The following is a 226,243-nucleotide window of genomic DNA, read 5'->3' as shown; positions in this document are numbered from 1 at the left end:
ACAGCTGCCCCATTCACTACATCACGATAATCGCCGACCTTTCCCTTGAAGACGCCAAGGCTCACGCCGCCGCGCTCATGGATAGCCTTTCGAGCACCATCGAGCTCTACCTCAGCACCGTGGGCGAAGACCAACGCAGGGTGGTGCTGGACAACATGGGCATCCTCACCGATCTTCTGCGGGCCCTTTTCAGCCACATGACCACGCTGGAGAGGGAGCATGAGTGATGACCTCAAAGCGCGAACCACGGCGGGTCGAGAGACCTTTCTCGGGCTGTATGCCATCCAGCCGGGCGTGCCGCTCGATCACGCGTTTGACGAACTTTCTGTTCTGCTAGGCTGCATTCGGCATTTGAGTGAGGAAGCGGAGATGGAGGGAAACCTCGTTGCCGGCAGCGCCGCGCGCATCCTGAGTGCCATGGCCAAGGCGCTGATCAATGACATGGAGGTAGGGTTGAACCGAGGTGCCTGAAGCGTGTTGGCCAAGGGTGCTGCAGCGCTCTTGAGAGTGGGCGCCGCCCGCGCGGCGCTCAGTCTCCGGCACAGCCTGATACGCCAGGCATGCCCCAGCCCTCGCACATGACGTTAAACTGTCATCTCCCCAGCAATGGACAGGAGATGCGGCGTGACCCCACCCCGAAGTTTCCCCACCGACCTCTGCCTCGACAGCCCGCGTCTGCAGCTGCGCCCGATGCGCCACGCCGATGCCCAGCAATGGCTGACGATCATGGCCGACCCCGAGGTCATGCGTTACTGGCACCATGCCCCCTGGCAGGACCTGGCCGAGGCACAAAGCGCCTTGGCTGCCGACCGGGAGGCCTATGCCAATGGTGACCAGCTCAAGCTGGGCATGTACCGCCGTGACACTGGCGAGCTGATTGGCATGGTCCAGCTGTTCAACATCGACGACACCTCCCGTCGTGGCGAGATTGGCTACTGCCTGGCCAGCGCGGTGCAGGGCAGGGGCTACATGGACGAGGCGCTGACCTGCTTCATCGACTACCTCGCCCATACCCTGCACATGCGTCGCCTGGAGGCAGAGATCGACCCCCGCAACAATGGTTCGGCACGCACGCTGGAGCGTCAGGGGTTCGTCCTTGAAGGCACATTGCGCGCACGCTGGTGCGTGGCGGGTGAGTTGTCTGACTCGGGCATTTACGGGTTGTTGCTCGAGCCACCTGTTGCATGACGGCTTTCTACGTCACCTTCAGCCTTGCCCTGTATTTGCTCGGCCTGTGTTTCGATGGCGCGCTGATGAGCGCCGGCAGGCACATGCCGGCCTTGCAGATGTTGCTGTACGGGCCTTGGGGTGTTCCGTTCGGTCTGTTCCAGTGGTTTGCCAACCCGCTGCTGGCCATCGCAGTCCTTGCCCACCGGCGTTTTCGGCGTTTGGCGCTGGTCGCCGGGTTGGCCGCGCTGTACCTGGCGGCCAGCAGTTTTGGCATCGAACGGCTGCCGGATAACATCAGCTATGCGTTTCAGGACCGCATTGGCTTTGGTGTTGGTTTTTACCTTTGGCTGGCATCTATCGTGGTGTTCTGCGCGGGGCAGGCATGGCATGTCTGGAAGGCGCAAGGCGCACAAGACATGCCGGGTTGGCGCTGGCTGGACGTTGCGTTGATTGCAGCACTGGCACTGGCGGTGTATGCCGCCACGCAAATGCCGTCGCTGCGTTTTGTGCCGGGCAAGGTACTGATGCCTCCCGAGCAGCCGCAGGCGTTTTGAAATTGACCAGGAGAGGGTGATGAACAAGCAGTTTTTGATGGGGTTGGGCTTGGCTTGCTGCATGCCTGTGGCGATGGCCGAGGACACCTCGCCGAGCTACACCCAGTGCATGGACAAGGCTTCCAGTACGGTGGCGATGAGCAGTTGCATCCAGGCCGAGACCCAGCTGCAGGACGCGCGGTTGAACCGGGCTTACAAACAACTGATGGGCAAGCTCGAGGCGGGGCCTAAGAAGAGCTTGCGCGATGTTCAGCGCCAGTGGATCGCTTACCGGGATGGCAACTGCAAATTCCACGTGCAAGCCAGCGGCGGCACGATGGCCCAGCTGGAGGGCGGGATGTGCATGATGGACATGACCCGCGAGCGGGCGGCAGAACTGGAGCGGGTGCTAAGCCCCGGGCAATGATGTTGCTCCTGCGGGCCCCATCGCTGGCAAGCCAGCTCCCACATGGATTGCGCCGGCTTTTAGAAATGCCTAGAAGCTGACGCGGTCCCTGTGGGAGCCGGCTTGCCGGCGATGGGCCGCAAAGCGGCCCTAGCGATGGCGAGCCTTGAGGTACTCGCGCACCTCCACAGCATCCCCTGCAAACTCGATACGGTCCGCCTTGGCATCACGCTGGTAGGCATACATCGGGTCGTAGTATTCCTTCAGCAACCCCTCGATCCACCCCCGGTGTAAATCGATACCCCCGGTGCGCTGCTGCTCATCCAGCGCCAGGCGCATGATCTCTGACAGGCGCTGACAGCGCTCGCCGCCCAGGCGCTTGTGGATGTTGCTCATGCTCTGTAACAGGCGCTCAGCGAACAGCCGGCGCCCGAGCTCTTCGCCATGGAGCGCGACGAATTCGGCGCACAGGTTAACCACGTAGTCACGCAGAATGCGTTCCACACGGTTTTCGAAGCTGTCCTCCAGCCATACCAATGGGTACTGCTGCATACCCTGGTACAGCTCCAGCGGCACGGTGCAGCTCCCGACGATACGGCCCTCGTCCTCCAGCACGAATTGCTCGATACCGCGGGCGCGTTTTTTCAGCACGTCGATGGCCAGCTTGTTCTCGAAATCGATCTGCGCCGGCTGCCCGGTGGCACGTTTGCCGAAGCTCGAACCTCGATGGTTGGCATGCCCTTCAAGGTCGATCACGTTGCTCAGTTGGTGCAGCACATCGGTCTTGCCAGTGCCGGTCAGGCCGCCGAGCAGAACGAAATCGCATTGCTCCACGGCCTGCTGGGTTGTTTCCAACAGGAACGTGCGCATGGCTTTATAGCCACCCTTGATACGCGGGTAGGCGATGCCGGCTTCGTCGCGCAGCCACTGCTGAACGATCAGCGAGCGCAGGCCGCCGCGGGCGCAGTACAGGTAGCCATCGGGGTGGGCCTTGGCAAAGCTGGCCCAGGCGTGCAGTCGCTCGCGCTTAATGGTGCCGCTGACCAGTTGATGGCCAAGGGTGATGGCGGCGGCCTGGCCCTGCTGCTTGTAGCAGGTACCGACCTTTTGCCGCTCCTGGTCGGTCATCAGCGGCAGATTGACCACGCCGGGGAAGGCGCCCTTGGCAAATTCGACGGGCGCACGCATGTCCATCATCGGCACATCGTCGAGGAACAACTGGCGGAAGTCGGTGCAGTCGTGGCGCATCAGTTCACCTCGACTGCGTGGCTCTGTCGCTCAGCCAGCAGGCCGATCGGCGCAAGGTCCAGGCCAAGTTCGGCGGCGACGGCAAGAAACGCCTGCTCGCCTTCGGGGGTGACCGCTACCAGCAGGCCGCCACTGGTTTGCGGGTCGCACAGCAGGTGCTTCTGATCGTCGGTCAGCGCACCGATTTTGTGCCCGTAGCTGTCGAAGTTGCGCAGAGTACCGCCGGGGATGCAGCCCTCGGCCATGTAGTGCTCGATGCCCGGCAGGCGCGGAACGGCGGCGTAGTCCAGGTGTGCGGTCAGCCCGCTGCCCTCTGCCAACTCGACCAGGTGGCCGAGCAGGCCGAAACCGGTCACGTCGGTCATCGCCTTGACACCGTCGAGCTTGCCAAAGCGGCTGCCGGGGGTGTTGAGCGTGCACATCCAGTCGCGGGCCAGGCCCTGGTCCTGGTCGCGCAGCTTGGCCTTTTTCTCGGCGGTGGTGAGGATGCCGATGCCCAAGGGCTTGGTCAGGTACAGGCGGCAACCCTCTGTCGCGGTGTCATTGCGCTTGAGGTGGCGCTTGCTGACCACGCCGGTGACAGCCAGGCCGAAGATCGGCTCGGGGGCATCGATCGAATGCCCGCCGGCCAGGGGGATGCCGGCTTCGGCGCACACGGCGCGGCCACCGCGAATAACTTCACGGGCCACTTCGGGCGGCAGCACGTTGACCGGCCAGCCGAGGATGGCGATGGCCATCAACGGGTCGCCGCCCATGGCGTAGATATCGCTGATGGCGTTGGTGGCGGCGATGCGGCCGAAGTCGTAGGGGTCATCGACGATGGGCATGAAAAAGTCGGTGGTGGAAACCACGCCGCGCTCATCATCCAGGGCGTACACGGCGGCATCATCGCGCGATGCGTTGCCGACCCACAGGTTCTGGTCATGGGCCTGGACGCCACTTTCGGCCAGGATCACATCCAGCACCTTGGGGGAGATCTTGCAGCCACAGCCAGCACCATGGCTGTATTGGGTCAGGCGAATCGGCTCGCTCATTACGCACCTCATTTTTCGTGATGGGCGATTGTAGCAAAGCTGGCCTTTGCGTCCGTGCCACTTATAATCCATCTCCGTCTGCCTATCGCTGACACTTTCCCCGCTATTGAACCGGAGAATCCCATGCTCAAACGCCCTCTGGCGCTCGCCGCCGGCCTCGTGATGTCCTGCTGTGCCGTTGTAGCGCAGGCCGCTGACACCTTGCGGGTCAGTGCCATTCCCGACGAAGCGCCGACCGAGCTGCTGCGCAAGTTCGAGCCGCTGGGCAAATACCTGTCCCAGCAACTGGGCATGCAGGTGAAGTTCGTGCCGGTGGCCGACTACCCGGCAGTGGTTGAATCGCTGGCCAGCGACCGTCTGGACCTGGCCTGGCTGGGTGGTTTCACCTTCGTTCAGGTGCACCTCAAAGACCCGACCGCCACGCCGCTGGTGCAGCGTGAGCAGGATGCCCAGTTCACCTCCAAGTTCATCACCGCCAACCCGCAGGTGAAGAGCCTGGCCGACCTCAAGGGCAAGTCCTTCGCCTTCGGTTCGATTTCGTCCACCTCTGGCAGCCTGATGCCGCGCTACTTCATGCTCAAGCAAGACAACATCAAGCCTGAGGGCTACTTCAGCCGCGTCGCCTACTCCGGAGCCCACGACGCAACCGTGGCCTGGGTCCAGTCCGGCAAGGTCGATGGTGGCGTGCTCAACGCCAGCGTCTGGCAGAAGCTGGTCGATGCCGGCAAGGTCGATACCAGCAAGGTCAAGGTGTTTGCGACCACCCCGACCTACTATGACTACAACTGGACCGTGCGCGGCAACATGGACCCAGCGCTCAAAGACAAGATCAAGCAAGCCTTCCTCGCCCTGGACCCTTCGAACCCGGAGCACAAGAAGATCCTCGACCTGCAGGCCGCCAGCCGTTTCATCGAAACCAAGCCTGAGAACTACCAGGGCACCGAGCAGGCGGCACGTGAGGCCGGCCTGCTCAAGTGACTATCACGCTGCTCGACGCGGGGCTGCGCCACGGCCAGGTTCGCGCGCTTGACTCGGTGTCTGTGCGTATCACCCAGGGTGAGCGTGTTGCGATCATCGGCCCTTCAGGGGCCGGCAAATCCAGCCTGCTGCACCTGATGGCCACTGCCGTACAGCCCAGCGCAGGGCGCCTGGATTTGTTGGGTGAGCAGCCTTGGGCGTTGTCGGCAAAGGCTCGCCAGCGGCTGCGCGCCAGGGTCGGCCTGGTACATCAGGCGCCGCCCTTGCCGCCTCGCCAGCGGGTGGTGACTGCCGTGCTGGCCGGGCGTCTGGGCCAGTGGGGTACGTTGCGTTCGCTGCTCAACCTCGTGTACCCCACCGATGTGCAGGGGGCACGCCAGGTGCTGGCCGAGCTGGGCTTGGCGGAAAAGCTGTTCGTCCAGTGCGGGCAGCTTTCCGGGGGCCAGTTGCAGCGCGTCGGCATTGCGCGCGCGCTGTATCAGCGGCCCGAGGTACTGCTGACCGATGAGCCGGTGTCAGCGATGGACCCCGTGCTGGCCGAGCACAGTCTGGCCCTGCTCAACCGCCATGCTCAAGCTCACGGCGTGACGCTGGTAGCCAGCCTGCATGCAGTGGACCTGGCCTTGGCGCATTTCCCGCGGGTTATCGGCATTCGAGAGGGCAGGGTGGCGTTCGACTGCTCTGCCGAGGCTGTGACCGAGCAGATGCTCGATGCGCTTTACGCCAACGAGCAGTTGGGGTCACCACTGCCCCAGGCGCCGACCTTGGCTGTGCAGATTCCGCGATGCTGAAAGCCAGCGCCCGGGATCCGGCGTTTGTACCGCGCCTGTTCGTCGCCCTGGTTGCGCTGGCCCTGCTGTGGCCTGGGGCGCAGTTGAGCGAGCTGAACCCGGGTGTGCTGCTGCAAGCGGAAAACCGCCAGCAGATCGCCAGCTTCACCAGCGCCTTCTGGCCGCCGGCGCATGATGGCGAGTTCCTCAAATTGCTCTACGAGGCGACCCTGCAGACATTGGCGGTGGCCACTGCCGGCATGGTGCTTGCGCTGCTGCTGGCAATCCCGGCCAGCTTGCTGGCCAGCCGCGCCTTGTCGTTGCGCGCAGCCTCTCGCGGCGGCCGTTCCGGGGCTTGGTCCCGCCTGCTCAGGATGCCGGTGCGGGGGCTGTTGATTTTCCTGCGCAGTGTCCCCGAGGTCGTCTGGGCGTTGCTGTTCGTGCGCGCGGTAGGGCTGGGGCCAACGGCGGGGGTGCTGGCCATCGCCATCACCTACAGCGGTATGCTCGGTAAGGTCTATGCGGAAATTTTCGAGTCGGTCGACCAGCGCCCGGCGCATGCCCTGCTGCAAGCGGGCAGTGGCCGGCTGACCGCCTTCTTCTACGGCATCCTGCCCAGTGCTGGCACCGAGCTTGTGTCGTACACCGTCTACCGCTGGGAGTGCGCGGTGCGCGCCTCGGTGGTGATGGGTTTCGTGGGTGCTGGGGGGCTGGGCCAGCAGATCGACCTGTCGATGCGCATGTTCGCAGGCGGTGAGGTGGCGAGCATGCTGCTCGCCTTCTTTGGCCTGGTGCTGCTGGCCGACCTGCTCAGCCGCTTCCTGCGGGGGCGATTGGCATGGGCCGCGTGATCAATCTGCTGGTGATGGCTGCCCTGGTTGGCGCGGTAGTCGCCTCGTTCAGCTACCTGGACCTGGACCTGCAGGCGCTGGTGGGTAACGGCGGGCTGGGACAGATGGCCGAGTATGCCGGGCGTTTTCTGCACCCGGACGTTACCCCCGAACATCTGCAAGCGGTGGCGCGCGGTGCCCTGGAAACCCTGGCCATGTCCGGGCTGGGTACGCTGCTGGCAATGGTGCTGGGCATGCTGTTGGCATTGCCCGCAGCGGGGCGTTTCGGTTGGCCGCTGCAGGCTTCGGCGCGCCTGCTGCTCAATGCCCTGCGGGCCATCCCCGAGCTGGTATGGGCGGCGCTGATGGTACTGGCCGCAGGGCTTGGCCCCAATGCCGGGACGCTTGCACTGGCTCTGCACACGGCAGGTGTGCTTGGCCGGTTGTACGCCGAGGCATTGGAAAATACCCCGGCCGAGCCGGCGGCGGCGATTCGCCTGCAAGGTGGCGGGCAACTGGCGGCGTTCTGCTTCGGCACCTTGCCCAACCTGTGGCCGCAGTTGCTGGCTTACAGCCTGTACCGCTGGGAAAACAACATCCGTATGGCCAGTGTGCTTGGCCTCGTTGGCGCAGGGGGGCTGGGGCAGATGCTCTATACCACGCTGAGCCTGTTCCAGGAGGCCCAGGCCAGCACGGTGATCCTGGCCATGCTGGTCCTGGTGCTGCTGGTGGACGTATTCAGTGATGTCATGCGCCAGCGTTATGTGCGGGCCTGAACGCCTCGGCGCCTAACTCCCCGCACTGCGCTTCACGCTGCATCGACTCCAGGTTGCGCTCGATGGTCTCGCAAATGGCGTCCATCTGGATCTGGTGTTCACTGAAGCGGAACGGGCTCTGCAGGTCGGTGCCGATCCGCTCGATGGCGAGTAGCATGAACCCCACCACGGTAGACGCCAGTGGCGTGAACCAGCCCAGCGACTCGACCAGGCCCACAGGCACGATCAGGCAGAACAACGAGATGAACAGCCGCGGAAAGTACACGTAAGGGTAGGGCAGCGGCGTGTTGGCGATACGCTCCATGCCGCCTTGGGCGTTGGACAGGTCCACCAGCGTCGATTCCAGCCGCGCCAGGCGGATGCTGTCCAGCCGCCCGGCCTTGTATTCGCGGGCAAGCAGGGCCGCCGAGCCACTGAGGATATCGTTGGCGAAATTGTTCGAACGGTTGCGCCGCTCGAACTCTCCTGGGGGAATGAACGCCATCAGCTCGTCTGGGCAGGCTTCGCCTTTGAGGTGTGCTGCCAGGCAGTTCACATAAGCGATATGCCGGCGCAACAAGGTGGCCTTGACCGGGTTCAGGCCGTCGTCGGTGTCGTCGATCAGCGTCAGCGTCTGCCGGGCGAAGCTGCGTGAACTGTTCACCAGCGCGCCCCATAAGGTACGCGCCTCCCACCAGCGGTTGTAGGCGCTGCTGTTGCGAAAACTCACCAGCACTACCAGCGCCGAACCCAGCAGTGTCAGCGGGATCAATGGCAGGGTGAATTTGCTGTTCAAGAACAGCATGAAATCGATGGTGACCAGCACGTCCCAGATCAGCAGCCAGAACAGCGACCAGCCGATGTAGCCGAAGGTCTTCACCACCAGGCGATACTTGCGGGCGATGATTTCTTTCACGCGGGGAACCTCGAAAGGGGGATGCAGGATCGGACGTCGAGGGTCGAAGAAGGTTCGCGGGTGGTTGTTGCAAGACGTTTTGATCTCGCCAGCGCGACCCTCTTGCCCTTCTGCGCCTGCCGTGGCAGGCCCGTTTGCATGAGTCGTGCTGGCCTGAGCCCAGGTTCAATTCAAGGTTTGGCGGCCACAGCGACATACCCTTTGATCGCGGCAGGCGCGGCCTTGGGCTTGGTTTTATCGGCCAGGTACTGGAAGCGGCGCCATTCCTTGTCGATTTCGCTATACGACATGAACACGCTGACACGCTCTTTGTCGGCCAGGTCCGGCCGGCTGCGCGCATCGATTTCATCTTTGGCGATGAAAGCGACATTGATCCCCACGACCTTGCCGTCGTCGGCGAACACCGGGCCACCGGACATGCCTTTGACCATCGGGCCGTCGTGCACCGAATAGAACACGCTGCCTGGCGTGCCCTGCAGGCGTACCAGCGAAGCCAGGGTGTGGCCCTTGCCCTGCACGGGCATCATCAGGCTGTTGAAGCCGACCGCTGTCACAGACTCGCCTGGCACGTACTGCCGCCAGAGCGGCACCTGCGCCGCCTTGTGCTTGAAGAACACCACATCACCCAGGCCTTCATGGACCACGTTGCGCAGGAAGGGGGTGTGCTTGGCGGTTACTGCGTAGTCTTCGTTCCACTGGATGGCGGTGGCCATCAGCAACATCGGCAGCGGTGCACCGGAGGTGACCACGAACGCCTGATCGTAGACTGGGTCCGACACGTAGGACGTTGGCACTCCATTGCACCCACTGAGCAGCATCATTGCTGCCAGGCAAGGCACAGTTGATTTCATGATTGGCACAGATATCGAGAAATGGGAGCGCGACTATGGCGAAGTGCTATTACGCCATCAATACTTTCTGTGTATATCCGACGAATGACATCTTAGGTGGGGGCAAAGGTGCTGGCCAATAGATTCCAGGCATGGCTGGAGAGCCCGTGGCCATTGGGGTGGCGTCAAAAACTGCGGGTTGAAAAGGGCTTGCATTCAAAAGTGAAATGGCCTCAGCTCGTTGAGCTGGATTGAGCTGGATTGAGCTGGATTGAGCTGGATTGAGCTGGATTGAGCTGGATTGAGCTGGATTGAGCTGGATTGAGCTGGATTGAGCTGGATTGAGCTGGATTGAGCTGGATTGAGCTGGATTGAGCTGGATTGAGCTGGATTGAGCTGGATTGAGCTGGATTGAGCTGTATTGAGCTATATTGAGCTGCATTGAGCTGTATTGAGCTGCATCCGGAGACGCCATGACATTGCTGAACAAGATTCTGAAACTGCTTCAGGAGGATCGGAGCCTAAGATCGCGTGAGATCGCCGAGCGTCTCGATGCAAGTTGGGCCACAGTCAAGCGTCACCTCGATGCATTGTTGGAGGCGGGCCAGGTTCAGCGCGAGAAGGACGGACGCATCACGCGTTACCGGCTGGTCACGGCAGATGCTCGATTGCCAGACAGTGCGTCTGCGCAGTCTCCTTCCGCTGATCTGCCTTGGTCGCCTGCGAGCCTCGCCCTGCGCAAGTCGTTGACCCGTCCATTGGCAATGCGCGAAGTCGTCACCTATCAGCGCGACCTTGTAGACAGCTACGAGCCGAACCAGACTGCCTGGCTGCCACCCAGCTTGACGGCTGCGCTAGAGGCTGAAGGCCGGATGAGGGGGCAGCAGCCAGCCGGCACCTACGCGCGCAAAGTACTCGAACCTTTGTTGATTGACCTGTCATGGTCGTCTTCACGTCTGGAAGGCAACCGCTATACGCTGCTCGACACCAAGAAGCTGTTCGAAAGTGGTGTGACGCAGGGAGATCTCGATGCGGTGATGCTGCTCAATCACAAGGCGGCCATCGAATTCATGGTCGATGCAGTACCTGAATACGGGCTCAACTCAGCCGTCATCCGCAACCTGCATGGCTTGCTGATGCAGGATCTGCTAGCAGACAGCAATGCCTTGGGCAGTATTCGCCAGACAGTCGTGAACATCAGCGGGACTACCTACTTCCCAACCCAAGTGCCCTCACTGCTGGAAGAGATGTTCGACTTGATACTCGACAAGGCGCGGCAGATCAAGAATCCCATCGAGGCGGCATTCTTCTTGTGGATAAACCTGGCCTACCTGCAACCCTTCGAAGATGGCAACAAGCGCACAAGTCGTTTGGCGGCGAACATACCGCTGATGCTCTATAACTGCTCGCCTTTGTCGTTCCTGGACGTAAACCCGCAGGACTATGCGCTGGCGATGATGGGGGTGTATGAGCAGCGTGATATGGCGATGGCAGCGGATCTGTTTGTCTGGGTCTATCGCAGGTCGATCAGCAAGTATGGCGTGATGCTTGAAGCAATGGGGGTTCCAGACCCCGTGCGCCTGCAGTATCGAGAGGTGTTGAACGAGACGATTGGTGCCGTCGTACGCGACAGGCTCACTGTCCGCTCGGTGGTAGCCGGGCTGCCTTTTTCAGAGGACGAGAAAAGGCAGTTTCAGCCTCTGTTGCAGGCTGAACTGGATATCCTGGCGCTGCACAACTGCGCCAGGTATCGGCTGACCATGAGGCAGGTAACGGAATGGATCAAGGCCGGGAGACCCTCATGATTTCACGGGGCTGCTTAGTGAACCTATGCCCCGTGCCTGCAAGATGGTAACGGGCGCGCAGTGTGCTGCGCCGAGGCATTTGCCTGTGTAGCGATACTCGGCGTTTGCTTGGGCGCATGACGATGCACTGGCCCAGGAGCTTGCTGGTCAAACCGCAGGCATAAAAAAACCGACCATAAGGTCGGTTTTTTCCGGATTTTGGTGCCCGAGGGAGACTCAAAAAGGAGGCTGAATCCACCGTAAATTAAGGCTCCCTTCTTGGCTTGTTTATTTCCTACTCATAAATCTACTCACATAGTTTAGCTTGAGAGGCATGACGATAGCGCAGAAAAGTCTGTGAGCAGTGGCATAATGATCTCATGGATCACTGTTACGTTCACTGATGATGTAAGCCAAGGAAAATGTTCATGTCGGCAAGAGAAATCAAGAGGTTAACTGAGCAAGGTTTCAAAATTGATGAGGAAGGGGGTTCTAACATAAATTTAGCCCTGATCTCTCTACGGCTTGCGTTGAAAGCCTATTTTTCAACTTATAAAAGTTTTTCTTATCGCATTAGAGCACTTGATGCGCAGCGCGGTTCGACAGAAGAAGAAATTATATTTAATCATCGTTCTGCTTATTGTGAGGCTTATGCGGAGTGCATTGTCCACTTTCAACATTTTGCAGAGTTAACCTGTAAGAGTTTTTTACGGAACGATCATCGGTTGCTTGCGGATAGCGTCATTAAGATTCCCGAATTACTGTATAAGCTTGTGCATAAAAAGAAACTTACAATCGAAGAGGAGCAGAAGCTTTTTAGTGTTGAGTTTGGGGAGTCGTTGAGCAGGCTCAAAGATTTGGTGAAATCTGGTCAGCTGAAAGGTAGTAATAAACTAGGCTTTATTCTTGAGTATTATGATGCTTTGATGCAGCTCAATAGTCTGCGCAATAGAGTTTGGCATCGAGGGCTTTATGTATTGAAATATACGGCTTTGGATGAGTTTGTTGGTCGCTATCTGCTGCCATATGTAGTAGCGACCCTAAAGCATCCTATGTTCAAAGGCGAAGAAATAAATTGGAAATACAGGGCCCTTTCTTGTGGGATAGACCCGATCGAAGAGATCGTTCAACATTTCAAAGATGAAGTTTATGATTTGGGGAAAGTCGCATTCCTCAAAGAGATGGGCAGGGCTGCCTATGAAAATAGACTGCCGCCGGTGATTAAAAAAGGCAATAAAAGCAAGCTTGATAAAAAGTTTGCTTTTGGTGCGATTTTTGGCTCGCGCCGGAGAGAACGAGCAGAAAGAATTGCCGAGAGCGAGGCTGCGTTAGAATACAATCATGTAACTGAATGCCCTGTTTGCGGTGCTAAATCTCTAATTGTACATGAGGAAACCGACTTTGATTATGACGACGAAACGGATGAGCCAGTAAACTTTCGTCGTTATACTCACGAAGTGCACTGTGAGAGCTGTTCCTTTACCTTGGAAGATGCCGTGAAGAATGCCAGTGATTACGGAATTCATGGTATTAAAGATTTTTTCGTGACTGATTGCTAGGTTGCGCGAATCTAAGATTCTTATAGTGGTTTTTTAATAACTCCTGCGAGAGCAGGCGCTTACAGGATAGTTTCTGGGGGCGGTTATGAGTCGGCATCTTACGGGGCTTTTTCTTGGCGCAGGTGCTTCGTTTGATGTGGGGATGCCTCTAGTTTGGGATTTGACGCAAAAAATAAAAAACTGGCTGACACCCGAGAAATTGCGCGGCTTCAATGAAGGCTGGAAAATACAAGGTGGTGGGGTTTCAGATTCGATTATTGAAGAATTAATACATGTTATGTCCAGGGAGGACTTGCATTATGAAAGTATTCTCGGGTACTTAGAGGTTCAATCGAGGCGGCGCGGTGGTCGCTCCGAAGGATATCACACGATGTACTCGTGGATGGTGGAGATGGTCTATATGCAGCTGTATCTACAGCATGCAAATGGATCACAATTTATTTTAGAGCGCCTAGATCTCTACAGAGGGATATCCGCTTTATATGAAGACAATACACCGCTGTGGATCTTTTCCCTTAATCACGACTCCATTGTTGAGATGATTGCCAAAAAGCTTTCTATAAGGTTGTATTCAGGTTTTACAGAAGAGTTGGTTGAACTGCCTCGCCGGAATGCCGCAGGGGAAGTAATTGGTACTCTTTTGGCTGAGTCAATATCTAAAGCGGAGTTGGATAACGGATGTATGCGGTTCCCCAATCCACCGGAGCCTGGGATTTACTTGCTCAAGCTTCACGGTTCTCTTGATATATTTGTCCATAATGACAATTTTGATTTAGTGAAAATTCTACCTAAAGGCGATTCACCTGAGGCAGTCATCGATTCTCTGCGGGCCGCTAATGAAGAGCTGGTTTATATAGAGCCGCATGCGCCTGGCGGTAAAGTCAAAGCTCTTAACGAGATCGCCTACGCCGACTTTGAGGGGGAAATGCAATTTCTGCGCAGAACCCTACTGTCTGGATCCCAAAAGTTTAATGAGCAATCTTCTCAGGTCCTTCCGAAGTCGATGCTTAAGCACTTTAAATCTAATATAAATTTTGTCCGAGAGCTGATCTGCGTTGGCTACGGATTCGGTGATCTGCACATTAATGATATTATGAAATCTTGGTTAGAGTTTTCTGCAGATAGGTCTATTAAGATTGTAAGTCCAGACGCGAGATCGATTCCGCCCTTTCTCTTGCATCTTGCTCCGCAAGTTGAGTTGGTTCCTAGCGGGGCTACGGAATTTTTCGATGAGATAGCAGGAATTAAGAGGTCTGAAAAGGAGTTGTTAGCAAAAAGTATTTTTCTGGCGTCTCGTAGACTTGGACCTGTCAAAAGCGCGGAGGCGCTTAAGTCTTTTGAGGCAAGTGAGCGTGATAGGCATCTCGCTGCGGTCGCGGAAATGGTAATATGCATGAAAGATGGGGAAGATCCTGAAAGCATTTTGAAAAGGACTGAAGATGCTGTCGCTTCGGAAACTGAAACGAGTCGACGGTTCTTACAACATCTTGAATCATTCTCGTGAAAATTGGGGTGTCATCAAAAGTGGGGACACCCCTACACCCGGAATTCGGAGTATTCAAAGTGATCCTGGCTCACTTTAAGCCTTGTCCTGCGCCTCGATTGATGCCGAAATGATCGCCCCACCCCAGCGGCGGTGACCTATGCATATCGGTACCGGGTTGCCGCTGGCGGTGGTGTTCTTGGCGCTGCCGAAGGCATACGACGGCAGGTTTTCAGGAGCGGCACTCTGTGAAAGCCCTTTTGCCTGGGGACTCAACATCTGAATTACGCCGCCCACCATCATCGAGGCGCCCATTGTGATTAGGGCTGAGCCGAACGGCGCACCGGCACCGAAGGTACCGCCAGTGATTACCAGGCCGACGACAACAAGCACTGCGCCCACGATGGTTTGCAAGGCGCCTCCGCGCTTGCTCCCACCAACGACTGGAACGATCCGAACCTCGGTGGCACCGCCACGCTCGAAATCTTCCTCCCCGACGTTTTTTCGATTGCGGAATATCGCGAACCTCATCCCCAGCGCCTCGAGGCGCTTAATCTCCTGTTCAAAGCCTTCCAGCGTTGCCTTCAAGGCTCGAAACACTTCCCAAGTGTTCTGGCTGTCCAGTAGGTAATCCTTCTTGCGGAAGAATTTCCGGATAAGAGGGCCCGACAAGTACACAGAGGTCAGTTCTGGGGCATTACGAACAGTAGCGGCCATCGTTATTTCTCCTATGCGCCGGCGGCGCTTGATTTGGGAACATCGGCGCCGATCAGCTCGGCAAGGATCATGCGAGCGGCCATCGCATCTTCTCGGATGGCCTTTTCACGTTTCGGGTCAGGGTTCCAGGCCGCGCAGTGAAAGGCCACTTCGGCACGGGCGCACTTGCGTTCCGGTGTTGCTTGCCAAAGCTGCTCTGCGATCTTCGCCTCTTCCTCGGTGAAGTACGGGCCATCGAAGTCCTTACGCCCGCCCTTCACAATGTCGGAAACGTTCCAGACCTTGTAGCCGGCCACCATTGTTGGGTGCTCTTCGAAGTCCGTGCTCTTGCATGCCGCTGCGAAACGCTCTTGAAAGGTCATGTGTGGCTGCCTCCAGGTGTTAACTCGTCGGTGTTAAAGCGTTAACTTTTCGAGGTTAAAGCTGTTAACCCGGTTAACATCCGCCAGAGGGCCCTAACGCCGTCTATGCCGCTGTTTCCGTGGCTTACAGCCCCATGCACGTTCGGCATGGGTGTTAACGTCGCTTTAACATTTTTTGTTAAAGGGGGAAAAAATCTGCACGTGGGGTCGGAGGCGGTCTAGGTCAGCGGACCTTCCAGACTTTCGACCCGCCCCCTCAGTAGTTCGGCGCCTTGTACGGCGGCGCCGACCGGATCTGCTCCAGCGCTTCGGCTGCGCTCAGGCCGCTGGCCAACAGTCGATCAATCTCTTTGCTCAACCGCTCACGCTCCTCCATCTGGCGCAGCAGAGCGCGACTGTGGGCGATCTGGTTGAGGGCTCGTTGAACGGGTTTGGGTAGATGGGTATGGCTCATGGTCTTCTCCGGTGTGAATGAAAAGGCCCGCGAGTGCGGGCCAGTGCCGGATCACCCCACAAAGGAAAGAAGGGCTCCGACTGCTGCGGTTATGGGTTACGTGGCACTCACAGCTAACCCACGCTTGCGCTTACGGAGTCGGCGCACCGGTCAGCGTCACCAGGCGGGTGGCGGTAGGAGCGAACACCGCCAGGCCGGCGCGCAGCTCGGCCAGAATGGTCACCAGGTTGCGGCGGAAGTTGTCACCGTCGTGGCGGCTGGCCTCGACAGTTACCTGCTGACGGTCCAGCAGCGCGGCGGTGGTCGTGTCGAGGATCAGCGCTTTGCCCTGCGGCATGCCGTTGGTGACCACAACAGGTGTACCCCACAGGCTGGGCGGCGCGGGATCGCGTGGCGTGCCGATCACATACTGGCCATCACCATCCTCGGCCCGCTCGCTCTCGATGGCGAACCAGTCACGCGGGTTCATCACGATAACGTTCGGATTCCAGCCTTCGGCCTTGAGGTCAGTGAGCGCGGCGCCGATGCGGTCAACTGGCTGGCCGGTGGTGATCCCTGCGTCAGTGGCCTGGGCGTTGAAGCCGAGGATCTCGCCATCGCCGCCAGCGCCGGTGATCAGTTCAGCCTCCAGCTTCTGACGCACCCCCACGCCCAGCAGCAGATCCACTTGGCCACTGAGCTGGTCATTGTCCTGCAGCACCTGCAGGCTTGCTGGAATCCAGGTGGCGATGGTGGCGATCTCGGCGCGCACCGGCTTACCCGCCACTTCACCCTCGCCCTTCTCGTCGCCTTCTTTCTTCTGGTAGGCCGCACCATTCAGGTAGCCATCGAGGCGGATGAACTCGTAGGTGGCGCTGGTCACCGGGATGACTGGCAGCACGTCGAGCAAGGTGAGGCGCGGCTGGGGAATGCCACGGATGCCAGCACCGTCACGCTGTGGTGCGGTTGGATAGCTGGTGGAATCGGCACCGCCCTTGTTCGGGTTGGTGATCGCCGCGCGGATGCCCACCTCGCAATTGATTTGCCCGGTGGACTTCTGGCGACCATTGCGCATTTCGCCTACGCCGTCTGCTTCGAGAACACTAGCAGTGACGACGTTGCGATCAGTGCCGCCGCTTGGGGCTGCGCTGCCGTGGCGGCCAGAGGCGAGCTTCTGCTCGGTTTCCAGCAAGCGGGCGTTGAGCTCGGCCTGCTTGGTGTTGACGCCCTCTTTGAACTCGGTGATCTGCGCACCGATCTTGGTGATGGCTTGGTTCAGCTGGCTGACGTCCTGCTGATACGGGTCTGGCATAGGATTCTCCGGGGTGTTGAGTTGATGTCCTCTACCCTATGCGCGCACGCACACCCCGGTCAGCGGTTAACTTCGACGTCCTCAGTCGGTATCCGTCGCAAAGCGCACTATGTCGGCGATTTTGTAGAACCTACGGTTGCCCCGGCGTATGAATGGCAGTGGCGAACGACCCTCAGCAGCCAGGCGGCGCAGGTAGCTGGGGGCATATCCCAGCAGGTCTGCCGTGGCCGGCTCAGGCACCAGGCCACCAATCAGCGGGGTGATGCCGGCCTGGGCCAACCGCTGGGTAACGTCCTGTTCAACGTTGACCATGATTTACATGCTCCTCTGTGATGCATCCGGCTTTTCGCTAGAGGCCGCGTCATTCTTGGCCTGTGGCGAATCTTGTGAAACTGCGTATCTCGGGTATGTCCCACCTGTGAGCGCGCTTAACCCGAGCCCGTCTAAATGGTCGTGCCAACGTTCCAGGGCTTGGCGCTTGAGCGCTTCGGCGGTGGTGTGGATGTAGGTCGCGTCCATGTTGCGCAGGGCGTGGTTCACCAGCATCTCGCCTACCAGGTAATCCACGCCCAGGTCCATCCAGCAGGTGCGGGCGACCTTGCGCACATCGTGGCTGGTCCAATGGCGATCGCTCAGCTCGGCAAACACTTGGCTCGCTACAGTTGCGCTCAGAGGCCCGCGCCGGCTGGCGGGGAATAAATAGGCACCTTGGTAGCCCTGGGCGGCTTGCTGGGCCTGATAGCGGCTCAGCAGTGCACAGGCTTGGCGGGTGAGCGGCAGCGTGTGGTTCTGCTTGGTCTTGGTGTCATCAGCGGGGATGAACCACTGGCCGGCCTGCAGATCGACGTTGCGCCACAGCGCGCTGCGCGTCTCGCCCAGGCGGGTACCGTGGCACAGCATCATCAGCGCCAGCAGGGCGTCACCGGGCCGCGCCTCGCTCCAGCCTGCCAGCTTGGCCAGCAGATCGGGCAAGTCTCGCTCCCGCAGCCGTGACGACTTCGGCTTGATCCGCACTGCAACGAAATCCCCGAAGCGCAGCGAGCCCATGGGGTTCTGCTCGATCATCCCGAGCCGATGTGCCTTGCGCATGGCCACCGCCAGCACGTTGAACACCAGGCGCACGAACGAAAGGGCGTAGCGCTCCTGCAGTGGCCACATCAGGCGCTGATCAAGCGTGGCCTTGCTTACCTCGGCCAGCGGCAAGTCATGCAGCCGCGGCGCCAGGTGGCAGGTGATGGCCGACTTCGCGCCGGCCTTGCGCTTGGCTGACAGGTTGCGGTCGCGCAGCATGCGATCCAAGTACCAGTCCAGCAGCTCCCCGGTACGGCTCCAGGTGCTGGTCAGCGAGGTGGCCTGGGCGTCTGCGGCACGGCGCCCCAGGATGGCCGGCAGCGCGGTCAGCATGGCTTTGGTGGTCAAGCTGGGGAAATCACCGGCCTTGCCCCATTTGCCCCTGACAACAACGTGCCAGGCGCCCCGGGTACGGTCGACGGTGGAATACCGAAATCGCAGCTCGGGGTAACGCGGGTCACGCAACTGGCGCACCGGCTGGCCGGCCTGCTTGCGGATCTCGGCGTCACTGAGGGTGATGTGTTTGGTGGTCATGCTTGCTCCTCAATATGAGGGTGTCGTCTCACCGAGCCAGGCCAGATGATCCGAATCAGACCAAATGAGCCGATTCGGATCAGGGCGCCACTGTGTAGAAAGCAACACACTGTGGCGTTTCCTACACAGTGGCGAACTTGGTCGGGCGATCCGGTACGGTGGGAAAATCCCGTGTTTTTCCAAAGCGGGAATTCCCGCCCACCTCGTCGAGCGCTCGCCGATTGCTCGTCTAGGTGTTCACTGAGCCTCGTCACAGTCCCACCTCCGCACCTGGCCAGCGCACACGAACGTCGGCCAGCGCTTCGTCGCGGGTGATCGGCTCACTGATCATGGTGAACGGTCGGCACCCAGGCACCAGCACCGTCCAGTTGCAGCGGCGTTCCAGACCGTCATTCGCGGCCAGTTCCGCCAGCAGCGCCAGCCGGTTAGCTTTGACGTACTTACGCACATCGTCGGTCAGCTTTGAGGCGGGGGAGATGCGCACCCGCATACCTTGCTTCTTTGCGGAAAATCCACGTTCCAGCAGGTAGTCGAGCGCGGCCATCACAGGTCCTCCGCGTCATCATCTAGCAATGGAAACGACGCGCCACCAGGCAGCGGATCTTCGTGCTGATCCTCCCACTCGTGCCCATTTTCGTTACTCGTGCCCACGCCAGAGGATGGGCACGAGTGGGATTCTGAGGGCACGAGTGGTTGAAAGGGCGCGAATGAGCCACCCGCTTGGGGTAACGACCAGAACGACTTCACATCCTTTTTGTTACCCGTTCTGGCGGTGATAACAGACAGCTTTTCCCTGGCCCGGCGAATCTGCTTTTCGGTGTAGCCATTGCGCCTCATCAGGGCTTTTGCTTCATTACTTTCGAGGGGGTTGTCCTTTAAGATCCGATATAGGCAATCGCTGGGATCATCTAGGTCTTGTGCCTCCTCATCACTGGATGCCTCCGCTTCTCCCAAGATCTCCCGGGCGCTACCTTCGATGGCTGCGCCCCACACCACGCGAGTGGCTTCGATCCCATCTCCGATGGCGCATGGCTCGATGGTGTAGGAGACACCTCCCTCGTCAGCGCCGATGTTCGACTTCGCTCGCGCCAGCACGCGTTGGTCGGAGTCTTCCTGCTTGGCAGCTACTAGTACCGTGCGGGCCAGCGCCGAGAACGCTTGCGAGCCAATAACCCGATCAGCAGGCGACGAGCCAGCGCCACCCTTGGCAAAGTGGGAAATTCCCACCACGGCGCAAAGGTTCTGCTCGGCGAAGTCCACTACGCCTTGCAGCGCACGACGCACGTCATTGGCCTTGTGCATGTCGCCCTTCACTGCGCTGACGATGGGGTCGAGCATCAGAAGCGAAACACCGCCAATCTCGCTGGCCGTCTCACGCAAACGGACAATGTCGTTGGCTGGGTCGAATGGATCGGCGTCGCCTCTGGCATTGGTGAGCCCCTGGATGATGTAGACGCGGCTCATGTCAGCGCCAGCAGCGGTCAAGCGGGGGATCAGCGTATCGGCTGGATCATCCTCACTCGACCAGATGAGTGCATTACCTGGCTCGCTACAGCGGGTGCCATCGGGCCAGCGTCCACCAGTGGTGATGGTGGCGATCAGACCGATCAGCAGCGTGGTCTTCCCGGTACCGCCAGCGCCGGCGAGGATGTGCAGCTTTCCTTTGGCCAGCCAGCCGGGCCACAGCCAGCGGATGGGAACGGCCTTGATTGTCGACGCCTTAACCGCATTGACGCGCCATAGGGGCGTTACGTTTTCACGATTGATGGGGCTAAGAGGCTCGGTCCATTCTTGTGCAAAGCGATCTGTAGTCATTTGACCCCCAGGCGCAGCTTGGCGAGGTTGAAGCGCGCCAGGTCGTCTCCCTCCAACTTCCCTTGTCGCTGGAGAGGGTGGCCGAGTCGATAAACCATGCGCTCATGTTCAATTGCCGCCTTACTTGGGCCGCGCCGCGGTTGGTTATCGCCGGGAAACAAGTCTCGCAAATCCAGACCAATTGCCGAGACAATCTCTTTTGTTGTGCAGCCCGCCCAGCATTTGAGCAAAACGACACCGTCCGAAGTTTCGCTAATTGCCAAACTGGGGTGCTTGTCATTGTGTGCGGGGCAGCAGGCTTTCCACTTGTCGGCGCCAGCAGACTTAACTTTTTCTAATCGGTTAAGCACTTTATCCAGGCAAGCCGATCCCATCGGCGCATGTGCACCGTTTTGGATGTTCATGGTTATGCTCCGGGTTTGACTTCGGACAAATGGAGAGTTGCTGCAGCGCTTGTGTCAGACAAGTTAGCAACGAGACTGCCTAAGCTTTCGAGAAGCCAGCCTATATCAGTTACTGCCCCAGGGTTTAGGCCGGTGTCGTCGTTCGATGCTGTACAAGCCAGCAGGTGGCCAATGCCGGATATCCCGTGCGCGAGTACGGAAACACAGGTTTCAGTTGCCTGCTCTGTCGCTTGCAGCTGACCGGGAGTCATGTTCTTCAGCGCTTCGTGGCGTGGCAGGAGATCGTTCCAGTAGCTCATTGCACACCCCCAACGTCGGTCGCGCTGTAGCTATAGCCGATGTACCGGTGCCGCCAGCAAAAGTTCTGCGAGCCGAGTTTGACGTTGTCGAGCTGCGCGTAAAGGTCTTTCGAGATCGGATGCTGCTGACCAAGAGCCGGGATAATCATCGCCGTAAGGATACATTCGAGCTTTTTGAACGCCTCCCTGGCCTGGTTTTGGTGGTGGCATTCGAAATCGGCGAGAACGGCCGGCTCCAGCATTGTTTGCTTCGGACCACGGATCATTGCGCACCTCCTTGGGCTTCCAGTGCGCGGGCTTGATCCATGTGGTGGTTGTAGCGCTTCAAGCGGACGGACAGGGACGAGTTTGCGCGAAGGGCGCTGAGGGCCATGTTGCGGTGAGCAAGAGCACGGATTTTGGACGGAATGAGGGTGTTCATCGGTTCAGCTCCTAACGTTGAGGAACTGCCACGGATCGTCGCCAAACGATTTAGGGTGGCAGCTGTGCGCAGGTTGGCGAACCGGGACGTTAGGCACCCGGCAGACCCGAAGGTCTCCCGCGCACAGCCGCCATAAACAGGATGTGCGGGCACAAAAAAAGCGCCTGCAATCATCAAGGGGGCGCTTGTGCGCCTAACAGTAATCGGGTCGCCAAACCCGGTCGCTGAATTTGCAGCGACAGATGGACGATACAGCGAGCGCCGAATCGGTGCAAGTCCTACTCGTGCCCATTTTTTCCACTCGTGCCCATCCCTGTGCGTGGGCACGAGTGAGAAATTTGGGCACGAGTAAGGAGAAAGGGAATCAGTGGAGGCCGGGTAGGACATCATGCCACCTCGCCACGGCTGGCTGCGATCTGCTCATCACACCAGGCGTAAATCTCTGCCTCGATCCACACGACGCACTTCGGGCCGAGCGTGACTTGTTTAGGGAAAGCGCCAGCGGCGATACGGCGGTAAATCTCGGTGCAGGACAGGCCGGTGATCGACTCAACGTCCAGGCGCTTGATGAAGCGGCGAGCGGGCGGGGTGGTGTTGGTAAGAGTAGCCATCGTCTGCGCCTCCTTGGGCATGGTTGGATGGCTATGGATTTAATAGGTAATCAAACTAGTTTTCGATCCAAATACTGACCATCAAAATGTTCCGGAATTTATTGGAAGTGAATTTATTCCGGATCTTTTGATTAGCCAAAATCTTCCGCAGCAAAAGGTTTCAAACCGTCGATCAACGAATTTAGGTCCGAAGCCAGTGGTTTCACGGTTTTCCGCAGACGGTCTTCGCCGAACGTATCAGCGGAGATTGCATTTGCCATCACCCGGTCCGGGATGTGGTTGTCAGTCTCCAAAGACCAAAAGTAAAGGTCTAGGTAAGGCAACAAACCGTAATCACCCCACCAGTCAAATGCTGGTTTTTTTGGGGTGCCTGCACCTTCCGGGGAATTGGTTCTTTCTCTTTTCAGCCATTCTTTGAATGATTTAAGAATAGCAGCGTCCGGTGCGTTAAGATCGACGGTGATTGCGGGGTTATGCCACTTCTCGTTAATTTTCCTATCGAGTTTTATCTCGATATGTGGTGTGCGTGAGAAAAGATCGTAATTGTCTTCCCTGGAAAGCAGCTCCGTCAGTGTGAGGCCTTGGCCTTCCTCATCTGAATCTAAGTCAATCTCCGCTTCTGGATATGCAGATAGTTCCCCATTTTCAAGGTAGTCCCATAGGGTTAGGGTTGAACTATCCGCATCTCCGTCTTCAACGGAAAATTGATCAGATGTTTTTTGGCGCAGCATGTCGTAAAGCGTGAGCGGCTTTATGGACCGTTGATCGGCAAGGCCGTCATTGGAAATAGCAAAGCGTGCTGCATCCCAATAGAAGTTACCAGGCAGGTAGCAATCGATGGGGGTATCGCGAACTTGATTGAGGACGTCCACCATGTCGAGAATGTACATAGCTTCCGTAGAACCGGATTTTCGAAGCTCTTGAAGCTTTGGTATGGCCGACAAATAATCAAGCTTGAGCATGGGCAGCATTGGGAGCATTGGGAGCATGGTTGCTCGTAACTGAATGTGAAACAACCAATCTTTTGCCGAAAACTCAGATACCGCCTTGTAGTTGTTCAGATCGAACCAGGTCGGTAAATCTTTTACGGTGTCAATCTTAGCCATGTCTGATACCTCGTCCAAAGTTTAGGCTGATCGGCCTATGCTGATAACGTTGGCTCCCGCGCACAGTGCGTCGATCACGTCGGCCCATGCCTGCATCATCGCGCGGCGTTGATCCAGGTAGTGTGCATGGTTGTACGTGTCGCGGATCGAGTCTTGATCGCCATGGGCCAGCTGCCGCTCGATCCAGTCGCGGTTGTAGCCTCGGGTATTCAGGCTTGTGCTCAATAGATGACGGAAACCGTGGCCAGTCTGGCGCCCGTCGTATCCCATGGTGGAAAGCGCCTTGTTCACTGTGTTCTCGCTCATTGGCCTAGACCGATCATTGCGGCCAGGGAAGGCGAGGGGATAGGAGCCGGTCAGCTCATGCAGGGCACGCAGCAGAACCACGGCCTGACGTGGGAGCGGGACGATGTGAGGGCGCCGTGCCTTCATCCGTGCTGCAGGGATCGTCCAGGTAGCTGACTCCAGGTCGAACTCGTCCCAGGGTGCCAGCCGCAGCTCACCGGGTCGCACTGCTGTCAGCAGTAGCAGGCGAATGGCGATCTTGCTGGTGATATCGCACTGGGCCGCGTCCAGTTTCTCCAGCAGCTCGGGCAGTTCGCCTTCTGATACGTGCGGATGGTGGCGAGTGCGCGGGGCGTGCGCGGCTACCACGTCCAGATCGGTGGCGGGGTTGCCGGGTACCACGCCCTTGGCTAAGCCGAAACGAAATATCTGGCTCAGCCACTGGCGAACCTTACGGGCGACGTTAAATGCCTCGCGCCGCTCGATCTTTCGCACCAGGTCGACCAGCTCAGGGCGTTGCACCTCAGCAGCGGGCCGTTTGCCAATCACCGGGAATATGTCCGACTCCAGATACTGCAGCGCTTTCGATGCGGTGGCTGGCGCCCATCGTGGCTGGTTGTAGTCGTACCATTCCCGCGCCAGAACTTCGAACGTCAGCACCAGGGCAGCAGCAGCGGCCTTTTCCTGCTGTTTATGTGCGCTTGGGTCTATGTCCTGGGCCAGCAATTTTCGCGCGGCATCCCGGCGCTCGCGTGCCTGGGCAAGTGTCACTGCGGGATAGGCGCCCAGGCCCAGCATCTTGGCCTTGCCCTCGAATCGGTAGCGAAGGCGCCATAGCTTCCCGCCAGCGGTCGTCACCTCAAGGCAAAGGCCTTGGGCGTCAGCGAGGCGATAGAGCTTGTCGCGGGGTTTGGCGGTGCGGATGGCGGTATCTGTGAGCGCCACGGCTATTCCCTTGCAGTGCCGAACCGCGCTGGATTGCGGTCGGTGTGTGAGTAGGATTCTGGACCGAACTCGTCCTACTCACAAATCTACTCACATACTTGCGGGCTTTCAAGGGAATCACTGGGAACGATGGGCACAAAAAAACCGGCCAAGTGGCCGGTTTCTCTGGTGTTCCGGGTCTGGTAGGGACCGCTTGGAACTATGTGATGGTGCCCCGAGGGAGACTCGAACTCCCACTCCTTTCGAAAACGGATTTTGAATCCGCCGCGTCTACCAATTCCGCCATCAGGGCGTGTGGCGCGCAGTATAGAGAGCTACCTCTGGTCGGTCAATCGGCTTTCATGGTCAATTTTCACACATTGGGCTAAACTTCCCGGCCCTGCCGAACCCGAACATCATCATGCGCGTCGCCGATTTTTCCTTCGAACTCCCCGATTCCCTGATCGCCCGCCACCCGCTGGCCGAGCGCCATGGCAGCCGACTGCTGGTCCTCGATGGGCCGAGCGGGGCGCTGGCGCACAAACAATTCACCGATCTGCTCGACTACCTGCGCCCCGGCGACCTGATGGTGTTCAACAACACCCGGGTCATCCCGGCGCGGCTGTTTGGCCAGAAAGCCTCCGGCGGCAAGCTGGAAATGCTGGTCGAGCGGGTACTGGACAGCCACCGCGTGCTCGCCCATGTGCGCGCCAGCAAGGCCCCCAAAGAAGGGGCGGTGATCCTCATCGACGGCGGTGGCGAGGCCGAGATGGTTGCCCGCCACGACACGCTGTTCGAGCTGCGCTTCACCGAAGAGGTGCTGCCGTTGCTCGAACGTGTCGGGCACATGCCGCTGCCGCCTTACATCGACCGCCCGGACGAGGGCGCCGACCGTGAGCGCTACCAGACCGTGTACGCCGAACGCGCTGGTGCCGTAGCCGCACCGACCGCGGGCCTGCACTTCGACGAAGCGCTGCTGGACAAGATCGCCGCCATGGGCGTGGAACGTGCCTTCGTCACCCTGCATGTCGGCGCGGGCACTTTCCAGCCGGTGCGGGTCGACAAGATCGAAGACCACCACATGCATAAAGAGTGGCTCGAAGTGAGCCAGGATGTGGTCGATGCCATCGAGGCCTGCCGGGCCCGGGGTGGCCGTGTGGTTGCGGTCGGCACCACCAGCGTGCGCTCGCTGGAAAGCGCTGCGCGCGATGGCGTGCTCAAGGCCTTCAGCGGCGATACCGATATTTTCATCTACCCGGGCCGGCCGTTCCATGTGGTCGATGCTCTGGTCACCAACTTCCACCTGCCGGAGTCCACGCTGCTGATGCTGGTCTCGGCATTCGCCGGTTACCCCGAGACCATGGCTGCCTACACGGCGGCGGTCGAGCAGGGGTACCGCTTCTTCAGTTACGGTGATGCCATGTTCATCACCCGCAATCCGGCGCCACGCGGCCCAGAGGATCAAGCATGAGTCGCACCTGTCGAATGTCCTTCGAACTGCTGGCCACCGACGGCAAGGCCCGTCGTGGCCGCCTGACGTTCCCCCGTGGCACGGTCGAGACCCCGGCGTTCATGCCGGTGGGCACCTATGGCACGGTCAAGGGCATGCTGCCACGTGACATCGAGGCCATTGGTGCCGAGATCATCCTCGGCAACACCTTCCACCTGTGGCTGCGCCCGGGCACCGAGGTGATCAAGAAGCACAACGGCCTGCACGATTTCATGCAGTGGAAAGGCCCGATCCTGACCGATTCGGGTGGTTTCCAGGTGTTCAGCCTGGGCGCCATGCGCAAGATCAAGGAGGAGGGCGTGACCTTCGCCTCCCCAGTGGACGGCTCCAAGGTGTTCATGGGCCCTGAAGAGTCCATGCAGGTGCAGCGCGACCTGGGTTCGGACATCGTGATGATCTTCGACGAGTGCACACCGTACCCTGCAGAGCACGACGTGGCGCGCACCTCCATGGAGCTGTCGCTGCGTTGGGCGCAACGCTCGAAGAACGCCCACGGGGACAACACCGCGGCGCTGTTCGGCATCGTTCAGGGCGGCATGTACCAGGACTTGCGCATGCGGTCGCTGGAAGCGCTGGTCAATATCGACTTCGACGGCCTGGCCATCGGTGGTCTGTCGGTGGGCGAGCCCAAGCACGAAATGATCAAGGTGCTGGATTACCTGCCGGATCAGATGCCTGCTGACAAACCTCGTTACCTTATGGGGGTAGGCAAACCTGAAGATCTCGTTGAGGGTGTGCGCCGCGGCGTCGACATGTTCGACTGCGTGATGCCGACGCGTAATGCGCGCAACGGCCATCTGTTCGTCGATACAGGGGTGATCAAGATCCGCAACGCGTTCCATCGCCACGATGATTCGCCGCTGGATCCGACCTGTGATTGCTACACCTGCACAAACTTCTCCCGCGCCTATCTCCATCATCTGGACAAGTGCGGCGAAATGTTGAGCAGCATGCTGAATACCATCCACAACTTGCGCCATTACCAGCGCTTGATGGCCGGTTTACGCGAGGCTATTCAACAGGGTAAATTGGCCGCCTTCGTCGACGCCTTCTATGCCAAGCGCGGGCTACCTGTGCCGCCTTTGGACTGATTGTTCGCACCATCTAATTAAAACTTACGCAACTGGAGTGCCCAATGAGCTTCTTGATCCCCGCCGCCTATGCGGACGCTGCTGCACCCGCCGCTGGCCCAGCCGGCACCGGCTTCGAGTGGATTTTCCTGGTCGGTTTCCTGGTCATCTTCTACCTGATGATCTGGCGCCCGCAGGCCAAGCGTGCCAAAGAGCAGAAGAACCTGCTGAGCAACTTGCAAAAAGGTGATGAAGTTGTCACCAACGGCGGCATCGCTGGCAAGATCGTCAAGGTTTCCGATGATTTCGTGGTGCTGGAAGTGTCCGACACGGTCGAGCTGAAGTTCCAGAAGGGCGCCATTGCCGCGACCCTGCCAAAAGGTACGCTCAAGGCTATCTGAGTTACCGGTTTTTTTTCCAGTCGGGGCGCGCAACGCGCCCCGCGTCTTGAACGGGCGGCGTGATGCTGAACAAATACCCTCTGTGGAAATACGCACTGATCGTGATGGTACTGGCGATCGGTTTTATTTATTCCGCTCCCAACCTCTACCCGGATGACCCGGCGGTGCAGATCAGCGGTGCCAGCTCGGCGCTGCAGGTTAACCAGGCCGACCTCGACCGCGTCAGCAAGGCGCTGACCGAAGCCGGTATCACCGTCAAAGGTGCGAGCCTGGGTGAGAAGGGCAGTGCGCTGGTGCGCCTGAGCAACCAGGAAGACCAGTTGCCAGCCAAGGATGTAGTGCGCAAGGCACTGGGCGATGATTATGTCGTGGCCCTGAACCTGGCCCAAACCACTCCGCAATGGCTGCGTAACCTGGGTGCAAGCCCGATGAAGCTGGGCCTGGACCTGTCCGGTGGTGTGCACTTCCTGCTGGAAGTGGACATGGACAAGGCCATGAGCGCCCGCCTGAAAGTCTACGAAGGCGAGGTCAAGACCTTGCTGCGCAAAGAGCGCGTCCGCTACCGCAGCCTGCCTCAGCAGGATGGCGGGATCATGCTGGGCTTCGCCGACGATGCCACCCGCGAACAGGCACGTGCCCTGATCCGCAAGAATTTCAGTGATTTCGACCTGACCACCAGCGAACGTAATGAAACCGCTGTGCTGCGTCTGGCGCTGACTCAGGCGAAAGTCGCCGAGATCCGCGAGTACTCGATCAAGCAGAACCTCACCACCGTGCGCAACCGCGTCAACGAGCTGGGCGTCGCCGAGCCGCTGGTTCAGCGCCAGGGCGCCAACCGCATCGTGGTCGAACTGCCAGGTGTGCAGGACACTGCCGAAGCCAAACGTATCCTCGGCAAGACGGCCAACCTGGAGTTCCGCTTCGGTGCCGAGCCGGGTGCGTCCAGGGCCACTACCGAGGTCTTCGAGTTCCGTGAGGGCGGCCGTTCCGCCCAGGTCGAGCGTGGCCTGATCATCACCGGTGACCAGGTTACCGACGCCCAGGCGAGCTTCGACGAGCATGGCCGGCCGCAGGTGAACATTCGCCTGGACGGCCATGGTGGCGAGCTGATGAGCCGCGCGACCCGCAGCAATGTCGGGCGCAGCATGGCGGTGATCTTCATCGAGCAGAAGCCGATTACCCGCTACGTCAAGCAGACTGTCAACGGCGTCGAGAAGGACGTGCCGGTACAGAGCTTCGTGGAAGAGAAGAAGATCATCAGCCTGGCGACCATCCAGTCGCCGCTGGGCAGCCAGTTCCGCATCACCGGCCTGAACGGGCAGGGCGAATCGTCCGAACTGGCTCTGCTGCTGCGTGCTGGTGGCCTGGCCGCGCCGATGTACTTCGCTGAAGAACGTACCATCGGCCCGAGCCTGGGTGCCGACAACATCACCAAAGGTATCAATGCGTCGCTGTGGGGCATGCTGTTCGTCTCGCTGTTCATCATCGCCATCTACCGCGCGTTCGGCGTGCTGGCGACCATCGCCCTGGCGGGCAACATGGTCTTGCTGCTGGCGTTGATGTCGCTGTTGGGGGCTACCCTGACCTTGCCAGGCATCGCCGGTATCGTGCTGACCATGGGTATGGCCGTCGACGCCAACGTACTGATCTTCTCGCGTATCCGTGAAGAGCTCGCTGCCGGCATGTCGGTGCAGCGCGCGATTCATGAAGGCTTCAACCGGGCGTATTCGGCGATCGTCGATGCCAACCTGACCACCTTGCTGGTCGGCGGCATCCTCTTTGCCATGGGTACCGGCCCGGTCAAGGGCTTTGCGGTCACCATGTCCCTCGGGATTTTCACCTCGATGTTCACCGCCATCATGATGACCCGTGCGCTGGTCAACCTGACCTGTGGCGGGCGTGACATCAAGAAGCTGTGGGTTTGAGGGAGCGACGATGAAAACCATCAACTTCATGGGCGTGCGCAATGTTGCGTTCGCCGTAACCGTGCTCCTTACCGTGCTGGCACTGTTCAGCTGGTGGCAGAAGGGCCTGAACTTCGGCCTGGACTTCACCGGCGGTACGCTGATCGAGTTGACCTACGAGCGCCCGGCCGACCTCAAGGCAGTGCGTGCCGAGCTGGTCGAATCCGGTTTCCACGAGGCTGTGGTGCAGAGCTTCGGCGCTACCACTGACCTGCTGGTGCGTATGCCTGGCGATGACCCGATGCTGGGTAACAAGGTGGCCGAAGCCCTGCAGAAGGTTGGCGGTGACAACCCGGCGACGGTCAAGCGCGTCGAGTTCGTTGGCCCGCAAGTGGGTGAAGAGCTGCGCGACCAGGGTGGCCTCGGCATGCTCCTGGCGCTGGGCGGCATCCTCATCTACCTGGCTTTCCGCTTCCAGTGGAAGTTCGCCGTGGGCGCGATCATCTCGCTGATCCACGACGTGGTGGTGACCCTGGGTATCCTGTCGTTCTTCCAGATCACCTTCGACCTGACTGTATTGGCGGCGGTGCTGGCGATCATTGGTTACTCGCTCAACGACACCATCGTGGTGTTCGACCGGGTGCGTGAGAACTTCCGCGTGATGCGCAAGGCCTCGCTGATCGAGAACATCAATATCTCGACCACGCAAACCTTGCTGCGCACGGTGGCCACTTCCGTTTCGACCCTGCTGGCAATCGCTGCGCTGCTGTTCTTCGGCGGTGACAACCTGTTCGGCTTCTCCCTGGCCCTGTTCATCGGCGTCATGGCGGGTACCTACTCCTCGATCTACATCGCCAACGTGGTGCTGATCTGGCTGAACCTGAACAGCGAAGACCTCATTCCGCCGGCCAAGACCGACGGTGTGGATGACCGCCCTTAAGGCTTAGCCCTACGCCGTTCGGCGATCGAAAAGGCGCGAGTGTTGAACTCGCGCCTTTTTTTTTGCTCCAAGGCTGGGAGCAGGCGGGTTTACCCCGCGGGTATGAATCAGGAGGTTCAATGTGAACAAATCAATGCTGGTGGGTGCGGTACTGGGTGCTGTCGGTGTGACTGCCGGAGGTGCTGTGGCGACCTACAGCTTGGTGAACAAAGGCCCCGAATACGCCCAGGTCACCGACGTGCAGCCGATCAAGCAGCAGGTGAAAACCCCTCGCGAAGTGTGCAAGGACGTGGCCGTGACGCGTCAGGCGCCGGTCAAGGATCAGCATCAGATCGCCGGTACCGTGGTAGGCGCCCTGGCGGGCGGCTTGCTGGGCAATCAGATCGGTGGCGGCACCGGCAAGAAGATCGCCACCGTGGCCGGTGCTGTCGGTGGTGGCTATGCCGGTAACAAGGTGCAGGAGGGCATGCAGCAGCGTGACACCTATACCACCACGCAAACCCGTTGCAACACGGTCAATGATGTCAGTGAGAAGGTCGTTGGGTACACCGTGACCTATTCAATCGATGGCCAGGTGGGCAAGGTGAAGATGGATCGCGAGCCGGGCTCGACCATCCCGCTGGACAAGAATGGCAAGCTGATCCTGAGTGACGCCGGGCAGCAATGAGATTGCAGGCACAAAAAAAGCACCGCGAGGTGCTTTTTTTGTGCCTGCAATCTGCGCTTAGCGCTTCATGTGCTCTGGCAGGTGCGGCTGGATAGCGGTCAGCACGGCCTTGAAGCACTTGATGTTGCCGGCAACGATGTGGCCTTTGTCGAGGAAGTCGTGGCCACCGTTGAAGTCGCTCACCAGGCCGCCCGCTTCCTGGATCAGCAGCACGCCTGCTGCCATGTCCCACTCGGACAGGCCCGACTCCCAGAAGGCGTCGAAGCGGCCGGCCGCCACGTAGGCCAGGTCCAGGCTGGCGGAGCCGGCGCGGCGGATGCCGGCGGTCTGGCCAGTCAGGGCGCGGAACATGCCCAGGTAGTTGTCCATGTCAGCCATCTGGTTGTCACGGAACGGGAAGCCGGTGCCCAGCAGGGCGCCGTCCAGGCTGGTGCGCGAGCTGACGCGCAGGCGGCGGCCATTGAGCTGGGCGCCACGGCCACGGCTGGCGGTGAATTCTTCCTGGCGTACCGGGTCGACGATCACGGCGTGCTCGAGGCGGCCACGGTATTTGCAGGCGATGCTGACGGCGAAGTGCGGGATGCCACGCAGGAAGTTGGTGGTGCCGTCCAGTGGGTCGATGACCCAAAGGTAGTCTTTGCCTTCTTCACCGGAGCCCGCGTGCAGGCCGGTTTCCTCACCCTGGATGGAGTGGTTCGGATAAGCCTTGCGCAGGGCGTTGACGATGCTCTGCTCGGCGGCGCGATCAACCTCGGAAACGTAGTCCTTAGCCTCTTTCTCGTCCACCTTGATGCTATCCAGGCGTTCGATGGAGCGGAAAATCAGTTCACTGGCGCTGCGAGCGGCGCGCAGGGCGATATTCAGCATAGGCTGCATGGGCGGGTCACCTGGAGATGTTAAAGAAGAAAGCCGAACATTCTAGCAGAAAAGTTTGGCGGCAGAAGTGTCACATTTGCTTTCATGGCGTTACGCTGGTCGGTTCTGTAAGATCGGATCCCCCAAAACCCGCATCTGTGAGCACAACACCTTGCTGCAAAATATTCGTGTTGTTCTGGTCAATACCAGCCACCCCGGCAACATCGGCGGCGCTGCGCGAGCCATGAAAAACATGGGCTTGTCGCGTCTGGTGCTGGTGCAGCCAAAAGAATTCCCCGCCGCGGACGCCAGTGCGCGGGCCTCCGGTGCCGACGATGTGCTGGCCGGTGCCCAGGTGGTCGACAGCCTCGAGCAGGCACTGGTCGGCTGCAGCCTGGTCATGGGCACCAGCGCCCGAGAGCGCAGTATCCCCTGGCCGTTGATCGACCCCCGTGAATGCGGGGCCAAGGCCGTGGAGCATGCCGTCGGGGGAGAGGAGATCGCCCTGGTGTTCGGGCGCGAGCACGCCGGCCTGACCAACGAAGAACTGCAGCGATGTCACTTCCACGTGCACATTCCCTCGAACCCCGACTTCAGCTCGCTGAATCTGGCCGCAGCGGTCCAGGTGCTCTCTTATGAGGTGCGCATGGCCTGGCTGGCGGTTGAAGGCACGGCGCAGAAAGTCGAAAAGGTCGACGCCAGCGAGCTGGCGACCATGGACGAAATGGAGCTGTTCTATGAACACCTGGAGAAAACCCTGGTGGACATCGGCTTCCTTGACCCCGCGAAGCCCAAGCACCTGATGGCGCGCCTGCGCCGGCTATATGGGCGCAGCTCGGTGGAGCGTCCGGAGATGAGCATTTTGCGCGGTATCTTCACCGAGACCCAGAAGGTCGCGCGGGGCGAGCCGCATAAAAGGAAGGACTGACAGATGTTCGAACGTCTGCGAGAAGATATTCAAAGCGTTTTCCATCGGGACCCGGCGGCGCGCAATGCCTTCGAGGTGCTGACCTGCTACCCGGGTATGCATGCCATCTGGCTGCATCGCCTGGGTAATGCCTTGTGGAGGCGCGATTTCAAGTGGCTGGCTCGCCTGGTGTCGAATTTCGGCCGCTGGATGACCGGTATCGAGATCCATCCCGGCGCCACCATCGGCAGGCGCTTCTTCATCGATCACGGCATGGGTATCGTGATCGGCGAAACCGCCGAGATCGGTGACGACGTGACGCTTTACCAGGGCGTGACCCTGGGTGGCACCAGCTGGAACAAAGGCAAGCGCCATCCGACCTTGGAAAACGGCGTGGTGGTGGGTGCTGGGGCCAAGGTGCTCGGCCCGTTCACCGTCGGTGCCGGGGCCAAGATCGGCTCCAACGCGGTGGTGACCAAGGCGGTGCCGGCAGGTGCCACGGCGGTCGGTATCCCGGGGCGCATCATCGTCAAGCGCGAAGACAGCGAAGTCGAGGCCAAGCGCAAGGCCATGGCGGAAAAGATCGGCTTCGATGCCTACGGTGTCAGTGGCGACATGCCTGACCCGGTGGCGCGCGCCATCGGCCAGATGCTCGACCACCTGCAGGCTGTCGACGAGCGCCTGGAAGGCATGTGCGGCGCACTGACCAAGATGGGCAGTGACTACTGCGCCAAGGAGCTGCCGGCCCTTCCTGAAGACGACTTCAGCGAGACCGCGGCAGCGGCCCCACGCGACGCTCGGTCGCATTGATCGCGCCACAGTGACGGCAGGTTGGCATAGGGGGCGTGTGCTCACGCCCCTTTGCTGCTACAATCGCGCCCGCCTCCCAGATGCAAACCCGACTAAAGCAGTAGGTCTAATAGTTGACTTAAATGCTCGGGAATCGCATACTCGCTCACATCCTGTAACTCTCGTGGTATCCATTTAGCCATGCGACTGACTACCAAAGGCCGATACGCCGTGACAGCCATGCTTGACCTGGCGTTGCACGCGCAGCATGGGCCTGTGTCTTTGGCCGACATTTCCGAGCGCCAGGGCATTTCCCTCTCTTATCTGGAACAGCTGTTCGCCAAGCTGCGCCGCAGCAGCCTGGTATCCAGCGTGCGCGGCCCGGGCGGTGGTTACCAGCTGTCTCGTGGCATGGAAACCATCCAGGTGGCCCAGGTTATCGACGCGGTCAACGAATCGGTCGATGCCACCCGCTGCCAGGGCCTTGGGGATTGTCATGCCGGTGACACCTGCCTGACCCACCACTTGTGGTGCGACCTCAGCCAGCAGATCCACGAATTCCTCAGCGGCATCAGCCTGGCTGACCTCGTCATGCGCCGTGAGGTGCAGGAAGTCGCCCAGCGCCAGGACCTGCGTCGTGTCGCAGGCCGTTCTGCCCAGCTGGACAAGATTGAGACGTCCGCCGTCGACTGACCTTTTACAGTGACGAGCGACGCCACCGCCTGATAGGAGATACTCAATGAAGTTGCCGATCTACCTCGATTACTCCGCGACCACACCGGTCGATCCCCGTGTCGCCCAGAAGATGGCCGACTGCCTGCTGGTCGACGGTAACTTCGGTAACCCGGCTTCGCGCTCCCACGTGTTCGGCTGGAAAGCCGAGGAAGCGGTCGAAAACGGCCGTCGCCAGGTTGCCGAGCTGATCAACGCCGACCCCCGCGAGATCGTCTGGACCAGCGGTGCAACCGAGTCCGACAACCTCGCCCTCAAAGGCGTGGCGCACTTCTATCAGACCAAGGGCAAGCACCTCATCACCTCCAAGATCGAGCACAAGGCGGTCCTGGACACCGCTCGCCAGCTCGAGCGTGAAGGTTTCGAAGTCACCTATCTGGAGCCCGGTGAAGACGGCATCGTCACCCCGGCCCAGGTCGAAGCGGTGCTGCGCGACGACACCATTCTGGTCTCGCTGATGCACGTCAACAACGAAGTCGGCTCGATCAACGACATCGCCGCCATCGGTGAACTGACCCGCTCGCGCGGCGTGCTGTTCCACGTTGACGCCGCCCAGTCGGCCGGCAAGGTCGAAATCGACCTGCAGAAGCTGAAAGTCGACCTGATGTCGTTCTCCGCGCACAAGGTCTACGGCCCGAAGGGCATTGGCGCGCTGTATGTCAGCCGCAAGCCTCGCGTGCGTCTGGAAGCGATCATTCACGGCGGTGGCCATGAGCGCGGCATGCGTTCGGGCACCCTGCCGACCCACCAGATCGTCGGCATGGGCGAAGCATTCGCCATCGCCAAGCAGGAAATGGCCGCGGAAAACCAGCGCATCAAGGCCCTGAGCGACCGCTTCTTCAAGCAGGTCTCGGACCTCGAAGAGCTGTATGTCAACGGCAGCCAGACTGCCCGCGTACCGCACAACCTGAACCTGAGCTTCAACTATGTCGAAGGCGAGTCGCTGCTGATGTCGCTCAAGGACATCGCGGTATCGTCCGGTTCGGCTTGCACCTCCGCTTCGCTCGAGCCGTCGTATGTACTGCGCGCTCTGGGCCGCAACGACGAGCTGGCGCACAGCTCGATCCGCTTCTCCTTCGGCCGCTTCACCACCGAGGAAGAAGTCGACTACGCCGCGCAGAAAGTCTGCGAGGCTGTAAACAAACTGCGTGAGCTGTCGCCGCTGTGGGACATGTACAAAGACGGCGTTGACATCTCCAAGATCGAGTGGGCCGCCCACTAAGCAGTCGCCAGCAAGAGCGGCTCCCTGATGAGGAAGGAATTGCACCATGGCATACAGTGAAAAGGTCATCGACCACTACGAAAACCCACGTAACGTCGGCAAGATGAATGCCGAGGACCCGGATGTCGGTACCGGCATGGTCGGCGCCCCGGCGTGCGGTGACGTGATGCGTCTGCAGATCAAGGTCAACGAGCAAGGCATCATCGAAGATGCCAAGTTCAAGACTTACGGCTGCGGTTCGGCCATCGCTTCCAGCTCCCTCGCCACCGAGTGGATGAAGGGCAAGACCCTGGACGAAGCCGAAACCATCAAGAACACCCAGCTGGCGGAAGAACTGGCGTTGCCGCCGGTCAAGATCCACTGCTCGGTACTCGCCGAAGATGCCATCAAGGCAGCCGTTCGCGATTACAAGCAGAAGAAAGGCTTGATCTAAGTCGCCTGTTGCGAAGTACCGACGTTGAGGAATAAGTACCGATGGCTATCAGCATGACAGAAGCCGCCGCCAACCACGTGCGGCGTTCCCTCGAAGGGCGCGGCAAGGGCGAGGGCATCCGCCTGGGCGTGCGCACCACCGGTTGCTCGGGCCTGGCCTACGTGCTGGAGTTCGTCGATGAACTGGCGGACGAAGACACCGTGTTCGAAAACCATGGCGTCAAGGTGATCATCGATCCCAAGAGCCTGGTTTACCTTGACGGCACTGAGCTGGACTTCGTCAAGGAAGGGTTGAACGAAGGCTTCAAGTTCAACAACCCCAACGTACGCGGTGAGTGTGGCTGCGGCGAAAGCTTCAACGTCTGAGGCTGGCTGTGGGTACTCCTTGTCATTTCGCTCTGTTCGACCTCCAGCCGTGCTTCCGGTTGGACCTCGACAAGCTGGCCACTCGCTATCGCGAGCTGGCCCGCGAGGTTCATCCTGACCGCTTCGCCGACGCTTCCGAGCGAGAGCAGCGGGTAGCGCTGGAAAAATCCGCCGCCCTCAACGACGCCTACCAGACGTTGCGCAGCGCCCCGCGCCGTGCCCGCTATTTGCTGGCCATCGGTGGCCACGAGGTGCCTCAGGAAGTCACGGTCCACGACCCTGACTTCCTGCTGCAGCAGATGCAGTGGCGCGAGGAACTCGAAGAGCTGCAGGACGAAGCCGACCTCGACGGTGTCGCCGTGTTCAAGAAGCGCCTGAAGGCTGCCCAGGACACGCTCAACGAGGATTTCGCCGCCTGCTGGGATGTGCCTGCCGAGCGCGACAAGGCCGAGCGCCTGATGCGCCGCATGCAGTTCCTCGACAAGCTCGCCCAGGAAGTGCGCCAACTAGAAGAGCGCCTCGACGATTAACCCGGCGTTGCCCGTGATGACGCCTAAGGTATTCAGATAAGCATGGCCCTACTGCAGATCGCCGAACCCGGTCAAACCCCCCAGCCGCACCAGCGTCGTCTGGCGGTGGGCATTGACCTGGGTACTACCAATTCTCTGGTCGCTGCCGTGCGCAGCGGTCGCAGCGAACCCCTGCCCGATGCGCAGGGCAACGTCATTCTGCCCTCCGCAGTGCGCTATCTGGCTGGCCACAATGAGGTCGGCCTGGCAGCGCGAGAAGCTGCCGCCAGCGACCCACTGAACACCGTGCTTTCGGTCAAGCGCCTGATGGGGCGTGGCCTGGCCGACGTCAAGCAACTGGGTGAGCAGCTGCCGTATCGCTTCATTGGCGGCGAGTCGCACATGCCGTTCATCGAGACTGTCCAGGGGCCAAAGAGCCCGGTGGAAGTGTCCGCCGATATCCTCAAGGTGCTGCGCGAGCGCGCCGAAGCGACCTTGGGCGGCGAGTTGGTGGGCGCGGTGATCACCGTGCCGGCTTATTTCGACGATGCCCAACGCCAGGCGACCAAGGATGCCGCCAAACTGGCTGGCCTCAACGTGCTGCGCCTGCTCAATGAGCCGACCGCCGCTGCCGTTGCCTATGGCCTGGACCAGAATGCCGAAGGCCTGGTGGCCATCTATGACTTGGGCGGCGGTACGTTCGATATTTCCATCCTGCGCCTGACCGCAGGTGTGTTCGAAGTGCTCGCCACCGGTGGTGACACGGCCCTTGGCGGGGACGACTTCGATCACGCCATTGCCAGCTGGATCATCGAGCAGGCCGGGCTGTCCGCCGACCTCGACCCGGCTACCCAGCGCCAGCTGCTTCAGGCTGCCTGCGCCGCCAAGGAAGCCCTGACCGACGCCGACCTGGTCAGCGTCAGCCATGGCGCCTGGCAGGGCGAGCTCAGCCGCGCCGCTTTCGAAGCCATGATCGAACCGCTGATTGCCCGTAGCCTCAAGGCCTGCCGCCGCGCCGTGCGCGACAGTGGCGTCGAACTGGAGGAGGTGGGTGCGGTGGTCATGGTCGGTGGTTCGACCCGCGTACCGCGTGTCCGTGAAGCGGTAGGCACGCTGTTCGGCCGTACCCCGCTGACCTCGATCGACCCCGACCAGGTGGTCGCCATCGGCGCCGCCATTCAGGCTGACACCCTGGCCGGCAACCGCCGCGAAGGTGGTGAGCTGCTGCTGCTCGACGTCATTCCGCTGTCCCTTGGTCTTGAGACCATGGGCGGGCTGATGGAAAAGGTGATCCCGCGCAATACCACCATCCCAGTGGCCCGCGCGCAGGAATTCACGACGTACAAAGATGGCCAGTCGGCCATGATGATTCACGTTCTGCAGGGTGAGCGCGAGCTGATCAGCGATTGCCGTTCGCTGGCGCGCTTCGAGTTGCGTGGTATTCCGGCCATGGTTGCCGGCGCCGCGAAAATCCGCGTGACCTTCCAGGTCGATGCCGATGGTTTGCTCAGCGTCGCGGCGCGTGAGCTGGGCTCTGGCGTAGAGGCAAGCATCCAGGTCAAACCATCCTACGGCCTGACCGACGGCGAGATCGCGCGCATGCTCAAGGACTCCTTCGAGCATGCCGGCTCCGACAAGCAGGCGCGTCAGCTTCGTGAACACCAGGTTGACGGCGAGCGCCTGCTTGAAGCTGTGCAGGGCGCCCTGGACGCTGATGGCGAGCGACTGCTCAGCAGTGAAGAGCGCGAAGCCATCGAATTCCAGATGCAAGAACTACGTGATTTGCTGAACGGCACCGATGGCCCTGCCATCGAGCAACAGACCAAGCGTCTGTCGCAGGTGACCGATGCATTTGCCGCCCGTCGCCTTGATTCGACGGTCAAAGCCGCACTGGCCGGGCGCAACCTGAATGAGATCGAGGAGTAACCGATGCCGCTGGTGACATTCCTGCCGCATGAGAAGTTCTGCCCAGAGGGGCTGAGCGTGGAGGTCGAGCCCGGGACCAATATCCTGGAGCTGGCCCACGACCATCACATCGAGATGGAAAGCGCTTGCGGTGGCGTGAAGGCCTGCACCACCTGCCACTGCATCGTGCGCAAGGGTTTCGATTCGCTTGAAGAAGCCGACGAACTCGAAGAGGACATGCTGGACAAGGCCTGGGGCCTGGAGGCGCAATCGCGTCTCGGCTGCCAGGTGGTCGTCGGTGATCAGGACCTGACCATCGAGATCCCGAAATATTCGCTCAACCACGCTGCCGAAGCGCCCCACTGAGGATTTTTCAATGAGTCTGAAATGGGTTGATGTACTTGAGATCGCTATCCAGCTTGCAGAAAGCAAGCCGGACGTCGATCCTCGTTATGTGAATTTCGTCGATCTGCATCGCTGGGTGCTGGCCTTGCCGGAGTTCAGCGACGATCCGTCACGCGGCGGTGAGAAAGTGCTCGAGGCCATCCAGGCGGCCTGGATAGACGAAGCCGACTAAGCGTGACGCTGCAGGTTAGGCAATCCCCTGGAACCCGCGTATAATTCGCGGGTTTAATTTTTCGCAACACTCATATTCTGGAGTTTTCCATGGCTGTTCAACGTACTTTCTCGATCATCAAGCCTGACGCAGTTGCCAAAAACGTCATCGGCAAGATCACCACTCGCTTTGAAGAAGCCGGCCTGAAAATCGTTGCTTCGAAAATCAAGCAACTGTCCAAAGCCGAAGCCGAAGGTTTCTACGCTGAGCACCGCGAGCGCGGCTTCTTCGGTGACCTGGTTGCCTTCATGACTTCCGGCCCGGTTGTCGTTCAGGTTCTGGAAGGCGAAAACGCCATCGCTCTGAACCGTGAGCTGATGGGCGCTACCAACCCTAAAGAAGCTGCTGCCGGCACCATCCGTGCTGACTTCGCCGAGTCGATCGACGCCAACGCCGTTCACGGTTCGGACTCCGAAGCTGCTGCTGCTCGCGAAATCGCTTACTTCTTCGCTGCTACCGAGGTAACCACTCGCTAAGCGAAAGCTTACGGGTGAGGGTGAATCCATGACGACATCTACTGGCAAAATCAACCTGTTGGGCCTGACCCAGCCGGAAATGGAACAATTCTTCGACTCTATCGGGGAGAAACGCTTCCGTGCCGGCCAGGTGATGAAATGGATTCACCATTTTGGCGTCGATGATTTCGCCGCCATGACGAACGTCGGCAAGGCCTTGCGCGAAAAGCTCGAGGCTGTTGCCGAAATTCGTCCTCCGGAAGTGGTCAGTGAAGACATTTCCGCAGACGGCACCCGTAAATGGGTGATCCGCGTTGCCTCCGGCAGCTGCGTCGAGACCGTCTACATCCCAACCGACGATCGCGGCACCCTTTGCGTGTCGTCGCAAGCCGGCTGTGCCCTGGACTGCAGTTTCTGCTCCACCGGCAAGCAAGGCTTCAACAGCAACCTCACCGCCGCCGAAGTGATCGGCCAGGTGTGGCTTGCCAACAAATCCTTCGGGACCGTCCCGGCCAAGATCGACCGCGCGATTACCAACGTGGTCATGATGGGCATGGGCGAGCCTCTGCTGAATTTCGACAATGTCATCGCTGCCATGAAGATCATGATGGATGATCTGGGCTATGGCATTTCCAAGCGTCGCGTCACCTTGTCCACCTCCGGCGTGGTACCGATGATCGACGAACTGGCCAAGCACATCGACGTGTCCCTGGCCCTGTCGCTGCATGCGCCGAACGACGCGCTGCGCAACCAGCTGGTGCCGATCAACAAGAAGTACCCGCTGAAGATGCTGCTGGAGTCGTGCATGGGCTATATGGCCACCTTGGGTGGCAAGCGCGTGCTGACGGTCGAGTACACCCTGCTCAAGGACGTCAACGACCAGCCAGAGCATGCCGCGCAGATGATCGAACTGCTGCGCGATGTACCGTGCAAGATCAACCTGATCCCGTTCAACCCGTTCCCCCATTCCGGTTACGAGCGCCCTAGCAACAACGCTATCCGCCGCTTCCAGGACCTGCTGCACCACGGTGGCTTCAACGTCACCACCCGTACCACCCGTGGCGATGACATCGATGCCGCCTGTGGCCAGCTGGTCGGCCAGGTCAATGACCGTACCCGCCGCAGCGAGCGCTACATCGCCGTACGTCAGCTGTCTGCCGACGCCGAGCTGCAAGACAGCGCTGTGCGCCACTGAGTCCGGGCCCGCCATGAGCCTGCGCGCCGCGCTGTCGATCCTTGCACTCTCGCTGCTGGCCGGCTGCGTGTCGGGCGGTGCGAGCGACCCACTGGCCACGCACCAGGGGCGAGTGGAGGCGGGGCGCGCTTATGTGCAGCTCGGGCTTGGCTATCTGCAACAAGGTTTGACCGAGCAGGCCAAGGCGCCGTTGGCCAGGGCACTGGCGCTGGATGCCAAGGATGCCGATGCGCACGCGGCTTTGGCGCTGGTGTTTCAGGCCCAAGGTGAAGCTGCGCTGGCCGAGCAACACTTCCAGAAAGCGTTGTCGGCACGCCCCGGTGACACGCGAATTCGCAACAATTACGGCAGTTTCCTATATGCTCAGCAGCGTTTCGCCGAAGCCGAGCAGATGTTTCGCCTCGCCAGCGCCGATACCCTGTATCCTGAACGTTCGCGCGTTTACGAGAACCTCGGCCTGACAGCCCTGAAGCTCGGCGACCGTGACCAGGCGCAGGCGTACCTGAGCAAGGCTCTGCAACTCAATCAGCGGCAACCCAGGGCTTTGCTGGAAATGGCTGAGTTGTCCTACGAAAACAGGCATTATGTGCCGGCCCGGGGTTTCTACGATCGTTTCAGCCAGTTGAGCGATCACAATGCCCGTAGTCTCCTGCTGGGCAGCCGTCTTGCCCGGGTGTTCGACGAGCAGGGCACACAGGCCGAATTGGGCCAGCAACTACAACGACTTTATCCCGGTACGCCGGAATATCAGCAATACCTGTCGGAGCAACGATGAAAGCCGCGCATCCCGAAGTAGCAGCAGCGACTGGCCAGAACCCCGGTGAATTGTTGCGCCAGGCCCGCGAAAGACGGGAGTGGTCGCAAGCCGAGGTGGCCCGCAAGCTCAACCTCACCGTCAGTTCGCTGAACCACGTGGAAACCGGTGCCTTCGACAAGTTGCCAGGGCATACCTTCGCCCGTGGCTATATCCGTGCCTACGCCAAGCTGATGGACATGGACCAGGCGCCGCTGGTCGAGGCCTTCGACCAGTACACCGGCACCCATGCCAAGGGCAGCGACGTGCATTCACTGGGCCGCATCGAAGAGCCGGTGCGCCTTTCGCACAACATTCTGCGCGGCGTCAGCCTGTTGCTGCTGCTTGTGGTGGTCGGTGGCAGCTTCCTGTGGTGGCAGGACCAGGGCAGCCTGCGCGGCAAGGACCTGGCCAAGATCGCCCTGGAGCACGTCGAGGTCGAAAGCGCCGACGGTACCACCCAGATCCACCCGCTGGACGAGCCTGAAGACCAGGCCGTTACCTTGGGCCAGCAGGGCGAAAGCGCGCCGCTGCCGCTGGAGCAGGCACCTGCCGAGCCGGTCGCCGGGGCCGCCCCCGAGGCCGCCAGTGCCGCCGCCCCTGACGCCGCAGCGCCCGCACCGGCCCAGCAGGCACCTGCCCAAGCTGCAGCGCCCGCGCCGACAACGGCAGCCGCACCGGCTGCATCGGCCTCGCCAACCGCACCCGTAGCCCAGGCCGCCCCCGTTGCGCCCGAGGCCAGCGTGCCGGCCAGTACCGCCGAGCCTGCCGCCGTACCTGCCGGCAGCGCCAAGGTAGCCATCCAGTTCACCGCCGATTGCTGGACCCAGGTGTCCGATGGCAACGGCAAGGTGCTGTTCAGCGCCATCAAGCGCAAGGGCGACAACCTCGAGTTGACCGGCAAGCCGCCGTTCGCCGTACGCCTGGGCTTTGCCCGCGGCGCCCAGGTCAGCTACAACGGCCAAGCCGTCGATGTCGCCCCGTTCACCAGTGGCGAAACCGCTCGCCTGAAGTTGGGACAGTAAGTCATGCACGGCGAATCTCCGATCAAACGTCGCGAATCCCGCAAAATCTGGGTCGGCAATGTACCTGTGGGTGGTGATGCCCCCATTGCGGTGCAGAGCATGACCAACACCGACACCAATGATGTCGCCGCTACAGTGGGCCAGATCCAGCGCCTGGTCGATGCCGGTGTCGACATCGTCCGGGTTTCGGTGCCGGACATGGACGCCGCCGAGGCGTTCGGCAAAATCAAGCAACTGGTCAGCGTACCGCTGGTCGCTGACATCCACTTCGACTACAAGATCGCGTTGCGCGTGGCCGAACTGGGCGTCGACTGCCTGCGTATCAACCCGGGCAACATCGGCCGTGAGGACCGTGTTCGTGCCGTGGTCGATGCCGCTCGTGACCGTGGCATTCCGATCCGTATCGGTGTCAACGCAGGCTCCCTGGAAAAGGACCTGCAGAAGAAATATGGCGAGCCGACCCCGGCGGCGTTGGTCGAATCTGCCCTGCGCCATGTCGAGCACCTCGATCGCCTGGATTTCCAGGACTTCAAGGTCAGCGTCAAGGCCTCCGACGTGTTCATGGCCGTCGAAGCCTATCGCTTGCTGGCCAAGCAGATCATCCAGCCGCTGCACTTGGGCATCACCGAGGCCGGTGGGCTGCGCTCCGGCACGGTGAAATCCGCCGTCGGCCTCGGTATGCTGCTGGCCGAAGGCATTGGCGATACCATCCGCATTTCGCTGGCGGCCGACCCGGTCGAGGAAGTGAAGGTCGGTTACGACATCCTCAAGTCGCTGCACCTGCGTTCACGTGGCATCAACTTCATCGCCTGCCCGAGCTGCTCGCGGCAGAATTTCGATGTGGTCAAGACCATGAACGAACTGGAAGGGCGCCTGGAAGACCTGCTGGTACCGCTGGATGTGGCGGTGATCGGTTGTGTGGTCAACGGCCCTGGCGAAGCGAAGGAAGCCCACGTGGGCCTGACCGGCGGCACGCCGAACCTGATTTACATCGATGGCAAGCCGGCGCAGAAGCTGACCAATGACAACCTGGTCGATGAGCTGGAAAAGCTCATCCGCCAGAAAGCGGCCGAAAAGGTCGAGGCCGACGCGGCGCTGATCGCCCGCGGCTGACACACAGATTCGTAAGGACTTTTCGTGAGCAAATCGCTGCAAGCCATCCGTGGCATGAACGACATCCTGCCAGAGCAGTCGCCGCTGTGGCGCTACTTCGAAGGCACCGTCGCCGGGCTGCTGGACACCTATGGGTACAGCCAGATCCGCACGCCGATCGTCGAGTTCACCGAGCTGTTCAAGCGCTCCATCGGTGAAGTCACCGACATCGTCGAAAAAGAGATGTACACCTTCGAGGACCGCAACGGCGATTCGCTGACCCTGCGCCCTGAAGGCACGGCTGCCTGCGTACGTGCCGTGCTCGAGCACGGCATCACCGGCAACGGCCAGGTGCAGAAACTGTGGTACATCGGCCAGATGTTCCGCCACGAGCGCCCGCAGAAGGGCCGCTACCGCCAGTTCCACCAGATTGGCGTCGAGGTCTTCAACCTGGACGGCCCGGACATCGATGCCGAGCTGATCATGCTGACCTGGCGTTTGTGGGGCCTGCTGGGCATCCAGGATGCGGTCAAGCTCGAGCTGAACAGCCTGGGCACCAGCGAGGCCCGCGCCCGCTACCGTGACGCGCTGGTCGAGTTCCTCTCGGCGCGCCTGGAGCAACTCGACGAAGACAGCCAGCGCCGCCTCAAGAGCAATCCGCTGCGCATCCTCGACAGCAAAAACCCTGATACTCAGGCGGTGCTGGTCGGCGCGCCGAAGCTGGAAGACTACCTCGACGAAGACTCCCGGGTGCACTTCGAGGGCCTCAAAGCCCGTCTGGATGCTGCCGGTATTCCGTTCGTGATCAACACCAAGCTGGTGCGTGGCCTGGACTACTACAGCAAGACCGTGTTCGAGTGGGTCACCGACAAGCTTGGCGCCCAGGGCACTGTCTGCGCAGGCGGCCGCTACGATGGCCTGGTAGAGCAGATGGGTGGGAAGCCGACCACCGGCGTTGGTTTCGCCATGGGTATCGAGCGCCTGATCCTGCTGCTGGAGACCCTGGGCAAGGTCCCGGAATCCATCAACCGCCAGATCGATGTGTACCTGTGCGCCTTTGGCGAACAGGCGGAGCTGGCTGGCCTGCGCTTGTCCGAAAGCCTGCGCGACCGTCTGCCGGGCCTGCGCCTGGCGGTCAATGCCGGTGGCGGCAGCTTCAAGAGCCAGTTCAAGAAAGCCGACAAGAGCGGCGCGTTGTTCGCCCTGATCCTGGGTGACGACGAGTTGGCCAAGCAAGAGATTGGTCTCAAGCCCCTGCGTGGTCAGGGCGAACAACAGAACATTGCCTGGGATGCTCTGGCTGAGCACCTGGAAACCGCGATCGCTCAGGCGTAACGCGGTTCAACAAGCGAATAGGCGAAAAGGAGTATTGGGGTGTCGAGTACCGATGATGATGACCTGGCAGGGGTCAAGGACTGGTGGAACCGTAACGGCAAGCCACTGCTGACCGGTGCGCTGCTGGCGGGCGTGGTGGTTTTGGGTTGGAACACTTGGCACAAGTACCAGGACAACCAGTCGCAAGGCGCATCACAGCTGTATCAGGCCCTGCTTGAAACCAGCCTGACGCCGAGCGGGCAGCCGGACGCGGCCAAGGTCGCTGAGTTGGCCGGCAAGCTCAAGAGCGAGTTTGGTGGTACCGCCTACGCCCAGTACGGCAGCCTGTTCGTGGCCAAGGTCGCGGTCGAGAGCGGCAAGCTCGACGACGCCGCTGCCGAGCTGAAGAATGTGCTCGACAAGCCTGCTGACGACACCCTGGGCGAAATTTCGCGCCAGCGCCTGGCACGCGTGCTCGCCGCTCAGAACAAGGCTGAAGATGCGCTCAAGCTGCTCGACGGTGACGCCGACAAAGCGTTTCTGGCCAGCCGTGAAGAATTGAAGGGCGACCTGCTGGTGCAGTTGGGTCGTGCCGACGATGCTCACAGCGCTTATGAAAAAGCCAAGGCCGCGCTGTCCGATGAGGCGGCGGTCGGTGGCTTGCAACTGAAGCTGGATGACTTGGCCAAAGGGGACGCGTGACGTGATCGGTTGGAAACAAGCAGCAGTGCTGACCCTGGCCGTACTGGCCGCAGGGTGCAGCAGCAACAGCAAGAAGGAACTGCCTCCGGCCGAGCTGACCAAGTTCACCGAAGAAGTGGTACTGAAAAAACAGTGGAGCCGTTCGATCGGTGACGGCCAGGGCGAGACTTACAATACCCTGGTACCCGCCATCGAGAACGACCGCATCTACGCCAGCGACGTCAATGGCGAAGTCTTCGCCCTCGACCGCATCACTGGCGACGTCGTGTGGAAGAAGGACCTGGAGCTGCCGGTTTCCGGCGCCGTCGGTGTTGGCTATGGCCTGGTCATGCTCGGCACGCTCAAGGGTGAAGTGATTGCCCTGGACTCCAGCACCGGTGAAGAGCGCTGGCGCTCCCGCGTCACCAGCGAAGTGCTGGCGCCGCCTGCCAACAACGGTGACGTTGTGGTGGTGCAGACCCAGGACGACCGCCTGATCGGACTCGATGCCGCTACCGGCGACCGCCGCTGGATCTACGAGAGCACTCCGGCTGTCCTGACCCTGCGGGGCACCGGTGCGCCGATTGTCACCAACCGCCTGGCCGTCGCCGGCCTTTCCACCGGTAAGGTGGTGGCGGTCGACATCAACAATGGCGTGCCAGTGTGGGAGAGCCGTGTGGCCATCCCGCAGGGCCGTTCCGAGCTGGACCGTGTGGTCGACATCGACGGCGGCCTGCTGCTGTCCGGTGGCACGCTGTACGTCAGCACCTACCAGGGCCGCGTAGCGGGCCTGGACCTGGAGAGCGGCCGTGTGCTGTGGCAGCGTGATGCGTCGAGCTACGTGGGTGTCGCCCAAGGTTTCGGCAACGTCTATGTCAGCGAGGCCTCAGGCAGTGTCGAAGGTGTCGACGAGCGCTCTTCCAGCGCCCTGTGGACCAACGACTCGATGGCCCGCCGTCAATTGTCGGCGCCGGAAGTGTTCTCCAGTTACGTGGCTGTAGGTGACTTCGAAGGTTACCTGCACCTGCTCAGCCAGGTCGACGGCCGTTTCGTCGGCCGTGAGCGTATCGACAGCGATGGCCTGCGCGCCCGGCCCCTGGTGGTCGGCGACACCATCTATGTCTTTGGCAACAGCGGCAAGCTCGAGGCACTGACCATCCGCTGAAGCTATGCTCAAGACCACGACAGGTCTTGAGTTGCGGCGTAGGACACGCCGCCCGAACTCCGGCCGCTGCCTTGCAGCGGCCTTTGCATTTTCAAGAATTCAAGAGTGGAGAGCCGCATGGTTCCCGTAATCGCCCTGGTGGGACGGCCGAACGTCGGCAAATCCACCATGTTCAACCGCCTGACCAAAACCCGCGATGCCATCGTGGGTGACCTGTCGGGTCTGACCCGTGACCGCCAGTATGGTGATGCCAGCTGGCAGGGTCGCTCCTTCATCCTGATCGACACCGGTGGTATCACCGGTGACGAAGTGGGCATGGACGAGAAGATGGCCGAGCAGTCGTTGATGGCTATCGAAGAAGCCGACTACGTGCTGTTCCTGGTCGACGCCCGCGCCGGCATGACTGCCGCCGACCAGATGATCGCCGAGCACCTGCGCAAGCGGAACAAGTCGGCCATTCTGGTGGCCAACAAGATCGACAACATCGACGCCGACGTCGCCCGCGCCGAGTTTTCGCCGCTGGGTATGGGTAATGCCATTCCGGTGGCAGGCTCCCAGGGCCGTGGCATCAATCAGTTGATGGAGTCGGTGCTGGGTCACATTCCTCGCGATGCCGAGGAAGAAGCCCTCGACCAGGAGGTTGCCGAAGGCGAGGAAGCGGTACGCATCCCCGGCCCGAGCGAAAAGGATGGCATCAAGATCGCCATCATCGGCCGCCCCAACGTGGGCAAGTCGACCCTGGTCAACCGCATGCTCGGCGAAGAGCGCGTGGTGGTCTACGACCAGCCGGGTACCACCCGTGACAGTATCTACATCCCGTTCGAGCGCGATAACGAGAAGTACACCTTCATCGACACCGCGGGTGTGCGCAAGCGCGGCAAGATTCACGAGGAAGTCGAAAAGTTCTCGGTGGTGAAGACGCTGCAGGCGATCAAGGACGCCAACGTGGTGATCTTCGTCATGGACGCTCGCGAGGGCGTGGTCGACCACGACCTCAACCTGCTGGGCTTCGCCCTGGAAGCGGGCCGCGCCATCGTCATCGCCCTGAACAAGTGGGACGGCATGGAGCCGGGTGAGCGCGACTACGTCAAGACCGAACTGGAGCGCCGGCTGTTCTTCGTCGACTTTGCCGACATCCACTTCATCTCGGCGCTGCACGGCACCGGCGTGGGTCACCTGTACAAGTCGGTGCAGGCCGCGTTCAAATCGGCGGTCACCCGCTGGCCAACCAGCCGTCTGACGCAGATCCTCGAAGACGCCGTCAGTGAGCACCAGCCTCCGCTGGTCAATGGCCGCCGCATCAAGCTGCGCTATGCCCACCTCGGGGGTGCCAACCCGCCGCTGATCGTGATCCACGGCAACCAGACCGAGAAGATCCCCAAGTCCTACTCGCGTTACCTGGAAAACACCTACCGCCGCGTGCTCAAACTGGTCGGTACGCCGATCCGTATCGAGTACAAGGGCGGTGAGAACCCGTACGAGGGCAAGAAGAACACCCTCACCGACCGCCAGGTCAACAAGAAGCGCCGCTTGATGTCGCACCACAAGAAGGCCGAGAAGAAGCGCCGCGACAAGCGCTGACAAGCGGCAGACTTCAAGTCGCAAGCCACAAGAATGAGCGGACGCTGATACATGTCGCTTTTTCTTGTGGCTTGGAGCTTGTAGCTTATAGCTCTCCGTCCCGCAGGAAAGAGGGCTCCATGATCCGCAGCAAATTGCCGAACGTCGGCACGACCATCTTCACCACCATGTCCCAGCTCGCTGTGCAGACGGGCGCGCTCAACCTGTCCCAGGGCTTCCCTGACTTCAATGGCCCGCAGGCCCTGCTCGATGCAGTGGGCCGGCATGTGGCTGCCGGGCACAACCAGTATTCGCCAATGACCGGCCTGCCGGCCTTGCGCCAGCAAGTGGCTGCCAAGGTGGCGCGGCTGTACGGCGCACAGGTGGATGCCGACCAGGAAGTGACCATCACCCCCGGTGCCACCGAGGCGATTTTCTGTGCCATCCAGGCAGTGGTGCATGCGGGTGACGAGGTGATTGTCTTCGACCCGTGTTACGACAGCTATGAGCCTTCGGTGGAGCTGGCCGGTGGTCGCTGCGTGCATGTGCAACTGAGCGACGGCGACTTCCGTATCGACTGGCAGAAGTTCAGCGATGCCCTGAGCCCGCGCACCCGCATGGTCATCCTCAATTCGCCGCACAACCCCAGTGGCGCGCTGATCACCCGCGAAGACCTTGAGCAGTTGGCAACGCTGGTTGCCGACCGTGATATCTACCTGATCAGCGACGAAGTCTACGAGCACCTGGTTTACGACGGCGTCCGCCACGCCAGCGTGCTGGCCCACGAACAGCTGTATCAACGTGCCTTTGTGGTCAGCTCGTTCGGCAAGACTTACCACGTCACTGGCTGGAAGACCGGCTACGTGATCGCGCCTGCGGCGTTGAGTGCAGAGCTGCGCAAGGTGCACCAGTACGTCAACTTCTGTGGCGTGACGCCGCTGCAGTGCGCTCTGGCCGACTACATGGCCGAGCACCCCGAGCATATCGACGCGCTGCCGGCCTTCTACCAGGGCAAGCGTGACGTGTTCTGCGGTTTGCTGGAGGGTTCGCGTTTCAACTTTACCCGCACGGCGGGCACTTATTTCCAGCTGGTGGACTATTCGCAGATCCGGCCCGACCTGAACGACGTCGAAATGGCCCTTTGGCTCACCCGTGAACACGGCGTTGCGACCATTCCGGTGTCGGTGTTCTACCAGCGACCCATCCCCGAGCAACGCCTGATACGCCTGTGCTTTGCCAAACGTGAGGAGACGCTGCGTCAGGCAGCGGAAAAACTATGCGCGATCTGAGTGCACTGCCCAACCTGAAAATCGCCTTGGTGCAAACGGCCCTGGCCTGGCACGACCGCGAGGCCAATTACGCTCATTTCGAGGTTTTGCTCGACCAGGCTGGAGACGCCGACCTGGTGATCCTCCCCGAGATGTTCACCACGGGTTTTTCCATGGAATCGGAAAGCCTGGCCGAGCCTGAGAACGGCCCGACGTACAAATGGCTCAAGGCGCAGGCCAAGCGCATCAACGCTGTGGTTACCGGCAGCGTGATCATCCAGGCCGCCGATGGCAGCCACCGCAACCGCTTGCTGTGGGCGCGGCCGGACGGCGAGATCCTGTTCTACGACAAGCGCCACCTGTTCCGCATGGCCGGTGAACACAAGCATTACACCCCGGGTGAGCGTCAGGTGCAGTTCGAGATCAAGGGCTGGCGGGTACGCCCGCTGATCTGCTACGACCTGCGGTTCCCGGTGTGGAGCCGCGATGCCCAGGATACCGACCTGCTGTTGTACACCGCGAACTGGCCGGCAGCACGCCGCCAGCACTGGAACCGGCTGCTGCCGGCGCGGGGTATCGAAAACCTGTGCTTTGTGGCCGCGGTGAACCGGGTGGGCACCGATGGCAAGGGTTTCGCGTATTCAGGCGACAGCCAGGTGCTGGATTTTCAGGGTGAAAGCCTGCTCAGCGCGGGTGAGGCTGATGGCGTGTTCACGGTGGTGCTGCGGGCAGCGGAGCTCGCCAACTACCGCACCCGCTTCCCGGCCAACCTGGATGCCGATACCTTCGAGCTGCACTGAGTCTGCACCGGCCAATCGCCGGCAAGCCGGCTCCCACCGGTGCGGCGCAGGCTCAAGATAGCGGACTGCCCCAAGACATTGGATTGCTGTCCAACTTCTTGGGGGCAGTCCACATTAGAGTGGGAGCCGGCTTGCCGGCGATGGTGCCGGTGCTGGCTGCATCAACCCCTGATCAGTAAACATCCCGCCGATAACGCCCATCTTCGATCAACTGCTCGACAACCGCTTCGCCGAGCATGCCTTTGAGCGCCGCATCGACACCGGCCGCCATCCCTTGCAGGCTGCCGCAGACATACACATAAGCCCCATCGGCAACCCAGCGCTTGAACGCTTCGGCCTGCTGCAGCAATACATCCTGCACATACACCTTCTCGGCCTGATCGCGCGAGAACGCCAGGTCCAGCCGCGCCAGGTCGCCGTTAGCCAGCCAGCCTTGCAGCTCATCGCCACACAGCAGGTCATGCGCGCGGTTACGCTCGCCGAACAACAGCCAGTTGCGCTGCTCGCCGGCATTGACCCGCGCCCGCAGCAGGCTGCGCAGGCCCGCAATGCCAGTGCCGTTGCCGATCAGGATCATCGGCGCGGCGCTTTCGGGCAAATGGAAACCACTGTTGCGGCGCAGGCGCAGGCCAAGGGTGCCAGCGACTGGCAGGTATTCGGTCAGCCAGCCAGAGCCCAGGCCAAGGGTGCCATCGGGGTGACGTTCCTGGCGTACGATCAGTTCCAGCACACCATCGCTGGCGATCGAGGCGATGGAATATTCGCGGCTGCCGATCGGTACCAGCGCATCGATCAGGGCTTGTGGCTGCAAGCCGATCAGGTGCTCCCGCTGGGTGGGTAGCTGGCGGCCTGCCAGGGCCTGGGCGAGGGTCTCGTTCAGGCCGTGAAGCTGCACCGTAGCGTTGGCGTCGACGGCCAGGCCGCTGAGGAATGCATCCACGCGTGGCTGGCCATTGAGCGGCAGAATTTCAACCAGGTCACCGGCCTCCCAGCTGGCGGGCGCTTCGCAGCGCAGACCGATCAGGTAGACCGCTTGCCCTTGGCTGCCAGGGTTGAGCCGTTCGCGGCTGACCAAGGTCCAGTTGCCGAAACTTGGCGGTTGCCAGGCAGCGACGGGCTGGGCGCCAGTCAGCTGTGCCAGCTCCTGTTGCCATTGCTGCAGGGCCGCCTGGTCGGCGTTGTCCACCTCCACCGGGCTGAACGCCGTGCTGGCACCGCGCTCGCCGAGCCATGCCTGTAAGCGCCGGGCAAAGCCGCAGAAGTGCGGGTACTGGCGATCACCGAGCGCCAGCACGGCATAGCTGAGGCCGCTCAGCGCCCAAGGCTGGCCCAGCACCTTGCGCTCGAAGGCTCGGGCGCTGTCAGGCGCCTCGCCGTCACCGAACGTACTGACGACGAACAGCGCGCGGCGCGTCTGGCGCAGGTCCTCTTCGCCCAGATCGGCAAGCGCACGTACTTGCACCGGCAACCCTGCCGCCTGCAGCTGGCCGGCGCTCTGCCAGGCCAATTGCTCGGCGAAACCGCTCTGGCTGGCAAAGCCGATCAACCAGCTGTCGCCGGTGCCGGCAGTGCTGTCGACGCTGCCACGGGCCGCGCGGACCTGGCGTTTTTTGCGGCGGCGATCGAGGTACAGCAGCCAACCGGTGACGAAGAACAGCGGCATGGTCAGGCTGGCGAGGGTGACGATGATCCGCCCCGGCAGGCCGAAGTATTCACCCACGTGCAAGGCATAGACACTTTGCAACAGCTGGGCCTTGAAGGATTTTTCGCTGTAGCGGTCGTGGCTTTTCACCTGGCCGGTGGCCGGGTCCAGGGTCAGGGTATCGAAGGCGCGTGGGTGCGCAGCGCTGTCGAGCAGGTAGAACAGGCTGGCGGGCTGGCCCCCAGCAGGCGGCAGACGCAGGTTGTACATGGCAAGGCGTGGGCCGGCAGCGTTTTTCAGGCTGGCCCAGATGGCGTCGTAGTCGACCACCAGCGGCGGCGCGTTCTTGTCCACCTTCTGCGGCCCATGGCGGCCACGGCCTTCGCCGCGCTTGTGCTGCGGCCCTGCGGCAGGGGCGTCGGCCAGCAGCCTGTTCAGGCCTTCGCGGTACCATTCGTAGGACCAGAACAGCCCGGTCAGCGCGAACAGAAGGTAGAACAGCAGGCACCAGGTGCCTGCAACGGCGTGCAGGTCCCAATTGAAGGCGCGGCCTTTTTTGGCCCAGTCCAAGGTCAGCCAGGTGCGCCAGTTCAGGGCTTTGCGCGGCCAGCGCAGGTACAGGCCGGAGAGGCAGAAAAACACCAGCATCAGGGTGCAGGCCCCCGTGATTTGCCGGCCCGTGTCACCCATGGCAAGGAACCGGTGCAGGGTGAGCATCAGTTTGAAGAAGTCTTGCCCTGCGGCCTGGCCCTTGAGCTCACCGGTATAGGGGTCGGCGTAGCGCAGCTCACCGCGGCGCTCGCCCGGTGGTGGTGTGAAGAACACCCGTGCGGCGTTGCCTTCGCGCACATCGACCCACAGCATCGACACTTTGTCGCCTTGAGCGGCCTCGACCCGGCGCACCAGCTCAGCCGGAGGCAGCACACCCCCGGCGCGGACCTCGACGTTCAAGACATCGGCGTTGAAGGCACGCAGGAGTTCTTCCTGGAACGAATAGAGCGCCCCGGTAATGCCCATCAAGGCCAGCACCAGGCCGGCGGTGATGCCAAAGAACCAGTGCAATTGGAACAGTGTCTTCTTCACCACATCGATCACCTTGTATTGCTGCCGCGCCTGGCGCGGCGTGCATTATGCCTTGATACGCAAAAGCCCCGCTCACAGGAATGAACGGGGCTCCGGGCTGTTGCTTCAGAAGTGGACGCTGGTGGTCAGCAATGCGGTCCGGCCCGCCGCCTGGTTGGCGAAGTGGGTGGAAAACGCCTTGTCGTAGTACACCTCATTGGTGAGGTTCTGCACGTTCAGTTGCAGGTCGATGTTCTTGGTCAGCTTGTAGGCGGCCATGGCGTCGTAACGTACATAGCTGTCGACCATGGTGGTGTTGGCCACGTTGCCGTAGACGTCATCCACATAGAACGCGCCGCCGCCGACCGTCAGTTTCGGGGTGATCGAGTACGTGGTCCACAGGCTGGCGCTGTTGTTCGGCGTGTTGGGCAACTGGTTGCCGTCGTTGGCCTTGCCCAGCGGGCCGCCGTCGACCTGGCGGGCCTGCAGGTAGGTGTAGCCGGCGAACACTTGCCACTTGTCGGTAAGCTTGCCGCTGGCCGACAGTTCGATGCCCTGCACACGGGTTTCGCCGACGTTTTCGTAGGTGGTGGTGTCCACCTGCACACGGGCGTTTTCCTTTTCGGTGCGGAACAACGCGGCGGCCAGGGACAGGCGCTCGTCGAGCAGATCCCACTTGGTGCCGATTTCGTAGTTGGTGGTTTCTTCCGGCTCCATGTCGCTGGCCAGGATGTTGCCACCACGGTCGGTGGTGCCCGACAGCGGGTTGCCTTCGGTTCCCTCGCCGAGCATCGCCCCGGGCGGGGTGGCGGAAGTGGCATAGGAAACGTAGATGCTGCCGTTCTCAGCCGGTTTCCAGACCAGGCCCAGCTGGCCGGTGAAGAACTCGCTGGTGTCGCGGCCTTTGGTCTGAACGCCGTTCTTGTTCACCACTGTCGCGCCCGAGGCATCGTACGTGCGGAACTTCGTGTCAAAGTGGTCGTAACGCAGGCCCATGTTCAACAACCACTCAGGCGTCAGCTCCAGCGTGTCGAAGGCGTAGATTGCACGGGTCTTGCTGCTGGTTTTGGTGCCGGCGTAGTTGCGCGAGATAGTGCCATCCCAGACATCGTCGGGGTTCGGGTCGCTCAGCGATGTACAGCTGCCACCATTGCTCGGGCCGGTGCAGGTGAGCTTGCTGTTTGGCGACACTGTGTAGCTCTGGCGGTCCGAGTCCTCCTTGCTGAACTCGACCCCTGTGGAGAAGCTGTTCTTGAAACCGCCCACGAAGAACTCACCGAACAGGTCGGTCTGGTTGGTGGTGGTGGCCGTGTTGCCCACACGGGTGTTGGCACGCCGCCATACGCCGTTGTTGTTGACGTTGCCAATGCTGTCGTCTGGCTGGGTCAGGATATAGTCCTGCATGCTGTTGCCATGACGCAGGGTGTTCTTGATGGTCAACGATTCGCTCAGGTCGTGTTCCACGGCGATAGTGGCGATGTCCACACGGGTCTTGCGGAAGTCGCGACCGGTCAGGCCATAGAAGTTGTCGCTGTCGCCGCCGTCGATCGGCTTGCTCGGGTGCGCCGAGGTACGTGCGCCGCTGCCTCCGGTCGGGATGCTGTACGGGATGCCCGAATCCGGCAGGTCGTCGCTTTCCAGGTGGTAATAGTCGAGGTTGACGCGGGTTGGCGTGCCCAGGCCGAAGGCCAGGGAGGGGGCGATACCCCAGCGGTCATAGTTGACCTTGTCACGGCCGGCGACGTTGCTCTCGTGGGTCATCAGGTTGAGCCGGCCGGCAGCGGTGTCGCTGAACTGGTAGTTGCCGTCGAAGGTGTAGCGTTGGGTCTGGTCGCTGCCCCAGGTCCAGGCACCGTCCAGGGAGTTGCCCAGGTGTGCACGCTTGCTCACCAGGTTGATGGTGCCGCCTGCCGCGCCGCGGCCACCGATGGCCGAGTTGGGGCCTTTGGCCACTTCCACCGATTCGATGGCGAAGATTTCACGGGTTTGCGCGCCGGTATCGCGGACACCGTCCAGGTAGGTGTCACCCTGGGCGTCGAAACCACGAATGAACGGGCGGTCGCCTTGCGGGTTGCCGCCTTCGCCTGCACCAAAGGTGATGCCCGGTACAGTGCGCAGGGCATCCTGCAGGCTCAGGGCGTTGGTGTCCTTGATGACTTGCTGGGGGATGACGGTAACCGAGCGCGGGGTGTCCACCAACGGTGCGGTGTACTTCTGCGAGGAGGCCTTCTCGACCTTGTAATCGGTGCTGGCCTGTTCGGCCTTGCCGTTGACGCTGGTAGCATCGAGGGTAATGGCGCTGCTGGTAGCGGGATCGGCGGCGTAGGCGGACGAAGCGCTCAGGGCGACGCCGATGGCGGACACGATCAGGCGTGGCGAACTCACTGCAGATGGCACGTATTGACGCATTGTTATGGACCTTCCCCAAGGTGTGAAGGCCGCGGATCATAATGCAAGTGATTGTAGGTCACAATTGAGAGTCGTTACCATTCACTGCGAATTTACAATCTTTACAAATTTTCTTTACGGTTCAAGGAAGCTGAAACGTCTCGGGTGCAGAAAGGGCTTGTGCGGCGTAAAAGTGAATCAATATCATTGACTTCTTTACACTCTTTACGGTGCTGCCGCCATGCTGCTTCATATTCCCGGCCTGTTCGACGCCGACGAGCTTGCCCGCATTCGCGCGGCACTGGAGCAGGCTGATTGGGCCGATGGCAAGGTCACGGCCGGCTATCAGTCGGCCAAGGCCAAGCACAACTTGCAGTTGCCAGAAGGCCACGCGCTGGCGAAGGAAATCGGTAGCGCGCTGATCGACCGCCTGTGGAAAACGCCGCGGTTCATGTCGGCGGCGCTGCCGCACAAAGTCTTCCCGCCACTGATCAACTGCTACCGTGAGGGTGGCAACTTCGGCTTCCACATCGACAATGCCCTGCGCCAGCCCAAAGGCAGCCCGGAGCGGGTGCGCACTGACCTTTCCTCTACGCTTTTTCTCAGCGATCCGGACAGCTACGACGGTGGCGAGTTGGTGATCCAACACACCTATGGCGAGCAACAGGTCAAGCTGGCGGCCGGTGACCTGGTGCTGTACCCGGGCACGAGCCTGCACAAGGTCAACCCGGTGACGCGCGGCGTGCGTTATGCGGCGTTCTTCTGGACCCAGAGCCTGGTGCGGGAGGACAGCCAGCGTGCGTTGCTGTTCGAGATGGACAATGCCATCCAGCAACTCACTGCCGATGTGCCGGAGCACCCCTCGTTGCTGCAATTGACTGGCACCTACCATAACCTGCTGCGCCGCTGGGCAGAGGTCTGAGCCGTGTCCTATCCGTTGCGCCGTGAAGAAGTGGTGGATGTCGCCGGCCTGAAGGCCATGCTCGAAGATAGCCCGGGCAAAGCCGCCCAGGCCATTCTCGCGGCGGCAGGGCAGGGCGTGATCGAGGCGCAGTTGCTGCTCGGGCAGATCCTGCTCGACGGCCGCGGCATCGAAGCGGATGCCGGAGTGGCCCGGCGCTGGTTCGGTATTGCCGCCCAGGGTGGCAGTGCCATGGCGCACAATATGCTCGGGCGGTGCCTGGAGCATGGTTGGGGTGGCGAGGTGAATGTGGCACAGGCTGCGGTTCACTATGCCCGCGCGGCCGATGCCGGGCTGGACTGGGGGTTGTATAACCTGGGCAACCTGCTGGCTACCGGGCGTGGGGTGCCGGCCAATCAGGCGCAGGCATTGATGTGCTACCAGAAGGCTGCGCAGCTGGGGCATGCCAAGTCGATGAACCTGTATGGGCGTTACCTGGAGCAGGGTATCGCTACGGCGCCAAGTCCGGTGCGGGCGGTGCGCTGGTATCGGCGATCGGCCGAGGCGGGGGATTTTCGTGGGATGTTCAGTTTGGCGATGGTGCTGGCCGAGCGTGGCCAGATGGCCGAAGTGGGGCCGTGGCTGGAGCGGGCGCGGGTCGAGGGCAACCTGAATTTTTTGCGCAGTGCGTTGGTGACCTTGCAGGGGGCTGGGCCAGGGTTGATGGCCTTTGCGGCGCGGTATGCCGCTGAGATAGAACAGCGCCAGGTGTGATGGTGTCGGCACTGGCCCCATCGCCGGCAAGCCGGCTCCCACATGGATTTGCGCCGGCCCTTAGAAATTGCTTCCACATGGATTTGCGCTGGTCTTTAGAAATTGCTTCCACATGGATTTGCGCTGGTCTTTAGAAATTGCTTCCACATGGATTTGCGCCGGCCATTAGGAATTGCTTCCACAGACAAAGCGCAGGCCTGAAGAACTGCGCGGTCGGGGTGGGAGCCGGCTTGCCGGCGATAGGGCCAAGCCAGGCACCAATGAAAACGGGGCCTTTCGGCCCCGTTCTGCATTATAGGTAGTAGGCCTTCAGCGGCGGGAAGCCGTTGAATTCCACTGCGCTGTAGCTGGTGGTGTAGGCACCGGTCGATAGCCAGTAGAGGCGGTCACCGATCGCCAGGTTCAGCGGCAGGCCGTACTTGTAGTGCTCGTACATGATGTCGGCGCTGTCACAGGTCGGGCCGGCGATGACCACTTCTTCCATCTCGCCTTTCTTTTCGGTCCAGATCGGGAACTTGATGGACTCGTCCATGGTTTCGATCAGGCCGGAGAATTTGCCCACATCGGTGTACACCCAGCGCTCGACAGCGGTACGCGATTTGCGCGCAACCAGCACGACTTCGCTGACCAGGATACCGGCGTTGGCGATCAGCGAGCGGCCTGGCTCAAGGATGATTTCCGGCAGGTCGTCACCGAAGTCTTCCTTCAGGAAGCGGATGATCTCTTCAGCGTAGGTTTCCAGGCTGTTGGTGCGGGTGATGTAGTTGGCCGGGAAGCCGCCACCCATGTTGATCAGCTTCAGCTCGATGCCGTCTTCTTCCTTCAGGCGCTCGAAGATCACTTTGACCTTGGCGATCGCGGCGTCCCACACACTGATGTCGCGCTGTTGCGAACCCACGTGGAAGGAAATGCCGTATGGCACCAGGCCCAGGTCGCGGGCCAGGATCAGCAGGTCCATGGCCATGTCGGTCTGGCAGCCGAACTTGCGCGACAGCGGCCAGTCGGCGGTGGTGGAGCCTTCGGTCAGGATGCGTACGTAGACCTTGGAGCCCGGGGCGGCCTTGGCGATGTTGCGCAGGTCGGCTTCTGAATCGGTGGCGTACAGGCGCACACCTTTTTCAAAGAAGTAACGGATGTCCTTGGACTTCTTGATGGTGTTGCCGTAGCTGATGCGGTCGGCGCTGACGCCACGGCCCATGACCTTGTCCAGCTCATAGATCGAGGCGATGTCGAAGCTCGAGCCTTTCTCTTTGAGCAGGTCGATGATCTCGACCGCCGGGTTGGCCTTGACCGCGTAGTAGACCTTGGCGAACTCGAAACCGGCGCGCAGGTCGTCGTAGGCCTGGCTGATCATCTGGGTATCGATGAGTACGAACGGGGTTTCCTGCTTGTCGGCGAACGCCTTCATTTTCTGGAAGGTGTCACGCGCGAAATAGTCTTCGACCTGGATCGACATGCTCAGGGACTCCATGGGCAAACTGAAAAGATAAGTGGCTGCAAACTGAACGTCCTCCGTATCCCCACTTTGGTTCGCCTACTCAGTACTTGAGCCGGATGGATCGTTTCCAGCATGGACGTTCGGCGCGCACTTTAGGGCGTGAAGAACCCAAGATCAACAGGCAATCAGGGCGTGTCGGCCCACGATCGACGCGCTGCCACTTGAATAACCGACTTGTGTGACCAGCAGATGTTCCCTGAACCCTGGCAGGCGTAAAAAATTGTGGAATAGACCGTCTTTGGCCCATTTCGGGCAAGCCCGTTTCCATAGGCTTGGCGGGCTTTCTGCAAAGTGGCCTGGCCTGCAAAAAAAAGCGAAGGTGTTCATATTAATGGCCACGGTCATGGCTACTGCAGTGCCTGAAATTCCCCATAAATTTTTTGTTACCGACTGGCGGATTTCCTGCGTTTTATGAGGAGCACTGCTAATTTTCGCCATTGACTACGGACCGACGATGGTCAACCTGAGATTGGCGGCGGGGGTGAAGCACTTCTTTGACGAGCCTTTGGGCAGGCCGGTTTAGGGTTCCGATATCCCCATCGCCCCAATCGCCGGCAAGCCGGCTCACACATGGATTGCGCCGGCTTTTAGAAAATGGGCAAGACGGTTGCTTGCACAGGTAAAGCACAGCCCTGAAGAATTGCGCGGTCAGGGTGGGAGCCGGCTTGCCGGCGATTGGGGCGCGAAGCGCCCCCGTTGATCAGGAAACCGCCGCCTCGGCCGGTGACACGATGCTGGTCTTGGCCCCGCGCGATCTCCCCGAGCTCAGGTAAGCCGCGATCGACTCCTGCGTCACCTCGCCCAGGAACACCTGCTCGGCATCCAGCACCGGCAACCACGCGCGGTTGAACTCGTACATCCGCGACAGCAGGATGCGCAGGTGCTCATCGTGCGAAGCCGTTGCATTGAACTGACGCAGGAAGTCGGCACAGGTACCTTGCTGGCGGTGCATGTCGCGCCGGCGTACATACCCCAGCGCCTTGTTCTGCGCATCGGTGACCACCACATAGCGGCGATCGTGCTCGTCCAGCAGCTCCAGCGCATCGCCCACCGGCGTTTGTGGACTTACCGAAGGGGCGTTGTCCGCCGCATCTTCGGCGCGCACCAGCAACAGGCGTTTCAAGGTGCTGTCCTGGCCCACGAAGTTGCTGACGAAGTCATCGACCGGGTGGGCCAGCAAGGTGTCCGGGTGGTCCAGCTGCAGCAACTTGCCGGCGCGGAAGATGGCAATCTTGTCGGCCAGCTTGATCGCTTCGTCGATGTCGTGGCTGACCATGATCACGGTCTTGTTCAGCGCCCGCTGCATCTCGAAGAACTCGTTCTGGATCATTTCGCGGTTGATCGGGTCGACGGCGCCGAACGGCTCGTCCATCAACAGCACCGGCGCGTCTGCGGCCAGCGCACGGATCACCCCGATGCGCTGTTGCTGGCCACCGGACAGTTCACGCGGGTAGCGTTGCAGATACTGCTTGGGCTCGAGCTTGATCATGTGCATCAGCTCGCGGGCGCGGTCGTGGCACTTTTGCTTGTCCCAGCCGAGCAGGCGCGGGACCACAGTGATGTTTTCCTCGATGGTCATGTTGGGGAACAGGCCGATCTGCTGGATCACATAGCCGATGTGGCGGCGCAAGGTCACTTCGTCCAGGCCGCTGGTGTCTTCGCCATTGATGAACACCTGCCCGGAGGTTGGCGTGATCAGGCGGTTGATCATCTTCAGCGTGGTGCTCTTGCCACAGCCCGAGGGGCCGAGGAACACGCAGATTTCGCCTTCGTTGACGGTCAGGCTGACCGCCTCGACGGCTTTGACGTCCTTGCCGTTGACGTTGAAGGTTTTGCTGAGGTTCTTGAGTTCGATCATGAGCGCAGTCCTTCTGGAGTCAGGGCACGTTGCAGGGTTTGCAGGAGCAGGTCGGCGATGATTGCCAGCAGGCTGACCAGTACGGCGCCAACCAGCAGCATCGACATGTCGCTACGGCTGATGGAGGTGAGGATGAGCACGCCCAGGCCACCGGCACCGATGGTCGCGGCGATGGTCATCACGCCGATGTTCATCACCACGGCAGTGCGCACGCCGGCGAGGATGACGGGCACGGCAATCGGTAGCTCGACCATGCGCAGGCGCTGGCCGAAGGTCATGCCGATACCGCGTGCGGCTTCACGGATGCCGGGCTCGACGTTGGTCAGGGCCAGATAGGTGTTGCGCAGGATGGGCAGCAGTGAATAAAGGAACACCGCGGTGATCGCAGGCAATGGCCCCAGGCCCTGGCCGAACTTGGAGTAGAACGGCAGCAGCAGGCCGAACAGGGCAATCGACGGGATGGTCAGCAGCACTGTGGCGCTGGCCTGCAGTGGGCCGGCCACCACCGGGAAGCGGGTCATCAGGATGCCCAGCGGCACGCCGACCAGGATTGCCAGGCCAACGGCAATGCCGACCAGCATGATGTGCTGCCAGGTCAGTTGCAGCACCAGGGCCCAGTCGAGGTGGGCGAACGTATCGAGCAGGCTCATGGCTGCACCTCCTTGAGTGGGTGCTCACGCAGGAATGCTGCCGCCACGGCAGTCGGGCTCTGGTGTTCGACGTCGACCTTGGCATTGAGCTGGCGCATGGTCTGGTCATCGAGCTGCTCGGCCAGGGGCTTGAGCAGGGCGACCAGTTGCGGGTTGGCGTCGAGCACGGCCTTGCGCACCACCGGGGCAGCGGTGTAGTCGGGGAAGTAGTGCTTGTCGTCTTCCAGCAGCTTGAGGTTGAACGCACTCAGGCGGCCGTCCGTGGTGTAGACCAGGCCTGCGAACACCTGGTTGTTGTGCATGGCGGTATAGACCAGGCCGGCGTCCATCTGCCTGATGTTGGCACGGCCGACTTGCAGGTCGTACATCTCCTTCAGGCCGACCAGGCCGTCGGGGCGGTTGGCGAACTCGGTGTCCAGGGCGATCAGGTGGTTGCGCTCGCGTTCGTCGCGCAGCACCTGATTGAGGTCACTGATCGTGTTGATCTGTGGGTAGGCCTCGGCGACCTTTTCAGGCAGGCCCAGGGCGTAGGTGTTGCTGAACTTGGTCGGGGTCAGCCAGATCAGGTCTTTCTTGGCGTCCAGCGCTTTGACCTTGGCGTAGGTGGCTTCGGCACTGGGCATGCGCTCCTCGATGTGGTTGTAGGACACCAGCGACACGCCGGTGTACTCCCACATCAAGTCCAGCTGGCCAGTCTCCTGGGCCTGGCGCGCGAGGCTGCTGCCAAGGCCACCGGTGACGCGCACATCGAAGCCATTGGCGCGCAGGTATTGGGCGGTGATTTCGGCGAGTACGGTCTGTTCGGTGAACACCCGTGCGCCGATGCGCACCACGGGTTTTTCCGCCGCCTGGGCAAAGCCTGCGAACAGCAGGGCCGCGCCCAGCAGCAAGGCGATTCTCTTCTTCATACGTTCCCTCTTTTTATTGGGCCAGGCCACGTTCCAGCCAGCGCTTGCTGGAGAAACTCACCGCGGCATCCAGCGCCAGGGCCAGCAACGCCGTGCAGGCCGCGCCAAGCAGCAGCTGTGGCTGGTTGTTCAGGGCAATGCCGGGGAAGATCAGGCTGCCGAGGCTGTTGGCACCGATCAGGAACGCCAGAGGCGCAGTGCCCACGTTCAGCGCCAGAGCCACACGCACTCCGCCGACGATGATCGGTACCGCATTGGGCAGTTCCACTTGCCAGAGTCGCTGGCGCGGGGTCATGCCGATGCCGGTGGCGGCTTCCTTGAGCGAGGCGGGGACGTTTTTCAGGCCTTCGTAGGTGTTGCGTACGATTGGCAGGAGGGAGGCGAGGAACAGCGCGAAGATCGCGGGCCCGGCGCCGATGCCCAGGACACTGAGCGCGATGGCCAGAACGGCCAGAGGGGGAATGGTGTTGCCAACGTTGAAGAACTGCATGAAGCGCTCGGCTTTGTCGACCCGGTGCGGTCGACTCAAGGCAATGCCGGCGGGGATGCCCACGGCCAACGCCGCCGCCATCGAAGCCAGCACCAATACCAGGTGCGCTTGCAGGTAGAACCCAAGATCATCGCGATAACGCGCGATCGTGTCGATGCCGATCCAGTGGATCAGCAGGGCCAGGATGACGAGCACGGCGGCCCATCCCAACAGCCCTTTTCCGTAGCGTGTAGCCACAGGTGGACTCCTTGTGTTGTCGGCGAGCACACTCTTTTTATGGCCGGCCATGGCTGGCGGCGAGTGGTGTGTTCGCGATTAGCAGCGTGACGCTTGCGCAAGGCAGCAATCAGACCATGAGCCGAACCCCGTCGGGCCCGAAAATGCTGATCAAACCAGTCCCCAAGCGAAGCGGGTTGCAGGGGAGTGGACGTCTCCGAGGGCGTAAAGGTTCCCATCTGGGGCGGCATTTGGCCAGTGTTAATCACTGGGGCGAGTGTTTTTTCGTACTAAAAAACAACGTGAATCTTGCCTAAAGGCGTTGGTTTACCTGCTATCTGCCCCACCTGTGACGCTGGACAACTTTTCTGAGCACCAGGCAAATCGCGCCCGATCGAGCATCGTTGACCAACGGCGGGGATCAGATTTTGGTCCCTGCCCAACATCAGGTATGATATCGCCCCTTTTTGAATCCCCCAGTCAGGCGATTTCCCATGACCAACCAGGCCGCCGAAGTCGCGAAGCGCCGCACTTTCGCAATCATTTCCCACCCCGACGCCGGTAAGACCACCATCACCGAGAAACTCCTGCTGATGGGCAAGGCCATTGCCGTCGCCGGTACCGTGAAGTCGCGCAAGTCCGACCGCCACGCCACCTCCGACTGGATGGAAATGGAGAAGCAGCGCGGTATTTCCATCACCACCTCGGTGATGCAGTTCCCGTACCGCGAGCACATGATCAACCTGCTCGACACCCCCGGCCACGAAGACTTCTCGGAAGACACCTACCGCACGCTGACGGCAGTGGACTCGGCGCTGATGGTGCTCGACGGCGGTAAAGGTGTAGAGCCGCGGACCATCGCCTTGATGGATGTCTGCCGCCTGCGCGACACGCCCATCGTCAGCTTCATCAACAAACTCGACCGTGACATCCGCGACCCGATCGAACTGCTCGACGAGATCGAAGCAGTTCTGAAGATCAAGGCGGCGCCGATCACCTGGCCGATCGGTTGCTATCGCGACTTCAAGGGTGTGTACCACCTTGCCGGCGACTACATCATTGTCTACACCCCGGGCCACGGCCATGAGCGTACCGAGGCGAAGATCATCGAGAAACTCGACTCTGATGAAGCCCGTGCTCACCTGGGTGACGAGTATGACCGCTTCCTGGAGCAGCTCGAGTTGGTGCAGGGCGCCTGCCATGAGTTCGATCAGGACGAGTTCATCAATGGCCAGCTGACGCCGGTGTTCTTCGGTACTGCGCTGGGTAACTTCGGTGTCGACCATGTACTTGACGCCGTTGTCGACTGGGCGCCGCGCCCGCTGGCCCGTGTAGCCCACGAGCGGACCGTGGAGCCGGTCGAGGAGAAGTTCACCGGCTTCGTGTTCAAGATCCAGGCGAACATGGACCCGAAACACCGCGACCGTATCGCCTTCATGCGCATTTGCTCGGGCAAGTACGAGAAGGGCATGAAGATGCGTCACGTGCGTACCGGCAAGGACTTGCGTATCGGTGACGCGCTGACCTTCTTCTCGTCCGAGCGCGAGCAGCTCGAAGAAGCCTATGCCGGCGACATCATCGGCTTGCACAACCATGGCACCATCCAGATCGGCGACACCTTCACCGAAGGCGAGGCGCTGGGCTTCACCGGTATCCCGCACTTCGCCCCGGAACTGTTCCGCCGCGTGCGCCTGAAGGACCCGCTGAAATCCAAGCAGCTGCGCCAGGGCCTGCAACAGCTGGCCGAAGAAGGTGCGACCCAGGTGTTCTTCCCTGAGCGCAGCAACGACATCATCCTCGGTGCGGTCGGTGTGCTGCAGTTCGACGTGGTCGCCAGCCGCCTGAAGGAAGAGTACAAGGTCGAGTGCGCCTACGAGCCTATCACCGTGTGGTCGGCACGCTGGATCAGCTGCGACGACAAGAAGAAGCTCGAAGACTTCCAGGTCAAGGCCATGGAAAACCTGGCGATCGACGGTGGCGGTCACCTGACCTACCTGGCCCCGACCCGGGTCAACCTGTCGCTGATGGAAGAGCGCTGGCCGGACGTCAAGTTCCGCGCCACTCGCGAGCACCACTAAGGGCAGCGGCAAGCTTCAAGCTTCAAGCTTCAAGCTTCAAGCTGCAAGAGGAAGCGAGCCTGCGTTGGCCCGCTTTTCTTGCAGCTTGCCGCTTGTAGCTTGCCGCTTGCCGCTGCCGTCAGTTCCCTGCCTTGATGCTGGTCCAGATCCGCGTACGAATGCGGTCGATCTTTGCCGGCATCGCCTCCAGCGCGTACAGCTTGCCCATCATCTCTTCGCTCGGATAAATCATGGTATTGCCCTTGAGGCTCGGGTCCACCAGGGCGTCGGCCTTGAGGTTGCCGTTGGCGTACTGCACATGGTTACTGATGTTGGCCATCACCTGCGGCTGCAACAGGTAATTCATGTAGGCATAGCCCGCCTTCTCATCCGGTGCATCGGCTGGCATGGCAACCATGTCGAACCACATCGGCGCGCCCTCCTTGGGGATCGAATAGCCGACCTTCACCCCATTCTTGGCTTCATCGGCGCGGTTCTTCGCCTGCAGCACATCACCCGAGAACCCTACAACCACGCAGATATCGCCATTGGCCAGGTCACCGGTGTACTTGGAGGAATGGAAGTAGCTGATGTACGGGCGCACCGTCATCAGCAGGTCCTTGGCCTTCTGGTAGTCCTTCGGGTCTTTGCTGTGGTGCGGCAGCCCCAGGTAGTGCAGGGCGATGGGTAGCAGTTCAGGGCCGTTGTCGAGCACGGCAACCCCACAGCTCTTGAGCTTGCTCATGTACTCGGGCTTGAAGATCAGGTCCCACGAATCCACCGGGGCGTTGTCACCGAGCACGGCTTTGACCTTGTCGATGTTGTAGCCGATCCCGGTACTGCCCCACAGGTATGGAAAACCGTACTGGTTGCCAGGGTCGTTGACCTCCAGCGCCTTGAGCAGCACCGGGTTGAGGTTTTTCCAGTCAGGGAGCTGCGACTTGTCCAGCTTCTTCAGCGCCTTGCCCTGAATCTGTCGGGCCATGAAGTGGTTGGAAGGAAACACCACGTCGTAGCCGGAGTTGCCGGTCATCAGCTTGCCGTCGAGGGTTTCGTTGCTGTCGTACACGTCGTAGGTCGGGGTGATGCCGGTGGTTTGCTGGAATTTCTGCAAGGTGTCGGGGGCCACATAGCTGGACCAGTTGTAGATTTTTACCGAGTCGGCGGCATTGGCCACGCTGGCGGCCAGCATCAGTGGAGCGAGGAGAAGGGTGCGCATGTCGGGAGTACCTTGCTTTGTCTGTTGTTTTCGAAGGCAGGCGATCAGCGGATCAGAAGATGAGTACGTAGGTCTTGCGCACGGTTTCCTGGATATCCCAGATGCCCATGCTGTTGGCCGGTAGCATCAGTGCGTCTCCGGCTTCTATGTGAAGGGGTTCCCCGCCGTCGGGGGTGAACGTGCAGCGGCCCTTGATGAAGTGGCAGAACTCCTGTTGCGCGATCTGCCGCCGCCAGCGCCCGGGCGTGCATTCCCAGATGCCGGTTTCCACGCCATCGCTGCGCTCCACGCAGGTGACCGAGGTCACTGCCACGGGTTCGCCAAGCGGCACCGCAACCGGGTTGGAGCTGTCCAGCACGGCGCTTTCGGTGTGTTTGAACTGGGTGATGCTCATTACCGTTGGATCCTGTGTGGGTGAAAGGAAAGTCAGCGCATGAAGCCTTCCATGAAGTCCGCCAGCGAGCTGGCCAGGCGCCGCCGCCATGGCACTGTGGCGGGGTTGGCGAGGGTTCGGTCTTCGTGCACGAAGCTCTGGATGATCGCGTTGTAGCCCAGCCAGCGGCAGGGTTCGGGCGGCCAGCTGGCCAGGCTCGACAGCGGACGGTTGTCGAGTACCCAGGGTTGTCCGGTCAGCTCGTTGTGCTGGTTGAGGATCAGCGCGGCCAAGGTGCGCCCACCGAGGTTGGTGGCGCCGACACCTTCTCCGCCATAACCGCCGGACAGGGCAATGCCGCGCTGGCGGTCACACAGCATGTGCGGGCGGAAGCGCCGGGCCATGCCCAGGTTGCCACCCCACGAATGGGTGATACGCACATGCTTGAGTTGGGGGAACAGCTCGCTGAACAGGTAGCGGCGCAGTTCGACTTCGGCCTCAGTCAGGGTGAAGTCTTCACGCAGCCTGCCACCGAAGCGGTAGCCACCGCGGGCGCCGAATACCAGGCGGTTGTCGGCGGTACGCTGGCCGTAGGTGACCTGGCGGCTGCTTTCGCTGAAGGCCTGGCCCTGTGACAGGCCGATCTGCTCCCAGGTCGATTCGGGCAATGGCTCGGTGGCTACCAGCAGGCTCTGCACCGGCAGTTGATGCTTGCCCAGCGGTGGTAGGCTGGCAGCGTAGCCCTCCACAGCAGGGACCATCCACTGGCAGCGGATGCGCGCCAGGGGGGCACGGACCTCACCGGGCTGCCAGTCGACGGCGGGGGTGTTTTCGTAGATCGGCACGCCCAGCGCTTCCACCGCCCGGGCCAGGCCACGCACCAGCTTGGCCGGTTGGATGGTCGCGGTATGCGGGCTGTAGATCGCGCCGTAGGCGTTGCTCACGCGCAGCTGCAGGTCCAGTTGCTCGGGGCGCAGCCAGCGGTAGTCATCCTCGGTCATGCCTTGGCGGTAAAGGTCATCGAGGTACGCACGCAGGCTGCGCTCCTGTTCCGGGTAGCGCGCCGCACAATACAGCACGCCGCCTTTGCGGTAGTCGCAATCGATGCCTTCGCGTTGCAGCACGCTGTGGACTTCGTCGGGGATGCCATGCAGCAGGTCGATGCTGGCGCGGCGTTGTTGCGGCGACAGGGTGGCGAGCAGGCGGTCTTCACCGAGCATGTTGCCCATCAGCCAGCCGCCATTGCGCCCAGAGGCGCCAAAGCCGGCAATGTTGGCCTCGATCACGGCGATGTTCAGCTGTGGCGCCTGGCGCTTGAGGTAGTAGGCGGTCCACAGCCCGGTGTAGCCAGCGCCGATGATGCACACATCGACGTCGAGGTCTTCGCGCAGGGCGGGGCGGGCGCACAGCGGCTCTTCGAGCTGGTCCATCCACAGGCTGAGCGTGCGCAAAGGTTGCATCGGGTTCGGCTCCACATCCGTCAAGGTCTGTGGGCGATCCTAGTGGCGTTGGGGGATGGCTGTCTTACGTGCGTGCACGCAGGGAAATTTGCTTCAGATAGGCCTTGGGCGTAAGCCCGGTATGTTCGCGGAAGCACTTGTAGAACGCCGACAGGGAGTTGAAGCCCGCGCTGAACGCCAGGTCGTCGATCGGCGCCTCGACGCTTGCGTCATCCAGGCTGGCCATCAGGTGCTGCAGCCGGGCCTGGTTGACGTAGCGGTAGAAGCTCTGCCCCAGCACCTGGTTGAGCAGGTAGGAGATCTGGTTGCGGCTGTAGCCGCTGGCGTCGGCGACCTGTTGCAGGTCCAGGTCCGGGTCAAGGTAGGGGCGCTGGCGCTGGAAGTAGTGCTCCAGGTCCTGGGCCATGGTCGACAGCTGCCGCGGTGACAGGCCCAGGCGGCTGGTCGCCGGGCGCGGGCCATGGCTGACCGTGGCAGCGTTGCCATGGCGCACCAGGGTGGCGTACTCATTGACCCGCCAGATCAGCCCGTCCTTGACCGTGATCGCTTCGCTGGACTGAAAGGCCACCAAGCCTTCACCGCCCTGTACCGTGACCTGGTACTGGATGAATGCCGTGCTGCCGTCTACGCGGATGCGGTCACCATGGACGATGTCCTCGCCAGCCTCGTGGGGCAGGCTGGCGCGGACGTAGTCACGCAACGCGTCGTAACCGAGTACGCGGTTCTGGAAGAAGTCGTGGTACTGCACGTCCGGGTGATACAGCGCAATCACCCCGTCGAGGTCGCGGTGCTTCCAGCACAGGTGATAGCGCAGGACGGTTTCGGCGGTGATGGGCGTTTGCTCAGGGCCGTCGGCAAGGAGGATTGGGGTCATGGGTTGATAGTGCCGGGGAGGGGGCAAGCAGGCAAGCCTGTGGGCCCTGGGATGCGTAGGGCCGGCCTTCGCGAGCGTTGCATAAACCCTGAGTCGCGTGCCTCGATTCGGGTGTTTTGCACGGTCCTAGGACGCGCGCTTGAGCTAAGCCATTGATTTGGCTACATGTCATTTTTTGACACAACTGGCACAGCCGCTGCAATGGTTAATGCGCGAATGGAATTTTCGCTAACAACATAAAGGCGCACACATCATGATCACCCCTGCCGACTATCCCGTTGTAGATACGCAAAGCCGCTCAGGTGTTTCCTGGGCGGCGATCTTCGCTGGCGCGGCCGCCGCTGCGTCGGTGTCCCTGATACTTGTGGTACTGGGCGCCGGCCTTGGCTTTGCGGCCACCTCGCCGTGGGCTGACGAAGGCGCGAGTGCAAAAGCGCTGGGCGTTTCGACCATCGTATGGCTGCTGGTGACCCAGATCATTGCTTCAGGCCTTGGCGGTTACATCGCGGGTCGGCTGCGTGTGAAGTGGGCAAACTTGCACGGCGATGAAGTGTACTTCCGTGATACCGCGCATGGCTTCCTATCCTGGGCGGTGGCCACTTTGGTAGCAGCGATGCTGATACTGGGTGCTGCCGGTAACCTGGTGGGCGCAGGTGCCAGTGCGGCTTCCCAGGCGGCCACCGTATCTGCCGCCGCAGGTGCTTCGTCGGCCACCAGTAACGACAATGACTCGATGGGCTACTTCGTCGATAGCCTGTTCCGTGGCGACGGCCCGGCGCCGGTCAGCGAGGATGCTGCAAATGGCGTAGCGGCCCGCATTCTGGCTAAGGGTATTGCAGGAGACGGCGCGTTGCCCGCCGAGGACCGCGCCTACCTGGCACAGTTGGTCGCACAGCGTACCCGCCTGAGCCAGGCCGAAGCTGAAGCGCGCGTGGACCAGGTGATGGCCCAGGTACAACAACTGAAGACCGATGCCAAACAAGCAGCCGACACCGCCGCCAAGGTCGCTGCCTGGACAGCGCTGTGGACCTTCGTCGCGTTGCTGTGTGGGGCCTTCTTCGCCAGCTTGGCTGCCTTGTATGGCGGTCGTCTGCGTGACCGGGTGCAGTGGGTTGAGGGCGACTACGTTCCACACCGCACCGTTCAACGTTAAACAAGGAGAATTACCATGCGCTCGATACTGCTGTGGATGCTTGGGGTACCGATTCCGGTGATCATTCTGATCGCGATATTCATGCATTGAGGGATTAGGGGCCGCAGTGCGGCCCATCGCCGGAAAGCCAGCTCCAGGTTCAGCGCTGTTGAAGAAGCAGTGCACTATCTGGAGCTGGCTTGCCTGCGATGGAAGCTAAGCCCCTTCAAAGAAACTGCTCGGCATAATGACACGCCACCTGCCGGCTCCCCACCTGCCGAAACGCTGGCTCTTCCTTGCCACACCGCTCGGTCGCATACGGGCAGCGTTTATGAAATGCGCACCCATCCGGGGGATTGAGCGGATTGGGCAGCTCACCGGCAATGCGGATCTTCGGCTTCAACGGGTCCGGGTGAATCGCCGGTGTCGCGGAAAGCAGTGCCTGGGTGTAGGGGTGCAGCGGCTTTTCGTAGATATCTTCCTTCGGCCCCATCTCTGCCGGCCGCCCCAGGTACATCACCAGCACCTGGTCCGCCACATGCCGCACCACCGCCAGGTTGTGCGAGATGAAGACGTAGGCGGTGGTGAACTCCTTCTGCAGGTCCATGAACAAGTTCAACACCTGCGCCTGGATCGATACGTCCAGCGCAGAGGTCGGTTCGTCGGCCACCAGCACCTTGGGTTGCAGCATCATCGCCCGGGCCAGGGCGATGCGCTGGCGCTGGCCGCCCGAGAACATGTGCGGGTAGCGCTGGTAGTGCTCAGGCCGCAAGCCCACCTGCTCCATCATCTTCTGCACTTTTTCGCGGCGCTCGGCCTTGCTCAACGAGGTGTTGATCAGCAGCGGCTCGGCCAACTGATCGCCGATTTTCTGCCGTGGGTTGAGCGAGGCATAGGGGCTCTGGAACACCATCTGGACGTCGCGGCGTAACTGCTTTCGCTCGCTTTTGCTGGCGCCTTTGACCTCGGTGCCGTCGATCTGCAAGGAGCCGGAGGAGGGCTCTTCGATCAATGTCAGTGCGCGCGCCAGCGTGGACTTGCCACAACCGGACTCACCCACCACGGCCAGCGTCTTGCCGGCTTCCAGTTCGAATGACACACCATTGAGTGCGCGTACCAGGGCGTGGCCTTTGAATAGCCCGCGGGACACTTCGTAATGCCGGGTCAGCTCCCGAGCGGTTAGAACGACGCTCATCACGCCACCTCCTGGTTCAGCGGGTAGAAGCAACGCACCAGGCTATGGGCCTGAGGGTCAAGGGGCGGGCGTTGGCGCCGGCAGTTGTCCTGCACGTACGGGCAGCGTGGCGACAGCAGGCAGCCGGCCGGGCGGTCGTAACGGCCGGGGACGATGCCGGGCAGCGTGGCCAGGCGTTCGGCGCCGATGCTGTGTTCAGGGATCGCCGCCAGCAGCGCTTCGCTGTAGGGGTGCGCGGGCACGTCGAACAGCTCAGGCACCTGGCCCACTTCCACGGCTTGGCCGGCGTACATGACGCAGACGCGCTTGGCGGTTTCGGCGACCACGGCCAGGTCATGGGTGATCAGGATGAGCGCCATGTTGCGCTCTTGCTGCAGGTTGACCAGCAGTTCCATGATCTGCGCCTGGATGGTCACGTCCAGCGCCGTGGTCGGCTCGTCGGCGATCAGCAGCTTCGGCTCGCCTGCAATGGCCATGGCAATCGCCACCCGCTGGCTCATGCCACCGGACAGTTGGTGCGGGTAAGCGTCCAGGCGGCTTTCGGCGGCCGGGATCTCGACCTTCTTCAAAAGCTCCAGCGCACGCTGGCGCGCAGCCTTGCCCTTCAGGCCCAGGTGCTGTCGCAGCACTTCCTCGATCTGGAAGCCTACGGTGTAGCTGGGGTTGAGCGCGGTCATCGGGTCCTGGAAGACCATGGCGATGTCCTTGCCCACCACCTTGCGCCGCTGACGGCCGCTGAGCTTGAGCATGTCGGTGCCGTCGAATGTCAGGGCGTCGGCGGTGATGCGCCCGGGGGCATCGATCAGGCCCATCAGGGCCATCATGGTGACCGATTTGCCCGAGCCGGACTCACCGACGATCGCCAGGATTTCGCCGGCGTCGACCATCAGGTCAAGGCCGTCCACCACGGGCACCGCATTGGCATCGCCGAAGCGCACGTTGAGGTTGTCGATTTGTAAAAGTAGCATGGCGTTCTCCTCAGGCGGCGTTCTTGAGTTTCGGGTCCAGCGCATCGCGCAGGCCGTCGCCCATCAGGTTGATTGCCAGCACACTGAGCAGGATGGTCAGGCCAGGCAGGCTCACTACCCACCAGGCGCGCTCGATGTAGTCCCGGGCCGAAGCCAGCATGGTGCCCCACTCCGGGGTCGGGGGTTGTACACCCAGGCCCAGGAAGCCCAGCGCAGCGGCGTCGAGGATGGCCGAGGAAAAGCTCAAGGTCGCCTGCACGATCAGCGGCGCCATGCAGTTGGGCAGCACGGTGACGAACATCAGCCGTGGCAACCCTGCGCCAGCCAGGCGCGCGGCGGTCACGTAGTCGCGGTTCAGTTCGCCCATCACGGCAGCACGGGTCAGGCGCACGTAGGACGGCAGCGAGACGATGGCGATGGCGATCACGGTGTTGATCAGGCCAGGGCCGAGGATGGCGACGATCGCCACGGCCAGCAGCAGCGACGGCAGGGCCAGCATCACGTCCATCAGGCGCATGATCGACGGGCCGAGCAAGCGCGGGAAGAAGCCGGCAAACAGGCCCAGCAGGATGCCCGGGATCAGCGACATCACCACCGACGACAGGCCGATCAGCAACGACAGCCGGGCGCCCTGGATCAGCCGCGAGAGCATGTCACGGCCCAGTTCGTCGGTGCCGAGGATGAATTGCCAGGTACCGCCTTCCAGCCATACCGGCGGGGTCAGCAGGAAGTCACGGTACTGTTCGCTCGGGTCATGCGGCGCTACCCACGGCGCGAACAGCGCGCAGAACACCACCACACACATGAAGGCCAGGCCCATCACCGCACCTTTGTTGCGCGAGAAGGCATGCCAGAATTCTTTGTAGGGCGAGGGGTAGAGCAGGCTTTGGTCCACCGGGCTGGCCGGTGTCACGGAATTGGGAATCGGGCTAGTCATGACGAAGGCCTCAGCGCTGATGACGGATGCGTGGGTTGGCCAGGCCGTAGAGGATGTCCACGACGAAGTTGACCAGGATCACCAGGCAGGCGATCAACAAGATGCCGTTCTGGACCACGGGATAGTCACGGGCGCCGATGGCTTCGATCAGCCACTTGCCGATGCCCGGCCAGGAAAAGATGGTTTCGGTCAGCACCGCACCGGCCAGCAGCGTGCCCACCTGCAGGCCGAACACGGTCAGCACCGGGATCAGCGCATTGCGCAGGCCGTGCACGAACACCACCCGGGCTGGCGACAGGCCTTTGGCGCGCGCGGTGCGGATGTAGTCTTCGCGCAGCACTTCGAGCATGGACGAGCGGGTCATGCGGGCGATCACCGCCAAGGGGATGGTGCCGAGGACGATGGCTGGCAGGATCAGGTGCATCACCGCATCCTTGAACGCGCCTTCTTCGTCACTGAGCAGGGTATCGATGAGCATGAAGCCAGTTTTCGGCTCGATGTCGTACAGCAGGTCGATACGCCCGGAGACCGGCGTCCAGCCCAGGCTCACCGAGAAGAACATGATCAGGATCAGGCCCCACCAGAAAATCGGCATCGAATAGCCGGCCAGGGAGATACCCATGACCCCATGATCGAACAGCGAGCCCCGCTTGAGCGCAGCGATCACGCCGGCCAGCAGGCCGACGATGCCGGCGAACAGCAGCGCGGCGAGGGCCAGTTCCAGGGTGGCGGGGAACAGGGTGAGGAACTCGCGCCACACGCTTTCACGGGTGCGCAGCGACTCGCCAAGGTCCCCCTGGGCGAGCTTGCCCACGTAATCCAGGTACTGTGCTGGCAGTGGCTTGTTCAGGCCCAGGCGCTCCATGGCCTGGGCATGCATTTCGGGGTCGACTCTGCGCTCGCCCATCATCACTTCCACCGGGTCGCCGGGGATCAGGCGTATGAGCGCGAAGGTCAGCAAGGTGATGCCGAAAAACGTCGGTATCAGCAGGCCCAGGCGCCGGGCAATAAAACTCAACATTGTCAGGGTTACCTCATCAGCCGTTGTACGGCGGTGCCGCCGGTGCCCGTGTGGGTTGCCGGCGGTCGTTGTTGTTCTACTTCACCTTGGTGGTGGCGAAGTTGTTGTTGGTCAGAGGGTTGATCACATAACCCTCCACGTTGTCACGCATGGCAGTGAACATCTTCGGGTGCGCCATGCTGATCCAGGGCTGATCGTCATCGTACACCTTCAATGCCTCGGCATAGAGCCTGGCACGCTCGTCATTGTCGATCACCTCACGGGCACGGGTGATCAGGTCCTGAAACTTCGAGTTGCACCAGCGGGCGTAGTTCTCGCCACTTTTGGCAGCCTCGCAGCTGAGCAGGGGGCTGAGGAAATTGTCCGGGTCGCCGTTGTCACCGGCCCAGCCAGTGGAGACCAGGTCGGCCTCGCCGTTTTTCGCACGGCGCAGCATCTCGGCCCACTCCATCACACGGATGTCCAGCTTCAGGCCGATTTTGGCGAGGTCGGACTGGAGCATTTCCGCCGACAGCCGCGGGTTGGGGTTGGTCGGGCCGCCGCCGTTGCGGGTGAACAGGGTGATGACCGTGCCTTGCGGCACGCCGGCTTGCTGGAGCAACTCACGGGCCTTGGCCAGGTCACGGGGTGGGTTCTGGTTGTCATTGTTGTAGCCGATCATGGTCGGTGGGTAAGGGTTTACGCCCACCAGCGCATTGCCCTTGCCGAACAGCTGGTCGACGTGGGTCTGGCGGTCGAAGGCCATGTTGATGGCTTTGCGCACGCGCACGTCGCTGAGGTATTTGTGCTCGGTGTTCATGGCGATGTAGCCGGTGACCAGGGCCTCGATCTCGGCGACCTTCAGCGCGGGGTCCGCCTTGATCGATGGCACGTCGTCCGGCTTCGGGTACAGGGCCACCTGGCATTCGTTGGCGCGCAGCTTCTGCAGGCGCACGTTGTTGTCGGTGGCGATGGCGAAGATCAGCGTGTCGGCCGGCGGTTTGCCGCGGAAGTAGTCCGGGTTGGCCTTGAAGCGCACCTGGGCGTCCTTGTTGTAGCGCTGGAAGATGAACGCGCCCGTGCCAACCGGCTTGCTGTTGAGGTCGCCGGTCTTGCCGGCCTGGAGCAACTGGTCGCCGTATTCGGCGGAGTAGATCGAGGTGAAGGCCATGGCCATGTCACGCAGGAACGGTGCTTGCGGGCGGGTCAGGGTGATGACCACAGTGTGGTCGTCGGTCTTGTCCACCGATTTGAGCAGGTCCTTGAAGGCCATGCTCTCGAAATACGGGTAGCCGACGCTGGTCTTGTCGTGCCACGGGTGGTTGGGGTCGAGCTGACGGCGCAGGCTCCACAGCACGTCGTCGGCATTGAAATCGCGGGTAGGCTTGAAGTAGTCGGTGGTGTGGAACTTCACCCCTTGGCGCAGGTGGAAGGTGTAGGTCAGGCCATCGGCCGAGATGTCCCAGCGTTCGGCCAGGGCTGGCTGGATGTCGGTGGTGCCGGGCTTGAAGTCGACCAGGCGGTTGAACACCGTCTCAGCCGAGGCATCGGCAGTGACCGCCGTGGTGTATTGAACGATGTCGAAGCCTTCCGGGCTGGCTTCGGTGCACACCACCAGCGGTTTGGCCGCCAGGTTGCTGGCGGCGCCCAGGATGACTGCTGCCAGGGCAGCGCGGAGCGGTAGCGATGTCATGTGTCCTCCTTGCTTGCAATGATTCCAGCGTAGCCGCCCAGGCCCGCGATGAAGCGGGCCTGGGCGCACGTGGTCAGAGAATGTTGAACGGAATGGTGGTCACCACGCGCAACTCGTCCAGGCTGCCATCGGCCTGTGCCTTGCTGGCGCGATGCGCGGTGTAGGTAGCGCGGATGCTGGTGTCTTTCAGCGGCCCGCTCTGCACCGCGTAGCTGGTGCCGATACCCCACTCATAGTGGGTTTCGCCATCCAGGCCGTTCACGTCATAGGCCGTGCCGCGGTAGTGGGTGCCATCGATGCCCCAGCCGCGGGCGTTGTACAGGTTGAACTTCAGACCCGGCACGCCGTACGGCGCCATGTTCAGCACGTAGGAAATCTGCAGGGATTTCTCGTTCGGGCCGTTGAAGTCCGAGAGCAGGGAGTTGGCCAGGTAGATACCGTTGGTTTCGTGCAGGTAGTCGAAGTACTCGTTACCGTTGACCTGCTGCCACGAAGCGCTGAGGGTGTGGGCCTGGTGGGTCAGGCCGAACGACAGGCTGTAGGTGTCGTTGTCGATATCGCCCATCTTCTGGCTGCCTGCGTCCACGGTCTTGTAGTAGTTCAGGCCGGTGGTCAGGCTCAGCACCGCGCTATCGCCCAGCACGTGGCTGGCGCCGAAGTAGTACTGGTTCCAGAAGTCGTCGACCTTGGTGGCGTACAGGCTGGTGGTCAGGCTCTTGAGCGGCTGGTAGTTGACCCCCGCGGTACTGGCACGGTCGGTTTCCACGCCAGCGGCGCCATACTCGCTGCGGAACTTGCTCAGGCTCTGTTCGGTACGCGGCGAGACGCGGTCGAAGGTGCCCAGGTCGAATGACAGGTTGTCGAACTCGGCACTGTGCAGGAATGCGCCCTGGAAGCTTGAGGGCAGGGCGCGGTTGCCGATGTAAGCGATCATGGGCGTGTCCACCGACTGGCGGCCGACGGTGAGGGTGGTGTTGGACACCCGGGCCTTGACGTTGGCCAGGCCCATCTTGCTCCACTGCCCGATGGGGTCGCCATCGCTATGGGTCAGGGTACGGTTGTTCGGCCCGGCGACTGCGGCACGGCCTTGCTCCAGGGCGATGGCGTTGTAGCCGGCTGCTTCCACGGCAAAGCCTACGGTGCCTTGGGTGAAGCCCGAGCTGTAGTTGAGGATGGTGCCCTGCAGCCAGTTGTCGCGGCTGTGACTGTCGTGGCGTGTGCCGTCGCTTTTGTAGTACTTGAACAACGGTGCGCGGGTGGCGCGTTCGCGGGCGTACCAGTTGCGGGTACTGCCGGACAGGCTCTGGCCGTCGATGAAACCTTTGGCCTCATCCTGTTCGCTGGTGCCTTTGAGGCTGAACGGTACGTAGTCCTGGCTTTGGGTGTCGGCCTGGGCCACGGCGCTGAAGGTGGCGATGGATAATGCCAGTGCGGTAAGCGTGAATAGTCTCAAGTTGAAAGCTCCCTTTCTGTTCTTTTAGTTATTGCCTGGCCTTGTGGGCCGGGTTGTTACGGTGTTGCCTGGGTTGCCCGGGGTTGCCGGGCCAATCGGGTGGAGGTGTATGGCCAGTGCTGGCCCGTTGGCCGGCAAGCCGGATCCCACGGGGATCGCTAGAGATCCCCGGCCTGGTGCAAGGTGTGTGGGAGCCGACTTGCCGGCGAAAGGGCCGTTACCGGCTAGCGTTCAATCGACGCTCACTCCGGAAAAGTCGTTGCGGCCAAAGGGGCTGACCTTGAACCCGGCCACCTTGACGCTGAGCGGCTGGTTCACGGTGGAGTGCGCCACCGGGGTGATCGGCACCTGCTGTTTGAGGCGTTGCTGGGCTTGCTGGTACAGCACCGTGCGCTGCTCACGGTCGGTTACCTGCTTGGCCTGCCTGACCAGGCTGTCGTACTGCGGGTCGCACCACTGCGAGTAGTTGTTGCTGCCGATGGCATCGCAGCTGTAGAGGGTGCCCAGCCAGTTATCCGGGTCGCCGTTGTCTCCGGTCCAGCCGATCAGGGCGATGTCGTGCTCGCCGCTTTTCATGCGCTTGATGTACTCGCCCCATTCATAACTGACGATGCGCACCTTCAAGCCGAGCTTGCTCCAGTCGGCCTGAAGCATCTCGGCCATGAGCTTGGCGTTGGGGTTGTACGGGCGCTGCACGGGCATGGCCCACAGGGTGACTTCGGTGCCTTCCTTGACCCCGGCCTGCTTGAGCAACTGGCGGGCTTTTTCAGGGTCGTAGGGGGCGTCCTTGACGCTGTCGTCGTAAGACCATTGGGTCGGTGGCATGGCGTTGACTGCGCGTTGGCCGGACTCCTGATACACCGCTTGCAGGATCTCTTGCTTGTTCACTGCCATGTCCAGGGCCTGGCGTACCTCCAGGCGATCGAACGGTGGGTGCTGGGTGTTGTAAGCGATATAGCCGAGGTTGAAACCTGGTTGTTGCAGCACCTGCAGCTTGCTGTCGTGCTTGAGTGCTGGCAGGTCGGCCGGGCGTGGGTGCAGGGTGACCTGGCATTCGCCGCGGCGCAGCTTCTGGATGCGCACCGAGGGGTCGGTGTTGATCGAAAACACCAGGTTGTCGAGCTTCACCTCATCCGGGGCCCAGTAGTGCTTGTTGCCTTTGAAACGGATCTGCGAATCCTTCTGGTAACGCTGGAACACGAACGGGCCGGTGCCGATGGGCTGCTGGTTGATGTCGCTGGGGCGCCCGTTCGCCAAAAGATACTCGGCATATTCAGCCGAAAGCACCGACGCGAAACTCATCGCCAGGTTCTGCACGAAAGCGGCATCGACCTTGTTGAGGGTGAACACCACGGTCATCGGGCCGGTCTTTTCGATGCCGGCGATGTTCTTGTCCAGGCCCATGCTGACGAAGTAGGGGAACTCGGTGGGGTAGGCCTGGCGGAACGGGTGCTCGCGGTCGAGCATGCGGTTGAAGGTGAACAGCACGTCATCGGCGTTGAAGTCGCGGCTGGGTGTGAATGCCTTGTTGGCGTGGAATTTCACCCCTTCGCGCAGGTGGAAGGTGTAGCGCAGGCCGTCATCGGATACTTCCCACTTGGTTGCCAAGGCGGGGTGCACAGCGGTACCGCCGCGTTCGAATTCCACCAGGCGGTTGTAGATCGGTTCTGCCGCATCGTTGTCGGTGGCAGTGGTGTATTGAGCGGTGTCGAACCCAGCCGGGCTGCCCTCGGAGCAGAACACCAGGTTAGCGGCCTGAAGGGCCGGCGCCTGGCTTAGCAGGCCCAAGGCGAGCAGTGTGGAAACCAGTGAGGTATGGCGCATGGCAAATCCTTTTTTCCGTCTGTTTTTGCCGCTTCGGGATACGAAATGCGGCAACAGGCCCCCAACCCCGGCGCGGGTAGCGCCGGGGTGAGTGTGAACAGTAGAAGTGGGCGAGGGTGCTGCGAGTGCCCGGCGCTATTTCTCCACGCTGACGCCGTAGAAGGAGTTCAGTGCGAACGGGCTGATCTTGAAGTCCTTAACCTTGGCACTCATCGGCTGGTAGACCGTGGAGTGGGCGATCGGCGTGATCGGCACCTGCTCTTTGAGGATATGTTGCGCTTTCTGATACAGCTCGGTGCGCTTGGCCTGGTCAGGCGTGGCCTTGGCCTGCTTGATCAGGTCGTCGTAGGGCTTGTAGCACCACTTGGAGAAGTTGTTGCCGTCGACCGCATCGCAGCCATACAGGGTGCCTAGCCAGTTGTCCGGGTCACCGTTGTCGCCGCTCCAGCCGATCAGCATGGCGCCTTGTTCGCCGCCTTTGGAGCGCTTGATGTACTCGCCCCATTCGTAACTGACGATTTTCGCCTTGATGCCGACCTTGCTCCAGTCAGCCTGCAGCATCTCGGCCATCAGCTTGGCGTTGGGGTTGTACGGGCGCTGCACCGGCATGGCCCACAGGCTGATTTCGGTACCTTCCTTGATCCCGGCTTCCTTGAGCAGTTGCTTGGCCTTTTCCGGGTCGTACGGTACGTCTTTGATGCTGTCGTCGTAGGACCACTGGGTCGGCGGCATGGCATTGACGGCGAGCTGACCGGCGCCCTGGTACACCGACTCGATGATCTTCTGCTTGTCGACGGCCATGTCCAGTGCCTGGCGCACCTTCAGTTGAGCCAGCGGGTTGGGTTGGTCACTGCCCTTGAGCTTGTCCATCACGTTGTAGGCGATGTACCCCAGGTTGAACCCGGCCTGGTGCGGCATCTGCAGCTTATCGTTGGCCTTGAGCGGCTCGATATCGGCAGGGCGTGGGAACAAGGTCACCTGGCACTCGTTCTTCTTCAGCTTCTGCATGCGCACCGAGGCGTCGGTGGTGATGGCGAAGATCAGGTTGTCGATCTTCACATCTTCTGGTTTCCAGTAGTCCTTGTTGCCCTTGAAGCGGATCTGGGCGTCTTTCTGGTACTTGCTGAACACGAAGGGGCCGGTGCCGATCGGTTTCTGGTTGATGTCTGCAGCCTTGCCTTCTTTGAGCAACTGGTCGGCGTACTCGGCCGACTGCACGGAGGCAAAGCTCATGGCCAGGTTCTGGATGAACGCGGCGTCCACCTGGTTGAGGGTGAACTTGACGGTGTGTTCATCGAGTTTCTCCACCTTGGCGATGTTGTTGTCCATGCCCATGTCGGTGAAGTAGGGGAATTCAGTGGGGTAGGCCTTACGGAAGGGGTGGTTCTTGTCGAGCATGCGATTGAAGGTGAACAGCACGTCGTCTGCGTTGAATTCGCGGCTTGGCTTGAAGTAGTCGGTGGTGTGGAATTTGACCCCTTCGCGCAGGTGGAAGGTATAGGTCTTGCCGTCGTCGGACACTTCCCATTTGGTTGCCAGGCCCGGGATGACAGCGGTACCGCCACGTTCGAACTGGGTCAGGCGGTTGAACACGGTCTCGGCCGAGGCGTCGAAGTCGGTTCCGGTGGTGTATTGCCCCGGGTCGAAGCCGGCGGGGCTGCCTTCGGAGCAGAACACCAGGTTGGACGCGGCGTGGGCGAGCGGAGCGCCGGTCAGCAAGCCTGCGCCGAGCAGGAACGGAATGACTGCGTGTTTGAGCATGGTGGCCTCATTGTTGTCATTTTTCTGATTCGAGGTGGCCTCGTGAGCCGACCTGCGGATACTTATGCAGGGGGTGTTCCCAATGCAACACTGCTAAGGATAGTTGGCGTCAGAAAAGTAGTACGAGCGTACATGGATGTCGCATTTGTATAACTTTCGGAGAAGTTGAACGTTTGCGAGGGCAAAATGATGGCTTTTTGCAGGATGTTTCGCGGGAGGGAATTTGTAGGAGGCACTATTTCAGTGCGTAGGAAATGTCTCTAATGGTGCTGCTGGGGCGCCAAGCGCCCCGTGAATCGCCAGCCTCGATCAAGGCATCTGCACTTCGATCAGGCCGTCAGCGTTCATGCTGACTTCGCTGGTACCTGCCTCGATATCCGGCGCCGGTGCTGCTTCGTCGGCACCCATGGCTTTCATGGCCATCGGCGCACTGCGCAGATAGGGGCGTGGGTAGCCACTGCTGTTGAGGTTCAGGCTGACCACCTTATAGCCCTTGCCACCCAAGGCTTCGGTGGCCAGTTGCGCGCGCGCCTTGAAGGCGTTGACCGCATCCTTGAGCAAGGCGTCTTCGCTGGCCTTGCGCGTGGCCGGGGCGATAGAGAAGTCCATGCCGCCCATCTTCAGGTCCTGCAGCAGGTCGGCGCTGAGCTGGGAGAGGGCCGGGAAGTCGGCGCTTTCCAGGCGCACTTCGGCACGCTCGCGCCAGCCGGTGATCTTCTGCCCCTTGCTGTCATAGACCGGGTAGCTGTTACGGCTGCCCTGGCTGATCTTCACGTCCTTGACCTGGCGGGCCTGCTGCACGGCCTTGTTCATGGTTTCGGTGATCTGTTTGGCAAGCTTGCCCGGGTCGGTGTTTTGCGCTTCGCTATAAAGGGTCACGACCATCAGGTCGCGCGGCACTTCCTTGCTGACTTCGGCACGCAGCGATACCTGGTTGTAGCGCGGCTCATCAGCCGCCAGCGCCGGCAGGCTGGCAAGCAGGCCGCAGGAAAGGATCAGGGCAGCGCCGCGACGAGGGTTAGGCATGTGATACTCCTTGGCAATGAAAGGCGTGGGTCCTGGCCATCCATCCCACGCATGGCCCATGAGACCGGGATCAGTGTAGTGGGTTCAAAAGTGCCATCATGAACCTGTGACAAACTGTGGCGCTTTGCCGCATCGCTGCAGCTCGGCGCCTGGCTTCGGTATACTCCAGCCGATTGTCCTGGAGCACTCATCAGGAGAGCTCATGCTCGCCGCCGCACAACCGCTGTCCGCTACCCGCCAGAACCTCTGGCGCCTGACTGTCATTCGCGTTCTGGTCCTGGCCGCTCAGGCAGGCTCGGTGGGCGTCGCCTACTGGACCGAACTGCTGCCGCTGCCGTGGTTTTCCCTGGCTGCGACCCTGGCCCTGTCGTCCCTGCTGTGCGCCTTCACCGCCTTGCGCTTGCGCCTGTCGCTGCCGGTCACCGAACTGGAATACGCGCTGCAGCTGGCCTGCGACCTGCTGATCCACAGCGCGCTGCTGTATTACTCGGGCGGCTCGACCAACCCTTTCGTTTCCTATTACCTGGTGCCGCTGGCCATTGCCGCCGTGACCTTGCCCTGGCTCTACTCGCTGATCCTTTCGGGTATTGCCCTGACCGCTTACAGCCTGTTGCTGGTCCAGTTCTACCCGCTCGAGGGGCTGCCGATGGCGCGGGACAAGATGCAGGTCTACGGCATGTGGTTGAGCATCGCGCTGGCGGCTGCGGTGATCACCTTCTTTGCCGCGCGCATGGCCGAAGAGCTGCGCCGCCAGGAAAAACTGCGCTCTGAACGGCGCGAAGAAAGCCTGCGCGACGAACAACTGTTGGCCGTGGCCACCCAGGCCGCCGGTGCGGCCCATGAGCTGGGCACGCCGCTTGCGACCATGAGCGTGTTGCTCAACGAAATGCGCCAGGACCACGCCGACCCATTGTTGCAGGAAGACCTGCAGATCCTTCAGGACCAGGTCAAGCTGTGCAAGGAAACCCTGCAGCAGCTGGTGCGTGCCGCCGAAGCCAACCGCCGCCTTGCGGTGGTGGAGCAGGACGTGACCGAATGGCTGGATGAGGCGCTGAACCGTTGGCACCTGATGCGTCCTGAAGCCAGCTACCGCTTCCAGCGTCTGCGCGATGGCCAGGTACCGCGCCTGACCCCGCCACCGGACCTGACCCAGGCACTGCTGAACTTGTTGAACAATGCCGCCGATGCGTGCCCTGACGATCTGGAGGTGCGCCTGGACTGGGACGCCCAGGATATCGTCATCAGCATCCGCGACCATGGCCCCGGCGTGCCGCCGGCCATTGCCGAAGCGATCGGCAAACCCTTCATTACCACCAAAGGCAAAGGCTTCGGCCTGGGCCTGTTCTTGAGCAAAGCCAGCGTGACCCGTGCGGGCGGTTCGGTGAAACTCTATAGTCATGAGCAGGGTGGCACCCTGACCGAACTGCGCCTGCCCCATGGCAAGCGAGGAGATGAATGATGAGCGAAGAAAACCAGGTCGAAAGCGAAGAGCTGCCGCACCTGCTGCTGGTGGATGACGATGCCACCTTCACGCGGGTCATGGCCCGTGCCATGAGCCGTCGCGGTTTCCGTGTGAGCACTGCAGGCTCCGCCGAGGAGGGCCTGGCCCTGGCGCAGAACGACCTGCCGGACTACGCCACGCTGGACTTGAAGATGGAAGGCGACTCCGGCCTGGTACTGCTGCCAAAGCTGCTGGAACTGGACCCTGAAATGCGCGTGGTGATCCTCACCGGCTATTCGAGCATTGCCACGGCGGTCGAGGCGGTCAAGCGCGGGGCGTGCAACTACCTGTGCAAGCCCGCCGATGCCGATGATGTGTTGGCCGCACTGCTCTCGGAGCATACGGACCTGGACACGTTGGTGCCGGAAAACCCCATGTCGGTGGACCGCCTGCAGTGGGAGCACATCCAGCGCGTGCTCAGCGAGCACGAGGGCAATATCTCCGCGACCGCGCGGGCGCTGGGCATGCACCGGCGCACATTGCAGCGCAAACTGCAGAAGCGGCCTGTGCGGCGCTGAGCTTATTCCTGGCAGTGCCGGCCCTATCGCCGGCAAGCCTGCTCCCCCAGGTGCGGGCGCAGGCTTCAACACAGTGAGCTGCCCCAAGCTAGTGGATTGGTGTTCAACTTCCTGGGGGCAGTCCATGGTGCGGGCCGGCTTGCCGGCGATAGGGCCTTGCAGAAATTTCTTTATATTGCAGCTGATCCCCGCAACTCCTGGCCTGTTGGCGTATCATTAGCCCCCTAACGGCAACCTCTTCAGGATCGCTAGCGCATGCTCGCCCTTCTTATCCAGACGCTGAACATCACGGCGCCCGTCTTCGCCATGCTGTTCCTGGGCGTGCTGCTCAAACGCATTCACCTGATCGACGACAATTTCAACCGTGTTGCCTCGCAACTGGTGTTCAACGTCTGCATGCCTGCGCTGCTGTTCCTCGGCATCTACCATGCCGACCTGGCAGCGGCGGTCAAACCAGGGGTCATCCTCTATTTCGTCGCTGCCACCCTGGTCGGTTTCGCCGTGGCCTGGGGCTTGGCCATCTGGCGCAGCCCGCTGGCCGACCGCGGCATCTACACCCAGGGGGCGTTCCGCGGCAACAATGGCGTGATCGGCCTGGCCCTGGCCGCGAGCCTTTACGGGGACTACGGGATCTCCCTGGGGGCAGTGCTCGCCGGCCTGGTGATCCTGCTGTACAACTCACTTTCAGCCGTGGTGCTGGCGGTATACAGCCCGGACCTGAAATCCGACCCGTGGAGCATCTGCAAGAGCATTATCAGCAACCCGCTGATCATCAGCGTGCTGCTGGCCACGCCCATGGCCTACGGCCAGGTACCCCTGCCCAACTGGTTGCTCACCTCGGGTGACTACCTCGCGCAGATGACCCTGCCGCTGGCGCTGATCTGTATCGGTGGCACCTTGTCGCTCAACGCCCTGCGCGACAGCGGCAAGCTGGCCATCGACGTCAGCCTGGTGAAGATGCTCTGGTTGCCGCTGTTCGGCACGCTCGGTGCCTGGCTCTGCGGTTTTCGCGGGGCCGAGTTGGGCATTCTGTTCTTGTACATCGGCAGCCCAACGGCGGCGGCCAGTTATGTCATGGCACGGGCAGCCAACGGCAACCACGAACTGGCGGCCTCGATCATCGTGATTACTACGCTAATGGCGGCGATCACCACCAATATTGGTATTTTCATCTTGCAGTGGGGCGGATGGATCTAGATCCTTGACTGCATACATCACAAAAACACTGCCTCACTGAGCTTAAGGACACTTCATGCAAGACCAGAGCACGCCCGAGCGGTTGCAGCGCGGGCTGAAGAATCGCCATATCCAGCTGATCGCGCTGGGGGGTGCCATCGGTACCGGGTTGTTCCTGGGCATCGCCCAGACCATCCAGCTGGCGGGCCCCTCCGTTTTGCTGGGCTACGCCATCGCTGGCCTGATGGCTTTCTTCATCATGCGCCAGTTGGGCGAAATGGTGGTCGAAGAGCCGGTCGCCGGCAGTTTCAGCCACTTCGCACACCAGTACTGGAGTGAGTTCGCAGGCTTCGTCTCGGGCTGGAACTACTGGGTGGTCTATGTGCTCGTGGGGATGGCCGAGCTTACCGCCGTGGGCATCTACGTGCAGTACTGGTGGCCGGAGTTTCCGACCTGGGCCACGGCGGCGATCTTCTTCGTGGTGATCAACCTCATCAACCTGACCCAGGTGAAGGTCTATGGCGAGATGGAATTCTGGTTCGCACTGGTCAAGGTAGTGGCCATCGTCAGCATGATCGGCTTCGGCGCCTGGCTGCTGAGCAGCGGTCATGGCGGCCCGGACGCCAGTGTGGCCAATCTGTGGCAATACGGTGGGTTCTTCCCCAATGGCGTCACCGGGCTGGTGATGGCCCTGGCGGTGATCATGTTCTCCTTTGGTGGCCTGGAGCTGGTGGGTATCACGGCCGCCGAAGCGGACAACCCGCGCCAGAGCATTCCCAAGGCTACCAACCAGGTGGTTTACCGCATCCTGATTTTCTACATCGGCGCGCTGGCCGTGCTGTTGTCGCTGTACCCGTGGCAGAAGGTCGTTCAGGGTGGCAGCCCGTTCGTAATGATCTTCCATGAACTGGACAGCGATCTGGTGGCGACCATCCTCAATATCGTGGTGCTCACGGCTGCGCTGTCGGTCTACAACAGTTGCGTGTACGCCAACAGCCGCATGTTGTTCGGCCTGGCGAGCCAGGGCGATGCACCACGCCAGTTGCTCAAGGTCAGCCGCAGCGGCGTGCCATTGACGGCGTTGGGCGTGTCGGCATTCGCTACGGGCATGTGCGTGGTGATCAACTACCTGATGCCGGGTGAGGCATTCGGCCTGCTGATGGCGCTGGCGGTGTCGGCGCTGGTGATCAACTGGGCGAGCATCAGCATCACCCACCTGAAGTTCCGCAAGGCCAAGCTGGCGGCAGGTATTACCCCGTTCTATCAAAGCTGGGGGCACCCGTTCACCAACTACCTGTGCCTGGCATTCATCGTGCTGATTCTGGTGGTGATGTACCTGACCCCGCCGATCCGTATTTCAGTGATGCTGATCCCCGGGTGGATTGCGCTGCTGTGGGTAGCGTTCCGCTTGAAGAAAGCTCGGCAGGCTTGAGTCATGGGGCCTGTCGTGGGTGGCCAGGCGCGCTACCCGCAACATGCCCTTCGCCGCGCCACGACCTTGCCGCCGTTAGTGCTGTCGCTGCCATGCCCTCACGGTGGTGTACAGCAGCACCAGGCCAAGCACTGGCAATACATAGAACAGCATCAGCCGTTCCAGGCGGCCGGCCAGCGGCATGCCGGTGGTGAACGCCACCACGTGCAGCCCGTAGGCAAGGTACAGGCAAAGGAATACCAACCCTTCGGCGCGGGTAATCCGGTACCCGGAGTAGAACACCGGCAGGCTCAGCGCCGCGACGCCGAGCATCACCGGAAGGTCGAAGCCCAGTGCGTTTGGCGATATGGTCAGCGGCTCGGGTGCGGTCAGTGCGGTCAGGCCGAGCACTGCCAGCAGGTTGAACAGGTTGCTGCCGATCACCGTGCCCACAGCGATCTCCCGTTCTCCTCGCAGGGCGGCAATCAGCGCCGCAGCCAGCTCGGGCAGGGACGTGCACACCGCGACAACGGTCAGGCCGATGATACGTTCAGACAAGCCGAGGTCCGTCGCGACTTCGACCGCCGCTTCCAGTAGCAAGTGGCCGGCCAGGCTGAGCAGGCCGAAGCCGAACGCCACTTGCAGCAGCGTACCGGTCCAGAAGCGCCCGGCGCTGCTGGCCAGCGCACGCGGCGCAGGGTAGGTGCGGGCATAGTGGCGCGACTGGTGCCAGAGCATGACCAGATAGCCCACCAGGCCCGAGAGCAGCACCAACCCTTCCACCCGCCCCAGGTGGCCGTTCGCGGCCAGCGCGTAGACCAGTGCGCTGGCGACGATCATCAGGGGGATGTCCAGGCGCACCAGTTGGCGCGAGACGCGGAGCGGGATGATCAAAGCCGCCAGGCCAAGAATCACCAGAACATTGAAGATATTACTGCCGATCACGCTGCCCACGGCGACATCGGGCGCGCCCTGATAGGCGGCCTGCAGGCTGACGGTCAGCTGTGGCGCTGTACTGCCGAATGCCACCAGGCTCAGGCCGATGATCAGCGGGCGAACGTGCACGCGCTGGGCCAGGCGAAGGGCGGCACGTACCAGGAGTTCGGCGCCGGCCACCAGCAACAGCAAGGCGATGCCCAGTTGCAGGAGGCTGAAGGTGGGGAGGGTGGCCAGGTCGAAAATGGTTGTAACTCCGTTGCGTCAGTCGCTTAGACCTTGTACCCGCACGCGCGCCGTTCCGCTACGGATCATGCCGATTTTTTCTGCTGCAGCGCGCGACAGGTCGATGAGCCGGCCGCGTGTGTGCGGGCCGCGGTCATTGATGCGGACCACCACGCTGCGTTGGTTGGCGAGGTTGGTGACCAGTACCCGGCTGCCGAAGGGCAGGCTGCGATGCGCGGCGGTCAAGCCGTGCTGGTTGAAGGCTTCGCCGCTGGCGGTGCGTTTGCCGTGGTGGCGGGCGCCGTAATAGGAGGCGGTGCCGGTCTGGTTGTAGCCTCGGGGATCGATGTCGTGGCTGGCGCAGCCGGCCAACAGGGAAAACAGGGCCAGGGTGCCGAGGGATCGTTTTAGCAAATCAGGAGCTCCGGTGCTGCCAGTGGGGCCGCTGTGCGGCCCGTCGCCGGCAAGCCGGCTTCCACAGGCAATACGCCGTCCCATGGGGCGGCGTTGAACAGGTGGGCGCCGGCTTGTCGGCGATCGAGGGCAAAGCCCTCGCCGCTGGTTTCAGCTCACCCTTCGAGCTTGGCCTTGAGCAATTGGTTCACTTGCCCCGGGTTGGCCTTGCCCTTGGAGGCCTTCATCGCCTGGCCGACGAAGAAGCCGAACATCTTGCCGCGCTTGGCTTCGTCGGCAGCGCGGTACTGTTCGACCTGCTCGGCATTGGCGGCAAGCACTTCGTCGAGCATCTTGTCGATCGCGCCGGTGTCGGTGACCTGTTTCAGGCCTTTGCTCTCGATGATGCTGTCGGCATCGCCTTCACCGGCGGCCATGGCCTCGAACACGGTCTTGGCGATCTTGCCGCTGATGGTGTTGTCGCGGATACGCAGCAGCATGCCACCGAGTTGCTCGGCGCTGACCGGTGCCTGGTCGATCTCGATGCCCAGCTTGTTCAGCAGGCTGCCCAGTTCGACCATGACCCAGTTGGCTGCCAGTTTGGCGTCACCGCCAATCTTCACCACCTGCTCGAAGTAGTCTGCCTGTTCACGGCTGGAGGCCAGCACGTTGGCGTCGTAGGCCGACAGGCCATACTGGCTCTGGAAGCGCTCGACCTTCTGCGGTGGCAGCTCCGGCAAGCCGGCACGGATGGTCTCGAGGAAGCTGTCCTCGATCACCACCGGCAGCAGGTCCGGGTCGGGGAAGTAACGGTAGTCGTTGGCTTCCTCCTTGCTGCGCATGGAGCGGGTCTCGTCCTTGTTCGGGTCGTACAGGCGGGTTTCCTGAACCACCTTGCCGCCATCTTCGATCAGGTCGATCTGGCGCTGGATCTCACTGTTGATCGCACGCTCGATGAAGCGGAACGAGTTGACGTTCTTGATCTCGCAGCGTGTGCCGAACTCGGCCTGGCCCTTGGGCCGGATCGAGACGTTGCAGTCGCAGCGCAGCGAGCCTTCGGCCATGTTGCCGTCGCAGATGCCCAGGTAGCGCACCAGCGCGTGGATCGCCTTGACGTAGGCGACGGCCTCCTTGGCGCTGCGCATGTCCGGTTCGGAGACGATTTCCAGCAGCGGCGTGCCGGCCCGGTTCAGGTCGATACCGGTAAAGCCGCTGAAGTCTTCGTGCAGGCTCTTGCCTGCGTCTTCTTCCAGGTGCGCGCGGGTTACGCCGATGCGCTTGATGGTGCCGTCTTCCAGGGCGATGTCCAGGTGGCCCTTGCCGACGATCGGCAGGTCCATCTGGCTGATCTGGTAGCCCTTGGGCAGGTCGGGGTAGAAGTAGTTCTTGCGCGCGAACACGTTGCGCTTGCCGATCTGGGCATCGATCGCCAGGCCGAACATGCAGGCCATGCGCACGGCTTCCTGGTTCAGTACCGGCAATACCCCAGGCATGCCAAGGTCAACCAGGCTCGCCTGGGTGTTCGGCTCGGAGCCGAAGGTGGTGGCGCTGCCGGAAAAGATCTTCGACTGGGTGGCCAGCTGGGTGTGGATTTCCAGCCCGATCACAACTTCCCATTGCATGTGTGAATTCCTCAGAAGCCGTTGGGGGCGCGGGTGTGCCAGTCGGTGACCTGCTGGTAGCGGTGCGCGACATTGAGCAGGCGGCCTTCCTGGAAGTACGGAGCCAGCAGCTGCACGCCGACCGGCAGGCCATCGACGAAGCCGGCTGGCATCGACAGGCCCGGCAGGCCCGCCAGGTTGGCGGTGATGGTGTAGACGTCTTCAAGGTATGCCGCGACCGGGTCGCTGCTCTTGGCGCCGAGCTTCCAGGCCGGGTTCGGCGTGGTCGGGCCAAGGATCAGGTCGACGCCTTCGAAGGCGGTCATGAAGTCGTTCTTGATCAGGCGGCGGATCTGCTGCGCCTTGACGTAGTAGGCGTCGTAGTAGCCTGCCGACAGGGCGTAGGTGCCGACCATGATGCGGCGCTGCACTTCGGCACCGAAGCCTTCGCCACGGGAGCGCTTGTACAGGTCGGTCAGGTCTTTGGGCGCGTCGCAACGGTAGCCGAAACGCACGCCGTCGAAGCGTGACAGGTTGGAAGAGGCTTCGGCCGGCGCGATCACGTAGTACGCAGGGATTGCGTGCTGCATGTTCGGCAGGCTGATTTCCTTGACCACTGCGCCGAGCTTTTCCAGCTCCTTGACGCTGGCGTGTACCAATTCGGCGATGCGCGGGTCGAGGCCGGCGCCGAAGTATTCTTTTGGCAGGCCGATGCGCAGGCCTTGCAGCGAGGCATTGAGGTTGGCGCTGTAGTCCGGCACCGGCTCGTCGATGCTGGTGGAGTCCTTGGCGTCGAAACCGGCCATGCCCTGCAGCAGCAGCGCGCAGTCTTCAGCAGTGCGGGCCAGCGGGCCACCCTGGTCGAGGCTGGAGGCATAGGCGATCATGCCCCAGCGCGAAACACGACCGTACGTCGGCTTGAGGCCTGTGAGGTTGGTCAGTGCCGCCGGCTGTCGGATCGAGCCGCCGGTATCGGTGCCGGTGGTCGCCGGCAGCAGGCGGGCGGCCACGGCCGCAGCGGAGCCACCGGACGAGCCGCCAGGCACGTGTTCGAGGTTCCAGGGGTTCTTCACCGCGCCGTAGTGGCTGGATTCGTTGGCAGACCCCATGGCGAATTCGTCCATGTTGGTCTTGCCCAGGGTGACCATGCCGGCCTCGGCCAGCTTGGCGACCACGGTGGCGTCGTACGGCGCTTTGAAGTTGTCGAGCATCTTCGAGCCGCAGCTGGTACGTACGCCGTGGGTGCAGAACAGGTCTTTGTGGGCGATGGGGGCGCCCAGCAGTGCGCCGGTCTCACCGGCGGCGCGACGGGCGTCGGCGGCACGAGCCTGGCTCAGGGCCAGCTCCTCGGTGACGCTGATGAAACTGTTGAGTTGCGGGTCGAGTTGCTGAATGCGCGCCAGCAGGGCGTCGGTCAGCTCTTCGGAAGAAAACGACTTGTCGGCGAGCCCGCGGGCGATCTCGGCCAGGGTCAATTGATGCATGGCAGGCACTATCCCTTACTCGATGACTTTGGGAACCAGGTACAGACCGCTTTCGGTCTTCGGTGCGATGGCTTGGTAGGCATCGCGCTGGTTGCTTTCGGTGACCTGGTCGGGACGCAGGCGCTGGCTGGCCTCCAGGGGGTGGGCCAGGGGTTCGATGCCGGTGGTGTCGACCGCTTGCATCTGGTCGACCAGCCCGAGAATGCTGTTCAGTGCATCGGTAGTGCGTGGCAGTTCGCCTTCATTCAGGCCCAGACGGGCCAGATGGGCGATCTTTTCCACGTCGCAGCGTTCAAGCGCCATGGGTATCTCCAGGGGAAACAAAGAACGGAATAAGGTCCGTGATGAGGAACATGTCGGCATTCTGGCGGTCATACGGCCGCGATCATCTGCTGGCGTGCTCGGAAAAACGACCAATTTAACATATTGGCTCCTTGCCCAAAATCCCTGCCATTGTTAGAGTTTGCCGCACTTTTTTACCCACGCTTTCCCCAGGGTCCCTTTCCCATGTTCAAGAAACTGCGTGGCATGTTTTCCAGCGATCTCTCCATCGACCTGGGTACTGCCAACACCCTTATCTACGTGCGTGAGCGCGGTATCGTCCTGAATGAGCCCTCGGTAGTTGCCATCCGTACCCACGGCAACCAGAAAAGCGTCGTCGCCGTCGGTACCGAAGCCAAACGCATGCTGGGCCGTACGCCCGGCAACATTGCTGCCATTCGTCCGATGAAGGACGGCGTGATTGCCGACTTCAGCGTTTGTGAAAAAATGTTGCAGTACTTCATCAACAAGGTTCACGAGAACAGCTTCCTGCAGCCAAGCCCTCGTGTGCTGATCTGCGTGCCGTGCAAGTCGACCCAGGTAGAGCGCCGCGCCATTCGCGAGTCGGCTCTGGGTGCCGGTGCCCGTGAAGTGTTCCTGATCGAAGAACCCATGGCCGCGGCCATCGGTGCCGGCCTGCCGGTCGAAGAAGCCCGTGGTTCGATGGTCGTCGATATCGGTGGTGGTACCACTGAAATCGCCCTGATTTCGCTCAATGGCGTGGTCTACGCCGAGTCTGTCCGCGTTGGCGGCGACCGCTTCGACGAGGCCATCGTCACCTATGTGCGCCGCAACTACGGCAGCCTGATCGGCGAATCCACTGCCGAACGCATCAAGCAGGAAATCGGTACCGCCTACCCGGGCGGCGAAGTGCGTGAAGTCGACGTGCGCGGCCGCAACCTGGCCGAAGGCGTGCCACGTGCCTTCACCCTGAACTCCAATGAAGTGCTCGAAGCCCTGCAGGAGTCGCTGGCGACCATCGTTCAGGCCGTCAAGAGCGCCCTGGAGCAGTCTCCGCCGGAGCTGGCCTCTGACATCGCCGAGCGTGGCCTGGTGCTGACCGGTGGTGGCGCGCTGCTGCGTGACCTCGACAAGCTGCTGGCCCAGGAAACCGGCTTGCCGGTGATCGTTGCCGAGGACCCGCTGACCTGTGTGGCCCGTGGCGGCGGTCGCGCCCTGGAGATGATGGACAAGCACGCGATGGACCTGCTCTCCAGCGAGTGATCGAGCGCCCGGTTTACAGGTGGCGCGCGCAGTGCTACCTGTATGCGTTGGGCTGGCGTCCGTTGCGGCGCCGCTTCTGTCAACCCGCAACCAGGCTGGTGCGTTGTCCCATGTCCAATGACCTCCTGAGTCGTCCACGAGGAACGGCCCATTAAACCGCTTTTCTCCAAGGGCCCTTCGCTGGGCGTTCGCCTGCTCGTGTTAGTGGTGCTTTCGGTCGCGCTGATGGTGGTCGATGCACGCTTTGACCTGCTCAAGCCCGTGCGTAGTCAGATGGGCCTGGTTCTGATGGAATCGTACTGGATCACCGACTTGCCTCAGCGGATGTGGCAAGGTGTGGCGGGCCAGTTCGGCAGCCGTAACGAACTGATCGCGGAAAACGAGAAGCTCAAGACCGAAGCCCTGCTGTTGCAGGGGCGCTTGCAGAAGCTGGCGGCCCTGACCGAGCAGAACGTGCGCCTGCGCGAGTTGCTCAACTCCTCCGCACTGGTCAACGAGAAGGTCGAGGTGGCCGAGCTGATCGGCGTCGACCCCAACCCGTTCACCCACCGTATCCTGATCAACAAAGGCGAGCGCGATGGGGTGTTCCTTGGCCAGCCGGTACTCGACGCCCGCGGCCTGATGGGCCAGGTGGTCGAGCTGATGCCCTACACCTCACGGGTGCTGCTGCTGACCGATACCACCCATAGCATCCCGGTACAGGTCAATCGTAACGGCCTGCGCGCGATTGCCAGCGGTACAGGCAACCCTGAGCGCCTGGAGCTGCGCCATGTCGCCGACACGGCCGACATCAAGGAAGGCGACTTGCTGGTGAGCTCCGGCATGGGCCAGCGCTTCCCGGCCGGCTACCCGGTGGCCACGGTCAACGAAGTGATCCATGACTCCGGCCAGCCGTTCGCAATCGTTCGTGCCATTCCTACCGCCGCGCTCAACCGCAGCCGCTACATGCTGCTGGTGTTCAGCGACCGGCGTTCGCCGGAGCAGCGCGCCACCGATGCGGCGCTGGCCCAGGAAGAGGCAGACCGCAAGGGCGCAGCCGCCCCCGCAGAGCCTGGTACCAATGGCGAACAGGCCACCCCCGGCGCGCCTGCAACGGCAGCGCCTGCCCCGGCCGCGCCCGCCGCCCCAGCCGGTGCAGTACCGGCCCCGGCCGCTGCACCGGCTGCAGCCCCCGCCAGCCCTGCCGCAGCGCCTGCGGCACCTGCCCAGCCTCGGAGGCAATGATGGCCAAAACGCGCCGTAACCACGGGTGGGTCATTTGGCTGACCTTCGCCATTGGCCTGCTACTCAGCGTCTCGCCCATGCCGCCGTTTCTCGAGATGTTCCGGCCAATGTGGCTGGCGATGCTGGTATCGTTCTGGACGCTCATGGTCCCGAACAAGGTTGGCATGACCACTGCGTTCGTACTGGGCCTGGCCGAGGATGTGCTGTATGGCACGTTGCTCGGGCAGAACGCCCTGGTCCTGACCCTGATCACCTTCCTGGTGCTGTCGCTGCAGCAGCGTCTGCGCATGTTCCCGATGTGGCAGCAGAGCCTGGTAATCCTGGTGATCTTCGGTATCGCCCAACTGGTCCAGTTGTGGCTCAGCGCGCTCACCGGCAACCGGCTGCCCACGCTTGCGCTGGTCTGGTCGGCAGTCATCAGTGCCTTGCTCTGGCCGTGGATCAGCTTCGCCTTGCGTGATCTGCGCCGGCGTTTGCATATCAACTGACGGCACCGCCGTCACCGACAGGGAGATGTCTGCATGAAACCACTTTACCTGGCCTCAGGCTCGCCCCGTCGTCGTGAACTGCTGGCCCAGATCGGTGTGCCGTTCACCGTTATCAGCGCCCCCATCGATGAAAGCGCACTGCCAGATGAAAGCGCCGTGGCTTACGTCGAACGCCTGGCCAGGAGCAAGGCTGAGGCTGGCCTTGCCAGTCTCGCCGGCCCGGCCGTAGTCCTTGGCGCAGACACTGCGGTGGTGCTCGACGGGCGAATTCTCGGCAAGCCGGAAAACCGTGAAGATGCCTTGGCCATGCTGGCGGACCTGGCAGGGCGCGAACATCAGGTGTTGACGGCAGTGGCACTGAGCGATGGCCAGTGCTGCCTGAGCGTCTGTGTCACCAGCAATGTGCGTTTCCGTGCCATCGGCCCGGAAGAAGCACAGCGCTATTGGGCCAGTGGCGAGCCGGTGGATAAAGCAGGCGGTTATGCCATCCAGGGCTTGGGGGCGGTATTCGTGACCGGCCTTCAGGGCAGCTATTCGGCGGTGGTCGGCCTGCCCCTGAGCGAGACGGCCGAACTGCTCGCCCAATTCGGTATCGCCTGCTGGCAGGTGCCGGCGCTTTCTCCAGAGGTAACAAAGCAGCAGTAGCCAGCCCGGCGCCCGCGATCCATGATGACCGAAGACCTTTGACGAGAGCCTGCCATGAGTGAAGAGATCCTGATCAACATCACCCCGATGGAGTCGCGTGTGGCGGTGGTGGAAAACGGGGTGCTGCAGGAAGTGCACGTCGAGCGCACCCAGCGTCGCGGCATCGTCGGTAATATCTACAAGGGCAAAGTCGTACGGGTGCTGCCCGGCATGCAGGCCGCGTTCGTCGATATCGGCCTGGAGCGCGCCGCGTTCATCCATGCCTCGGAGATTTCCCAGCGCGAAGGTTCTGCCGTGGAGACCATCACCGCACTGGTACACGAGGGCCAGGCCCTGGTGGTGCAGGTGACCAAAGACCCCATCGGCAGCAAAGGCGCACGGCTGACCACTCAGCTGTCGATACCGTCGCGTTACCTGGTGTACATGCCGCGTAGCAGCCATGTCGGCATTTCGCTGAAGATCGAGGACGAAGCCGAACGTGATCGCCTCAAACAGGTGGTCAGTGACTGCATGGACAGCGAAGACATCAAGAACGCCGGCGGTTTCATCCTGCGCACGGCCGCCGAGGGCGCGCGGGCCGAAGAGATCCTGCAGGACATCCGCTACCTGCGCCGCCTGTGGGAGCAGATTGGCAGCCAGATCCAGACCTGCGGCGCCCCGACGGTCATCTACGAGGATCTTGGCCTGGCCTTGCGCACACTGCGCGACCTGGTCAACCCGAAGATCGAGAAGATCCGCATCGACTCCCGGGAAACCTTCCAGAAGACCACACAGTTCGTTGCCGAACTGATGCCGGAGATCGCCGACCGCCTGGAGCACTACCCGGGCGAGCGGCCGATTTTCGACCTGTATGGCGTAGAGGACGAAATCCAGCGCGCACTCGATCGCAAGGTGCCGCTCAAGTCCGGCGGCTATCTTGTGGTCGACCCGGCCGAGGCAATGACTACCATCGATGTGAACACCGGCGCCTTCGTCGGCCACCGCAACCTTGAAGAAACCATCTTCAAGACCAACCTGGAAGCGGCCACGGCAATCGCCCGGCAACTGCGCCTGCGCAACATTGGCGGGATCATCATCATAGACTTCATCGACATGGAGGATGAGGACCATCAACGGCAGGTGCTGCGTACGCTGGAAAAGCAGCTCGAACGTGATCATGCCAAGACCAACATCATCGGCATCACCGAGCTGGGCCTGGTGCAGATGACCCGCAAGCGCACGCGCGAGAGCCTGGAGCAGGTGCTGTGCGAACCCTGCTCCGCCTGCCAGGGGCGTGGCAAGCTGAAAACCCCAGAAACTATCTGTTACGAAATTTTCCGCGAGATTCTTCGTGAAGCCCGCGCCTATCAGGCAGAAGGCTATCGGGTGTTGGCCAACCAGAAAGTGGTCGACCGCCTGCTCGACGAAGAATCCGGCAACGTGGCCGAGCTGGAAACCTTCATCGGTCGAACCATTCGCTTCCAGGTCGAGTCGATGTACTCGCAGGAACAATACGATGTGGTGCTGCTCTGAGGCGTTCTGATACCCAGTCCAGGGTGCCCGGGCTGGCAAAACCGCTGCTTCGAGCCATCATGGATAAACGACCTGGAGGGCCATGGCCATGGGACGTCTGACCCGCGTTCTTGTCGCCTTGACCCGTTGGGGGCTGGGCATCTGCGCCCTGCTGGCGGTGTTGGTGGCGCTCTACGTCAGCCTCGGCCGGTACCTGGTGCCACTGGTGGCCGAATACCGCGCCGACCTCGAAAGCAAGGCCGAGCAGGCGTTGGGGATGCCGGTGCATGTGGGCAGCCTGGAAGGGCGCTGGAGTGGCCTGGCGCCGGTGCTGCAAGTGCGCGACCTGCAGTTGGGCGAGGGGGCTTCGGCGTTGCGTCTGGATGACGTCAAGCTGGTGCCCGACCTGTGGGCCAGCCTCACTGCACGCGAAGTACGCCTGGCGCGTGTCCAGCTGGCGGGCCTGCAACTGATCCTGCGTGAGAACGAGCAGGGCGTTTGGGCGCTGGAAGGCTTACCGAAAAAGGATGATGCGCCGCTGGACCCGGCCGAAGTGTTGCAGCGTTTGCAGCAGTTGGGCCGTATCGATGCATTCGACAGCCAAGTCACCCTGCAGCCCTGGCAGCGTGACCCGTTGACGCTTACCTATGTCAGCCTTGGCCTGCAGGCCGGCGCTTCACGCCAGGCGCTGGACCTGCGTGCGACCCTGCCTGACGGCCAGCCGTTGGCACTGAACCTTCGCAGCCGGGTAAATGCCAAGGCCTGGCGCGACGGTAAGGCAGAGGCTTACCTGAGCCTGCCGCAGAGCGACTGGGCGCGTTGGCTGCCGCCAAGTCTGCTCGGCCAGTGGCAAGCCCAGGCCTTGCGCGCCGGTGGTGAGTTCTGGGTTGACTGGGGTGAGGGCCGGTTGCAGCAGGCAGTGGTCCGGCTCAATGCCCCTCAGTTGCGCGGTGGCTATGCCGAGCGCCAGGCGGTGACACTGGATAACCTGGCGGTGTCGGCCTGGTTCCAGCGCAACGCGCAGGGGTTCGATGTGGTGGTCGATTCACTGGCAGCCGACCTTGGCAAGACCCGCTGGGAGTCGAAGCTGCAGCTGCGTCAGCGGGCAGGCGAGGAGCCTGCCGGAGAAACCTGGCAGGTGCAGGCGGATCGCCTTGATCTTACGCCGCTGACGCCTTTGATAGATGCACTGGCGCCGCTGCCGGAAAAGCTCATGACGGTAGTCGATGGGCTTAAGGTGACCGGTGCCGTGCGCAATCTGCGCCTGGACGTGCGGCCCAAGGCCGACGGTGATCAACGGCTTCAATTCGCTGCCAATCTGGAAAAAGTGGGCTTTGACGCCTACCACGGCGCACCGGCTGCCGGTAACGTCAGCGGGAGCATCAGTGGAGACCTCGGCCATGGCGAACTACGCCTGGATACCGAGGCCTTCATGTTGCATCTTTATCCGATCTTCGCCAAACCTTGGCATTATCAGAAAGCCAACGCCCGCCTGACCTACACCCTCGACAAAGCAGGATTCACCCTGGCTGCGCCCTACCTGAAAGTGCTGGGTGAGGAGGGCAAGATCGCCGGGGATTTCCTGATTCGCCTGCTGTTTGAAGAAGGCAGCGAGAGCTATATGGACCTGCGCGTCGGCCTGACCGAAGGCGATGGGCGCTACACTGCCAAATACCTGCCTGAGGTGCTCAGCCCGGCGCTCGATGAATGGCTGCGCAGTGCCATCGTCAAGGGCAGCGTCGATGAAGGCTACTTCCAGTACCAAGGTTCGCTGAACCACGGTGCCAGCCCCGAATCGCGCAGTATCAGTCTGTTCTTCAAGGTGCACGACGCTGCGCTGGACTTCCAGCCTGGCTGGCCACAGGTGCAGAACGTCGCTGGCGATGTGCTGATCGAGGACAGTGGCGTGCGCATCAAGGCCAATCAAGGCCGGTTGCTCGACACACAGGTAAGCGACGTCAGTGTCAACATTCCCCATGTCGAGGGCGACGAGCACAGCCACCTGTACCTTGATGGCAAGTTCGACGGTAGCCTCGGCGATGGTCTGAGGATTCTCAAAGAGGCGCCCATCGGCACCGGCGAAATGTTCGCAGGATGGGAGGGCGAGGGGCCGCTCAAGGGCAAGCTCAAGCTCGACATCCCCTTGGCCCACGGGCAACGCCCGAAGGTACAGGTCGACTTTGCCACCGCCGATGCACGCCTGAAGGTTGCGCCGCCGACCCTGGAGCTGAGCCGACTCAAGGGCGACTTCAGTTTCGACCTCGACAAGGGCCTGAGTGGGAAGAACATCGCCCTGCAGGCTTTTGGCAAACCGGTGACCGCGCAGATCACCGCCGAGGGCCAGCCTGGGCAGATGCAGACGCGTATCAGCGCGAATGGCCAGGTGGCGCTTGCGGCCTTGACCGACTGGCTGCAGTTCAAGCAGCCCTTGCCGGCGTCTGGTGAGCTGCCCTACCAGTTGCAACTCAACCTTGGCAGCCGCGACAACAGCCTGAGCGTGAATTCGTCGCTCAAAGGCCTGGTGATCGATTTGCCGGCACCGTTCGGCAAGGCCGCAGCAGAGACTCGTGATAGCCGATTCAGCATGAGCCTGCAAGGGCCGGAGCGGCGCCTGGATGCTGCCTATGCCGACCTTGCCCGCTTTGCCTATGCAGCGCCCAGCAACAACCTTGGGCAAGGCCGCGGCGAGCTGCTGCTGGGGGCAGGGCAGGCGCAGGTGCCAGCTGAGCAGGGCCTGCGCGTACGGGGGCGGCTCGAGAGCCTGGACCTGGCGCCCTGGCAGGCCAAGATGACGCAGATCAGTGGCGACGACCCAGGCGCCAGTGCCCGCCAGACGCTTCAGAGCGTAGACCTGAGCATCGGCCAGTTGAAGGCCCTTGGCATGGAGCTGAACCAGGCTGTCGTGCGTCTGGCCAGGGGCGGCCCTGCGTGGGATCTGCGCCTGGATAGCAAGGAAGTCATCGGCAATGCACGGTTACCCGATGCCAAGGGCGCACCGATGACCGTGCGCCTGCAGACCTTGCGCCTGCCAGCAGCGGACCCGGTCCAAGCACAGGCCGAGGAAGGCCCGGATCCGCTGGCCTCGTTCGATCCACGCAAGGTACCGGCACTGGACCTGACCATCGACAAGCTGTACCGCGGCGATGACCTGTATGGCAACCTGGCGCTGAAGTTGCGCCCGACCGCCCGAGGCGTATCCGCTCAGGATATCGACCTGGTCTTCAAAGGCCTGCACATCGACGGCCGCGGCGGCTGGGAAGGTGACAGCGGTGCCACCAGCAGCTGGTACAAGGGCCGCCTGGATGGCAAGAACCTGGCCGACGTGCTCAAGGCCTGGGGCTTCGCGCCTACCGTGACCAGTCGCGACTTTCGTCTGGATGTGGATGGCCGCTGGCCCGGCTCGCCAGCCTGGGTTGGCCTCAAGCGCTTCTCGGGCAGCATGGATGCGGCATTGCGCACAGGGCAGTTCGTGGAAGTGGAGGGCGGCGCTCAAGCCTTGCGGGTGTTTGGCCTGCTCAACTTCAACTCCATCGGCCGGCGTCTGCGCCTGGACTTCTCCGACCTGTTTGAAAAGGGCCTGGCCTATGATCGGGTAAAAGGCTTGCTGGTAGCCAGTGACGGCGTCTACGTGACCCGCGAGCCGATCAGCGTGACCGGGCCTTCGAGCAACTTCGAGCTCGACGGTACGCTGGACCTCGTTCGCGACCGGGTGGACGCCAACCTTCAGGTCTCCCTGCCAGTGACCAACAACCTGCCCCTGGCCGCGCTGATCGTAGGCGCACCGGCGGTCGGTGGGGCGCTGTTCCTGGTCGACCAGCTGATCGGTGATCGCGTATCGCGCTTCGCCAGCGTGCACTATCGCATCGAAGGGCCGTGGAAAGAGCCTAGAATCACCTTTGTGAAACCGTTCAACAAGTAGTGCCAGGAGTGCCGATGAAAGTAGCGGTCATCCAGATGGTCAGCCAGGACGATGTGTTGGCCAACTTGCAGCGTGCGGGTGCCTTGCTGGAACAGGCGGCATTCGGCGGCGCGAGGCTGGCGGTGCTGCCAGAAAATTTTGCCGCCATGGGGCGCAGGGATGCCGCTGCGATCGGCCGGGCCGAGGCTTTGGGTGAGGGGCCGATACTGCCCTGGTTGAAACGCACCGCCCGCGACCTCAGATTATGGATTGTTGCCGGCACCTTGCCGCTGCCACCTGCCGATCAGCCTGATGCCAAGGCGCATGCCTGCTCGCTTCTGGTCGATGAGCATGGCGAGGTGGTGGCGCGCTACGACAAGCTGCACCTGTTCGACGTGGACGTGGCCGATACCCGTGGCCGTTACCGTGAGTCCGACGACTACGCCCATGGCGCGCAAGTCGTGGTGGCCGACACGCCGGTAGGGCGCCTGGGTTTGAGCGTCTGCTACGACCTTCGTTTTCCGGAACTGTACAGCGCGCTGCGCAGTGCCGGCGCGCAACTGATTACGGCACCTGCGGCGTTCACGGCGGTCACAGGCGCGGCGCACTGGGAAGTGCTGATTCGTGCCCGGGCCATCGAAACACAGTGCTATGTGCTGGCCGCAGCCCAGGGCGGTACCCATCCAGGCCCACGGGAGACCCATGGGCACGCGGCGATCGTCGACCCCTGGGGGCGGATCGTCGCCGAACAGGCGCAAGGCGAAGCGGTATTGCTTGCCGAGCGCGACAGTGATGAACAAGCGTCCATTCGGGCGCGTATGCCGGTCGCTTTGCACCGGCGCTTTTTTTCGCAGGACGCCTTGCGGCCTGCGCACACCTCGGAGTGACTATGAGCCAGATGTTATCCACCGTCAGCGAGCAGCTCCTGGCCCCAGGCGGATTGACCCTGGACAGCCTGCAGGCTGTACTGGGCGAGTTGGCCGGGCCGGGCATCGACGCCGCCGACCTGTACTTCCAGGGCCAGATCTCGGAAACCTGGGCGCTGGAGGACGGCATTGTCAAAGAGGGCAGCTTCAACCTTGACCAAGGCGTGGGCGTGCGTGCCCAGTCGGGTGAGAAAACCGGTTTCGCCTACAGCAACGCGATCAACCTCGAGGCTCTGACTTCGGCAGCCCGGGCGGCGCGGTCGATTTCCCGCGCCGGGCAGAACGGCACCGTTCAGGCGTTCCGCAGCCAGGACGTGACGGCCCTGTATGCCCCGGATAACCCGCTGGACGTGCTGAGCCGTGCTGAAAAGGTCGAGCTGCTCAAACGTGTCGATGCCGCCACGCGGGCGCTCGACCCGCGTATCCAGCAGGTCAGCGTGAGCATGGCCGGGGTGTGGGAGCGCATTCTGATCGCTGCGGCCGACGGCAGCCTGGCCGCTGACGTGCGGCCGCTGGTGCGCTTCAACGTCAGTGTCATCGTCGAGCACAATGGTCGGCGTGAACGGGGCGGGCAGGGCGGCGGCGGGCGTACCGACTACCGCTTCTTCACCGAGGAACGGGTTATGGGTTATGCCCGTGAGGCGCTGCGCCAGGCCCTGGTGAACCTGGAGGCCATTCCTGCGCCAGCGGGCACCTTGCCGGTGGTGTTGGGTTCCGGCTGGTCGGGTGTGCTGTTGCACGAAGCGGTCGGCCACGGCCTGGAAGGCGATTTCAACCGTAAGGGCAGCTCGGCGTTCAGTGGCCGGATCGGCGAGAAGGTGGCTTCGAGCCTGTGCACTATCGTAGACGATGGCACCCTCGAGGGCCGTCGCGGCTCGCTGAGCGTCGACGACGAGGGCACGCCGACCGAATGCACGACGCTGATCGAGAACGGCGTGCTCAAGGGCTACATGCAAGACAAACTCAATGCACGCCTGATGGGGATGGCCGTGACCGGTAACGGCCGCCGCGAATCCTATGCCCACCTGCCGATGCCGCGCATGACCAACACCTACATGCGTGCCGGCGAAAGCGACCCACAGGAAATCATCGCTTCGGTGAAGAAAGGGATCTATTGCGCCAACCTGGGCGGTGGCCAGGTGGACATCACCAGCGGCAAGTTCGTGTTCTCGACCAGCGAAGCCTATCTGATCGAAGACGGCAAGATCACCGCACCGGTCAAAGGCGCGACACTGATCGGCAACGGGCCCGAGGCCATGAGCCGAGTGTCGATGGTCGGTAACGACCTTGCGTTGGACAGCGGCGTGGGGACGTGCGGCAAGGATGGGCAATCGGTGCCGGTAGGGGTAGGCCAGCCAACCTTGAAGCTGGACGCGATCACCGTCGGTGGTACCGGCGCGTGATGCATGCCCCGGGGCTGCAGGGCAGCCCCAGGTGGCGGGGATCAGCGCAGGCCGCGCTGCAGTTCGTCGAGGTCGCGGATGTATTTGAAGACCTTGCGCGCAGCGGCAGGCGGCTTGTTACGCGCCTTCTCGTGCTGGGCATGACGGATAAGCGAACGCAGCTGCTGACGGTCGGTGTCGGGGTATTCGTTGACGAAGCGTTCAAGGTCCTCGTCATTACCGTCGATCAGGCGGTCCCGCCAGCGCTCCAGGTTGTGGAAGCGTTCGTTGTACTGGCGGCTGGAGCTGTCGATCTGCTCGAGCACCGCGTGGATGGCGTCCAGGTCCTGGTCGCGCATCAGTTTGCCGACGAACGACATATGCCGTTTGCGTGCGCCATGAGCGGTGTGCTTGCAGGCTTCGGCCAAGGCTTTGCGCAGCTCATCGGTCAACGGCAGGCGCGCCAGGGTATCGGCCTTGACCGTAGTCAGGCGTTCGCCGAGTTCGACCAGCGCATGCAACTCGCGCTTGATCTGGGTTTTGCTTTTTTCGCCGTCGAAGGCGTCGTCGTATGAATCAACCATGGTGCGCAGTCCGCTTGAGTTGTATGAAAAGTCGCCGCGCAGGCACTTTTCGTAGAAGGCATAGAAATTGCCGCCATGATAACCACCCGGGGGCCGCTTGTCCGGCCCGGTCGTAGAATGACCCTCGCCGAATGCAGAATTTGAGTGGAGAAAAACATGAGTGCAGTCGAGAGCGTAGGCCCCAAGGACCTGCCAGCATTGCAGGAGCAGGTCGAAGCGATCATCGCCGAGGCGCGCCGGCAGGGTGCCAGCGCCTGTGAAGTGGCGGTATCGCTGGAGCAGGGCTTGTCCACCACGGTGCGCCAGCGTGAGGTCGAGACGGTAGAGTTCAACCGCGACCAGGGCTTTGGCATCACCCTCTATGTCGGCCAGCGCAAGGGCTCGGCCAGCACCTCGGCCAGTGGCCCTGAGGCCATTCGCGAAACCGTTGCCGCCGCCCTGGCCATTGCCAGGCACACCTCCGAAGACGATTGCTCGGGGCTGGCTGATGCGGCATTGATGGCGCGCGAGATTCCGGACCTGGACCTTTACCATGACTGGGATCTGGAGCCCGAGAAAGCCATCGAGATGGCCCTGGCCTGCGAGGCGGCGGCATTCGACGCTGATCCGCGCATTCTCAACGCCGATGGCACCACCCTCAATACCCACCAGGGCTGCCGTGTCTATGGCAACAGCCATGGCTTCATCGGCGGTTACGCATCGACCCGGCACAGCCTGAGCTGCGTGATGATCGCTGAAGGTGAAGGCCAGATGCAGCGTGATTACTGGTACGACGTCAACCGCCAGGGCCACCTGTTGGCCGACCCGCGCAGCATTGGCCAGCGCGCTGCACAGCGCGCAGCCAGCCGGCTCGGTGCGCGTCCGGTCAAGACATGCGAAGTGCCGGTGCTGTTCTCCGCCGAGCTGGCCGGTGGCCTGTTCGGCAGCTTTCTGTCGGCCATCTCGGGTGGCAACCTGTACCGCAAGTCGTCGTTCCTCGATGGTGCCCTTGGCCAGCGGCTGTTCCCCAGCTGGCTGACGCTGGATGAGCGCCCGCATATTCCGCGTGCCCTTGGCAGCGCGGCGTTCGACGGTGATGGCCTGGCGACCTATGCCAAGCCGTTCGTCGACAAAGGGGAGCTGGTGTCTTACCTGCTGGGTACCTATTCCGGTCGCAAGCTCGGCTTGCCAAGTACGGCCAACTCCGGGGGTGTGCACAACCTGTACGTCACCCATGGCATCGAAGACCAGGCGGCCCTGATCCGCCGCATGGGGCGCGGTTTGCTGGTGACCGAGCTGATGGGCCATGGCCTGAACATGGTCACAGGCGACTACTCGCGGGGTGCTGCAGGCTTCTGGGTCGAGAATGGCGAGATTCAGCATGCGGTGCAGGAAGTGACGATTGCCGGCAACATGAAGGACATGTTCCAGCAGATTGTCGCGATTGGCAGTGATCTTGAAACCCGCAGCAATATTCATACGGGCTCGGTGTTGATCGAGAGGATGACCGTTGCGGGTAGCTGAAACCCTGAAGCGCTGAGCGATAACCTCGAAACCCGGCCCTGCGCCGGGTTTTTTATTTGCTCAATCCGTGCTTGAAGTGATTACGTTTATCATTTAATAATGAATATCATTACCCAAGAGCTCCGGTGATGATGTTCATGAAACCCGTCCTGCGCGAATTGCCTTACCTGGAAAACTGGCGCTGGCTCAGCCGGCGCATCCGCTGCGCGCTCGAGCCCGACGAGCCGCGCCTGATCGAGCACTATCTGGCCGAAGGCCGCTACCTGGCGTGCTGCACGGACACCTCGCCATGGACCGTAGCGCTGACCTCGTTCCGCCTGCTGCTGGATACCGCCTGCGATCGCATGTTGCCATGGCATTGGCGTTGCCAGTGCCTGGATCAGGCCTGGCGCCCCCTGCTTGAGCTGCGCAAGCTCGACCGCCGCGAACAGAACCAGCGCTGGCAACCCTACGCCCTGCAACTGGCCAACTGCCGGTTGCTGCCGTCCATTTCCCCCGATGAACTGATGCAAGGATCTGATGATGAGTGATACCCGTATCGAGCGTGACAGCATGGGTGAATTGCAGGTGCCGGCCCAGGCCCTGTATGGCGCCCAGACCCAGCGCGCGGTCGACAACTTCCCGATCAGCGGCCAGCGTATGCCGGCCCAGTTCATTCGTGCCCTGCTGTTGGCCAAGGCGGCTGCCGCCAAGGCCAACATCGAGCTGGAGCAGATTTCTGCCGCCCAGGGCCAAGCCATCGTCAAGGCGGTCGAGCAACTGCTCGCCGAAGACTTCATCCAGCACTTCCCGGTGGACGTGTACCAGACCGGCTCCGGCACCAGCTCGAACATGAATGCCAACGAGGTGATCGCCACGCTGGCCAGCCGCCTGCTCGGTGAGCCGGTCAATGCCAACGACCATGTCAACTGCGGCCAGAGCAGCAACGACATCATCCCGACCACCATTCACGTCAGCGCTGCACTGGCGCTGCATGAGCAGTTGCTGCCCGCCCTGGCTCACCTGGTTCAGGTGATCGAGGCCAAGTCGGTGCAAGTGCATCAGTACGTGAAGACTGGCCGTACCCACCTGATGGATGCCATGCCGGTGCGCATGAGCCAGGTGCTCGATGGCTGGGCGGCCCAGATCAATGGCGCCAAGGCGCATATCGAAGCGACCCTGCCGTGCCTGCAGGCCCTGGCCCAGGGTGGCACTGCCGTGGGCACCGGGATCAACGCCCACCCGCAATTCGCCGTAGGCTTCGCTCGCCAGCTGAGCGGCCTCACCCAGGTCGAGTTCACCCCCGGCCAGAACCTGTTCGCCCTGATCGGCTCCCAGGACACCGCGGTGGCGCTGTCCGGCCAGCTCAAAACCACTGCCGTGGCACTGATGAAAATCGCCAACGACCTGCGCTGGATGAATTCCGGGCCGCTCGCAGGCCTCGGTGAGATCGAACTCCAAGCCCTGCAGCCTGGCTCCTCGATCATGCCGGGCAAGGTCAACCCGGTTATCCCGGAAGCCACCGCCATGGTCGCCGCCCAGGTGATCGGCAACGACGCGACCATCGCCATTGCCGGCCAGTCGGGCAACTTCGAACTCAACGTGATGCTGCCGGTGATAGCCCGCAACCTGCTGGAGAGCATCGAGCTGATGGCCAACGCCAGCCGCCTGCTGGCCGACCAGGCCATCGCCAGCTTCAAGGTCAATGAGGGCAAGCTCAAGGAAGCCCTGGCACGCAACCCGATCCTGGTCACCGCCCTGAACCCGATCATCGGCTACCTCAAGGCCGCCGAGATCGCCAAGACCGCGTACAAGCAGGGCCGGCCGATCATCGACGTGGCGCTGGAGCATACCGACCTGTCGCGCGATCAGCTCGAAGCGCTGCTGGACCCGGAAAAACTCACCGCTGGGGGCATCTGACCCGCGTCAGCGCCCAGGAGGCCTGTCATGCAGCACTGGAAACGAACCACCGAGGCCGCCAACCGGCTGTTCGACCAGGGCGAGCTGGTCGATGCCCGGGAACTGTACCTGCAAGCCCTGGCGCTGGCCCAGGTGCTGTTCGAGCGCTGGCATGACGTCGACGAAGCAGTGGCCGCTTTGGTCATTGCCCACCACAACCTGGCCGACCTGCACCTGCGCCTGAACCAGCCGCATGAGAGCGCCGACTACCTGTGCGCCATTCACCAGCGTCTGCTCCAGGCCAGCCAGGAAGCGCGCCTGCCGCAGGCGCTGCGTGATGCCGCGCTGCGCCACAGCGGGCGCACCTACACCCAATTGCTGAGCTTCATTGCCGAGTACGGGCAGTACCCGCGCGCCGAGCGCCTGCTCTATCGCCGTTCGCCCTTGGCCAGTGGACTGGCTGCCCAGACGGACCTGCCGCCCCCAACCCCCGCTTACGGAATCCATTGATATGTCTCATACCTTGCCTGCTTTGCCCTATGCCTACGATGCGCTGGAACCGCATATCGATACCCAGACCATGGAGATACACCACACCAAGCACCACCAGACTTACGTCAACGGCCTCAATGCTGCGGTCGAAGGTACCCAGTGGGCTGACTGGCCGGTTGAGAAGCTGGTTGCTGCGGTCAAACAGCTACCGGAAAACCTGCGAGGGGCGGTGACCAACCATGGCGGTGGTCACGCCAACCATTCGCTGTTCTGGAAAGTCATGTCGCCCAAGGGCGGCGGCCAGCCACAGGGCTTGGTGGCCAAGGCCATCGAGGCTGAGCTGGGTGGTTTCGAGGCGTTCAAGGAGGCCTTCACCAAAGCCGCGCTGACCCGCTTCGGCAGCGGCTGGGCCTGGCTCAGCGTGAATGGTGAACAGAAACTCGTGGTGGAGAGCAGCGGCAACCAGGACAGCCCGCTGATGCATGGCAACACACCGATCCTCGGCCTGGATGTGTGGGAGCATGCCTACTACTTGAAGTACCAGAACCGTCGCCCGGAATACATTGGGGCTTTCTACAACGTAATTGACTGGGCCGAAGTGGAACGTCGTTATATCGAAGCCAGCCAATGAGTCGGACCGGTATGCGTTCAGAGGTGATGTCTGTCAGTAGTGTGCGCCTGTTCCGGCTGGCACTGGGTACTGTGCTGCTCCTGGTTGGCACGGCCCTGCTGGTGGCCCGGGGCATCGCCTGGCTGGACCTGGATCCGCGCATGTTGCGCGCCCTCGAGGGCGGCGCAGTGTGCGCGCTGGGAACAGCGCTGGGCGCAGTGCCGGTGCTGGTGATTCGTAATATGCCGGTGGCCCTGGCCGATACCTTGTTGGGTTTCGGTGCCGGTGTGATGCTGGCGGCGACGGCGTTCTCGCTGATCATTCCTGGCCTGGATGCCGCTCAGTCCATCGGATTCAGCCCCTGGGGGGCGGGTGGCCTGGTCAGCTTCGGCCTGTTGTTCGGTGCGATGTGCCTGTTCGTCGTCGATCTGAAAGTGTCCGGTGCTTCGCCCGAGGCGTTGGTCGGCACCGGGAACCAACCGGTGATTGCAGCGCGGATCTGGCTGTTCGTGATCGCGATCATCGCTCACAACATCCCCGAAGGCATGGCCATCGGCGTGTCGGCCGGTGGCGGCATGACCGATGCTGACAGCCTCGCCATGGGCATTGCCTTGCAGGATGTTCCCGAAGGGTTGGTCATTGCGCTGGTGCTGGCGGGGGCGGGGATGCCTCGGTTCAAGGCGTTTCTGATCGGTGCGGCGTCGGGGTTGGTGGAACCACTGGCAGCGGTGGTCTGTGCCTGGCTGGTGAATGTCGCCGAGCTGCTGTTACCGTTGGGCCTGGCCTGTGCGGCCGGGGCCATGCTGCTGGTGGTGACCCAGGAAATCATCCCCGAGTCGCGCAGCAATGGGCATCACCGTTTGGCCAGCGTCGGCCTGTGCGTCGGTTTTTGCTTGATGATGGTGATGGACACGGCGATGTCTTGAATTGGCATCAACTGCTCTGTCACCGGTAAGCCGGCCCCCCGAATCGGCAGTCCACGATGAGGGCGTCGGCTTGCCAGCGATGAGGCCAGCCTGGAGTTAGCGGCTTATTCGCCTTCGTCGAAGTAGTTGTTGATCAGGGCTACCAGCGCTTCCAGCGCGTCGTCGTCCTGCTCGCCTTCAGTGTGCAGGTGCACCTGGGTGCCTTTGCCTGCCGCCAACATCATCACGGCCATGATGCTCTTGCCGTCCACCAGCTTGTCTGGTGCGCGGCCCACCCGCACCTGGCAGGGGAAGCGCCCGGCCACGCCGACGAACTTGGCGGCCGCCCGGGCATGCAGGCCCAGCTTGTTGATGATGGTGATTTCGCGGGCGGGCATCGTGGTGCTGATCCTGTGGGCTAGAGGTCGCGGTGGCGGACCTGGACGTTTTTCAGGGACTGTTGCAACAGTTGGCCGAGGCGCTCGGTGAGGTACACCGAGCGGTGGTGGCCGCCTGTGCAGCCAATGGCGATGGTGACATAGGCGCGGTTGCTGGCAGCGAAGCGGGGCAGCCACTTGAGCAGGTAGGTCGAGATGTCGGTAAACATCTCTTCGACATCCGGCTGCGCGGCAAGGTAATCGATAACCGGCTGATCCAGGCCGGAATGCTCACGCAGTTCGGGCTTCCAGTATGGGTTCGGCAGGCAGCGCACATCGAAAACCAGGTCTGCATCGACCGGCATGCCACGCTTGAAGCCGAACGATTCGACCAGGAATGCGGTGCCCGGCTCAGGCTGATTGAGCAGGCGCAACTTGATCGAGTCGCGCAGCTGGTAAAGGTTGAGGCTGGTGGTGTCGATCTTCAGGTCGGCAAGATCGGAGATTGGCCCCAGCAATTCGCTTTCAACGCGGATCGCTTCGGCCAGTGAGCGATCCGCATTCGTCAGCGGATGGCGCCGGCGTGTTTCGGAGAAGCGCTTGAGCAGCGTGTCCTCGTCGGCATCGAGAAACAGCACATCGCACTGGATATGCCGGCCACGCGCTTCGGCGAGCAATTCGGGGAAGCGTGACAGGTGGCTTGGCAGGTTGCGGGCATCGATGGACACTGCCACTTTCGGCTGCAGCAATTCTGTATGGATCAACGCGTTTTCCGCCAACTGCGGCAGCAAGCCGGCAGGGAGGTTATCGATACAGTAAAAGCCGTTGTCTTCCAGCACGTCGAGGGCGGTACTCTTGCCGGAGCCGGACCGGCCGCTGACGATGATCAGGCGCATGTTCAGTGCTCGTTCTGTGCGTCCAGGACTACCTGGTACAGGGCCTCGCTGCTGTTGGCGGCACGCAGGCGCTCGCGAACTTCCTTGCGATCCAGCATGCTGGCGATCTGGCGCAGCAGTTCCAGATGGGCGTCGGTGGCAGCCTCCGGCACCAGCAGGACGAACAGCAGGTCGACAGGCGCGCCATCGATGGCGTCATAGTCGATCGGAGCATCCAGGTGCAGCAGTGCGCTAACGGGCGAAGTGCAGCCTGCGAGGCGGCAGTGAGGTATGGCGATCCCATTGCCGAAGCCTGTGGAGCCGAGCTTTTCACGAGCGATCAGCTTTTCGAAGACGTCTTGCATCTCCAGCTCGGGCATCTTCAGCTCGGTTTTTTGATTGGCAATCAGGTTGGCGACTTTTTCCAAAGCGCGCTTCTTACTGCCACCCGACACGTTCACCAAGGAACGGTCGGGGGTCAGGATGGTTTCAAGTCGGATCATGGATGAGGGGATCAGCGGGCAGCTGCACCTTGCAGCAGACTTTGCTGTTTTTCCTTGTGTTTTTTCAGTTGGCGGTCGAGCTTGTCGGCCAAGGCATCGATCGCTGCATACATGTCTTCGTGTTCGGCGTTGGCAACCACTTCTGAGCCAGGAATCTGCAGGGTCGCTTCGACCTTCTGCTGCAGCTTCTCGACCTTCATGATGACCTGCACGTTAGTGATCTTGTCGAAGTGACTTTCCACCCGGGCGAGCTTTTCAAGCACGTAATCGCGCAGCGGCTGGGTGACTTCTACATGCTGTCCACTGATATTGACTTGCATACAGCTTCTCCTTTGTTGCCCGTGCATAAAGAGGCAGGTCTTGCACCTGCCCCACAAACGCTGTGGCATATCTCAGGCGCTACATCAGTCGCTTGCGCTCACTCGACGGTGCGATGCCGAGGGACTCGCGGTACTTGGCGACGGTGCGACGGGCTACCTGGATGCCTTGTGCCTCCAGTAAACCAGCGATCTTGCTGTCACTCAATGGCTTTTTCTGATTTTCCGCCGCAACCAGTTTCTTGATGATCGCGCGGATTGCCGTGGACGAGCATTCTCCGCCTTCGGAGGTGCTGACGTGGCTGGAGAAAAAGTATTTCAGTTCGTAGATGCCGCGTGGGGTGTGCATGAACTTCTGGGTGGTCACCCGCGAGATGGTCGACTCGTGCATGCCCACGGCTTCGGCGATGTCATGCAACACCAACGGTTTCATGGCCTCGTCACCGTGGTCGAGGAAGCCGCGCTGATGCTCGACGATCTGCGTGGCGACTTTCATCAGCGTTTCGTTGCGGCTTTGCAGGCTCTTGATGAACCAGCGTGCTTCCTGCAACTGATTGCGCATGAAGGTGTTGTCGGCGCTGGTGTCGGCCCGGCGGACGAAGCCGGCGTATTGCGGATTGACCCGCAGGCGCGGGATCGCTTCCTGGTTCAGCTCGACCAGCCAGCGATCACTGTCCTTGCGGACGATTACATCGGGCACCACGTATTCCGGCTCACTGGACTCGATTTGCGAACCTGGGCGCGGGTTGAGGCTCTGAACCAGCTCGATCACCTGGCGCAGTTCGTCTTCCTTGAGCTTCATGCGGCGCATCAGCTGGCTGTAGTCGCGCCCGCCCAACAGGTCGATGAACTCGCTGACCAGGCGTTTGGCCTCGGCCATCCACGGTGTGTTGGCCGGGAGTTGGCGCAGTTGCAGCAACAGGCACTCGCCCAGGTTGCGTGCGCCGACACCTGCTGGCTCGAACTGCTGGATACGGTGCAGTACCGCTTCGACTTCGTCCAGTTCGATGTCCAGCTCCGGATCGAAACCGGCGCAGATCTCTTCGATCGTGTCTTCCAGGTAACCCTGGCCGTTGATGCTGTCGATAAGGGTGACGGCGATCAGGCGGTCGGTATCGGACATCGGTGCCAGGTTCAGTTGCCACAGCAGGTGGCTTTGCAGGCTTTCGCCGGCGGATGTGCGCGTGGTGAAGTCCCACTCGTCGTCATCGTTGCTCGGCAGGCTGCTCGCGCTGGTCTGGTAGATGTCTTCCCAGGCCGTATCGACCGGAAGCTCGTTGGGGATGCGCTCGTTCCACTCACCGTCCTCCAGGTTCTCGGCACTGGCGGTGCTTTCCTGAAAGCTGTTGTCCTGGGCTTCGGCGGCCGGTTTGCTCTCGGCGTTATCCGCCATCGGGTCGCTGTTGTCGAAGTCTTCGCCGTCTTCCTGGCGTTCGAGCATCGGATTGGACTCCAGCGCTTCCTGGATTTCCTGCTGAAGGTCCAGGGTAGAGAGCTGGAGTAGGCGGATGGCCTGTTGCAACTGCGGGGTCATCGTCAGTTGCTGGCCCATTTTTAGGACGAGCGATGGTTTCATGGCAGGGGCTAATACCTTGTTCGCCGGCGCGCATGCGCCATCCACTACACGAGGGCGCCGGAGCGCCAATTTCAAGCAAGTTTTATGCCTTAAATTGTAGCGTTTGCCTAGAGTACTGTAACAACTTAAGCCCATTCAAGGCGCTAAATCAGTGCTCCAGGCGCGTCCTGAATCAGAGCCGGAACTCGTGACCCAGGTAAACTTCCTTGACCAGTTCGTTGGCCAGGATGGTCTGCGCGTCGCCCTCGGCGATCAGTTGCCCGTCGTTGACGATGTAGGCGGTTTCACAGATATCCAGGGTTTCACGCACGTTGTGGTCGGTGATCAGTACACCGATACCCTTGGCCTTGAGGTGGTGGATGATCTGCTTGATGTCACCGACCGAAATCGGGTCGACGCCAGCGAAGGGTTCGTCCAGCAGGATGAACTTGGGGGCTGTCGCCAGGGCGCGTGCGATCTCGACACGGCGACGCTCGCCGCCGGAAAGGCTCATGCCGAGGTTGTCGCGGATGTGGCTGATGTGGAACTCCTGCAGCAGACTCTCCAGCTCCTTGCGACGACCCTCGCGGTCGAGTTCCTTGCGGGTCTCGAGGATGGCCATGATGTTGTCGGCCACCGACAGCTTGCGGAAGATCGAGGCTTCCTGCGGCAGGTAGCCGATGCCGGCGCGTGCACGGCCATGCATGGGCTGGTGGCTGACATCCAGGTTGTCGATGAGGACGCGCCCCTGGTCGGCCTGTACCAGGCCGACGATCATGTAGAAGCAGGTGGTCTTGCCGGCGCCGTTGGGGCCGAGCAGGCCGACGATCTGGCCGCTGTCGATCGACAGGCTGACGTCACGCACGACTTGACGCCCTTTGTAGCTCTTGGCCAGGTGCTGGGCTTTGAGGGTTGCCATTTACTCGGCCTTCTTCTTCGGCTGGATCACCATGTCGATGCGCTGACGTGGCTGGGTCACGTTGCCGCCGCGACCGGCGGTCGCAACCTGGGACTTGGTGTTGTAGACGATCTTTTCGCCTTCGGTGGTGTTGCCTTCGTTTTCGACCTTGGCGCGGTCGGTGAGGATCACTGTGTCCTTCTGCGCCTGATACTGGATGGTCACAGCCCAGCCTTTCATCTTGTCAGGCTTTGCAGCGCTCTGTTGCTGCTCGAAATAAGCCAGGTTGCCCACCGAAGTGACCACGTCGATGTCACCGTTGGCGGCGCGAGTCATGGTCACGGTATTGCCTTTGATCATCATCGAGCCCTGAGTGATGATCACGTCACCGGTGTAGGTGGCTACGCCTTGCTTGTCGTCCAGGTGCGCGTTGTCGGCCTGGATGCGGATAGGCTGGTCACGGTCGGTCGGCAGGGCGAAGGCGCTCGCGCTTCCCAGTGCTGCGCTCAGGCTGAGCAAAAGGGGGAGGGTTTTAACGAGCCTCATACTGTCCTCTTACGTTAGAGAGCAGGTCCATCCTGCCTTCTTTCAAATACGCTTTCATTCCTTTGCCCGTAGTTGTGCCACCGGCGCCGTCGATTCTAACGGCTTGCTCGGTCTGCGCATATTGCTTCTGCGGGAACACGGTCATGCGTGAGCTGGTAATGATGGTTTCACGCTGCTTCTCATCGGTGCGGGCCACGCGCACCTTGTCGATCAGCTCGACCTCGGTGCCGTCCGGGTTGACCTCGGCGCGCACGCTCTGGATGTGCCAGGGGTATTCGGTGCCCCGGTACATGTGCAGGTCGGGCGTGGTCACCAGTGTGACCTCGGTGGCCTTGAGGTGTTCGACCTTGTCGGCGGTCATTTCGTACTGCAGCTTGCCATCTGGCAAGAACTGTACGCTGTGGGCGTTGATCGCATAATAGTCGATCGCGCTTTCGTCGACCTGAGCTACCGGCTTGTCGAGGAAGCTCTCGGGGCTGACATTCCAGTAGCCTATTGCCGCCAGCAGGGCGGCGATCACCGCGAGCAGCGCAATATTGCGGGCTTTCTTGCTGAACATGGGCAACCTACAGGTAGTTGGCGTTGGCAGCGTCCAGGGTGCCCTGGGCCTGCATGATAAGCTCGCAGAACTCGCGAGCGGCACCCTCGCCACCGCGTGCCTGGGTCACGCCGTCGGCGTGCTGGCGAACGAAGGGTGCGGCGTTGGCCACGGCGATACCCAGGCCGACCTTGCGAATGACTGGCAGGTCTGGCAGGTCATCGCCCAGGTACGCGACCTGCTCATAGCTTAGGCCCAGTTCCGCGAGCAGGCCGTCGAGTACCACCAGTTTGTCCTCGCGGCCCTGGAACAGGTGGGGAATGCCGAGGTTTTTCGCGCGACGCTCGACCACCGGGGTCTTGCGTCCGCTGATGATCGCCGTGGTCACCCCCGACGCCATCAGCATCTTGATGCCTTGGCCGTCGAGCGTGTTGAACGTCTTGAATTCGCTGCCATCTTCGAGGAAATAAAGGCGGCCATCGGTGAGCACGCCGTCCACATCGAACACGGCAAGCTTGATGGCCTTGCCGCGCTGCATCAGGTTCTGGGTCATTTGCGTCGTTCTCATTTACATCACGCCTGCGCGCAGCAGGTCGTGCATGTTCAGGGCACCGACCGGGCGGTCGTCCTTGTCCACCACCACCAGGGCGCTGATCTTGTGGTCTTCCATGATCTTCAGGGCTTCGGCGGCGAGCATCTCGGCGCGGGCTGTCTTGCCGTGCACGGTCATGACCTGGTCGATCAGGGTGGTGTGCACGTCGATGTTGCGGTCCAGGCTGCGGCGCAGGTCACCGTCGGTGAAGATGCCGGCCAGCTTGCCGTTCGCTTCGGCGACCACGGTCATGCCCAGGCCTTTGCGGGACATTTCGAGGAGCGCGTCCTTGAGCAGCGTGCCACGTTGTACCTGAGGCAGGTCGGCGCCCGCGTGCATGACGTTCTCGACCTTGAGCAGCAGGCGGCGGCCCAGCGCGCCACCGGGGTGCGAGAAGGCGAAATCTTCTGCGGTAAACCCGCGCGCTTCGAGCAGGGCGATGGCCAGGGCGTCGCCCAGCACCAGTGCTGCGGTGGTCGATGAGGTGGGCGCCAGGTTCAGCGGGCACGCCTCATGGGCGACACGGGCGTCGAGGTTGACCTCGGCGGCCTGGGCCAGTGGCGAGTCGGGGTTGCCGGTCATGCTGATCAGCTGGATGCCCAGGCGCTTGATCAGCGGCAGCAAGGTGACGATTTCGGCGGTGCTGCCGGAGTTGGACAGGGCCAGGATGACGTCGCCACGGGTGATCATGCCCATGTCGCCATGGCTGGCTTCGGCCGGATGCACGAAAAACGCCGGCGTGCCGGTGCTGGCCAGGGTCGCGGCGATCTTGTTGCCGATGTGCCCAGACTTGCCCATGCCGACCACAACGACGCGGCCCTTGCTCGCCAGGATCAGCTCGCAGGCCTTGACGAAGTTGGCATCGATGCTGGCCGTCAAACCTTGTACGGCCTCGATTTCCAGGCGCAGGGTGCGCTGGGCGGACTGGATCAGCTCACTGGATTGGCTCATGTCGAAAAGCAATGCCTGATGAAAAGGCGGCGATTATAGCCGCAATGGAAAAAAGCCTCACCCTTTCGATTGTGCAATGAAAAGAAGTCGTAGCCTGTCGCTGGCCTGAACGACTCGCGCCATGGCCTTGGGGCCACCCTGTCAGCGGTGCTATAGTTCGCCGCTATTCGGCCCGCCAGGGGCGCGTGTGTCTTCACGATGAGGGCCGGCGTCCATTAGGACATGGCTGTACTAGCAAGGAGTCTAGATGAGTGTGGATAGCGCCTACGCGGTCGAGTTGAAGGGCGTCACCTTCAAGCGCGGTTCGCGCAGCATTTTCAGCAATGTCGACATACGCATTCCGCGTGGCAAGGTCACCGGCATCATGGGGCCGTCCGGGTGCGGCAAGACCACGCTGCTGCGCCTGATGGGCGCGCAGTTGCGTCCGTCCGTTGGTGAAGTCTGGGTCGCCGGGCAGAACCTGCCGAGCCTGTCGCGCAGCGACCTGTTCGATGCGCGCAAGCAGATGGGCGTACTGTTCCAGAGCGGTGCCCTGTTCACCGACCTCGATGTGTTCGAGAACGTCGCTTTCCCGCTGCGCGTGCACACCCAGTTGTCGGACGAGATGATCCGCGACATCGTGTTGATGAAATTGCAGGCCGTGGGTTTGCGCGGTGCCATCGATCTGATGCCCGACGAACTGTCCGGCGGCATGAAGCGGCGCGTGGCGCTGGCCCGGGCGATTGCGCTCGATCCGCAGATACTGATGTATGACGAGCCGTTCGTCGGCCAGGACCCGATCGCCATGGGGGTACTGGTGCGCCTGATCCGATTGCTCAATGATGCGCTGGGTATCACCAGCATCGTGGTATCCCACGACCTGGCCGAAACCGCCAGCATCGCCGACTACATCTACGTGGTCGGTGACGGCCAGGTGCTGGGCCAGGGTACGCCCGATGAGCTGATGGGCTCGGACAATCCACGCATTCGCCAGTTCATGAAGGGCGATCCGGACGGCCCTGTGCCATTCCATTTCCCTGCGCCAGACTACCGCGCCGATTTGTTGGGGGCGCGTTGATGCGCAGAAAATCCTTGCTTGAACGTATCCGCCTGTTCGGCCGCTCGGCGATCGACGTGTTGGCCGTGCTCGGGCGTTCCTGCCTGTTCCTGTTCCATGCACTGGTCGGTCGTGGCGGCATCGGCGGCGGCTTCCAGCTGCTGACCAAGCAGCTGTATTCGGTGGGCGTGCTGTCGCTGGCGATCGTCGCGGTGTCCGGTGTGTTCATCGGCATGGTGCTGGCACTGCAGGGGTACAGCATTCTGACCAAGTACGGTTCGGAGCAGGCGGTGGGGCAGATGGTCGCCCTGACCCTGCTGCGCGAGCTGGGGCCGGTGGTCACTGCCTTGCTGTTCGCCGGCCGGGCAGGTTCGGCGCTGACCGCCGAAATCGGCAACATGAAGTCTACCGAGCAGCTGTCGAGCCTCGAAATGATCGGTGTCGACCCGCTCAAGTACATCGTTGCGCCGCGCCTTTGGGCCGGTTTCATCTCGTTGCCGCTGCTGGCGCTGATCTTCAGCGTGGTCGGCATCTGGGGCGGCTCGTGGGTCGCCGTGGACTGGCTGGGCGTCTACGAAGGCTCGTTCTGGGCCAACATGCAGAACAGCGTTTCCTTTACCGATGACGTGCTCAACGGGCTGGTCAAGAGCCTGGTGTTCGCCTTCGTCACGACCTGGATCGCCGTATTCCAAGGGTATGACTGCGAGCCCACCTCAGAAGGGATCAGCCGTGCCACCACCAAGACCGTGGTTTATGCCTCGTTGGCTGTCCTGGGTCTGGACTTTATTCTGACCGCCTTGATGTTTGGAGATTTCTGATGCAAAACCGCACCCTGGAAATCGGTGTCGGCCTGTTCCTTTTGGCCGGGATCCTGGCGTTGCTGCTGCTGGCCCTGCGTGTCAGCGGGCTATCGGCCAGCCCGAGCAGCGATACCTACAAAGTTTACGCCTACTTCGACAATATCGCCGGTTTGACGGTCAGAGCTAAAGTGACCATGGCGGGTGTGACGATCGGCAAGGTCACCGCCATCGATCTGGACCGTGATTCCTACACTGGCCGGGTGACCCTGCAGTTGGACAGCAAAGTCGACAACCTGCCGACAGACTCCACTGCTTCGATCCTGACCGCCGGTCTGCTTGGCGAGAAATACATCGGTATCAGTGTCGGCGGCGAGGAAGAGGTGCTCAAGGATGGCGCAACCATCCATGACACCCAGTCGGCGCTGGTGCTGGAAGATCTGATTGGCAAGTTCCTGCTCAACACCGTGAGCAAGGAACCGAAAGAAGCACAACCGGCTAATTAAGGAGTTTCCATGATTTCGATCCTGCGACGTGGCCTGCTGGTCCTGCTGGCGGCCTTCCCTCTGCTGGCATTGGCAGCGCCCGGGCAGTCTCCGCACGAGGTGGTGCAGGGCACGACCAACGAATTGCTGGGTGACCTCAAATCCAACAAGGAGCAGTACAAGTCCAACCCGCAGGCCTTCTACGATGCGCTCAATCGCATCCTGGGCCCGGTGGTCGATGCCGACGGCATCTCGAAAAGCATCATGACCGTGAAGTACTCGCGCAAGGCCACGCCTGAGCAGATGCAGCGCTTTCAGGAAAACTTCAAGCGCAGCCTGATGCAGTTCTATGGCAACGCCCTGCTGGAGTACAACAACCAGGGCATTACCGTCGACCCGGCCCAGGCTAATGACGGCAAGCGCGCCAGCGTTGGCATGAAGGTGACTGGCAACAACGGCGCCGTGTACCCGGTGCAGTACACTCTGGAAAACCACGGTGGCGAGTGGAAGGTACGTAACGTCATCGTCAACGGTATCAACATCGGCAAGCTGTTCCGCGACCAGTTCGCCGACGCCATGCAGCGCAACGGCAACGACCTGGACAAGACCATCGACGGCTGGGCCGGCGAAGTGGCCAAGGCCAAGGAAGCCGCCGACTCTTCGCCCGAAAAGGCCGTTAAATGAGTGAGGGTGGCGTGAGCATGGCCGAGCCGGGCGTGTTGCGCCTGGTCGGTGTACTGGATTACCGCAGCGGCCCCGCCTTGCGCAAGCAAGGCAAGGCGTTGATCGAGGCTTCCCGCGAGCCACGCCTTATCATCGACTGCACCGCGGTGGAAAAATCTTCCAGTGTCGGTCTGTCGCTGCTCCTGGCGTTCATCCGCGATGGCCAAGCCGGCGGCAAGGCCTGTGAGGTACGCGGGATGCCCGACGACATGCGGGAAATCGCCGAGGTCTATGACCTCGATGAAGTGCTGGCGAGCTGATGGCTTGCCACTGATTGGAGGCCCCTCGGTCAGCGCACGCCCTCGGTGGGCTTCGCAGGCGAGGGGCTTTTTTGTATGATGGCTGACCCGTGCGCATCGGGCGCCGATTGAGGTTGAGCATGCAGGCCGTAGAAGTTAAGAGCTTCCTTGAAGAAAAATTGCCGGGATCCCGGGTCGAAGTTGAAGGCGAAGGCTGCAACTTCCAGTTGAACGTGATCAGCGACGAGTTGGCTGGCCTGAGCCCGGTCAAGCGTCAGCAGGCGATCTATGCTCACCTTAATCCCTGGATCGCCAACGGTAGCATCCATGCAGTAACCATGAAATTTTTCAGCAGCGCAGCCTGGGCTGAGCGCACCTGAGCCAACTTGGCGGCGAGACTCCAATGGACAAACTGATTATTACTGGCGGCGCTCGCCTTGACGGCGAGATCCGCATTTCGGGCGCGAAGAACGCGGCCCTGCCGATTCTGGCGGCGACTCTGCTGGCTGACGGCCCGGTCACCGTGGGCAACCTGCCACACCTGCACGACATCACCACCATGATCGAGCTGTTCGGCCGCATGGGCATCGAGCCTGTGATCGACGAAAAGCTGGCGGTGGAAATCGACCCACGTACCATCAAGACCCTGGTCGCGCCGTACGAGCTGGTCAAGACCATGCGCGCCTCGATCCTGGTGCTTGGCCCGATGGTTGCCCGGTTCGGCGAGGCCGAAGTAGCCCTGCCAGGCGGTTGCGCTATTGGTTCGCGGCCGGTCGACCTGCACATCCGCGGCCTGGAGGCCATGGGTGCCAAGATCGAAGTCGAAGGCGGCTACATCAAGGCCAAGGCGCCTGAAGGTGGCCTGCGCGGCGCGCACTTCTTCTTCGATACCGTCAGCGTGACCGGTACCGAAAACATCATGATGGCTGCTGCCCTGGCCAAGGGCCGCAGTGTGCTGCAGAACGCCGCACGCGAGCCGGAGGTGGTCGACCTGGCCAACTTCATCAACGCCATGGGCGGCAAAGTGCAAGGCGCTGGCACCGACACCATCACCATCGATGGCGTCGAGCGTTTGCATTCGGCCAACTACCGCGTGATGCCCGACCGTATCGAGACCGGTACTTACCTGGTCGCTGCGGCCGTCACCGGTGGCCGTGTCAAGGTCAAGGACACCGATCCGACCATCCTTGAAGCCGTGCTGGAAAAGCTCAAGGAAGCCGGTGCCGACCTGACCACCGGCGAGGACTGGATCGAGCTCAACATGCATGGCAAGCGGCCCAAAGCCGTCAACCTGCGTACCGCCCCGTACCCGGCGTTCCCGACCGACATGCAGGCGCAGTTCATCTCGCTCAACGCCATCGCCGAAGGCACCGGCGCGGTCATCGAGACGATCTTCGAGAACCGCTTCATGCACGTGTACGAAATGCACCGCATGGGCGCGCAGATCCAGGTCGAGGGCAATACCGCCATCGTGACCGGCGTGCCGGCACTCAAGGGTGCCCCGGTCATGGCCACCGACCTGCGGGCTTCCGCCAGCCTCGTGCTGTCAGCGCTGGTCGCCGAAGGCGATACCCTGATCGATCGCATTTATCACATCGACCGTGGTTACGAGTGCATCGAAGAGAAACTGCAGATGCTGGGTGCGAAGATCCGTCGCGTACCGGGCTAATGCCTCGTCGGCGCAAGGATGCGCCCATTGAATTGAACACGGCCGGGTCGATGACCGGGCCGGTTGTAGCCGCTTAAGGACCGACGTTCCAATGTTGACCATCGCGCTTTCCAAAGGCCGCATCCTCGACGATACCCTGCCGTTGCTGGCCGAGGCCGGTATCGTGCCGACCGAGAATCCGGACAAGAGCCGCAAGCTGATCATTCCCACCACCCAGGACGACGTACGGCTGCTGATCGTGCGCGCCACCGACGTGCCGACTTACGTCGAGCATGGTGCCGCCGACCTCGGTGTGGCGGGCAAGGACGTGCTGATGGAGTACGGCGGCCAGGGCTTGTATGAGCCGCTGGACCTGCAGATCGCCCGCTGCAAGCTGATGACCGCAGGCGTGGTCGGTGCGCCCGAGCCCAAGGGCCGCCTGCGCGTTGCAACCAAGTTCGTCAACGTAGCCAAGCGCTATTACGCCGAGCAAGGTCGCCAGGTCGACATCATCAAGCTGTACGGTTCGATGGAACTGGCGCCGCTGATCAATCTCGCCGACAAGATCATCGACGTCGTCGACACCGGCAACACGCTGCGCGCCAACGGCCTGGAGCCCCAGGACCTGATCGCCACGATCAGCTCGCGCCTGGTGGTCAACAAGGCGTCCATGAAGATGCAGCACGCCCGCATCCAGAGCCTGATCGACACCCTGCGTCAAGCTGTCGAATCGCGACACCGCGGCTGACTCGAACGCGCGACCTCTGCTGTCGCGCCCGTCTATCCGCGTCATAGCCACTTTTCTCGGGTGCCCGCGCGGATGGACTGGTAGCCTAGGGCGCCTGAGCATTCGCTAATAATCGAGGCCCTCGTCATGACCGTGTCTACTGCAATTGCCCGTCTCAACGCCGCTGATCCGGATTTCGCCCGACATCTGGATCATCTGCTGAGCTGGGAAAGTGTGTCCGATGACGCGGTCAACCAGCGCGTGCTCGACATCATCAAGGCCGTGCGTGAGCGCGGCGATGCGGCGCTGGTGGAATTCACCCAGCGTTTCGACGGCGTTGCCGCCAACAGCATCGAAGACCTGATCCTGGGTCGCGAGCGCCTGGAACTGGCCCTGACCCGCATCACCGACGCCCAGCGTACAGCCCTTGAGAAAGCCGCCGAGCGCGTGCGTATCTACCACGAGCGGCAGAAGCAGGACTCCTGGCAGTACACCGAGGCCGACGGTACCGTATTGGGCCAGAAGGTGACCCCGCTCGATCGCGCCGGCTTGTATGTACCTGGCGGTAAAGCGTCCTACCCGTCGTCGGTACTGATGAACGCCATCCCGGCCAAGGTCGCGGGTGTGGCTGAAGTGGTCATGGTGGTGCCGACGCCGCGCGGTGAAGTCAACGAGCTGGTACTGGCTGCTGCCTGCATTGCGGGTGTCGACCGCGTGTTCACCGTGGGTGGTGCTCAAGCAGTCGCGGCCCTGGCCTATGGCACCGAGAGCGTGCCGCAGGTGGACAAGATCGTCGGCCCAGGCAACATCTACGTGGCCACCGCCAAGCGTCATGTGTTTGGCCAGGTCGGTATCGACATGATCGCCGGCCCTTCGGAAATCCTCGTGGTGTGTGACGGCCAGACGGACCCCGACTGGATCGCCATGGACCTGTTCTCCCAGGCCGAACACGACGAAGACGCCCAGGCCATCCTGGTCAGCCCGGATGCCGGGTTCCTCGACCGTGTGGCCGCCAGTATCGACAAGCTGATGCCAACCATGGAGCGCGCCGAGATCATCGAGAAATCGATCAATGGCCGGGGCGCGTTGATCCAGGTGCGCGACATGCAGCAAGCCATCGAGGTGGCCAACCGTATTGCCCCTGAACACCTGGAACTGTCGGTCGCCGATCCGCAGGCCTGGCTGGGGCAGATCCGGCACGCCGGCGCTATCTTCATGGGCCGTCACACCAGCGAGGCGCTCGGCGACTACTGCGCCGGCCCCAACCATGTGCTGCCGACGTCCGGTACCGCGCGTTTCTCGTCGCCACTGGGGGTTTATGACTTCCAGAAGCGTTCGTCGATCATCTTCTGCTCCGAGCAGGGGGCCTCCGAGCTGGGCCACACCGCCTCGGTCCTGGCCCGTGGCGAGTCCCTGACCGCCCACGCCCGCAGCGCCGAATACCGTATCCTGACCCAAGACAAGGGGAACTGAGCATGAGTCGATTCTGGAGCCCCTTCGTCAAGGACCTGGTGCCTTACGTCCCCGGTGAACAGCCCAAGCTGGCCCGGTTGGTCAAGCTCAACACCAACGAAAACCCCTATGGCCCGTCGCCCAAGGCCCTGGAAGCCATGCGCGGCGAGCTGAACGACAACCTGCGTTTGTACCCGGACCCTAACGGTGACCGGCTCAAGCAGGCGGTGGCCGAGTATTACGGCGTTACCACTGGGCAGGTGTTCGTGGGCAACGGCTCGGACGAAGTGCTGGCGCACATTTTCCACGGCCTGTTCCAGCACGGTGGCCCGCTGTTGTTCCCGGACATCAGCTACAGCTTTTACCCCGTGTACTGCGGCCTGTATGGCATCCCGTTCGAGCCGGTGGCGCTGGATGACCAGTTCCAGATCCGTGTCGAGGACTACCACAAGCCCAATGCCGGGATCATCTTCCCCAACCCGAACGCGCCGACCGGTTGCCTGTTGCCGCTGCAGGCGATCGAGCAGCTGTTGCAGGCCAACCGCGACTCGGTGGTGGTGGTGGATGAAGCCTATATCGACTTTGGTGGCCAGACGGCGATCAGCCTGGTTAACCGCTACGACAACCTGCTGGTGACCCAGACCTTGTCCAAGTCGCGCTCGCTGGCCGGCCTGCGGGTCGGCCTGGCGGTAGGGCACCCGGACCTCATCGAGGCGCTGGAGCGGATCAAGAACAGCTTCAACTCCTACCCGCTGGACCGCATGGCGATCGTCGGCGCTGCTGCAGCGTTCGAGGACCAGGCGTACTTCGAAGACACCTGCTGCAAGGTGATCGAAAGCCGTGAGGCACTGGTTGAACAGTTGACTGCCAAGGGCTTCGAGGTGCTGCCATCGGCGGCCAACTTCATCTTCGCCCGCCACCCGCAGGAGGATGCGGCGCAGCTGGCGGCGCGCCTGCGTGAGCAAGGTGTGATTGTGCGCCACTTCAAGCAACAGCGGATTGCTCAGTTCCTGCGTATCACCATTGGTACGCCAGACATGAACCAGGCGCTGATCGACGCGTTGAACTGATACCCAAAGGGGCCGCACTGCGGCCCCTTTGGTTTGGCCGGCACGCTGATTTGATCTGCTATCCACGCTGGCTTAACATACGCAAATTCGTCGGATGATTGGTTGAATAGGCATGGGCAATGAATTGGCCAAGCGATCCTTGGTCGAGCTCGCGGTGGAGCGCATGCGTGAGCGCATTCTCCAAGGTGACTGGCGGGTAGGGCAGCGCTTGCCCACCGAGCCGGAGCTGGCCCTGGAATTGGGCATCAGCCGCAATACCGTGCGTGAGGCCATGCGCGTGCTCGCCTTCAGTGGCCTGGTGGAAATCCGCCAGGGCGATGGCAGCTACCTGCGTACTTGCCTGGACCCACTGCAGGCGGTCCAGGCAATGTCGCGCTGCACGCTGGAACAGGCGAGGGAAACGCGGCACATCCTGGAAACCGAGGCGATAGGCTTGGCAGCACTGCGCCGCACCGACGACGACTTGCGTGCCCTGCGCATCGCGTTGCAGGGCAGCGCCGAACATTTTCATGGTGATGTGGATGCTTACGTCAGTTGCGACCTGGCGTTTCACCAACGCCTTATCGACGCTGCTCACAACCCGGCGCTAAGCGAGTTGTACCGCTATTTCTCGGGTGTCGTGGCTGCCGCGTTGCAGCACAACATGGCCACTGTCCCGCGCTGCCAGGCCACCTTCGATCTGCATGGTCAGATCCTCGACGCCATCGAACAACGCGATCCGGAGCGGGCCAAGAGCCTGAGCCGGACCCTCATCGAATCCTGACCACGAGAAGGCCATGGCTGAACCAATGACCCGTGACACACCTGCCCGCGAGCGCGAGCTGGATGAACTGCTGATCGATGCCGAAGCCGATGATGCGCAAGTGCAGGGCCGGCCTGTGGTGCTGCAGCGGCCCTGGTTGCTGTTGTTGGGCCTGGTACTGGTTGCCTTGAACCTGCGCCCGGCGCTGTCCAGCATGGCCCCGGTACTTGGCCTGGTCAGTGAAAGCCTTGGCCTCAGTGCCTCTGAAGCGGGGCTGCTGACGACCTTGCCAGTGCTCTGCCTGGGGCTGTTCGCGCCCCTTGCACCGCTGCTTGCGCGGCGTTGGGGCAGCGAGCGGGTGATCCTCGGCATCTTGCTGACGCTGGCGCTGGGCATCGTGCTGCGCAGTGCGTTGGGTACCACCGGGGTATTTCTTGGCAGCATCATGGCCGGCGCCAGCATTGGCATCATCGGCGTGCTGTTGCCTGGTATCGTCAAGCGTGATTTTCCCAGCCACGCCGGCACCTTGACGGGGGTCTACACCATGGCCCTTTGCCTGGGCGCAGCCATGGCGGCAGGCGCCACGGTGCCGCTGACCGAGCACTTGCACGGCAGTTGGGCCTTGGGCCTGGGGTTCTGGATGATCCCGGCATTGCTGGCCATGCTGGTCTGGTCGCCCCAGGCGCACCAAGGGCACGGCATGCACAAGGTGGCTTACCGGGTGAAAGGGCTGTGGCGTGATCCGCTGGCCTGGCAGGTAACCCTGTACATGGGCCTGCAGTCATCGCTGGCCTACATCGTGTTCGGCTGGTTGCCGTCTATCCTCATCGGCCGTGGCCTGAGCCCGACCGAGGCGGGCCTGGTGCTCTCCGGTTCGGTGATCGTGCAACTGGTCAGCTCGCTGAGTGCGCCCTGGCTGGCCACACGGGGCAAAGACCAGCGGTTGGCAATCGTGCTGGTCATGCTCATCACCCTCGCCGGCCTGTTCGGTTGCCTGTATGCGCCGCTGTCTGGTCTGTGGGGCTGGGCGGTGCTGCTGGGGCTGGGGCAGGGCGGTACGTTTGCCTTGGCGCTGACGCTGATCGTGCTGCGCTCCAAAGACGCCCACGTGGCGGCCAACCTGTCGAGCATGGCCCAGGGCGTGGGCTACACCCTTGCCTCGATGGGCCCCTTTGCCGTGGGGTTGGTGCATGACATGACGGGCGGCTGGGCCGCCGTGGGCTGGATCTTTGCCGTGCTGGGCGTGGGAGCCATTGTGTTCGGCCTTGGGGCGGGGCGGGCGCGGCATGTCAACGTGAGCAGCGAAAGGCTTTGAGGCGTGCAGTGATCCAGCCTGCATTCACGTTGCAAATGGGCATGGCATTGCCGCTGCCCACAGATTATCGTGCAGCTTTCCATTCCCAGGACGGGCCTGCCCATGAGCGATGCCAACCGTGACCTGATCACCCGCTTCTATCAAGCTTTCCAGCGCCTGGACGCTGAAGCGATGGTGGCTTGCTACAGCGAGGACATCGTCTTCAGTGACCCGGTTTTCGGTACCCTGCGCGGCCGTGATGCCGGTGACATGTGGCGGATGCTCACCACACGGGCCAAGGATTTCTCTCTGACATTCGACCATGTCCGCGCAGACGAGCGCAGCGCCTGCGCACATTGGGTGGCGACGTACCTGTTCAGCCAGACCGGCCGTACCGTGGTCAACGATATTCAGGCGCGCTTCGTCATCCGCGACGGGTTGATCTGCCAGCACGATGACAGCTTCGACCTGTGGCGCTGGTCGCGTCAGGCGTTGGGTGCCCCCGGTGTGTTGCTGGGGTGGTCGCCCATGCTGCAGAACAAAGTGCGCCAGCAGGCATTCAAAGGGCTGCGTGCGTTTCAGCAGGCGAAGTGAGCGGTTAAGCTGTGCGCTTCGCAGCCAGGCACAAGCATCGTGAGCGACGTATCGGAAAAACCCATCTGCAAACCTTGGTATGTCTACCTGGTGCGCGCTGCCAATGGATCGCTGTACTGCGGCATCAGTGATGATCCGCAGCGGCGTTTCGTGGCGCATCAGAAAGGGCAGGGGGCGCGGTATTTCAAGACCAGCCCGGCGCAGGCGCTGGTCTACGTCGAGCAATGGCCGGACAAGGGCGAGGCATTGCGCCAGGAGCGCCTGGTGAAGAAGTTGCGCAAAGCAGCCAAGGAGGCGTTGGTCGCCTCCTATGCCAACGGTTGATCAGTCCTTGCGGCGCTTGAGCTGGTCCACCAGCTGCGTCGGCAGGCCTTTGATGATCAGTGTACCCGCCGCCTCGTCATACTCCACCTTGTCCCCCAGCAGATGCGCTTCGAAGCTGATCGACAGGCCTTCGGCACGCCCGGTGAAGCGGCGAAACTGGTTGAGGGTACGTTTGTCCGCCGGGATCTCTGGCGACAGGCCGTAGTCCTTGTTGCGGATATGGTCGTAGAAGGCCTTGGGGCGGTCTTCGTCGATCAGGCTGGACAGCTCTTCCAAGGTTACCGGCTCGCCCAGTTTGGTCTGGGTGGTGGCGTAGTCGACCAGGGTCTGGGTCTTTTCGCGTGCGGCTTCTTCCGGCAGGTCCTCGCTTTCAACGAAGTCGCTGAACGCCTTGAGCAGGGTACGGGTTTCGCCTGGGCCGTCGACGCCTTCCTGGCAGCCGATGAAGTCACGGAAGTAGTCCGAAACCTTCTTGCCATTCTTGCCCTTGATGAACGAGATGTACTGCTTGGAGTTCTGGTTGTTCTTCCACTCCGACAAGTTGATACGTGCCGCCAGGTGCAACTGGCCCAGGTCCAGGTGCCGCGAAGGCGTCACATCCAGCTCGGCGTTCACCGCCACGCCTTCGCTGTGGTGCAGCAGAGCGATGGCCAGGTAGTCGGTCATGCCTTGCTGGTAGTGGGCAAACAGGATGTGGCCGCCAGTGGACAGGTTGGATTCTTCCATCAGTTTTTGCAGATGCTCAACGGCAACGCGGCTGAAGGCGGCAAAGTCCTTTTCTTCTTCCAGGTACTGCTTGAGCCAGCCGCTCAGCGGGTAGGCGCCGGATTCACCGTGGAAGAAGCCCCAGGCTTTGCCCTGCTTGGCGTTGTAGCTGTCGTTGAGGTCGGCCAGCAGGTTTTCGATAGCGTCCGATGCACCCAGCTCGGTATCCCGTGCGTGGAGCACGGCGGGGCTGCCATCGGGCTTCTTGTCGATCAGGTGAACGATGCAATGACGGATTGGCATGGAATTCTCGGTCAGTCGTGGGCGGCCAGGCGCCGCGCTGCAAAAGTGGGGAAGTTTACCGCAGACGGCAGGTGATGCAGTGGCCGGATGTTGGCAGAAATGCCGGTTGTTGTTTTTTTGTTCAATTTTTAGCGAATTTGGCTAAAACCCCCGAAAAACCTGCACTAAATTGAAGCGAGCAGCGGATATTTATCCATTCCTGTGGTAGCTTTGCGCGGTCTTGCGCACCTCGGGTGGCGCATTGCTGGCAGCGCACTTGCGCCGTGTCGAACCAAACGCCGATTTGTGCATCTACATGCCCGATTGGCGCGGCCCTCCAGACTTCAGGGGCTGGCCCGATAACGTCGTAGAGCGCTGCATAACCACTGAATTTGATAGGGAAGGAACACCACCATGGCATTGACCAAAGACCAACTGATTGCCGATATCGCCGAGTCGATCGCTCAGCCGAAAGCCACCGCCAAAAACGCTCTGGAGCAACTGGGCCAGATCGTTGCCGACCAGCTGGAAAACGGCGCTGAAATCACTCTGCCAGGCATCGGCAAGCTGAAAGTCTCCGAGCGTCCTGCCCGTACCGGCCGCAACCCTTCGACTGGCGCCGCCATCGAAATCGCTGCCAAGAAAGTCGTCAAGTTCGTGCCGGCCAAGTCGCTGACCGACGCTATCAACAAGTAATTCGTTGATGCATTGACGAAACCGCGCCCGGCTTGCCCGGGCGCGGTTTTTTCATGCCTGTGATTTGCGTCGGGCGTTCCAGGCCTGGCGTTGGCCATGGTCGTGGAAGCTCCACGCAACCATACGGCTTTGTTTCTGCCCCTGGCCCATCTCAACGATGCGTACGGCCTTGGCCCCGGCTTTTTTCAGCGCCGCTTCGATGCCCGGCAGGTTGCTGGCCTTGGACACCAGGCTGGTGAACCACAATACCTGCAAGGCGTACTGCACGCTTTCGCCAACCAGCTGGCTGACGAAGCGGATCTCGCCACCTTCACACCACAGCTCGTTGTTCTGCCCGCCGAAGTTGAGCACGGGCAGCTTGCGCTTGGGGTCCTGTTTACCGAGGTTCTTCCACTTGCGCTGGCTACCGCGGGTGGCTTCGTCGCGGGAGGCGTGGAAGGGCGGGTTGCACAAGGTCAGGTCGAAGCGTTCGTCTTCCTCCAGCAGGCCACCGAGAATGAGCTTGGGATCGTTCTGTTGGCGCAGTGCGATGGCCTTGCTCAGCGTGTTGGCCTGAACGATGGCCTTGGCCGAGGCCAGTGCCACTGGGTCGATGTCCGAGCCAAGGAAGCGCCAGCGGTAATCGCTGTGGCCGAGCAGCGGGTAGATGCAGTTGGCACCCACGCCAATGTCCAGGGCGCGCACCTGAGCGCCTTTGGGCACTTCACCTGCGTTGTCCTCGGCCAGCAGGTCGGCGGCGACGTGAATGTAGTCGGCGCGGCCGGGTATCGGCGGGCACAGGTAATCGGCGGGAATGTCCCAGTGCTGGATGCCGTACTGGGCCTTGAGCAAGGCGCGGTTGAACACCCGCACGGCTTCGGGGTTGGCGAAGTCGATGCTGGGTTTACCGTGAGGGTTGGTGATGGTGAAACGAGCCAGGTCCGGGTGGGCCTTGATCAGGCTGGGGAAGTCGTAGCGCCCCTGATGGCGGTTGCGCGGGTGCAGGGTGGGTTTCTGGGTCATGGTGGGTGTCCTGAAAAAGCATCGCCGGCAAGCCGGCTCCCCCAGGTACACCACTGTACGTGTTGGAGCCGGCATGCCGGCGATGGGCTGCCAAAGCAGCCCGCGATGGCTTCACTTTAGGTTACAGCGCAGCGATCCGCGCATGCTGTTCGGTGAAGTTGGCCAGGGCCTGCTCGGCCTCTGCCAGCTTGGCGCGCTCCTTCTCGATCACCGCAGGCGGTGCCTTGTCGACGAAGGCAGCATTCGACAGCTTGCCGCCGACGCGTTGCACTTCACCTTGCAGGCGCTGGATTTCCTTGTTCAGGCGAGCCAGCTCGGCGTCCTTGTCGATCAGGCCAGCCATCGGTACCAGCACCTGCAGATCGCCCACCAGTGCGGTGGCCGACAGCGGCGCTTCTTCGGCCTCGCCGAGCACGGTGAACGACTCGACCTTGGCCAGCTTCTTGAGCAGGGCTTCGTTTTCCTGCAGGCGGCGCTGGTCGTCGGCGTTGGCGTTCTTCAGGAACAGTGGCAGGGGCTTGCCCGGGCCGATGTTCATTTCGGCGCGGATGTTACGCAGGCCGACCATCAGTTCCTTGAGCCATTCGATATCGCCTTCGGCGGCGGCATCGATGCGGCTTTCATTGGCCACTGGCCACGGCTGCAGCATGATGGTCTTGCCGTTGATGCCTGCCAGCGGCGCGATGCGCTGCCAGATTTCTTCGGTGATGAACGGCATGAACGGATGAGCCAGGCGCAGCGCCACTTCCAGCACGCGCACCAAGGTGCGACGGGTGCCGCGCGCGCGCTCTACCGGAGCGTTTTCGTCCCACAGTACCGGCTTGGACAGTTCCAGGTACCAGTCGCAGTACTGGTTCCAGATGAACTCGTACAGGGCTTGGCTGGCCAGGTCGAAACGGAACTGCTCGAGCTGGCGGGTCACTTCGGCTTCGGTGCGTTGCAGCTGCGAGATGATCCAGCGGTCGGCAAGCGACAGCTCGCAGGCTTCGCCGTTCTGCCCGCAGTCCTCGCCCTTGTCCAGCACATAGCGGGCAGCGTTCCAGATCTTGTTGCAGAAGTTGCGATAGCCTTCGACGCGGCCCATGTCGAACTTGATGTCGCGGCCAGTGGAGGCCAGCGAGCAGAAGGTGAAGCGCAGGGCGTCGGTGCCGTAGCTGGCGATGCCTTCTGGGAACTCGGCTTTGGTCTGCTTGGCGATCTTCTCGGCCAGCTTGGGCTGCATCATGCCGCTGGTGCGTTTTTCCAGCAGGGCGTCCAGGGTGATGCCGTCAACGATGTCCAGTGGGTCGAGCACGTTGCCCTTGGACTTGGACATCTTCTGGCCCTGGCCGTCACGTACCAGGCCGTGCACATACACGGTCTTGAACGGGACCTGCGGGGTGCCATCCTCGTTCTTGATCAGGTGCATGGTCAGCATGATCATCCGGGCAACCCAGAAGAAGATGATGTCAAAGCCAGTGACCAGCACGTCGGTGGAGTGGAATTTCTTGAGGAATTCGGTCTGTTCCGGCCAGCCCAGGGTGGAGAAGGTCCACAGGCCCGAGCTGAACCAGGTGTCGAGCACGTCGTCGTCCTGGCGCAGTACCACGTCGGCGCCCAGGTTGTGCTTGGTGCGCACTTCGGCTTCGTTGCGGCCGACATAGACCTGGCCGGCCTCGTCGTACCACGCCGGGATCCGGTGGCCCCACCACAGCTGACGACTGATGCACCAATCCTGGATGTCGCGCATCCAGGAGAAATACATGTTTTCGTACTGCTTGGGCACGAACTGGATGCGGCCATCTTCAACGGCGGCAATCGCAGGTTCGGCCAGCGGCTTGGTGGAAACGTACCACTGGTCGGTCAGCCACGGCTCGATGATGGTGCCGGAGCGGTCGCCTTTCGGTACTTTCAGTGCATGGTCGTCGATGCTGACCAGCAGGCCCTGAGCGTCCAGGTCGGCGACGATCTGCTTGCGCGCAACGAACCGGTCCAGGCCTGCGTACTGGGCGGGCAGGCGGGTGTCCGCCTGCTCATTGACGCTGCCATCGAGGTTGAATGCCTGGGCGGCGGGCAGCACCAGGGCGTTCTTGTCGAAGATGTTGAGCAGCGGCAGGTTGTGGCGCTTGCCGACTTCATAGTCATTGAAGTCGTGGGCCGGGGTGATCTTCACGCAGCCTGTGCCGAACTCGGGGTCGCAGTAGTCATCGGCGATGATCGGGATGCGGCGGCCGACCAGCGGCAATTCGACGAATTTGCCGATCAGGGCCTGGTAGCGCTCATCGTTCGGGTTGACCGCTACCGCCGCATCGCCCAGCAGGGTTTCCGGGCGAGTGGTGGCAACCACCAGGTAATCCTGGCCATCGGCAGTTCTGGCGCCGTCGGCCAGCGGGTAACGCAGGTTCCACAGGTGGCCTTTCTCGTCATGGTTTTCCACTTCGAGGTCGGAGATGGCCGTGTGCAGCTTGGTGTCCCAGTTGACCAGGCGCTTGCCACGGTAGATCAGGCCGTCTTCATGCAGGCGAACGAAGGCTTCCTTGACCGCTTCGGACAGGCCGTCATCCATGGTGAAGCGTTCGCGGCTCCAGTCCACCGACGAGCCCAGGCGACGGATCTGCCGGCTGATATTGCCGCCGGACTGCTCTTTCCATTCCCAGACCTTGTCCAGGAAGGCTTCACGGCCGAGGTCGTGACGGTTCTGGCCCTTGGCTTCGAGCTGGCGCTCGACCAGCATCTGGGTGGCGATACCGGCGTGGTCGGTACCTGGCTGCCACAGGGTGTCGCGGCCTTGCATGCGACGGAAACGGATCAGAGCGTCCATGATCGCGTTGTTGAAACCGTGGCCCATGTGCAGGCTGCCCGTCACGTTCGGTGGCGGGATCATGATGGTGTAGGACTCACCTGCACCTTGTGGAGCGAAATAGTTCTCGGACTCCCAGGTGTTGTACCAGGAAGTTTCGATGGCGTGCGGCTGGTAGGTCTTATCCATGCGCGGCGGGACCCTGTGCATTAATTCGGGAAAGCCGGGAAGTATAACGGAGCTGCGAGCTTCAAGCGACAAGCTGCAAGACCTATGGGCACTCTTCACGGGGTAAACCCGCGAAGAATCCGCCGCGTTTGGCAAGGCTTACTCAGAGCGCTTGATCAGCCGCTCGATACGCGCATCGAGCCGGCGCTTGATCTCGGTTTCGATATGCGGGGTGAAGTCGTTGATCACGTCCTGCATGATCAATTGCGCTGCGGCGCGTAGCTCGGCTTCCAGGTGCAGCAGGGTGTCCTGGCGGCGGGTCTGCGGGTTTTCTTCGGGCTCCGCTTCGGCCGGTGCGGCAGCCGCCTCAGGTGCTGGCAGGGTGTTGCCGGCCGGGGTATCGAGCAGCAGCGGAATCTGCTCCACCGTCTCGGTGAGCAGCGGTGGTTGCAGGTCGGCGTCGCCCAGCAGCTGGCGGATCGACTCGAGGTCGTCAAGCAGATGGGCGGAATCGGGTAGGGCGGAAGGCTTGTCCATCGTCGTCAAAGTCGCTGTAAGCGGTGGTCTTGCAGAGCATAGCCCTGTTCGCGGTAGAAACGGAATCGTTCGCGGGCCGATTGGCGGATATCCGCTTGCTCGACGACGATTTCGGCAACCCGCTCGAATTGCCCGACAAAGCCGGGCACAGCAGCGCCCAGGTTTATCAGCAGATCCCGGTGCTCGCCGGCGTTGTCGGCCAAACCCAAGGCCACGGTGGCGTCAGCGTGGGCCTCTGCCAGGTCGTGGGGTACGAACGCTTCGCCGTTGAACTGCCACAGGCGTTGGTCCAGCTCGCCGCGCTGTTCGGCATCCTGGCAATGCAGGTAGACCCGGTGCCCGAGGCGCCACGCCTTCTCGCACAGCTTGCAGGCGAAATCCAGCCGTGCCGACAGCGAGTCGGTGGGCAGGATGTAGAAATCGACTTTACTCATGGTTCGCTCCGTCGGCCGGTGACGCCATGGGGCATCACCGGCCTCACGGCATCAGGCGCTGGCGCGGTCGAGCAGGTACTGGGTCAGCAGCGGCACCGGCCGGCCAGTGGCGCCCTTGTCCTTGCCCCCACTGACCCAGGCGGTGCCGGCGATGTCCAGGTGCGCCCAGTTGTAGGCCTTGGCGAACCGCGACAGGAAGCAGGCTGCGGTGATGGTGCCGGCCTTCGGCCCACCGATGTTGGCGATGTCGGCGAACGGGCTGTCCAGTTGCTCCTGGTACTCATCGAACAGCGGCAGCTGCCAGGCGCGGTCGTCGGCACGCTTGCCGGCATCGAGCAACTGGCCGATCAGCTCGTCGTTGTTGCCCAGCAGGCCAGCAGTGTGGCTGCCGAGGGCCACGATGCACGCGCCGGTCAGGGTGGCGATGTCGATCACCGCTTGTGGCTTGAAGCGTTCGGCGTAGGTCAGTGCATCGCACAGCACCAGGCGGCCTTCAGCGTCGGTGTTGAGGATTTCAACGGTCTGCCCGCTCATGGTGGTGACGATGTCGCCAGGCCGGGTGGCGTTGCCGCTCGGCATGTTCTCGGCGCAGGCCAGGATGCACACCAGGTTGATCGGTAGCTTCAGTTCGAGCACGGCGCGCAGGGTGCCGAACACGCTGGCGGCGCCACACATGTCGTACTTCATTTCGTCCATGCCGGCGCCGGGCTTGAGGCTGATGCCGCCGGTGTCGAAGGTGATGCCTTTACCGACCAGCACGAAGGGTTTGTCGCTCTTCTTGGCGCCCTGGTATTGCAGGACGATCAGGCGTGGCGGCTGCTCGCTGCCCTGGCCGACCGCGTAGAACGCGCCCATGCCCAGGTCCTTGATCTTCTTTTCGTCGAAGATTTCGACCTTGAGGCCTTTGTGAGCCTTGCCCAGCTCCTTGGCCTGCTCGGCCAGGTAGCTTGGGTGGCAGAGGTTTGGCGGCAGGTTGCCCAGGTCGCGGGTGAAGGCCATGCCGGTGGCGATGGCGGTGGCGTGGCTTGCCGCCCGCTCCACTTCGGCCAGGCCGGCCTTGTCGGTCAGCAGGGTGACCTTTTTCAGCGCGCGTGGCTCGGCTTTCTGGCTCTTGAAGCGGTCGAACACGTACTCGCCATCGAGCAGGGTTTCGGCCAGCAGGCGATATTTGCCGTAGTGGGCATCACGGTTGCTGACGGCGATGTCGTCCAGTGCCAGCACCGCGTCGCTGCCGTTGAGGCCTTTCAGTACGCCGGCAACGCTGGTGACCAGTTTGCGCCAGGCGCGGTCACCGAGGGCGTCGTCCTTGCCGCTGCCCACCAGCAGTACGCGCTCGGCCTTCAGGCCAGGCAGGCTTTGCAGCAGCAGCGTCTGGCCAGGCTTGCCTGCCAGGTCGCCACGCTTGAGCATGGCACTGATGGCGCCGTCGGTGGCCAGGTCTACAGCTTTGGCAACGGCGCCGAGCTTGCGCCCTTCGCCGACCGGTACGACCAGGGTGGCAGTTTTTACGGATGCAGCAGCTACGCTTTTTACAACCAGTTCCATGTCAGGGTCCCCGAATGATCTGTGCAGTTGGCGCTTTGTGTACTTGCGCTCTGGGCGGGCCTGGCCGCGTGGTCGCGCGCCAGTGGAAAAGCTGCCAGTTTGAGCCTGCGGCAAGCGTGCTGACAACCCCGTTGTCAGCCTGGATGCGCGGCCAAGTGACAGGCGCGGTCAATCACAGGATAATGCGCGCACTTTACAAGGAGGTTCGCCCCTGGCGAACCGGCATTGGTCTTGGCTGTCGTAAGCCTTTGTTTGGCAGTCCGCCCCTGACAACCCAGGAGTGTCTGGTTTGATCGTCTTTCGTTATCTCTCCCGCGAGGTCCTGGTGACCTTGAGCGCCGTCAGCGCAGTGCTGCTGGTGATCATCATGAGCGGGCGTTTCATCAAGTACCTGGCCCAGGCGGCCCAGGGCGTGCTCGACCCGAGCGTGCTGTTCCTGATCATGGGCTTCCGCCTGCCCGGTTTCTTGCAACTGATCCTGCCATTGGGGCTGTTCCTCGGCATCCTTCTGGCCTATGGCCGGCTGTATCTGGAAAGCGAGATGACCGTGCTGTCGGCCACTGGCATGAGCCAGCAGCGCCTGCTCGGTCTTACCATGGCACCCGCGGCGCTGGTCGCCTTGGTAGTCGCCTGGCTGAGCCTGAGCCTGGCGCCACTGGGCGTTGCCCAGGTGCAGCAGATCATTGGCCAGCAGGATGCCCTGACCGAATTCGATACCTTGGTGCCGGGCCGCTTCCAGACCCTGCGCGACGGTTCGCGGGTGACCTACACCGAGCAGTTGACCGATGACCGCAGCAACCTCACCGGTGTGTTCATCTCCGAGAAGCGCTTCAGCCAGGACAAGACCAAGGACCGTGCACCGTCGGTGCTGGTAGCCGAGAAGGGCCACCAGGAAGTACAGGCCGACGGCAATCGCTATCTGGTGCTGCAGAATGGCTACCGCTATGACGGCAACCCTGGCCAGGCCAATTACCGGGCGATCAAGTACGACACTTATGGCGTGCTGTTGCCCAAGCCTGAAGTCAGCGAGGAAGTGACCGAGCGTGAAGCCATTCCTACCTCCCAACTGATCGGCAATGCCGGGCTACGGGAACGTGCCGAGCTGCAATGGCGCATCTCGTTGCCGATCCTGGTATTCATCGTGACCCTGCTGGCAGTGCCGCTGTCCCGGGTCAATCCACGCCAGGGCCGCTTCCTCAAGCTGCTGCCGGCGATCCTTCTGTACATGGCCTACCTGACGATGCTGATTTCCGTACGTGGCGCTCTGGAGAAAGGCAAGCTGCCGATCGCCCTGGGCATGTGGTGGGTGCATGCCCTGTTCCTGCTCATCGGTCTGGGGCTGATGTACTGGGAGCCGCTGCGCCTCAAGCGTGCCGCCCGTCGTGCGGAGGTGGCGTATGGTTAAGCTCGACCGCTACATCGGCCAGAGCGTGTTGCTGGCCATCCTGGCAGTGCTGGGCATCATCCTGGGCCTGGCTTCGTTGTTCGCATTCATCGATGAGATGAGCGACCTGAGCGATACCTATACCGTCATGGATGCGGGCTGGTTCACTCTGCTCACGGCCCCCCGCCGGCTGTATGACATGTTGCCGATGGCGGCATTGATCGGCTGCCTGATCGGCCTGGGCAGCCTGGCCAGCAGCAGCGAACTGACCATCATGCGTGCCGCCGGGGTGTCCATCGGGCGTATCGTATGGGCGGTGATGAAGCCCATGCTGGTGCTGATGCTGGTCGGCCTGCTGATTGGTGAGTACGTGGCGCCGATCAGCGAGAACAAGGCCCAGGCCGACCGTTCCCTGGCCCAGGGCGGCGGTGAGGCGCAGAGCTCCAAGCGCGGTATGTGGCACCGTCAGGGTGATGAGTTCGTGCATATCAACTCGGTGCAGCCCAATGGCCTGCTGCTGGGCGTGACCCGCTACCGCTTTGACGAAGCGCGCAAGATCGTCACCTCGAGTTTCGCGCGCCGGGCACGTTACGAGACCGATCATTGGATACTCAGCGATGTCAGTACCACCTACTTCCGTGGCGATCACACTGAAGTGGTGAAGAGCCCGGAAGAACGCTGGGATGTCTCAGTGACCCCACAATTGCTCAATACCGTGGTGTTGGCTCCGGAGTCGCTGTCGATCACCGGGCTTTGGGATTACATCCACTACCTGTCCGAGCAAGGCCTGAACAATGCCCGTTACTGGCTGGCGTTCTGGACCAAGGTGCTGCAGCCGGCGGTGACAGCGGCGTTGGTGTTGATGGCGATTTCGTTCATCTTCGGGCCGCTGCGTTCGGTGACCCTCGGCCAACGCGTGTTCACTGGCGTACTGGTGGGTTTTGTGTTCCGTATTGCCGGCGACCTGCTTGGCCCTTCGAGCCAGGTGTTCGGCTTCCCGCCGCTGTTGGCGGTGGTGATCCCGGCCGGTGTGTGTGCGCTGGCCGGCGTATGGTTACTGCGCCGGGCGGGATGATGGCCTGCTGAGGTGAGAAAGCCGACCTTGAGGTTGATGCCGGTCAGGTAGCGTTAGCAGGGCTGCTATGCAGCCCATCGCCGGCAAGCCGGCTCCCACCGGTACAGCGCAGCCCTCAAGCGAGGCGCGGTACTTGTGGGAGCCGGCTTGCCGGCGATGGGCCGCAAAGCGGTCCCTTAATTGCTTGGCTGTCATTTCGTCTGTTTTGGCACCCGCACCAACTCGGTTTGCGAATAAATGTCATGCCAGCCGCGCTTTCGCTTGTCGATCAGCGACCAGAGAAACCCCAGCCCCAGGCACAGCCATGAGGCGATCGACACGATAAAGCGCAGCAGCGCCTGCCACAGGCTGATTGCGCTGCCATCAGGGTTTTGCACGCGCACGCCCCATACCTGCATGCCCAGAGTCTGCCCGCCGTGGGTCCAGAACTTGGCAAAGAAACCGAACAGCGCAAACAGCAGGATCGTCGACAGCAGCGGGTCGCCGTCCAGGGCACCAGCCTCGGTCAGTTCGCGCATACGCGCCTCGCCGATGATCGCCATCTGGATCATCTTGTAAGCCCCTGCGGTGACGATCAGCAGGGCCGTACACAGCAGGAAATCGTAGAACATCGCCGCCAGGCGCCGGCCCAGGCCGACCGGCGGGAAATCACCTTGGGGTGAAAGCAGAGGCTTGGGCATGCAGGACAGCTCCGAAGGATGAAGCCGTCATTCTACGGGCAAAAAAAAGCCCCTGCACAGGGCAGGGGCTTCCTTCGAAGTCGCGACCGGCTTAGCCGAGGACTTGAACCTTGTCAGCCTGCAGGCCTTTTTGGCCCTGAACTGCTTCGAAGGTGACCTTCTGGCCTTCTTTCAGGCTCTTGAAGCCGTTGCCCTCGATGGCACGGAAGTGCACGAACAGATCAGCACCGCTTTCTGGGGTGATGAAGCCGTAACCTTTCTCGTCATTGAACCACTTGACGGTACCGTTCTGACGCTCAGCCATTGTCTTATTTCCTATGAAGCTTAAATTTGAATGACAGTTACTTTCACGTTATCGAAAGTGAAAGAGTACTGGGCTGGGTTGCAGGAAAGTAAGTCACGTCGAACGGGTTGTAGCAGATTGCGGCTACTGGCCCAGGTCACGAACTGTTGCGACCCATGCAAACACAGTGCATTGACTCTACGCCAACTCCCAAGAAAAAAACAAGCCCTTGGTCAGCTGGAAAATCGGGCTTTTTTCGATAACTGGAAAATTCGTCGCAAACGGCATGACGCCTGGCCTGGCGCCATGTTCATAAGTTATGGAGCAGGTTCGAAAACGAATAAGTCGACCTGCCCGCAAACCTCATGTACCGCGTTCAACCGCGATAGTAACGTTGCGCCACAAAAGGCGTTTTGCTGACTTTCAAGGCAACCTTCTTGCCGCGCACCAAGGCAAACAGTGGCGTGTCCAGCGCGCCATGTTCGATATCGACATAACCCATGGCCACCGGCGCGCCAAGTGTCGGGCCGAAGCCGCCACTGCTGACTTTGCCCACGGGCTTGTCAGCGGCATCGACAATCTCTGCGCCTTCACGCACCGGCGTACGTTCCTGTGGCAGCAGGCCCACACGCTTGCGGGCCACGCCTGCTTGCTGCTGGGCAAATATCACCTCGGCGCCGGGGAAGCCGCCGGCACGCGCCCCTTCGGCACGGCGAACCTTGGACACGGCCCAGAGCAGGCTGGCCTCGACCGGCGTGGTGGCGGTATCCATGTCGTGGCCATACAGGCACAGGCCAGCTTCCAGGCGCAGAGAGTCGCGCGCGCCCAAGCCGATTGGCTGCACCTGCGGATCGGCCAGCAGGTGGCGGGCCAGGGCTTCGGCGGCCTTGGCCGGCACCGAAATCTCATACCCGTCTTCGCCGGTGTAGCCTGAGCGGCTGACGTAGCAGTCTTCGCCCAGCAGGGTGACGGGGCGTACCTGCATGAAGGTCATGCCGGCCACTTCCGGGGCCAGGCGCGCGAGCACGGTGACTGCGGCCGGGCCTTGCAGGGCGAGCAGGGCACGCTCCTCGAACAGTGGCTGAATCTGGCAACGGTCACCGATATGCTGCTGCAGGTGGGCCAGGTCCTGCGCCTTGCAGGCGGCATTGACCACCAGGAACAGCGTGTCGTCGCCCAGGTTGGCAACCATCAGGTCGTCGAGGATGCCACCTTGCTCGTTGGTGAACATGGCATAGCGCTGCATGCCCACCGGCAGGTCGATGATATCCACTGGCACCAGGCTTTCCAGGGCCTGGGCGGCATCCTTGCCGCGCAGCATGATCTGGCCCATGTGCGAGACATCGAACAGCCCGGCCTGCTCACGGGTGTGCAGGTGCTCCTTGAGCACGCCCAGCGGGTACTGCACCGGCATGTCGAAGCCGGCGAATGGCACCATGCGCGCGCCCAGTTCCAGGTGCAGGGCGTGCAGCGGGGTCTTGTGCAGTGTTTCGGACATCGGTGACTCCTTGGGTTTTGTTGTCGGGTCAACATTCGATGATGTTGACGGCCAGACCGCCGCGGGCGGTCTCCTTGTATTTGCTTTTCATGTCGGCGCCGGTCTGGCGCATGGTACGGATGACCTTGTCGAGCGACACGTAGTGCTGCCCGTCGCCACGCAGGGCCATGCGCACCGCATTGATGGCCTTGACCGAGCCCATGGCGTTGCGCTCGATACAGGGCACCTGTACCAGCCCACCGATCGGGTCGCAGGTCAGGCCCAGGTTGTGCTCCATTCCGATCTCGGCGGCGTTTTCCACCTGTTGCACGCTACCGCCCATCACCTCGCACAAGGCGCCGGCTGCCATCGAGCAGGCCACGCCGACTTCGCCCTGGCAGCCGACCTCGGCCCCGGAGATCGAGGCGTTTTCCTTGTACAGGATGCCGATGGCCGCGGCAGTCAGTAGAAAACGCACCACGCCGTCTTCACTGGCGCCGGGGACGAAGCGCATGTAGTAGTGCAGTACCGCCGGTACGATGCCCGCTGCACCGTTGGTCGGGGCAGTGACCACGCGCCCGCCGTAGGCGTTTTCCTCGTTGACCGCCAAGGCATAGAGGTTGACCCAGTCAAGTACCGACAACGCATCGCGAAGGTTGGCTTCCGGGTGCTGGCTGAGTTGGCGGTACAGTGCTGGTGCCCGGCGTTTGACCTTGAGCCCGCCCGGCAGGATGCCCTCGTGCCGGTAACCGGCGGCGACGCAATCCTGCATCACCTGCCAGATCCGCAGCAGACCTGCACGGGTTTCGGCCTCGGGGCGCCAGGCCGCCTCGTTGGCCAGCATCACCTGGCTCACCGAGAGATGATGGGCGGTGCAATGCCCGAGCAGTTGCTTGGCGGTCTTGAACGGGTAGGTGAGAACGGTGCTGTCTTCGACGATACGGTCCAGCCCGGCGGCCTCTTCATCGACCACGAAACCGCCGCCTACCGAGTAGTACTCCCGGCTGCGGATTTGCAGGCCGGCCGCGTCGAAGGCGCGAAAGATCATGCCATTGGGGTGGTAGGCCAAAGGCTTGCGGATCAGCGCCAGGTGCTGTTTCTCAATGAAGGCGATGCTGTGTTCACCGAGCAGGCGCAGGTGGCCGCTTTCACGGATTGCCTGCAGGCGGGCGGGAATGGCTTCGGTGTCGACGGTATCGGGGTGCTCGCCTTCCAGGCCAAGCAATACCGCCTTGTCGCTGCCATGGCCTTTGCCCGTGGCCCCCAGCGAGCCATACAGTTCGGCCTTGACGCTGGCGGTGCTGGCCAGCAGGCCGTCGCGGCGCAAGCCTTCGGCGAACCGCGCGGCAGCGCGCATCGGGCCGACCGTGTGTGAGCTGGAGGGGCCGATGCCGATCTTGAACAGGTCGAAGACGCTCAGTGACATGGTGCTTGCTCCAGAGGTATCCGGTTATCCCATTGGGGCTGCTGCGCAGCCCATCGCCGGCAAGCCAGCTGCCACAGGTGCTGCAACCTGCCGCGTAACCTGTGAGAGCCGGCTTGCCGGCGATGGGCCGCGCAGCGGCCCCACGCGGTCAGGCGTCCTGGTAGCTCTCGATCGACGGGCAGGCGCACACCAGGTTGCGGTCGCCGAACACATTGTCGACCCGGCCCACAGGCGGCCAGTACTTGCCTTCCACCAGGCTTGGCAGCGGGTACACCGCCTGTTCGCGGCTGTAACCGTGGGCCCACTCGCCAGCCAGCTCGGCAGCGGTGTGCGGCGCGTTCTTCAGCGGGTTGTCATCCTTGTCCAGGCTACCGTTCTCCACCGCGCGAATCTCTTCGCGGATCTGGATCATCGCATCGCAGAAGCGGTCCAGTTCTTCCTTGGCCTCGCTTTCGGTCGGCTCGATCATCAGCGTGCCGGCCACCGGGAAGGACATGGTCGGGGCGTGGAAGCCGAAGTCGATCAGGCGCTTGGCCACGTCGTCGACGCTGATGCCGCTGGTGTCCTTGAGCGGGCGCAGGTCGAGGATGCACTCGTGGGCGACCAGGCCATTGCCACCGGTGTACAGAACAGGATAGTGCTCTTCCAGGCGGCGGGCGATGTAGTTGGCATTGAGGATCGCCATCTGCGAGGCACGCTTGAGGCCGGCACCGCCCATCATGCGGATGTACATCCAGGTGATCGGCAGAATGCTGGCGCTGCCGAACGGTGCGGCGCATACCGCGCCGTCACGGTTGTCCAGTTGCGCGTGGCCGGGCATGAACGGCGCCAGGTGCGACTTGACGCCGATCGGGCCGACGCCTGGGCCACCACCGCCGTGCGGAATGCAGAAGGTCTTGTGCAGGTTCAGGTGCGAAACGTCGCCGCCGAACTTGCCCGGTGCGCACAGGCCCACCATGGCGTTCATGTTGGCGCCGTCGATGTACACCTGGCCGCCGTTGTCGTGAATGATCGCGCAGATCTCGCCGATCGCTTCTTCGAACACGCCGTGGGTCGACGGGTAGGTGATCATGATCGCGGCAAGGCGCTCGCGGTGCTCGATCGCCTTGGCGCGCAGATCCTCGACATCGACGTTGCCACGCGCGTCACACGCGGTGACCACGACGCGCATACCGGCCATGTGTGCGGTTGCCGGGTTGGTGCCATGAGCCGAGGACGGGATCAGGCAGATGTCGCGATGGCTTTCGCCGCGGCTGCGGTGGTAGGCACGGATGGCCAGCAGGCCCGCGTATTCACCCTGGGAGCCGGCATTGGGTTGCAGCGACACGGCGTCATAGCCGGTGGCGGCGCAGAGCATGGCTTCCAGCTCGGTGGTCATCTGCAGGTAACCCTGGCTTTGCTCGGCCGGGGCGAACGGGTGCAGGTTACCGAACTCGGCCCAGGTCACCGGGATCATTTCACTGGCGGCGTTGAGCTTCATGGTGCACGAGCCCAGCGGGATCATGCTGCGGTCCAGCGCCAGGTCCTTGTCGGCCAGGCGGCGCAGGTAGCGCATCAGCTCGGTTTCGCTGTGGTAGCGGTTGAACACCGGGTGTTCGAGGATGGCCGACTGGCGCAGCAGGGCGGCAGGCAGACGCGAGCCGGTACTGGCGGCCAGGGCGGCGAAGTCCGGTTGGGCCTGCTGGCCACCGAACAGCTGCCACAGCGCCTCGACGTCAGCCTGGGTGCTGGTCTCGTCGAGCGACAGGCCCAGGTGCGCGGCGTCGATCTGGCGCAGGTTGATGCGCTGGGCGCGTGCCTTGTCGTGCAGGCTGGCGGTAGCGCCGCCGGTAGCCAGGGTCAGGGTGTCGAAGGCGGTCTCGCCGACCACTTGCACGCCGAGGGTTTTCAGGCCGGCAGCGAGGATCGCGGTCAGCGCGTGGGTGCGTTCGGCGATGCGCTTGAGGCCCGCAGGGCCGTGGTACACGGCGAACATGCTGGCAATGTTGGCCAGCAGCACCTGGGCGGTGCAGATGTTGCTGGTGGCCTTTTCGCGGCGGATATGCTGCTCGCGGGTTTGCATGGCCAAACGCAGGGCGGTCTTGCCGAAGCGGTCGATCGACACACCGACCAGGCGGCCCGGCATGTCACGCTTGAAGGCGTCGCGAGTGGCGAAGTAAGCCGCGTGCGGCCCGCCAAAGCCCAGGGGTACGCCAAAGCGCTGGGCGCTGCCGATGGCCACGTCCGCTTCGAACTCGCCTGGTGGGGTCAGCAGCGTCAGCGCCAGCAGGTCGGCGGCCACGGCGACCAGGGCGTTGGCGGCGTGGAAGCGCTCGACGACTTCACGGTAATCGAACACTTCGCCGGTGCTGGCCGGGTACTGCAGCAAAGCGCCGAAGAAGGCGCTGACATCGCCCAGCTCACGCTCGTCGCCCACCACGATCTCGATACCCAGCGGCTCGGCACGGGTGCGCAGCACGTCGAGGGTCTGCGGGTGGCAGTGCACGGACGCGAAGAAGGCATGGCTGGCCTTGTTCTTCGACAGCCGCTTGCAGAAGGTCATGGCTTCGGCGGCGGCGGTCGCTTCGTCGAGCAATGAGGCGTTGGCGATCGGCAGGCCGGTCAGGTCGCTGACCAGGGTCTGGAAATTGAGCAAGGCTTCCAGGCGGCCTTGGGAGATTTCTGGCTGGTAAGGCGTGTAAGCGGTGTACCAGGCCGGGTTTTCCAGCAGGTTGCGCAGGATCGGCGCTGGGGTGTGGGTGTTGTAGTAGCCCTGGCCGATGTAGTTCTTGAACAGCTGGTTTTTACCGGCGATAGCTTTCAGCGCGGCGAGGGCATCGGCCTCGCTCTGGCCGTCTTCGGCGCCCAGTACACTGGTGCCCTTGATGGTGTCGGGGATGACTGCGGCGGTCATTGCCTCCAGCGAGTCGAAACCCAAGGTGGCCAGCATGGCCTGCTCATCTGCGGCGCGCGGGCCGATGTGGCGGGCGATGAATTCGTTGGCGGTGCCGAGGTTGATGGTCATGGTCGGGCTCCTCAGGCGTCGTCGTTGGCTTTGATCAGGCGGTCGTAGGCGTCCTGGTCGAGCAGGGCTCCGACTTCGCTCATGTCGGCAGGCTTGAAGCGGAAGAACCAGCCTTCGCCCAGCGGGTCTTCGTTGACCCGTTCAGGGTTGTCGTTCAGGCCGTCGTTGACGGCGACCACTTCACCGCTCAGGGGCATGTATACGCCGCTGGCGGCTTTGACCGACTCGACGGTGGAGGCTTCGGCGCCTTTGTCGTAGTGCTGCAGCTCCGGCAGTTGCACGTAGACCACATCGCCGAGAGCGTTCTGGGCGTAGGCGGTGATGCCTACGGTGACGCTACCGTCGGCTTCGACGCGCAGCCATTCGTGATCTTCAGTGAAACGCAACTCGCTCATGGGGAATCCTCGGGAAGCAGGGCGTTGGGCGCGGTCGGTTCGCGCTCTTGGGTTGGATTTACCTAAGCAAAAATGCGGCCAATTTTAAAATTCATATATATATCAAATACTTAATTGAGGTTTGCACCTGTCTTCAACATGGAGCTGGAGCGAAATCGTTCCGCTTCGCGTGGCACAGAAAAAAAACAGCAGATCAAACCCTTACGTTTACTCCTTGAAATGTGTCTGTAATGATTTAGATACAGTGTATTTTTTTCGTTACGAGCGGGTCTCGTGTTGATGTTTGAATCAGCGCGGCAGTACTCAGCTCAATACGTATAAAGAGACACAGGGTCGATGCCCTCATAACTTTGTAAGTATAAAAATGTGTAGGCTATTTCTATTTTTTTGTACCTCGCCGCGTTCAAGTCCAAAAGCCGTTTGACGTCAGTTATTATTGGCTCGGAATTTTTACCTGCTGTAATGGATTCGCTCATTTAATGCAGCTTAACAGCTGGCTGTAAGTGTTGGTGCTAATTTGCGTGATTGCGCAAGTGCTTGGGTCGATACGCACGCCAAAGCACGCAGTTGAATATTGTAAAAATGAGTTTTCAAGGAAGGATGCATGTCGAGAAAGCGCAGGCAAATTGAGTTGGATTATACGTTTATAGGGGGAAAGCCTCCGGTGGGCGGTTCTGTAATACCGCCTGGGCACTCAGGGCCATTGCCGCCGTTCGTTAAGGGTCACCAAGAAGATTGGTTCAGAGGGCTGGATGTACGCAGTAAGGATGGGCGGCAGAAAATTGAGTTCTATCACAAAGCGCCTTATGCAATGAAGGGCGCCGATGGTGATGCCAGAAATGAATACCTGGTAAATTTGTCCGTGGCCGCTCAGCACATCGATTCCGATGCACGGACGATTCGCCAGACGTTGGGAGGGCACCCTTCATCCCCTATTGATGCGCTGAGAGGTGACATTGCCGCACGTCACGTGCTTATTGAAAGGAAGGTCAATGACTTAAATGCGCAACGCGTCGCAGCCAACAGTTATTTCGGTTCCAGTCCTTTCGGCAAAAGCCCCGTCGACTACGCAATGGCGACGCATCGACTTATCCAACAGTCGCGCTTAGGGCCCCCAGCGCTGAAACAAGCATTGAAAAACGCGTACAAGGCGGCCTATACCGTTCAGCTACGTGAAGCAGAAATTCAAATACTTCACGCTCAGATCGCGACGTTAGAACAGGCTGTTGCGAACGCTGAAGTGCAAGCCGAAGCTCAGCGACAGGCCCATACCGAAGCGATGGCCCGAGCCCATGAAGAGGCGCTGAAGAGAGACCATGAAGAGGCTTTGGCGCGGGTACGCGCCATTGCTGAAGCACAAGCCAGAGCGCGTGAGGTCGCTGCCAAGGCAGCGGTCGAGCGGACGTTGGCAGAGAAGGCCATTCGTGAGGCCAACACTTACGAAGTCCTGCTCACTGGGCTTGCGGTAAATCCGGCGGTCGTCATGGCCCGAGGCGCCGCGCCAGTGCTTGACGCCGGTTTGACGCTGGGCACAGCGATACGCGCTGCAGTTGCATCGCTGGGCGCTGCATCGATCGAAGCGGTGGTGGGGCCGTTCCTGGTGGGGACTTTTGCGTTGCTGTATTCCCCCAAGCTGGGCAATGGGGAGTTGCAACACAACTACGTTCTGAGCGCGCCGCTGACTGACCTCACGGTCGAACTCGATGCTGCTGCTCAGGCTGCGGCCATCGAGCGAGGTGCGGTCGACCTGCCGATACGGATGGGCGACAAGCGCGAGCAGATCGGGCCAACCGAACTGTTCGCCGCCCGTACTGATGGCGCCGTCATCTCTTGCGCCGTAGCGGTCCTGGCGGCGCAGTACGACGCGCAAAACGGTCAGTACATCGTCACCACTGATGACGTGCCACCCAGAACGCTGGTTTGGACGCCTGCAGTCGAGCCGACTGACAGTTCCACAGCCCTGCCGGCCCTACCGCCTCCCATAACGGCGCTGGTTGGGCCGATGCTGGAGCCGCTTGAAGGCCGGCTCGACATCTATCCTGACCTGCCAGATATTGGGTTCGATGACTATGTCATCATCTTCCCGGCCGACTCCGGGTTGCCGCCGCTCTATGTGATGTTCAAAAGCCCCCGGAACATGCCAGGGGTGGTGACAGGTAAAGGGCGGCTGATACAGGGTCAATTTCTGTATGAAGGGAATCGAGAGGGGGCTCCGATTCCTGCTCAGATAGCCAGTAAACTGCGAGGGAAGAAATTCAGCAGTTTCGGTGCATTTCGCAGGCGGCTATGGCAGCTGATTGGGCGCAGCCCGTTGTTTGAGGGGCAGTTTGATTTAGGTGAACTCTTGATTATGCGTCGTGGTTTGGCACCTCCTGTACGGAAAAATGAGCGGGTAGGGCAACGGTGGAAATTTGAGATCCATCACATAAAGCGAATTGTTGATGGGGGCGCGGTTTATGATGTGGAGAACATGACTATCCTGTCGCCAAAGTTTCACATTGAAGCACATGTGGAGAAAAAAGAGCTATGAAAGAGACAATATCTGATTACACGGAAGAAGCATTTTTCCGGCTTGTTTATGGGATCTACCATGGAGATCCGGTTCTTTACCCCACGGATCGAAAACACACAGACGGTATGATGAAATTTGAGCGGCTGTCTGAGCACCCATTGGGTTCTGATCTGATTTTTTACCCTTCAAAAGTAGGCATTAAAGATTCCCCTCAAAGTGTGGTCGATGAAGTGAAGAGGTGGCGAGCTGAGCAAGGTTTGCCGGGCTTCAAACATTCATAATTGCAGCAAGGAATTCCCGGTCGCCTCAGGCCGGGAGATTCCGACTCATAGTATTTCTACTTTCGACGTAAGCATCGTGACCTAGCGTTATCAGCTTGCGCCAAAAAACGGCAGCGCCAGGTACAGCTTGATCACCACCACATTGATGATGTCGATAAAGAACGCCCCGACCATCGGCACCACCAGGAAGGCAATTTGCGAAGGCCCGAAGCGTTGCGTGACCGCTTGCATGTTGGCAATGGCCGTTGGCGTTGCGCCCAGCCCGAAACCGCAATGTCCTGCCGCCAGTACGGCTGCATCGTAGTTGCTGCCCATGATCCGGAATGTCACGGATATGGCAAAAAGCGCCATGAGCAAGGTCTGCGCTGCCAGCAGCGCGAAGAATGGCAAAGCCAGTGCCGCCAGATCCCAGAGTTTCAGCGACATCAGCGCGATCGCCAGGAACAGCGACAAGCTGACATTGCCCAGTACCGATACTTCGCGCTCGAAGACCTGATAGCGGCCGAATGCTGAAAGCCCATTGCGCAGCATGACACCGACGAACAAGACACATACGAATGTCGGTAATTCGAATGCGGTCTCATGCAGCTGCTTGTTCAACAGGGTGCCCGCCATCAAGCTGACGGCGATCAGCGCAAGGGTTTCGATCATTGAAAATGGCGTGATCAAGCGTTCTTGGTTCGGTTGCTCGAAACCCTTGGGTGCACGGGGTATTTCCTGTTCCAACTCCGGTGTCTGCACACGGCTGATGAGCAGGCGGGCGACAGGCCCGCCAATCAGCCCACCCAGCACCAGGCCAAACGTGGCAGCGGCCAGTGCCAGCTCGGTGGCGGAAACCAGGCCGTATTTCTCGCTGAAGGTGGCGCCCCAGGCAGCGCCCGTGCCGTGGCCGCCCGACAGGGAAATCGAACCGGACAGCAAACCCATCAGCGGGTCGAGCCCCAGCGCCTTGGCCAGGCCAATGCCCAGGGCATTCTGCACCACCAGCAGCCCGGTGACCGCCATCAGAAAGACACCGACAATTCGCCCGCCTTTTTTCAGGCTGGCGATGTCGGCACTCAAACCGATGGTGGAAAAAAATGCCAGCATCAAGGGCGTTTGCAAGGACGTATCGAACTGCACTTGGATGTCCATGGCGCGCAGGCCCAGAAGCAGCAGGGCAACCAGCAAACCGCCGGCTACCGGTTCGGGAATATTGTAAGTGCGCAGAAAACCGACGCGTTTTACCAGGACGCGCCCCAGTAGGAGCACCAGCGAAGCGGCCGCCAGTGTGCCGTAGAAATCGAGTGCAAGCATGCAAGGTACTCTCTGCTCTGTTTAGCGGCGAACAGTCCTTGGTGCGCCTGAGGGGAGCGAGTGTAGGTGCAGTGCCTGCGTTATGCGGGTAGGAAAAACCTGATAAACACTCGGAATTTACGCCGAAAATACAGGGGCGGGTGGCGAACCCTTCAGAGTTTGTTTGGAATGCCGTACTTGCGCAGGCGCTGGGCAATCGCGGTATGCGATGTCTGCAGGCGTCCCGCCAGCTGCCGCGTCGAAGGGTGACTGGCATATAGCCGCTGCAGTAGCTGGCGTTCGAAATCACCCACGGCCTGTTCCAGGCTCGCTACTTCGCCATCCTGCCCACGCGCCACCGAGGTGCCGGCGATGTCCAAGTCGCCGATGTCCACCAGGTTGCTTTCACAGATGGCCGCCGCCCGAAAAATCACGTTCTGCAGCTGGCGCACGTTGCCCGGCCAAGGGTTGGCCAGCAGAGCCGAGTGGGTGGCAGGGGTCAGGCGGCAGGCGGGGCGCTGGATCTGTGTGCAGGCCTGCTGCATGAAGTAGTGCGCGAGCATGAGGATGTCCTGGCCGCGGTCACGCAGTGGCGGCACCTGCAGGTTGAGCACGTTGAGGCGGTAGAACAGGTCTTCGCGGAACGTGCCCTCGGCAACCATGCGTTCCAGGTCGCGGTGGGTGGCGCTGATGATGCGCACATCGACCTTTACCTCGCGGTCGCCGCCCACGCGGCGGAAGCTGCCATCGCTGAGAAACCGCAGCAGTTTGGCCTGCAGGTACGGCGACATCTCGCCAATCTCGTCGAGAAACACCGTGCCCTGGTTGGCCAGCTCCATCAGCCCGGGCTTGCCACCCCGTTGGGCGCCGGTGAAGGCGCCGGGGGCATAGCCGAACAGCTCGCTCTCGGCCAGGCTTTCGGGCAGCGCAGCGCAGTTGAGGGCCAGGAAAGGCGCCGCTTGGCGGCTGCTGATGGCATGGCAGGCACGGGCCACCAGCTCCTTGCCGGTGCCGGTCTCGCCATTGACCAGCAGGGGCGCATCCAGGGCCGCTACCCGCAGGGCGCGGGCCTTGAGGGTGCGGATCGCCGGGGACTCGCCGAGCAACCCATCAAAGCCCTCTGCATGGTCGTGGTGCAGGGCCGACAGGCGTTCGCCCATACGGTTGGGCGGGTACAGGGTCAACAGGCCGCCGGCGTTGGTGATGGGCGTAGCGTCCAGCAGCAGGCTCTGGCCGTTGAGCTGCATCTCGCGCATCGGCAGATGGAAGTTGTTGTCCAGCAGGGCCTGCAGCAGGCCGGGGTCACCGAACAGCTCGCCAACAGACCGCCCCGCTGACTCACGCCCGCACAAGGCGATCAACGCGGGGTTGGCCAGCAGCACCAAGCCTGCGCTGTCGACGGCCAACACCGGGTCACTCATGGCGGCCAGCAGGGCATCGAGCTGCAGGTGGCGGCGCTGGCCGGGGAGGATGTCGACCACGTCTACCGACTGCACGCCATGTACCTCGAACAGCGCGTCGTGCAGTTCTTCGAGCACGGCTGGGCTCAGGGTTGGGGCGTCGATATAGACGTTCGGTGGGACCATCTCCACGGCGTCCAGGTTGAGGTTGCGGGCACCGAGCAGGGCGAGGACTTCCTGGGTGATGCCGACGCGGTCGATGAAGCTGACGTGGATGCGCATGGGGAGGCGGGGGTCATGGCCGGGGAAGGCGGTAGTATGCCTTGGGAGCAGGGTTGAACCCAATCGCCGGCACGCCGGCTCTCACAGATACCCCGCTTGCCTGAGGCTCGGCGGGGTGCCTGTGGGGGCCGGCTTGCCGGCGATTGGCTTCACTCTAAATGTTCAGGCTTGATCGGATCGCCGGACTTCACATCCAATTTGGCGCGGATGTCCTCGAACATCTGGTCGTAGATCTTGTGCGGTGAACTGAGCGTTTCAAATTTCTTGGGTGGTGTGAGGTGATTCTGCGCCTTGCGGCTGAGCACCATCAAAAAGCTCGGCAAGACCTGGTCTTTGGCCAGGAAGAACGTTTCATCCACCGGTTTGCCCTCGATGCTTCCATGCAGGCGAAACTGCACACCTCGGCCTTCCTTGGGATCCTGGGTCGCTTCGTACTCGATCTTGAGGTCGTAGCTGTGGTCATTGTTATTCAGCGCAACGCGCTCGATATGCACGTGACCAGGTTCGAACTGGGCCATGGCGGAATCCTCCGAAGGGTCGAAAATGGCGGGCGGCCGGCGCCCGCCTACTGCAGTCAACGGTAGCTGATGCCTGGCTTGGCGGTTGAAACACGGGTGCCGGCGGTGCCTTTGACGATATCCTCGATATTCTCCAGCGAGCTGATCACTGCGACCTTGCCGGTGGCGCGGGCGAAATCGCTGGCGGCCTGTACCTTCGGCCCCATGGAGCCGGCGGCGAAGCCCAGGCGTTCGAGTTCGTCGGGGTGGGCCTGGGCAATGGCTTTTTGCGTGGGCTTGCCCCAGTCGATGTAAGCCGCATCGACGTCAGTGGCGATTATCAGCAGGTCGGCTTCCAATTGCTCGGCCAGCAGCGCCGAGCACAGGTCCTTGTCGATAACCGCTTCGATGCCTTTGAGCTTGCGGTTTTCATCGTACATGGTGGGGATGCCGCCACCGCCGGCGCAGATCACGATGCTGTTTTTTTCCAGCAGCCACTTGATCGGGCGGATCTCGAAGATGCGCTTGGGTTTGGGGCTGGCCACCACGCGGCGGTACTTGTCGCCGTCGGCCTTGACCACCCAGCCTTTTTCCTTGGCCAGGCGTTCGGCTTCTTCCTTGCTGTAGACCGGGCCGATGAACTTGGTAGGGTCCTTGAAGGCCGGATCGTTGGCATCGACTTCGACTTGGGTGAGCAGGGTGGCGAACGGCACTTCGAACGCCAGCAGGTTACCCAGCTCCTGTTCGATCATGTAGCCGATCATGCCTTCGGTTTCGGCGCCAAGCACGTCCAGCGGGTAGGCTTCATCAGGTTTGTACGACAGGGCCTGCAATGACAGCAAGCCAACCTGGGGGCCGTTACCGTGGGCGATGACCAGCTCGTTGCCAGGGTGAATCTTGGCGATCTGCTCGGTGGCGGTGCGGATATTGGCGCGCTGGTTGTCAGCGGTCATGGGCTCGCCGCGACGCAGCAGGGCGTTGCCGCCCAATGCTACAACGATACGCATGGGAATGTCCTTGTGTGGGCAGCTTCAAGCGCCAAGCTACAAGCTCAAGATGAGGCGGGCTGCAGTCATGTGCCGCTGTTCTTGTAACTTGGAGCTTGAGGCTTGCAGCTATTCAGCGTTTAAAGATCAGCCAGGGTCGACACCAGGATCGCCTTGATCGTGTGCATGCGGTTTTCCGCCTGTTCGAAAGCGATGCAGGCGGGCGACTCGAACACGTCGTCGGTCACTTCGATGCCATTGGCCAGGTCCGGGTACTGTTCGGCGATCTGCTTGCCGACCTTGGTCTCGGAATTGTGGAACGCCGGCAGGCAGTGCATGAATTTGGTCCGCGGATTGCCGGTGGATTTCATCAGTTCCGTGTTCACCTGATAGGGTTTGAGCTGCTTGATGCGCTCGCCCCAGGCTTCGATCGGCTCACCCATCGACACCCAGACGTCGGTGTGCACGAAGTCCACACCTTTGACCGCGGCTTTCGGGTCCTCGGTCAGGGTGATGCGTGCACCGCTTTCCTCCGCGTATTTCTTGCAGCGCTCGACCAGGTCGTCATGCGGCCACAGCGCTTTGGGCGCAGCGATACGCACGTCCATACCGAGCTTGGCGCCGATCAGCAGCAGCGAGTTGCCCATGTTGTTGCGGGCGTCGCCCAGGTAGGCATAGCTGATGTCGTGCAGCGGCTTGTCGCTGTGCTCACGCATGGTCAGCACGTCGGCGATCATCTGGGTCGGGTGGTACTCGTCGGTCAGGCCATTGAACACCGGCACCCCAGCGAACTTGGCCAGCTCTTCGACGATTTCCTGCTTGAAGCCGCGATACTCGATGGCATCGTACATGCGCCCCAGTACCCGGGCGGTGTCCTTCATGCTTTCTTTGTGGCCGATCTGCGAAGAGTTGGGATCGATGTAGGTGACGTTGGCACCCTGGTCATAAGCGGCCACTTCGAAGGCGCAGCGGGTGCGGGTCGAGGTTTTCTCGAAGATCAGGGCGATGTTGTTGCCCTTCAGGTGCTGCTGCTCGGTCCCGGTGTACTTGGCACGCTTGAGGTCGCGGGACAGGTCCAGCAGGTACTTCAGCTCGCGGGTGGTGTGGTGTTCCAGGCTGAGCAGGTTGCGGTTGTGAATGTTGAACGCCATGGTGATTCTCCTTGAGTTCGGTAATCGGCCCGGCCACCGCCTTGTGGGGGCAGCCGGGAAAATGGTCGTTAGTAATCGATGGGGTCACGCACGATCGGGCAGGTCATGCAGTGGCCGCCGCCACGGCCCCGGCCAAGCTCGCCGGCACTGATGGTGATGACCTCGATGCCAGCCTTGCGCAGCAGGGTGTTGGTGTAGGTGTTGCGGTCGTAGCCGATGACCACGCCAGGCTCCATCGCCACCACGTTGTTGCCGTCATCCCACTGTTCGCGCTCGGCGGCGAAGCTGTTGCCGCCGGTCTCGACCACGCGCAGCTTGACCCCCAGTTGCTCGCCCACCACTTCGATGAACGACTTGTTCTCGCGGCGCACGTCCATGCCGTAGGGCTTGCTTTCGTCCGGCCGGATGATGAACGGCACGATTTCTTTCACCACCTCGGGGAAGATTGTGACCAGGTCGCGGTCGCAGAAGCTGAAGACGGTGTCCAGGTGCATCGCCGCGCGGGATTTCGGCAGGCCGGCAACGATAACCTTCTCCACTGCGCCCTTGGCGAACAGGTTCTGCGCCAGCTGCCCGATGGCCTGGCGTGAAGTACGCTCGCCCATGCCGATCAGCACGATGCCTTTGCCGATCGGCATCACGTCACCGCCTTCAAGGGTGGCGTTGCCGTGTTCTTTGTCCGGGTCGCCGTACCAGACCTGGAAGTCGGCACCGGTGAACTGCGGGTGGAATTTGTAGATGGCGGTCGTCAGCAGCGTTTCCTGGCGTCGTGCCGGCCAGTACATCGGGTTCAGCGTAACCCCGCCGTAGATCCAGCAGGTGGTGTCGCGGGTGAATTGGGTGTTCGGCAACGGTGGCAGAATGAAGCTGGAGTGGCCCAGGTAGTCGTTGTACATCTTGACCACGTCGGCGCCCTCGCTCTGCGGCAGGTCCTGGCCGGCCACACCGCCGATCAGAAACTCGGCGAGGTGGCGCGGCTCCAGGCCTTCGAGCCAGCTGCGCACTTCGTTGGTCAGCCCCACACCTACGGTGTCAGGGGTGATCTTGCGGTCAAGGATCCACTTCAGCGCGTCTTTGTTCTGCACGATATCGGTCAGCAGGTTGTGCATCTCCAGCACATCCACGCCGCGCTCGCGCATCTTGGTGACGAAGTCGAAATGGTCGCGTTTGGCCTGGTCGACCCAGATCACATCATCGAACAGCAGTTCGTCGCAGTTGCTCGGGGTCAGGCGCTTGTGCGCAAGCCCTGGGGCGCACACCATTACCTTGCGCAGTTTGCCGGCTTCGGAGTGCACACCGTACTTCTGTTTTTCAGCGGACATGGTTCTTTCCTCCAATTGAGCGATGACGTGGGTCACAGGGTCAGGAAGCCGTCATACAGGCCATAGGCCGCCACCAGGGCGCCGATGACCACAGCCGCGAAGATCAGTTTTTCCACGTTGGTGAAGATCGGTTGGCCAACTTCACGCTTGGCCTTGGCGAACAGGATGACCCCAGGGGCATACAGCAAGGCCGAGAGCAGCAGGTACTTCATGCCGCCTGCATACAACAGCCAGATGGCGTAGATCAGTGCGATGGCGCCGATGAGCAGGTCTTTATTGCGTTCGCTGGCGGCCTGCTCGTAGGTTTCACCGCGCATGGCCAGCAAGAAGCCATAGGCTGCCGACCACAGGTAGGGCACCAGAATCATCGAGGTGGCGAGGTAGATCAGTGACAGGTAGGTGCTGGCGGAGAACAGTGTGATCACCAGGAAGATCTGCACCATGGCATTGGTCAGCCACAGGGCGTTGGCCGGCACCTGGTTGGCATTTTCGCGGCGCAGGAACTCCGGCATGGTGTGGTCTTTGGCTGCGGCGAACATGATCTCGGCGCACAGGAGCACCCACGACAGCAGTGCGCCGAGCAGCGAGATGATCAGGCCGACGCTGATCAGCACCGCGCCCCAATGGCCAACCACGTGCTCCAGCACGGCCGCCATCGACGGGTTTTGCAGTTTGGCCAGTTCCGGTTGAGTCATCACACCCAGCGACAACACGTTGACCAGCACCAGGAACAGCAACACGGTGATGAAGCCGATGACCGTGGCCTTGCCGACGTCGGCGCGTTTTTCCGCTCGCGAGGAGAAAATGCTCGCCCCCTCGATGCCGATGAACACCCAGACGGTGACCAGCATCATGTTGCGCACCTGGTTCATCACGCTGCCCAGTTCCGGCGTACCGGTGGCCCAGATGTCAGCGGTGAAGATGTCGAGCCGGAAGGCGAACAGGCAGATCAGCGCGAACAGCACCAGTGGTACCACCTTGGCAACGGTGGTGACCAGGTTGATGAACGCCGCTTCCTTGATGCCGCGCAGGACCAGGAAGTGCACTGCCCACAGCAGCACCGATGCGCCGATGATGGCGGCCGGGGTGTTGCCTTCGCCGAAGATGGGGAAGAAGTAGCCTAGGGTGCTGAACAGCAGCACGAAGTAACCGACGTTGCCCAGCCAGGCACTGATCCAGTAGCCCCAGGCCGAGGAGAAGCCCATGTAGTCACCGAAGCCGGCCTTGGCGTAGGCGTATACCCCGCCGTCGAGGTCAGGCTTGCGATTGGCCAGGGTCTGGAACACGAAGGCCAGGGTCAGCATGCCCACTGCGGTGATTGCCCAGCCGATCAGTACGGCGCCGACGCCTGCGCTCGCGGCCATGTTTTGCGGCAACGAGAATATACCGCCACCAATCATCGAACCGACGACGAGGGCAACGAGTGCGCCAAGTTTTAATTTTCCGGAAGAATCAGACATTTAACAACTCCATACCAGGAGAACGTTGACGACAGAATAAATCCGTCGCCGTGGCCATGATCTGACATGGATCAGTTCATGGCGTTGTGAAGTAGGAAATTTCCTTCACTTGACTCCTGGAGCGTGCCGACAGCCCTGTTGCAGGCCCTGTACCCTGGCACCTCCATGCACAACCAAAACAAACGCCGTGTTCAGCCTGCGAACTCTGACGCTAGTCGCTTTTGCAGTTTTCGCAAACTTTTCTCAACAAATCCCAGGGGTGATCGAGGGATTAAAGTTGCACGTCGGACAAGCGTTTATCTGGGATAGCTGGTATAGACAAAAGAGTTATGAGTGCTATAGCTTTAATGGCTTTGTCTATTATAAGCAGCCTTATTCATATACTGGTAAAGCTGTTTCAGCGGTATGACAACACGAACGACAGACGGGGAATCGCATGAGCGAACCAGGACAGAAACTGCGCTTAGGCGCGTTGATAGCACTGGTGGTCGGTTCGATGATCGGCGGCGGCATCTTTTCATTGCCACAGAACATGGCCGCGCGCGCGGATGTCGGTGCCGTGCTGATTGGTTGGGGTATCACGGCGGTGGGCATGCTGGCGCTGGCCTTCGTGTTCCAGACCTTGGCCAACCGCAAGCCTGAGCTGGACTCAGGGGTGTATGCCTATGCCAAGGCAGGGTTTGGCGATTACATGGGCTTTTCGTCAGCGTGGGGGTACTGGATCAGCGCCTGGCTGGGCAACGTGGGGTACTTCGTGCTGCTGTTCAGTACCCTTGGCTTCTATTTTCCGGTGTTCGGTGAGGGCAATACGCCCATTGCCATCGGCTGTGCCTCGTTGCTGCTGTGGTCGGTGCACTTTCTGGTGCTGCGTGGCATCAAGGAGGCGGCGTTCATCAACCAGGTGACCACCGTGGCCAAGGTGGTGCCGCTGCTGATCTTCATCGTCATTGCCGCCTTCGCCTTCCGCGCCGACATCTTCACTCGGGATATCTGGGGCGTGAGCAACCCGCAGTTCGGCAATGTGCTGGACCAGGTGCGCAACATGATGCTGGTCACCGTATTCGTGTTCATCGGCATCGAAGGCGCCAGCGTCTATTCGGGGCGGGCGCTGCGCCGGACGGATGTGGGCAAGGCCACGGTGATTGGTTTTCTCGGGGTACTGGCGCTGCTGGTGCTGGTCAACGTGCTGTCGCTGGGGGTGATGACCCAGCCGGAACTGGCCGGCTTGCAGAACCCCTCACTGGCCTCGGTGCTTGAGCACATCGTCGGGCCATGGGGCGCGTTGCTGATCAGCATCGGCCTGGCAGTTTCGCTGCTCGGCGCCTTGCTCTCCTGGGCGCTGCTGTGTGCAGAAATCCTCTTCGCCACGGCCCGGGACAAGACCATGCCGCGCTTTTTGGCCAAGGAAAATGCCAACCATGTGCCGGCCAATGCCCTGTGGCTGACCAACTGCATGATCCAGGGGTTCTTGCTGATCACCCTGGTTTCGGCGGGTACCTACACCAGCCTGATCTACCTGGCGTCGTCGATGATCCTGGTGCCGTACCTGTGGTCGGCTGCCTATGCGGTGCTGTTGGCGCTGCGCGGGGACAGCTATGCCGGGCAGGAGGCGCTGCGTCGCAAGGACCTGTTGGTGGCGTTGGTGGCGCTGGTTTATGCGGTGTGGCTGCTGTATGCCGGTGGGCTCAAGTACCTGCTGCTCTCGGCATTGCTGTACGCGCCAGGGGTGATCCTGTTCGCCCGGGCCAAGCGTGAGCAAGGCCAGGTGCTGTTCACCACGTGGGAGAAGGTGATCTTTGCCGCGGTGCTGATTGGCGCGGCCCTGGCCGCTTATGCGCTGTATTCAGGGCTACTGAGCCTGTGACGCAGGCGGGCATGCCTGCTCTGGCCGTGACCAGATCCACAGGTTGCCCAGGGCCATGCCGGCGATGGCCAGAAACACCGGCCAGTGATGGTCGAGGAACGCCAGCATCAGGCCAGCGCACAGCAGCATGCTGAGGGTTGCGCTGACCTTCGCCCGGCGTTGGATGACCTTGCCATTGCGCCAGTTGAACAGGATGGGCCCGAACAGCCTGTGGTTCTCCAGCCATGCCGACAGGCGCGGCGAGCTGCGTGTCGCTGCCCAGGCAGCCAGGAGGATGAACTCGGTGGTCGGCAGGCCAGGAATGACGATGGCGACCAGGCCGATACCCAGGCTCACGTAAGCCAGGATGCCATAGAGCAGGCGCGAAAGTTTCGAGCGGGCAGGTCGGGTCATGGTCTCACTGCAGAAAACGGTCCGGCCACCGGAAGGGCGGCCGGGTAGAGCATATCAGGCCAGCGCGCTGTCGGCGGCGTAGGCATGTTTGAGCAGTTCGGTGAAGCGCTCGAAGGCGGCCACAGCGCCGCGCTCGGCTGCAGCGTCGTCTTCGGCAGACAGCGCCAGGCCATCGAGGGTTCGGGTGAACTGCTTCCAGCCTTCGGCGCGGCCTCCGACCGGTTCGCCCAGGTGGCGTGCGCCAAAGCTGTCGGACAGCCCCAGGGCCACGGCCCGTTTGATCAGAAATGCGGCGCCCAGTTTGGAGCCTTCGGAGACGAAGATCCAGCCCAACGCCTCTGCCAGGCTTGGGTCGCGCAAGGCGCCGGGTACTGCAGCCGGTACTTCGGTGTTGAGGTCTGCCAGGTCCAGGCGGGCTTGTTCGGCGCGGCAGCGCTGGGCCAGGTCAGGCACGATGGCGATCAGTTTCGGGTCGTTGTACAGGGCCTGCAGTTCGGATTGGAACAGGTACTGGGCGACGACGAAGCGGGCGAAACTCTCGCGGCTGTCGAACGGCGCATGCGATTTGACCAGCGCATCGAGCTCGGTGTGCGGTGCGTGGGTGACCTGGTTGAGACGTTGCGAGCGCAGGGCTGGGCGGTCGGTCATGGTGTTTCCTTGGGAATGGGTGGCGTCTAGGGACAAGACGAAACAGCGGCGTGGGGAGAGTAAAAAAACTGGTTTTTCGTGTTGTCAGTAACGGCCCTGTGGCCGGCAAGCCGGCCCCCACAGGGTAGCCACTGCCCTCAGGTTCAGTGGCGTAGCTGTGGGGGCTTGCCGGCGATAGGGCCAGTACCGATCAGCTCAGTCAGATATCCCACACCACATTGATGGCGAAGTTGCGCCCTGGCATGGTCAGGCGGTCGAGGTTGGCCGGCTGGGTCACGCCCGCCTCACCCTGGCCGTCGTAGCCGCGCACCGAATCCCACTGCCAGTATTTCTTGTCGGTCAGGTTGTACAGCCCAGCGTTGACCGTTACGTCGTCGGTCACCTTGTAGAAACCGCTCAGGTCCAGCACGCCGTAGCCAGGGGTACGGAACTGCGAGCTCTGTCCGTCCGGGGCGAAGAACGTAGTGTCGTCGACGCGGGTCTTGCGCTTGACCAGGGTCCAGCTCAACAGACCACCGTAATTGGGCTGCTCATACCCCAGGCCGAACACGCCGGTCAGTGGGTTGACGCTGTTCAGCGGCTGGCCGTTGTCGTCGTTGCGGCCGTGGGCGTACGCGATCGAGCCTTGGGTGTAGAGCCCCTCCGGAGCACCGAAATGGTCGAGGTTGAGGCGGCCTTTGACTTCTGCGCCCTTGATGGTGGCGTGCTTGATGTTGTTGGCCTGGAAGGTGGTTTCCAGGTTGGCCGACTGCACGGCGTCTTCGTCGATGAAGTCGCGGTACTTGTTGTAGAACACCGCAGCGCTGAAGTTACCGGCGTCGAAATTGCCGCGCAGGCCGGTCTCGTAACTCTTGCTCTTCTCCGGCTCAAGCCCGGGGTTGCCCTGCACGCTGTAGCCCAGTGTCGGGTTCTCGAAGCGGCCGTACATCGACTTGGCAGTCGGTGTGCGGAAGCCTTCGGCGTATTGGCCGTACCAGGTGTAGTTTTCGTTGAAGGCGTAGGTCAGGCCGAACTTGGGCGACAAGCGGTGCCACTTCTTGTCCGAATCATCGAGGCTGCCAGGTGCGGCTCCGGAGCCTTGGATGCCCCGCAGGAATTCGTCGGTGAATTTCGGCTCCATGCGCGTGTAGTCGTAGCGGGCACCGGGCAGGAAGGTCCAGTTGTTCCAGCGGATCTCATCCTGCACGAACAGGCTGTAGGTGTTGATGGTCGGGTCCGGGAAATCGCTGACCAGGGCCTGGCCGTCGCGCGAGCTGTCCTGGCCGATGGCGGTGCAGGTACCGCCAATGGCCACACAGGTGCCGGAGCCGCTGCGTGAGCCGGTCACTTCTTCATGCTTTATGGTGGTGCCGTAGGTCAGCAGGTGATCGGTCTGGCCGATGCTGAAAGCTTTGTCCAGCTGGGCATCGAACACCCATTGGCGGTCCTTGTAGGTGGTCTGGCGGTCGCGCAGCACCTGCCGCCCCGACGCGACATACAGCTCATCGGTACGCTGGTCGGTCTTGGCGATCTGGTAGTTCAGGCTCCATTTCACGTGGTCGGCGACCAGGCTGTCGAGGCCGAACTCGTGGTTGATGCCGAAGCGCTCGCGGGTGACGGTGTCGTTGCCCTGGCGCGTGCGGTAGGAGTTCATGGCACCAAAGCCTGGAATGAACGGCCCTCCCACGGCGCTGAGGATGTTCTGGTCGCGGTCGTCCTTGTAGCGCTCATAGGTCAAGCCAAAGCGTGCGTCGTCGGCATAGTTCCAGCCCAGCTTGGCCAGCACGTTGGTGGTGCGCACATCTTCCGGGTTGGCTTCGGTGCGTGACAGCCCGGTGCCGCCGTGTTCGCCATACGATTCGGTTTCGTGGCCATTGCGCTGGCTCACATGCAGCAGGCCGTCGAAGTCGCCCTGGCGGCCGGCCACGGTGGCAGAGGTCAGCCAACTATCGTCGGCCGAGCTGTAGCCGGTCTTCAGGCGCGCGCCCACATCCCTGCCGGGCTTGATGATGTCGTCCGGGTCGAGGGTGAAGTAGCTCACCGCGCCACCGATGGCGTTGCTGCCATACAGCACCGAGGCCGGGCCGCGCAGGATCTCCACGCGCTTGACGATTTCCGGGTCGACGTAGTTGCGCTGCGTCTGGGCGTAGGGGCCGTAGAAGAAGCTGTCGGGGATCGACACACCGTCGATCTGGGTGAGGATGCGCTCGCCGTCGATACCGCGGATGTTGTAGCCGTTCAGGCCGCTGCGCTGGCCCACGCCGCCGACCGACACGCCAGGCTCGTAGCGCACCAGTTCCTGGATGTCATTGACGTTCTGCCGGTCCAGCTGTTCGCGGGTCTGCACGCTCACGGTGCTGGGTACCTGGCTGACATCCTGAGCGCTGCGGGTCGCGCTGACGGTCATTTGCTGCAGGGCAATGGCGTTGCCCGCCTGACGCTCCAGCACCACATTACCGTTGCTGATCTTGCGATAGCCCAGGCCGGTACCTTGCAGCAGTTGTTTCAGCGCTGCTTCCGGAGGCAGCGAGCCGCGGACGCCTGGCGAATCCACACCCTCGGCCAGTTCGGCGCTGAAGCCTACCTGCCAGCCGGTCACCTGGCTGAAGGCGTTGACGGCCTCGACCAGGGGCTGCTGGGCGATGCTGAAGCGGTAGCCGCCCATGCGCGGGGTTGTTGCCTGCGCAGGGTCCGCGGCCAGCGCCGGCAGGCTGCAGGCGCCACTGGCGAGCAGGGCCAGGGTCAGCAGGGACAGTTGGCCGGTACGGCGGGGAAGGTGGGACGGGCGAGTTGGACCTGTGGACATCGAAAGCGCTCCCTGACGCGCGAACTGTTATAGGTGATTACCGTTCCTGTTTTCAAACAAGAATCAGTTGCATTGGCTATAACGAGACGGGCGGGCCTGGGCGATCGCGTAAAAATAATCTTCAGGTCAGTTGAGGATGACCACGGCGGGGTATTCGTGCAGCTGTGCCGAGGTGATATGGGCCAGCGCCCGCAAGGTCTCCAGCGGCTGGTCGAGGCGGTAGTTGCCGGTGACCGCGATATCGCCCAGGTGGGCGTTGCGGTTGATGATCCAGCCAGGGTAATAGCGCCGCACCTCGGCCAGCACCTGGCTAAGTGGGCAGTTTTCGAACACCAGGCGCCCATCGACCCAGGCGAGGTCCTTGTGCATGTCCGGGCGCTGGCGCTGGCCGAAGCCTTTCGGGCCGACGCTGATACTGTCGCCGGCGCTCAGGCGGATCCGCTGGTCGCTGGCGGCCTGCAGGTCGACATCGCCGCGCTGTACCCGGACCTGTGCTTCGCCATCGAGGTAGCGCACGGCAAAATCCGTGTCGCGCACCTGTGCCCGTAGCGGGCCGGCCTGAACTTCCAGGGGGGGGTGGCTGCCACCGGGTACCTGGAAATACGCCTCGCCTTGTAGCAGCCGGGCCACCTGACGGCCGTCGCGCAGGTCGCTGGCGAAGGCCGAGTCGGTATTGAGCAGCACCTTGGCGCCGTCATCGAGTTGCAGGCGCTGGCGCTCGCCCACCACGGTCAGATGATCAGCTTGCAGGCGCATCGGCAGGTTGCCGACGGTGAACAGGCCGACCAGCAGCACTGCGGCAGTGGCCAGGGGTTTCCAGTGGGCGCGCAGGCGCCCGCCTACCGAGCGTCGCCGGCCCTGGTCCATCTTCATGGCAGCCTGACGCAGGGGGGAACCGTTCCACAGGGCTTCGGCTTCGACGTAGGCTTCGGCGTTTTCCGGCGCAGCACTGAGCCACTGCTCGAAGGCCAGGGTGTCGGCTTCTGTGGCGCATTGCAGGCGTACCAGCCAGTCCAGCGCTTCGTCCATCGCTCGGGCACGGGCATTGGGCCCGTTGGTGGGCGGGCGAGGGGCGCAGCTGTCGGTCACGGTGAATCCTTGAAATGATTTTCCCGAATGATCAAGGCTAAGGCGGGGCGTGGCAAGCGCTTCGCCGAAGTAGGGTGGCCAGCGGTCGCCTCACTTCAAGCGTTCGGCCACACCCATGCAGATTGCCATGATCAGCTTCAGTTCCTTCTGGACCGTGCTGGCCGAGACATTCAGTTGCTCGGCAATTTCCAGGTAGCTGGCACCGTGCAGGCGGCTGAGGATGAAAATACGCTGCTGACGTTCACTCAACTGGTTGAGGCTGACGCTCAGGTGCTTGAGCAGTTGCTCGGCGTGTGCGGCATCTTCGCTGCTGCTCAGCGGCGCGGCGACGTTGTGGAGGATTTCTTCGGGCACATCGTCCACCAGCATGCGCGCCTGCACCCGGCGTGCGCGCAGATGGTCCAGGGCCAGGTTGCGCGCGGTCTGGAAGACGAAAGGCTCAAGGTGTTCGATGGGCCGCTCCCCCAGGGCGCGGGACACCCGCAGGTAGGTTTCCTGAAGCAGGTCCTCGGCGGTGCTGGGGTTGCCCACCATGCGTTGCAAGGTTCGCAGTAGGGGGAGGCGCTGAACGAGGAAGACAGAATTGAACCGGGACTGACTCACAGGGGGACCTGGCCGACGAAAGGTTAATGATAATGCTTATCATCTTGCCTGGAGGTCAAGCCTGGAATTGTTAGGAAAAGGTAAAGATTGCCTGAGGGCGCGGCGTGAAGGCGCGTAAGGGCTGCTGAGCAGCCCCAACGTCGTTCCTGGCGCAGCGGGCGTGCTCAGCGGGCGCTGCACAACGCCAGGCAGTTATCCAGCATGCGGTTGGAGAAGCCCCACTCGTTGTCATACCAGGCGAGCACCTTGAGCATCCTGCCGTTGGCGCGGGTATGGTTGGCATCGAAGATCGACGACAACGGGTTGTGATTGAAGTCGCAGGAGACCAGCGGCAGGGCATTGTAGCCGAGCACCTTGGAGTGCCGGCTGGCTTCGAGGAACAGCTGGTTCACCTGCTCGGCCGTGGCCTCGCGCTTGAGGTTGACGGTGAGGTCGACCAGCGACACGTTGATCACCGGCACGCGTACCGCCATGCCGGTGAGCTTGCCGGCCAGTTCTGGCAAGACCAGGCCCACGGCTTCGGCGGCGCCGGTCTTGCTCGGGATCATCGATTGGGTGGCCGAGCGCGCCCGGTACGGGTCGCTGTGGTAGACGTCGGTCAGCACCTGGTCGTTGGTGTAGGCATGGATGGTGGTCATCAGCCCCTGCTCGATGCCGAACTCGCGGTCCAGTACCTGGGCAATCGGCGCCAGGCAGTTGGTGGTGCAGGAGGCGTTGGAAATGACCTGGTGCGAGGCACGCAGGATGTCGTGGTTGACGCCGTACACCACGGTGGCGTCGGCGCCCTTGGCCGGTGCCGAGACGATCACCTTGCCAGCCCCCGCTGCCAGGTGCGCTGCGGCCTTGGCGCGGTCGGTGAACAGCCCGGTGCACTCGAACACCACGTCGATCGCCTCCGCCTTCCAGGGCAGCTCGGCCGGATTACGGATGGCGCTTACCGCGATACGGTCACCATTGACCGTCAGGCTCTCGTGATCGGCTTGCACCGACGCATCGAATGTACCGTGTACGCTGTCGTACTTGAGCAGGTGGGCGTTCATGCTGCTGTCGCCCAGGTCGTTGATGGCGACGACCTGCAGGTCGTGGCGGTAGCCTTGGGTATACAGTGCGCGCAGGACATTGCGACCGATGCGGCCGAATCCGTTTATGGCGATACGTAGTGTCATGGCAGTACCTCTGGCAGTTCGAGTGAAACCTTTGGCACGAAGCAGCTTCACTGAAACGGTTTTGTTGTTGGAATTACAAGATTATTCACTGAGCGATAGAAAACAAGCCTTTTTACTGGCAGTATTTTGTTTAAATATACAACGAGTGGTCGGGCATGCCGCCGTCTCGATGCGCAGGGTCTCTTACACAGGAGCCTAGGCCGCAATCGTTTGGAGGGGAAATGCCTGGTAAACCGCCCTTACCGCTAGCCTGGAGTCCAGTACATGCACCCGCGCATCCTTGAGGTCACCCAACGGCTGACCGAACGCAGCCGTGCCACCCGTGAACGCTACCTGCAGCTGATTCGCGGCGCGGCCAGTGACGGACCCATGCGGGCCAGCCTGCAGTGCGCCAACTTCGCCCATGGCGTGGCCGGGTGTGGCGCCGACGACAAGCAGAGCCTGCGCCTGATGAACGCTGCCAACGTGGCCATCGTCTCGGCCTACAACGACATGCTCTCAGCGCACCAGCCGTACGTGCATTTCCCCGAACAGATCAAGAAGGCCCTGCGCGAGGTTGGCTCCGTCGGCCAGTTCGCCGGTGGTGTGCCGGCCATGTGCGATGGCGTGACCCAGGGTGAGCCTGGCATGGAACTGGCCATCGCCAGCCGTGAGGTGATCGCCATGTCCACTGCAGTGGCACTGTCGCACAACATGTTCGACGCTGCGCTGATGCTGGGCATTTGCGACAAGATTGTTCCCGGCTTGATGATGGGCGCGCTGCGCTTCGGCCATCTGCCGACCATTTTCGTGCCGGGTGGGCCAATGGTTTCCGGTATCTCCAACAAGCAGAAGGCCGATGTGCGCCAGCGCTATGCCGAGGGCAAGGCCAGCCGCGAGGAGCTGCTGGAGTCGGAGATGAAGTCCTACCACAGCCCGGGCACGTGCACCTTCTACGGCACCGCCAACACCAACCAGTTGGTGATGGAGGTGATGGGGCTGCACCTGCCGGGCGCCTCCTTCGTCAACCCGTACACGCCACTTCGCGACGCGCTGACCGCCGAGGCCGCGCAGCAAGTGACGCGCATGACCAAGGCCAGTGGCAGCTTCATGCCCTTGGGCGAGATCGTCGATGAAAAATCGCTGGTCAACTCCATCGTGGCCCTGCATGCCACCGGCGGGTCTACCAACCACACCCTGCACATGCCGGCGATCGCCCAGGCGGCAGGTATCCAGCTCACCTGGCAGGACATGGCCGACCTGTCCGAGGTGTTGCCGACCCTGTCCCACGTCTACCCCAACGGCAAGGCCGACATCAATCACTTCCAGGCTGCCGGCGGCATGTCGTTCCTGATCCGCGAGCTGCTCGATGCCGGCTTGCTGCACGAAGACGTCAACACCGTCGCCGGCCATGGGTTGCGCCGCTACACGCAGGAACCGTTCCTCGACAACGGCAAGCTGGTCTGGCGCGAAGGCCCGCAGCAGAGCCTGGACGAGAGCATCCTGCGGCCGGTGGCGCGGCCGTTCTCGGCCGAAGGCGGGCTGCGGGTGATGGAAGGCAACCTTGGGCGCGGCGTGATGAAGGTGTCTGCGGTGGCCCCCGAGCATCAGGTGGTCGAGGCCCCGGCACGGGTGTTCCAGGACCAACAGGCGCTGGCTGACGCGTTCAAGGCCGGCGAACTGGAGTGCGACTTCGTGGCTGTGGTGCGCTTCCAGGGGCCGCGTTGCAACGGCATGCCGGAGCTGCACAAGCTGACGCCGTTCCTCGGTGTGCTGCAGGACCGCGGCTATAAAGTCGCACTGGTCACCGATGGGCGCATGTCGGGTGCATCCGGCAAGATCCCGGCCGCTATCCATGTCTGCCCTGAAGCCTTCGATGGTGGGCCGCTGGCACGGGTGCGCGATGGTGATATCGTGCGGGTGGATGGTGTCGAAGGCACGCTGCAGCTCAAGGTGTCGGCCGAGGAACTGGCCAGCCGCGACCTGCCTCCGCCGCCCCAGGGCAACGACCTGGGCTGCGGGCGCGAGCTGTTCGGCTTCATGCGCATGGCGTTCAGCTCGGCCGAGCAGGGCGCCAGCGCCTTTACCTCGGCCCTGGAGAACCTCAAATGAAGGACCTGCTGGTTGGCGACATCGGTGGCACCAATGCCCGTTTTGCGTTGTGGCGTGACAACCAGCTGCACCAGGTGAAAGTTTTCGCCACGGCTGACTACACCAGCCCGGAGCAAGCCATCGAAGCTTACCTGCACGGCCAAGGCATCGCCCGTGGCGGGTTGTCGGCGGTGTGCCTGGCGGTGGCCGGGCCGGTCGACGGTGATGAGTTTCGCTTTACCAACAATCATTGGCGGCTGAGCCGCAGTGCGTTCTGCAAGACATTGCAGGTTGACCAGCTGCTGCTGATCAATGACTTCACGGCGATGGCCCTGGGCATGACCCGCCTGCAAGCGCACGAGGTGCGCCAGGTGTGCCCTGGCAAGGCCGACCCGGCGCGACCTGCACTGGTGATCGGGCCGGGCACCGGCCTTGGCGTCGGCAGCCTGCTGCGCCTGGGTGAGCAGCATTGGCTGGCGTTGCCCGGTGAGGGCGGGCACGTCGACCTGCCGGTAGGCAATGCCCGCGAAGCGGCGATCCATCAGCAGATTCACGGGCAGATTGGCCATGTCAGCGCTGAAACCGTGCTCAGCGGTGGCGGCCTGCTGCGTTTGTATCAGGCCATCTGTGCGCTGGACGGTGATACGGTCCGGCACAAGACACCAGCCGAAATCACCGATGCCGCCCTGAGTGGTGAGCCTCGGGCTCTGGCGGTCGTCGAACAGTTCTGCCGCTTCCTCGGGCGTGTTGCAGGTAACAATGTTCTGACCCTTGGCGCGCGCGGTGGGGTTTATATTGTCGGCGGTGTGATTCCACGCTTTGCCGAGCTGTTCATGCGTAGCGGGTTTGCTGCAAGTTTTGCCGACAAGGGCTGCATGAGCGGGTATTTCGCGGGTGTGCCGGTGTGGTTGGTGACGGCAGAGTTTTCTGGACTGCTGGGCGCTGGCGTGGCATTACAGCAGGCTCTGGATCACTGAGAGGGGGTCGCAACGCGGCCCCCAAAGCAGGCAAAAGACCTGCGACAACAAGAGGGCGGGACACCTTGAGCACTGCCGGTAAATCGATCCTGATGGTGGATGACGATCAGGAAATCCGCGAGCTGTTGCAAACCTATCTGAGCCGCGCTGGCTTTCAGGTGCATGCCCAAGCCGATGGGCAAGGTTTTCGCCACGCTCTGGAAAACACTCACTGCGATCTGGTCATTCTCGATGTGATGCTGCCCGACGAGGACGGCTTCAGCCTGTGTCGCTGGGTGCGCCAGCACCCGCGCCAGTCGCGGGTACCGATCATCATGCTGACCGCCAGTTCCGACGAGGCCGACCGGGTCATCGGCCTTGAGCTCGGGGCGGACGATTACCTGGGCAAGCCGTTCAGCCCGCGGGAGCTGCAGGCGCGCATCAAGGCCCTGCTGCGGCGCGCGGAATTCGGCCAGGCCGCCCCAGCCAGCGCGGTACTGGCCTTCGACGACTGGCGCCTGGACACGGTCAGCCATCGGCTGTTCCACCGCGATGGAGAAGAGGTGATCCTTTCCGGTGCCGACTTCGCCCTGCTCAAGCTGTTTCTCGATCACCCTCAGCAGATCCTCGACCGCGATACCATCGGCAACGCTACCCGTGGCCGTGAGCCGATGCCGCTGGACCGTATCGTTGACATGGCGGTCAGCCGCCTGCGCCAGCGTCTGCGCGACACCGACAAACCGCCACGGCTGATCCGCACGGTACGCGGCAGTGGGTACCTGCTCGCTGCGCATGTCTGCTGTGCGTCCTGAGCGGCGCTGGCGCTTGCTGCCGCGCTCGCTGCTGGGGCGCATGCTGCTGTTGACCTTGCTGGTGGTGCTGCTGGCGCAGGGTTTGTCCAGCGTCATCTGGGTCACGCAGCTACGTGCCAGCCAGATGCAAGGCCTGCGCGCCAGTGCCGGCAGCCTGGCCCATTCGATGAGTGCCAGCGTCAGTTATTTCCGTTCTTTGCCGGTGGCCTACCGGCCGATGGTATTGGACCAGTTGCGCAGCATGGGGGGGACGCGTTTTTTCGTGTCGCTCAACGACAAGCCCCTGGACATGCCGGTATTGCCCCTAACGCCACGCAAGCGGGCGGTGATCGAAGTGTTTCAGCAGGTACTGCATGAACGGCTGGGCGCCCAGATGGAAATTTCCGTCGAGTTCGTCGCCCCCGATGACCTGCGCATCTTCAACAGCGGCCTCAAGCTCGATGAGCTGCCGCGTTCCTGGGCGCATTACTCGCTGACCCTGGAGCCACTCAACCCGCCCGTACTGGTCACGCAGATTCGCCTGGGCGAAGACGAGTGGCTGTACATCGCCTCGTTGCTGCCTGAGCCCTACACCAGCCTTGAAGCCGAGCGCCTGCCACGCCAGCAGATCGGCTTCATCGTCCTGACCACCGCCTTGCTGCTGTTGTTCATCGGCCTGCTGGTGCACTGGCAGAGCTGGCCACTCAAACGCCTGGCGCGGGCCGCGCGGGATCTGTCGCTGGGCGCCGATGTGGCGCCAGTGCCCGAGGGCGGTGGCAGCGAGGTGGTCGAGGTCGGGCGAGCGTTCAACAGCATGCGTGAGCGTATAAGCCGCTACCTCACCGAGCGCAGTCAGTTGTTCAGCGCCATTTCCCACGACCTGCGCACGCCTATCACCCGGCTGCGGCTGCGTGTGGAACTGTTGGAAGATGAGCGCATGCAGGCCAAGTTCAGTCAGGATCTCGATGAGCTGGAGCTGTTGGTCAAAGGCGCTTTGCAATGCGTGAAAGACACTGACATCCACGAGAACATCGAGCCGGTCGATCTCAACCAGGTCCTGGAGATTCTCGCCGAGCCGTATCTGGGGGATGGCCGCATCACCGTGGAAGGCCAGGCCCTGGCGCCGTATCCGGGCAAGCCGCTGGCCTTGCGCCGCTGCATCGGCAACCTGATAGACAATGCCATCAAATACGGCGAGCGTGCCCACCTGCGCATCATCGACAGCGCGCAGGGCTTTGTCCTGCAGGTGGATGACCAAGGCCCGGGCGTGCCACAGCAGCGCCTTGAGCAGGTGTTCGAGCCGCATTTCAGGCTGGCCGGGCAGCAGCAGGGGTATGGCTTGGGCTTGGGGATTGCACGCAACATTGCCCACAGCCATGGGGGGGAGGTGAGCCTGCTCAACTTGCGCGAGGGCGGCTTGCGCGTGACCCTCCATCTGCCGCGTGGCGTTGAGTGAAGGTAGGGTGTGTCACCGATCGGTGACATAGCCGCAAGCCTTCGTGACATCCCAGCCAGGACGGCTGGCTAGAATCTGCAAACCTCACACAGGGAAGAAGCAGGAGCATGGACTACATCGATTCCCCGGAACATACCGCCTGGCTCGCAAGCGAGGGCGAGCGGCTGCTCCGTTTCGCCAAGGCCTCGCAAGCCCCCGAAGGTTTCGGCAATCTCGACGCCCGCGGCAATCTGCCCCCTACGGCTGTCGCCGAGACCATGAACACCGCACGCATGACCCACAGCTTCGCCCTGGCCCACCTCCAGGGGGCGCCTGGCTGCCTGGCATTGGTACAGCACGGTGTACACGCCTTGTGCGGGCCTTTGCGCGACGCCGAGTACGGCGGTTGGTTCGCCCGGCCGCACGGGCAGGGCGACAATGGCAAGGCGGCTTACCTGCATGCCTTCGTCGCGCTTGCCGCCAGCTCTGCCGTGGTGGCTGGCGCTGCGGGCGCACAGGGGTTGCTGGCGCAGGCGATACAGGTCATCGAAGAGCGCTTCTGGAGCGAAGAGGAGGGTGCAATGCGCGAATCCTTTTCCAGCGACTGGCAGCAGCCCGAAGCCTATCGCGGTGCCAACAGCAACATGCACGCCACCGAGGCCTTCCTCGCCCTGGCAGACGTGACCGGTGATGTGCGTTGGTTAGAGCGCGCCTTGCGTATCGTCGAACGCATCATTCACGGCCATGCTGGCGCCGGTGGCTACCGGGTAATCGAACATTTCGATGCGCACTGGCAACCGCTCCCCGAATACAACCAAGACAATCCTGCAGACCACTTCCGCCCTTACGGCACAACGCCAGGCCATGCATTCGAGTGGTCCCGTCTGGCCCTTCACCTCGAAGCTGCACGTCGTCAGGCCGGGCTTCCCGTTCCGGCATGGCTGCTGGCCTGTGCGCGGGGCTTGTTCGCCAACGCCTGCACCCATGCCTGGAGCGTCGATGGTGCCGAGGGCATCGTCTACACCCTGGGCTGGGACGATCGGCCCAGGGTGCGCGAGCGCCTGCACTGGGTGCATGCCGAAGCCTGCGCCAGCGCCGCAGCGCTGCTGCGGCGAACCGGCGAGCAACAGTACGAACGATGGTACCGGCGCTTCTGGGCGTTCATCGACACCCACTTCATCGACCGCGCAGCCGGAAGCTGGCACCACGAACTCGGCCCGGACAATCAGCCAGCGGCGACGATCTGGGCTGGCAAGCCAGACCTCTATCACGCCTACCAGGCTGTACTGCTGCCAACGCTGCCCCTGGCTCCCAGCCTGGCCAGCGCACTGGCGCGCAATGTAACCAAACGATGACATTCACGCATCGCTTCGTTACCTGACGCAGCGGGCACTCTGATTAGACTCCATGCAATGCAAGCGCTCGACTTGCCCGGCATAACAACAAGAAAGGTACTCCGATGAATTCGACTCTCCGCCTCGCTGCCGCCATTTCCTTCGCCTCCCTGTTCCCGCTCAATGCCTTCGCCGCCGACTCCAAAGGCAGTGTCGAAGTGGTGCACTGGTGGACTTCCGGTGGGGAAAAAGCGGCGGTCGATGTGCTCAAGGCCCAGGTCGAGAAGGATGGCTTCACCTGGAAGGATGGAGCTGTTGCCGGTGGTGGTGGGGCCACGGCCATGACCGTGCTCAAGAGCCGCGCGGTGGCCGGTAACCCGCCGGGTGTCGCCCAGATCAAGGGGCCGGACATCCAGGAATGGGCTTCCACCGGCCTGCTGGACCCGGATGTGCTCAAGGATGTGGCCAAGCAGGAGAAGTGGGACTCGCTGCTCGACAAGAAAGTCGCCGATACCGTCAAGTACGAAGGTGACTACGTGGCCGTGCCGGTGAACATCCATCGCATCAACTGGCTGTGGATCAACCCTGAAGTGTTCAAGAAGGCCGGCATCGACAAGGCGCCGACCACCCTCGACGAATTCTACGCCGCCGCCGAAAAACTCAAGGCCGCCGGCTTCATCCCGCTCGCCCATGGCGGCCAGCCATGGCAGGACAGCACGGTGTTCGAGAGTGTGGTCCTGTCGGTGATGGGGGCAGACGGTTACAAGAAAGCGCTGGTCGACCTCGATGAAGCCACGCTGACCGGGCCGCAGATGGTCAAGTCACTGACCGAGCTGAAGAAGGTCGCCACCTATATGGACCCCGACGGCAAAGGCCAGGACTGGAACCTGGAAGCGGCCAAGGTCATCAATGGCAAGGCCGGCATGCAGATCATGGGGGACTGGGCCAAGAGCGAATGGACCCTGGCCAAGAAGACCGCTGGCAAGGACTACCAGTGCGTAGCGTTCCCTGGCACCGACAAGGCTTTCCTGTACAACATCGACTCGCTGGTGGTGTTCAAGCAGAACGACGAAGGCACGGCCGCTGGCCAGCAGGACATCGCCAGAAAGGTGCTGGGCCAGGACTTCCAGAAGGTCTTCAGCATCAACAAAGGCTCCATTCCCGTTCGTAACGACATGCTCGCAGACATGAGCGCCTACGGCTTCGACGCCTGCGCCCAGACGTCTGCCAAGGACTTCATGGCCGACGCCAAGACCGGTGGCCTGCAGCCGAGCATGGCGCACAACATGGCCACCACGCTGGCCGTGCAGGGCGCCTTCTTCGATGTGGTGACCAACTACATCAACGACCCCAAGGCAGACCCTGCAGATGCAGCGAAGAAGCTGGCTGCGGCGATCAGATCGGCCAAGTGAAAACCTGATGGCCCCATCGCCGCCAAGCCGGCGCCCACAGTTGCTTCGGTGCCTTTGAAAACTGTGGCGTACCGGTGGGCGCCGGCTTGCCGGCGATGAGGCCAGTACCGTCAATACAGGGGCTGCCCAGGCCCCGGGTAATCACATCATGACTACAGCAACCGCCCAACTGCGGGCCTCCCCCCTGGATGCGCTGCAGCGCTGGCTACCCAAGCTGGTGCTGGCACCGAGCATGTTCATCGTCCTGGTTGGCTTTTACGGCTACATCCTGTGGACGTTCGTCCTGTCCTTCACCACCTCGACCTTCCTGCCGACTTACAAGTGGGCGGGCCTTGCGCAATACGCCAGGCTGTTCGACAACGATCGCTGGTGGGTGGCGAGCAAGAACCTGCTGGTGTTCGGCGGGCTGTTCATCGGTATCAGCCTCGCCATCGGCGTACTGCTGGCGGTGCTGCTCGACCAGCGCATCCGCCGCGAAGGTTTCATCCGCACGGTCTACCTGTACCCCATGGCCCTTTCGATGATCGTCACCGGTACCGCTTGGAAATGGCTGCTCAACCCTGGCATGGGCCTGGACAAGCTGTTGCGTGACTGGGGCTGGGAAGGGTTCCGCCTGGACTGGCTGATCGACCCCGACCGCGTGGTGTACTGCCTGGTCATCGCCGCCGTATGGCAAGCCTCGGGTTTCATCATGGCGATGTTCCTTGCCGGCCTGCGCGGGGTCGACCAGTCGATCATCCGTGCTGCACAGATGGATGGTGCAAGCCTGCCACGCATCTACTGGACCGTGGTGCTGCCGAGCCTGCGCCCGGTGTTCTTCAGTTCGCTGATGATCCTCTCGCACATTGCGATCAAAAGCTTCGACCTGGTGGCCGCAATGACTGCCGGTGGCCCGGGCTACTCGTCCGACCTGCCGGCCATGTTCATGTACTCGTTCACCTTCAGCCGCGGCCAGATGGGCATGGGCTCGGCCAGCGCCATCCTCATGCTCGGGGCGATCCTGGCGATTCTCGTGCCTTACCTGTACTCGGAGCTGCGGAGCAAACGCCATGCATAGCCCCATCGAAAAACCGCTGCCAAGCATCAGCCGCATCGCCATCCACGCGGTGTTGCTGGTCGCCGTGCTGCTTTACCTGGTGCCGCTTGTGGTGATGCTGCTGACCAGCTTCAAAACCCCGGAGGACATCAGTACCGGCAACTTGCTGAGTTGGCCGACCGTGGTCAGCGGCATCGGTTGGGTCAAGGCCTGGGGCACGGTCAGCGGCTATTTCTGGAACTCGATCATGATCACCGTGCCAGCGGTGCTGATCTCGACCGCCATTGGTGCACTCAACGGATATGTGCTGTCGATGTGGCGGTTCCGTGGGTCCCAGTTGTTTTTCGGCCTGCTGTTGTTCGGTTGCTTTTTGCCGTTCCAGACCGTGTTGCTGCCAGCCTCGTTCACCCTCGGCAAGCTGGGCCTGGCCAGCACCACCAGCGGGCTGGTGCTGGTGCACGTGGTCTATGGCCTGGCCTTTACCACGCTGTTCTTCCGCAACTTCTATGTGAGCATTCCCGATGCGCTGGTCAAGGCCGCACGCCTGGACGGTGCCGGGTTCTTCACCATTTTCCGCCGCATCATCCTGCCGATGTCGACACCCATCATCATGGTCTGCCTGATCTGGCAGTTCACCCAGATCTGGAACGACTTCCTGTTCGGCGTGGTGTTCTCCAGCGGCGATTCGCAACCGATCACCGTGGCGTTGAACAACCTGGTCAATACCAGTACCGGGGCCAAGGAGTACAACGTCGACATGGCGGCGGCGATGATCGCCGGCCTGCCAACCCTGCTGGTCTATGTGGTGGCAGGCAAGTATTTCGTTCGCGGGCTTACAGCCGGCGCGGTCAAGGGGTAAGTCATGGCAACGCTTGAACTTCGTAATGTGAACAAGACCTACGGCAGCGGCCTGCCGGACACCCTCAAGGACATTCAGCTGTCGATCAAGGATGGCGAATTCCTGATTTTGGTCGGCCCTTCGGGCTGCGGTAAATCGACGTTGATGAACTGCATCGCGGGCCTTGAAAACATCAGCGGCGGCGCGATTCTCATCGATGATCAGGATGTCAGTGGCATGAGCCCCAAGGATCGTGACATCGCCATGGTGTTCCAGTCCTACGCGCTGTATCCGACCATGAGCGTGCGCGAGAACATCGAATTCGGCCTGAAGATCCGCAAGATGCCGCAGGCCGCGATCGACGAGGAAGTGGCCCGTGTGGCCAAGCTGTTGCAGATCGAACACCTGCTTGCACGCAAGCCGGCGCAGTTGTCCGGTGGCCAGCAGCAGCGGGTGGCGATGGGCCGCGCGTTGGCGCGGCGGCCGAAGATCTACCTGTTCGACGAACCGTTGTCCAACCTCGACGCCAAGCTGCGCGTCGAGATGCGCACGGAAATGAAACTGATGCACCAGCGACTGAAAACCACCACGGTGTATGTCACCCACGACCAGATCGAGGCCATGACCTTGGGCGACAAGGTTGCGGTGATGAAGGACGGCATCATTCAGCAGTTCGGTACCCCGCAACAGATCTACAACGACCCGGCCAATCAGTTCGTCGCCAGCTTCATCGGCTCGCCACCGATGAATTTCATTCCGGTGCGCCTGGCCAGGCAGGACGGGCGCCTGCTGGCCCTGCTCGACAGCGGCCAGGCACGTTGCGAGCTGCCGTTGGGCATGGCCGTCGACGAACTCGACGGGCGCGAGGTCATCCTCGGCATCCGCCCGGAGCAGATCAGCCTGGGTACCGGCGAGGGCAATGGCCTGCCGGGCATTCGCGCGGAGGTGCAGGTAACCGAGCCTACCGGCCCCGACCTTTTGGTCTTCGTCACCCTCAACCAGACCAAAGTGTGCTGCCGCCTGGCGCCGGATGTGGCGTGCCGGGTCGGTGACAGCCTTAACCTGCAGTTCGACCCGGCTCGGGTGCTGCTGTTTGACGCCGCCAGCGGCGAACGCCTGGACTTGAATACTGCCAACGTTTCAGTGAAGGACAACGTGACTCACCTCAAGAGCCGTTGAATCGTCGACACCATCAATAAGAAAAAGAGGACGCAAAGGGATGGAACAGCGCAATCGCATAAGGACCTTGGGCTCGCTGGCCCTGCTGGCCATGGTTGGGAGCAGTGGGGCCCAGGCCGCCGAGGCCTTCTCCAGCGAATCGAAATGGATGACCGGCGACTGGGGGGGAACGCGTACCGAGCTGCTGGAAAAAGGCTACGACTTCACCCTCGACTATGTAGGCGAGGTCGCCGGTAACCTCAATGGCGGCTACAACGACGACAAGACCGCGCGCTACAGCGACCAGTTCGCCCTCGGCGCGCACCTGGACCTGCAGAAGATCTTTGGCTGGCACGATGCCGAGTTCAAACTGGCGATCACCGAGCGAAGTGGCCGCAACCTTTCCAATGACCGCATCAGCGACCCGCGGGCCGGCCAGTTCAGTTCGGTGCAGGAGGTATGGGGGCGCGGCCAGACCTGGCGGCTGACCCAGATGTGGATCAAGCAGAAGTACTTCGACGGTGCCCTGGATGTGAAATTTGGCCGGTTCGGCGAGGGCGAGGACTTCAACAGCTTCCCCTGTGACTTCCAGAACCTGGCCTTTTGTGGATCGCAGGTGGGCAACTGGGTCGGCGGCATCTGGTACAACTGGCCGGTCAGCCAGTGGGCGTTGCGGGTCAAGTACAACATCACGCCAGAGTTCTTCGTGCAGGTCGGCGCGTTCGAGCAGAACCCTTCCAACCTGGAAACCGGCAACGGCTTCAAGCTCAGCGGCAGCGGCACCAAGGGGGCGATCCTGCCGGTGGAGGCGGTCTGGTCACCGCACGTGAACGGCCTGCCGGGCGAGTACCGCCTGGGCTACTACTACAGCACGGCTGATGCCGAAGACGTCTACGAGGACGTCAATGGCAACCCGCAAGGGATCAGCGGCGCCGGCTTCAAGTCACACTCCAGCAAGCATGGCTGGTGGGTGGTTGCGCAGCAGCAGGTCACCGCCCATGGTGGCGACGCCAGCCGCGGTCTGAGCCTGTTCGCCAACTTCACCGTGCATGACAAAGCGACCAACGTGGTCGATAACTACCAGCAGGTAGGGCTGGTCTACAAAGGCGCCTTCGATGCCCGGCCCAAGGACGATATCGGCTTTGGTATCGCCCGCATCCACGTCAACGATGACGTGAAAAAACGTGCCGAACAGCTCAATGCCCAGAGTGGCATAAATGACTACGACAACCCGGGCTTCGTGCCGCTGCAGCGCACCGAATACAACGCCGAGCTCTATTACGGCTTCCACGTCACCAACTGGCTGACCGTGCGCCCGAACCTTCAGTACATCAAGAGCCCCGGTGGGGTGGACGAGGTGGACAACGCGCTGGTCGCTGGTTTGAAGATTCAGTCGTCATTCTGAGCCTATTTGTTGTAAATTTACGCCAATCCAAAAACGGCTCCCGGCATCCACTGGCTTGCAGTGGTTGTCGGGGATAGGCCGAGACAGCGCTATCTCAAACAACAAGAGCTTGGAACCATGCCTGAACATCCGCTACATCGCTTCTTTACCGCACAGCGGCCCAGGCCGACATTCGAGTGGGAGCGTTACCAGCAGCGCGATGTGCTGATCATTGACCACCCCCGTTGCCAGGCGGTGTTCAGCCGCCAGGGTGCGCAACTGCTGCACTTCCAGCCGGCCGGTGAGCGGCCCTGGTTGTGGTGTGCCGAGCAGTGGCCGCAGGTGGGGGCGATCCGTGGGGGCGTGCCGGTGTGTTGGCCGTGGTATGGTCGCCACCCCAGCGAGGACCTGTGGCCTGCCCACGGCTGGGCGCGCCTGCTGGACTGGAAGCTGGTGGACAGCCGTGAGGACGAGGAGGGCGTGAGCCTGAAGTGGCGCCTGGACTTGTGCGACTGGCAGGTCGACCTGCATGCTCGCCTGGGCAGCCGCATGGAACTCAGCTTGAGTACCGAGCACCAGGACAGCGAACCCTGCCAGTTGAGCCATGCACTGCTGGCCTACTGGCGTATCAGCGACGTTTCCGAGATAGCGCTGTCCGGGCTTGAAGATATCCAAGGCTATGACCGTCTGAGCCGGCAAGCCTGCCGCGAAGACGGCGCGTTGAAGCTCAAGGGCGGCTGCCAGAAGGTCTATCCCGGCACGCCGCGCGTACAGCTGCTGGACCCGGCCTGGCAGCGTGAACTGTGCATCGATACCGGTGACAGTGACGATACCGTGGTCTGGCACCCCGGCAACCGCCCGTTGATGGGGGTGAGCGGGCGCGAGTGCCAGGGGTTCGTCTGTGTCGAGGCGGCCAGCGGCAGCGGTGAAGGCCTGAGCCTGGCGCCGGGGCAGCGCGCCCATTTGCGGCTGCAGGCGCACCGGCTCAGTTGAGTTCGTCGTCCTCGATCGGGTAGCGGCTGGCGTTGAGGCTTTCCTTGATCTTGCGTAGGTGCGGCTGGAAGTCCACACCGCGGCGCAGGGTCATCCCGGTGGCGAGTACGTCGAGCACGGTAAGCTGGATGATCCGCGACGTCATCGGCATGTAGATGTCGGTGTCTTCCGGTAGCGGGATGTGCAGGCTGAGGCTGCACGCTTGGGCCAAGGGGGAGCCGGCGGCGGTCAGGCCGAGCACCGAGGCGCCGTTTTCACGGGCCAGGCGCGCTACCTCCACCAGTTCGCGGGTGCGCCCGGTGTAGGAGATGATCACGAAAAGATCGCCAGTGTGAGCCACCGAAGCCAGCATGCGCTGCATCAGCACGTCGGCGTGGGCCGAGACGGCGAGGTTGAAACGGAAAAACTTGTGCTGGGCGTCCAGGGCTACCGGGGCGGACGCGCCCAGGCCGAAGAAGTGGATCTGCCGGGCCTGGATCATCATGTCCACGGCGCGGCTGACCTGCTGCGGGTCAAGCTGCTGGCAGGCGCTGTCGAGCGAGGCGATCGCACTGGCAAAGATCTTCTGGGTGTAGGCTGCAGGATCGTCATCGGCCTCGACCGCGCGGCTGACATAGGCCGCACCACTGGCGAGGCTTTGCGCCAGCTGCAGCTTGAGCTCGGGGTAACCGCTGACGCCGAACGAGCGGCAGAAGCGGTTGACGGTCGGTTCGCTGACCTTGGCCGCCTGGGCCAGTGCGGCAATGCTGAAACGGGTGGCTTGTTGCGGGTTGAGCAGGATGACTTCGGCGACTTTGCGTTCGGCCTTGTTCAGCTCGTCGAGGCGTCCCTGGATCTGCTCCAGGAGGTTTCGCACGCGGTCCATGGGTGTGTCCTTGGGTCGAGAAGACAGCCGGCTGGCGGAGCAGCAGGCTTTTTGCACAGTCGTCTATCGTACTGTCGGTGCGGGTGGCGCACCACTTATCTGTAACACGTGTGTGTAATGTTGTGGTTTTTACTACATTTTCTCTTGAAAACCGTATGTGAAAGCGGTATTCCTAGGCCAACTTTAGGAAAGAACCAACATCATGGCTGCGATCAGTGTTGAACCTTGCACCTTTGCCCTGTTTGGCGCCTTGGGCGACCTGGCATTGCGCAAGCTGTTTCCTGCGCTCTACCAGCTCGACCGCGCCAATTTGCTGCACGCCGATACTCGCCTGCTGGCGCTGGCGCGCGAGCCTGGCAGCGTACAGGAGCACCTGAATACCATCGAGGCCCATCTGCGCAAGCACGTGGCGGAGGCTGATCTGGAGCCTGCGGCGCTGGCGCGTTTTCTGGGGCGTCTGCGTTACCAGCACCTGGACTTCCTGCAGCCGGACGGCTACCAGGCCCTGGCTGAGCAGGCACCTGCCGAGCTGCCACTGATTGCCTATTTCGCCACTGCGGCGGCCGTGTACGGCGCGATCTGCGAAAACCTCGACAAGGCGGGCCTTGCCGCGCGCACCCGGGTGGTGCTGGAAAAGCCCATCGGGCACGATCTTGAGTCATCGCGCCGGGTGAACGACGCCGTGGCGCGGTTCTTCCCGGAAAGCCGTGTTTACCGCATCGACCATTACCTGGGCAAGGAGACGGTGCAGAACCTGATCGCCCTGCGCTTCGCCAACAGCCTGTTCGAAACCCAGTGGAACCAGAACTCGATCTCCCACGTGGAAATCACCGTGGCCGAGAAGGTCGGCATCGAAGGCCGTTGGGGCTATTTCGACAAGGCCGGCCAGCTGCGCGACATGATTCAGAACCACCTGCTGCAGCTGTTGTGCCTGATCGCCATGGACCCGCCCAGCGAGCTTTCAGCCGACAGCATCCGCGACGAGAAGGTCAAGGTGCTCAAGGCCCTTGCCCCGATCACTGGCGAGGGCTTGAGTACCCGCGTGGTGCGCGGCCAGTACATCGCCGGCTACAGCGACGGCAAGCCGGTGCCGGGTTACCTGGAGGAAGACAACGCCAACGCCCAGAGCGACACGGAAACCTTCGTCGCCCTGCGTGCCGATATTCGTAACTGGCGTTGGTCGGGGGTACCGTTTTACCTGCGTACCGGTAAGCGCATGCCGCAGAAGCTGTCGCAGATCGTCATCCACTTCAAGGAGACGCCGCACTACATCTTCGCCCCGGAGCAGCGCTTGCAGGTCGGCAACAAACTGATCATCCGCCTGCAGCCGAGTGAAGGCATCTCTCTACGTGTGATGACCAAGGAGCAGGGCCTGGACAAAGGCATGCAACTGCGCAGCGGCCCCTTGCAATTGAATTTTTCCGACACCTGGCGCACCGCGCGGATTCCGGATGCCTACGAACGCCTGCTGCTCGAGGTGATGCGCGGCAACCAGAACCTGTTCGTGCGCAAGGATGAAATCGAATATGCCTGGAAGTGGTGCGACCAGTTGATCGCGGGCTGGCAAAGCGCCGGCGATGCGCCCAAGCCGTATGCGGCTGGGTCCTGGGGGCCGATGAGCTCGATCGCACTGATTACACGTGATGGGAGGGCGTGGTATGGGGATATCTGAATTGAATTTGCCGACATCGGTCAAGGCGCATCAGCTGAATGATGCCCGCGTACTTTCGGCAACATTGGCGGCTGATGTGGCCGAGCGCTTGCGCGCAGCCATCGCCGCGAAAGGGCGGGCTTGCCTGGTGTTGTCCGGTGGCCGCAGCCCGGTGCCGTTCCTGGAGAAGCTGGCGACCGAGGCCCTGGACTGGTCCAAGGTCACCGTCAGCCTGGCCGACGAGCGTTGGGTGCCGGTTGAGCACGCCGACAGCAATGCCGGTTTGCTGGCCCGCCATCTGTTCCAGGGGGACGCTGCCAAGGCTCGTTTTGTCGGGCTGTATCAGCAGGCCGAGAACCTCGACGCGGCGGCCGCCCAAGCCGACCAGGCATTGGCCGATCTGCCGGCCATCGACGTGCTGGTACTGGGCATGGGCGACGATGGTCATACCGCTTCGCTGTTCCCCGGCAGCCCGAATCTGGCCGAAGGCCTGGACCTGAACAGCACGCGCCGCTGCCTGCCGTTGCTGGCGCCGAGCGTGCCGCACCAGCGCCTTTCGCTGACCCGTTCCCTGCTGGCCAGCGCCGCGTTCATCGCGCTGTCCGTGCAGGGCCCGGGCAAACTCGCTACCCTGCGCGCCGCGCTGGCGGGCAACGACCTCAATGAAATGCCGATTCGCGCCTTTCTTCACGACCCCTTGGACATCTACTGGTGCCCATGAGCAAAGGATCCACTGTCATGACCACCCTTGAACGCCCCCAGCCTCTGCTCTCGATGGCCGAGAAAGCCGCCCGGATCGATGCGATCTGTGGGGCGGCGCGCATCCTGCCGGTGATCACCATCGCCCGTGAGGAAGACATCCTGCCGCTGGCCGATGCCCTGGCCGCTGGTGGTATCCGCACCTTGGAAGTAACCCTGCGCTCGCAGTATGGCCTGAAGGCTATCCAGGTGCTGCGTGAGCAGCGTCCGGAACTGTGTGTCGGCGCCGGTACGGTGCTCGATCGCAGCATGTTTGCAGCGGTTGAATCCGCTGGCGCGCAGTTTGTCGTTACCCCCGGGATCACCCAGGACATCCTCGAGGCTGGGGTGGACAGCGATATCCCATTGCTGCCGGGCATCAGCACGCCTTCGGAAATCATGATGGGGTATGCCCTGGGTTACCGCCGCTTCAAGCTGTTCCCGGCGGAAATCAGTGGCGGCGTGGCAGCGATCAAGGCCTTTGGTGGCCCGTTCGGTGATATTCGATTCTGCCCTACCGGTGGGGTCAACCCGGCCAACGTGCGCAACTACATGGCGCTGCCCAATGTGATGTGCGTGGGCGGAACCTGGATGCTCGACAGCAGCTGGATCAAGAACGGCGACTGGGCGCGGATCGAAGCGTGTAGCGCCGAGGCGATGGCTTTGCTGGACTGATACTGAATTTGTTGTGTGCTTTACGGCTTATGGGGCGCTTGGTCGGCGCCCTTTTTTTTGCCTGCAGATTTTGTGCTGCCTGTGCCGGCGACGGGCCCGCACAGGCGATAAAAAAAAGCCCGCATCAGGGATGCGGGCTCTTGGTCATCGAACCTTGGCTTACGCAGCCTTGGCCTCTTGCTGGCTCAGCGAGCGGTTCAGCGCGCTGAACAGTGCCTTGAAGCTGGCCGTGGTGATGTTCTCATCGATACCCACGCCGTGCACAGGGCGGCCACCGGCCACGCGCAGTTCGATGTAGGCGGCGGCCTTGGCATTGGTGCCGGCACCGATGGCGTGCTCGTTGTAGTCCATGATCTCCACCGCAACCGGTAGGCCGGCTACCAGGGCTTCGAGGGCGCCATTGCCCTTGCCGCGCCAGTGCAGGGTAGTTTCGCCTTCACCGGCGACTTCCACTTCCACTGCGCTGTGGCCGTTTTCTTCCTGCAGGCGGTGGCTGACCAGTGCGTACGGGCTGTTGGCCTGGAGGTATTCCTTGTGCAGCAGGCTGTAGATCTGCTGCGCGGTCATTTCCAGGCCAAGGCGGTCGGTTTCACCCTGAACCACCTGGCTGAACTCGATCTGCATGCGGCGCGGCAGGCTGATGCCGTACTCCTGCTCGAGCAGGTAGGTGATGCCGCCTTTGCCCGACTGGCTGTTGACGCGGATCACGGCCTCGTAGCTGCGGCCGATGTCGGCCGGGTCGATCGGCAGGTACGGCACTTCCCACAGCTCGCCTTCCTGCTGCTTGGCGAAGCCCTTGCGGATGGCGTCCTGGTGCGAGCCGGAGAACGCAGTGTGTACCAGGTCACCGACATACGGATGCCGCGGGTGAACCGGCAGCTGGTTGCACTCTTCGACCACCTTGCGCACGCCGTCGATGTCGGAGAAGTCCAGTTGTGGGTCGATGCCCTGGGTGTAGAGGTTAAGCGCCAGGGTCACCAGGTCGACGTTGCCGGTACGCTCGCCATTGCCGAACAGGCAGCCCTCGGCACGGTCGGCACCGGCCATCAGGCCCAGTTCTGTGGCGGCGATGCCGGTGCCACGGTCGTTGTGGCAGTGCAGGCTGATGATCACGCTGTCGCGGCGGCTGATGTTGCGGCAGAACCACTCGATCTGGTCGGCGTAGATGTTCGGCGTGGCAACTTCCACGGTGGCCGGCAGGTTGAGGATGACCTTGTGCTCAGGCGTCGGGTTCCACACTTCGATGACTGCGTCGCAGACTTCCTTGGCGAACTCAAGCTCCGTGGCGCTGAAGGTTTCCGGCGAGTACTGGAATGTCCACTGTGTTTCCGGCTGCTGGGCGGCGTACTTGACGAACAGCTTGGCCGCGTTCACCGCGATGTCCTTGACGCCTTGCTTGTCCTGGTTGAAGACGATGCGGCGGAACGACGGGCTGGTGGCGTTGTACAGGTGGACGATGGCCTTCTTGGCCCCGCGCAGCGATTCGAAAGTACGCGCGATCAGGTCTTCACGGGCCTGGGTGAGCACCTGGATGGTGGTGTCATCCGGGATGTGACCCTCTTCGATCAAGGTGCGCACGAAGTCGAAATCGGTCTGCGAGGCGGACGGGAACGAGGCTTCGATTTCCTTCACGCCAACCTGCACCAAGGTCTTCCAGAACCGCAGCTTCTTCTCCGAGTCCATCGGCTCGATCAGCGACTGGTTGCCATCACGCAGGTCCGAGCTGCACCAGATCGGCGCTTCGGTGATGGTCTTCGACGGCCAGGTACGGTCTGGCAGGTCGATGGTCGGGAAGGCGCGGTACTTCTTCGAAGGGTCTTTGAGCATGGTCATGGAAGCAATCCTTTTGTGTGCGGCCGAGATCGGGCCTGCCGAGCGATAACGAGATGAAGAGGCGAGGCGACGCGATCAGCCTGGTAGTCGGGCGCTGACCAGGCAAAGGCTGCGATGTTGTCGGAGCAGGATGAGGGTGCTGGTGGTTTTCATGCCTTCAACCCTAACCAGTGGGGTGAGGGATGGCAAGCGCTGCCGAAAAATTGAGATAAATGCTTAAAAAAATCTTTATGGCGAGATTTTATGGCGGTTATTCGTCTCAAGCTTTACACCTGTTGCGCGGTATTTTTTGATCGCGCAAATCAAGCCAAGGGGTGCAAAAGGGCGGGCCCCATCGCCGGCAAGCCGGCTCCCACCACGACCGCGCAGTTCTTCCGGCCAGCGCTTTACCTGTGGAAGCGAGCGTCTTGCCCGATATCTCAAAGCCGGCGCAAATCCATGTGGGAGCCGGCTTGCCGGCGATGAAGGCGCCACGGATCAAGGCTGGAACGCCCCAATGAAGATGGCCGGATCCACCCGCGCATCATTCAGGCTAACGTTCCAGTGCATGTGCGGCCCGGTCGCCCGCCCGGTCGACCCAACCTTGCCCACCACATCCCCGCGGCGCAGCTGCTGGCCGACATTCACGTCGATCTTCGACATGTGGCAGAACATGCTGATGAAGCCCTGCCCATGGTCGACGAACACCGTGCGGCCATTGAAGAAATAATCGCCCACCAGAATCACCTTGCCATTGGCCGGTGTCTTGATCGGCGTGCCGGCTGGCACCGCGAAATCCAGCCCCGCATGCGGGTTGCGCTCTTCACCGTTGAAGAAGCGGCGAACGCCGAACTTGCTCGACAGCGGGCCGCTGACCGGCTTGTCGAGGATCAGGTTGCTCGGCAGGTTGGGGCTGAAGCTGCGGTAGGCCTTGATCTGCTCGGCCAGTTCACGGTCGATGCGCTTGAGGTCGGCGGGGTTGGGGTTGACCTGGCGCTTGTTCTTCAGGGTGATGTGCTGCTCGGGGTACTTCTTGGTGCCAACGCTGAACGGCAGGGTGCGCCCGCCTTGGGACAGCACGGCCGTGCCGGGCTTTTGCGTCAGTGGAATGCCGACGATGGCCAGCCAGTTGTCCTGCTCTTTGACCACCAGCACCGGCTTGCCGTCGAAGCGTGCGCTCGGCGCTGTGGCCGCCGGGCCCAGATCGACCACGGCAACGCCACCCGGGACAGGTTTGTTCAGGGTGCGGGTGATGTAGCTGGCCTGGGCGCCGCCAGCCAGCAACAACAGGGATAGGGCAAGCAGAGGGGCGAACAGGCGGGGCATGTGTCAGTCCAGTAGGGAAAGGGTGACCGGAGTCAGGTGGTTGTCCTCGACGCGCACCTGCAATTCGCCTTCATTCAGGCGGGCTGTCAGGCGCTGGCCGTTGCGGGTTTGCTCGGCACTGCGGATGGCTTGGCCATGCTCGTCGAGCAGGATGCTGTAGCCGCGTGCCAGGGTCGCCAACGGGCTGACCACTTGCAGCGTCTGCAGTTGCGCCTGAAAGCGCTGGCGACGGTCCTTGAGCACCTCGCGCATGGCCCGCGGCAGGCGCTCGGCGAGGCTGTCCAGGCGTTGGCTGAGCAGTTTCAACGTGCGCCCCGGATGTTGCGCGGCCAGGCGTGTGTCCAGGCGCGCCAGGCGTTCGCGGCGCTGGTTGAGGCCCTGCAGGAACGCGCGGCGCAGGCGCATGTCCAGGTCGTCCAGGCGCTGGGCCTGCTGGCGCAAGCGCTCGCCGGGGTGGCGCAGGCGCCGGGTCAGCGATTCCAGGCGCAGGCGGTCGTGGGTCAGGCGGTTCTGCATGCGCAGCAGCAGGCGCCGCTGCAGCCCTTCAAGGCGCTGCTGCAGCCCGCTGTTATCGGGGGCAAGCAGCTCGGCAGCGGCTGAGGGCGTAGGGGCGCGCACATCGGCAACGAAGTCGCTGATCGACACGTCGGTCTCATGGCCCACGGCGCTGACGATCGGTGTGACGCAGGCCGCGATTGCACGCGCCACGGCCTCTTCGTTGAAGCACCACAGGTCTTCCAGCGATCCGCCGCCACGGGCCAGGATCAGGGCATCGAAACCGCGGCTGTCGGCCAGGCGAATCGCGCGCACGATCTGCGCGATGGCTTCGCGGCCCTGCACCGCTGTGGGGATCAGGTTCAGTTCGACTTGCGGAGCGCGGCGGCCGAAGACGCTGATGATGTCGCGGATGACCGCACCGGTGGGCGAGCTGATGATGCCGATGCGTTGCGGGTGGGCTGGCAGCGCCTTCTTGCGTTCGGCACTGAACAGGCCCTCGGCCCCGAGCTTTTCCTTCAGTGCCTCGAAGGCCAGGCGCAGGGCGCCGTCACCGGCCGGTTCGACTGTGTCGAGAATCAACTGGTAGTCGCCACGGCCTTCGAACAGCGAGACCTTGCCACGCACACGCACTGCCAGGCCATCACGCAGGGCCTGGCGGAGCCGCGTGGCGCTCTGCCGGAACAGCGCACAGCGCACCTGGGCGCCGCTGTCCTTGAGGGTGAAGTACATGTGGCCGGAGGCCGGGCGGGCGAGGTTGGATATCTCGCCTTCCACCCAGACACTGCGGAACACGTCTTCCAGCAGCACACGGGCACGGCCGTTGAGCTGGCTGACGGTGAGGACCTCGCGGTCCAGGCCGAGTCGTTCGAAGGGGTCTTTGATCATGGGGGCATGATAAGGGGGTGGGGGGAGGGCGCCAAGTGCAGGGGGCAATTTTGCCTTGGACAAGGTGGTTGCGCACAGAGGCCTCGGCTGTTGCAGCGATGGCGCCTGCGGCCTTGCGCTGTCCAGGTCGCTACCTGGGCGCGTGAACGGTAGAATTGCCCGACCACCGCAATCCCCAGGCCCGTTTCGCCCATGAACACCCAGAGCATCATCGTCCCTAAACTTTCCACCGTACCTGTGCACGAGGCCCGCGCCCGGGCCATCCTGCGCTGGCTGGTGCGCGAAAAAGTGGTCGAGGAGCAACTGACCACCTGTGGTCGAACCGGCAACCGCATGGGCCATGCCCTGGCCGAAGGTGCACGCAAAATCGCCCTGCACCCGGAACAACTCCCGATCGGCGTGCCGGTGAACGGCCTTGAAGTGATGCTCAAACGCTGCATCTATACGCCCACCGAGGGTTTCCTCGAAGAAGCCGGCTGCCCCGAGTGCCGGCGCGAGGTGGGTGAACCTTTGTTCGAAAGCCTGGAGGAGTGGATGCCGGGGGTGAGTGACAACTTCACCTGCCCGTTGTGCGGCTTCGAAGACGACATCAATGGCTTCATTTACCTGCAGCCATGTGCCTTTTCCAACTTGGGGTTCATCTTCAACAACTGGGGCGAGGCCGGGTTTACCCAGGCCTTTCTCGACAGCTTCGCCGACTGGCTGGACCAGCCGGTGGCGGTGGTGCAGGTAAAACTGCCAGCACGCTGACCGAAGGCCCTTATTTTGCATTGAGCGGCGCGCCGTGGATGAGTATAATGGCGCGCTTCCATTTTTCCCGCCCGGGAGCCCCCGCGATGCTGCGTATCAGCCAAGAAGCCCTGACTTTCGACGATATCCTCCTTGTACCTGGCTACTCCGAGGTACTGCCCAATGAAGTCAGTCTCAAGACCCGTTTGACTCGTGGCATCGAGCTGAACATTCCTCTGGTTTCCGCCGCCATGGATACCGTGACCGAAGCGCGCCTGGCCATCGCCATGGCCCAGGAAGGCGGCATCGGCATCATCCACAAGAACATGACCATCGAACAGCAGGCCGGCGAAGTCCGCAAGGTCAAGAAGTTCGAGGCTGGCGTGGTCAAGGACCCGATCACCATCGACGCCGACGCCACTGTGCGCGACCTGTTCGACCTGACCCGCCTGAACAACATCTCGGGTGTTCCGGTGCTGGAGAACGGTGATCTGGTCGGTATCGTCACTTCCCGTGACGTGCGCTTCGAAACCCGCCTCGATGCCAAGGTGCGCGACGTGATGACGCCCAAAGAGCGCCTGGTCACCGTGCGCGAAGGCGCCGACAAGAACGAAGTCCGCGAGCTGCTGCACAAGCACCGCCTGGAAAAAGTCCTGATCGTCGACGACAAGTTCACCCTCAAGGGCATGATGACCGTCAAGGACATCGAAAAGGCCAAGGCCTACCCGCTGGCCAGCAAGGACGACCAGGGTCGCCTGCGCGTCGGCGCTGCGGTCGGCACCGGCAAGGACACCGGCGAGCGCGTTGCCGCCCTGGTTGCCGCTGGCGTTGACGTGGTTGTCGTCGATACCGCCCACGGCCACTCCAAAGGCGTGATCGACCGTGTTCGCTGGGTCAAGGAAACCTACCCGCAAGTTCAGGTGATCGGCGGCAACATCGCCACTGGCGCTGCGGCCAAGGCCCTGGCAGAAGCCGGCGCCGACGCCGTGAAGGTCGGTATCGGCCCAGGCTCGATCTGCACCACCCGTATCGTCGCCGGTGTCGGCGTCCCGCAAATCAGTGCCATCGCCAACGTTGCCGCCGCACTGGAAGGTACGGGCGTACCTCTGATCGCCGACGGCGGCATCCGCTTCTCGGGTGACCTGTCCAAGGCCATCGTCGCCGGTGCTTCCTGCGTGATGATGGGGTCGATGTTCGCCGGTACCGAAGAGGCTCCGGGTGAAGTCGAGCTGTTCCAGGGCCGTTCCTACAAGGCCTACCGCGGCATGGGCTCGCTGGGTGCCATGGCGCAGGCGCAAGGCTCCTCCGACCGTTACTTCCAGGACTCCTCGGCCGGTGCCGAGAAACTGGTGCCGGAAGGTATCGAAGGCCGCGTACCGTACAAGGGCGCCCTGGCCGCGATCATCCACCAGCTGATGGGCGGCCTGCGTTCGTCCATGGGCTACACCGGCAGCGCAACCATCGAAGAGATGCGCACCAAGCCGGAATTCGTGCGCATCACCGGTGCCGGTATGGCCGAGTCCCACGTGCATGACGTGCAGATCACCAAAGAAGCCCCTAACTACCGGGTCGGCTGAAGCCACCAGCGGTAAGTAGCAAGCTCCAAGCGGTAGTTGCGTTGCAGCAGCTACCGCGTTTTCCCCGATCAACTTGCAGCTCGCAGCTAGACGCTTGCAGCTGCACCAGAGATTGAGTCATGGCCCTCGACATTCACGCTCACCGCATCCTGATCCTCGATTTCGGTTCTCAGTACACCCAACTGATCGCCCGCCGCGTGCGTGAGATCGGTGTCTACTGCGAACTGCATCCGTTCGACATGGACGATGAAGCGATCCGCGAATTCAACCCGCGCGGCATCATCCTCGCCGGCGGCCCCGAGTCGGTCCACGAAGCCAACAGCCCGCGTGCTCCGCAGGCCGTGTTCGACCTGAACGTACCGCTGCTGGGCATCTGCTACGGCATGCAGACCATGGCCGAGCAACTGGGCGGCAAGGTCGAAGGTTCGGACCTGCGCGAGTTCGGTTATGCCCGTGTTGACGTGGTCGGCAAGAGCCGCCTGCTCGACGGCATCGAAGACCACGTCGATGGCGACGGCGTACTGGGCCTGGACGTGTGGATGAGCCACGGCGACAAGGTCACCCAGATGCCGGGCAACTTCAACATCCTGGCCAGCACCCCGAGCTGCCCGATCGCCGGCATGTTCGACGACGCGCGCGGCTACTACGGTGTGCAGTTCCACCCGGAAGTGACCCACACAAAGCAAGGCGGTCGCATCCTGTCCCGCTTCGTGCAGGACATCTGTGGCTGTGAAGCCCTGTGGACCCCTTCGAACATCGTCGAAGACGCCATCGCCCAGGTGCGTCAGCAAGTCGGCTCGGCCAACGTTCTGCTGGGCCTGTCTGGCGGTGTCGATTCCTCGGTGGTCGCTGCGCTGCTGCACCGCGCCATCGGCGACCAGCTGACCTGCGTCTTTGTCGACAACGGCCTGCTGCGCCTGCACGAAGGCGATCAGGTGATGGCCATGTTCAAAGAGAACATGGGCGTAAAAGTGATCCGCGCCGATGCCGAGAAGCAGTTCCTCGACAACCTGGAAGGCGAAGCCGACCCGGAGAAGAAGCGCAAGATCATCGGCCGTACCTTCATCGACGTGTTCGACGCCGAAGCCAGCAAACTGGAAAACATCCAGTTCCTCGCCCAGGGCACCATCTACCCGGACGTGATCGAGTCGGCCGGCGCCAAGAGCGGCAAGGCTCACGTGATCAAGTCGCACCACAACGTGGGTGGCCTGCCGGAGGAAATGAACCTCAAGCTGGTCGAACCGCTGCGTGAACTGTTCAAGGACGAAGTGCGCAAGATCGGCCTGGAACTCGGCCTGCCGTACGACATGGTCTACCGCCACCCGTTCCCAGGCCCAGGCCTGGGTGTGCGGATCCTCGGTGAAGTGAAGAAGGAGTACGCCGACATTCTGCGTCGCGCCGACCACATCTTCATCGAAGAGCTGCGCAAGGCCGACTGGTACCACAAGACCAGCCAGGCGTTCGTGGTGTTCCAGCCGGTGAAGTCGGTGGGTGTCGTGGGCGACGGCCGTCGCTACGCCTGGGTCGTGGCCCTGCGTGCTGTCGAGACCGTGGACTTCATGACCGCGCGCTGGGCGCACCTGCCTTACGACCTGCTGGAGACCGTCAGCGGCCGTATCATCAACGAAATCGACGGTATCTCGCGCGTCACCTACGACGTGTCGAGCAAGCCGCCGGCCACTATCGAGTGGGAATGAGTTGAGCCACGAGGGCGCCGCAAGGCGCCCTTGTTGTATCTGGGAAGGCCGATGAGCCCCCTGCGACGAGACTTCACTTAATCTTTCGCATTTGCAGGTGTATCGTATTCGCCCTTCATCGCCAGCCGTGCTGGCAGCTTGATTGCGCTTAAACGAGGTACCCGCACCGATGTCCTTCACCCGTCGACAAATGCTCAAGGGCCTCACTGGCCTGGTTGTGGTAGGCCTGGGCGCCGGAGGCGCAGCGCGGTACTGGCTGGGCAAGGTCGAGGATGAGAATGCCGGGCACGACTACGAACTGATCGCGGCGCCTCTGGAGGTCGAGCTCGTACCTGGCTTCAAGACCGAGGCCTGGGCCTTCGGGCCGTCGGCACCCGGTACCGAGCTGCGGGTCCGCCAGGGCACCTGGTTGCGGGTGCGCTTCATCAACCACCTGCCGGTGGAAACCACCATTCACTGGCATGGCATCCGCCTGCCGCTGGAAATGGACGGTGTGCCGTATGTGTCGCAGTTGCCGGTCAAGCCGGGCGAGTACTTCGACTACAAGTTCCGCGTGCCTGACGCCGGCAGCTACTGGTATCACCCGCACGTCAGTAGCTCTGAAGAGCTCGGGCGCGGCCTGGTCGGCCCACTGATCGTCGAGGAGCGCGAGCCCAGCGGTTTTGTGCATGAGCGCACGCTGAGCCTGAAGAACTGGCACGTGGACGAGCAGGGTGCCTGGCTGCCGTTCAGCATCCCCCGCGAAGCGGCGCGCAATGGTACCGCTGGCCGGCTGATTACCATCAATGGCCAGGCTGATTCGGTAACCGAATTACCGGCCGGGCAGGTTGTGCGCCTGCGTCTGCTCAACCTGGACAACACCTGGACCTATCGCCTGAACCTCAAGGGCGGTGATCACGAGGCCAGAATCTATGCCCTGGATGGCAATCCGGTCACCCCGCGTGTGCTCGATGACGAGTACTGGCTGGGGCCAGGCATGCGTATCTGTCTGGCGATCCGCATCCCCCAGGCAGGTGAAGAAATTTCCCTGCGCGATGGCTTCGTCCGCTTGGGCACGTTGCGCTCGGTGCCCAGCAATGATGCCCCCAGCGACTGGCCGCCTGCCTTGCCACCGAACCCGGTGGCCGAGCCGGACCTGGAGAATGCCGAAAAGCTGAACTTCAATTTCGAATGGGTGGGCAAGGTTTCGGTCAACACCGACAATGGCAGGCCGCCTAGCCTGTGGCAGATCAATGGTCAGGCCTGGGACATCACCGACAAGACCTGCGCCGACCGGCCGATCGCCACGCTGCAAAAAGGCAAGAGCTACATCTTCGAGTTGAAGAACATGACCCAGTACCAGCACCCGATTCACCTGCATGGCATGAGCTTCAAGGTGATTGCCTCCAACAGGCACAAGATCGTCGAGCCGTGGTTCACCGATACCTACCTGCTGGGCAAGAACGAGCGGGCCCAGGTGGCGCTGGTGGCCGATAATCCAGGTACCTGGATGTTCCACTGCCACGTCATCGACCACATGGAAACCGGCCTGATGGCCGCGATTGCGGTGGTCTGATGCGCCCACTGATCATCGATCGCAGCCATGATCAGGCGTTCATGCGCCTGGCCCTGGACCTGGCTGCACAAGGCGCAGCGCTGGGCGAGGTGCCGGTCGGGGCGGTGCTGGTGCAGCACGGCCAGGTCATCGGGCAGGGCTTCAACCGGCCTATCATCGACAGCGACCCCAGTGCCCATGCCGAAATGGTCGCCATCCGTGCGGCGGCGAAATCCGCCAGCAATTACCGGCTGCCGGGCAGCACCTTGTACGTGACCCTGGAGCCTTGCAGCATGTGCGCGGGGTTGATCGTGCATTCGCGGGTGGCGCGGGTGGTCTACGGTGCGCTGGAGCCTAAGGCGGGCATCGTGCAGAGCCAGGGGCAGTTCTTCAGCCAGGGCTTTCTGAACCATCGGGTTATGTTCGAGGGCGGGGTACTGGCTGAAGAATGCGGGCAGATCCTCAGCGACTTCTTCAAGGCCCGGCGGGCCAAGGCCTAGCCTGTTGTGGCCGCATCGCCGGCAAACCGGTCTACAGGTGCGGCGCTACGACAAGACTGGCGCTGCCCCTATGAGCACCGGCTTGCCGGCGATAGGGCCTTGAGCGTCACATCGGCGGCGACTGCTCTGCCGGCTTGTCCTTGTTCACGCCAGGCACATGCAGGTTGCCCTCGGCCACCTGGCCTTCCAACTGCGGCTGGGTCACCCAGGTGAGGATGTCGTAGTAACGGCGGATGTTGGCCACGAAATGTACCGGCTCGCCACCCCGGGCGTAACCGTACTTGGTCTGGCGGTACCACTGTTTCTGCGCCAGGCGCGGCAGCATCTTCTTCACGTCCAGCCACTTGTTCGGGTTGAGCTTTTCCCGTTTGGCCAGCGTGCGCGCGTCTTCAAGGTGGCCGCTGCCGACGTTGTAGGCCGCCAGGGCGAACCAGGTGCGGTCTGGCTCCTTGATGCTGTCATCGAGCTGCTGCTTGACCAGCATGAAGTATTTGGCGCCACCTTTGATGCTCTGCCTGGGGTCCAGGCGGTTGGACACGCCCATCGCCTGGGCGGTGCGCTGGGTCAGCATCATCAGGCCGCGTACGCCGGTCTTGGACGTGACTTCCGGTTGCCACAGCGATTCCTGATAACCGATCGCGGCCAGCAGGCGCCAGTCCACCTGTTCAACCTTGGCGTAGCTCTTGAAGTATTTTTCGTACTTGGGCAGGCGCTGCTGCAAATGCTGCGCAAATGTGTAGGCGCCCACGTAACCGAGTACGTCGACGTGGCCGTAATAACGCTCTTTCAAGCGCTGCAGCGTGCCGTTTTTCTTGGATTTGTCGAGGAACTCGTTGACTTCGTTCAGCAGGCTGTTGTCTTCGCCTGGGGCCACTGCCCAGCGTTGGTTGCGGGTTTCGCCAAGGTCGAAGGCCACCCGCACGTTGGGGAAGTACACCTGGTTCATCGCCAGTTCGTTGGAGTCGACCAGGGTCAGGTCGATCTGCCCTTCATCGACCATGCGCAGCAGGTCGACCACCTCGACCGCGTCGGACTCTTCGTATTCCAGGCCCGGATACCGCCTTTTCAATTCGGCCAGCTGGTCGGCATGGCTGCTGCCTTTGAGCACCATGATCTTCTTGCCGACCAGGCCCTGGGGGTCGGTGGGGCGCGAGCGGCCGTTGCGATAGATGACTTGAGGGGTCACTTCCAGGTAAGGATGGGAGAACCTTGCCTGGGTCTTGCGCCGTTCGCTGCTGACCAGGCCGGCCGCTGCCAGCACAGGGCCTGACGGTTTGCCCAGGTCGTCGAACAATTCGTCGAGGTTGTCGGCGGTCTCGATCTCCAGCTTCACGCCAAGATCGTCGGCGAAACGCTTGACCAGCTCGTACTCGAAGCCGGTTTCGCCGTTGCGGTCCTGGAAATAAGTGGCCGGGCTGTTGCGGGTGATCACGCGCAGCACGCCGTCCTCCTTCACGCGCTCGAGGGTGCTGGGTTTTTCAACGCAGGCACCGAGCAATAGAAAGAGACCGGTTGCGAAAAGCCATTTGGCGCAACGCTGGCGCAAAGCAGTATGGGCGAACATAGCTTGCAGTATACGCAAAGGACGGGGGGCGCCATATCTCGACAACTGCCAGGTTGTCTGGTAGCGCGTTCTGTGATGCTGGCTCCCGGCAGCACGGCGCAAGCGGCAGGAAAAAAGCGACCTGCGCGGCACCTGTTTTTTCCTGCAGCCTGCAGCGTGCGGCTTGTCGCTTTTTTTGACCCCGAAGTCCGGTTCCGCCGCCCGGCAGCATTGCCCTCTGGCGGGTGCCGCAAGCCGCGGAATTAGGCTAGAATGCACGGCCTCTAAGCACACCCCTTCCTGAGGCTGTCCCGACGATGTTGATCCTGCGCGGCGCTCCTGCCCTTTCTGCCTTTCGCCACGGTAAATTACTCGAGCAACTGAGCCAGAAAGTCCCCGCTGTTACTGGTTTGTATGCCGAATTTGCCCACTTCGCCGATGTCGACGGCGAGCTGACCGCCGACCAGCAGCAGGTGCTGGGCCGTCTGCTCAAGTACGGCCCGAGCGTGCCGGTGCAGGAGCCGACTGGCCGCCTGTTCCTGGTCGTGCCGCGCCTGGGCACCATCTCGCCTTGGGCCAGCAAGGCCAGCGACATCGCCCACAACTGCGGCCTGCAGTCGATCCAGCGCCTGGAGCGCGGCATCGCCTACTACGTTGCCGGTGAGCTGAGCGATGCCGACGCCGCCGTGGTCGCCGCCGAACTGCATGACCGCATGACCCAGCGCGTGCTGGCCCAGCTGGAGCAGGCGAGCGACCTGTTCAGCCACGCCCAGCCCAAGCCGATGACGTCGGTCGATATCCTGGCCGGTGGCCGCGACGCGCTGGCCAAGGCCAACATCGAGCTGGGCCTGGCCCTGGCCGAAGACGAGATCGACTACCTGGTCAACGCCTTCCAGGGCCTCAAGCGCAACCCGAACGACATCGAGCTGATGATGTTCGCCCAGGCCAACTCCGAACACTGCCGCCACAAGATCTTCAACGCCAGTTGGGACATCGACGGCCAGGCTCAGGAAAAGAGCCTGTTCGGCATGATCAAGAACACCTACCAGATGCACAGCGAAGGCGTGCTGTCTGCGTACAAGGACAACGCCTCGGTGATCGTCGGCAACGTTGCCGGCCGCTTCTTCCCGAACCCTGAAACCCGCCAGTACGGCGCGGTGCAGGAGCCGGTGCACATCCTGATGAAGGTCGAGACGCACAACCACCCGACCGCCATCGCGCCGTTCTCCGGTGCCTCCACCGGCTCGGGCGGCGAAATCCGTGACGAAGGTGCTACCGGCCGTGGTGCCAAGCCCAAAGCCGGCCTGACCGGCTTCACCGTGTCCAACCTGCGTATCCCGGGCTTCGAACAGCCATGGGAGCAGGCCTACGGTAAACCTGAGCGTATCGTTGACGCCCTCGACATCATGATCGAAGGCCCGCTGGGTGGCGCAGCGTTCAACAACGAATTCGGTCGCCCGGCGCTGACCGGCTACTTCCGTACCTTCGAGCAGGCCATCAACACCCCGCACGGTGAAGAAGTGCGCGGCTACCACAAGCCGATCATGCTGGCTGGCGGTATGGGCAACATCCGTGAAGACCACGTACAGAAGGGCGAAATCACCGTCGGCGCCAAGCTGATCGTGCTCGGTGGCCCGGCCATGCTGATCGGCCTGGGCGGCGGCGCCGCTTCGTCGGTGGCCACCGGTGCCAGCTCCGCAGACCTGGACTTCGCCTCGGTGCAGCGCGAAAACCCGGAAATGGAGCGTCGTTGCCAGGAGGTCATCGACCGTTGCTGGCAGTTGGGCGACAACAACCCGATCGCCTTCATCCATGACGTCGGCGCTGGTGGTATTTCCAACGCCTTCCCTGAGCTGGTGAACGATGGTGGCCGCGGTGGCCGCTTCGAACTGCGCAACGTGCCCAACGACGAGCCGGGCATGGCCCCGCACGAAATCTGGAGCAACGAATCGCAAGAGCGTTATGTGCTGGCCGTCAGCGCCGTCGACTTCGAACGCTTCCAGGCCATCTGTGAGCGCGAGCGCTGCCCGTTCGCCGTCGTTGGCGAGGCCACCGAAGAGCCGCACCTGACCGTGACCGACAGCCACTTCGGCAATACGCCGGTGGACATGCCGCTTGACGTGCTGCTGGGCAAGCCGCCGCGCATGCACCGTTCGGTCACGCGCGAAGCCGAGCTGGGCGATGATTTCGACCCGAGCAAGGTGGACCTGGACAGCGCCGTGCAGCGTGTTCTGAACCACCCGGCGGTCGCCAGCAAGAGCTTCCTGATCACCATCGGCGACCGCACCATCACCGGCCTGGTGGCCCGCGACCAGATGGTCGGCCCGTGGCAGGTTCCGGTCGCCGACTGCGCCGTCACGGCCACCAGCTTCGACGTGTACACCGGTGAAGCCATGGCCATGGGTGAGCGCACGCCGCTGGCAGTGCTCGACGCGCCTGCGTCCGGGCGCATGGCGATCGGTGAAACCCTGACCAACCTGGCTGCCGCGCAGATTGAAAAGCTGTCCGACATCAAACTGTCAGCCAACTGGATGTCCGCTGCTGGCCACCCAGGCGAAGACGCCCGTCTGTACGACACCGTCAAGACTGTCGGCATGGAGCTGTGCCCGGAGTTGGGCCTGACCATCCCGGTCGGCAAGGACTCCATGTCGATGAAGACCAAGTGGAGTGAAGAGGGCGTCGAGAAGAGCGTCACTTCGCCAATGTCGCTGATCATCACCGGCTTCGCCCCGGTCAGTGACATCCGCAAGACCCTGACCCCGCAACTGCGCATGGACAAGGGCGAGACTGACCTGATCCTGATCGACCTGGGCCGCGGCAAGAACCGCATGGGTGCTTCGATCCTGGCCCAGACCTACGGCAAGATCGCCGCCCAGGCGCCGGACGTCGACGACGCCGAAGACCTCAAGGCGTTCTTCGCCGTGATCCAGGGCCTGAACGCCGACGGCCACCTGCTGGCCTACCACGACCGGTCCGACGGCGGCCTGCTGACCACCGTGCTGGAAATGGCCTTCGCCGGCCACTGCGGCCTCGACCTGCAACTGGACCCGCTGACCGACAACAGCAAGGACGTGCCGGCCATCCTCTTCAACGAAGAGCTGGGCGCTGTCATCCAGGTTCGCCAGGATGCCACCCCGGACGTGCTGGCGCAGTTCAGTGCCGCTGGCCTGGGCGAAGGTTGCGTGGCGGTGATTGGCAAACCGGTCAACAACGCCGAGGTGTCCATCAGCCTGAACGGCCAAGTGCTGTTCGACGACGACCGCCGCATGCTGCAGCGCCAGTGGGCTGAGACCAGCTACCAGGTCCAGCGCCTGCGCGACAACGCCGACTGCGCCGACCAGGAGTTCGACGCCCTGCTCGAAGAAGACAACCCTGGCCTGTCGGTCAAGGTGGGCTACGACGTCAACGAGGACATCGCAGCGCCTTACATCAAAAAAGGCGTGCGCCCGCAAGTGGCGATCCTGCGTGAGCAGGGCGTCAACGGCCAGGTCGAGATGGCTGCCGCCTTCGACCGCGCCGGCTTCGCCGCCATCGACGTGCACATGAGCGATATTCTCGCTGGCCGCGTCGACTTCGAAGCCTTCAAGGGCCTGGTTGCCTGCGGTGGCTTCTCCTACGGTGACGTGCTGGGGGCCGGTGAAGGCTGGGCCAAGTCGGCCTTGTTCAACGCCCGTGCCCGTGATGCCTTCCAGGCCTTCTTCGAGCGTACCGACAGCTTCGCCCTGGGCGTGTGCAATGGTTGCCAGATGATGTCCAACCTTCACGAGCTGATCCCTGGCACCGAGTACTGGCCGCACTTCGTGCGCAACCGTTCGGAGCAGTTCGAAGCCCGTGTGGCCATGGTCGAGGTGCAGAAGTCCAACTCGATCTTCCTGCAGGGCATGGCGGGTTCGCGCATGCCGATCGCCATCGCCCACGGCGAAGGCCATGCCGAATTCGCCAGCGAAGAGGCACTGCTGGAAGCCGACCTGTCCGGTTGCGTGGCCCTGCGCTACGTCGACAACCACGGCAAGGTCACCGAGGCCTACCCGGCGAACCCGAACGGCTCGCCGCGCGGTATCACCGGCCTGACCAGCCGCGACGGCCGTGTGACCATCATGATGCCGCACCCGGAGCGTGTGTTCCGCGCCGTGCAGAACTCCTGGCGCCCGGATGAGTGGCAGGAAGATGCCGCGCTGATGCGTATGTTCCGTAACGCGCGCGTCTGGGTGAACTAAGGCGTGTACAAGCTCGCCTTCTTCGTCCCGGCCAGCCACGTCGACGTGGTCAAGGCCGCCGTATTCGCCGCCGGTGGCGGGCGTATCGGCGACTACGACCACTGCGCCTGGCAAACCCTCGGCCAGGGCCAGTTTCGCCCGTTGGACGGCAGCCAGCCGTTCCTCGGGCAAACCGGCCAGGTCGAGGTGGTCGAGGAGTGGAAGGTGGAGCTGGTGGTGGCTGATGACCTGATCGCTCAGGTCGTCGCTGCGCTGCGCCTGAGCCATCCGTACGAGACGCCGGCCTTTGAGGTCTGGCGCCTGCTGGATTTCTGAAACCAGTGGTTTTCAGCCAAAGGGCGAAGGGCCCGCGTCCGGGCTGTTGACGATGCTCCAGAAGCTCGTATCGGTTATTTTTTCTATTTCCTCGACGTGCTTGACGACAGTCTCCAGCGCCTCCCCTATACCCTTCATTGCTTCTGCCAATTCGTCTGTCTGCAACTGCCTGAGCGTTTCGACGGACTCCCCCTGCTCGATCCGTTGTGGATTGGCGAGCGCCCAGTCCTTGACGATCTGATCGAATCGGTCGGTGTCGTAGGGGTGAACAATCATGCTCTCAGCCAATACACGGGGGTCGCCAGACGCTGCGCTGTTTTCCTGCCAGTGATCGAACATCGCTTGGCCTACGACCTTCACGGCTTCTGTCGCCATCTGTACCGCCAGGGTGTGGAAGGGATGCGTGTCGTGGTCCTTGGCCAGTTGTGAATGGGTTGCCAGGGCGCTGGCATCGCTGTTGGGGTCAGTGTCCAGCAGCGTTTGCAGGGTTGCGATGTGATCGCCTGCCCATTTGAGCAGGGGCTTCTTGATCAGGTTGGTGGCGTAGCCAATCGCCTCGTTGGGCAACTGAGCGACTTTTGTCACCTGGTTGATCCAGCGGTAGATCTCGTTTTTACGTACGTTGTCGCGGGCCTTCAGGTAGAGCTCATACGCATTGCGCAGCAGAGGATCCTCATCCTCGAGCAATATCAGCATGACCTGGTCGAAATCGCTGCGTTCGCCAGGCTCGGGCGTGGGGGATGACTCATCACCATAGAGCAAGTTGGCCAGCGGGTCGGCGACGCTACCGACGATGTCCAGAGCGCCGAACATGCCGGTGACCACAGGCCAGCCATGCCTGCTGTTTTCTCTGGCCTCGATCCCCGTGGTCCAGACCAGCACCTTGTCGTGCCCCAGTTTTTTCAAGCTGAGCTCGACAAAGTTCGAATGGGCAAAGTAGTCCTCAAGCACGTGCAAGGCCTCGCCAAAGTGGCGCATGCCCTCGGTAGTCATGCCCTCCTTCTTGGCCGCCTCCAGCTGTTTGACCATGTAGGCTATCGATCGGCGGATGTAACGTTTCATCGAACGCTTGGGTAGCACTGCATTCTGCTTGTGTTCAGGGAACACAAGGGCAGTGAAGTCTTTGTCGATGCTGCGCGGGTCGAAGGCATTGCGGTCCAGCGTGGTCGGGTTGTCGATGTGTTCGTGGGCCCGGTAGACCCCAAGCATCTGTGAGGTCACCCGGTAGTGTGCGCGGTCTTCGGGTGTCTGCTGCAGGCTATGGAATTCCTTCAGGGCAAACAGGTCGACAATGGCTGTCAGCTTCTTGCGCGAGACTCTCGGCAGTTGGCCTTTGGCGATGCTCTGAATGATTTCAGCGGTATCGACGCCTGCACCTTGCACCGGATGAACCAGTTTTGGGTCAATCAGTTGCGAGTAGTCCCGCAACCAGTTGCCGAAGTAGATGGCCTTGCGCTGGGCGCTGTCGAAGCCGGCGACCTCCAGTGCGTCCTCAATCGATTCATGGCCGAAGGATCTATGGCTGGCCTTCTTGTCGCCCCGGCCGGCACCGAATTCGTCGGTGTGGGGTGGCTCCTGGGTCGGGAACGCCACAACCAACGGTGTTTCAGTGCCTGAGTGGGTAAAGATCGCGAACGTCTTACCCGCTTCGATCGGCTCATTGTAGAAGAGCAGCGTCTGGGCAAAGGCGACCCCGAGGTTTTCTGGTGGGGGCTCGGTTGCCGGTTCGGTGCCTGCTGCGCCCTCATATCGACGAAGCAGCTTGTGAACATGCAGGGCAAAAATCTGCATCAGCGCCAACAGCAACGTGGCGGTGATCTCCGGATTTTCAAGTGCCTGATCTATGACTTCGCGCTGTACCTGGATCTGTTCCGCGTCCGGGTCATAGGCGGTCCATGTCGGCAGGCCCGTCTCGACCCTGAATGCGGGGTTGGCCAGCGTGTCGTCAGCCAGATGCCGTTGCAACTCGACAAATACCGCAGGCGCGAAGCCACTGCCGAACACCGACCTGAACAGGTGGGTGAACAGCTGGGCATCGAGGGTTTTGGCGAGATTGCCCAGCTGCTCCAGGGCAAGGCTGCTGCTGAATGTGGTGTCGTCAATGACGTCTGAAGTTTCAAGGGGCTCGTTCATGGTGTTCCTCGCGATGGGATCGGATGAACAAGCAGCATGTAGACGAGGCATTACGAAGTTAACGAGGCAGCGCTACCGAAGCAGCTGATGCCCCTCTCACGTTGTCGGCACACCCGCCTTGCTGTGGACCAGCGCGCAGGCCACCAGGCCCAGTTCGAACAGTATCCACATGGGCACTGCCAGCATCGTCTGCGAAAACACGTCCGGCGGTGTAAGAATCATCCCCACCACAAAGCACCCAACGATCACGTAGGGCCTGCTACGCCGCAACGTGGCCACATCGGCCAGCCCCACCCACACCACGATGAACGTTGCCACTGGGATTTCGAACGCCAGGCCGAACGCCAGGAACAGCGCCATGATGAAATCCAGGTACTGGCTGATGTCCGTCATCATCGCCACGCCATCGGGCGTCACGCTGGCAAAGAAACCGAACATCATGGGGAATACCAGGTAGAACGCGAAGGCCATGCCGGCGTAGAACAGCACGATGCTCGACACCAGCAAGGGCAGGGCGATGCGCCGTTCGCGCCGGTAAAGGCCCGGCGCAAGGAAGCCCCAGGCCTGGTGCAGCAGCAGCGGCATGGCCAGGAACAGCGCGCACATCGCCGTCAGCTTGAACGGTGTGAGAAAGGGCGAGGTGACACTGGTGGCGATCATGCTGGCGCCTTCCGGGAGGAAGCGGCGCAGCGGTTCGGAAATCAGTGTGTAGAGCTGTTGGGCGAAAGGGAACAGGCCGGCGAACACTACCGCGACCAATAGCAGGCAGCGCACCAGGCGCTTGCGCAGGTCGCGCAGGTGCCCGGTGAGCGGCATGTGTGCCGCTGGGTCCAGGGCGATGCTCATGAGGTGGTCTCCCGAATGACGGTAACGGGTGCAGCGTCAGGCGCCGGTTCCGCCTTCAGGCTGATGCCCTGGCGCAGTTGCTGCTCGAGGCGCTGCAGTGGCGCGCTGTCGAGGTCGGGCATGTCGATTTCCCGTTCCATCTGCGCGCGCAGCCCGCGCATTGCCCGGCGCGCCTGGCCCAGGCCACGGCCCAGCGTACGCGCGGCGACGGGCAAGCGTTCCGGGCCAAGCACCAGCAGCGCGACGATGCCTACCAGCAGCATCTCGCTGAAGCCTACCTCGAACATCAGGCCTGCCGATCCGCGTGCGGTTGTGGGGCCGGCGAACGGGTCAGTGGCTCCTGTTGTACCTGCTGCGGTGTGGCTGCGGTGCTGGCATCGCTGTCACCGCCCATGGACTTGCGAAAGCCCTGGATCGCTTCGCCAACATCACTGCCCAGGCCCTTGAGGCGCTTGGTGCCAAACAGCAGAAACACGATCAGCAGTACGATCACCAGTTGCCAGATTCCGATGCCACCCATAACGACCACTCCTGTAAGGCCATGAAAAGAAAGGCCAATCCTGCCTCGCGTAGATGACGCGAACATGACTGCAAGGTATTTGCAATCTGCCTGCAACAACGCCCCTGTTGACTGGCGCCTTGTCTGATAAGAGGAGTGCTGCGCCATGGGTGGCAAGCGACAGCAGGGCGCCGCACTGCTGATGGTGTTGGTGGTACTGGCGATGCTCGCGGCGGGGATGGCCTGGCTGGTGGAGGATGGGCGGCGTCAGGTCGATGACGTGCAGTTGCTGCGCCAGCGGGTACAGGTGCGGGCCATGGAACAGGCTGGCCTGGCCTATGCCGAGCAGGCCTTGCGTGACCCCGCCTGGCGGCTCAGCCCGCTGTTCTGGCAGGCGCTGCGGGGGCAACCGCTGAAATACGACTTTGGCGCCGGCCAGGCCCAGCTGCGGGTGTACGACCAGCACACCTGTTTCAACGTCAATGCGCTGTTGGGGGATGACGGTGAACGTGCCGAACGCCAGCTACGGCGTTTGCTGGGTGACAACATGGCCGCCCAGCGTCTGGTCGACGCCTTGGCAGACTGGCTCGACAGCGACAGCGATGCGCGCCTGCAGGGGGCCGAAAGTGCTCAGTATCTGCGCCAGCAGCCGCCTCGTCTGGCGGCCAACCAGCCGATGCTCGATACCAGTGAGTTGAACCTGCTGCTCGAGCCAGATGCCTCGCGCCAGCACCGTTATCCAATGTTGTGTGCGTTGCCGCAGACCACCGGCTGGCGCCTGAATGCCAATGCCGTAGGGCTGGAGCATCTGCCATTGCTCGAAGCGCTTTATGAAGGGCGGTATCCCCGTTCGTTGCTCAGCCGCATCGTCAGTGGTCGGCCGGCGTCGGGCTATGTAGATGCTGCGGCATTGCGCCAGGCGCTGGGGGCGGTGGACGACGAAACATTCGAACGGTTGAGCGAGGGGTTGCTGCTCAACAGTGGGCATTTTCAGTTGCAGCTTTCGTTCGAAGAACAGGGCAGGACGATACGCAGCGCGTTTGAGCTGGAGGCCGTGGGGGTGGTGCAGTGGCATGCACGGGTGCCGGCGCAGCAGGTGCGGGTGAAGAGTCGGGCGCCGATGGTCTGGTGATCATGTTCAATGGCTGCCGTGCAGCCGATCGCCGGCAAGCCGGCTCCCACCCCGACCGCGCAGTTCTTCAGGCCTGCGCTTTACCTGTGGCAGCAACCGTCTTGCGCAATTTCTAAAAGCCGGCGCGACCATGTGGGGGCAACTGCCTTGCTCAACTTCTAATAGTTGGCGCGATCCGGGTGGCCGGCTTGCCGGCGATTGGGCCGCAAAGCGGCCCTGATGCACAAGCCGATCAGGCAGTCCCGATTTCCCCGCCATCATCACGCTGGATCACCACGGTCGAAGCTCTCGGCCGTACCGTGGTCCCCGCCGGGGTCACATCGGTGGCCTTGTCGGTGTAAGGCCAGTTCTGCGGGTGCTGGATGTTGACGAACATCGACTTGTTGTCCGGGCTGAAGGCAATGCCGGTCACCTCGCAGCCGTTAGGCCCGACGAAGAAGCGGCGCAAGTCCACCTGGTTCTGGGCATTGACCGGTATCTGTTTGCCAGTGGCATCCACCAGGTCGGTAGGGATCACCGCCAGCACCTGATCATTGGTGTAATCGGTGACGGTGCTCTCGCCGTTGTCCGTCTCGAACCACAACACGCCACGGCTATCGAAGCTCATGCCGTCAGGGCTGGCGAACTGGTTGAGCTCGGTCAGGCCCGAGCGGTTGATATCGGCGGTACCGGCAGCGTTGGCGCCGAACACGAAGATGTCCCAGGTGAAGCTCAGGTGATCGTCGCTGTCGTGCCAGCGGATGATGTGGCCGTGGCGGTTCGGGCCACGCGGGTTGGCCGCATCGACTTTGTCCGGAGTGCGCGCGCTGTTGTTGGTCAGCGTCAGGTAGACATCGCCATTGAGCGGGTGGACCGCTGTCCATTCCGGGCGGTCCATCGGCGTTGCACCCACTGCATCGCCCGCGCCGCGGGTGTTGAGGATGATGCCTGCCAGGTCACCGTACAGCGCCCCGAGAGTGCTGCCGCCAGTGGTAGCGGTGGCCACGTCGAGCAGAATCCACTCGCCTGTGCCGTCTGCATTGAAGCGGGCCACGTAGAGGTTGCCCTGGTCCATGTACTTGGCGCCGGTGGCCAGGCGGTCGGCCGGGGTTGCGTCGGCGGCATCCCACAGCGCGCTGGAGACGAACTTGTACAGGTACTCGTTGTTGGAGTCGTCGCCCATGTACCAGACCAGCGGTTTACCGGCCACCGCCAGGCCCGGGCAGCAGCCCTCGTGGCGGAAGCGGCCGAGCGCGGTACGCTTGGTGGCCAAGGTGCTGCTGTTGTACGGATCGATCTCGACGATGTAGCCATAGGTGCTGGCTTCGTTGCGGTAGTCGTCGGTGGCGCTGGCCCCTTTGATGGTCACGTCGAAGCGGGCGAACTCATCGCTTTGTTCGGTGCTGTCACCGGCAGCGGTCTCCCACTTGTACTGGCCGCTGGAGGTGCCGACGCCGATGCGTCGCTGGTCTTCCGGGCGAGTGTCTTTGTTGACGAAGATGCCAGGCCAGTTCTCTTCGCAGGTCAGGTAAGTGCCCCACGGGGTGTAGCCGTTGCCGCAGTTGTTGTTGGTGCCGCGGCAGTGGGTACCGTCAGCCGAGTACTTGGTCTTGACGTGGTCGGTGCCGCGCATGGGGCCGGTGATTTCCATGCGTGAGGCGGTCGTGAAGCGGCGGTTGAGCGGATCGTTGTCGACCACCTGCCAGCGCCCGTTGAGCTTCTGCAGGCGCACCACGCCAGCACCGTGGGCGTTGATTTCCTTGCGCACTTCTTCGGCCGGGCGATTGCCGCTGGCGTCGGTGGTCGGGCCGTTGGGGTGCAGGGCGGCGGCATCGATGTATTCGAAGTTGATCGCCAGCAGGCCGTCTTCGGAGCTGCCATTGATAGGGAAGAAATGCATGCCGTCATGGTGCATGCCCATGGCGTTGGCCTGGTCGCTGGAGGTATTGCTGCCGTCCGACTTCCACGGGTTGCCGTTGCTGTTGATCGGCGTGCCCCATGGTGCCAGCACGTAGGCGCTGTAGCCTGCGGCGACGACACAGGCATCGGTGCGTGAGCCCGCGATGGACTGGAAGCCCAGTGCCAGTTTCGGTACTTCAGGTTCGGTAACCGGCGGCTCGGTTGCCGGGTCATCGTTGTCGGAATCGCCACTGTCGAAGCAGCCGGTCAGGCCGGTACCGGCAATCATGGCGATAGCGGCACCCAGGCTGCCACGCATCACGCTGCGACGGCTTAGGTAGGCGTCCATGACGCTGGCCATCGGCAGGTTGCCACTGTGGTTGCGGTCCAGGTTGTCGCCGGTTTCTCGACTCATCAGGGTGTCCTTGTATTGGCTGAGTTGGAGGAAACCGCGACTTTAGAGCGCAAAGATGATGATTCTTTGGCAGAAATATTAACGTCGCTTTAAAACTTTAAGTTCTTATCGCTTGGCCAGACAGAACAATCTGGAATGGTTGTCGGATTTCTGCCATCAAACTGTAATGCCAACGCCGCAACATCCGGGGCCCAGAAAGAACTCGATAAGGATGGCGGGCCCGATGGCAAGCAGTGTGTACAGGCGCGAAATGATCAGATGGATGGGTGTCGGTGCCCTGGCACCGTTGCTCGGTGCCTGTTCTGCATTCCCGGGCCAGCGCGGCGGCAATGCCAGCCTGGACCTGTTGTACGTCGCCGACACTCTCGATGCGCGCCAGCCCGGCCGGCCCGTGGTGCCGGCAACGCGCCTGGGCCCGGTCAGCCACCTGGGCCGGGCACCGTGGATGACCGGCGCCAGCGCCAGCGCGGCTCACCCTGAGCTCGCGCCTTTGCTCGATGCCAGCCAGGCGGCCAGCGTGCAACTGGGTGGCTATGCCGTGCTCGCGGCCCTGTTGGAACAACTGCGCGCCGAGGCGGGGCCGGGCAATAGCCTGACCCTCGAGAATGGCCAGGGCTGGAACGGAAGTGGCCTGGCCTATCTGACCCAGGGCGAGAGCGGTGTGCAGGGTAGCCAACTCTTGGGTAGCGAAGCCCGTGTGAGCAGTGATGAACGCGTGCTCTGGCCACAGCGCAGTGCCGCGCTTTACCACCAGTCTTCGGCGATGACGCTTGCTGCAGGCATTGCCGATGATCAACGTAAAACCTTGGGCCTGGAGCCTTTGCACGTCTTCGAGCGCGGCGGTGCACGCATCGCCGTGGTGGGCGTCACCGACCCATACGCCCAGGACCAGAAAGCCTCGCTCAAGCAGTGGTACCAATCGCTGCTGCCGACCTTCGAGCAGGCCCGCCGCGAAGCGGACCTGGTGGTGGCGCTGGCGGATGTCGGCACCGGCCCAGGCCTGTGGCTGGCCGAGCGCGTGGCGCAGATCGATGTGCTGCTCTGCGCGCGGGGCCAGGACCTGTGGCCCACACCGGTACAGGCGACCCAGGCCAGTGGCCGGCGCATACCGGTGTTATTTGCCGGTTGCCGGGGCAGCGGTGCATTCCGCCTGCGTTGCCAACAGGTCGCTGGGCAATGGCAGTTCGATGGGCGTTTTGTTCCGGCAGTGGCCCAGCAACTCTCACCCGCAGCGCAGTTGCGCGCCAGCCAGTTGCAGGCCGAGTTGCGTCAGCAGCGTGCAGGCCATGCAGCGTGGCTCGACCAGCCGCTTGCGCTTGCGCCCCAGGCGCTGTGGCGTCGCGACACGCGTGGCGGCAGTTGGGACGCGTTGCTGCACCAGGCCCTGGCCGATGACAGCAGTATGCCGGTGCTGTTGCCGGGCCTTCGCTATGACTACCCATTGGCCGCTGGCGAGGCCATCACGCGCGAGCACCTGATCAGCCTCACCGGTGGCTACCCGGCACCGGTGGTCGAGGCGCCGGCCCGGCAGGTCGAGCAGGTGCTGGAAAACGCGGCCGAGCAACTGTTCGGTGACCCTTTGCTGCTGGACAACAGTCAGGACCTGCCACGCTGGCAGAGCCAGGCCTGGGGGGTGAGCTACAGCCCACAAGGCAAACGCATTACTGGCCTGGAGCCGGTGCAGGGCCTGTGCCGCACCTTTGGCCTGCAATTCGAGCAGCAGGCGGGTGAGCCGTTGTGGCAGCGGGTCGAGGCCTGGCTCGGGCGACAGCGGCCGGGTTGGCAACTGGCGGCCTTGCAGGTACCGCAGGTGCGCTACGTGCAAGGCCACCCAGGCTGGCACCCACGGCAGCTGGTGTCATGACACTCGCCGCTCGCCTGATGACCGGCAGCCTGCTCACGCTGGCCGGGTGGCTTGCCGCCCAATGCGTGCTGCAACTGGCGCGCCAGCCGCAACCGGCCAGCGCCCCGGTCACCCTCGACGCGCCGCTGCCGGGGTTGCTGGTCGGCCATTGGCAGGCCCCAGGCGACGATGGCTCGATTGCGCTCACCCGCTTGCCATTGCAGTACCTCGGCGGCCTCAAGGCACAGCCGTTGTCGGCCAGCGTCGTGGTGCTGCGCTATGGCCAGCAGGTGCGTACCTTGGGCCGTGGCCAGCGCCTGGCACCAGGGATCGTATTGCAGGACATCGACGCCGATGGCCTGATTTTCGACAACCAGGGGCGGCGCGAACGCTTGCCCTGGCCGCCACGCCCCGTCGTGACCGGCTTCAAGCGGCAAGGATGAACGATGCGGGTGAAATATTGCGTGGCCGCTGCCTTGGCCCTGGCCCTGTCTGCGGCCTGGGCAGAGGAACCGGAAACCTTCGATGACAACGGCACACCGCTTTACGAGGTGAACTTCGTCGACACCGAGCTGGGCGAGTTCATCGACAGCGTGTCGCGCATCACCGGCACCACCTTCATCGTCGACCCGCGGGTCAAAGGCAAGGTCACGGTGCGTACCGTCGACCGCCACGATGCCGATGCCATCTACGATATCTTTCTTGCCCAGCTGCGTGCCCAAGGCTATGCCGCGGTCGATCTGCCCAATGGCAGCGTGAAAATCGTCCCCGACCAGGCCGCGCGCCTTGAGCCGGTGCCGGTGGAGGCCGCCGGCAAGCCCAGCGAAGGCAGCGATGGCGTGGCCACCCGCGTATTCAATGTGCGTAACGCCGCCAGCGAGCAGATGCTCGGTATTCTCAAACCGCTGATCGACCCCCGTGTCGGTGTGATCACTCCTTACCCTGCGGCAAACCTGCTGGTGGTCACTGATTGGCGCAGCAACCTCGAACGCATCGACAGCCTGTTGCGCGAGCTGGATCAGGTCAGTGACGAACCCCTGAAGGTCATGCCGCTGCGCCATGCCAGCGCCGCCGATACCGCCCAGTTGCTGACCCGCCTGTTGGCCCGCGAGCAGGGCGCAGATAGCACCCAGGTGGTGGCTGACCCGCGCAGCAATGCCTTGCTGGTACGTGGCAGCACCGACCGTGTGCGAGCCTTGTTGGGCCAGCTCGATCAGCCCAGTGAAAACCGGCACAGCAGCAACACCCAGGTGATCTACCTGCGCCATGCCAATGCTGGCGAGGTGGTGAAGGTGCTGCGCGGGTTGAGCCAGGAAGGCGTCGTGCCTAGCGAGGGAACAGGCGAGGGCGAGGCCAAGGACCAGCCGGTGATGGCCGCCGCCAGCGACTCGGGCATACGCCTGGAGTACGAGGAGGGCACCAATGCCGTTGTCATGGTCGGCCCCGACAGCGAACTGGCCGCCTATCGCTCCATCGTCGAGCAGTTGGACATTCGCCGCGCCCAGGTAGTGGTCGAAGCAATCATCGCCGAAGTGTCCGACAGCCGCGCCCAGGAGCTTGGCGTGCAGTGGCTGTTCGCCGACGAAAAGTTCGGCGCTGGCATCGTCAACTTCGGCAGCAACGGGGTGAACATCGCCAACATCGCGGGCGCCGCCGCCAGTGGCGACAACGAAGCGCTGGGCGACCTGCTGTCGGCCACCACAGGCGTGACGGCCGGTATCGGCCACTTCGGCGGTGGCTTCAACTTCGCCATGCTGATCAACGCACTGAAGGGCAAGAGCGGCTTCAACCTGTTGTCCACGCCAACCCTGCTGACCCTGGACAACGCCGAAGCATCGATCCTGGTCGGCCAGGAAGTGCCCTTCGTCACCGGCTCCGTGACGCAGAACAACGCCAACCCCTACCAGACCATCGAGCGCAAGGAAGTAGGGGTGAAGCTGCGCATAAAACCGCAGATCAATATCGATAACAGCGTACGCCTGGATATCGTTCAGGAAGTTTCATCGATCGCCGACTCCAGCGCCGCCAGCGACGTGATCACCAACAAGCGCGAGATCAAGACCAAGGTCATGGTCGAGGACAACGGCCTGGTGATCCTTGGCGGGCTGATCAGCGATGAGCTGAGCACCAGCGATCAACGTGTACCGTTTCTCGGTGATATTCCAGGGCTGGGCCGGCTGTTCCGGTCCGAGGCCAGCAAGAACACCAAGCAGAATCTGATGGTTTTCATCCGCCCGCGGATCCTGCGTGACGGGCCCAGCCTGGCGGGTTTGAGCGAAGACAAGTACCGCACCCTGCAGCAGACCACGCCGCTCAAGCTGCCAGGGCTTGCGCAGGACGGCCAGCTGCTGCGGGTGTTCCCCGCCAGCCGCGCACGCCTGGACGGGGGTGACTGGTGATGTTGCCCTATCGCCTTGCGCGTCAGGCCGGGCTGGCCATGGCCCCGACCGAGGCTGGCTGGCAGTTGTGGCTGCGCCGCGATGCCGACAGTAACCAGCTGCAGGAGCTGCTGCGTGTGCACGGCCAGCCCGTGGCCCTGCACTACCTGGAAGCTGCGGCGTTCGACGAACGCCTCGGCCAGTTGTATCAGGCCGGGGATGCCGCCACCGAAGCACTGATCGAAGGCATCGGCGAACAGGTCGACCTGGACAGCCTGATGAGCGAAATGCCGCGCATCGAGGACCTGCTCGAAAGCGATGATGAAGCGCCGGTGATCCGCCTGATCAACGGCCTGTTCGGCCAGGCCCTGCGCCTGCGCGCTTCGGACATCCATATCGAGACCTTCGAGCAGAGCCTGGTGGTGCGTCTGCGTGTCGACGGCCACCTGCGCGAGGTGTTGCGCCCGCCGCGCGCGCTGTCGGCCATGCTGGTGTCGCGGATCAAGGTCATGGCGCGCCTGGACATCGCCGAGAAACGCCAGCCCCAGGACGGCCGTATCACCTTGCGCGCCGCCGGGCGTGAGGTGGACGTGCGCGTCTCGACCTTGCCCGGCATCCACGGTGAGCGCGTGGTCATGCGTGTGCTCGACAAACAGGCCAGTTTGCTGGCGTTGGACAACCTGGGCATGCCCCCGGCAGTACTGCGCGGCCTGCGCAGCTGCCTGACAAGGCCAAACGGCATTGTGCTGTCTACCGGGCCGACCGGGTCGGGCAAGACCACTACCCTGTACGCCAGCCTCAACAGCCTCAATGACGGCAGCCGCAATATCCTCACCGTGGAGGACCCGGTGGAATACGCCATCGCCGGCATCGGCCAGACGGCCATCAACCCGCGCGCCGGGCTGACCTTTGCCAGCGGCCTGCGTGCCATCCTGCGCCAGGACCCGGATGTGATCATGCTCGGCGAAATCCGCGACCAGGAAACTGCGCAGATCGCCGTGCAGGCGAGCCTCACCGGCCACCTGGTCCTGTCGACGTTGCACACCAACAGCGCAGTGGGCGCGGTCACCCGCTTGCGCGACATGGGCGTCGAGCCGTTCCTGATCGCATCGTGCCTGCGCGGTGTACTGGCCCAGCGCCTGGTGCGGCGGTTGTGCCATTGCGCCGTGGCGCAGCCCCTGCAGCCGGCCGAACGTGCGCTGTGGCCTGAGCTGGCGGCGCTGGGCAGCAGTTACCACGCGGTGGGCTGCGAGCAGTGCCAGGGCACTGGCTATATCGGCCGTTTGGGCCTGTACGAATTCATCGAACTGGACGCCGGTCTCATCGGCCTGCTGTATGACGGCGCCAGTGAACTGGCCATGCAGGACTACCTGGCCGAGCGCCGCCAGAGCCTGGTAGCGATGGCCAGTGACTGCCTGGCCCGCGGCGAGACCAGCCTGGCCGAAGTACTGCGCGTGGTGCAGGGCTGACCCATGCCGACCTTTCGTTACCAGGCCGTTGATCTGGCCGGCAAGACCCACAAAGCCAGCCTGCAGGCCGATAGCGAACGCCATGCACGCCAGTTGCTGCGCGAGCAGGGTTTGTTCCCCCGCCAGTTGCAGCGCTTGGAAAACGGTGCCCGACAGCCTCGCCGACAACGCCTGAGCCGTGCCCAGCTGTGTGAGCTGACACGCCAGCTGGCGACCTTGACCGGCGCGGGCATCCCCCTGGTCGATGCCTTGGCGACGCTTGAACGCCAGTTGCGCCAGCCAGCCCTGCACGGGGTGCTGGTGGCCCTGCGTGGCTCGCTCGCCGAAGGCCTTGGCCTGGCCCGCAGCCTGGCCCGCCAGGGCGCGCCTTTCACCGGCCTGTACTGCGCGCTGGTGGAAGCCGGTGAGCGCTCGGGGCGGTTGGCCCAGGTGCTTACCCGGCTTGCAGACCACCTGGAACAGGTACAGCGCCAGCAGCACAAGGCGCGTACCGCACTGATCTACCCCTGCGTGCTGATGGGCGTATCGCTGGCGGTGGTGATCGGCCTGATGACCTTCGTCGTACCCAAGCTCACCGAACAGTTTGCCCATGCCGGGCAGAGCCTGCCGCTGATCACCTCCTTGCTGATCGCCCTGAGCCAGGGCCTGGTGCACGCCGGCCCCTGGCTGCTGGGGCTGGCTGCCCTCACGTCGCTGCTGGCCAGCTGGTTGCTGCGCAAGCCGCACTGGTGCCTGCGCCGCGACGACCTGCTGTTGCGCCTGCCGCGCGCAGGCGGGCTGTTGCAGGTGCTGGAAAGTGCCCGCCTGGCGCGCAGCCTGGCGATCCTCACCAGCAGCGGCGTCGCGCTGCTCGAAGCCTTGCAGGTGGCCACTGAAACCGTCGGCAACCGCCGCATCCGCCTGGCCATGGAGCAGGTGCGCCAGCAGGTGCAGGGCGGCACCAGCCTGCACCGGGCGCTGGACGCCTGCCAGCAGTTCCCGCCCTTGCTGGTGAACATGGTCGGCAGTGGCGAGGCCAGCGGCACCTTGGCCGACATGCTCGAGCGGGTGGCCGACGACCAGGAGCGTGGCTTTGCCCGCCAGGTGGATACGGCCATGGCGCTTTTCGAACCCCTGATGATCCTGGTGATGGGCGCCGTCGTGCTGTTCATCGTGCTGGCGGTGCTGCTGCCGATCATGCAACTCAACCAGGGCCTGCAACTGTAGATGACTAGGAGCAACCCCATGCAGCATCGACGCAAGCGCCAACACGGCTTCACCCTGATGGAAATCATGGTGGTGATTTTCATCATCGGCCTGCTGATCGCCGTGGTCGCGCCCAGCGTGCTGGGCAACCAGGACAAGGCCATGCGGCAGAAAGTCATGGCCGACCTGAGCACGCTCGAGCAGGCGCTGGACATGTACCGGCTGGACAACCTGCGCTTTCCCAGCAATGAGCAAGGCCTGGCTGCGCTGGTGAAAAAACCGGCCCAGGAGCCGCTGCCGCGTGCCTGGCGCAGCGATGGTTATGTACGCCGCCTGCCGGATGACCCGTGGGGCACCCCGTATCAGTACCGTATGCCTGGCGAGCATGGCCGGGTCGATGTGTATTCGTTGGGCGCCGATGGTGTGCCGGGCGGCGAAGGCCAGGACGCCGACCTGGGCAACTGGGCGCTGTGAGCGATGCGCCTGCAGCGCGGTTTCAGCCTGCTCGAATTGCTCGTGGTGCTGGCCATTGCCGGCCTCATGACCGGGCTTGCCGTGGCCTGGCTGGACAGCGGCAAGGCCAGCGTCGATCAGGCGTTGCAGCGGCTGGCTGCGCAGGTCCGCTCCCAGGCTGCACTGGCCCGGCATGCCGGGCAACTGCGCGGGTTGCGCTGGACCGGCCAGCGCCCAGAGTTCGTGCGGCGTGAGCGCGAGGGCTGGGTGGCCGAACCCGCGAGCGTTGGGGACTGGCCCAAAGGGCTGCGCCCCGACTGGCCGGCCAGCCTGCAGCCGCCTCTGCAGTTCACGCCGCAAGGGTGGGCTCAACCGGGTTCGGTGCGCTGGCACTGGGCCGGTGGCAGCCAGCGCTGGGCGTGGGGGCGTAACGGCCAGTTGCGTGTGGGGGTGGAACCATGAAGCGCAGGCAACAGGGCTTCACCCTGCTGGAGGTGACCGTGGCCCTGGCGATTGCCGCCGTGCTGGCGGTGATCACCAGCCAGGTTCTGCGTCAGCGCCTGGCCGTTCAGGACAGTGTGCAATGGCATCGCCTTGGCGTGCTGTGCGCTCGCGAGCTGCAGGCACGCTTTGCCGTGGAGCAGTACTGGCCGGCCAGCAACCAGCCCAGTGGTGTGTTGAGCCAGGGCGGGCAGGCGTGCCACTGGCAGCTGCAGCTGCGCCGTACCGGTGTGCGCGACCTGCGCCGCGGCGAGATGCAACTGTATGCCGACCGCGATCAACGCCTGCCGCTGGGCCAGTACACGGTTTTTCTGGAGCGTCCATGAAGCGGCGGCAGGCAGGCTTGACCCTGATCGAACTGATGGTGGCCATGGCCTTGACCGCGCTGCTTGGGGTCATGCTCGCGGCGCTGGTCAATGGCTGGCTCAAGGTTCGCGAGCGGCTGCAGGTGACGGGCCAGGAGTACAGTGTGCTGGAGTTCTGCCTGGCCCTGGAGCGGCGCTTCGACAGCCCGGTATTACGCCGGGTGTATGAGCAACGCCTGCCACTGGCCAGCCGCTGGCTCGACTGGCAGCCCGACCGCCAGCAGTTGCTCTGGGTGGCAGCCACGGCTGTGCCTGAGGCCGAAGGTGGCTCGCGCCTGCAGCGCCAACGCCTGCGCTTCGACGCCCGTGAGCAGCGCCTGATACTGGAAACCTCGGCAGACTTGTACGCGGCCAGCGAACCCCGTTGGATCATGCGTGAGCAACTGCAGCAGGTCAGTGCGCTGAATGTGCTTTATCACCAGGGAGGCCGCTGGCTGCCCTGGCCTTCTGATCAACCCGTGCACCCCGGCCGGGGTGTGCGCGTGCAATTGCAGCGCGACGGAGCCCCCTATGTCTGCACCTTCACGCTCCCTTGGGGGCGTTCATGAAGCTTGAATGGCGTCGACGTGTGCCTGCGCGGCCATGGTTGCTGCTGCGCCCGGGCGTGGTCTGGGACTGGCTGTTGGTCGAAAACGGTGTGGCCCAACGGCAAGGGCAGGGCGAACCCCCGGCGAACCTGGGTGCACGGGTAGCGCTGATCATCCCGGGCGAGCGGTGCAGCCAGTTTCAGCTGGCCGCGCCGCCAGGCCTCAAACGTGACGAGTGGCCCATGCTGCTGGAAGACCACTTGCTGGAGAACGCCGAACAGGTGCAGTGCGCTTGCCTCGCTCGCCAGGCAGGCCAGTTGCGCCTGTTGGCGGTAGCGCGGGCGGCGCTGGAGGGATGGCGTGGGCAGTGCAGCCAATGGGGGCTTGAGATCGAGCGCTGTTGGGCCGAGTTCCAGCTGTTGCCCACGCCTGAGCCCGGGACGGGCTGGCAGTGGCAGCGCGCACCTGGCTTGTGCCTGTACCTGGGGCACAGCGAAGAGGGGCAGGCCCATTGGCTGGCCTGGCCTGACGCGCTGGGTGAGGTGCCGCAGCAGCCCTGGGGTAGCCTGCGTAATGCCAGCCAGGTCGGGCGCTGGCCAGGTACCCTGGCGCCGCTCGACACCCTCCCAAGCCTGTTCCAGCGCATCCGTCAGGCACGCTCCGCGCCCCGAATGCCTGTTCTGCCGCGTGGGCTTGTTGTCGCCTGCCTGATGCTGGCCGTGGTGTGGTGCGGGCTATGGGCGGGCCAGCAATGGCGGCAGGTGCACACCTGGCGCGCGCAGGTGCTGGCCGTCACCGGCGCCCAGGCCAGCCCTGGGCAAGCGGCGCAGGCCCTCAAGCGCCTGCGCGAAAGCGAGCTGCAACAGCACCTGCGCGAGCGCCAGCTTCAAGACCTGCAGGCACGTCTGCAGGCCTGGCTGCATGAGCACCCAGGCTGGCGCTTGCAAGCGGTGCGCTTTGACGGCCAGCGCTGGCACCTGCGCCTGCAGGGCGAGGGGGGCGAGCCGCCCTGGCACGAAATGGCCAGCGCCGCCGCTGCGGCGGTGCAGGTATTGAGCGCTGCACCCTCGGCACACGTGGTTTTCGATCTGGGAGCGCCAACATGACCCGCGAGTGGTTTGAGCGTCATCGAATGTTGCTTGCCGGGTGCCTGATCGGCGTTCTGCTGGCGTTGCTGGCCCTGCGTCAGGGTGTGTCGCAATGGCGCGAGCTCAGCCAGTGGCATGGGCTGGCTGTGCAGGCCGCCGCCTTCCACAGCGGCCCAGCCGTGAGCCTGGAGCGGCTGCGCCAGTCTGCCCAGGCCCGGCGCATCGACGTGGCCGAGGTCGAGGTGCAAGGCAAGGTGTGGCAGTTGCGCGGCCTGGTGGCCGATGAGCAGGTGTTGCAGCGCTGGCTGCAGGCGTTGCGTGCAGAGGGGGCTCAGCCGCTGCAGTGGGGCTTGGAGCAGGATGCCGAAGGCCTGCGTTTCGACGTGGTGGTGCAGCCATGAGCAGCCGTGGTCTGCTGTGGGCCGGGCTGGTGTTCAGCCTGACGTTGCTGGTGCATTTGCCGGCATCCTGGGTTGCACTGGGCTTTGGCCTGCCGATGCAGGGCGTCAGCGGCAGCCTGTGGCAGGGCCAGGCGCAGCAAGTCGGGCCTGTCGGGCCGGTGCGCTGGGCGTTGCAGCCGTGGCGCTTGCAGGCCAACGCACAGCTGGGCTTTCAGGGCCAGGGCTGGCAGTTGCAGGCCGAAGGCTGGCCATGGCGCTGGCGGATGCACGTTACCGCAGAGGCTCCCCAGGCGAGTGTGCAGACCGCCTACCGCCTGGCCGGGCAGTGGCAGGGCACGCTGCGCCTGCAAGGCGCGGGGCGGCAGTGCCGTACCAGCGAAGGCCGCATCGCGGTCACTGACCTGGCTTTGAGCGAACCTTGGTCGCTGGGGTTGGGGCAGGGCTGGGTAGAAATGGATTGCCGCACAGGCTGGCGCCTGCATGGGCAGCTGATACAACAGCGTGAGCATCGGTTGGCGCTGGATGCAGACCTTCTGGGGCGCCAGGCAGTGATAGCGGCCGAACTGCAGCCGGACGCCGCACTTACACCGCTGCTGCGTGCTGCTCGGCTGCTGGGGCCACAGGCATTGACGGGGCAACAGACGTGGCGTTGGTAAGCAGCGGTTGCCGTGCAGCTCATGGCCCTGTCGCCGGTTTGCCGGCGACAGGGGCTCTGGGTCAGTTGGCTTTGCCTTCAACCCCCGCAGCCCACTGCTCACTGCGGCTATGCCCACTGGTGCGTAGCAGGCCTAAGTCCAGTGCATTTTCGCCGTCTGCGGCGCCTTTGCCTTTGCTGATCTGGGCAATGGCGGTACCCAGGTCTACCGGCGAATTCGACGCATCGATCGATACATCGCGGCGGTAATCATTGCCGCTCAGCGTTTGCTGGGTCACCGCGCTGGCGGTGAGTGTGACGTCACCCTTGGCCGATCGCACGCGCGCGCCCGTCAGGTGAGCGTCACCACCCACCGCAAGCTCTACCCCTTCGCTGCCCTTGAGCGTCGTCTGCTGGGCAACGCCATCACGCTGAACATGCGACACATCGAGACTGAAGGTGGGCGAAACGCCCGGGTCGACCTTGGCCAGGGCAGAACCTGCTTTTTCGCTGACCTTGCCTCCCAGCGGCCCTGCGACGGCCGTGGCAGCGTTCACATAGCCCTGCGGGTTTCGCTCTTTGCTCAGCCGTGCATCGCCGTTCACGATCAGGGTATCGACGCTGTCCTTGCGGCTGGCAATGCGCAGGTCGCCATCGATTGCGCCGCTGATGCGCCCGGCCTCCAGGCTCACGCCTTCGATGCGGGTGTCGCCGCGGCTGTGCAGGCCGATACGCTCGGCGCGCAGGTTGCCGGCGTTCCAGATCAGGTTGTCGCGTTTGTCCAGGTCGACCCGGGCACGCCCATGCAGCCCAAGGGTGTCGGTGTCGCCCTTGGACGTGTTGAAACCGGCGCCAGCGGTGATGTCCAGGTTGTCGCGGCGCTCGACAGTGGATGACGCTTCGACCAGCACACCGCCCTTGACGGCGTCGATGTCGATGTACTCGGCCGATGCCTGCAGGCCCGCCAGGTGCACAGCGATGTCCTCGCGAGCGCGGCTGCTGAGGGTCAGTTTGCCCGCGCTTTGCAACTGCGCATCGATTGCCTGGCGAGCATCCTCGTTCTTCTTGCCGTGGTTGAAGTGGCCCCCGATGGCGCCACCTTGGGTGGTGCCGGTCTTCACGGCCAGCTCCAGACCGCCGCCCAGGCCCCCGCCGGTGGCCTGCCGGGTATTGCTCGCAGCCTCGATTTGCAAGCGGCCAGCGCTTTGCAGGAGGGTGTCACCGACCTTGGCCTCGCGGCTGCCGATACGCGTGCCTTCGAGCAGCATGTCGCCCCCGCTGGTCAGGCGCACTTGGCCTTTGCCGTCGATCTGCGCCACCTGGGCATTGGTTTGGGTTGCCTGCTCCCAGGCATGGTTGAGATAGCCTCGGCCGTCGACGCCAGTGCTGCCTGGGCGATTGCCGACCTTGGCCCAGGCGTTGCCATCGAGCTGGCGTGAGCGCTGCTGGGTGTGGTCGGTGGCTTGGGGCAGTGACAGGGTACCGGCACTCTGGATCAGCACATCACCTTCACCGCCCTCGATGCGTGTGCCTTCGTAGCGGCCATCGCTGCCCAGCTGAACCTGAATGCCCTGTTGCCCATACAGGCTGCCCGGCACTGCAGTGCGGACGACCGCCTGTTTGTCCTGCGAGCCGCCCTTGCCGGAAACGCGTACGTTCAGGTCACTCCCCGAACTGGTATCCACGCGCAGGTCGCCACCGTAGGACAGGCGCTGGAGGCTATCCTCCCGGGTGTTTTCGGCGGCGCGCAGTTGGTGGTGCTGCGCGTCGACCTGCAGGGCGCCGGCGTTGGCGCGCCAGGCGGTGCCCTGGTCATCGAGGGTATCGGCCTTGACCTTCACGCTTGCCCCTGCCAGTTCGCTCACCTGGGCAAAGCCACGGCGCTGGTTTTCCAAGCGCTTGAGGTGGTCGAGGGTCATGTCGCCGCCACCGCTCGGTGCCACCATTGCGTCTTCGGGCGAGGCCTGCTGGAAGCGCGCTGCTTCTTCACCCTGGACCAAGCGTTCGATCGGCCGGGTCACGTCACGGTACTCCAGGCTGGCGCCGAGGCTGCCTGACCCGTCATTGCGTTGCACTTCACGGTCATGGGTGTCCTGCACGGCACGGTTGTCGATGCGTTTGGCAGTGATCTCGAGGGTGTTGCCTGCGTTGGCGCTTGCCGCTTCGGTGATCAATTCGTCGGCGCTGAGCTTCAGGTCGCCGCTGGCCTGCAAACGGGTGCGTTGCGTCTTGCTGTCGCGCTCGGTGACGCCTTCGTTGTTGCGATGGCCTTCGAACAGGCTGCCCAGCCGGTCGATACCGCCAGTCACCTTCAGGCCGCCGCCGCTGTGGGTAGAGCCGCTGGACGACTCGCGCTCGTTGCGTGTGGCGCCAAGGGTCAGCTGTTTGGCCTGCACGTCCAGGTCGCCGGCTTTGGCCTGTACGTTGGAGCCGTTGACCTGCAGGTGCGCGCCGCTGTTCAGGCCAACCGTAGCGCCCGTCAATTCGCTGGCCACCTGCGATGTTTCACGCTGTTGGCCTGTGGTGGTGACCACTTCGTAAGCAACGCCTGCGGCGTACTGGCGCGACTCGGGCTTGCCGTCTTCGGCCGTTTCGGTCTGTTTGGCGCTGGCCGTGAAACCGCGTCGCTGGCTGCTTGTTTGGCTTTCATCGCGTGACTGCGTGCTGCCAATCGACAGGTCGCCCTTGGCCTCGACCTGCAGATGCCCGGCGGCCGTCACTTTCGAACCCTGGATACGCAAGTCTTCGGCACTGGCCAGCCGCAGGTTGCTGGCAGAGCTGACGTCACTGCTCAACACCTGCTGCTTGTGTTGCGTGCGCTCGCGATCGTTGCCAATCAGGCCGAACAGCTTGCTGCTGCTGTCGCGCTCGGTGGCAACGGTGCTGGCGTGGTCGGCCTCGATCGCCAAGGCGCCTTTGTCGCTGTGCAGCACCGCGTCCTGGGCGCCGTGGACGTTGCTGCCCTTGATGCTCACCTGTTCGGCCGCAACCTTCAGCTTGGCATCGGCCGTGACCGCGCTGCCGGCCAGGCGCTGCCCCTGGGTATCGTTGCCCTTGCGGCCACCAAAGAAAGTGCCCGATACCAGGTCGCCTCTGTAGTTGCGGTCTGTACCCTGCTCCTGCAGCGCCGTAGTGCCGATGTCGACGTTCCTGGCAGTGATGTCCAGGTCGGCACGGCTGTGCAGTTTGCTACCTTGCACGGTGAGGGTGTCATCGGCCTTGACCGTCATGCGCGCGGCATTGAGCGTGCTGCCTTGTGCCGACTCCTGGTACTGGCTGGTATCACTGTCGCCGCGCCACAGGTCTTTGCGGTGGCGTACCTGCTCCTCGATACGTTGGCTGGTGGTGCCGGCGACAATGCCCAGGTCGGCAGCGCTGTCGAGCGTCAGGTCGCCCCCTGCAGCCACGTCGGCTGCCACCAGGCGCATGTCGGCGCCGGACTTCAACAGCACGCTGTCACTGGCTTGCAGCTGTGTGCCGCGCACGTGCTGGTCGGTGGTGGTTCGTTCGCGTTGGTAGGTCTCGCGGGTGATGAACAAAAACTTCTTGTTCCAGCTTTCCTGCTCGCGGGCGATGCTCTGGCGGCTTTCGGCGTCCAGGGTGAGCTTCTTGCCTGCCTTTATCTCGATGCGCTCGGCCTTGCCGTCGACGGCGCCAAGGCGCAGGTCATCGGCGGCGGTGAGTTGCAAGGCGCCGTGGTCGGTGCTCAGTTCCCCTGACTGGTCTGCATGGCCACTGACCTGCAGCGCGCCGGCAGACTGCAGGGTGATGCCCTGGTCGGCCTTGAGCTGCACCGGCCCCACCCGCACCCCCGCGCCCTCGGCAGTGCTGACGACACGAATGCGCCCAGCGCGCATGGCGCCGAACAGGTTGGCGTCGATGCTCGACGGCGTACCCGGCAGATGCTCGATGACCTGCCCGTCGTCGTGGCGCAGGCGGTTACGACCAACGGTGACGTTGAGGTCGCCCTGGGCCAGGAGTACGCCTTTGCTGTCGAGCTGTGGCGCGATCAGGTCAAGCGCACCTTCGGCATTGCGCTGCCCGCCTGCGAGCACTTGCAGAGTGCCGCTGGCATTGAGGGTGTTGAGGTGTTTGAGCTGTTCGTCCTGCAACTCCGGCGTACCGACCAGGAACCCGGCCCGGGTGGTGTTGATGAAGCTCCCGCCGTTGAGGGTGATGCCGTTCGGGTTGGCCAGGATGTAATCGGCCGGGCGGCCGAAGATCTCCTGTGGGCCCTCGATCAGCGAGGCGTTGCGGCTGATCACCTCGTTGAGGATGGTCGAGGCTGCGTGGCCCTGGAACTGGGGGTTGGCCGCCAGCGCGCCGGCCAGTTGCGACTGCCCGGCCTGGAGCGCGTTGTTCAATACCACGCCGGGGCGGGCGACGTTGTAATCGAGGAACTGGTTGTGCGACAGGCCGTTGGCATTGGGCGCGACGATGTCGATAACCGGTACGCCATGGTTGTTGTTGATGAGCGGTGTACCCCCAGGGCCGGTGGCCGCCTCCAGGCCGTTCTGGGCCAGCGCACTGGTGGAGGCGAGCAGGGCGAGAAAAATGGCCCAGCGCAAGGTATCGGGACGGATAGCGGGTATCTGCGAGAGTGTAAGCATGTTCTCGTTCTCTTTGTTGTGGGTCAGTCAGATGTTCAGGGCCCACTCAAGCACCCAGAATCCGGGTTCGAGCATCGGGCGGTGCAGGTCGCTGGCATAGAGGGCACGCTGATAGTCCAGGCGCAGCCGGCTGTGCGGCAGGGTCACTTCGATACCCGCCGTGGCACCTGCCAGCCGGCGCGGCGAAGCGCCTTGCGCCAGCCGTTCCCAGCCCAGGTCCAGGCCCAGGTAGGGGCGCACCGTAGCCGGTGTGGCCCAGGGCAGTGGCAGCGGTTGGCTGAAGGTATTGCGCCAGGCGGCGGCGCTGGCGCCACTGTAGGTACGCAGGCGAAAGCCACGCACGGCCGAATCGTCGCTCAACAACATCTGCTCGACGGCCGGCAAGGCATCGGTGCTGTACTGCAGGCCAAGCTCGCTTTGCCAGCGCCACGGCCAGTTCGCAGGCCCCTGGCGCAGGTGCAGCAGGCTGGCGCGGTATTTTCGATAGTCGGGCTTTGGCGCTGTCGCGTGCCTGGCGGGTTGCTCGGCACCCAGCCAGTGGGTGCCTTGGGCGACGCCGATGTAGGCGTGCCACAGGCCGTGGTCCAGCCAGAGCAGGTTGAGCCCGGCCTCCACGCTGGTCAGGGTGGGGCTCTGCAGGCCGATGACGGCAGAGCCGGCGCGGTTGATCAGGCGTTTGCGGTCCAGCCGGGCGCTGGCGCTGAGCATGCCGTACTGGTTGCGCCAGAGCATGCGCTCGGCGCTGACGCTCTGGTAGCTGCTGCTGCCGTTGCTGTCGTACCGCCCCTGCGGAATCGGCGCGTTGTAGCGCAGCTGGCCGACATTCAGCGTGAAGGTCCATGGGCCGTAGGGCAGGCTGTAGTAGAGGGCGACGCCCTGGCTGCGCCCCGGCGCATCGATGACCGTGGTGGACAGCGACAGGCGCAGGTCGTCGTTCAGGCCCAAGGGGCTGTCCACGCCAAGGCCGAGGTTCAGGCGGTGACGCCCGGTCAACGGGCTGCCCCGGTTATCGAAGCGGCTGTCCAGGTGCCAGCGTGAAGCCACGTGGCGAGGCTGCAGCAGCACCCGCGTGCCGCCCTGCAGTTCGCCTGGCAACAGGTCGACACTGAGCTCGTAGGCGCGCAGGCGGTTGAGCTGGTCCAGCCCCTGCTCTAGGTCTGGCAGGTACAGGGGGTTGCCCAGCAGATCGGGGAATGCGTTGTGCAGGGAAAGCGGCAGCTCGGCATCCAGCTCGATCGATTCGACGAAGCCTTCGATGATGACGATGTCCAGCGGTGCGTCATGCGCTGGTGCTTGCCGCAAGTAGGGGCGGCTGGCCGGGTAACCGGCTAGCACGTAGCGCTGGGTGATGGCCTTGAGCACGCGATTGATGTCGGCGATGCCCAGGCAGGGTTTTGTCAGTGCCTGGATGGCCGGCTCAAGGGCCTGTGCCGAAAGCTGGCGGTTGCCGGCCAGACGAACGCCGGTGATCGCCCAGCAGTGGCTGTCGCGGGGTGGGTTCGGCGAGAGGGGGGCATCGGGTTGCGCGGCTGGAGGGCGTTGCCAGCGCTGCAGCCGTTGCTGCTGCTCGAACTGGCGCAGTGTGCGCTGTTGATCCCGCAGTTGCAGGCTGGCAGGGTCGTCCGCCAATGCCTGTGGCAGGGCCAGCAAGCTGGTCATGCAGCAGGCAAGCAGCCTGCTGGCGATGTGGCGGTATCGGGATGGCATTGGGGATCCCCGCAAATGGCGTACGGCCTGCGTACTCGTTTGCGTGGATGCTAAAAATTTTGCCAGTCGATTGGATGCAGTCTGCTACCTACACTGCGGTAGGGCAGATGCTTGATTGAAGTGGGAAGGTTCCTACAGCATCAACCGGAATGCCGGACTATCAGGGCCGAATCTCGATCAATGTGCCGTCTGGTACCAGGTCCCAGACCTCGCGCATGTCCGAGTTGCGCATGGCGATACAGCCATCGGTCCAGTCAAGCGTATGGAAATACCATTCGGGATACTCGTCGTTGATCGGGGTGCCGTGGATCATGATCATGCTGCCGGCACTCCAGCCTTCGCGTGTGGCACGGGCGGCGTCGCTGATGTTCGGGTAGGTGATGTGCATGGACAGGTTGAAACGGTCGCTTTGCTTGCGCCAGTCCAGCCAGTACAGGCCCTCGGGGGTTTTCTTGTCGCCTTCGCGCTGCTTGGCGCCCTTGGGCTGCTTGCCCAGCGAAATACGGTAGGTTTTCAGCGGTTCGCCACGGCTGATCAGTTGCAGGCGGCGCTCGGACTTGATCACCAGCACCTTGTCGATCAGCGGCTGCATGGCTGCCTGCGATTGCGATGTTGCTGGCAAAGGCGGCTGCGGCTTGCGAATGATGGTTTCGGTGAAGGCCGCCTGGGACACCGAGGTAACGCAAAGGCAGAAAAGGGCAAACAACCAGCGCATGAAGCGGTACCTGCAAGCTTAAGTGGTGGGCGAAACGTTCATCGGTGGCAGGTACTCATGGCCTATGGGGTAATGCTGCCCGATGCGGTCGCGATAATAGCATTCTAGTGTGCGTGTGACGGTCCGGAAAGCCAGCTCGCCCCACGGTATTTCGTGTTCGTCGAACAACCGCACCTCCAGGCTTTCGGTGCCGATGTCGAAGTCCAGGTCGGCCAGCTCGGCGCGGAAGAACACATGCACCTGGTTGATGTGCGGCAGGTCGAACAACTGGTACAGGGCCATCGCGCCGACCCGGGCGCAGGCTTCTTCGACAGTTTCACGGCGGGCGGCCTGGTCCAGTGTTTCGCCGTTCTCCATGAAGCCGGCGGGCAAGGTCCAGAAGCCGCGGCGGGGCTCGATGGCTCGCCGGCACAGCAGCACCTGGCTGCCCCACACCGGCAACACCCCGGCGACGATGTTCGGGTTCTGGTAGTGAATGGTCTGGCAATGATCGCAGACATACCGCAGGCGGCTGTCGCCTTCGGGTATCCGCTGAATGACCGGCTGGCCGCACGCGCTGCAGAATTTCATGCTGTTCTTCCCTTGAGCCCAGGCTATCTTGGCGCGCCAGGCATGCCTGCCGCAAGCGTACAGGGCTTGGGTGCTTCGCGGCTTTGGTGCATCATGCAGGGCAGGCCTTGGAAACGAGAGTGCGCAATGCTGGACGAGCTACTTCGCCGAATGAGCAACCACCAACCAGCTTCACTGGAAACCGACCGACGGTTCCCCGAGGCTGCGGTACTTCTGCCCATTACCCGCAGCGAAGCGCCCGAGCTGGTCTTGACCCTGCGTGCCAAGGGCCTTTCCACCCATGGCGGCGAAGTTGCCTTCCCCGGTGGCCGGCGCGACCCGGAGGACCCCGACCTGGTGTTCACCGCGCTGCGCGAGGCCGAAGAAGAGATCGGCTTGCCGCCAGGCCTGGTGGAAGTACTCGGCCCCCTGAGCCCGCTGATTTCCCTGCATGGGCTGAAAGTGACGCCATTCGTCGGGGTTATCCCCGATTTCGTCGAATACCGCGCCAATGATGCGGAGATCGCGGCAGTATTCAGCGTGCCGCTCGAATTCTTCCGCCAGGACCCGCGTGACCACACCCACCGTATCGATTACCAGGGCCGCAGTTGGTATGTGCCCAGCTATCGATATGGCGAATACAAGATCTGGGGGCTGTCGGCGATCATGATCGTCGAACTGGTCAATTTGCTGTATGACGCAGGCATCAGCCTGCATCAGCCACCCGAGCGTTATGTAGAGATCTGAACGGCGCCCCCCTTCGCCGCTGATACCCTGAGGAGCGAGAATGAAATACCGCCTGGGCGACCTGCGGGTCGAGAGCCATGCCACCAGCTGGGCCGCGCCCAATGCCATGCTGATTGGCAAGGTGCGCCTGCAGGCGCGCGCCAGTGTGTGGTTCGGCGCCGTGCTGCGCGGTGACAACGAGTTGATCGATATCGGCGAGGACAGCAACGTCCAGGACGGTACCGTGATGCATACCGACATGGGTTCGCCGCTGACCTTGGGCAAGGGCGTGACCATCGGCCACAACGCCATGCTGCATGGTTGCACGGTTGGCGACTACAGCTTGGTCGGCATCAATGCGGTGATCCTCAACGGTGCGCGCATCGGCAAGCACTGCATCATCGGCGCCAATGCGCTGATCCCCGAGGGCAAGGAAATCCCCGATGGTTCGCTGGTCATGGGTTCGCCTGGCAAGGTCGTGCGCGAGCTCACCGAGCAGCAAAAACGCCTGCTCGAGGCCAGCGCCGCGCACTATGTGCACAACGCCCAGCGCTATGCGCGGGAGTTGGAGGTGGACGATGAGTGAGGTGATCGCCACTGAGCGCCCGGTCGCTTCGCCCTGCGTGAGCATCTGCGCGCTGGACGAGCAGGATGTGTGCACCGGGTGCCAGCGTACCGTGGCAGAGATTGGCCGTTGGGGGCGGATGGACAATACCGAACGCCGGGCGGTGCTCAAGCGTTGCCATGAGCGGGCGGTGGCTGCCGGATTGATCATGTAAGCGCTGCGGTTGACTCGAAAATCAGGTAATCTGTGCCGCTTGCCGGACGGTCACTGCCCATGTTCTTTCTAATCGCTTACATCAGCAGCGTTGTACTGATCAACTTTGCCTTTTCCAGCGCCCCGCACCTGGACGTGATCTGGTCCGCCTGGGGCGGGCTGGTGTTCATCCTGCGTGACATGGTGCAGACCCGCTACGGCCATGGCGCGCTGATCGCCATGCTGCTGGCCCTGGTGCTGTCGTACGTGACGTCCGAGCCGGCCATTGCCCTGGCCAGCGCCACTGCGTTCTTCGTTTCCGAGCTGATCGACTGGCTGGTGTTCAGCATTACCCGGCGCCCCTTGCGTGACCGCTTGTGGTTGAGCTCGGCACTGAGCATCCCGGTCGATACCTTCATTTTCTTCGGCATGATCGGTGCCCTGACACCGGCCGTGATCGGCACCGCAATGGCCTCCAAGTTCGCCGGCGTGACTGCGGTGTGGCTGGCCATGGCATTTCGTGCGCGGCGGGCTGCCGTGGCCGGCTGATGGTGTAGAATACCGGTCCTTTTTCAGCGGGCGGCGCTTAGACTGGCGCGGCCCCGGACGCCTTCGAGGACCTGAAATGACCCGTATCGGAACCCCATTGTCGCCTA

217 protein-coding genes and 1 tRNA gene (2 of these 218 only partly in view) are annotated in these 226,243 nt (G+C 62.4%); 120 read left to right on the top strand and 98 right to left on the bottom strand.

The window, feature by feature from the left end; translation table 11 throughout:
* From ABRP30_RS23480 to ABRP30_RS23460, 5 genes are all read left to right on the top strand, one after another.
* On the top strand, positions 1-227 hold the 3' portion of the coding sequence (locus ABRP30_RS23480; protein WP_267818632.1) for a hypothetical protein. It extends 28 nt beyond the left edge of the window; the window shows 227 of its 255 coding nt (coding positions 29-255); its start codon lies beyond the left edge, outside the window; it ends in the stop codon at positions 225-227.
* On the top strand, positions 220-471 hold the full coding sequence (locus ABRP30_RS23475) for a DUF3077 domain-containing protein (protein WP_241804151.1): 252 nt from the start codon (positions 220-222) through the stop codon (positions 469-471). Before ABRP30_RS23480 ends, ABRP30_RS23475 begins: the two co-directional genes overlap by 8 nt.
* Positions 472-624: 153 nt before the next feature.
* The gene (locus tag ABRP30_RS23470; protein WP_012316174.1) at positions 625-1,188 is read left to right on the top strand and encodes a GNAT family N-acetyltransferase; all 564 of its coding nucleotides are present in this window, start codon (positions 625-627) and stop codon (positions 1,186-1,188) included.
* On the top strand, positions 1,185-1,724 hold the full coding sequence (locus ABRP30_RS23465; protein ID WP_267818629.1) for a hypothetical protein: 540 nt from the start codon (positions 1,185-1,187) through the stop codon (positions 1,722-1,724). Before ABRP30_RS23470 ends, ABRP30_RS23465 begins: the two co-directional genes overlap by 4 nt.
* A 19-nt stretch (positions 1,725-1,743) precedes the next feature.
* The gene (locus tag ABRP30_RS23460; RefSeq protein WP_267818627.1) at positions 1,744-2,130 is read left to right on the top strand and encodes a lysozyme inhibitor LprI family protein; all 387 of its coding nucleotides are present in this window, start codon (positions 1,744-1,746) and stop codon (positions 2,128-2,130) included.
* 129 nt (positions 2,131-2,259) lie between these two features.
* Here the strand turns inward: ABRP30_RS23460 and mnmH are convergent, their stop codons facing one another.
* Together mnmH and selD are read right to left on the bottom strand one after the other, a co-directional pair.
* Positions 2,260-3,357 carry a tRNA 2-selenouridine(34) synthase MnmH gene (gene mnmH / locus ABRP30_RS23455; protein WP_267818625.1) on the bottom strand — a complete coding sequence of 366 codons (1,098 nt, stop codon included), beginning with the start codon at positions 3,355-3,357 and terminating at the stop codon, positions 2,260-2,262.
* Positions 3,357-4,391, bottom strand: coding sequence for a selenide, water dikinase SelD (gene selD, locus ABRP30_RS23450; protein ID WP_267818623.1), 1,035 nt, complete (start codon positions 4,389-4,391; stop codon positions 3,357-3,359). Before selD ends, mnmH begins: the two co-directional genes overlap by 1 nt.
* Before the next feature lie 123 nt (positions 4,392-4,514).
* Here selD and ABRP30_RS23445 point away from each other — a divergent pair, with 123 nt between their 5' ends.
* The 4 genes from ABRP30_RS23445 to phnE are packed head-to-tail and all read left to right on the top strand — an operon-like array spanning position 4,515 to position 7,745.
* A complete protein-coding gene (locus tag ABRP30_RS23445; protein ID WP_267818621.1) occupies positions 4,515-5,369 on the top strand; it encodes a putative selenate ABC transporter substrate-binding protein in 855 nt (284 codons plus the stop codon).
* On the top strand, positions 5,366-6,160 hold the full coding sequence (locus ABRP30_RS23440; protein WP_241804157.1) for a phosphonate ABC transporter ATP-binding protein: 795 nt from the start codon (positions 5,366-5,368) through the stop codon (positions 6,158-6,160). Before ABRP30_RS23445 ends, ABRP30_RS23440 begins: the two co-directional genes overlap by 4 nt.
* Positions 6,154-6,990, top strand: a complete 837-nt coding sequence (locus ABRP30_RS23435; protein WP_267818618.1) for an ABC transporter permease — start codon at positions 6,154-6,156, stop codon at positions 6,988-6,990. Before ABRP30_RS23440 ends, ABRP30_RS23435 begins: the two co-directional genes overlap by 7 nt.
* The gene (phnE, locus tag ABRP30_RS23430; RefSeq protein ID WP_267818616.1) at positions 6,978-7,745 is read left to right on the top strand and encodes a phosphonate ABC transporter, permease protein PhnE; all 768 of its coding nucleotides are present in this window, start codon (positions 6,978-6,980) and stop codon (positions 7,743-7,745) included. The genes ABRP30_RS23435 and phnE overlap by 13 nt, the downstream gene beginning before the upstream one ends.
* On the opposite strand, the gene ABRP30_RS23425 is transcribed toward phnE, so the two are convergent.
* The 3 genes from ABRP30_RS23425 to ABRP30_RS23415 all read right to left on the bottom strand — a co-directional run bounded on the left by ABRP30_RS23425 (position 7,717) and on the right by ABRP30_RS23415 (position 9,960).
* Complete coding sequence (locus tag ABRP30_RS23425) at positions 7,717-8,640, bottom strand: bestrophin family protein (RefSeq protein ID WP_267818614.1); 924 nt, start codon at positions 8,638-8,640, stop codon at positions 7,717-7,719. The two genes, phnE and ABRP30_RS23425, sit on opposite strands and share 29 nt — an antisense overlap.
* Positions 8,641-8,810: 170 nt before the next feature.
* Positions 8,811-9,458: a trypsin-like peptidase domain-containing protein gene (locus ABRP30_RS23420; protein ID WP_267824095.1), complete on the bottom strand. Its 648-nt coding sequence runs from the start codon at positions 9,456-9,458 to the stop codon at positions 8,811-8,813.
* Between the two features lie 82 nt (positions 9,459-9,540).
* Entirely contained in the window at positions 9,541-9,960 is a 420-nt protein-coding gene (locus ABRP30_RS23415) for a hypothetical protein (protein WP_372490352.1), read from the bottom strand.
* Here ABRP30_RS23415 and ABRP30_RS23410 point away from each other — a divergent pair.
* The 3 genes from ABRP30_RS23410 to ABRP30_RS23400 all read left to right on the top strand — a co-directional run bounded on the left by ABRP30_RS23410 (position 9,944) and on the right by ABRP30_RS23400 (position 14,317).
* Positions 9,944-11,275 carry a Fic family protein gene (locus tag ABRP30_RS23410; protein ID WP_267818610.1) on the top strand — a complete coding sequence of 444 codons (1,332 nt, stop codon included), beginning with the start codon at positions 9,944-9,946 and terminating at the stop codon, positions 11,273-11,275. The genes ABRP30_RS23415 and ABRP30_RS23410 overlap by 17 nt on opposite strands.
* A gap of 407 nt (positions 11,276-11,682) precedes the next feature.
* Entirely contained in the window at positions 11,683-12,813 is a 1,131-nt protein-coding gene (locus tag ABRP30_RS23405; RefSeq protein ID WP_197884345.1) for a hypothetical protein, read from the top strand.
* Between the two features lie 85 nt (positions 12,814-12,898).
* Positions 12,899-14,317, top strand: coding sequence for a hypothetical protein (locus tag ABRP30_RS23400; RefSeq protein WP_191087280.1), 1,419 nt, complete (start codon positions 12,899-12,901; stop codon positions 14,315-14,317).
* A 75-nt stretch (positions 14,318-14,392) separates the two neighbouring features.
* Here the strand turns inward: ABRP30_RS23400 and ABRP30_RS23395 are convergent, their stop codons facing one another.
* From ABRP30_RS23395 to ABRP30_RS23320, 16 genes are all read right to left on the bottom strand, one after another.
* A complete protein-coding gene (locus ABRP30_RS23395; RefSeq protein ID WP_349974827.1) occupies positions 14,393-15,013 on the bottom strand; it encodes a tail assembly protein in 621 nt (206 codons plus the stop codon).
* 11 nt (positions 15,014-15,024) lie between these two features.
* A complete protein-coding gene (locus ABRP30_RS23390) occupies positions 15,025-15,375 on the bottom strand; it encodes a hypothetical protein (protein WP_349974826.1) in 351 nt (116 codons plus the stop codon).
* 256 nt (positions 15,376-15,631) lie between these two features.
* Complete coding sequence (locus ABRP30_RS23385; protein ID WP_349974825.1) at positions 15,632-15,829, bottom strand: hypothetical protein; 198 nt, start codon at positions 15,827-15,829, stop codon at positions 15,632-15,634.
* Between the two features lie 130 nt (positions 15,830-15,959).
* Positions 15,960-17,120, bottom strand: a complete 1,161-nt coding sequence (locus ABRP30_RS23380; RefSeq protein WP_349974824.1) for a phage major capsid protein — start codon at positions 17,118-17,120, stop codon at positions 15,960-15,962.
* Between the two features lie 81 nt (positions 17,121-17,201).
* Positions 17,202-17,432, bottom strand: a complete 231-nt coding sequence (locus tag ABRP30_RS23375; RefSeq protein ID WP_224372439.1) for a helix-turn-helix domain-containing protein — start codon at positions 17,430-17,432, stop codon at positions 17,202-17,204.
* A 3-nt stretch (positions 17,433-17,435) separates the two neighbouring features.
* Entirely contained in the window at positions 17,436-18,725 is a 1,290-nt protein-coding gene (locus ABRP30_RS23370) for a tyrosine-type recombinase/integrase (protein ID WP_349974823.1), read from the bottom strand.
* A gap of 250 nt (positions 18,726-18,975) precedes the next feature.
* Positions 18,976-19,269 (bottom strand): hypothetical protein, encoded by a 294-nt coding sequence (locus ABRP30_RS23365; protein WP_191087286.1) that lies wholly within the window; start codon positions 19,267-19,269, stop codon positions 18,976-18,978.
* Entirely contained in the window at positions 19,269-20,540 is a 1,272-nt protein-coding gene (locus tag ABRP30_RS23360; RefSeq protein WP_349974822.1) for an AAA family ATPase, read from the bottom strand. Before ABRP30_RS23360 ends, ABRP30_RS23365 begins: the two co-directional genes overlap by 1 nt.
* Positions 20,537-20,944 carry a virulence-associated protein E gene (locus tag ABRP30_RS23355; RefSeq protein ID WP_254483303.1) on the bottom strand — a complete coding sequence of 136 codons (408 nt, stop codon included), beginning with the start codon at positions 20,942-20,944 and terminating at the stop codon, positions 20,537-20,539. The genes ABRP30_RS23360 and ABRP30_RS23355 overlap by 4 nt, the downstream gene beginning before the upstream one ends.
* A gap of 2 nt (positions 20,945-20,946) precedes the next feature.
* A complete protein-coding gene (locus ABRP30_RS23350) occupies positions 20,947-21,243 on the bottom strand; it encodes a hypothetical protein (RefSeq protein WP_191087289.1) in 297 nt (98 codons plus the stop codon).
* The gene (locus tag ABRP30_RS23345; RefSeq protein ID WP_191087290.1) at positions 21,240-21,509 is read right to left on the bottom strand and encodes a hypothetical protein; all 270 of its coding nucleotides are present in this window, start codon (positions 21,507-21,509) and stop codon (positions 21,240-21,242) included. Before ABRP30_RS23345 ends, ABRP30_RS23350 begins: the two co-directional genes overlap by 4 nt.
* The gene (locus tag ABRP30_RS23340) at positions 21,506-21,664 is read right to left on the bottom strand and encodes a hypothetical protein (protein ID WP_191087291.1); all 159 of its coding nucleotides are present in this window, start codon (positions 21,662-21,664) and stop codon (positions 21,506-21,508) included. The genes ABRP30_RS23345 and ABRP30_RS23340 overlap by 4 nt, the downstream gene beginning before the upstream one ends.
* 386 nt (positions 21,665-22,050) lie before the next feature.
* Positions 22,051-22,275 (bottom strand): AlpA family transcriptional regulator, encoded by a 225-nt coding sequence (locus ABRP30_RS23335; RefSeq protein ID WP_191087292.1) that lies wholly within the window; start codon positions 22,273-22,275, stop codon positions 22,051-22,053.
* Positions 22,276-22,406: 131 nt separating this feature from the next.
* Complete coding sequence (locus ABRP30_RS23330) at positions 22,407-23,381, bottom strand: DUF6387 family protein (protein ID WP_349974821.1); 975 nt, start codon at positions 23,379-23,381, stop codon at positions 22,407-22,409.
* Positions 23,382-23,402: 21 nt separating this feature from the next.
* A complete protein-coding gene (locus tag ABRP30_RS23325; protein WP_135198700.1) occupies positions 23,403-24,611 on the bottom strand; it encodes an integrase arm-type DNA-binding domain-containing protein in 1,209 nt (402 codons plus the stop codon).
* Between the two features lie 207 nt (positions 24,612-24,818).
* Positions 24,819-24,903, bottom strand: a tRNA-Leu gene (locus ABRP30_RS23320).
* A gap of 108 nt (positions 24,904-25,011) precedes the next feature.
* Between ABRP30_RS23320 and queA the strand changes: the two genes are divergently transcribed.
* The 6 genes from queA to ABRP30_RS23290 all read left to right on the top strand — a co-directional run bounded on the left by queA (position 25,012) and on the right by ABRP30_RS23290 (position 31,082).
* Positions 25,012-26,061 carry a tRNA preQ1(34) S-adenosylmethionine ribosyltransferase-isomerase QueA gene (queA, locus tag ABRP30_RS23315; RefSeq protein WP_241804174.1) on the top strand — a complete coding sequence of 350 codons (1,050 nt, stop codon included), beginning with the start codon at positions 25,012-25,014 and terminating at the stop codon, positions 26,059-26,061.
* 14 nt (positions 26,062-26,075) lie between these two features.
* A complete protein-coding gene (gene tgt, locus ABRP30_RS23310; RefSeq protein WP_241804434.1) occupies positions 26,076-27,191 on the top strand; it encodes a tRNA guanosine(34) transglycosylase Tgt in 1,116 nt (371 codons plus the stop codon).
* 44 nt (positions 27,192-27,235) lie between these two features.
* Complete coding sequence (gene yajC, locus ABRP30_RS23305) at positions 27,236-27,571, top strand: preprotein translocase subunit YajC (protein WP_008092587.1); 336 nt, start codon at positions 27,236-27,238, stop codon at positions 27,569-27,571.
* 62 nt (positions 27,572-27,633) lie between these two features.
* Complete coding sequence (gene secD, locus ABRP30_RS23300) at positions 27,634-29,496, top strand: protein translocase subunit SecD (protein ID WP_349974820.1); 1,863 nt, start codon at positions 27,634-27,636, stop codon at positions 29,494-29,496.
* A gap of 10 nt (positions 29,497-29,506) precedes the next feature.
* Positions 29,507-30,415: a protein translocase subunit SecF gene (secF, locus tag ABRP30_RS23295; RefSeq protein WP_267818603.1), complete on the top strand. Its 909-nt coding sequence runs from the start codon at positions 29,507-29,509 to the stop codon at positions 30,413-30,415.
* 121 nt (positions 30,416-30,536) lie between these two features.
* On the top strand, positions 30,537-31,082 hold the full coding sequence (locus tag ABRP30_RS23290; protein ID WP_267818600.1) for a glycine zipper 2TM domain-containing protein: 546 nt from the start codon (positions 30,537-30,539) through the stop codon (positions 31,080-31,082).
* Between the two features lie 57 nt (positions 31,083-31,139).
* On the opposite strand, the gene suhB is transcribed toward ABRP30_RS23290, so the two are convergent.
* Entirely contained in the window at positions 31,140-31,958 is an 819-nt protein-coding gene (suhB, locus tag ABRP30_RS23285) for an inositol monophosphatase family protein (protein ID WP_241804178.1), read from the bottom strand.
* A 151-nt stretch (positions 31,959-32,109) separates the two neighbouring features.
* On the opposite strand from suhB, the gene trmJ reads away from it, so the two are divergent.
* From trmJ to ABRP30_RS23180, 21 genes are all read left to right on the top strand, one after another.
* Positions 32,110-32,865, top strand: coding sequence for a tRNA (cytosine(32)/uridine(32)-2'-O)-methyltransferase TrmJ (gene trmJ, locus ABRP30_RS23280; RefSeq protein WP_349974819.1), 756 nt, complete (start codon positions 32,110-32,112; stop codon positions 32,863-32,865).
* Between the two features lie 3 nt (positions 32,866-32,868).
* On the top strand, positions 32,869-33,654 hold the full coding sequence (gene cysE / locus ABRP30_RS23275) for a serine O-acetyltransferase (protein WP_241804180.1): 786 nt from the start codon (positions 32,869-32,871) through the stop codon (positions 33,652-33,654).
* A 180-nt stretch (positions 33,655-33,834) separates the two neighbouring features.
* Positions 33,835-34,326 carry a Fe-S cluster assembly transcriptional regulator IscR gene (iscR, locus tag ABRP30_RS23270; RefSeq protein ID WP_042111731.1) on the top strand — a complete coding sequence of 164 codons (492 nt, stop codon included), beginning with the start codon at positions 33,835-33,837 and terminating at the stop codon, positions 34,324-34,326.
* A gap of 46 nt (positions 34,327-34,372) precedes the next feature.
* Entirely contained in the window at positions 34,373-35,587 is a 1,215-nt protein-coding gene (locus ABRP30_RS23265) for an IscS subfamily cysteine desulfurase (RefSeq protein WP_267818594.1), read from the top strand.
* Positions 35,588-35,633: 46 nt separating this feature from the next.
* Positions 35,634-36,020, top strand: coding sequence for a Fe-S cluster assembly scaffold IscU (gene iscU, locus ABRP30_RS23260; protein ID WP_007929523.1), 387 nt, complete (start codon positions 35,634-35,636; stop codon positions 36,018-36,020).
* A gap of 41 nt (positions 36,021-36,061) precedes the next feature.
* Positions 36,062-36,385 carry an iron-sulfur cluster assembly protein IscA gene (gene iscA, locus ABRP30_RS23255; RefSeq protein ID WP_008092567.1) on the top strand — a complete coding sequence of 108 codons (324 nt, stop codon included), beginning with the start codon at positions 36,062-36,064 and terminating at the stop codon, positions 36,383-36,385.
* A gap of 8 nt (positions 36,386-36,393) precedes the next feature.
* Complete coding sequence (gene hscB / locus ABRP30_RS23250) at positions 36,394-36,915, top strand: co-chaperone HscB (RefSeq protein ID WP_027920280.1); 522 nt, start codon at positions 36,394-36,396, stop codon at positions 36,913-36,915.
* Positions 36,916-36,957: 42 nt separating this feature from the next.
* Complete coding sequence (gene hscA, locus ABRP30_RS23245; RefSeq protein ID WP_267818590.1) at positions 36,958-38,820, top strand: Fe-S protein assembly chaperone HscA; 1,863 nt, start codon at positions 36,958-36,960, stop codon at positions 38,818-38,820.
* A 3-nt stretch (positions 38,821-38,823) separates the two neighbouring features.
* Positions 38,824-39,165: an ISC system 2Fe-2S type ferredoxin gene (fdx, locus tag ABRP30_RS23240; RefSeq protein ID WP_039604293.1), complete on the top strand. Its 342-nt coding sequence runs from the start codon at positions 38,824-38,826 to the stop codon at positions 39,163-39,165.
* A 10-nt stretch (positions 39,166-39,175) separates the two neighbouring features.
* A complete protein-coding gene (gene iscX / locus ABRP30_RS23235) occupies positions 39,176-39,376 on the top strand; it encodes a Fe-S cluster assembly protein IscX (RefSeq protein WP_024762959.1) in 201 nt (66 codons plus the stop codon).
* Positions 39,377-39,465: 89 nt separating this feature from the next.
* Complete coding sequence (gene ndk, locus ABRP30_RS23230) at positions 39,466-39,891, top strand: nucleoside-diphosphate kinase (protein WP_241804183.1); 426 nt, start codon at positions 39,466-39,468, stop codon at positions 39,889-39,891.
* A 28-nt stretch (positions 39,892-39,919) separates the two neighbouring features.
* Positions 39,920-41,065: a 23S rRNA (adenine(2503)-C(2))-methyltransferase RlmN gene (gene rlmN / locus ABRP30_RS23225; RefSeq protein WP_241804184.1), complete on the top strand. Its 1,146-nt coding sequence runs from the start codon at positions 39,920-39,922 to the stop codon at positions 41,063-41,065.
* A 13-nt stretch (positions 41,066-41,078) separates the two neighbouring features.
* Positions 41,079-41,840, top strand: a complete 762-nt coding sequence (gene pilW / locus ABRP30_RS23220; RefSeq protein WP_349974818.1) for a type IV pilus biogenesis/stability protein PilW — start codon at positions 41,079-41,081, stop codon at positions 41,838-41,840.
* Positions 41,837-42,883 carry a RodZ family helix-turn-helix domain-containing protein gene (locus ABRP30_RS23215; RefSeq protein WP_349974817.1) on the top strand — a complete coding sequence of 349 codons (1,047 nt, stop codon included), beginning with the start codon at positions 41,837-41,839 and terminating at the stop codon, positions 42,881-42,883. The genes pilW and ABRP30_RS23215 overlap by 4 nt, the downstream gene beginning before the upstream one ends.
* 3 nt (positions 42,884-42,886) lie before the next feature.
* Positions 42,887-43,996 (top strand): flavodoxin-dependent (E)-4-hydroxy-3-methylbut-2-enyl-diphosphate synthase, encoded by a 1,110-nt coding sequence (gene ispG, locus ABRP30_RS23210; RefSeq protein WP_012316136.1) that lies wholly within the window; start codon positions 42,887-42,889, stop codon positions 43,994-43,996.
* A gap of 24 nt (positions 43,997-44,020) precedes the next feature.
* Complete coding sequence (gene hisS, locus ABRP30_RS23205; protein WP_241804188.1) at positions 44,021-45,310, top strand: histidine--tRNA ligase; 1,290 nt, start codon at positions 44,021-44,023, stop codon at positions 45,308-45,310.
* Between the two features lie 39 nt (positions 45,311-45,349).
* Positions 45,350-45,991, top strand: coding sequence for a tetratricopeptide repeat protein (locus tag ABRP30_RS23200; RefSeq protein ID WP_349974816.1), 642 nt, complete (start codon positions 45,350-45,352; stop codon positions 45,989-45,991).
* Position 45,992: 1 nt separating this feature from the next.
* A complete protein-coding gene (gene bamB, locus ABRP30_RS23195; RefSeq protein WP_241804190.1) occupies positions 45,993-47,135 on the top strand; it encodes an outer membrane protein assembly factor BamB in 1,143 nt (380 codons plus the stop codon).
* Between the two features lie 117 nt (positions 47,136-47,252).
* Positions 47,253-48,716: a ribosome biogenesis GTPase Der gene (gene der / locus ABRP30_RS23190; protein WP_241804191.1), complete on the top strand. Its 1,464-nt coding sequence runs from the start codon at positions 47,253-47,255 to the stop codon at positions 48,714-48,716.
* Positions 48,717-48,835: 119 nt separating this feature from the next.
* On the top strand, positions 48,836-49,984 hold the full coding sequence (locus tag ABRP30_RS23185) for a pyridoxal phosphate-dependent aminotransferase (protein ID WP_349974815.1): 1,149 nt from the start codon (positions 48,836-48,838) through the stop codon (positions 49,982-49,984).
* Positions 49,972-50,763 (top strand): amidohydrolase, encoded by a 792-nt coding sequence (locus ABRP30_RS23180; protein WP_267818572.1) that lies wholly within the window; start codon positions 49,972-49,974, stop codon positions 50,761-50,763. Before ABRP30_RS23185 ends, ABRP30_RS23180 begins: the two co-directional genes overlap by 13 nt.
* Before the next feature lie 172 nt (positions 50,764-50,935).
* Here ABRP30_RS23180 and ABRP30_RS23175 read toward each other — a convergent pair whose 3' ends face one another.
* Positions 50,936-53,491 (bottom strand): sulfite reductase flavoprotein subunit alpha, encoded by a 2,556-nt coding sequence (locus tag ABRP30_RS23175; protein WP_349974814.1) that lies wholly within the window; start codon positions 53,489-53,491, stop codon positions 50,936-50,938.
* Between the two features lie 102 nt (positions 53,492-53,593).
* Positions 53,594-55,876: a TonB-dependent siderophore receptor gene (locus tag ABRP30_RS23170; RefSeq protein ID WP_349974813.1), complete on the bottom strand. Its 2,283-nt coding sequence runs from the start codon at positions 55,874-55,876 to the stop codon at positions 53,594-53,596.
* Positions 55,877-56,096: 220 nt separating this feature from the next.
* Between ABRP30_RS23170 and ABRP30_RS23165 the strand changes: the two genes are divergently transcribed.
* Together ABRP30_RS23165 and ABRP30_RS23160 are read left to right on the top strand one after the other, a co-directional pair.
* Positions 56,097-56,777 carry a Fe2+-dependent dioxygenase gene (locus ABRP30_RS23165; RefSeq protein WP_241804196.1) on the top strand — a complete coding sequence of 227 codons (681 nt, stop codon included), beginning with the start codon at positions 56,097-56,099 and terminating at the stop codon, positions 56,775-56,777.
* Between the two features lie 3 nt (positions 56,778-56,780).
* A complete protein-coding gene (locus ABRP30_RS23160; RefSeq protein WP_267818566.1) occupies positions 56,781-57,530 on the top strand; it encodes a tetratricopeptide repeat protein in 750 nt (249 codons plus the stop codon).
* A 292-nt stretch (positions 57,531-57,822) separates the two neighbouring features.
* Here ABRP30_RS23160 and ABRP30_RS23155 read toward each other — a convergent pair whose 3' ends face one another.
* From ABRP30_RS23155 to ABRP30_RS23130, 6 genes are all read right to left on the bottom strand, one after another.
* On the bottom strand, positions 57,823-58,986 hold the full coding sequence (locus ABRP30_RS23155) for a type III PLP-dependent enzyme (protein ID WP_012316125.1): 1,164 nt from the start codon (positions 58,984-58,986) through the stop codon (positions 57,823-57,825).
* 156 nt (positions 58,987-59,142) lie between these two features.
* Positions 59,143-59,466 (bottom strand): hypothetical protein, encoded by a 324-nt coding sequence (locus ABRP30_RS23150; RefSeq protein WP_349974812.1) that lies wholly within the window; start codon positions 59,464-59,466, stop codon positions 59,143-59,145.
* Positions 59,467-59,728: 262 nt separating this feature from the next.
* Positions 59,729-60,886: an ABC transporter ATP-binding protein gene (locus tag ABRP30_RS23145; protein WP_349974811.1), complete on the bottom strand. Its 1,158-nt coding sequence runs from the start codon at positions 60,884-60,886 to the stop codon at positions 59,729-59,731.
* A complete protein-coding gene (locus tag ABRP30_RS23140) occupies positions 60,883-61,536 on the bottom strand; it encodes an ABC transporter permease (RefSeq protein ID WP_012316120.1) in 654 nt (217 codons plus the stop codon). The genes ABRP30_RS23145 and ABRP30_RS23140 overlap by 4 nt, the downstream gene beginning before the upstream one ends.
* Positions 61,533-62,444, bottom strand: a complete 912-nt coding sequence (locus tag ABRP30_RS23135) for a glycine betaine ABC transporter substrate-binding protein (RefSeq protein WP_349974810.1) — start codon at positions 62,442-62,444, stop codon at positions 61,533-61,535. The genes ABRP30_RS23140 and ABRP30_RS23135 overlap by 4 nt, the downstream gene beginning before the upstream one ends.
* A gap of 13 nt (positions 62,445-62,457) precedes the next feature.
* Positions 62,458-63,171, bottom strand: a complete 714-nt coding sequence (locus tag ABRP30_RS23130; protein WP_241804200.1) for an ABC transporter permease — start codon at positions 63,169-63,171, stop codon at positions 62,458-62,460.
* 473 nt (positions 63,172-63,644) lie between these two features.
* Between ABRP30_RS23130 and ABRP30_RS23125 the strand changes: the two genes are divergently transcribed.
* Positions 63,645-65,228, top strand: a complete 1,584-nt coding sequence (locus ABRP30_RS23125) for a peptide chain release factor 3 (protein ID WP_012316117.1) — start codon at positions 63,645-63,647, stop codon at positions 65,226-65,228.
* 118 nt (positions 65,229-65,346) lie between these two features.
* On the opposite strand, the gene ABRP30_RS23120 is transcribed toward ABRP30_RS23125, so the two are convergent.
* The 4 genes from ABRP30_RS23120 to ABRP30_RS23105 form a co-directional block, all read right to left on the bottom strand.
* Positions 65,347-66,426: a polyamine ABC transporter substrate-binding protein gene (locus ABRP30_RS23120; RefSeq protein WP_241804202.1), complete on the bottom strand. Its 1,080-nt coding sequence runs from the start codon at positions 66,424-66,426 to the stop codon at positions 65,347-65,349.
* 52 nt (positions 66,427-66,478) lie between these two features.
* A complete protein-coding gene (locus ABRP30_RS23115) occupies positions 66,479-66,820 on the bottom strand; it encodes a cupin domain-containing protein (protein WP_349974809.1) in 342 nt (113 codons plus the stop codon).
* A 32-nt stretch (positions 66,821-66,852) separates the two neighbouring features.
* Positions 66,853-68,259 (bottom strand): FAD-dependent oxidoreductase, encoded by a 1,407-nt coding sequence (locus tag ABRP30_RS23110; RefSeq protein WP_349974808.1) that lies wholly within the window; start codon positions 68,257-68,259, stop codon positions 66,853-66,855.
* Positions 68,260-68,323: 64 nt separating this feature from the next.
* Entirely contained in the window at positions 68,324-69,133 is an 810-nt protein-coding gene (locus tag ABRP30_RS23105; protein WP_349974807.1) for a nuclear transport factor 2 family protein, read from the bottom strand.
* 253 nt (positions 69,134-69,386) lie between these two features.
* Here ABRP30_RS23105 and ABRP30_RS23100 point away from each other — a divergent pair, with 253 nt between their 5' ends.
* Complete coding sequence (locus ABRP30_RS23100) at positions 69,387-70,286, top strand: hypothetical protein (RefSeq protein WP_349974806.1); 900 nt, start codon at positions 69,387-69,389, stop codon at positions 70,284-70,286.
* 205 nt (positions 70,287-70,491) lie between these two features.
* Here the strand turns inward: ABRP30_RS23100 and ABRP30_RS23095 are convergent, their stop codons facing one another.
* The 9 genes from ABRP30_RS23095 to ABRP30_RS23055 form a co-directional block, all read right to left on the bottom strand.
* The gene (locus tag ABRP30_RS23095; protein WP_349974805.1) at positions 70,492-71,460 is read right to left on the bottom strand and encodes a peptide ABC transporter ATP-binding protein; all 969 of its coding nucleotides are present in this window, start codon (positions 71,458-71,460) and stop codon (positions 70,492-70,494) included.
* Entirely contained in the window at positions 71,460-72,428 is a 969-nt protein-coding gene (locus ABRP30_RS23090; protein WP_349974804.1) for an ABC transporter ATP-binding protein, read from the bottom strand. The genes ABRP30_RS23095 and ABRP30_RS23090 overlap by 1 nt, the downstream gene beginning before the upstream one ends.
* A gap of 10 nt (positions 72,429-72,438) precedes the next feature.
* Positions 72,439-73,365, bottom strand: a complete 927-nt coding sequence (locus tag ABRP30_RS23085; RefSeq protein ID WP_241804208.1) for an ABC transporter permease subunit — start codon at positions 73,363-73,365, stop codon at positions 72,439-72,441.
* Between the two features lie 10 nt (positions 73,366-73,375).
* Positions 73,376-74,386 (bottom strand): ABC transporter permease subunit, encoded by a 1,011-nt coding sequence (locus ABRP30_RS23080; protein ID WP_060480376.1) that lies wholly within the window; start codon positions 74,384-74,386, stop codon positions 73,376-73,378.
* A gap of 76 nt (positions 74,387-74,462) precedes the next feature.
* A complete protein-coding gene (locus ABRP30_RS23075; protein WP_267818544.1) occupies positions 74,463-76,058 on the bottom strand; it encodes an ABC transporter substrate-binding protein in 1,596 nt (531 codons plus the stop codon).
* Between the two features lie 73 nt (positions 76,059-76,131).
* Positions 76,132-77,511, bottom strand: a complete 1,380-nt coding sequence (locus ABRP30_RS23070) for an OprD family porin (protein ID WP_349974803.1) — start codon at positions 77,509-77,511, stop codon at positions 76,132-76,134.
* A gap of 231 nt (positions 77,512-77,742) precedes the next feature.
* Positions 77,743-79,335, bottom strand: a complete 1,593-nt coding sequence (locus ABRP30_RS23065) for an ABC transporter substrate-binding protein (protein WP_349974802.1) — start codon at positions 79,333-79,335, stop codon at positions 77,743-77,745.
* Between the two features lie 135 nt (positions 79,336-79,470).
* Positions 79,471-81,096 (bottom strand): ABC transporter substrate-binding protein, encoded by a 1,626-nt coding sequence (locus tag ABRP30_RS23060; protein ID WP_267818539.1) that lies wholly within the window; start codon positions 81,094-81,096, stop codon positions 79,471-79,473.
* Positions 81,097-81,405: 309 nt separating this feature from the next.
* Positions 81,406-82,122, bottom strand: coding sequence for an SIMPL domain-containing protein (locus ABRP30_RS23055; protein ID WP_241804214.1), 717 nt, complete (start codon positions 82,120-82,122; stop codon positions 81,406-81,408).
* Between the two features lie 202 nt (positions 82,123-82,324).
* Here ABRP30_RS23055 and ABRP30_RS23050 point away from each other — a divergent pair, with 202 nt between their 5' ends.
* The 4 genes from ABRP30_RS23050 to ABRP30_RS23035 all read left to right on the top strand — a co-directional run bounded on the left by ABRP30_RS23050 (position 82,325) and on the right by ABRP30_RS23035 (position 86,749).
* Positions 82,325-83,581, top strand: a complete 1,257-nt coding sequence (locus ABRP30_RS23050) for an ATP-binding protein (RefSeq protein WP_012316102.1) — start codon at positions 82,325-82,327, stop codon at positions 83,579-83,581.
* A complete protein-coding gene (locus tag ABRP30_RS23045; protein WP_241804216.1) occupies positions 83,581-84,141 on the top strand; it encodes a response regulator transcription factor in 561 nt (186 codons plus the stop codon). Before ABRP30_RS23050 ends, ABRP30_RS23045 begins: the two co-directional genes overlap by 1 nt.
* A gap of 255 nt (positions 84,142-84,396) precedes the next feature.
* A complete protein-coding gene (locus ABRP30_RS23040) occupies positions 84,397-85,338 on the top strand; it encodes an AEC family transporter (protein WP_267818535.1) in 942 nt (313 codons plus the stop codon).
* A 55-nt stretch (positions 85,339-85,393) separates the two neighbouring features.
* Positions 85,394-86,749, top strand: coding sequence for an amino acid permease (locus ABRP30_RS23035; protein ID WP_241804218.1), 1,356 nt, complete (start codon positions 85,394-85,396; stop codon positions 86,747-86,749).
* A gap of 75 nt (positions 86,750-86,824) precedes the next feature.
* Here the strand turns inward: ABRP30_RS23035 and ABRP30_RS23030 are convergent, their stop codons facing one another.
* The 5 genes from ABRP30_RS23030 to gatC form a co-directional block, all read right to left on the bottom strand.
* Positions 86,825-87,868, bottom strand: coding sequence for a calcium/sodium antiporter (locus ABRP30_RS23030; RefSeq protein ID WP_241804435.1), 1,044 nt, complete (start codon positions 87,866-87,868; stop codon positions 86,825-86,827).
* Positions 87,869-87,928: 60 nt separating this feature from the next.
* Complete coding sequence (locus ABRP30_RS23025) at positions 87,929-88,303, bottom strand: septal ring lytic transglycosylase RlpA family protein (RefSeq protein WP_241804219.1); 375 nt, start codon at positions 88,301-88,303, stop codon at positions 87,929-87,931.
* Between the two features lie 155 nt (positions 88,304-88,458).
* Positions 88,459-89,904: an Asp-tRNA(Asn)/Glu-tRNA(Gln) amidotransferase subunit GatB gene (gatB, locus tag ABRP30_RS23020; protein WP_241804220.1), complete on the bottom strand. Its 1,446-nt coding sequence runs from the start codon at positions 89,902-89,904 to the stop codon at positions 88,459-88,461.
* Positions 89,905-89,915: 11 nt separating this feature from the next.
* Complete coding sequence (gene gatA, locus ABRP30_RS23015) at positions 89,916-91,367, bottom strand: Asp-tRNA(Asn)/Glu-tRNA(Gln) amidotransferase subunit GatA (protein ID WP_267818531.1); 1,452 nt, start codon at positions 91,365-91,367, stop codon at positions 89,916-89,918.
* Positions 91,368-91,382: 15 nt separating this feature from the next.
* On the bottom strand, positions 91,383-91,670 hold the full coding sequence (gene gatC, locus ABRP30_RS23010; RefSeq protein ID WP_241804222.1) for an Asp-tRNA(Asn)/Glu-tRNA(Gln) amidotransferase subunit GatC: 288 nt from the start codon (positions 91,668-91,670) through the stop codon (positions 91,383-91,385).
* A 204-nt stretch (positions 91,671-91,874) separates the two neighbouring features.
* On the opposite strand from gatC, the gene mreB reads away from it, so the two are divergent.
* The 8 genes from mreB to tldD all read left to right on the top strand — a co-directional run bounded on the left by mreB (position 91,875) and on the right by tldD (position 102,987).
* Positions 91,875-92,912 carry a rod shape-determining protein MreB gene (gene mreB / locus ABRP30_RS23005; protein ID WP_003255163.1) on the top strand — a complete coding sequence of 346 codons (1,038 nt, stop codon included), beginning with the start codon at positions 91,875-91,877 and terminating at the stop codon, positions 92,910-92,912.
* A gap of 198 nt (positions 92,913-93,110) precedes the next feature.
* The gene (gene mreC, locus ABRP30_RS23000) at positions 93,111-94,136 is read left to right on the top strand and encodes a rod shape-determining protein MreC (protein ID WP_372490350.1); all 1,026 of its coding nucleotides are present in this window, start codon (positions 93,111-93,113) and stop codon (positions 94,134-94,136) included.
* Positions 94,136-94,624: a rod shape-determining protein MreD gene (gene mreD, locus ABRP30_RS22995; protein WP_267818528.1), complete on the top strand. Its 489-nt coding sequence runs from the start codon at positions 94,136-94,138 to the stop codon at positions 94,622-94,624. The genes mreC and mreD overlap by 1 nt, the downstream gene beginning before the upstream one ends.
* Positions 94,625-94,657: 33 nt before the next feature.
* The gene (locus ABRP30_RS22990) at positions 94,658-95,269 is read left to right on the top strand and encodes a nucleoside triphosphate pyrophosphatase (protein WP_267818526.1); all 612 of its coding nucleotides are present in this window, start codon (positions 94,658-94,660) and stop codon (positions 95,267-95,269) included.
* A 54-nt stretch (positions 95,270-95,323) separates the two neighbouring features.
* On the top strand, positions 95,324-96,781 hold the full coding sequence (gene rng, locus ABRP30_RS22985) for a ribonuclease G (RefSeq protein ID WP_241804226.1): 1,458 nt from the start codon (positions 95,324-95,326) through the stop codon (positions 96,779-96,781).
* Between the two features lie 82 nt (positions 96,782-96,863).
* Positions 96,864-100,679, top strand: a complete 3,816-nt coding sequence (locus ABRP30_RS22980) for a YhdP family protein (protein WP_267818522.1) — start codon at positions 96,864-96,866, stop codon at positions 100,677-100,679.
* 14 nt (positions 100,680-100,693) lie between these two features.
* Complete coding sequence (locus ABRP30_RS22975) at positions 100,694-101,545, top strand: carbon-nitrogen hydrolase family protein (protein WP_267818519.1); 852 nt, start codon at positions 100,694-100,696, stop codon at positions 101,543-101,545.
* Between the two features lie 2 nt (positions 101,546-101,547).
* A complete protein-coding gene (gene tldD / locus ABRP30_RS22970; RefSeq protein ID WP_241804229.1) occupies positions 101,548-102,987 on the top strand; it encodes a metalloprotease TldD in 1,440 nt (479 codons plus the stop codon).
* A 41-nt stretch (positions 102,988-103,028) separates the two neighbouring features.
* On the opposite strand, the gene yjgA is transcribed toward tldD, so the two are convergent.
* Positions 103,029-103,550 carry a ribosome biogenesis factor YjgA gene (gene yjgA, locus ABRP30_RS22965; protein WP_012316086.1) on the bottom strand — a complete coding sequence of 174 codons (522 nt, stop codon included), beginning with the start codon at positions 103,548-103,550 and terminating at the stop codon, positions 103,029-103,031.
* 156 nt (positions 103,551-103,706) lie between these two features.
* Here yjgA and pmbA point away from each other — a divergent pair, with 156 nt between their 5' ends.
* The 6 genes from pmbA (at position 103,707) to ABRP30_RS22935 (ending at position 108,959) form a co-directional block, all read left to right on the top strand.
* Positions 103,707-105,053 carry a metalloprotease PmbA gene (pmbA, locus tag ABRP30_RS22960; RefSeq protein ID WP_349974801.1) on the top strand — a complete coding sequence of 449 codons (1,347 nt, stop codon included), beginning with the start codon at positions 103,707-103,709 and terminating at the stop codon, positions 105,051-105,053.
* A gap of 128 nt (positions 105,054-105,181) precedes the next feature.
* Complete coding sequence (locus tag ABRP30_RS22955) at positions 105,182-105,583, top strand: FagA protein (protein WP_267818515.1); 402 nt, start codon at positions 105,182-105,184, stop codon at positions 105,581-105,583.
* The gene (locus ABRP30_RS22950) at positions 105,576-106,952 is read left to right on the top strand and encodes a lyase family protein (RefSeq protein ID WP_267818513.1); all 1,377 of its coding nucleotides are present in this window, start codon (positions 105,576-105,578) and stop codon (positions 106,950-106,952) included. Before ABRP30_RS22955 ends, ABRP30_RS22950 begins: the two co-directional genes overlap by 8 nt.
* Positions 106,953-106,979: 27 nt before the next feature.
* Positions 106,980-107,441, top strand: a complete 462-nt coding sequence (locus ABRP30_RS22945) for a hypothetical protein (protein WP_267818511.1) — start codon at positions 106,980-106,982, stop codon at positions 107,439-107,441.
* Position 107,442: 1 nt separating this feature from the next.
* Positions 107,443-108,054, top strand: coding sequence for a superoxide dismutase (locus ABRP30_RS22940; protein WP_267818509.1), 612 nt, complete (start codon positions 107,443-107,445; stop codon positions 108,052-108,054).
* Between the two features lie 11 nt (positions 108,055-108,065).
* Positions 108,066-108,959, top strand: coding sequence for a ZIP family metal transporter (locus tag ABRP30_RS22935; protein ID WP_267824089.1), 894 nt, complete (start codon positions 108,066-108,068; stop codon positions 108,957-108,959).
* A 104-nt stretch (positions 108,960-109,063) separates the two neighbouring features.
* On the opposite strand, the gene ABRP30_RS22930 is transcribed toward ABRP30_RS22935, so the two are convergent.
* The 10 genes from ABRP30_RS22930 to ABRP30_RS22885 form a co-directional block, all read right to left on the bottom strand.
* The gene (locus ABRP30_RS22930) at positions 109,064-109,336 is read right to left on the bottom strand and encodes an HPr family phosphocarrier protein (RefSeq protein ID WP_267818507.1); all 273 of its coding nucleotides are present in this window, start codon (positions 109,334-109,336) and stop codon (positions 109,064-109,066) included.
* A gap of 20 nt (positions 109,337-109,356) precedes the next feature.
* Positions 109,357-110,211: an RNase adapter RapZ gene (gene rapZ, locus ABRP30_RS22925; RefSeq protein WP_241804236.1), complete on the bottom strand. Its 855-nt coding sequence runs from the start codon at positions 110,209-110,211 to the stop codon at positions 109,357-109,359.
* 2 nt (positions 110,212-110,213) lie between these two features.
* On the bottom strand, positions 110,214-110,693 hold the full coding sequence (gene ptsN / locus ABRP30_RS22920) for a PTS IIA-like nitrogen regulatory protein PtsN (protein ID WP_267818504.1): 480 nt from the start codon (positions 110,691-110,693) through the stop codon (positions 110,214-110,216).
* 11 nt (positions 110,694-110,704) lie between these two features.
* Positions 110,705-111,013, bottom strand: a complete 309-nt coding sequence (hpf, locus tag ABRP30_RS22915) for a ribosome hibernation-promoting factor, HPF/YfiA family (protein WP_241804237.1) — start codon at positions 111,011-111,013, stop codon at positions 110,705-110,707.
* A 79-nt stretch (positions 111,014-111,092) separates the two neighbouring features.
* Positions 111,093-112,586, bottom strand: a complete 1,494-nt coding sequence (locus tag ABRP30_RS22910; protein ID WP_349974800.1) for an RNA polymerase factor sigma-54 — start codon at positions 112,584-112,586, stop codon at positions 111,093-111,095.
* A 172-nt stretch (positions 112,587-112,758) separates the two neighbouring features.
* Positions 112,759-113,484: an LPS export ABC transporter ATP-binding protein gene (gene lptB, locus ABRP30_RS22905; protein WP_046784445.1), complete on the bottom strand. Its 726-nt coding sequence runs from the start codon at positions 113,482-113,484 to the stop codon at positions 112,759-112,761.
* Positions 113,485-114,009, bottom strand: a complete 525-nt coding sequence (lptA, locus tag ABRP30_RS22900) for a lipopolysaccharide transport periplasmic protein LptA (protein ID WP_012316073.1) — start codon at positions 114,007-114,009, stop codon at positions 113,485-113,487. It lies immediately after the preceding gene.
* Positions 113,996-114,568, bottom strand: a complete 573-nt coding sequence (gene lptC, locus ABRP30_RS22895; RefSeq protein ID WP_039604820.1) for an LPS export ABC transporter periplasmic protein LptC — start codon at positions 114,566-114,568, stop codon at positions 113,996-113,998. Before lptC ends, lptA begins: the two co-directional genes overlap by 14 nt.
* Positions 114,569-114,575: 7 nt before the next feature.
* A complete protein-coding gene (locus tag ABRP30_RS22890; protein WP_039604821.1) occupies positions 114,576-115,100 on the bottom strand; it encodes an HAD family hydrolase in 525 nt (174 codons plus the stop codon).
* Positions 115,101-115,115: 15 nt separating this feature from the next.
* Positions 115,116-116,090 (bottom strand): SIS domain-containing protein, encoded by a 975-nt coding sequence (locus ABRP30_RS22885; protein WP_267818498.1) that lies wholly within the window; start codon positions 116,088-116,090, stop codon positions 115,116-115,118.
* Positions 116,091-116,337: 247 nt separating this feature from the next.
* On the opposite strand from ABRP30_RS22885, the gene ABRP30_RS22880 reads away from it, so the two are divergent.
* The 14 genes from ABRP30_RS22880 to ABRP30_RS22815 all read left to right on the top strand — a co-directional run bounded on the left by ABRP30_RS22880 (position 116,338) and on the right by ABRP30_RS22815 (position 127,221).
* A complete protein-coding gene (locus tag ABRP30_RS22880) occupies positions 116,338-117,147 on the top strand; it encodes an ATP-binding cassette domain-containing protein (protein WP_241804240.1) in 810 nt (269 codons plus the stop codon).
* Positions 117,147-117,944 (top strand): lipid asymmetry maintenance ABC transporter permease subunit MlaE, encoded by a 798-nt coding sequence (gene mlaE / locus ABRP30_RS22875; RefSeq protein ID WP_012316068.1) that lies wholly within the window; start codon positions 117,147-117,149, stop codon positions 117,942-117,944. The genes ABRP30_RS22880 and mlaE overlap by 1 nt, the downstream gene beginning before the upstream one ends.
* Positions 117,944-118,429 (top strand): outer membrane lipid asymmetry maintenance protein MlaD, encoded by a 486-nt coding sequence (gene mlaD / locus ABRP30_RS22870; protein WP_241804241.1) that lies wholly within the window; start codon positions 117,944-117,946, stop codon positions 118,427-118,429. The genes mlaE and mlaD overlap by 1 nt, the downstream gene beginning before the upstream one ends.
* 9 nt (positions 118,430-118,438) lie before the next feature.
* Positions 118,439-119,092 (top strand): phospholipid-binding protein MlaC, encoded by a 654-nt coding sequence (locus tag ABRP30_RS22865; protein WP_267818495.1) that lies wholly within the window; start codon positions 118,439-118,441, stop codon positions 119,090-119,092.
* Entirely contained in the window at positions 119,089-119,391 is a 303-nt protein-coding gene (locus ABRP30_RS22860) for a lipid asymmetry maintenance protein MlaB (protein ID WP_267818493.1), read from the top strand. Before ABRP30_RS22865 ends, ABRP30_RS22860 begins: the two co-directional genes overlap by 4 nt.
* A gap of 119 nt (positions 119,392-119,510) precedes the next feature.
* Entirely contained in the window at positions 119,511-119,750 is a 240-nt protein-coding gene (locus tag ABRP30_RS22855; protein WP_003255121.1) for a BolA family protein, read from the top strand.
* Between the two features lie 23 nt (positions 119,751-119,773).
* Complete coding sequence (murA, locus tag ABRP30_RS22850) at positions 119,774-121,039, top strand: UDP-N-acetylglucosamine 1-carboxyvinyltransferase (protein ID WP_241804244.1); 1,266 nt, start codon at positions 119,774-119,776, stop codon at positions 121,037-121,039.
* Positions 121,040-121,130: 91 nt separating this feature from the next.
* Positions 121,131-121,766: an ATP phosphoribosyltransferase gene (gene hisG / locus ABRP30_RS22845; RefSeq protein WP_012316063.1), complete on the top strand. Its 636-nt coding sequence runs from the start codon at positions 121,131-121,133 to the stop codon at positions 121,764-121,766.
* A gap of 126 nt (positions 121,767-121,892) precedes the next feature.
* Complete coding sequence (gene hisD / locus ABRP30_RS22840; RefSeq protein ID WP_267818490.1) at positions 121,893-123,218, top strand: histidinol dehydrogenase; 1,326 nt, start codon at positions 121,893-121,895, stop codon at positions 123,216-123,218.
* Between the two features lie 2 nt (positions 123,219-123,220).
* Positions 123,221-124,267: a histidinol-phosphate transaminase gene (gene hisC, locus ABRP30_RS22835; RefSeq protein WP_267818488.1), complete on the top strand. Its 1,047-nt coding sequence runs from the start codon at positions 123,221-123,223 to the stop codon at positions 124,265-124,267.
* Positions 124,268-124,379: 112 nt separating this feature from the next.
* Positions 124,380-125,030 (top strand): FadR/GntR family transcriptional regulator, encoded by a 651-nt coding sequence (locus tag ABRP30_RS22830; protein WP_267818486.1) that lies wholly within the window; start codon positions 124,380-124,382, stop codon positions 125,028-125,030.
* Between the two features lie 13 nt (positions 125,031-125,043).
* Positions 125,044-126,324, top strand: a complete 1,281-nt coding sequence (locus ABRP30_RS22825) for an MFS transporter (protein WP_267818484.1) — start codon at positions 125,044-125,046, stop codon at positions 126,322-126,324.
* Between the two features lie 102 nt (positions 126,325-126,426).
* Positions 126,427-126,897: a nuclear transport factor 2 family protein gene (locus tag ABRP30_RS22820; RefSeq protein WP_267818482.1), complete on the top strand. Its 471-nt coding sequence runs from the start codon at positions 126,427-126,429 to the stop codon at positions 126,895-126,897.
* Between the two features lie 36 nt (positions 126,898-126,933).
* Positions 126,934-127,221 (top strand): GIY-YIG nuclease family protein, encoded by a 288-nt coding sequence (locus ABRP30_RS22815; RefSeq protein WP_372490506.1) that lies wholly within the window; start codon positions 126,934-126,936, stop codon positions 127,219-127,221.
* On the opposite strand, the gene yejK is transcribed toward ABRP30_RS22815, so the two are convergent.
* Complete coding sequence (yejK, locus tag ABRP30_RS22810) at positions 127,222-128,229, bottom strand: nucleoid-associated protein YejK (RefSeq protein WP_267818479.1); 1,008 nt, start codon at positions 128,227-128,229, stop codon at positions 127,222-127,224.
* 393 nt (positions 128,230-128,622) lie between these two features.
* Here yejK and ABRP30_RS22805 point away from each other — a divergent pair, with 393 nt between their 5' ends.
* Positions 128,623-128,904, top strand: coding sequence for an HU family DNA-binding protein (locus ABRP30_RS22805; protein WP_012316055.1), 282 nt, complete (start codon positions 128,623-128,625; stop codon positions 128,902-128,904).
* A gap of 51 nt (positions 128,905-128,955) precedes the next feature.
* Here the strand turns inward: ABRP30_RS22805 and rlmF are convergent, their stop codons facing one another.
* From rlmF to ABRP30_RS22780, 5 genes are all read right to left on the bottom strand, one after another.
* Positions 128,956-129,906: a 23S rRNA (adenine(1618)-N(6))-methyltransferase RlmF gene (gene rlmF / locus ABRP30_RS22800; protein ID WP_267818477.1), complete on the bottom strand. Its 951-nt coding sequence runs from the start codon at positions 129,904-129,906 to the stop codon at positions 128,956-128,958.
* A 121-nt stretch (positions 129,907-130,027) separates the two neighbouring features.
* Positions 130,028-132,874 (bottom strand): valine--tRNA ligase, encoded by a 2,847-nt coding sequence (locus ABRP30_RS22795; RefSeq protein ID WP_267818475.1) that lies wholly within the window; start codon positions 132,872-132,874, stop codon positions 130,028-130,030.
* Between the two features lie 138 nt (positions 132,875-133,012).
* Entirely contained in the window at positions 133,013-133,390 is a 378-nt protein-coding gene (locus ABRP30_RS22790; RefSeq protein WP_267818473.1) for a DNA polymerase III subunit chi, read from the bottom strand.
* Between the two features lie 5 nt (positions 133,391-133,395).
* On the bottom strand, positions 133,396-133,824 hold the full coding sequence (locus ABRP30_RS22785; RefSeq protein WP_349974799.1) for a DNA polymerase III subunit chi: 429 nt from the start codon (positions 133,822-133,824) through the stop codon (positions 133,396-133,398).
* Positions 133,825-133,875: 51 nt separating this feature from the next.
* On the bottom strand, positions 133,876-135,369 hold the full coding sequence (locus ABRP30_RS22780; RefSeq protein ID WP_349974798.1) for a leucyl aminopeptidase: 1,494 nt from the start codon (positions 135,367-135,369) through the stop codon (positions 133,876-133,878).
* Between the two features lie 289 nt (positions 135,370-135,658).
* Between ABRP30_RS22780 and lptF the strand changes: the two genes are divergently transcribed.
* On the top strand, positions 135,659-136,774 hold the full coding sequence (lptF, locus tag ABRP30_RS22775) for an LPS export ABC transporter permease LptF (protein ID WP_349974797.1): 1,116 nt from the start codon (positions 135,659-135,661) through the stop codon (positions 136,772-136,774).
* Positions 136,767-137,828 (top strand): LPS export ABC transporter permease LptG, encoded by a 1,062-nt coding sequence (lptG, locus tag ABRP30_RS22770; RefSeq protein WP_267818466.1) that lies wholly within the window; start codon positions 136,767-136,769, stop codon positions 137,826-137,828. Before lptF ends, lptG begins: the two co-directional genes overlap by 8 nt.
* 191 nt (positions 137,829-138,019) lie before the next feature.
* Here lptG and ABRP30_RS22765 read toward each other — a convergent pair whose 3' ends face one another.
* The 6 genes from ABRP30_RS22765 to gcvH form a co-directional block, all read right to left on the bottom strand.
* Positions 138,020-138,508 (bottom strand): RDD family protein, encoded by a 489-nt coding sequence (locus tag ABRP30_RS22765; protein WP_267818464.1) that lies wholly within the window; start codon positions 138,506-138,508, stop codon positions 138,020-138,022.
* 91 nt (positions 138,509-138,599) lie between these two features.
* Positions 138,600-138,812 (bottom strand): cold-shock protein, encoded by a 213-nt coding sequence (locus tag ABRP30_RS22760; protein ID WP_012316046.1) that lies wholly within the window; start codon positions 138,810-138,812, stop codon positions 138,600-138,602.
* A gap of 355 nt (positions 138,813-139,167) precedes the next feature.
* Positions 139,168-140,289, bottom strand: coding sequence for a glycine cleavage system aminomethyltransferase GcvT (gene gcvT / locus ABRP30_RS22755; protein WP_349974796.1), 1,122 nt, complete (start codon positions 140,287-140,289; stop codon positions 139,168-139,170).
* A gap of 28 nt (positions 140,290-140,317) precedes the next feature.
* Entirely contained in the window at positions 140,318-141,694 is a 1,377-nt protein-coding gene (locus tag ABRP30_RS22750; RefSeq protein ID WP_349974795.1) for an L-serine ammonia-lyase, read from the bottom strand.
* A gap of 148 nt (positions 141,695-141,842) precedes the next feature.
* The gene (gcvP, locus tag ABRP30_RS22745; protein ID WP_267818457.1) at positions 141,843-144,698 is read right to left on the bottom strand and encodes an aminomethyl-transferring glycine dehydrogenase; all 2,856 of its coding nucleotides are present in this window, start codon (positions 144,696-144,698) and stop codon (positions 141,843-141,845) included.
* Between the two features lie 11 nt (positions 144,699-144,709).
* Positions 144,710-145,093 carry a glycine cleavage system protein GcvH gene (gene gcvH / locus ABRP30_RS22740; protein ID WP_267818454.1) on the bottom strand — a complete coding sequence of 128 codons (384 nt, stop codon included), beginning with the start codon at positions 145,091-145,093 and terminating at the stop codon, positions 144,710-144,712.
* 604 nt (positions 145,094-145,697) lie between these two features.
* Between gcvH and ABRP30_RS22735 the strand changes: the two genes are divergently transcribed.
* Positions 145,698-147,623 (top strand): S-type pyocin domain-containing protein, encoded by a 1,926-nt coding sequence (locus tag ABRP30_RS22735; RefSeq protein WP_349974794.1) that lies wholly within the window; start codon positions 145,698-145,700, stop codon positions 147,621-147,623.
* A complete protein-coding gene (locus tag ABRP30_RS22730; RefSeq protein WP_267818450.1) occupies positions 147,620-147,886 on the top strand; it encodes a bacteriocin immunity protein in 267 nt (88 codons plus the stop codon). Before ABRP30_RS22735 ends, ABRP30_RS22730 begins: the two co-directional genes overlap by 4 nt.
* Positions 147,887-147,976: 90 nt before the next feature.
* Here the strand turns inward: ABRP30_RS22730 and gltS are convergent, their stop codons facing one another.
* The 7 genes from gltS to arcD (ABRP30_RS22695) all read right to left on the bottom strand — a co-directional run bounded on the left by gltS (position 147,977) and on the right by arcD (ABRP30_RS22695) (position 156,259).
* Positions 147,977-149,182: a sodium/glutamate symporter gene (gene gltS, locus ABRP30_RS22725; RefSeq protein ID WP_349974793.1), complete on the bottom strand. Its 1,206-nt coding sequence runs from the start codon at positions 149,180-149,182 to the stop codon at positions 147,977-147,979.
* 152 nt (positions 149,183-149,334) lie between these two features.
* Positions 149,335-150,843: a sigma-54-dependent transcriptional regulator gene (locus ABRP30_RS22720; protein WP_349974792.1), complete on the bottom strand. Its 1,509-nt coding sequence runs from the start codon at positions 150,841-150,843 to the stop codon at positions 149,335-149,337.
* A 149-nt stretch (positions 150,844-150,992) separates the two neighbouring features.
* Positions 150,993-151,361, bottom strand: coding sequence for a DUF5064 family protein (locus ABRP30_RS22715; RefSeq protein WP_349974791.1), 369 nt, complete (start codon positions 151,359-151,361; stop codon positions 150,993-150,995).
* Between the two features lie 56 nt (positions 151,362-151,417).
* A complete protein-coding gene (gene arcC, locus ABRP30_RS22710; RefSeq protein WP_115273960.1) occupies positions 151,418-152,347 on the bottom strand; it encodes a carbamate kinase in 930 nt (309 codons plus the stop codon).
* A 119-nt stretch (positions 152,348-152,466) separates the two neighbouring features.
* On the bottom strand, positions 152,467-153,477 hold the full coding sequence (locus tag ABRP30_RS22705) for an ornithine carbamoyltransferase (RefSeq protein ID WP_241804270.1): 1,011 nt from the start codon (positions 153,475-153,477) through the stop codon (positions 152,467-152,469).
* Positions 153,478-153,545: 68 nt separating this feature from the next.
* Positions 153,546-154,799, bottom strand: coding sequence for an arginine deiminase (gene arcA / locus ABRP30_RS22700; RefSeq protein WP_241804271.1), 1,254 nt, complete (start codon positions 154,797-154,799; stop codon positions 153,546-153,548).
* 32 nt (positions 154,800-154,831) lie between these two features.
* The gene (gene arcD, locus ABRP30_RS22695) at positions 154,832-156,259 is read right to left on the bottom strand and encodes an arginine-ornithine antiporter (RefSeq protein WP_349974790.1); all 1,428 of its coding nucleotides are present in this window, start codon (positions 156,257-156,259) and stop codon (positions 154,832-154,834) included.
* 436 nt (positions 156,260-156,695) lie between these two features.
* Between arcD (ABRP30_RS22695) and arcD (ABRP30_RS22690) the strand changes: the two genes are divergently transcribed.
* Positions 156,696-158,123 carry an arginine-ornithine antiporter gene (gene arcD, locus ABRP30_RS22690; protein WP_349974789.1) on the top strand — a complete coding sequence of 476 codons (1,428 nt, stop codon included), beginning with the start codon at positions 156,696-156,698 and terminating at the stop codon, positions 158,121-158,123.
* Here the strand turns inward: arcD (ABRP30_RS22690) and ABRP30_RS22685 are convergent.
* The 6 genes from ABRP30_RS22685 to gap all read right to left on the bottom strand — a co-directional run bounded on the left by ABRP30_RS22685 (position 158,109) and on the right by gap (position 164,807).
* A complete protein-coding gene (locus tag ABRP30_RS22685; protein WP_241804274.1) occupies positions 158,109-158,516 on the bottom strand; it encodes a YbaN family protein in 408 nt (135 codons plus the stop codon). The genes arcD (ABRP30_RS22690) and ABRP30_RS22685 overlap by 15 nt on opposite strands.
* A gap of 54 nt (positions 158,517-158,570) precedes the next feature.
* Positions 158,571-159,164, bottom strand: a complete 594-nt coding sequence (locus ABRP30_RS22680) for a biliverdin-producing heme oxygenase (RefSeq protein ID WP_349974788.1) — start codon at positions 159,162-159,164, stop codon at positions 158,571-158,573.
* 199 nt (positions 159,165-159,363) lie between these two features.
* On the bottom strand, positions 159,364-161,949 hold the full coding sequence (locus ABRP30_RS22675; protein ID WP_267818435.1) for a TonB-dependent receptor: 2,586 nt from the start codon (positions 161,947-161,949) through the stop codon (positions 159,364-159,366).
* Between the two features lie 126 nt (positions 161,950-162,075).
* Complete coding sequence (locus ABRP30_RS22670) at positions 162,076-163,038, bottom strand: FecR domain-containing protein (protein WP_267818434.1); 963 nt, start codon at positions 163,036-163,038, stop codon at positions 162,076-162,078.
* 90 nt (positions 163,039-163,128) lie between these two features.
* On the bottom strand, positions 163,129-163,641 hold the full coding sequence (locus tag ABRP30_RS22665) for an RNA polymerase sigma factor (protein WP_241804278.1): 513 nt from the start codon (positions 163,639-163,641) through the stop codon (positions 163,129-163,131).
* Positions 163,642-163,805: 164 nt separating this feature from the next.
* Entirely contained in the window at positions 163,806-164,807 is a 1,002-nt protein-coding gene (gene gap / locus ABRP30_RS22660) for a type I glyceraldehyde-3-phosphate dehydrogenase (RefSeq protein ID WP_241804279.1), read from the bottom strand.
* Positions 164,808-165,071: 264 nt separating this feature from the next.
* Here gap and edd point away from each other — a divergent pair, with 264 nt between their 5' ends.
* From edd to ABRP30_RS22605, 11 genes are all read left to right on the top strand, one after another.
* Positions 165,072-166,898 (top strand): phosphogluconate dehydratase, encoded by a 1,827-nt coding sequence (gene edd / locus ABRP30_RS22655; protein ID WP_349974787.1) that lies wholly within the window; start codon positions 165,072-165,074, stop codon positions 166,896-166,898.
* The gene (locus tag ABRP30_RS22650; RefSeq protein ID WP_267818432.1) at positions 166,895-167,854 is read left to right on the top strand and encodes a glucokinase; all 960 of its coding nucleotides are present in this window, start codon (positions 166,895-166,897) and stop codon (positions 167,852-167,854) included. Before edd ends, ABRP30_RS22650 begins: the two co-directional genes overlap by 4 nt.
* Before the next feature lie 65 nt (positions 167,855-167,919).
* Positions 167,920-168,645 (top strand): two-component system response regulator GltR, encoded by a 726-nt coding sequence (gltR, locus tag ABRP30_RS22645; RefSeq protein WP_241804282.1) that lies wholly within the window; start codon positions 167,920-167,922, stop codon positions 168,643-168,645.
* Positions 168,626-170,080, top strand: coding sequence for an ATP-binding protein (locus tag ABRP30_RS22640; protein ID WP_267818431.1), 1,455 nt, complete (start codon positions 168,626-168,628; stop codon positions 170,078-170,080). The genes gltR and ABRP30_RS22640 overlap by 20 nt, the downstream gene beginning before the upstream one ends.
* Positions 170,081-170,187: 107 nt before the next feature.
* Positions 170,188-171,414, top strand: a complete 1,227-nt coding sequence (locus ABRP30_RS22635; protein WP_349974786.1) for an AGE family epimerase/isomerase — start codon at positions 170,188-170,190, stop codon at positions 171,412-171,414.
* 104 nt (positions 171,415-171,518) lie between these two features.
* On the top strand, positions 171,519-172,805 hold the full coding sequence (locus ABRP30_RS22630) for an ABC transporter substrate-binding protein (RefSeq protein WP_349974785.1): 1,287 nt from the start codon (positions 171,519-171,521) through the stop codon (positions 172,803-172,805).
* Between the two features lie 148 nt (positions 172,806-172,953).
* Positions 172,954-173,862 carry a carbohydrate ABC transporter permease gene (locus tag ABRP30_RS22625; RefSeq protein ID WP_241804286.1) on the top strand — a complete coding sequence of 303 codons (909 nt, stop codon included), beginning with the start codon at positions 172,954-172,956 and terminating at the stop codon, positions 173,860-173,862.
* Positions 173,855-174,700, top strand: coding sequence for a carbohydrate ABC transporter permease (locus ABRP30_RS22620; RefSeq protein ID WP_349974784.1), 846 nt, complete (start codon positions 173,855-173,857; stop codon positions 174,698-174,700). The genes ABRP30_RS22625 and ABRP30_RS22620 overlap by 8 nt, the downstream gene beginning before the upstream one ends.
* 3 nt (positions 174,701-174,703) lie before the next feature.
* Positions 174,704-175,858 (top strand): ABC transporter ATP-binding protein, encoded by a 1,155-nt coding sequence (locus ABRP30_RS22615; protein ID WP_267818426.1) that lies wholly within the window; start codon positions 174,704-174,706, stop codon positions 175,856-175,858.
* Positions 175,859-175,949: 91 nt separating this feature from the next.
* Entirely contained in the window at positions 175,950-177,242 is a 1,293-nt protein-coding gene (locus ABRP30_RS22610; RefSeq protein ID WP_267824086.1) for a carbohydrate porin, read from the top strand.
* 117 nt (positions 177,243-177,359) lie between these two features.
* On the top strand, positions 177,360-178,214 hold the full coding sequence (locus tag ABRP30_RS22605) for a D-hexose-6-phosphate mutarotase (protein WP_349974783.1): 855 nt from the start codon (positions 177,360-177,362) through the stop codon (positions 178,212-178,214).
* Here the strand turns inward: ABRP30_RS22605 and hexR are convergent.
* On the bottom strand, positions 178,207-179,070 hold the full coding sequence (hexR, locus tag ABRP30_RS22600) for a DNA-binding transcriptional regulator HexR (protein WP_204920633.1): 864 nt from the start codon (positions 179,068-179,070) through the stop codon (positions 178,207-178,209). The genes ABRP30_RS22605 and hexR overlap by 8 nt on opposite strands.
* Before the next feature lie 211 nt (positions 179,071-179,281).
* Between hexR and zwf the strand changes: the two genes are divergently transcribed.
* The 3 genes from zwf to ABRP30_RS22585 are packed head-to-tail and all read left to right on the top strand — an operon-like array spanning position 179,282 to position 182,143.
* The gene (zwf, locus tag ABRP30_RS22595) at positions 179,282-180,751 is read left to right on the top strand and encodes a glucose-6-phosphate dehydrogenase (protein ID WP_267818425.1); all 1,470 of its coding nucleotides are present in this window, start codon (positions 179,282-179,284) and stop codon (positions 180,749-180,751) included.
* Positions 180,738-181,451 (top strand): 6-phosphogluconolactonase, encoded by a 714-nt coding sequence (pgl, locus tag ABRP30_RS22590; protein WP_349974782.1) that lies wholly within the window; start codon positions 180,738-180,740, stop codon positions 181,449-181,451. The genes zwf and pgl overlap by 14 nt, the downstream gene beginning before the upstream one ends.
* 17 nt (positions 181,452-181,468) lie before the next feature.
* Positions 181,469-182,143 (top strand): bifunctional 4-hydroxy-2-oxoglutarate aldolase/2-dehydro-3-deoxy-phosphogluconate aldolase, encoded by a 675-nt coding sequence (locus ABRP30_RS22585; RefSeq protein ID WP_349974781.1) that lies wholly within the window; start codon positions 181,469-181,471, stop codon positions 182,141-182,143.
* Positions 182,144-182,302: 159 nt separating this feature from the next.
* On the opposite strand, the gene leuA is transcribed toward ABRP30_RS22585, so the two are convergent.
* The 3 genes from leuA to xseA form a co-directional block, all read right to left on the bottom strand.
* Positions 182,303-183,976: a 2-isopropylmalate synthase gene (gene leuA, locus ABRP30_RS22580; protein ID WP_125924466.1), complete on the bottom strand. Its 1,674-nt coding sequence runs from the start codon at positions 183,974-183,976 to the stop codon at positions 182,303-182,305.
* A 477-nt stretch (positions 183,977-184,453) separates the two neighbouring features.
* Positions 184,454-185,281: a M23 family metallopeptidase gene (locus ABRP30_RS22575; protein ID WP_196996972.1), complete on the bottom strand. Its 828-nt coding sequence runs from the start codon at positions 185,279-185,281 to the stop codon at positions 184,454-184,456.
* 3 nt (positions 185,282-185,284) lie between these two features.
* Complete coding sequence (gene xseA / locus ABRP30_RS22570) at positions 185,285-186,664, bottom strand: exodeoxyribonuclease VII large subunit (protein WP_349974780.1); 1,380 nt, start codon at positions 186,662-186,664, stop codon at positions 185,285-185,287.
* A 192-nt stretch (positions 186,665-186,856) separates the two neighbouring features.
* Here xseA and ABRP30_RS22565 point away from each other — a divergent pair, with 192 nt between their 5' ends.
* The 5 genes from ABRP30_RS22565 (at position 186,857) to tadA (ending at position 192,701) form a co-directional block, all read left to right on the top strand.
* Positions 186,857-187,414: a sugar ABC transporter ATPase gene (locus ABRP30_RS22565; RefSeq protein WP_267818414.1), complete on the top strand. Its 558-nt coding sequence runs from the start codon at positions 186,857-186,859 to the stop codon at positions 187,412-187,414.
* Between the two features lie 86 nt (positions 187,415-187,500).
* Entirely contained in the window at positions 187,501-188,970 is a 1,470-nt protein-coding gene (gene guaB, locus ABRP30_RS22560) for an IMP dehydrogenase (protein WP_267818412.1), read from the top strand.
* Between the two features lie 119 nt (positions 188,971-189,089).
* The gene (guaA, locus tag ABRP30_RS22555; RefSeq protein WP_241804300.1) at positions 189,090-190,667 is read left to right on the top strand and encodes a glutamine-hydrolyzing GMP synthase; all 1,578 of its coding nucleotides are present in this window, start codon (positions 189,090-189,092) and stop codon (positions 190,665-190,667) included.
* Between the two features lie 169 nt (positions 190,668-190,836).
* Positions 190,837-192,222 carry a multicopper oxidase family protein gene (locus tag ABRP30_RS22550; protein WP_349974777.1) on the top strand — a complete coding sequence of 462 codons (1,386 nt, stop codon included), beginning with the start codon at positions 190,837-190,839 and terminating at the stop codon, positions 192,220-192,222.
* Positions 192,222-192,701 (top strand): tRNA adenosine(34) deaminase TadA, encoded by a 480-nt coding sequence (gene tadA / locus ABRP30_RS22545; protein WP_349974775.1) that lies wholly within the window; start codon positions 192,222-192,224, stop codon positions 192,699-192,701. Before ABRP30_RS22550 ends, tadA begins: the two co-directional genes overlap by 1 nt.
* A gap of 106 nt (positions 192,702-192,807) precedes the next feature.
* Here tadA and mltF read toward each other — a convergent pair whose 3' ends face one another.
* The gene (gene mltF / locus ABRP30_RS22540; RefSeq protein WP_349974774.1) at positions 192,808-194,265 is read right to left on the bottom strand and encodes a membrane-bound lytic murein transglycosylase MltF; all 1,458 of its coding nucleotides are present in this window, start codon (positions 194,263-194,265) and stop codon (positions 192,808-192,810) included.
* A 296-nt stretch (positions 194,266-194,561) separates the two neighbouring features.
* On the opposite strand from mltF, the gene purL reads away from it, so the two are divergent.
* Together purL and ABRP30_RS22530 are read left to right on the top strand one after the other, a co-directional pair.
* Positions 194,562-198,461 (top strand): phosphoribosylformylglycinamidine synthase, encoded by a 3,900-nt coding sequence (gene purL, locus ABRP30_RS22535; protein WP_349974772.1) that lies wholly within the window; start codon positions 194,562-194,564, stop codon positions 198,459-198,461.
* A 3-nt stretch (positions 198,462-198,464) separates the two neighbouring features.
* Entirely contained in the window at positions 198,465-198,776 is a 312-nt protein-coding gene (locus tag ABRP30_RS22530; RefSeq protein WP_241804305.1) for an NGG1p interacting factor NIF3, read from the top strand.
* A gap of 12 nt (positions 198,777-198,788) precedes the next feature.
* Here the strand turns inward: ABRP30_RS22530 and ABRP30_RS22525 are convergent, their stop codons facing one another.
* The 4 genes from ABRP30_RS22525 to tatA all read right to left on the bottom strand — a co-directional run bounded on the left by ABRP30_RS22525 (position 198,789) and on the right by tatA (position 202,275).
* Positions 198,789-200,909: an HET-C-related protein gene (locus ABRP30_RS22525; RefSeq protein WP_349974770.1), complete on the bottom strand. Its 2,121-nt coding sequence runs from the start codon at positions 200,907-200,909 to the stop codon at positions 198,789-198,791.
* Positions 200,910-201,005: 96 nt separating this feature from the next.
* Positions 201,006-201,755, bottom strand: coding sequence for a twin-arginine translocase subunit TatC (gene tatC, locus ABRP30_RS22520; protein WP_349974768.1), 750 nt, complete (start codon positions 201,753-201,755; stop codon positions 201,006-201,008).
* Positions 201,752-202,042 carry a Sec-independent protein translocase protein TatB gene (gene tatB, locus ABRP30_RS22515; RefSeq protein WP_241804308.1) on the bottom strand — a complete coding sequence of 97 codons (291 nt, stop codon included), beginning with the start codon at positions 202,040-202,042 and terminating at the stop codon, positions 201,752-201,754. The genes tatC and tatB overlap by 4 nt, the downstream gene beginning before the upstream one ends.
* Positions 202,042-202,275, bottom strand: coding sequence for a twin-arginine translocase TatA/TatE family subunit (gene tatA, locus ABRP30_RS22510; protein WP_267818397.1), 234 nt, complete (start codon positions 202,273-202,275; stop codon positions 202,042-202,044). The genes tatB and tatA overlap by 1 nt, the downstream gene beginning before the upstream one ends.
* Before the next feature lie 145 nt (positions 202,276-202,420).
* Between tatA and gspK the strand changes: the two genes are divergently transcribed.
* Positions 202,421-203,386, top strand: a complete 966-nt coding sequence (gene gspK, locus ABRP30_RS22505; protein ID WP_241804310.1) for a type II secretion system minor pseudopilin GspK — start codon at positions 202,421-202,423, stop codon at positions 203,384-203,386.
* A gap of 232 nt (positions 203,387-203,618) precedes the next feature.
* Here gspK and ABRP30_RS22500 read toward each other — a convergent pair whose 3' ends face one another.
* On the bottom strand, positions 203,619-205,679 hold the full coding sequence (locus ABRP30_RS22500; RefSeq protein ID WP_267818395.1) for a PhoX family phosphatase: 2,061 nt from the start codon (positions 205,677-205,679) through the stop codon (positions 203,619-203,621).
* 223 nt (positions 205,680-205,902) lie between these two features.
* Between ABRP30_RS22500 and ABRP30_RS22495 the strand changes: the two genes are divergently transcribed.
* From ABRP30_RS22495 to gspN, 12 genes are read left to right on the top strand one after another with little or no spacing between them, the layout of a single operon-like run.
* Positions 205,903-207,543, top strand: a complete 1,641-nt coding sequence (locus ABRP30_RS22495) for a lipoprotein UxpA (RefSeq protein ID WP_267818393.1) — start codon at positions 205,903-205,905, stop codon at positions 207,541-207,543.
* Positions 207,540-207,965: a pilus assembly protein PilZ gene (locus ABRP30_RS22490; RefSeq protein ID WP_267818391.1), complete on the top strand. Its 426-nt coding sequence runs from the start codon at positions 207,540-207,542 to the stop codon at positions 207,963-207,965. Before ABRP30_RS22495 ends, ABRP30_RS22490 begins: the two co-directional genes overlap by 4 nt.
* A 3-nt stretch (positions 207,966-207,968) precedes the next feature.
* Positions 207,969-209,921, top strand: a complete 1,953-nt coding sequence (gspD, locus tag ABRP30_RS22485; RefSeq protein ID WP_267818389.1) for a type II secretion system secretin GspD — start codon at positions 207,969-207,971, stop codon at positions 209,919-209,921.
* Entirely contained in the window at positions 209,921-211,369 is a 1,449-nt protein-coding gene (locus ABRP30_RS22480) for a GspE/PulE family protein (RefSeq protein WP_267818387.1), read from the top strand. Before gspD ends, ABRP30_RS22480 begins: the two co-directional genes overlap by 1 nt.
* Before the next feature lie 3 nt (positions 211,370-211,372).
* Positions 211,373-212,575 (top strand): type II secretion system inner membrane protein GspF, encoded by a 1,203-nt coding sequence (gene gspF, locus ABRP30_RS22475; RefSeq protein ID WP_267818385.1) that lies wholly within the window; start codon positions 211,373-211,375, stop codon positions 212,573-212,575.
* Between the two features lie 18 nt (positions 212,576-212,593).
* On the top strand, positions 212,594-213,028 hold the full coding sequence (gene gspG, locus ABRP30_RS22470) for a type II secretion system major pseudopilin GspG (RefSeq protein WP_241804317.1): 435 nt from the start codon (positions 212,594-212,596) through the stop codon (positions 213,026-213,028).
* A 3-nt stretch (positions 213,029-213,031) separates the two neighbouring features.
* Complete coding sequence (gspH, locus tag ABRP30_RS22465; RefSeq protein ID WP_267818382.1) at positions 213,032-213,469, top strand: type II secretion system minor pseudopilin GspH; 438 nt, start codon at positions 213,032-213,034, stop codon at positions 213,467-213,469.
* Positions 213,466-213,834 (top strand): type II secretion system protein GspI, encoded by a 369-nt coding sequence (locus ABRP30_RS22460; protein WP_267818380.1) that lies wholly within the window; start codon positions 213,466-213,468, stop codon positions 213,832-213,834. Before gspH ends, ABRP30_RS22460 begins: the two co-directional genes overlap by 4 nt.
* Positions 213,831-214,421 carry a type II secretion system protein J gene (locus ABRP30_RS22455; protein ID WP_267818378.1) on the top strand — a complete coding sequence of 197 codons (591 nt, stop codon included), beginning with the start codon at positions 213,831-213,833 and terminating at the stop codon, positions 214,419-214,421. The genes ABRP30_RS22460 and ABRP30_RS22455 overlap by 4 nt, the downstream gene beginning before the upstream one ends.
* The gene (locus tag ABRP30_RS22450) at positions 214,418-215,506 is read left to right on the top strand and encodes a GspL/Epsl periplasmic domain-containing protein (protein WP_349974765.1); all 1,089 of its coding nucleotides are present in this window, start codon (positions 214,418-214,420) and stop codon (positions 215,504-215,506) included. Before ABRP30_RS22455 ends, ABRP30_RS22450 begins: the two co-directional genes overlap by 4 nt.
* Entirely contained in the window at positions 215,503-215,889 is a 387-nt protein-coding gene (gspM, locus tag ABRP30_RS22445) for a type II secretion system protein GspM (RefSeq protein WP_267818374.1), read from the top strand. The genes ABRP30_RS22450 and gspM overlap by 4 nt, the downstream gene beginning before the upstream one ends.
* Positions 215,886-216,545, top strand: a complete 660-nt coding sequence (gene gspN, locus ABRP30_RS22440; protein WP_267818372.1) for a type II secretion system protein N — start codon at positions 215,886-215,888, stop codon at positions 216,543-216,545. Before gspM ends, gspN begins: the two co-directional genes overlap by 4 nt.
* Positions 216,546-216,606: 61 nt before the next feature.
* Here the strand turns inward: gspN and ABRP30_RS22435 are convergent, their stop codons facing one another.
* The 4 genes from ABRP30_RS22435 to ABRP30_RS22420 all read right to left on the bottom strand — a co-directional run bounded on the left by ABRP30_RS22435 (position 216,607) and on the right by ABRP30_RS22420 (position 224,125).
* Positions 216,607-221,133 (bottom strand): hemagglutinin repeat-containing protein, encoded by a 4,527-nt coding sequence (locus tag ABRP30_RS22435; RefSeq protein ID WP_349974764.1) that lies wholly within the window; start codon positions 221,131-221,133, stop codon positions 216,607-216,609.
* A 27-nt stretch (positions 221,134-221,160) separates the two neighbouring features.
* Positions 221,161-222,840 (bottom strand): ShlB/FhaC/HecB family hemolysin secretion/activation protein, encoded by a 1,680-nt coding sequence (locus ABRP30_RS22430; protein ID WP_267818368.1) that lies wholly within the window; start codon positions 222,838-222,840, stop codon positions 221,161-221,163.
* Between the two features lie 160 nt (positions 222,841-223,000).
* A complete protein-coding gene (locus ABRP30_RS22425; protein WP_241804326.1) occupies positions 223,001-223,555 on the bottom strand; it encodes a murein L,D-transpeptidase family protein in 555 nt (184 codons plus the stop codon).
* 18 nt (positions 223,556-223,573) lie between these two features.
* Positions 223,574-224,125, bottom strand: coding sequence for an NUDIX hydrolase (locus tag ABRP30_RS22420; RefSeq protein ID WP_267818364.1), 552 nt, complete (start codon positions 224,123-224,125; stop codon positions 223,574-223,576).
* A 126-nt stretch (positions 224,126-224,251) separates the two neighbouring features.
* On the opposite strand from ABRP30_RS22420, the gene ABRP30_RS22415 reads away from it, so the two are divergent.
* The 5 genes from ABRP30_RS22415 to purT all read left to right on the top strand — a co-directional run.
* Entirely contained in the window at positions 224,252-224,851 is a 600-nt protein-coding gene (locus tag ABRP30_RS22415) for a CoA pyrophosphatase (RefSeq protein WP_241804328.1), read from the top strand.
* 40 nt (positions 224,852-224,891) lie between these two features.
* Positions 224,892-225,416: a gamma carbonic anhydrase family protein gene (locus tag ABRP30_RS22410; protein WP_349974763.1), complete on the top strand. Its 525-nt coding sequence runs from the start codon at positions 224,892-224,894 to the stop codon at positions 225,414-225,416.
* Positions 225,409-225,609, top strand: coding sequence for a DUF1289 domain-containing protein (locus ABRP30_RS22405; protein ID WP_267818359.1), 201 nt, complete (start codon positions 225,409-225,411; stop codon positions 225,607-225,609). Before ABRP30_RS22410 ends, ABRP30_RS22405 begins: the two co-directional genes overlap by 8 nt.
* Positions 225,610-225,668: 59 nt before the next feature.
* The gene (locus ABRP30_RS22400; RefSeq protein WP_174142354.1) at positions 225,669-226,136 is read left to right on the top strand and encodes a VUT family protein; all 468 of its coding nucleotides are present in this window, start codon (positions 225,669-225,671) and stop codon (positions 226,134-226,136) included.
* A 76-nt stretch (positions 226,137-226,212) separates the two neighbouring features.
* Positions 226,213-226,243: the 5' end (the start) of a formate-dependent phosphoribosylglycinamide formyltransferase gene (gene purT / locus ABRP30_RS22395; protein WP_267818355.1), read on the top strand. 1,151 nt of this gene lie beyond the right edge of the window; 31 of the gene's 1,182 nt are visible here — the first part of the coding sequence; it begins with the start codon at positions 226,213-226,215; its stop codon lies off the right edge, out of view.

The sequence above is a fragment of the Pseudomonas sp. WHRI 8519 genome (assembly GCF_040224055.2).
Classification (GTDB): Bacteria; Pseudomonadota; Gammaproteobacteria; order Pseudomonadales; family Pseudomonadaceae; genus Aquipseudomonas; species Aquipseudomonas putida_X.
Note: the sequence above shows the minus strand (reverse complement) of the source record. Positions and strands in the feature narration are given on the sequence as shown.

Bases quoted from the DNA above. Each gene is read 5' to 3' on its own strand.
- ABRP30_RS23475 (WP_241804151.1), top strand. From the start codon at position 220: ATGAGTGATGACCTCAAAGCGCGAACCACGGCGGGTCGAGAGACCTTT.
- ABRP30_RS23465 (WP_267818629.1), top strand. From the start codon at position 1,185: ATGACGGCTTTCTACGTCACCTTCAGCCTTGCCCTGTATTTGCTCGGC.
- ABRP30_RS23460 (WP_267818627.1), top strand. From the start codon at position 1,744: ATGAACAAGCAGTTTTTGATGGGGTTGGGCTTGGCTTGCTGCATGCCT.
- mnmH (WP_267818625.1), bottom strand. From the start codon at position 3,357: ATGCGCCACGACTGCACCGACTTCCGCCAGTTGTTCCTCGACGATGTG.
- selD (WP_267818623.1), bottom strand. From the start codon at position 4,391: ATGAGCGAGCCGATTCGCCTGACCCAATACAGCCATGGTGCTGGCTGT.
- ABRP30_RS23445 (WP_267818621.1), top strand. From the start codon at position 4,515: ATGCTCAAACGCCCTCTGGCGCTCGCCGCCGGCCTCGTGATGTCCTGC.
- ABRP30_RS23435 (WP_267818618.1), top strand. From the start codon at position 6,154: ATGCTGAAAGCCAGCGCCCGGGATCCGGCGTTTGTACCGCGCCTGTTC.
- phnE (WP_267818616.1), top strand. From the start codon at position 6,978: ATGGGCCGCGTGATCAATCTGCTGGTGATGGCTGCCCTGGTTGGCGCG.
- ABRP30_RS23420 (WP_267824095.1), bottom strand. From the start codon at position 9,458: ATGCTGCTCAGTGGGTGCAATGGAGTGCCAACGTCCTACGTGTCGGAC.
- ABRP30_RS23410 (WP_267818610.1), top strand. From the start codon at position 9,944: ATGACATTGCTGAACAAGATTCTGAAACTGCTTCAGGAGGATCGGAGC.
- ABRP30_RS23405 (WP_197884345.1), top strand. From the start codon at position 11,683: ATGTCGGCAAGAGAAATCAAGAGGTTAACTGAGCAAGGTTTCAAAATT.
- ABRP30_RS23400 (WP_191087280.1), top strand. From the start codon at position 12,899: ATGAGTCGGCATCTTACGGGGCTTTTTCTTGGCGCAGGTGCTTCGTTT.
- ABRP30_RS23395 (WP_349974827.1), bottom strand. From the start codon at position 15,013: ATGGCCGCTACTGTTCGTAATGCCCCAGAACTGACCTCTGTGTACTTG.
- ABRP30_RS23390 (WP_349974826.1), bottom strand. From the start codon at position 15,375: ATGACCTTTCAAGAGCGTTTCGCAGCGGCATGCAAGAGCACGGACTTC.
- ABRP30_RS23385 (WP_349974825.1), bottom strand. From the start codon at position 15,829: ATGAGCCATACCCATCTACCCAAACCCGTTCAACGAGCCCTCAACCAG.
- ABRP30_RS23380 (WP_349974824.1), bottom strand. From the start codon at position 17,120: ATGCCAGACCCGTATCAGCAGGACGTCAGCCAGCTGAACCAAGCCATC.
- ABRP30_RS23375 (WP_224372439.1), bottom strand. From the start codon at position 17,432: ATGGTCAACGTTGAACAGGACGTTACCCAGCGGTTGGCCCAGGCCGGC.
- ABRP30_RS23370 (WP_349974823.1), bottom strand. From the start codon at position 18,725: ATGACCACCAAACACATCACCCTCAGTGACGCCGAGATCCGCAAGCAG.
- ABRP30_RS23365 (WP_191087286.1), bottom strand. From the start codon at position 19,269: ATGGCCGCGCTCGACTACCTGCTGGAACGTGGATTTTCCGCAAAGAAG.
- ABRP30_RS23360 (WP_349974822.1), bottom strand. From the start codon at position 20,540: ATGACTACAGATCGCTTTGCACAAGAATGGACCGAGCCTCTTAGCCCC.
- ABRP30_RS23355 (WP_254483303.1), bottom strand. From the start codon at position 20,944: ATGAACATCCAAAACGGTGCACATGCGCCGATGGGATCGGCTTGCCTG.
- ABRP30_RS23350 (WP_191087289.1), bottom strand. From the start codon at position 21,243: ATGAGCTACTGGAACGATCTCCTGCCACGCCACGAAGCGCTGAAGAAC.
- ABRP30_RS23345 (WP_191087290.1), bottom strand. From the start codon at position 21,509: ATGATCCGTGGTCCGAAGCAAACAATGCTGGAGCCGGCCGTTCTCGCC.
- ABRP30_RS23340 (WP_191087291.1), bottom strand. From the start codon at position 21,664: ATGAACACCCTCATTCCGTCCAAAATCCGTGCTCTTGCTCACCGCAAC.
- ABRP30_RS23335 (WP_191087292.1), bottom strand. From the start codon at position 22,275: ATGGCTACTCTTACCAACACCACCCCGCCCGCTCGCCGCTTCATCAAG.
- ABRP30_RS23330 (WP_349974821.1), bottom strand. From the start codon at position 23,381: ATGGCTAAGATTGACACCGTAAAAGATTTACCGACCTGGTTCGATCTG.
- queA (WP_241804174.1), top strand. From the start codon at position 25,012: ATGCGCGTCGCCGATTTTTCCTTCGAACTCCCCGATTCCCTGATCGCC.
- tgt (WP_241804434.1), top strand. From the start codon at position 26,076: ATGTCCTTCGAACTGCTGGCCACCGACGGCAAGGCCCGTCGTGGCCGC.
- yajC (WP_008092587.1), top strand. From the start codon at position 27,236: ATGAGCTTCTTGATCCCCGCCGCCTATGCGGACGCTGCTGCACCCGCC.
- secD (WP_349974820.1), top strand. From the start codon at position 27,634: ATGCTGAACAAATACCCTCTGTGGAAATACGCACTGATCGTGATGGTA.
- secF (WP_267818603.1), top strand. From the start codon at position 29,507: ATGAAAACCATCAACTTCATGGGCGTGCGCAATGTTGCGTTCGCCGTA.
- suhB (WP_241804178.1), bottom strand. From the start codon at position 31,958: ATGCAGCCTATGCTGAATATCGCCCTGCGCGCCGCTCGCAGCGCCAGT.
- cysE (WP_241804180.1), top strand. From the start codon at position 32,869: ATGTTCGAACGTCTGCGAGAAGATATTCAAAGCGTTTTCCATCGGGAC.
- iscR (WP_042111731.1), top strand. From the start codon at position 33,835: ATGCGACTGACTACCAAAGGCCGATACGCCGTGACAGCCATGCTTGAC.
- ABRP30_RS23265 (WP_267818594.1), top strand. From the start codon at position 34,373: ATGAAGTTGCCGATCTACCTCGATTACTCCGCGACCACACCGGTCGAT.
- iscU (WP_007929523.1), top strand. From the start codon at position 35,634: ATGGCATACAGTGAAAAGGTCATCGACCACTACGAAAACCCACGTAAC.
- iscA (WP_008092567.1), top strand. From the start codon at position 36,062: ATGGCTATCAGCATGACAGAAGCCGCCGCCAACCACGTGCGGCGTTCC.
- hscA (WP_267818590.1), top strand. From the start codon at position 36,958: ATGGCCCTACTGCAGATCGCCGAACCCGGTCAAACCCCCCAGCCGCAC.
- fdx (WP_039604293.1), top strand. From the start codon at position 38,824: ATGCCGCTGGTGACATTCCTGCCGCATGAGAAGTTCTGCCCAGAGGGG.
- iscX (WP_024762959.1), top strand. From the start codon at position 39,176: ATGAGTCTGAAATGGGTTGATGTACTTGAGATCGCTATCCAGCTTGCA.
- ndk (WP_241804183.1), top strand. From the start codon at position 39,466: ATGGCTGTTCAACGTACTTTCTCGATCATCAAGCCTGACGCAGTTGCC.
- rlmN (WP_241804184.1), top strand. From the start codon at position 39,920: ATGACGACATCTACTGGCAAAATCAACCTGTTGGGCCTGACCCAGCCG.
- pilW (WP_349974818.1), top strand. From the start codon at position 41,079: ATGAGCCTGCGCGCCGCGCTGTCGATCCTTGCACTCTCGCTGCTGGCC.
- ABRP30_RS23215 (WP_349974817.1), top strand. From the start codon at position 41,837: ATGAAAGCCGCGCATCCCGAAGTAGCAGCAGCGACTGGCCAGAACCCC.
- ispG (WP_012316136.1), top strand. From the start codon at position 42,887: ATGCACGGCGAATCTCCGATCAAACGTCGCGAATCCCGCAAAATCTGG.
- der (WP_241804191.1), top strand. From the start codon at position 47,253: ATGGTTCCCGTAATCGCCCTGGTGGGACGGCCGAACGTCGGCAAATCC.
- ABRP30_RS23185 (WP_349974815.1), top strand. From the start codon at position 48,836: ATGATCCGCAGCAAATTGCCGAACGTCGGCACGACCATCTTCACCACC.
- ABRP30_RS23180 (WP_267818572.1), top strand. From the start codon at position 49,972: ATGCGCGATCTGAGTGCACTGCCCAACCTGAAAATCGCCTTGGTGCAA.
- ABRP30_RS23170 (WP_349974813.1), bottom strand. From the start codon at position 55,876: ATGCGTCAATACGTGCCATCTGCAGTGAGTTCGCCACGCCTGATCGTG.
- ABRP30_RS23165 (WP_241804196.1), top strand. From the start codon at position 56,097: ATGCTGCTTCATATTCCCGGCCTGTTCGACGCCGACGAGCTTGCCCGC.
- ABRP30_RS23155 (WP_012316125.1), bottom strand. From the start codon at position 58,986: ATGTCGATCCAGGTCGAAGACTATTTCGCGCGTGACACCTTCCAGAAA.
- ABRP30_RS23150 (WP_349974812.1), bottom strand. From the start codon at position 59,466: ATGGCGAAAATTAGCAGTGCTCCTCATAAAACGCAGGAAATCCGCCAG.
- ABRP30_RS23145 (WP_349974811.1), bottom strand. From the start codon at position 60,886: ATGATCGAACTCAAGAACCTCAGCAAAACCTTCAACGTCAACGGCAAG.
- ABRP30_RS23140 (WP_012316120.1), bottom strand. From the start codon at position 61,536: ATGAGCCTGCTCGATACGTTCGCCCACCTCGACTGGGCCCTGGTGCTG.
- ABRP30_RS23135 (WP_349974810.1), bottom strand. From the start codon at position 62,444: ATGAAGAAGAGAATCGCCTTGCTGCTGGGCGCGGCCCTGCTGTTCGCA.
- ABRP30_RS23125 (WP_012316117.1), top strand. From the start codon at position 63,645: ATGACCAACCAGGCCGCCGAAGTCGCGAAGCGCCGCACTTTCGCAATC.
- ABRP30_RS23120 (WP_241804202.1), bottom strand. From the start codon at position 66,426: ATGCGCACCCTTCTCCTCGCTCCACTGATGCTGGCCGCCAGCGTGGCC.
- ABRP30_RS23115 (WP_349974809.1), bottom strand. From the start codon at position 66,820: ATGAGCATCACCCAGTTCAAACACACCGAAAGCGCCGTGCTGGACAGC.
- ABRP30_RS23110 (WP_349974808.1), bottom strand. From the start codon at position 68,259: ATGCAACCTTTGCGCACGCTCAGCCTGTGGATGGACCAGCTCGAAGAG.
- ABRP30_RS23105 (WP_349974807.1), bottom strand. From the start codon at position 69,133: ATGACCCCAATCCTCCTTGCCGACGGCCCTGAGCAAACGCCCATCACC.
- ABRP30_RS23100 (WP_349974806.1), top strand. From the start codon at position 69,387: ATGATCACCCCTGCCGACTATCCCGTTGTAGATACGCAAAGCCGCTCA.
- ABRP30_RS23095 (WP_349974805.1), bottom strand. From the start codon at position 71,460: ATGAGCGTCGTTCTAACCGCTCGGGAGCTGACCCGGCATTACGAAGTG.
- ABRP30_RS23090 (WP_349974804.1), bottom strand. From the start codon at position 72,428: ATGCTACTTTTACAAATCGACAACCTCAACGTGCGCTTCGGCGATGCC.
- ABRP30_RS23085 (WP_241804208.1), bottom strand. From the start codon at position 73,365: ATGACTAGCCCGATTCCCAATTCCGTGACACCGGCCAGCCCGGTGGAC.
- ABRP30_RS23080 (WP_060480376.1), bottom strand. From the start codon at position 74,386: ATGTTGAGTTTTATTGCCCGGCGCCTGGGCCTGCTGATACCGACGTTT.
- ABRP30_RS23075 (WP_267818544.1), bottom strand. From the start codon at position 76,058: ATGACATCGCTACCGCTCCGCGCTGCCCTGGCAGCAGTCATCCTGGGC.
- ABRP30_RS23065 (WP_349974802.1), bottom strand. From the start codon at position 79,335: ATGCGCCATACCTCACTGGTTTCCACACTGCTCGCCTTGGGCCTGCTA.
- ABRP30_RS23060 (WP_267818539.1), bottom strand. From the start codon at position 81,096: ATGCTCAAACACGCAGTCATTCCGTTCCTGCTCGGCGCAGGCTTGCTG.
- ABRP30_RS23055 (WP_241804214.1), bottom strand. From the start codon at position 82,122: ATGCCTAACCCTCGTCGCGGCGCTGCCCTGATCCTTTCCTGCGGCCTG.
- ABRP30_RS23050 (WP_012316102.1), top strand. From the start codon at position 82,325: ATGCTCGCCGCCGCACAACCGCTGTCCGCTACCCGCCAGAACCTCTGG.
- ABRP30_RS23045 (WP_241804216.1), top strand. From the start codon at position 83,581: ATGAGCGAAGAAAACCAGGTCGAAAGCGAAGAGCTGCCGCACCTGCTG.
- ABRP30_RS23040 (WP_267818535.1), top strand. From the start codon at position 84,397: ATGCTCGCCCTTCTTATCCAGACGCTGAACATCACGGCGCCCGTCTTC.
- ABRP30_RS23035 (WP_241804218.1), top strand. From the start codon at position 85,394: ATGCAAGACCAGAGCACGCCCGAGCGGTTGCAGCGCGGGCTGAAGAAT.
- gatB (WP_241804220.1), bottom strand. From the start codon at position 89,904: ATGCAATGGGAAGTTGTGATCGGGCTGGAAATCCACACCCAGCTGGCC.
- gatA (WP_267818531.1), bottom strand. From the start codon at position 91,367: ATGCATCAATTGACCCTGGCCGAGATCGCCCGCGGGCTCGCCGACAAG.
- gatC (WP_241804222.1), bottom strand. From the start codon at position 91,670: ATGGCGCTTGAACGCTGCGACGTGGAAAAGATCGCCCATCTGGCCCGT.
- mreB (WP_003255163.1), top strand. From the start codon at position 91,875: ATGTTCAAGAAACTGCGTGGCATGTTTTCCAGCGATCTCTCCATCGAC.
- mreD (WP_267818528.1), top strand. From the start codon at position 94,136: ATGGCCAAAACGCGCCGTAACCACGGGTGGGTCATTTGGCTGACCTTC.
- ABRP30_RS22990 (WP_267818526.1), top strand. From the start codon at position 94,658: ATGAAACCACTTTACCTGGCCTCAGGCTCGCCCCGTCGTCGTGAACTG.
- rng (WP_241804226.1), top strand. From the start codon at position 95,324: ATGAGTGAAGAGATCCTGATCAACATCACCCCGATGGAGTCGCGTGTG.
- ABRP30_RS22980 (WP_267818522.1), top strand. From the start codon at position 96,864: ATGGCCATGGGACGTCTGACCCGCGTTCTTGTCGCCTTGACCCGTTGG.
- ABRP30_RS22975 (WP_267818519.1), top strand. From the start codon at position 100,694: ATGAAAGTAGCGGTCATCCAGATGGTCAGCCAGGACGATGTGTTGGCC.
- tldD (WP_241804229.1), top strand. From the start codon at position 101,548: ATGAGCCAGATGTTATCCACCGTCAGCGAGCAGCTCCTGGCCCCAGGC.
- yjgA (WP_012316086.1), bottom strand. From the start codon at position 103,550: ATGGTTGATTCATACGACGACGCCTTCGACGGCGAAAAAAGCAAAACC.
- pmbA (WP_349974801.1), top strand. From the start codon at position 103,707: ATGAGTGCAGTCGAGAGCGTAGGCCCCAAGGACCTGCCAGCATTGCAG.
- ABRP30_RS22955 (WP_267818515.1), top strand. From the start codon at position 105,182: ATGATGTTCATGAAACCCGTCCTGCGCGAATTGCCTTACCTGGAAAAC.
- ABRP30_RS22950 (WP_267818513.1), top strand. From the start codon at position 105,576: ATGAGTGATACCCGTATCGAGCGTGACAGCATGGGTGAATTGCAGGTG.
- ABRP30_RS22945 (WP_267818511.1), top strand. From the start codon at position 106,980: ATGCAGCACTGGAAACGAACCACCGAGGCCGCCAACCGGCTGTTCGAC.
- ABRP30_RS22940 (WP_267818509.1), top strand. From the start codon at position 107,443: ATGTCTCATACCTTGCCTGCTTTGCCCTATGCCTACGATGCGCTGGAA.
- ABRP30_RS22935 (WP_267824089.1), top strand. From the start codon at position 108,066: ATGCGTTCAGAGGTGATGTCTGTCAGTAGTGTGCGCCTGTTCCGGCTG.
- ABRP30_RS22930 (WP_267818507.1), bottom strand. From the start codon at position 109,336: ATGCCCGCCCGCGAAATCACCATCATCAACAAGCTGGGCCTGCATGCC.
- rapZ (WP_241804236.1), bottom strand. From the start codon at position 110,211: ATGCGCCTGATCATCGTCAGCGGCCGGTCCGGCTCCGGCAAGAGTACC.
- ptsN (WP_267818504.1), bottom strand. From the start codon at position 110,693: ATGATCCGACTTGAAACCATCCTGACCCCCGACCGTTCCTTGGTGAAC.
- hpf (WP_241804237.1), bottom strand. From the start codon at position 111,013: ATGCAAGTCAATATCAGTGGACAGCATGTAGAAGTCACCCAGCCGCTG.
- ABRP30_RS22910 (WP_349974800.1), bottom strand. From the start codon at position 112,586: ATGAAACCATCGCTCGTCCTAAAAATGGGCCAGCAACTGACGATGACC.
- lptB (WP_046784445.1), bottom strand. From the start codon at position 113,484: ATGGCAACCCTCAAAGCCCAGCACCTGGCCAAGAGCTACAAAGGGCGT.
- lptA (WP_012316073.1), bottom strand. From the start codon at position 114,009: ATGAGGCTCGTTAAAACCCTCCCCCTTTTGCTCAGCCTGAGCGCAGCA.
- lptC (WP_039604820.1), bottom strand. From the start codon at position 114,568: ATGTTCAGCAAGAAAGCCCGCAATATTGCGCTGCTCGCGGTGATCGCC.
- ABRP30_RS22890 (WP_039604821.1), bottom strand. From the start codon at position 115,100: ATGACCCAGAACCTGATGCAGCGCGGCAAGGCCATCAAGCTTGCCGTG.
- ABRP30_RS22885 (WP_267818498.1), bottom strand. From the start codon at position 116,090: ATGAGCCAATCCAGTGAGCTGATCCAGTCCGCCCAGCGCACCCTGCGC.
- ABRP30_RS22880 (WP_241804240.1), top strand. From the start codon at position 116,338: ATGAGTGTGGATAGCGCCTACGCGGTCGAGTTGAAGGGCGTCACCTTC.
- mlaE (WP_012316068.1), top strand. From the start codon at position 117,147: ATGCGCAGAAAATCCTTGCTTGAACGTATCCGCCTGTTCGGCCGCTCG.
- mlaD (WP_241804241.1), top strand. From the start codon at position 117,944: ATGCAAAACCGCACCCTGGAAATCGGTGTCGGCCTGTTCCTTTTGGCC.
- ABRP30_RS22865 (WP_267818495.1), top strand. From the start codon at position 118,439: ATGATTTCGATCCTGCGACGTGGCCTGCTGGTCCTGCTGGCGGCCTTC.
- ABRP30_RS22860 (WP_267818493.1), top strand. From the start codon at position 119,089: ATGAGTGAGGGTGGCGTGAGCATGGCCGAGCCGGGCGTGTTGCGCCTG.
- ABRP30_RS22855 (WP_003255121.1), top strand. From the start codon at position 119,511: ATGCAGGCCGTAGAAGTTAAGAGCTTCCTTGAAGAAAAATTGCCGGGA.
- murA (WP_241804244.1), top strand. From the start codon at position 119,774: ATGGACAAACTGATTATTACTGGCGGCGCTCGCCTTGACGGCGAGATC.
- hisG (WP_012316063.1), top strand. From the start codon at position 121,131: ATGTTGACCATCGCGCTTTCCAAAGGCCGCATCCTCGACGATACCCTG.
- hisD (WP_267818490.1), top strand. From the start codon at position 121,893: ATGACCGTGTCTACTGCAATTGCCCGTCTCAACGCCGCTGATCCGGAT.
- hisC (WP_267818488.1), top strand. From the start codon at position 123,221: ATGAGTCGATTCTGGAGCCCCTTCGTCAAGGACCTGGTGCCTTACGTC.
- ABRP30_RS22830 (WP_267818486.1), top strand. From the start codon at position 124,380: ATGGGCAATGAATTGGCCAAGCGATCCTTGGTCGAGCTCGCGGTGGAG.
- ABRP30_RS22825 (WP_267818484.1), top strand. From the start codon at position 125,044: ATGGCTGAACCAATGACCCGTGACACACCTGCCCGCGAGCGCGAGCTG.
- ABRP30_RS22820 (WP_267818482.1), top strand. From the start codon at position 126,427: ATGAGCGATGCCAACCGTGACCTGATCACCCGCTTCTATCAAGCTTTC.
- yejK (WP_267818479.1), bottom strand. From the start codon at position 128,229: ATGCCAATCCGTCATTGCATCGTTCACCTGATCGACAAGAAGCCCGAT.
- ABRP30_RS22805 (WP_012316055.1), top strand. From the start codon at position 128,623: ATGGCATTGACCAAAGACCAACTGATTGCCGATATCGCCGAGTCGATC.
- rlmF (WP_267818477.1), bottom strand. From the start codon at position 129,906: ATGACCCAGAAACCCACCCTGCACCCGCGCAACCGCCATCAGGGGCGC.
- ABRP30_RS22795 (WP_267818475.1), bottom strand. From the start codon at position 132,874: ATGGATAAGACCTACCAGCCGCACGCCATCGAAACTTCCTGGTACAAC.
- ABRP30_RS22790 (WP_267818473.1), bottom strand. From the start codon at position 133,390: ATGGACAAGCCTTCCGCCCTACCCGATTCCGCCCATCTGCTTGACGAC.
- ABRP30_RS22785 (WP_349974799.1), bottom strand. From the start codon at position 133,824: ATGAGTAAAGTCGATTTCTACATCCTGCCCACCGACTCGCTGTCGGCA.
- ABRP30_RS22780 (WP_349974798.1), bottom strand. From the start codon at position 135,369: ATGGAACTGGTTGTAAAAAGCGTAGCTGCTGCATCCGTAAAAACTGCC.
- lptG (WP_267818466.1), top strand. From the start codon at position 136,767: ATGGTTAAGCTCGACCGCTACATCGGCCAGAGCGTGTTGCTGGCCATC.
- ABRP30_RS22765 (WP_267818464.1), bottom strand. From the start codon at position 138,508: ATGCCCAAGCCTCTGCTTTCACCCCAAGGTGATTTCCCGCCGGTCGGC.
- ABRP30_RS22760 (WP_012316046.1), bottom strand. From the start codon at position 138,812: ATGGCTGAGCGTCAGAACGGTACCGTCAAGTGGTTCAATGACGAGAAA.
- gcvT (WP_349974796.1), bottom strand. From the start codon at position 140,289: ATGTCCGAAACACTGCACAAGACCCCGCTGCACGCCCTGCACCTGGAA.
- ABRP30_RS22750 (WP_349974795.1), bottom strand. From the start codon at position 141,694: ATGTCACTGAGCGTCTTCGACCTGTTCAAGATCGGCATCGGCCCCTCC.
- gcvP (WP_267818457.1), bottom strand. From the start codon at position 144,698: ATGACCATCAACCTCGGCACCGCCAACGAATTCATCGCCCGCCACATC.
- gcvH (WP_267818454.1), bottom strand. From the start codon at position 145,093: ATGAGCGAGTTGCGTTTCACTGAAGATCACGAATGGCTGCGCGTCGAA.
- ABRP30_RS22735 (WP_349974794.1), top strand. From the start codon at position 145,698: ATGTCGAGAAAGCGCAGGCAAATTGAGTTGGATTATACGTTTATAGGG.
- ABRP30_RS22730 (WP_267818450.1), top strand. From the start codon at position 147,620: ATGAAAGAGACAATATCTGATTACACGGAAGAAGCATTTTTCCGGCTT.
- gltS (WP_349974793.1), bottom strand. From the start codon at position 149,182: ATGCTTGCACTCGATTTCTACGGCACACTGGCGGCCGCTTCGCTGGTG.
- ABRP30_RS22720 (WP_349974792.1), bottom strand. From the start codon at position 150,843: ATGCGCATCCACGTCAGCTTCATCGACCGCGTCGGCATCACCCAGGAA.
- ABRP30_RS22715 (WP_349974791.1), bottom strand. From the start codon at position 151,361: ATGGCCCAGTTCGAACCTGGTCACGTGCATATCGAGCGCGTTGCGCTG.
- arcC (WP_115273960.1), bottom strand. From the start codon at position 152,347: ATGCGTATCGTTGTAGCATTGGGCGGCAACGCCCTGCTGCGTCGCGGC.
- ABRP30_RS22705 (WP_241804270.1), bottom strand. From the start codon at position 153,477: ATGGCGTTCAACATTCACAACCGCAACCTGCTCAGCCTGGAACACCAC.
- arcA (WP_241804271.1), bottom strand. From the start codon at position 154,799: ATGTCCGCTGAAAAACAGAAGTACGGTGTGCACTCCGAAGCCGGCAAA.
- arcD (WP_349974790.1), bottom strand. From the start codon at position 156,259: ATGTCTGATTCTTCCGGAAAATTAAAACTTGGCGCACTCGTTGCCCTC.
- arcD (WP_349974789.1), top strand. From the start codon at position 156,696: ATGAGCGAACCAGGACAGAAACTGCGCTTAGGCGCGTTGATAGCACTG.
- ABRP30_RS22685 (WP_241804274.1), bottom strand. From the start codon at position 158,516: ATGACCCGACCTGCCCGCTCGAAACTTTCGCGCCTGCTCTATGGCATC.
- ABRP30_RS22680 (WP_349974788.1), bottom strand. From the start codon at position 159,164: ATGACCGACCGCCCAGCCCTGCGCTCGCAACGTCTCAACCAGGTCACC.
- ABRP30_RS22675 (WP_267818435.1), bottom strand. From the start codon at position 161,949: ATGTCCACAGGTCCAACTCGCCCGTCCCACCTTCCCCGCCGTACCGGC.
- gap (WP_241804279.1), bottom strand. From the start codon at position 164,807: ATGACACTACGTATCGCCATAAACGGATTCGGCCGCATCGGTCGCAAT.
- edd (WP_349974787.1), top strand. From the start codon at position 165,072: ATGCACCCGCGCATCCTTGAGGTCACCCAACGGCTGACCGAACGCAGC.
- ABRP30_RS22650 (WP_267818432.1), top strand. From the start codon at position 166,895: ATGAAGGACCTGCTGGTTGGCGACATCGGTGGCACCAATGCCCGTTTT.
- ABRP30_RS22640 (WP_267818431.1), top strand. From the start codon at position 168,626: ATGTCTGCTGTGCGTCCTGAGCGGCGCTGGCGCTTGCTGCCGCGCTCG.
- ABRP30_RS22635 (WP_349974786.1), top strand. From the start codon at position 170,188: ATGGACTACATCGATTCCCCGGAACATACCGCCTGGCTCGCAAGCGAG.
- ABRP30_RS22630 (WP_349974785.1), top strand. From the start codon at position 171,519: ATGAATTCGACTCTCCGCCTCGCTGCCGCCATTTCCTTCGCCTCCCTG.
- ABRP30_RS22625 (WP_241804286.1), top strand. From the start codon at position 172,954: ATGACTACAGCAACCGCCCAACTGCGGGCCTCCCCCCTGGATGCGCTG.
- ABRP30_RS22620 (WP_349974784.1), top strand. From the start codon at position 173,855: ATGCATAGCCCCATCGAAAAACCGCTGCCAAGCATCAGCCGCATCGCC.
- ABRP30_RS22615 (WP_267818426.1), top strand. From the start codon at position 174,704: ATGGCAACGCTTGAACTTCGTAATGTGAACAAGACCTACGGCAGCGGC.
- ABRP30_RS22610 (WP_267824086.1), top strand. From the start codon at position 175,950: ATGGTTGGGAGCAGTGGGGCCCAGGCCGCCGAGGCCTTCTCCAGCGAA.
- ABRP30_RS22605 (WP_349974783.1), top strand. From the start codon at position 177,360: ATGCCTGAACATCCGCTACATCGCTTCTTTACCGCACAGCGGCCCAGG.
- zwf (WP_267818425.1), top strand. From the start codon at position 179,282: ATGGCTGCGATCAGTGTTGAACCTTGCACCTTTGCCCTGTTTGGCGCC.
- pgl (WP_349974782.1), top strand. From the start codon at position 180,738: ATGGGGATATCTGAATTGAATTTGCCGACATCGGTCAAGGCGCATCAG.
- ABRP30_RS22585 (WP_349974781.1), top strand. From the start codon at position 181,469: ATGACCACCCTTGAACGCCCCCAGCCTCTGCTCTCGATGGCCGAGAAA.
- leuA (WP_125924466.1), bottom strand. From the start codon at position 183,976: ATGACCATGCTCAAAGACCCTTCGAAGAAGTACCGCGCCTTCCCGACC.
- ABRP30_RS22575 (WP_196996972.1), bottom strand. From the start codon at position 185,281: ATGCCCCGCCTGTTCGCCCCTCTGCTTGCCCTATCCCTGTTGTTGCTG.
- xseA (WP_349974780.1), bottom strand. From the start codon at position 186,664: ATGATCAAAGACCCCTTCGAACGACTCGGCCTGGACCGCGAGGTCCTC.
- ABRP30_RS22565 (WP_267818414.1), top strand. From the start codon at position 186,857: ATGAACACCCAGAGCATCATCGTCCCTAAACTTTCCACCGTACCTGTG.
- guaB (WP_267818412.1), top strand. From the start codon at position 187,501: ATGCTGCGTATCAGCCAAGAAGCCCTGACTTTCGACGATATCCTCCTT.
- guaA (WP_241804300.1), top strand. From the start codon at position 189,090: ATGGCCCTCGACATTCACGCTCACCGCATCCTGATCCTCGATTTCGGT.
- ABRP30_RS22550 (WP_349974777.1), top strand. From the start codon at position 190,837: ATGTCCTTCACCCGTCGACAAATGCTCAAGGGCCTCACTGGCCTGGTT.
- tadA (WP_349974775.1), top strand. From the start codon at position 192,222: ATGCGCCCACTGATCATCGATCGCAGCCATGATCAGGCGTTCATGCGC.
- mltF (WP_349974774.1), bottom strand. From the start codon at position 194,265: ATGTTCGCCCATACTGCTTTGCGCCAGCGTTGCGCCAAATGGCTTTTC.
- purL (WP_349974772.1), top strand. From the start codon at position 194,562: ATGTTGATCCTGCGCGGCGCTCCTGCCCTTTCTGCCTTTCGCCACGGT.
- ABRP30_RS22525 (WP_349974770.1), bottom strand. From the start codon at position 200,909: ATGAACGAGCCCCTTGAAACTTCAGACGTCATTGACGACACCACATTC.
- tatC (WP_349974768.1), bottom strand. From the start codon at position 201,755: ATGAGCATCGCCCTGGACCCAGCGGCACACATGCCGCTCACCGGGCAC.
- tatB (WP_241804308.1), bottom strand. From the start codon at position 202,042: ATGTTCGAGGTAGGCTTCAGCGAGATGCTGCTGGTAGGCATCGTCGCG.
- tatA (WP_267818397.1), bottom strand. From the start codon at position 202,275: ATGGGTGGCATCGGAATCTGGCAACTGGTGATCGTACTGCTGATCGTG.
- gspK (WP_241804310.1), top strand. From the start codon at position 202,421: ATGGGTGGCAAGCGACAGCAGGGCGCCGCACTGCTGATGGTGTTGGTG.
- ABRP30_RS22500 (WP_267818395.1), bottom strand. From the start codon at position 205,679: ATGAGTCGAGAAACCGGCGACAACCTGGACCGCAACCACAGTGGCAAC.
- ABRP30_RS22495 (WP_267818393.1), top strand. From the start codon at position 205,903: ATGGCAAGCAGTGTGTACAGGCGCGAAATGATCAGATGGATGGGTGTC.
- ABRP30_RS22490 (WP_267818391.1), top strand. From the start codon at position 207,540: ATGACACTCGCCGCTCGCCTGATGACCGGCAGCCTGCTCACGCTGGCC.
- gspD (WP_267818389.1), top strand. From the start codon at position 207,969: ATGCGGGTGAAATATTGCGTGGCCGCTGCCTTGGCCCTGGCCCTGTCT.
- ABRP30_RS22480 (WP_267818387.1), top strand. From the start codon at position 209,921: ATGTTGCCCTATCGCCTTGCGCGTCAGGCCGGGCTGGCCATGGCCCCG.
- gspF (WP_267818385.1), top strand. From the start codon at position 211,373: ATGCCGACCTTTCGTTACCAGGCCGTTGATCTGGCCGGCAAGACCCAC.
- gspG (WP_241804317.1), top strand. From the start codon at position 212,594: ATGCAGCATCGACGCAAGCGCCAACACGGCTTCACCCTGATGGAAATC.
- gspH (WP_267818382.1), top strand. From the start codon at position 213,032: ATGCGCCTGCAGCGCGGTTTCAGCCTGCTCGAATTGCTCGTGGTGCTG.
- ABRP30_RS22460 (WP_267818380.1), top strand. From the start codon at position 213,466: ATGAAGCGCAGGCAACAGGGCTTCACCCTGCTGGAGGTGACCGTGGCC.
- ABRP30_RS22455 (WP_267818378.1), top strand. From the start codon at position 213,831: ATGAAGCGGCGGCAGGCAGGCTTGACCCTGATCGAACTGATGGTGGCC.
- ABRP30_RS22450 (WP_349974765.1), top strand. From the start codon at position 214,418: ATGAAGCTTGAATGGCGTCGACGTGTGCCTGCGCGGCCATGGTTGCTG.
- gspM (WP_267818374.1), top strand. From the start codon at position 215,503: ATGACCCGCGAGTGGTTTGAGCGTCATCGAATGTTGCTTGCCGGGTGC.
- gspN (WP_267818372.1), top strand. From the start codon at position 215,886: ATGAGCAGCCGTGGTCTGCTGTGGGCCGGGCTGGTGTTCAGCCTGACG.
- ABRP30_RS22435 (WP_349974764.1), bottom strand. From the start codon at position 221,133: ATGCTTACACTCTCGCAGATACCCGCTATCCGTCCCGATACCTTGCGC.
- ABRP30_RS22430 (WP_267818368.1), bottom strand. From the start codon at position 222,840: ATGCCATCCCGATACCGCCACATCGCCAGCAGGCTGCTTGCCTGCTGC.
- ABRP30_RS22425 (WP_241804326.1), bottom strand. From the start codon at position 223,555: ATGCGCTGGTTGTTTGCCCTTTTCTGCCTTTGCGTTACCTCGGTGTCC.
- ABRP30_RS22420 (WP_267818364.1), bottom strand. From the start codon at position 224,125: ATGAAATTCTGCAGCGCGTGCGGCCAGCCGGTCATTCAGCGGATACCC.
- ABRP30_RS22415 (WP_241804328.1), top strand. From the start codon at position 224,252: ATGCTGGACGAGCTACTTCGCCGAATGAGCAACCACCAACCAGCTTCA.
- ABRP30_RS22410 (WP_349974763.1), top strand. From the start codon at position 224,892: ATGAAATACCGCCTGGGCGACCTGCGGGTCGAGAGCCATGCCACCAGC.
- ABRP30_RS22405 (WP_267818359.1), top strand. From the start codon at position 225,409: ATGAGTGAGGTGATCGCCACTGAGCGCCCGGTCGCTTCGCCCTGCGTG.
- ABRP30_RS22400 (WP_174142354.1), top strand. From the start codon at position 225,669: ATGTTCTTTCTAATCGCTTACATCAGCAGCGTTGTACTGATCAACTTT.